Annotated in this window: 249 protein-coding genes, 3 tRNA genes and 2 pseudogenes (1 of these 254 running past the window's edge); 94 read left to right on the top strand and 160 right to left on the bottom strand. The window is 52.1% G+C overall.

Annotation, left to right across the window (positions count from 1 at the left end; all coding sequences use genetic code 11):
- The 8 genes from AC3IUE_RS32495 to AC3IUE_RS32530 all read left to right on the top strand — a co-directional run bounded on the left by AC3IUE_RS32495 (position 1) and on the right by AC3IUE_RS32530 (position 4,965).
- Positions 1-1,137 (top strand): hypothetical protein, encoded by a 1,137-nt coding sequence (locus tag AC3IUE_RS32495; RefSeq protein WP_489269362.1) that lies wholly within the window; start codon positions 1-3, stop codon positions 1,135-1,137.
- A 458-nt stretch (positions 1,138-1,595) separates the two neighbouring features.
- Positions 1,596-1,796 carry a hypothetical protein gene (locus AC3IUE_RS32500; protein ID WP_489269364.1) on the top strand — a complete coding sequence of 67 codons (201 nt, stop codon included), beginning with the start codon at positions 1,596-1,598 and terminating at the stop codon, positions 1,794-1,796.
- A gap of 4 nt (positions 1,797-1,800) precedes the next feature.
- Positions 1,801-2,013, top strand: coding sequence for a hypothetical protein (locus AC3IUE_RS32505; RefSeq protein ID WP_489269366.1), 213 nt, complete (start codon positions 1,801-1,803; stop codon positions 2,011-2,013).
- A gap of 102 nt (positions 2,014-2,115) precedes the next feature.
- The gene (locus AC3IUE_RS32510) at positions 2,116-2,436 is read left to right on the top strand and encodes a hypothetical protein (RefSeq protein ID WP_489269368.1); all 321 of its coding nucleotides are present in this window, start codon (positions 2,116-2,118) and stop codon (positions 2,434-2,436) included.
- A 274-nt stretch (positions 2,437-2,710) separates the two neighbouring features.
- Positions 2,711-3,697, top strand: coding sequence for a hypothetical protein (locus tag AC3IUE_RS32515; protein WP_489269370.1), 987 nt, complete (start codon positions 2,711-2,713; stop codon positions 3,695-3,697).
- Between the two features lie 123 nt (positions 3,698-3,820).
- Positions 3,821-4,327, top strand: a complete 507-nt coding sequence (locus tag AC3IUE_RS32520; protein ID WP_489269372.1) for a hypothetical protein — start codon at positions 3,821-3,823, stop codon at positions 4,325-4,327.
- A 63-nt stretch (positions 4,328-4,390) separates the two neighbouring features.
- The gene (locus AC3IUE_RS32525) at positions 4,391-4,774 is read left to right on the top strand and encodes a hypothetical protein (RefSeq protein ID WP_489269374.1); all 384 of its coding nucleotides are present in this window, start codon (positions 4,391-4,393) and stop codon (positions 4,772-4,774) included.
- On the top strand, positions 4,771-4,965 hold the full coding sequence (locus tag AC3IUE_RS32530) for a hypothetical protein (protein WP_489269376.1): 195 nt from the start codon (positions 4,771-4,773) through the stop codon (positions 4,963-4,965). Before AC3IUE_RS32525 ends, AC3IUE_RS32530 begins: the two co-directional genes overlap by 4 nt.
- Positions 4,966-5,128: 163 nt before the next feature.
- Here the strand turns inward: AC3IUE_RS32530 and AC3IUE_RS32535 are convergent, their stop codons facing one another.
- The 6 genes from AC3IUE_RS32535 to AC3IUE_RS32560 form a co-directional block, all read right to left on the bottom strand.
- Positions 5,129-5,611: a hypothetical protein gene (locus tag AC3IUE_RS32535; protein ID WP_489269378.1), complete on the bottom strand. Its 483-nt coding sequence runs from the start codon at positions 5,609-5,611 to the stop codon at positions 5,129-5,131.
- 28 nt (positions 5,612-5,639) lie between these two features.
- Positions 5,640-5,819: a hypothetical protein gene (locus AC3IUE_RS32540; protein WP_489269380.1), complete on the bottom strand. Its 180-nt coding sequence runs from the start codon at positions 5,817-5,819 to the stop codon at positions 5,640-5,642.
- Complete coding sequence (locus tag AC3IUE_RS32545; protein ID WP_489269382.1) at positions 5,809-6,060, bottom strand: hypothetical protein; 252 nt, start codon at positions 6,058-6,060, stop codon at positions 5,809-5,811. Before AC3IUE_RS32545 ends, AC3IUE_RS32540 begins: the two co-directional genes overlap by 11 nt.
- A gap of 2 nt (positions 6,061-6,062) precedes the next feature.
- On the bottom strand, positions 6,063-6,293 hold the full coding sequence (locus AC3IUE_RS32550; protein ID WP_489269384.1) for a hypothetical protein: 231 nt from the start codon (positions 6,291-6,293) through the stop codon (positions 6,063-6,065).
- A gap of 253 nt (positions 6,294-6,546) precedes the next feature.
- Entirely contained in the window at positions 6,547-6,873 is a 327-nt protein-coding gene (locus AC3IUE_RS32555; RefSeq protein ID WP_489269386.1) for a hypothetical protein, read from the bottom strand.
- Positions 6,874-7,395: 522 nt separating this feature from the next.
- The gene (locus tag AC3IUE_RS32560; protein WP_489269388.1) at positions 7,396-7,602 is read right to left on the bottom strand and encodes a hypothetical protein; all 207 of its coding nucleotides are present in this window, start codon (positions 7,600-7,602) and stop codon (positions 7,396-7,398) included.
- Between the two features lie 419 nt (positions 7,603-8,021).
- Here AC3IUE_RS32560 and AC3IUE_RS32565 point away from each other — a divergent pair, with 419 nt between their 5' ends.
- The 15 genes from AC3IUE_RS32565 to AC3IUE_RS32635 all read left to right on the top strand — a co-directional run bounded on the left by AC3IUE_RS32565 (position 8,022) and on the right by AC3IUE_RS32635 (position 16,461).
- Positions 8,022-8,657, top strand: coding sequence for a hypothetical protein (locus AC3IUE_RS32565; RefSeq protein ID WP_489269389.1), 636 nt, complete (start codon positions 8,022-8,024; stop codon positions 8,655-8,657).
- Positions 8,658-9,150: 493 nt separating this feature from the next.
- Positions 9,151-9,513, top strand: a complete 363-nt coding sequence (locus AC3IUE_RS32570) for a hypothetical protein (protein WP_489269391.1) — start codon at positions 9,151-9,153, stop codon at positions 9,511-9,513.
- 30 nt (positions 9,514-9,543) lie between these two features.
- Positions 9,544-9,771, top strand: coding sequence for a DNA translocase FtsK (locus AC3IUE_RS32575; protein ID WP_489269393.1), 228 nt, complete (start codon positions 9,544-9,546; stop codon positions 9,769-9,771).
- A complete protein-coding gene (locus AC3IUE_RS32580; protein ID WP_489269394.1) occupies positions 9,764-10,099 on the top strand; it encodes a Y16D family protein in 336 nt (111 codons plus the stop codon). The genes AC3IUE_RS32575 and AC3IUE_RS32580 overlap by 8 nt, the downstream gene beginning before the upstream one ends.
- A 121-nt stretch (positions 10,100-10,220) precedes the next feature.
- Positions 10,221-10,535: a hypothetical protein gene (locus AC3IUE_RS32585; protein WP_489269396.1), complete on the top strand. Its 315-nt coding sequence runs from the start codon at positions 10,221-10,223 to the stop codon at positions 10,533-10,535.
- A 13-nt stretch (positions 10,536-10,548) separates the two neighbouring features.
- Positions 10,549-10,797, top strand: a complete 249-nt coding sequence (locus AC3IUE_RS32590; protein ID WP_489269397.1) for a hypothetical protein — start codon at positions 10,549-10,551, stop codon at positions 10,795-10,797.
- A gap of 48 nt (positions 10,798-10,845) precedes the next feature.
- Complete coding sequence (locus AC3IUE_RS32595; RefSeq protein ID WP_489269399.1) at positions 10,846-11,121, top strand: ASCH domain-containing protein; 276 nt, start codon at positions 10,846-10,848, stop codon at positions 11,119-11,121.
- A 501-nt stretch (positions 11,122-11,622) separates the two neighbouring features.
- Positions 11,623-11,699: transfer RNA gene (locus AC3IUE_RS32600), tRNA-Ile, on the top strand.
- A 136-nt stretch (positions 11,700-11,835) separates the two neighbouring features.
- Positions 11,836-11,912 (top strand) — tRNA-Arg (locus AC3IUE_RS32605).
- 42 nt (positions 11,913-11,954) lie between these two features.
- Positions 11,955-12,031: transfer RNA gene (locus AC3IUE_RS32610), tRNA-Arg, on the top strand.
- Positions 12,032-12,493: 462 nt separating this feature from the next.
- A complete protein-coding gene (locus AC3IUE_RS32615; RefSeq protein WP_489269401.1) occupies positions 12,494-13,345 on the top strand; it encodes a TraX family protein in 852 nt (283 codons plus the stop codon).
- Positions 13,342-13,779 carry a hypothetical protein gene (locus tag AC3IUE_RS32620; RefSeq protein WP_489269403.1) on the top strand — a complete coding sequence of 146 codons (438 nt, stop codon included), beginning with the start codon at positions 13,342-13,344 and terminating at the stop codon, positions 13,777-13,779. The genes AC3IUE_RS32615 and AC3IUE_RS32620 overlap by 4 nt, the downstream gene beginning before the upstream one ends.
- A gap of 13 nt (positions 13,780-13,792) precedes the next feature.
- Entirely contained in the window at positions 13,793-14,110 is a 318-nt protein-coding gene (locus tag AC3IUE_RS32625) for a hypothetical protein (RefSeq protein ID WP_489269405.1), read from the top strand.
- 36 nt (positions 14,111-14,146) lie between these two features.
- Positions 14,147-15,199 (top strand): type IV pilus twitching motility protein PilT, encoded by a 1,053-nt coding sequence (locus AC3IUE_RS32630; protein ID WP_489269407.1) that lies wholly within the window; start codon positions 14,147-14,149, stop codon positions 15,197-15,199.
- Complete coding sequence (locus AC3IUE_RS32635; RefSeq protein ID WP_489269409.1) at positions 15,196-16,461, top strand: type IV secretory system conjugative DNA transfer family protein; 1,266 nt, start codon at positions 15,196-15,198, stop codon at positions 16,459-16,461. Before AC3IUE_RS32630 ends, AC3IUE_RS32635 begins: the two co-directional genes overlap by 4 nt.
- 90 nt (positions 16,462-16,551) lie before the next feature.
- Here AC3IUE_RS32635 and AC3IUE_RS32640 read toward each other — a convergent pair whose 3' ends face one another.
- The 14 genes from AC3IUE_RS32640 to AC3IUE_RS32705 all read right to left on the bottom strand — a co-directional run bounded on the left by AC3IUE_RS32640 (position 16,552) and on the right by AC3IUE_RS32705 (position 24,938).
- On the bottom strand, positions 16,552-16,941 hold the full coding sequence (locus tag AC3IUE_RS32640; RefSeq protein ID WP_489269411.1) for a hypothetical protein: 390 nt from the start codon (positions 16,939-16,941) through the stop codon (positions 16,552-16,554).
- Positions 16,938-18,071, bottom strand: coding sequence for a hypothetical protein (locus tag AC3IUE_RS32645; protein ID WP_489269413.1), 1,134 nt, complete (start codon positions 18,069-18,071; stop codon positions 16,938-16,940). The genes AC3IUE_RS32640 and AC3IUE_RS32645 overlap by 4 nt, the downstream gene beginning before the upstream one ends.
- 355 nt (positions 18,072-18,426) lie before the next feature.
- Positions 18,427-18,771 (bottom strand): hypothetical protein, encoded by a 345-nt coding sequence (locus AC3IUE_RS32650; protein ID WP_489269415.1) that lies wholly within the window; start codon positions 18,769-18,771, stop codon positions 18,427-18,429.
- A gap of 241 nt (positions 18,772-19,012) precedes the next feature.
- Positions 19,013-19,774: a hypothetical protein gene (locus tag AC3IUE_RS32655; RefSeq protein ID WP_489269417.1), complete on the bottom strand. Its 762-nt coding sequence runs from the start codon at positions 19,772-19,774 to the stop codon at positions 19,013-19,015.
- Positions 19,771-19,977: a hypothetical protein gene (locus AC3IUE_RS32660; RefSeq protein WP_489269419.1), complete on the bottom strand. Its 207-nt coding sequence runs from the start codon at positions 19,975-19,977 to the stop codon at positions 19,771-19,773. The genes AC3IUE_RS32655 and AC3IUE_RS32660 overlap by 4 nt, the downstream gene beginning before the upstream one ends.
- On the bottom strand, positions 19,964-20,425 hold the full coding sequence (locus AC3IUE_RS32665; protein WP_489269421.1) for a GntR family transcriptional regulator: 462 nt from the start codon (positions 20,423-20,425) through the stop codon (positions 19,964-19,966). The genes AC3IUE_RS32660 and AC3IUE_RS32665 overlap by 14 nt, the downstream gene beginning before the upstream one ends.
- Positions 20,426-20,487: 62 nt before the next feature.
- Positions 20,488-21,114, bottom strand: coding sequence for a hypothetical protein (locus AC3IUE_RS32670; protein WP_489269423.1), 627 nt, complete (start codon positions 21,112-21,114; stop codon positions 20,488-20,490).
- 144 nt (positions 21,115-21,258) lie between these two features.
- Positions 21,259-21,756 (bottom strand): Arc family DNA-binding protein, encoded by a 498-nt coding sequence (locus AC3IUE_RS32675; RefSeq protein WP_489269425.1) that lies wholly within the window; start codon positions 21,754-21,756, stop codon positions 21,259-21,261.
- A gap of 54 nt (positions 21,757-21,810) precedes the next feature.
- The gene (locus AC3IUE_RS32680) at positions 21,811-22,263 is read right to left on the bottom strand and encodes a hypothetical protein (RefSeq protein ID WP_489269427.1); all 453 of its coding nucleotides are present in this window, start codon (positions 22,261-22,263) and stop codon (positions 21,811-21,813) included.
- 113 nt (positions 22,264-22,376) lie between these two features.
- Positions 22,377-22,703, bottom strand: a complete 327-nt coding sequence (locus tag AC3IUE_RS32685) for a hypothetical protein (RefSeq protein WP_489269429.1) — start codon at positions 22,701-22,703, stop codon at positions 22,377-22,379.
- 13 nt (positions 22,704-22,716) lie between these two features.
- Positions 22,717-23,253 (bottom strand): hypothetical protein, encoded by a 537-nt coding sequence (locus tag AC3IUE_RS32690; protein ID WP_489269431.1) that lies wholly within the window; start codon positions 23,251-23,253, stop codon positions 22,717-22,719.
- 106 nt (positions 23,254-23,359) lie between these two features.
- Complete coding sequence (locus tag AC3IUE_RS32695; RefSeq protein ID WP_489269433.1) at positions 23,360-23,587, bottom strand: hypothetical protein; 228 nt, start codon at positions 23,585-23,587, stop codon at positions 23,360-23,362.
- A 121-nt stretch (positions 23,588-23,708) separates the two neighbouring features.
- Positions 23,709-24,176 (bottom strand): hypothetical protein, encoded by a 468-nt coding sequence (locus tag AC3IUE_RS32700; protein ID WP_489269435.1) that lies wholly within the window; start codon positions 24,174-24,176, stop codon positions 23,709-23,711.
- A gap of 45 nt (positions 24,177-24,221) precedes the next feature.
- A complete protein-coding gene (locus tag AC3IUE_RS32705; RefSeq protein WP_489269437.1) occupies positions 24,222-24,938 on the bottom strand; it encodes a hypothetical protein in 717 nt (238 codons plus the stop codon).
- Between the two features lie 134 nt (positions 24,939-25,072).
- On the opposite strand from AC3IUE_RS32705, the gene AC3IUE_RS32710 reads away from it, so the two are divergent.
- From AC3IUE_RS32710 to AC3IUE_RS32745, 8 genes are all read left to right on the top strand, one after another.
- The gene (locus tag AC3IUE_RS32710; protein ID WP_489269438.1) at positions 25,073-25,375 is read left to right on the top strand and encodes a hypothetical protein; all 303 of its coding nucleotides are present in this window, start codon (positions 25,073-25,075) and stop codon (positions 25,373-25,375) included.
- Positions 25,376-25,472: 97 nt separating this feature from the next.
- Entirely contained in the window at positions 25,473-26,528 is a 1,056-nt protein-coding gene (locus tag AC3IUE_RS32715) for a hypothetical protein (RefSeq protein ID WP_489269440.1), read from the top strand.
- Between the two features lie 52 nt (positions 26,529-26,580).
- Positions 26,581-27,219, top strand: coding sequence for a uracil-DNA glycosylase (locus AC3IUE_RS32720; RefSeq protein WP_489269442.1), 639 nt, complete (start codon positions 26,581-26,583; stop codon positions 27,217-27,219).
- A gap of 215 nt (positions 27,220-27,434) precedes the next feature.
- Positions 27,435-27,764 (top strand): hypothetical protein, encoded by a 330-nt coding sequence (locus AC3IUE_RS32725; protein WP_489269444.1) that lies wholly within the window; start codon positions 27,435-27,437, stop codon positions 27,762-27,764.
- 338 nt (positions 27,765-28,102) lie between these two features.
- Positions 28,103-28,558 carry a hypothetical protein gene (locus AC3IUE_RS32730; protein WP_489269446.1) on the top strand — a complete coding sequence of 152 codons (456 nt, stop codon included), beginning with the start codon at positions 28,103-28,105 and terminating at the stop codon, positions 28,556-28,558.
- 98 nt (positions 28,559-28,656) lie between these two features.
- A complete protein-coding gene (gene yejK / locus AC3IUE_RS32735) occupies positions 28,657-29,667 on the top strand; it encodes a nucleoid-associated protein YejK (protein ID WP_489269448.1) in 1,011 nt (336 codons plus the stop codon).
- Positions 29,668-29,712: 45 nt separating this feature from the next.
- Positions 29,713-30,204, top strand: coding sequence for a hypothetical protein (locus AC3IUE_RS32740; RefSeq protein ID WP_489269450.1), 492 nt, complete (start codon positions 29,713-29,715; stop codon positions 30,202-30,204).
- A 384-nt stretch (positions 30,205-30,588) separates the two neighbouring features.
- Complete coding sequence (locus AC3IUE_RS32745) at positions 30,589-31,596, top strand: hypothetical protein (RefSeq protein WP_489269452.1); 1,008 nt, start codon at positions 30,589-30,591, stop codon at positions 31,594-31,596.
- A 300-nt stretch (positions 31,597-31,896) separates the two neighbouring features.
- On the opposite strand, the gene AC3IUE_RS32750 is transcribed toward AC3IUE_RS32745, so the two are convergent.
- The 8 genes from AC3IUE_RS32750 to AC3IUE_RS32785 all read right to left on the bottom strand — a co-directional run bounded on the left by AC3IUE_RS32750 (position 31,897) and on the right by AC3IUE_RS32785 (position 36,515).
- On the bottom strand, positions 31,897-32,262 hold the full coding sequence (locus AC3IUE_RS32750) for a histone-like nucleoid-structuring protein, MvaT/MvaU family (RefSeq protein WP_489269454.1): 366 nt from the start codon (positions 32,260-32,262) through the stop codon (positions 31,897-31,899).
- 375 nt (positions 32,263-32,637) lie between these two features.
- A complete protein-coding gene (locus tag AC3IUE_RS32755) occupies positions 32,638-33,285 on the bottom strand; it encodes a hypothetical protein (RefSeq protein ID WP_489269456.1) in 648 nt (215 codons plus the stop codon).
- Positions 33,286-33,402: 117 nt separating this feature from the next.
- Positions 33,403-33,972 (bottom strand): LemA family protein, encoded by a 570-nt coding sequence (locus AC3IUE_RS32760; RefSeq protein ID WP_489269458.1) that lies wholly within the window; start codon positions 33,970-33,972, stop codon positions 33,403-33,405.
- Positions 33,973-33,975: 3 nt separating this feature from the next.
- On the bottom strand, positions 33,976-35,079 hold the full coding sequence (locus AC3IUE_RS32765; RefSeq protein ID WP_489269460.1) for a hypothetical protein: 1,104 nt from the start codon (positions 35,077-35,079) through the stop codon (positions 33,976-33,978).
- 1 nt (position 35,080) lies between these two features.
- Positions 35,081-35,527, bottom strand: a complete 447-nt coding sequence (locus tag AC3IUE_RS32770; RefSeq protein ID WP_489269462.1) for an Arc family DNA-binding protein — start codon at positions 35,525-35,527, stop codon at positions 35,081-35,083.
- Positions 35,517-35,825, bottom strand: a complete 309-nt coding sequence (locus AC3IUE_RS32775) for a hypothetical protein (RefSeq protein ID WP_489269464.1) — start codon at positions 35,823-35,825, stop codon at positions 35,517-35,519. Before AC3IUE_RS32775 ends, AC3IUE_RS32770 begins: the two co-directional genes overlap by 11 nt.
- Positions 35,825-36,136 carry a hypothetical protein gene (locus AC3IUE_RS32780; protein ID WP_489269466.1) on the bottom strand — a complete coding sequence of 104 codons (312 nt, stop codon included), beginning with the start codon at positions 36,134-36,136 and terminating at the stop codon, positions 35,825-35,827. The genes AC3IUE_RS32775 and AC3IUE_RS32780 overlap by 1 nt, the downstream gene beginning before the upstream one ends.
- Positions 36,137-36,146: 10 nt before the next feature.
- A complete protein-coding gene (locus AC3IUE_RS32785) occupies positions 36,147-36,515 on the bottom strand; it encodes a hypothetical protein (protein ID WP_489269468.1) in 369 nt (122 codons plus the stop codon).
- Positions 36,516-36,806: 291 nt separating this feature from the next.
- Here AC3IUE_RS32785 and AC3IUE_RS32790 point away from each other — a divergent pair, with 291 nt between their 5' ends.
- Genes AC3IUE_RS32790 through AC3IUE_RS32800 form a run of 3 tightly spaced genes read left to right on the top strand, consistent with a single transcriptional unit; the run spans position 36,807 to position 37,621 of the window.
- On the top strand, positions 36,807-37,061 hold the full coding sequence (locus tag AC3IUE_RS32790) for a hypothetical protein (protein WP_489269470.1): 255 nt from the start codon (positions 36,807-36,809) through the stop codon (positions 37,059-37,061).
- 20 nt (positions 37,062-37,081) lie between these two features.
- Positions 37,082-37,357: a hypothetical protein gene (locus AC3IUE_RS32795; RefSeq protein ID WP_489269472.1), complete on the top strand. Its 276-nt coding sequence runs from the start codon at positions 37,082-37,084 to the stop codon at positions 37,355-37,357.
- A complete protein-coding gene (locus tag AC3IUE_RS32800; protein WP_489269474.1) occupies positions 37,358-37,621 on the top strand; it encodes a hypothetical protein in 264 nt (87 codons plus the stop codon). It begins immediately after the preceding gene.
- Between the two features lie 125 nt (positions 37,622-37,746).
- On the opposite strand, the gene AC3IUE_RS32805 is transcribed toward AC3IUE_RS32800, so the two are convergent.
- The gene (locus AC3IUE_RS32805) at positions 37,747-38,166 is read right to left on the bottom strand and encodes a DUF6283 family protein (protein ID WP_489269475.1); all 420 of its coding nucleotides are present in this window, start codon (positions 38,164-38,166) and stop codon (positions 37,747-37,749) included.
- Positions 38,167-38,176: 10 nt separating this feature from the next.
- Here AC3IUE_RS32805 and AC3IUE_RS32810 point away from each other — a divergent pair, with 10 nt between their 5' ends.
- On the top strand, positions 38,177-38,398 hold the full coding sequence (locus tag AC3IUE_RS32810; protein WP_489269477.1) for a hypothetical protein: 222 nt from the start codon (positions 38,177-38,179) through the stop codon (positions 38,396-38,398).
- Positions 38,399-38,836: 438 nt separating this feature from the next.
- Positions 38,837-39,211, top strand: coding sequence for a hypothetical protein (locus AC3IUE_RS32815; RefSeq protein WP_489269479.1), 375 nt, complete (start codon positions 38,837-38,839; stop codon positions 39,209-39,211).
- A 1,099-nt stretch (positions 39,212-40,310) separates the two neighbouring features.
- Here the strand turns inward: AC3IUE_RS32815 and AC3IUE_RS32820 are convergent.
- The 13 genes from AC3IUE_RS32820 to AC3IUE_RS32880 all read right to left on the bottom strand — a co-directional run bounded on the left by AC3IUE_RS32820 (position 40,311) and on the right by AC3IUE_RS32880 (position 49,925).
- Entirely contained in the window at positions 40,311-41,414 is a 1,104-nt protein-coding gene (locus AC3IUE_RS32820) for a tetratricopeptide repeat protein (RefSeq protein WP_489269481.1), read from the bottom strand.
- Between the two features lie 37 nt (positions 41,415-41,451).
- Entirely contained in the window at positions 41,452-41,754 is a 303-nt protein-coding gene (locus AC3IUE_RS32825; protein ID WP_489269483.1) for a hypothetical protein, read from the bottom strand.
- A 30-nt stretch (positions 41,755-41,784) separates the two neighbouring features.
- Positions 41,785-42,675, bottom strand: coding sequence for a hypothetical protein (locus AC3IUE_RS32830; protein WP_489269485.1), 891 nt, complete (start codon positions 42,673-42,675; stop codon positions 41,785-41,787).
- A 28-nt stretch (positions 42,676-42,703) separates the two neighbouring features.
- Positions 42,704-42,898 (bottom strand): hypothetical protein, encoded by a 195-nt coding sequence (locus tag AC3IUE_RS32835; protein WP_489269486.1) that lies wholly within the window; start codon positions 42,896-42,898, stop codon positions 42,704-42,706.
- A gap of 49 nt (positions 42,899-42,947) precedes the next feature.
- Complete coding sequence (locus tag AC3IUE_RS32840) at positions 42,948-43,274, bottom strand: hypothetical protein (protein ID WP_489269488.1); 327 nt, start codon at positions 43,272-43,274, stop codon at positions 42,948-42,950.
- Positions 43,258-43,566, bottom strand: a complete 309-nt coding sequence (locus tag AC3IUE_RS32845; RefSeq protein ID WP_489269490.1) for a hypothetical protein — start codon at positions 43,564-43,566, stop codon at positions 43,258-43,260. Before AC3IUE_RS32845 ends, AC3IUE_RS32840 begins: the two co-directional genes overlap by 17 nt.
- 27 nt (positions 43,567-43,593) lie before the next feature.
- Entirely contained in the window at positions 43,594-44,316 is a 723-nt protein-coding gene (locus tag AC3IUE_RS32850) for a hypothetical protein (protein WP_489269682.1), read from the bottom strand.
- 138 nt (positions 44,317-44,454) lie between these two features.
- Complete coding sequence (locus AC3IUE_RS32855) at positions 44,455-44,904, bottom strand: hypothetical protein (RefSeq protein ID WP_489269492.1); 450 nt, start codon at positions 44,902-44,904, stop codon at positions 44,455-44,457.
- Between the two features lie 97 nt (positions 44,905-45,001).
- Positions 45,002-45,256 (bottom strand): hypothetical protein, encoded by a 255-nt coding sequence (locus AC3IUE_RS32860; protein ID WP_489269494.1) that lies wholly within the window; start codon positions 45,254-45,256, stop codon positions 45,002-45,004.
- Positions 45,257-45,283: 27 nt separating this feature from the next.
- The gene (locus tag AC3IUE_RS32865) at positions 45,284-45,730 is read right to left on the bottom strand and encodes a hypothetical protein (RefSeq protein WP_489269495.1); all 447 of its coding nucleotides are present in this window, start codon (positions 45,728-45,730) and stop codon (positions 45,284-45,286) included.
- A 162-nt stretch (positions 45,731-45,892) separates the two neighbouring features.
- Entirely contained in the window at positions 45,893-46,165 is a 273-nt protein-coding gene (locus tag AC3IUE_RS32870) for an HU family DNA-binding protein (RefSeq protein ID WP_489269497.1), read from the bottom strand.
- A complete protein-coding gene (locus tag AC3IUE_RS32875) occupies positions 46,162-46,596 on the bottom strand; it encodes a helix-turn-helix domain-containing protein (RefSeq protein WP_489269499.1) in 435 nt (144 codons plus the stop codon). Before AC3IUE_RS32875 ends, AC3IUE_RS32870 begins: the two co-directional genes overlap by 4 nt.
- A gap of 14 nt (positions 46,597-46,610) precedes the next feature.
- A complete protein-coding gene (locus AC3IUE_RS32880) occupies positions 46,611-49,925 on the bottom strand; it encodes a hypothetical protein (RefSeq protein ID WP_489269501.1) in 3,315 nt (1,104 codons plus the stop codon).
- Between the two features lie 148 nt (positions 49,926-50,073).
- On the opposite strand from AC3IUE_RS32880, the gene AC3IUE_RS32885 reads away from it, so the two are divergent.
- From AC3IUE_RS32885 to AC3IUE_RS32920, 8 genes are all read left to right on the top strand, one after another.
- Entirely contained in the window at positions 50,074-50,418 is a 345-nt protein-coding gene (locus tag AC3IUE_RS32885) for a helix-turn-helix domain-containing protein (protein ID WP_489269503.1), read from the top strand.
- Positions 50,396-51,649 (top strand): type II toxin-antitoxin system HipA family toxin, encoded by a 1,254-nt coding sequence (locus AC3IUE_RS32890; RefSeq protein ID WP_489269505.1) that lies wholly within the window; start codon positions 50,396-50,398, stop codon positions 51,647-51,649. Before AC3IUE_RS32885 ends, AC3IUE_RS32890 begins: the two co-directional genes overlap by 23 nt.
- A 61-nt stretch (positions 51,650-51,710) precedes the next feature.
- On the top strand, positions 51,711-52,079 hold the full coding sequence (locus AC3IUE_RS32895) for a hypothetical protein (RefSeq protein ID WP_489269507.1): 369 nt from the start codon (positions 51,711-51,713) through the stop codon (positions 52,077-52,079).
- Between the two features lie 318 nt (positions 52,080-52,397).
- Complete coding sequence (locus tag AC3IUE_RS32900; RefSeq protein WP_489269509.1) at positions 52,398-52,958, top strand: hypothetical protein; 561 nt, start codon at positions 52,398-52,400, stop codon at positions 52,956-52,958.
- A 35-nt stretch (positions 52,959-52,993) separates the two neighbouring features.
- Positions 52,994-53,368: a hypothetical protein gene (locus tag AC3IUE_RS32905; RefSeq protein WP_489269511.1), complete on the top strand. Its 375-nt coding sequence runs from the start codon at positions 52,994-52,996 to the stop codon at positions 53,366-53,368.
- A gap of 137 nt (positions 53,369-53,505) precedes the next feature.
- Positions 53,506-53,691: a carbon storage regulator CsrA gene (gene csrA, locus AC3IUE_RS32910; protein ID WP_489269513.1), complete on the top strand. Its 186-nt coding sequence runs from the start codon at positions 53,506-53,508 to the stop codon at positions 53,689-53,691.
- 64 nt (positions 53,692-53,755) lie between these two features.
- The gene (locus tag AC3IUE_RS32915) at positions 53,756-54,595 is read left to right on the top strand and encodes a restriction endonuclease (RefSeq protein ID WP_489269515.1); all 840 of its coding nucleotides are present in this window, start codon (positions 53,756-53,758) and stop codon (positions 54,593-54,595) included.
- A gap of 136 nt (positions 54,596-54,731) precedes the next feature.
- Entirely contained in the window at positions 54,732-55,586 is an 855-nt protein-coding gene (locus AC3IUE_RS32920; protein WP_489269517.1) for a hypothetical protein, read from the top strand.
- 200 nt (positions 55,587-55,786) lie between these two features.
- Here AC3IUE_RS32920 and AC3IUE_RS32925 read toward each other — a convergent pair whose 3' ends face one another.
- The 3 genes from AC3IUE_RS32925 to AC3IUE_RS32935 form a co-directional block, all read right to left on the bottom strand.
- The gene (locus AC3IUE_RS32925; RefSeq protein ID WP_489269519.1) at positions 55,787-56,179 is read right to left on the bottom strand and encodes a hypothetical protein; all 393 of its coding nucleotides are present in this window, start codon (positions 56,177-56,179) and stop codon (positions 55,787-55,789) included.
- A gap of 5 nt (positions 56,180-56,184) precedes the next feature.
- Entirely contained in the window at positions 56,185-57,225 is a 1,041-nt protein-coding gene (locus tag AC3IUE_RS32930) for a ParB/RepB/Spo0J family partition protein (RefSeq protein ID WP_489269520.1), read from the bottom strand.
- A gap of 104 nt (positions 57,226-57,329) precedes the next feature.
- Positions 57,330-58,274 (bottom strand): ParA family protein, encoded by a 945-nt coding sequence (locus AC3IUE_RS32935; RefSeq protein ID WP_489269522.1) that lies wholly within the window; start codon positions 58,272-58,274, stop codon positions 57,330-57,332.
- Between the two features lie 235 nt (positions 58,275-58,509).
- On the opposite strand from AC3IUE_RS32935, the gene AC3IUE_RS32940 reads away from it, so the two are divergent.
- Positions 58,510-59,202: a hypothetical protein gene (locus AC3IUE_RS32940; RefSeq protein ID WP_489269524.1), complete on the top strand. Its 693-nt coding sequence runs from the start codon at positions 58,510-58,512 to the stop codon at positions 59,200-59,202.
- Positions 59,203-59,234: 32 nt separating this feature from the next.
- Here AC3IUE_RS32940 and AC3IUE_RS32945 read toward each other — a convergent pair whose 3' ends face one another.
- On the bottom strand, positions 59,235-59,534 hold the full coding sequence (locus AC3IUE_RS32945; protein ID WP_489269526.1) for a hypothetical protein: 300 nt from the start codon (positions 59,532-59,534) through the stop codon (positions 59,235-59,237).
- Here AC3IUE_RS32945 and AC3IUE_RS32950 point away from each other — a divergent pair.
- Positions 59,533-59,988, top strand: a complete 456-nt coding sequence (locus AC3IUE_RS32950; RefSeq protein WP_489269528.1) for an Xre family toxin-antitoxin system antitoxin — start codon at positions 59,533-59,535, stop codon at positions 59,986-59,988. The genes AC3IUE_RS32945 and AC3IUE_RS32950 overlap by 2 nt on opposite strands.
- Before the next feature lie 14 nt (positions 59,989-60,002).
- Complete coding sequence (locus AC3IUE_RS32955; RefSeq protein WP_489269684.1) at positions 60,003-60,446, top strand: RES family NAD+ phosphorylase; 444 nt, start codon at positions 60,003-60,005, stop codon at positions 60,444-60,446.
- Here the strand turns inward: AC3IUE_RS32955 and AC3IUE_RS32960 are convergent, their stop codons facing one another.
- The gene (locus AC3IUE_RS32960; RefSeq protein ID WP_489269530.1) at positions 60,447-61,214 is read right to left on the bottom strand and encodes a hypothetical protein; all 768 of its coding nucleotides are present in this window, start codon (positions 61,212-61,214) and stop codon (positions 60,447-60,449) included.
- Between the two features lie 935 nt (positions 61,215-62,149).
- Here AC3IUE_RS32960 and AC3IUE_RS32965 point away from each other — a divergent pair.
- Positions 62,150-63,118 carry a hypothetical protein gene (locus AC3IUE_RS32965; protein ID WP_489269532.1) on the top strand — a complete coding sequence of 323 codons (969 nt, stop codon included), beginning with the start codon at positions 62,150-62,152 and terminating at the stop codon, positions 63,116-63,118.
- Between the two features lie 82 nt (positions 63,119-63,200).
- On the opposite strand, the gene AC3IUE_RS32970 is transcribed toward AC3IUE_RS32965, so the two are convergent.
- The 3 genes from AC3IUE_RS32970 to AC3IUE_RS32980 all read right to left on the bottom strand — a co-directional run bounded on the left by AC3IUE_RS32970 (position 63,201) and on the right by AC3IUE_RS32980 (position 66,283).
- Positions 63,201-64,181: a hypothetical protein gene (locus tag AC3IUE_RS32970; RefSeq protein ID WP_489269534.1), complete on the bottom strand. Its 981-nt coding sequence runs from the start codon at positions 64,179-64,181 to the stop codon at positions 63,201-63,203.
- A 180-nt stretch (positions 64,182-64,361) separates the two neighbouring features.
- Positions 64,362-65,282, bottom strand: coding sequence for a recombination-associated protein RdgC (gene rdgC / locus AC3IUE_RS32975; RefSeq protein ID WP_489269536.1), 921 nt, complete (start codon positions 65,280-65,282; stop codon positions 64,362-64,364).
- Positions 65,283-65,341: 59 nt separating this feature from the next.
- Complete coding sequence (locus AC3IUE_RS32980; protein ID WP_489269538.1) at positions 65,342-66,283, bottom strand: hypothetical protein; 942 nt, start codon at positions 66,281-66,283, stop codon at positions 65,342-65,344.
- Between the two features lie 428 nt (positions 66,284-66,711).
- Between AC3IUE_RS32980 and AC3IUE_RS32985 the strand changes: the two genes are divergently transcribed.
- A complete protein-coding gene (locus AC3IUE_RS32985) occupies positions 66,712-67,764 on the top strand; it encodes a hypothetical protein (protein WP_489269540.1) in 1,053 nt (350 codons plus the stop codon).
- A 44-nt stretch (positions 67,765-67,808) separates the two neighbouring features.
- On the opposite strand, the gene AC3IUE_RS32990 is transcribed toward AC3IUE_RS32985, so the two are convergent.
- Both AC3IUE_RS32990 and AC3IUE_RS32995 read right to left on the bottom strand, forming a co-directional pair.
- On the bottom strand, positions 67,809-68,225 hold the full coding sequence (locus AC3IUE_RS32990) for a hypothetical protein (protein ID WP_489269542.1): 417 nt from the start codon (positions 68,223-68,225) through the stop codon (positions 67,809-67,811).
- A gap of 7 nt (positions 68,226-68,232) precedes the next feature.
- Positions 68,233-68,847 carry a hypothetical protein gene (locus AC3IUE_RS32995; protein ID WP_489269543.1) on the bottom strand — a complete coding sequence of 205 codons (615 nt, stop codon included), beginning with the start codon at positions 68,845-68,847 and terminating at the stop codon, positions 68,233-68,235.
- Positions 68,848-69,392: 545 nt separating this feature from the next.
- On the opposite strand from AC3IUE_RS32995, the gene AC3IUE_RS33000 reads away from it, so the two are divergent.
- Genes AC3IUE_RS33000 through AC3IUE_RS33010 form a run of 3 tightly spaced genes read left to right on the top strand, consistent with a single transcriptional unit; the run spans position 69,393 to position 72,374 of the window.
- Positions 69,393-71,213, top strand: coding sequence for a DNA cytosine methyltransferase (locus tag AC3IUE_RS33000; protein WP_489269545.1), 1,821 nt, complete (start codon positions 69,393-69,395; stop codon positions 71,211-71,213).
- Between the two features lie 57 nt (positions 71,214-71,270).
- The gene (locus AC3IUE_RS33005) at positions 71,271-71,753 is read left to right on the top strand and encodes a hypothetical protein (RefSeq protein WP_489269547.1); all 483 of its coding nucleotides are present in this window, start codon (positions 71,271-71,273) and stop codon (positions 71,751-71,753) included.
- Between the two features lie 3 nt (positions 71,754-71,756).
- Positions 71,757-72,374 carry a hypothetical protein gene (locus tag AC3IUE_RS33010; RefSeq protein ID WP_489269549.1) on the top strand — a complete coding sequence of 206 codons (618 nt, stop codon included), beginning with the start codon at positions 71,757-71,759 and terminating at the stop codon, positions 72,372-72,374.
- Between the two features lie 109 nt (positions 72,375-72,483).
- On the opposite strand, the gene AC3IUE_RS33015 is transcribed toward AC3IUE_RS33010, so the two are convergent.
- The 11 genes from AC3IUE_RS33015 to AC3IUE_RS33065 form a co-directional block, all read right to left on the bottom strand.
- On the bottom strand, positions 72,484-72,750 hold the full coding sequence (locus tag AC3IUE_RS33015; RefSeq protein WP_489269551.1) for a hypothetical protein: 267 nt from the start codon (positions 72,748-72,750) through the stop codon (positions 72,484-72,486).
- 341 nt (positions 72,751-73,091) lie between these two features.
- A complete protein-coding gene (locus AC3IUE_RS33020) occupies positions 73,092-74,333 on the bottom strand; it encodes a DNA methyltransferase (RefSeq protein ID WP_489269553.1) in 1,242 nt (413 codons plus the stop codon).
- Between the two features lie 42 nt (positions 74,334-74,375).
- Positions 74,376-74,963, bottom strand: a complete 588-nt coding sequence (locus AC3IUE_RS33025; RefSeq protein WP_489269555.1) for a hypothetical protein — start codon at positions 74,961-74,963, stop codon at positions 74,376-74,378.
- Positions 74,964-75,273: 310 nt separating this feature from the next.
- On the bottom strand, positions 75,274-75,648 hold the full coding sequence (locus AC3IUE_RS33030) for a hypothetical protein (RefSeq protein WP_489269557.1): 375 nt from the start codon (positions 75,646-75,648) through the stop codon (positions 75,274-75,276).
- Between the two features lie 389 nt (positions 75,649-76,037).
- Positions 76,038-76,328 (bottom strand): helix-turn-helix domain-containing protein, encoded by a 291-nt coding sequence (locus AC3IUE_RS33035; RefSeq protein ID WP_489269559.1) that lies wholly within the window; start codon positions 76,326-76,328, stop codon positions 76,038-76,040.
- Between the two features lie 26 nt (positions 76,329-76,354).
- Positions 76,355-76,594, bottom strand: coding sequence for a hypothetical protein (locus AC3IUE_RS33040; protein WP_489269561.1), 240 nt, complete (start codon positions 76,592-76,594; stop codon positions 76,355-76,357).
- Between the two features lie 94 nt (positions 76,595-76,688).
- The gene (locus tag AC3IUE_RS33045) at positions 76,689-77,087 is read right to left on the bottom strand and encodes a hypothetical protein (protein WP_489269563.1); all 399 of its coding nucleotides are present in this window, start codon (positions 77,085-77,087) and stop codon (positions 76,689-76,691) included.
- Positions 77,088-77,435: 348 nt separating this feature from the next.
- Positions 77,436-77,666, bottom strand: a complete 231-nt coding sequence (locus AC3IUE_RS33050) for a hypothetical protein (protein ID WP_489269565.1) — start codon at positions 77,664-77,666, stop codon at positions 77,436-77,438.
- Positions 77,667-77,708: 42 nt separating this feature from the next.
- Positions 77,709-78,089: a hypothetical protein gene (locus AC3IUE_RS33055; protein ID WP_489269566.1), complete on the bottom strand. Its 381-nt coding sequence runs from the start codon at positions 78,087-78,089 to the stop codon at positions 77,709-77,711.
- 201 nt (positions 78,090-78,290) lie between these two features.
- A complete protein-coding gene (umuC, locus tag AC3IUE_RS33060) occupies positions 78,291-79,565 on the bottom strand; it encodes a translesion error-prone DNA polymerase V subunit UmuC (protein WP_489269568.1) in 1,275 nt (424 codons plus the stop codon).
- A complete protein-coding gene (locus AC3IUE_RS33065) occupies positions 79,558-79,983 on the bottom strand; it encodes a LexA family protein (RefSeq protein ID WP_489269570.1) in 426 nt (141 codons plus the stop codon). The genes umuC and AC3IUE_RS33065 overlap by 8 nt, the downstream gene beginning before the upstream one ends.
- Positions 79,984-80,365: 382 nt before the next feature.
- On the opposite strand from AC3IUE_RS33065, the gene AC3IUE_RS33070 reads away from it, so the two are divergent.
- The 4 genes from AC3IUE_RS33070 to AC3IUE_RS33085 all read left to right on the top strand — a co-directional run bounded on the left by AC3IUE_RS33070 (position 80,366) and on the right by AC3IUE_RS33085 (position 82,894).
- A complete protein-coding gene (locus tag AC3IUE_RS33070) occupies positions 80,366-80,782 on the top strand; it encodes a hypothetical protein (RefSeq protein ID WP_489269572.1) in 417 nt (138 codons plus the stop codon).
- 50 nt (positions 80,783-80,832) lie between these two features.
- The gene (locus tag AC3IUE_RS33075; protein ID WP_489269574.1) at positions 80,833-81,309 is read left to right on the top strand and encodes a GNAT family N-acetyltransferase; all 477 of its coding nucleotides are present in this window, start codon (positions 80,833-80,835) and stop codon (positions 81,307-81,309) included.
- A 347-nt stretch (positions 81,310-81,656) separates the two neighbouring features.
- A complete protein-coding gene (locus tag AC3IUE_RS33080; protein ID WP_489269576.1) occupies positions 81,657-81,983 on the top strand; it encodes a hypothetical protein in 327 nt (108 codons plus the stop codon).
- 206 nt (positions 81,984-82,189) lie between these two features.
- Positions 82,190-82,894 carry a GNAT family N-acetyltransferase gene (locus AC3IUE_RS33085; protein WP_489269578.1) on the top strand — a complete coding sequence of 235 codons (705 nt, stop codon included), beginning with the start codon at positions 82,190-82,192 and terminating at the stop codon, positions 82,892-82,894.
- A gap of 121 nt (positions 82,895-83,015) precedes the next feature.
- On the opposite strand, the gene AC3IUE_RS33090 is transcribed toward AC3IUE_RS33085, so the two are convergent.
- The gene (locus tag AC3IUE_RS33090; RefSeq protein ID WP_489269580.1) at positions 83,016-83,579 is read right to left on the bottom strand and encodes a GNAT family N-acetyltransferase; all 564 of its coding nucleotides are present in this window, start codon (positions 83,577-83,579) and stop codon (positions 83,016-83,018) included.
- Positions 83,572-84,477 (bottom strand): hypothetical protein, encoded by a 906-nt coding sequence (locus AC3IUE_RS33095; RefSeq protein WP_489269582.1) that lies wholly within the window; start codon positions 84,475-84,477, stop codon positions 83,572-83,574. Before AC3IUE_RS33095 ends, AC3IUE_RS33090 begins: the two co-directional genes overlap by 8 nt.
- Positions 84,478-84,752: 275 nt before the next feature.
- On the opposite strand from AC3IUE_RS33095, the gene AC3IUE_RS33100 reads away from it, so the two are divergent.
- The 4 genes from AC3IUE_RS33100 (at position 84,753) to AC3IUE_RS33115 (ending at position 87,782) form a co-directional block, all read left to right on the top strand.
- Positions 84,753-85,619, top strand: a complete 867-nt coding sequence (locus AC3IUE_RS33100; protein WP_489269584.1) for a hypothetical protein — start codon at positions 84,753-84,755, stop codon at positions 85,617-85,619.
- 56 nt (positions 85,620-85,675) lie between these two features.
- Positions 85,676-86,509: a hypothetical protein gene (locus AC3IUE_RS33105; protein ID WP_489269586.1), complete on the top strand. Its 834-nt coding sequence runs from the start codon at positions 85,676-85,678 to the stop codon at positions 86,507-86,509.
- Positions 86,510-86,642: 133 nt separating this feature from the next.
- Complete coding sequence (locus tag AC3IUE_RS33110; protein ID WP_489269588.1) at positions 86,643-87,395, top strand: hypothetical protein; 753 nt, start codon at positions 86,643-86,645, stop codon at positions 87,393-87,395.
- 48 nt (positions 87,396-87,443) lie between these two features.
- On the top strand, positions 87,444-87,782 hold the full coding sequence (locus AC3IUE_RS33115; RefSeq protein ID WP_489269590.1) for a hypothetical protein: 339 nt from the start codon (positions 87,444-87,446) through the stop codon (positions 87,780-87,782).
- A 48-nt stretch (positions 87,783-87,830) separates the two neighbouring features.
- Here AC3IUE_RS33115 and AC3IUE_RS33120 read toward each other — a convergent pair whose 3' ends face one another.
- From AC3IUE_RS33120 to AC3IUE_RS33240, 25 genes and pseudogenes are all read right to left on the bottom strand, one after another.
- A complete protein-coding gene (locus tag AC3IUE_RS33120) occupies positions 87,831-88,622 on the bottom strand; it encodes a hypothetical protein (protein WP_489269592.1) in 792 nt (263 codons plus the stop codon).
- Between the two features lie 56 nt (positions 88,623-88,678).
- On the bottom strand, positions 88,679-89,668 hold the full coding sequence (locus AC3IUE_RS33125) for an SIR2 family NAD-dependent protein deacylase (protein ID WP_489269594.1): 990 nt from the start codon (positions 89,666-89,668) through the stop codon (positions 88,679-88,681).
- A 91-nt stretch (positions 89,669-89,759) separates the two neighbouring features.
- Positions 89,760-90,077 carry a hypothetical protein gene (locus AC3IUE_RS33130; protein WP_489269596.1) on the bottom strand — a complete coding sequence of 106 codons (318 nt, stop codon included), beginning with the start codon at positions 90,075-90,077 and terminating at the stop codon, positions 89,760-89,762.
- Between the two features lie 11 nt (positions 90,078-90,088).
- On the bottom strand, positions 90,089-90,688 hold the full coding sequence (locus AC3IUE_RS33135; RefSeq protein ID WP_489269598.1) for a hypothetical protein: 600 nt from the start codon (positions 90,686-90,688) through the stop codon (positions 90,089-90,091).
- Positions 90,689-90,788: 100 nt separating this feature from the next.
- Positions 90,789-91,169, bottom strand: coding sequence for a hypothetical protein (locus AC3IUE_RS33140; RefSeq protein ID WP_489269599.1), 381 nt, complete (start codon positions 91,167-91,169; stop codon positions 90,789-90,791).
- 23 nt (positions 91,170-91,192) lie between these two features.
- Positions 91,193-91,609 (bottom strand): hypothetical protein, encoded by a 417-nt coding sequence (locus tag AC3IUE_RS33145; protein ID WP_489269601.1) that lies wholly within the window; start codon positions 91,607-91,609, stop codon positions 91,193-91,195.
- 9 nt (positions 91,610-91,618) lie between these two features.
- A complete protein-coding gene (locus tag AC3IUE_RS33150) occupies positions 91,619-91,939 on the bottom strand; it encodes a hypothetical protein (RefSeq protein ID WP_489269603.1) in 321 nt (106 codons plus the stop codon).
- A gap of 103 nt (positions 91,940-92,042) precedes the next feature.
- Complete coding sequence (locus AC3IUE_RS33155; RefSeq protein WP_489269604.1) at positions 92,043-92,288, bottom strand: hypothetical protein; 246 nt, start codon at positions 92,286-92,288, stop codon at positions 92,043-92,045.
- Between the two features lie 13 nt (positions 92,289-92,301).
- Positions 92,302-92,556 carry a hypothetical protein gene (locus AC3IUE_RS33160; protein WP_489269605.1) on the bottom strand — a complete coding sequence of 85 codons (255 nt, stop codon included), beginning with the start codon at positions 92,554-92,556 and terminating at the stop codon, positions 92,302-92,304.
- A 143-nt stretch (positions 92,557-92,699) separates the two neighbouring features.
- The gene (locus AC3IUE_RS33165; RefSeq protein WP_489269607.1) at positions 92,700-93,020 is read right to left on the bottom strand and encodes a hypothetical protein; all 321 of its coding nucleotides are present in this window, start codon (positions 93,018-93,020) and stop codon (positions 92,700-92,702) included.
- Positions 93,021-93,120: 100 nt separating this feature from the next.
- Positions 93,121-93,333 (bottom strand): hypothetical protein, encoded by a 213-nt coding sequence (locus AC3IUE_RS33170; RefSeq protein ID WP_489269609.1) that lies wholly within the window; start codon positions 93,331-93,333, stop codon positions 93,121-93,123.
- Positions 93,334-93,678: 345 nt separating this feature from the next.
- Positions 93,679-93,948 carry a hypothetical protein gene (locus AC3IUE_RS33175; RefSeq protein ID WP_489269611.1) on the bottom strand — a complete coding sequence of 90 codons (270 nt, stop codon included), beginning with the start codon at positions 93,946-93,948 and terminating at the stop codon, positions 93,679-93,681.
- Between the two features lie 97 nt (positions 93,949-94,045).
- A complete protein-coding gene (locus AC3IUE_RS33180; protein ID WP_489269613.1) occupies positions 94,046-94,546 on the bottom strand; it encodes a hypothetical protein in 501 nt (166 codons plus the stop codon).
- 90 nt (positions 94,547-94,636) lie between these two features.
- Positions 94,637-95,434, bottom strand: a complete 798-nt coding sequence (locus AC3IUE_RS33185) for a glyoxalase superfamily protein (RefSeq protein ID WP_489269615.1) — start codon at positions 95,432-95,434, stop codon at positions 94,637-94,639.
- A 242-nt stretch (positions 95,435-95,676) separates the two neighbouring features.
- On the bottom strand, positions 95,677-96,420 hold the full coding sequence (locus AC3IUE_RS33190) for a hypothetical protein (RefSeq protein ID WP_489269617.1): 744 nt from the start codon (positions 96,418-96,420) through the stop codon (positions 95,677-95,679).
- 287 nt (positions 96,421-96,707) lie between these two features.
- Positions 96,708-96,917 (bottom strand): hypothetical protein, encoded by a 210-nt coding sequence (locus tag AC3IUE_RS33195; protein ID WP_489269619.1) that lies wholly within the window; start codon positions 96,915-96,917, stop codon positions 96,708-96,710.
- 40 nt (positions 96,918-96,957) lie between these two features.
- Positions 96,958-97,080 (bottom strand): hypothetical protein, encoded by a 123-nt coding sequence (locus AC3IUE_RS33200; protein WP_489269621.1) that lies wholly within the window; start codon positions 97,078-97,080, stop codon positions 96,958-96,960.
- Between the two features lie 39 nt (positions 97,081-97,119).
- A complete protein-coding gene (locus AC3IUE_RS33205) occupies positions 97,120-97,437 on the bottom strand; it encodes a hypothetical protein (RefSeq protein ID WP_489269623.1) in 318 nt (105 codons plus the stop codon).
- Between the two features lie 29 nt (positions 97,438-97,466).
- Positions 97,467-98,137: pseudogene (locus AC3IUE_RS33210) on the bottom strand (tyrosine-type recombinase/integrase).
- A gap of 140 nt (positions 98,138-98,277) precedes the next feature.
- Complete coding sequence (locus tag AC3IUE_RS33215) at positions 98,278-98,517, bottom strand: hypothetical protein (RefSeq protein WP_489269625.1); 240 nt, start codon at positions 98,515-98,517, stop codon at positions 98,278-98,280.
- Positions 98,518-98,736: 219 nt separating this feature from the next.
- On the bottom strand, positions 98,737-99,021 hold the full coding sequence (locus tag AC3IUE_RS33220) for a hypothetical protein (RefSeq protein WP_489269626.1): 285 nt from the start codon (positions 99,019-99,021) through the stop codon (positions 98,737-98,739).
- 26 nt (positions 99,022-99,047) lie between these two features.
- A complete protein-coding gene (locus AC3IUE_RS33225; protein ID WP_489269628.1) occupies positions 99,048-99,458 on the bottom strand; it encodes a hypothetical protein in 411 nt (136 codons plus the stop codon).
- Between the two features lie 17 nt (positions 99,459-99,475).
- Positions 99,476-99,865, bottom strand: a complete 390-nt coding sequence (locus AC3IUE_RS33230; RefSeq protein ID WP_489269630.1) for a hypothetical protein — start codon at positions 99,863-99,865, stop codon at positions 99,476-99,478.
- 272 nt (positions 99,866-100,137) lie between these two features.
- On the bottom strand, positions 100,138-100,551 hold the full coding sequence (locus AC3IUE_RS33235) for a hypothetical protein (RefSeq protein ID WP_489269632.1): 414 nt from the start codon (positions 100,549-100,551) through the stop codon (positions 100,138-100,140).
- 80 nt (positions 100,552-100,631) lie between these two features.
- On the bottom strand, positions 100,632-100,859 hold the full coding sequence (locus AC3IUE_RS33240; protein ID WP_489269634.1) for a hypothetical protein: 228 nt from the start codon (positions 100,857-100,859) through the stop codon (positions 100,632-100,634).
- Between the two features lie 1,391 nt (positions 100,860-102,250).
- On the opposite strand from AC3IUE_RS33240, the gene AC3IUE_RS33245 reads away from it, so the two are divergent.
- From AC3IUE_RS33245 to AC3IUE_RS33265, 5 genes are all read left to right on the top strand, one after another.
- On the top strand, positions 102,251-102,799 hold the full coding sequence (locus AC3IUE_RS33245) for a hypothetical protein (protein ID WP_489269636.1): 549 nt from the start codon (positions 102,251-102,253) through the stop codon (positions 102,797-102,799).
- A gap of 214 nt (positions 102,800-103,013) precedes the next feature.
- A complete protein-coding gene (locus AC3IUE_RS33250) occupies positions 103,014-103,349 on the top strand; it encodes a hypothetical protein (RefSeq protein WP_489269638.1) in 336 nt (111 codons plus the stop codon).
- Between the two features lie 142 nt (positions 103,350-103,491).
- Complete coding sequence (locus tag AC3IUE_RS33255; protein WP_489269640.1) at positions 103,492-104,052, top strand: Arc family DNA-binding protein; 561 nt, start codon at positions 103,492-103,494, stop codon at positions 104,050-104,052.
- A 99-nt stretch (positions 104,053-104,151) separates the two neighbouring features.
- The gene (locus AC3IUE_RS33260; RefSeq protein ID WP_489269642.1) at positions 104,152-104,532 is read left to right on the top strand and encodes a hypothetical protein; all 381 of its coding nucleotides are present in this window, start codon (positions 104,152-104,154) and stop codon (positions 104,530-104,532) included.
- A 217-nt stretch (positions 104,533-104,749) separates the two neighbouring features.
- Positions 104,750-105,580: a hypothetical protein gene (locus tag AC3IUE_RS33265; RefSeq protein ID WP_489269644.1), complete on the top strand. Its 831-nt coding sequence runs from the start codon at positions 104,750-104,752 to the stop codon at positions 105,578-105,580.
- 281 nt (positions 105,581-105,861) lie between these two features.
- Here AC3IUE_RS33265 and AC3IUE_RS33270 read toward each other — a convergent pair whose 3' ends face one another.
- The 3 genes from AC3IUE_RS33270 to AC3IUE_RS33280 form a co-directional block, all read right to left on the bottom strand.
- Complete coding sequence (locus tag AC3IUE_RS33270; RefSeq protein WP_489269646.1) at positions 105,862-107,889, bottom strand: hypothetical protein; 2,028 nt, start codon at positions 107,887-107,889, stop codon at positions 105,862-105,864.
- A gap of 421 nt (positions 107,890-108,310) precedes the next feature.
- Positions 108,311-108,748 (bottom strand): LexA family protein, encoded by a 438-nt coding sequence (locus tag AC3IUE_RS33275; RefSeq protein WP_489269648.1) that lies wholly within the window; start codon positions 108,746-108,748, stop codon positions 108,311-108,313.
- 652 nt (positions 108,749-109,400) lie between these two features.
- Positions 109,401-109,958, bottom strand: a complete 558-nt coding sequence (locus AC3IUE_RS33280; RefSeq protein WP_489269650.1) for a hypothetical protein — start codon at positions 109,956-109,958, stop codon at positions 109,401-109,403.
- A 263-nt stretch (positions 109,959-110,221) separates the two neighbouring features.
- On the opposite strand from AC3IUE_RS33280, the gene AC3IUE_RS33285 reads away from it, so the two are divergent.
- The 5 genes from AC3IUE_RS33285 to AC3IUE_RS33305 all read left to right on the top strand — a co-directional run bounded on the left by AC3IUE_RS33285 (position 110,222) and on the right by AC3IUE_RS33305 (position 120,665).
- Positions 110,222-111,019, top strand: a complete 798-nt coding sequence (locus tag AC3IUE_RS33285) for a hypothetical protein (RefSeq protein ID WP_489269652.1) — start codon at positions 110,222-110,224, stop codon at positions 111,017-111,019.
- Between the two features lie 15 nt (positions 111,020-111,034).
- Positions 111,035-112,720 (top strand): hypothetical protein, encoded by a 1,686-nt coding sequence (locus tag AC3IUE_RS33290; protein ID WP_489269654.1) that lies wholly within the window; start codon positions 111,035-111,037, stop codon positions 112,718-112,720.
- Between the two features lie 89 nt (positions 112,721-112,809).
- A complete protein-coding gene (locus tag AC3IUE_RS33295) occupies positions 112,810-113,832 on the top strand; it encodes a hypothetical protein (protein ID WP_489269656.1) in 1,023 nt (340 codons plus the stop codon).
- A 40-nt stretch (positions 113,833-113,872) separates the two neighbouring features.
- Positions 113,873-114,184 (top strand): hypothetical protein, encoded by a 312-nt coding sequence (locus tag AC3IUE_RS33300; RefSeq protein WP_489269658.1) that lies wholly within the window; start codon positions 113,873-113,875, stop codon positions 114,182-114,184.
- 49 nt (positions 114,185-114,233) lie between these two features.
- Complete coding sequence (locus AC3IUE_RS33305) at positions 114,234-120,665, top strand: ADP-ribosyltransferase-containing protein (RefSeq protein WP_489269660.1); 6,432 nt, start codon at positions 114,234-114,236, stop codon at positions 120,663-120,665.
- An 825-nt stretch (positions 120,666-121,490) separates the two neighbouring features.
- Here AC3IUE_RS33305 and AC3IUE_RS33310 read toward each other — a convergent pair.
- From AC3IUE_RS33310 to AC3IUE_RS33340, 7 genes are all read right to left on the bottom strand, one after another.
- Positions 121,491-122,297 carry a hypothetical protein gene (locus tag AC3IUE_RS33310; RefSeq protein WP_489269662.1) on the bottom strand — a complete coding sequence of 269 codons (807 nt, stop codon included), beginning with the start codon at positions 122,295-122,297 and terminating at the stop codon, positions 121,491-121,493.
- 5 nt (positions 122,298-122,302) lie between these two features.
- Positions 122,303-123,634 carry a hypothetical protein gene (locus AC3IUE_RS33315; RefSeq protein WP_489269664.1) on the bottom strand — a complete coding sequence of 444 codons (1,332 nt, stop codon included), beginning with the start codon at positions 123,632-123,634 and terminating at the stop codon, positions 122,303-122,305.
- Positions 123,635-123,728: 94 nt separating this feature from the next.
- Entirely contained in the window at positions 123,729-124,721 is a 993-nt protein-coding gene (locus AC3IUE_RS33320; RefSeq protein WP_489269666.1) for a site-specific integrase, read from the bottom strand.
- Between the two features lie 17 nt (positions 124,722-124,738).
- Entirely contained in the window at positions 124,739-125,947 is a 1,209-nt protein-coding gene (locus tag AC3IUE_RS33325; RefSeq protein WP_489269668.1) for a DUF8534 domain-containing protein, read from the bottom strand.
- A 443-nt stretch (positions 125,948-126,390) separates the two neighbouring features.
- Positions 126,391-127,320, bottom strand: a complete 930-nt coding sequence (locus AC3IUE_RS33330; RefSeq protein ID WP_489269670.1) for a hypothetical protein — start codon at positions 127,318-127,320, stop codon at positions 126,391-126,393.
- Between the two features lie 15 nt (positions 127,321-127,335).
- The gene (locus tag AC3IUE_RS33335; RefSeq protein WP_489269672.1) at positions 127,336-128,544 is read right to left on the bottom strand and encodes a hypothetical protein; all 1,209 of its coding nucleotides are present in this window, start codon (positions 128,542-128,544) and stop codon (positions 127,336-127,338) included.
- 237 nt (positions 128,545-128,781) lie between these two features.
- A complete protein-coding gene (locus AC3IUE_RS33340; protein ID WP_489269674.1) occupies positions 128,782-129,216 on the bottom strand; it encodes a hypothetical protein in 435 nt (144 codons plus the stop codon).
- An 83-nt stretch (positions 129,217-129,299) separates the two neighbouring features.
- On the opposite strand from AC3IUE_RS33340, the gene AC3IUE_RS33345 reads away from it, so the two are divergent.
- From AC3IUE_RS33345 to AC3IUE_RS33360, 4 genes are read left to right on the top strand one after another with little or no spacing between them, the layout of a single operon-like run.
- A complete protein-coding gene (locus AC3IUE_RS33345; RefSeq protein ID WP_489269676.1) occupies positions 129,300-129,749 on the top strand; it encodes a hypothetical protein in 450 nt (149 codons plus the stop codon).
- 44 nt (positions 129,750-129,793) lie between these two features.
- The gene (locus tag AC3IUE_RS33350; RefSeq protein ID WP_489269678.1) at positions 129,794-130,408 is read left to right on the top strand and encodes a thermonuclease family protein; all 615 of its coding nucleotides are present in this window, start codon (positions 129,794-129,796) and stop codon (positions 130,406-130,408) included.
- 4 nt (positions 130,409-130,412) lie between these two features.
- On the top strand, positions 130,413-132,044 hold the full coding sequence (locus AC3IUE_RS33355; protein ID WP_489269680.1) for a toprim domain-containing protein: 1,632 nt from the start codon (positions 130,413-130,415) through the stop codon (positions 132,042-132,044).
- An 8-nt stretch (positions 132,045-132,052) separates the two neighbouring features.
- Positions 132,053-132,643 carry a hypothetical protein gene (locus AC3IUE_RS33360; RefSeq protein ID WP_489269686.1) on the top strand — a complete coding sequence of 197 codons (591 nt, stop codon included), beginning with the start codon at positions 132,053-132,055 and terminating at the stop codon, positions 132,641-132,643.
- 12 nt (positions 132,644-132,655) lie between these two features.
- On the opposite strand, the gene AC3IUE_RS33365 is transcribed toward AC3IUE_RS33360, so the two are convergent.
- Positions 132,656-133,363 (bottom strand): hypothetical protein, encoded by a 708-nt coding sequence (locus tag AC3IUE_RS33365; protein WP_489269071.1) that lies wholly within the window; start codon positions 133,361-133,363, stop codon positions 132,656-132,658.
- An 87-nt stretch (positions 133,364-133,450) separates the two neighbouring features.
- Between AC3IUE_RS33365 and AC3IUE_RS33370 the strand changes: the two genes are divergently transcribed.
- From AC3IUE_RS33370 to AC3IUE_RS33390, 5 genes are read left to right on the top strand one after another with little or no spacing between them, the layout of a single operon-like run.
- A complete protein-coding gene (locus tag AC3IUE_RS33370; RefSeq protein WP_489269073.1) occupies positions 133,451-134,050 on the top strand; it encodes a hypothetical protein in 600 nt (199 codons plus the stop codon).
- Positions 134,001-135,137, top strand: coding sequence for a hypothetical protein (locus AC3IUE_RS33375; RefSeq protein WP_489269075.1), 1,137 nt, complete (start codon positions 134,001-134,003; stop codon positions 135,135-135,137). The genes AC3IUE_RS33370 and AC3IUE_RS33375 overlap by 50 nt, the downstream gene beginning before the upstream one ends.
- Positions 135,137-135,619: a lytic transglycosylase domain-containing protein gene (locus AC3IUE_RS33380; protein ID WP_489269077.1), complete on the top strand. Its 483-nt coding sequence runs from the start codon at positions 135,137-135,139 to the stop codon at positions 135,617-135,619. Before AC3IUE_RS33375 ends, AC3IUE_RS33380 begins: the two co-directional genes overlap by 1 nt.
- A complete protein-coding gene (locus AC3IUE_RS33385) occupies positions 135,616-137,061 on the top strand; it encodes a secretion/conjugation apparatus DotM-related subunit (protein ID WP_489269079.1) in 1,446 nt (481 codons plus the stop codon). Before AC3IUE_RS33380 ends, AC3IUE_RS33385 begins: the two co-directional genes overlap by 4 nt.
- Positions 137,062-137,066: 5 nt before the next feature.
- Positions 137,067-139,721, top strand: coding sequence for a type IV secretory system conjugative DNA transfer family protein (locus tag AC3IUE_RS33390; protein ID WP_489269081.1), 2,655 nt, complete (start codon positions 137,067-137,069; stop codon positions 139,719-139,721).
- A gap of 95 nt (positions 139,722-139,816) precedes the next feature.
- Here AC3IUE_RS33390 and AC3IUE_RS33395 read toward each other — a convergent pair whose 3' ends face one another.
- The 5 genes from AC3IUE_RS33395 to AC3IUE_RS33415 all read right to left on the bottom strand — a co-directional run bounded on the left by AC3IUE_RS33395 (position 139,817) and on the right by AC3IUE_RS33415 (position 144,754).
- Positions 139,817-140,269, bottom strand: a complete 453-nt coding sequence (locus AC3IUE_RS33395) for a hypothetical protein (RefSeq protein WP_489269083.1) — start codon at positions 140,267-140,269, stop codon at positions 139,817-139,819.
- On the bottom strand, positions 140,226-140,813 hold the full coding sequence (locus AC3IUE_RS33400; RefSeq protein ID WP_489269085.1) for a hypothetical protein: 588 nt from the start codon (positions 140,811-140,813) through the stop codon (positions 140,226-140,228). Before AC3IUE_RS33400 ends, AC3IUE_RS33395 begins: the two co-directional genes overlap by 44 nt.
- 380 nt (positions 140,814-141,193) lie before the next feature.
- Positions 141,194-141,565 carry a hypothetical protein gene (locus tag AC3IUE_RS33405; protein WP_489269087.1) on the bottom strand — a complete coding sequence of 124 codons (372 nt, stop codon included), beginning with the start codon at positions 141,563-141,565 and terminating at the stop codon, positions 141,194-141,196.
- 545 nt (positions 141,566-142,110) lie between these two features.
- The gene (locus tag AC3IUE_RS33410; protein WP_489269089.1) at positions 142,111-142,395 is read right to left on the bottom strand and encodes a hypothetical protein; all 285 of its coding nucleotides are present in this window, start codon (positions 142,393-142,395) and stop codon (positions 142,111-142,113) included.
- A 217-nt stretch (positions 142,396-142,612) separates the two neighbouring features.
- Positions 142,613-144,754, bottom strand: a complete 2,142-nt coding sequence (locus tag AC3IUE_RS33415) for an ATP-dependent helicase (protein WP_489269091.1) — start codon at positions 144,752-144,754, stop codon at positions 142,613-142,615.
- Positions 144,755-145,310: 556 nt separating this feature from the next.
- Between AC3IUE_RS33415 and AC3IUE_RS33420 the strand changes: the two genes are divergently transcribed.
- Positions 145,311-145,538: a helix-turn-helix domain-containing protein gene (locus AC3IUE_RS33420; protein WP_489269093.1), complete on the top strand. Its 228-nt coding sequence runs from the start codon at positions 145,311-145,313 to the stop codon at positions 145,536-145,538.
- Positions 145,516-146,634: a site-specific integrase gene (locus tag AC3IUE_RS33425; RefSeq protein ID WP_489269095.1), complete on the top strand. Its 1,119-nt coding sequence runs from the start codon at positions 145,516-145,518 to the stop codon at positions 146,632-146,634. Before AC3IUE_RS33420 ends, AC3IUE_RS33425 begins: the two co-directional genes overlap by 23 nt.
- 2,471 nt (positions 146,635-149,105) lie before the next feature.
- Here the strand turns inward: AC3IUE_RS33425 and AC3IUE_RS33430 are convergent.
- From AC3IUE_RS33430 to AC3IUE_RS33525, 20 genes and pseudogenes are all read right to left on the bottom strand, one after another.
- A complete protein-coding gene (locus tag AC3IUE_RS33430; protein ID WP_489269097.1) occupies positions 149,106-149,612 on the bottom strand; it encodes a hypothetical protein in 507 nt (168 codons plus the stop codon).
- Positions 149,609-149,893 carry a hypothetical protein gene (locus AC3IUE_RS33435; protein WP_489269099.1) on the bottom strand — a complete coding sequence of 95 codons (285 nt, stop codon included), beginning with the start codon at positions 149,891-149,893 and terminating at the stop codon, positions 149,609-149,611. Before AC3IUE_RS33435 ends, AC3IUE_RS33430 begins: the two co-directional genes overlap by 4 nt.
- A 24-nt stretch (positions 149,894-149,917) precedes the next feature.
- Entirely contained in the window at positions 149,918-150,385 is a 468-nt protein-coding gene (locus AC3IUE_RS33440; RefSeq protein ID WP_489269100.1) for a lytic transglycosylase domain-containing protein, read from the bottom strand.
- Positions 150,386-150,425: 40 nt separating this feature from the next.
- On the bottom strand, positions 150,426-151,166 hold the full coding sequence (locus AC3IUE_RS33445) for a hypothetical protein (RefSeq protein WP_489269102.1): 741 nt from the start codon (positions 151,164-151,166) through the stop codon (positions 150,426-150,428).
- 7 nt (positions 151,167-151,173) lie between these two features.
- Entirely contained in the window at positions 151,174-151,737 is a 564-nt protein-coding gene (locus AC3IUE_RS33450) for a hypothetical protein (protein WP_489269104.1), read from the bottom strand.
- A 2-nt stretch (positions 151,738-151,739) separates the two neighbouring features.
- On the bottom strand, positions 151,740-152,297 hold the full coding sequence (locus AC3IUE_RS33455; protein WP_489269106.1) for a hypothetical protein: 558 nt from the start codon (positions 152,295-152,297) through the stop codon (positions 151,740-151,742).
- The gene (locus AC3IUE_RS33460) at positions 152,284-153,486 is read right to left on the bottom strand and encodes a hypothetical protein (protein WP_489269108.1); all 1,203 of its coding nucleotides are present in this window, start codon (positions 153,484-153,486) and stop codon (positions 152,284-152,286) included. Before AC3IUE_RS33460 ends, AC3IUE_RS33455 begins: the two co-directional genes overlap by 14 nt.
- A gap of 13 nt (positions 153,487-153,499) precedes the next feature.
- A complete protein-coding gene (locus tag AC3IUE_RS33465; RefSeq protein ID WP_489269110.1) occupies positions 153,500-154,606 on the bottom strand; it encodes a type II secretion system F family protein in 1,107 nt (368 codons plus the stop codon).
- The gene (locus AC3IUE_RS33470; RefSeq protein ID WP_489269112.1) at positions 154,606-156,489 is read right to left on the bottom strand and encodes a GspE/PulE family protein; all 1,884 of its coding nucleotides are present in this window, start codon (positions 156,487-156,489) and stop codon (positions 154,606-154,608) included. Before AC3IUE_RS33470 ends, AC3IUE_RS33465 begins: the two co-directional genes overlap by 1 nt.
- Before the next feature lie 3 nt (positions 156,490-156,492).
- Positions 156,493-157,284, bottom strand: coding sequence for a hypothetical protein (locus AC3IUE_RS33475; protein ID WP_489269114.1), 792 nt, complete (start codon positions 157,282-157,284; stop codon positions 156,493-156,495).
- Between the two features lie 13 nt (positions 157,285-157,297).
- Positions 157,298-157,912 carry a type II secretion system protein gene (locus tag AC3IUE_RS33480; protein ID WP_489269116.1) on the bottom strand — a complete coding sequence of 205 codons (615 nt, stop codon included), beginning with the start codon at positions 157,910-157,912 and terminating at the stop codon, positions 157,298-157,300.
- A gap of 11 nt (positions 157,913-157,923) precedes the next feature.
- Positions 157,924-158,721: a hypothetical protein gene (locus AC3IUE_RS33485; protein WP_489269690.1), complete on the bottom strand. Its 798-nt coding sequence runs from the start codon at positions 158,719-158,721 to the stop codon at positions 157,924-157,926.
- A gap of 156 nt (positions 158,722-158,877) precedes the next feature.
- Positions 158,878-158,952: pseudogene (locus tag AC3IUE_RS33490) on the bottom strand (prepilin-type N-terminal cleavage/methylation domain-containing protein); the annotation flags it as partial.
- 8 nt (positions 158,953-158,960) lie between these two features.
- Positions 158,961-160,820 (bottom strand): hypothetical protein, encoded by a 1,860-nt coding sequence (locus tag AC3IUE_RS33495; RefSeq protein WP_489269118.1) that lies wholly within the window; start codon positions 160,818-160,820, stop codon positions 158,961-158,963.
- Positions 160,817-161,833: a hypothetical protein gene (locus AC3IUE_RS33500; protein WP_489269120.1), complete on the bottom strand. Its 1,017-nt coding sequence runs from the start codon at positions 161,831-161,833 to the stop codon at positions 160,817-160,819. The genes AC3IUE_RS33495 and AC3IUE_RS33500 overlap by 4 nt, the downstream gene beginning before the upstream one ends.
- Positions 161,830-162,342 (bottom strand): DotD/TraH family lipoprotein, encoded by a 513-nt coding sequence (locus AC3IUE_RS33505; RefSeq protein WP_489269122.1) that lies wholly within the window; start codon positions 162,340-162,342, stop codon positions 161,830-161,832. Before AC3IUE_RS33505 ends, AC3IUE_RS33500 begins: the two co-directional genes overlap by 4 nt.
- Positions 162,343-162,492: 150 nt before the next feature.
- A complete protein-coding gene (locus tag AC3IUE_RS33510) occupies positions 162,493-170,325 on the bottom strand; it encodes an N-6 DNA methylase (protein WP_489269124.1) in 7,833 nt (2,610 codons plus the stop codon).
- Between the two features lie 47 nt (positions 170,326-170,372).
- On the bottom strand, positions 170,373-171,716 hold the full coding sequence (locus AC3IUE_RS33515; protein ID WP_489269126.1) for a hypothetical protein: 1,344 nt from the start codon (positions 171,714-171,716) through the stop codon (positions 170,373-170,375).
- A gap of 10 nt (positions 171,717-171,726) precedes the next feature.
- Positions 171,727-173,298: a YqaJ viral recombinase family protein gene (locus AC3IUE_RS33520; protein ID WP_489269128.1), complete on the bottom strand. Its 1,572-nt coding sequence runs from the start codon at positions 173,296-173,298 to the stop codon at positions 171,727-171,729.
- 65 nt (positions 173,299-173,363) lie between these two features.
- Positions 173,364-173,954, bottom strand: a complete 591-nt coding sequence (locus tag AC3IUE_RS33525) for a hypothetical protein (RefSeq protein WP_489269130.1) — start codon at positions 173,952-173,954, stop codon at positions 173,364-173,366.
- 77 nt (positions 173,955-174,031) lie between these two features.
- Between AC3IUE_RS33525 and AC3IUE_RS33530 the strand changes: the two genes are divergently transcribed.
- Both AC3IUE_RS33530 and AC3IUE_RS33535 read left to right on the top strand, forming a co-directional pair.
- Complete coding sequence (locus AC3IUE_RS33530) at positions 174,032-174,916, top strand: hypothetical protein (protein WP_489269132.1); 885 nt, start codon at positions 174,032-174,034, stop codon at positions 174,914-174,916.
- Between the two features lie 4 nt (positions 174,917-174,920).
- Entirely contained in the window at positions 174,921-175,751 is an 831-nt protein-coding gene (locus AC3IUE_RS33535) for a hypothetical protein (protein WP_489269134.1), read from the top strand.
- Between the two features lie 328 nt (positions 175,752-176,079).
- Here the strand turns inward: AC3IUE_RS33535 and AC3IUE_RS33540 are convergent, their stop codons facing one another.
- From AC3IUE_RS33540 to AC3IUE_RS33585, 10 genes are read right to left on the bottom strand one after another with little or no spacing between them, the layout of a single operon-like run.
- Positions 176,080-176,400, bottom strand: a complete 321-nt coding sequence (locus AC3IUE_RS33540) for a hypothetical protein (RefSeq protein WP_489269136.1) — start codon at positions 176,398-176,400, stop codon at positions 176,080-176,082.
- A 19-nt stretch (positions 176,401-176,419) separates the two neighbouring features.
- Positions 176,420-179,575, bottom strand: a complete 3,156-nt coding sequence (locus AC3IUE_RS33545) for an ATP-binding protein (protein ID WP_489269138.1) — start codon at positions 179,573-179,575, stop codon at positions 176,420-176,422.
- 20 nt (positions 179,576-179,595) lie between these two features.
- The gene (locus AC3IUE_RS33550; protein WP_489269140.1) at positions 179,596-180,921 is read right to left on the bottom strand and encodes a hypothetical protein; all 1,326 of its coding nucleotides are present in this window, start codon (positions 180,919-180,921) and stop codon (positions 179,596-179,598) included.
- Positions 180,918-181,637, bottom strand: a complete 720-nt coding sequence (locus AC3IUE_RS33555; protein ID WP_489269142.1) for a hypothetical protein — start codon at positions 181,635-181,637, stop codon at positions 180,918-180,920. The genes AC3IUE_RS33550 and AC3IUE_RS33555 overlap by 4 nt, the downstream gene beginning before the upstream one ends.
- A gap of 10 nt (positions 181,638-181,647) precedes the next feature.
- Positions 181,648-182,070 carry a hypothetical protein gene (locus AC3IUE_RS33560; protein WP_489269144.1) on the bottom strand — a complete coding sequence of 141 codons (423 nt, stop codon included), beginning with the start codon at positions 182,068-182,070 and terminating at the stop codon, positions 181,648-181,650.
- A gap of 11 nt (positions 182,071-182,081) precedes the next feature.
- Entirely contained in the window at positions 182,082-182,663 is a 582-nt protein-coding gene (locus AC3IUE_RS33565) for a hypothetical protein (protein ID WP_489269146.1), read from the bottom strand.
- Positions 182,664-182,676: 13 nt separating this feature from the next.
- Complete coding sequence (locus AC3IUE_RS33570) at positions 182,677-184,053, bottom strand: hypothetical protein (protein ID WP_489269148.1); 1,377 nt, start codon at positions 184,051-184,053, stop codon at positions 182,677-182,679.
- An 8-nt stretch (positions 184,054-184,061) separates the two neighbouring features.
- Positions 184,062-185,354, bottom strand: coding sequence for a DotG/IcmE/VirB10 family type IV secretion system protein (locus AC3IUE_RS33575; protein WP_489269150.1), 1,293 nt, complete (start codon positions 185,352-185,354; stop codon positions 184,062-184,064).
- 10 nt (positions 185,355-185,364) lie between these two features.
- Positions 185,365-186,339, bottom strand: coding sequence for a DotH/IcmK family type IV secretion protein (locus AC3IUE_RS33580; protein WP_489269152.1), 975 nt, complete (start codon positions 186,337-186,339; stop codon positions 185,365-185,367).
- A complete protein-coding gene (locus AC3IUE_RS33585; protein WP_489269154.1) occupies positions 186,336-187,058 on the bottom strand; it encodes a DotI/IcmL family type IV secretion protein in 723 nt (240 codons plus the stop codon). Before AC3IUE_RS33585 ends, AC3IUE_RS33580 begins: the two co-directional genes overlap by 4 nt.
- Before the next feature lie 367 nt (positions 187,059-187,425).
- Here AC3IUE_RS33585 and AC3IUE_RS33590 point away from each other — a divergent pair, with 367 nt between their 5' ends.
- Entirely contained in the window at positions 187,426-188,460 is a 1,035-nt protein-coding gene (locus AC3IUE_RS33590; RefSeq protein WP_489269156.1) for a hypothetical protein, read from the top strand.
- Positions 188,461-188,470: 10 nt separating this feature from the next.
- On the opposite strand, the gene AC3IUE_RS33595 is transcribed toward AC3IUE_RS33590, so the two are convergent.
- From AC3IUE_RS33595 to AC3IUE_RS33615, 5 genes are read right to left on the bottom strand one after another with little or no spacing between them, the layout of a single operon-like run.
- Positions 188,471-190,435, bottom strand: a complete 1,965-nt coding sequence (locus AC3IUE_RS33595; RefSeq protein WP_489269158.1) for a hypothetical protein — start codon at positions 190,433-190,435, stop codon at positions 188,471-188,473.
- Positions 190,436-190,438: 3 nt separating this feature from the next.
- The gene (locus AC3IUE_RS33600) at positions 190,439-191,998 is read right to left on the bottom strand and encodes a hypothetical protein (RefSeq protein ID WP_489269160.1); all 1,560 of its coding nucleotides are present in this window, start codon (positions 191,996-191,998) and stop codon (positions 190,439-190,441) included.
- Positions 191,999-192,007: 9 nt separating this feature from the next.
- Positions 192,008-193,075, bottom strand: a complete 1,068-nt coding sequence (locus AC3IUE_RS33605; RefSeq protein WP_489269162.1) for a hypothetical protein — start codon at positions 193,073-193,075, stop codon at positions 192,008-192,010.
- Positions 193,053-193,664: a hypothetical protein gene (locus AC3IUE_RS33610; RefSeq protein WP_489269164.1), complete on the bottom strand. Its 612-nt coding sequence runs from the start codon at positions 193,662-193,664 to the stop codon at positions 193,053-193,055. The genes AC3IUE_RS33605 and AC3IUE_RS33610 overlap by 23 nt, the downstream gene beginning before the upstream one ends.
- Positions 193,661-194,158, bottom strand: a complete 498-nt coding sequence (locus AC3IUE_RS33615; protein ID WP_489269166.1) for a type IVB secretion system protein IcmW — start codon at positions 194,156-194,158, stop codon at positions 193,661-193,663. The genes AC3IUE_RS33610 and AC3IUE_RS33615 overlap by 4 nt, the downstream gene beginning before the upstream one ends.
- An 81-nt stretch (positions 194,159-194,239) precedes the next feature.
- Between AC3IUE_RS33615 and AC3IUE_RS33620 the strand changes: the two genes are divergently transcribed.
- Together AC3IUE_RS33620 and AC3IUE_RS33625 are read left to right on the top strand one after the other, a co-directional pair.
- Positions 194,240-194,722: a hypothetical protein gene (locus AC3IUE_RS33620; protein ID WP_489269168.1), complete on the top strand. Its 483-nt coding sequence runs from the start codon at positions 194,240-194,242 to the stop codon at positions 194,720-194,722.
- Complete coding sequence (locus AC3IUE_RS33625; RefSeq protein ID WP_489269170.1) at positions 194,719-197,001, top strand: DotA/TraY family protein; 2,283 nt, start codon at positions 194,719-194,721, stop codon at positions 196,999-197,001. Before AC3IUE_RS33620 ends, AC3IUE_RS33625 begins: the two co-directional genes overlap by 4 nt.
- Positions 197,002-197,191: 190 nt before the next feature.
- Here the strand turns inward: AC3IUE_RS33625 and AC3IUE_RS33630 are convergent, their stop codons facing one another.
- Both AC3IUE_RS33630 and AC3IUE_RS33635 read right to left on the bottom strand, forming a co-directional pair.
- Complete coding sequence (locus AC3IUE_RS33630; protein WP_489269172.1) at positions 197,192-197,470, bottom strand: hypothetical protein; 279 nt, start codon at positions 197,468-197,470, stop codon at positions 197,192-197,194.
- Positions 197,471-197,474: 4 nt separating this feature from the next.
- On the bottom strand, positions 197,475-198,038 hold the full coding sequence (locus AC3IUE_RS33635; RefSeq protein ID WP_489269174.1) for a hypothetical protein: 564 nt from the start codon (positions 198,036-198,038) through the stop codon (positions 197,475-197,477).
- Between the two features lie 95 nt (positions 198,039-198,133).
- Between AC3IUE_RS33635 and AC3IUE_RS33640 the strand changes: the two genes are divergently transcribed.
- Positions 198,134-198,580 (top strand): hypothetical protein, encoded by a 447-nt coding sequence (locus AC3IUE_RS33640; RefSeq protein WP_489269176.1) that lies wholly within the window; start codon positions 198,134-198,136, stop codon positions 198,578-198,580.
- Between the two features lie 14 nt (positions 198,581-198,594).
- Here the strand turns inward: AC3IUE_RS33640 and AC3IUE_RS33645 are convergent, their stop codons facing one another.
- From AC3IUE_RS33645 to AC3IUE_RS33665, 5 genes are read right to left on the bottom strand one after another with little or no spacing between them, the layout of a single operon-like run.
- Positions 198,595-199,095, bottom strand: a complete 501-nt coding sequence (locus tag AC3IUE_RS33645; protein WP_489269178.1) for a hypothetical protein — start codon at positions 199,093-199,095, stop codon at positions 198,595-198,597.
- Between the two features lie 17 nt (positions 199,096-199,112).
- The gene (gene parM, locus AC3IUE_RS33650) at positions 199,113-200,165 is read right to left on the bottom strand and encodes a plasmid segregation protein ParM domain-containing protein (protein WP_489269180.1); all 1,053 of its coding nucleotides are present in this window, start codon (positions 200,163-200,165) and stop codon (positions 199,113-199,115) included.
- A 10-nt stretch (positions 200,166-200,175) separates the two neighbouring features.
- Entirely contained in the window at positions 200,176-200,484 is a 309-nt protein-coding gene (locus AC3IUE_RS33655; RefSeq protein ID WP_489269181.1) for a hypothetical protein, read from the bottom strand.
- A complete protein-coding gene (locus tag AC3IUE_RS33660) occupies positions 200,474-201,703 on the bottom strand; it encodes a type IV pilus twitching motility protein PilT (protein WP_489269183.1) in 1,230 nt (409 codons plus the stop codon). Before AC3IUE_RS33660 ends, AC3IUE_RS33655 begins: the two co-directional genes overlap by 11 nt.
- Positions 201,679-202,455 (bottom strand): type IV secretory system conjugative DNA transfer family protein, encoded by a 777-nt coding sequence (locus tag AC3IUE_RS33665; protein ID WP_489269185.1) that lies wholly within the window; start codon positions 202,453-202,455, stop codon positions 201,679-201,681. The genes AC3IUE_RS33660 and AC3IUE_RS33665 overlap by 25 nt, the downstream gene beginning before the upstream one ends.
- A 668-nt stretch (positions 202,456-203,123) precedes the next feature.
- Here AC3IUE_RS33665 and AC3IUE_RS33670 point away from each other — a divergent pair.
- The gene (locus AC3IUE_RS33670; RefSeq protein WP_489269187.1) at positions 203,124-204,269 is read left to right on the top strand and encodes a hypothetical protein; all 1,146 of its coding nucleotides are present in this window, start codon (positions 203,124-203,126) and stop codon (positions 204,267-204,269) included.
- A gap of 1,009 nt (positions 204,270-205,278) precedes the next feature.
- Here AC3IUE_RS33670 and AC3IUE_RS33675 read toward each other — a convergent pair.
- Both AC3IUE_RS33675 and AC3IUE_RS33680 read right to left on the bottom strand, forming a co-directional pair.
- Complete coding sequence (locus tag AC3IUE_RS33675; RefSeq protein ID WP_489269189.1) at positions 205,279-205,962, bottom strand: hypothetical protein; 684 nt, start codon at positions 205,960-205,962, stop codon at positions 205,279-205,281.
- Positions 205,963-209,359: 3,397 nt separating this feature from the next.
- Positions 209,360-210,085 carry a hypothetical protein gene (locus AC3IUE_RS33680; RefSeq protein ID WP_489269191.1) on the bottom strand — a complete coding sequence of 242 codons (726 nt, stop codon included), beginning with the start codon at positions 210,083-210,085 and terminating at the stop codon, positions 209,360-209,362.
- Between the two features lie 625 nt (positions 210,086-210,710).
- On the opposite strand from AC3IUE_RS33680, the gene AC3IUE_RS33685 reads away from it, so the two are divergent.
- The 5 genes from AC3IUE_RS33685 (at position 210,711) to AC3IUE_RS33705 (ending at position 214,057) form a co-directional block, all read left to right on the top strand.
- The gene (locus AC3IUE_RS33685; protein ID WP_489269193.1) at positions 210,711-211,283 is read left to right on the top strand and encodes a hypothetical protein; all 573 of its coding nucleotides are present in this window, start codon (positions 210,711-210,713) and stop codon (positions 211,281-211,283) included.
- A 25-nt stretch (positions 211,284-211,308) separates the two neighbouring features.
- Positions 211,309-212,259: a SprT-like domain-containing protein gene (locus AC3IUE_RS33690; RefSeq protein WP_489269195.1), complete on the top strand. Its 951-nt coding sequence runs from the start codon at positions 211,309-211,311 to the stop codon at positions 212,257-212,259.
- Between the two features lie 28 nt (positions 212,260-212,287).
- Positions 212,288-212,818, top strand: a complete 531-nt coding sequence (locus tag AC3IUE_RS33695; RefSeq protein WP_489269197.1) for a hypothetical protein — start codon at positions 212,288-212,290, stop codon at positions 212,816-212,818.
- Between the two features lie 7 nt (positions 212,819-212,825).
- The gene (locus AC3IUE_RS33700; protein WP_489269199.1) at positions 212,826-213,551 is read left to right on the top strand and encodes a hypothetical protein; all 726 of its coding nucleotides are present in this window, start codon (positions 212,826-212,828) and stop codon (positions 213,549-213,551) included.
- 77 nt (positions 213,552-213,628) lie between these two features.
- Positions 213,629-214,057: a site-2 protease family protein gene (locus AC3IUE_RS33705; RefSeq protein WP_489269688.1), complete on the top strand. Its 429-nt coding sequence runs from the start codon at positions 213,629-213,631 to the stop codon at positions 214,055-214,057.
- Between the two features lie 182 nt (positions 214,058-214,239).
- Here the strand turns inward: AC3IUE_RS33705 and AC3IUE_RS33710 are convergent, their stop codons facing one another.
- The 4 genes from AC3IUE_RS33710 to AC3IUE_RS33725 form a co-directional block, all read right to left on the bottom strand.
- A complete protein-coding gene (locus AC3IUE_RS33710) occupies positions 214,240-214,773 on the bottom strand; it encodes a hypothetical protein (protein WP_489269201.1) in 534 nt (177 codons plus the stop codon).
- On the bottom strand, positions 214,770-215,129 hold the full coding sequence (locus AC3IUE_RS33715) for a hypothetical protein (RefSeq protein ID WP_489269203.1): 360 nt from the start codon (positions 215,127-215,129) through the stop codon (positions 214,770-214,772). Before AC3IUE_RS33715 ends, AC3IUE_RS33710 begins: the two co-directional genes overlap by 4 nt.
- 101 nt (positions 215,130-215,230) lie before the next feature.
- Positions 215,231-215,416, bottom strand: a complete 186-nt coding sequence (locus AC3IUE_RS33720) for a hypothetical protein (RefSeq protein WP_489269205.1) — start codon at positions 215,414-215,416, stop codon at positions 215,231-215,233.
- Positions 215,417-215,501: 85 nt separating this feature from the next.
- Entirely contained in the window at positions 215,502-216,365 is an 864-nt protein-coding gene (locus AC3IUE_RS33725) for an LPD29 domain-containing protein (protein WP_489269207.1), read from the bottom strand.
- Positions 216,366-216,935: 570 nt separating this feature from the next.
- Here AC3IUE_RS33725 and AC3IUE_RS33730 point away from each other — a divergent pair.
- The gene (locus AC3IUE_RS33730) at positions 216,936-217,145 is read left to right on the top strand and encodes a hypothetical protein (protein ID WP_489269209.1); all 210 of its coding nucleotides are present in this window, start codon (positions 216,936-216,938) and stop codon (positions 217,143-217,145) included.
- Positions 217,146-217,687: 542 nt separating this feature from the next.
- Here the strand turns inward: AC3IUE_RS33730 and AC3IUE_RS33735 are convergent.
- The 6 genes from AC3IUE_RS33735 to AC3IUE_RS33760 form a co-directional block, all read right to left on the bottom strand.
- Positions 217,688-218,221: a hypothetical protein gene (locus tag AC3IUE_RS33735; RefSeq protein WP_489269211.1), complete on the bottom strand. Its 534-nt coding sequence runs from the start codon at positions 218,219-218,221 to the stop codon at positions 217,688-217,690.
- A 97-nt stretch (positions 218,222-218,318) separates the two neighbouring features.
- Positions 218,319-218,528 (bottom strand): type II toxin-antitoxin system HicB family antitoxin, encoded by a 210-nt coding sequence (locus AC3IUE_RS33740; protein WP_489269213.1) that lies wholly within the window; start codon positions 218,526-218,528, stop codon positions 218,319-218,321.
- A gap of 108 nt (positions 218,529-218,636) precedes the next feature.
- Positions 218,637-219,173, bottom strand: coding sequence for a hypothetical protein (locus AC3IUE_RS33745; RefSeq protein WP_489269215.1), 537 nt, complete (start codon positions 219,171-219,173; stop codon positions 218,637-218,639).
- 148 nt (positions 219,174-219,321) lie between these two features.
- Positions 219,322-219,804, bottom strand: coding sequence for a hypothetical protein (locus AC3IUE_RS33750; RefSeq protein WP_489269217.1), 483 nt, complete (start codon positions 219,802-219,804; stop codon positions 219,322-219,324).
- A 13-nt stretch (positions 219,805-219,817) separates the two neighbouring features.
- Positions 219,818-220,066 (bottom strand): hypothetical protein, encoded by a 249-nt coding sequence (locus tag AC3IUE_RS33755; RefSeq protein WP_489269219.1) that lies wholly within the window; start codon positions 220,064-220,066, stop codon positions 219,818-219,820.
- Between the two features lie 53 nt (positions 220,067-220,119).
- Positions 220,120-220,826: the 3' portion of a hypothetical protein gene (locus AC3IUE_RS33760; protein ID WP_489269221.1), read on the bottom strand. The gene runs 391 nt beyond the window's last position; only the last 707 of its 1,098 coding nucleotides appear in the window; its start codon lies off the right edge, out of view; its stop codon occupies positions 220,120-220,122.

Raw genomic sequence — 220,826 nt, forward strand, 5'->3', positions numbered from 1 at the left:
ATGTCGAATCCCTCCCTTGCACCTGAAGAGAAAATCAAATTCTTCGGCAAAGAAGGCGTATTTACACCTGAGCGGGCATCACCACTAAACCGCCCCATCGAGGCTCTACGGCTGTTTCAGGGCTTTCTTTGCAACAGTGAGCTGGAGCGCAAAGGTCTGGGCAATGTGATCGCACTGTGGGAGCAAATCCCGAAATTTAGTGGTGAGCACCTGAACACCAAGGACGGTACAGTTCCGAACGACCACGTAATTGATTTCACCATTGGCGACCAGGCCGCAAGGGTGACACTGTTTCCAGGAACGTATTACCCAAACAGAAAAAGCTCGAAGCCGATGCGCCGCTTTCCAGGTGTGAAAGAACAAGCCGTCGAGCAAGCGATCATTCACCATGCTTGCCTCCAAGCGGAAATGCACTCGGTGAAAGGTGAAGTCGCGTACTACGTGAAGTTCTCCATCACCGGGCTGGGGCGCACTCTCAAGTTGATGGGCAGTACCCTGAGCAACACGCAGATACGAGAGGCACTGGAGGTTTTGTCCAGCAGCATCATGACAATTGGCTCAGGCGAAAATTTGCTCAAGGACAAACGTGATCCGATTTTGCCGGGATTTGAGCGAAACACAGATGAGCATGAGGTTTCCAACGGCGATGACGTGTGGCGGGTAAAACTGCATCCTCTGATTGCACACTCAATCCTTAACGTGACCTACCGCCAATTTCCCATGGGGATCACGAAGCACTACAGCCCACCAGGTGCCTACTTAATTCGGCACATGCATTACATCGTTCCCAACATATCGACCTCGACTCCGTTTTCTTTCCAATTGTCCGAAATGAAGCGTCTGACAGCAGGCCTGAACCACGTTCGGATTGCTGGGAGCATGGCGGCAGTGAGGAAAGAATTGGACAAAATGAAGGTAGACGGATTGTTGGATGATTACATCGTTGATGAAATCTTCCCCGCTCGCCGTCCACGTGGCCGTCCGACGCCCATTGATTATGACATCACCTTGTTTCCGGGTAAGGAATGGATCAAGAACGTGAAAGCGGCTTCCGCTAAAGTTACCGTCTCAGAGCAATCGCTTGGCTTGCCTCGGAGCGAGCGACAGCAACGGCAACTATCCTTGCCAAATTTTTGATGCTGTTGGTTGGCCGACAGATCTGCAAGCCCATCAAAGCTCCCTATCATTCTGCGCTATGACCAGTTTTTAGACTTCTCACCTGATAGCTGTGGCCGCGTAGGCTCAGCTTTCAGGTGGCACAGTTGCCTGGACTGAGTTTGCGCGCACCATTTTTGCAGTGGTCATTTCCTAAGCCAGTCGAATGGCCCCGAGCACTCTATGCGCTAGGTAATCTTCAACCCTCTGTGATGCTTCTTGTCGCTTTCGTAACGGTTGCTTTCTCGGTGATGTCCACTGCTGGGAAAGACGCTCGAAAATCTCTGTGCTTCTACGCCCGACACTCGCCAAAAAGCTGATCACGGGATTTCGCAAGGAATCCAGCAAACCGAGCTGCACGAGCGGGAAATATATTTCTTTACTTGGCGAGAAATATATTTCACAATGCGTTATCAGAACGAACATTCGGGCTAGGTCAAATGCACACTCAAGAGACAGAAAAAATCCAAAACCGCCTGCAACTCGCCGGTTATACCTGCCAGTTTGACGAATCGGCGCAGGTTGTAATTGCGCATGATCCGATCACGGTTATTTCAGGCGCTCGCCGTTGGGTGGAAGACGCTCCTGTCCGCATTCGTGATTACCGCTGTGCCGTCCGATTTGTTCACGAGCGGGAGTGATGAGATGAGTCGTTACGTGGTTTTGGATGAGCACACTCTTTGCTACCGCCTCGACGGCGTAGAAAGCATGCTGGGAGTGCTCGCCGGAAGTGTATTGCGGGGTGGGCACGACTGGAGAAATGGCCCGGTCTCCTTCACAGCAAACTCGACACTTCGCGATGCGACCGTAGCCGATTTTGATTTCTTCCGGGTAGATCCGACCGGACATATCCAATAACCAAGCCAGCCCCGGACAATCGGGGCCTGTCGAAAGCTCTCTTTCTCAAGTCGGCTTTCAACAGAAAAGACAACGAATAGCTATCACCCGGAGGCTGGATCGATGAAGAAAACCAAATGGATCATCTGCGGTTGCTGTGAAGGAAACGGCCAGGTAGGACACCCAGCCTTCTCCAACGGCTTCACGTCGAGCGAGTGGCACGACATGGGCCCAGACGATCAAGCCACCTACATGCGGGGTGACTATGACGTGCAATGCGAGGCCTGCAAGGGGCTGGGCCGTGTAGAGGTTCCGAACGTGGCGGCGCTGTCCTTTGGTGAAAAGCGTGTGCTGTTGATCGAGCTGAGAGAGGCTCGTGTTACCGCGAAGGTGAATGCCGAGTTGGATGCGGAATGGGCAGCGGAGCGCGCATTCGGCTGCTGATTGAAGTGGCCCTGGCACGCCGGGGCCTGTCGAGAGCCTGTTTTTTCGAGCTGGCTGTCGACAGTGGAACAAAGTTGCTCAGTGATGGTGACATCCAAGTAGTTCGGGCAGGCTTTTCCGCCGTCCGATTTCTTGCTACTGTGAATTTGCTTCCCACCGAGCACCGTCACAAAGTGAAGCGTGATTTGCCCCTTGATCAGATTAATCATCTCTCAATGCAGGTCGTATAAGACGGTTGTGAAACGACATATCTGCATTGGCCGGAGGGTTAATCATGTCTTCTAAAGAGCTGCTCAAGTCAGCCTCAAAGCTTCTCATCAGTGAGTTCAGTAAGCGCGAAATCGAACTGAAGCCGACGATCAGTTACCAGTTAATAGCAGCGGCATTTGGGTTCTGGTCCCATGAATCAGTGGTGGACTATGAGATTCCTTTCGAGCAATTCAATGCCAAGCAGTACTTTGGCGCTAAGCCCCAATTCAACCTAGAACTGTTATCAGAGCGGATTGGTAAGTTACTTGGATTGGATGAAGAAAAGGCCAAGGACTCCGCGCACCTCATCAGTGACCTTTTTGTGTACCATTTCCCGATGCGAGTGCAGGCCCTTAAGATCCTGTACGAGCCTGAATACGCGCAAAATCGCTCCATGATTTTCAGACTTTTAAACTCCAAGGGTACAGAGTTGACTCCGTTGGCCAGTGCGGCGGTTGCAACCAAACAGCTCCCTGCGTTGCCAGCACAAACTCTCGCTGGCCACCTCCGCTTGATGCGCCCCGTTGCCAATTTTATGGATGGCTCGGCTATGACCGTCGACGAGTTTATCCAAAGGGCTCCGACACGGATCTGGTGCTACCCGAGTCCGTTTGTTATTGAGGCGTTCCCATCTTTAGCCGACTCGGCCTTCCATGTTGATACGGAGTCAGATGGCTGGACGTTTTCCGACCGCAAACATGAAAACGAGATTGGTGTTGGGTTTGTGTTGCTTCAGGAACTGCCAGCCCGTGACGGACGGCCTGCATATGCCGTTGTCTCAGGCCGATACGTATTGGTGGATGAGGGTGAAGGGGCGAAATGGTCTGATGTCGAGGTGGTGGGCACCAGGCGGGACGACGTGACCAGTTACCGGATGAAAGCATTGGCCGATATTCTGGGGCATAGCGTCGAGCTCTTGCCATTGCTCAGCCAATGTCCTGTTTGCAATGAGCTCCAGGCATTTGACAAGGACAAGCTGCCAGTCATTCGTTGTGGGTGTTTACCTAGTTGAATTGGGACGGACAAGGCGGCGATTTGGTAAGGGCTTGGATCTGTCGAGAACCAGCTCTCCAGTTCGCCGCCAGCCGTTAAATAATCGTGGGCCGTGCTGGCGGCACTTAAACACGGATAGCACATGCAGATCGCAGAGTGGCAGGCCCAATGTGGCATCAAGAAGCTGATTCAGCACGATGAGTATGGTTGTGGAGTTGCCTGCTTGGCGATGGTTCTGGGTATTACCTACGAACAGGCACGACAGCGCTTCATCAGCATTGGGCTCGGTATCCGGAGGGGCTGCCGCCCCGCGTTTTCGACATCCTCTGGTGAAATGCGGATGGCGGTGGCCAGCTCTGGGTTGATCATCGACGCGCGGCGCTGGAAAGGTTGGTCAAGCTTCAGTGGTTTGGGCATATTGAAAGTGCGAGACGACTGGCGCGGAGCCAAAGGGAAGTGGCACTGGGTGGTTTCATTCCGTCATCCGGAATTTGGTATCGCGATCTTTGACCCCCACCAGGCAGCACCGTCGTTTCACAACATGCCGTTAGACGTGGAGTGCATCGATTTCTCCATCTACGAACCCAAGGGTGAATGGATACAAGTGGAACAGCAAGTAAAGCTGACTAGTCATCGGATCATAACGTGACGTGAAATTGGGAAAACATAGACCAGTCCCATAGGCAGAAATGACGTACCGGGAGTCATCTTCATGGATCAACCAGAGCACACCACTTTCACACCAGGTGGAAGTACAGACGTGAACCCATTTGCGCGACCCTCTCCCGAGCTTGTGCGCCAGTTTGCAGGCCAGATAGCTGTTATTGACGGTGTGGGAGGCGCTCTCCTTTTGCTGCAAAATGTCTGCGGCATTAGGTTGAACGATGATCAATTGGCGAAGGCAAAATCCATTGCTCATGATGTCGCTCCGCTGGATGATGAGCTGACGATTTTGCGGCTTGCAGATGCGTGGGGAAAAGAAAGCGAACTTGCCGAGTTCGCAGCTGCTATCCGAGATACTCAGGTGCGTTCGCTGACGGATGCGGAGGCGATCAAGCACGTTTTTCAGGATGACATTCACCAGGTGGAGCCATGACAGCAGAACAGCTTCTCTGGGCTACCAAGCAGTTTTGGTTTGAGGGCTCGGATCAGGATATCCAGGGTAACTACGTGATCGGGCGCGACAGCTACGGCAGTCGGCCTGCGCTTGTGTTTCATGACTTCGTTGCGCTGACTGAATGGGCTCAGTGCCAAAGAGACTATTCTGTCAGCGTTGGAAGCAACTGAATGGCTGATTCACCCTGGTGATGTGGACATACAAAAAAACCGCCGAGGCGGTTTTTTTGTGGGCGTGCATTCCCGGCTAAACGAGCCTTGTCGCCTTTCCCTCGCGCACGGGGAGGTGATATTGCAACACCGAAAGAACATTCACTACGTGACCTGGGCACTGTCAATCAATGTCCTTAAAGCCGCCAGCGAGTTTGTCGGCGGTGTCACCCGGAACTGTCCAGGTAAGCTTCTCACCCGTCAACAAAGCGGCCGAATGTTTGGCTCCTCTCAACGTACTGAAATAGCGTGGGAGCTCGATGAATTGTTTCCCACCCTTGCCATTCCACCCGCAATCCAATGCAAAAGGGTGAGCGCCACCATGGCCATCCTCAATCCAAAGCTCTTGGACAGCCTCGCCATTTGTCCTCGCCAACTTTGTTTCGACGATGACTTTAGGTGCGGTCAAAATAGATCGATTCACAGCCTTGGAGGAGCGCGACACGCTGGCGCGAGCGGCGTTGTGCGTAGCGGTGATCAGGCCGATCAACTCTGTATCCTCAGCGGAGCGATGCTCATGATCTGAGGCGGCCTGCATTTGCTCAGACAGCGTCCAAAGCTGACTGAGTGTCAGATTTAGGGGGAAGGTTTTCTCCGCTTTAGGCATTGCTGGGTGCTCCACGGTTCGAAATGGATTATTGGAGCCCATATTTGCGGGTCAGCTCATCGATCCGAATGGCCCGATCTTGGTGAGTTAGGTTCGTTGCCTGGTCGGGTTTCAGTGCGCCATTTCCGACTGAGGTGGTGTACTGCTCGTCTTTACGGACGAGTTCGAGAAGTTCCTTGAGATCTTTCCGCACGTCATCAAAGACCATGGTTGACTCCCCTGAGCACTATAACGTCGTAAGCTTTGCCCGTGGCCAACTTGGCGCTGTAGAGCGCTTTGCCCTCGCTGTAGCTGTCGTACACCATGTGTTCGACCTTGGTGCCGAGACGGGTCTCCATTTCCCGTGTCATCGCGTCAAGCAACGACTCATCGCCTTGTGTGCTGGCTTCGACTACATCACCGCCATCAACTTGGAACCGGACTGTAAAACCTGTTTGTTTTAGCGCCATGATTAACTCGCCTGCTCAGCAGCGCACGCCGCACGATCAAGATCATCGAAGACGTCTGCTTGCAGCACACGACCAGCGAACAACCCTTCAATGAAGCCACGAAACTTGGTAACGCTCATGCGTCCACAGACCCACTCGTGACGATACTTCGCGAGTACCTCGGACGCCTTTTCGTCATGGGAGAGGGCGTTTGCGGCATCAGCGAATAGGAGGGTCAGATCTGGCTTGTTCATGTTGTCGATATCCCCTAGTACGTTTGATCAAGTCCATGGCTAACTTTCGCCGAACAACTCCCACCCAGGTTCGCACATCCTTTGAACCCTTGGGAGTAACACCGCTGAAGGTGAGTCATGACTTGGTAGAAATGTGACTGTGATAGTGAACTATACTTCACCAACGAGCAAGAAATATATTTCCCGTAAGATGTGAGGATAAATGCGAGTAAGGCGGGAGTGGGGAAGCGCCGTCAGCAGACGGCGCATGGTGCTAAACCTCGGAATAACGGAGGGTTTGATTGGCCTCCTCACAGGTGGCGGTGCGAACCACCTGATCCATCACTTTCTTCCGTGGCGTACCTTGCCAGCTTAGAATGAATGGGTGGCCATTTTTACCCATTACGACTGGCCCCATAATGAGCTCGTTACCAATCTTGACTTCCCCGATTGGCTGGCCGCCTGAACAGGTTATCCGATAGTTTTTTTGGGTGGAGGCGGGAGACCTATACACTTCAATTACCCCCATAACAGATAGCACAAGCGCCAAATAACCCACCGGGAAGAGCAGCTTCCGCCAAGCGGTTTGTTTTCCTTTCATGAGGCTGTCCAAATGCTTCGAAAAATGGCTGTCATTATGAAATATGTTTCCTTGTGCAACAAGTCGCCCGGTGGATTTAGCGGGGCGCGGCTCAACGTTGGGCACCAAATGCCAGGTAGTGTGGCTGGCGTATCTAACGCACGGCCGAAAGCTGCTTTGGCGGCGATTAGTCAGTGCTTGCGAGGGCGGATTGCTCACCGAGCCACCTAGTGCGCATTGCCAGAGCGTCTCCGCCCACGACTAACGCATTCCATTGGTAACCTGCCGAAGATGCCCAGGCGGCAGTGCAAGAGCCTTCCTGAATCATTTGTTCAATTGTTACGAGCTCAGGCCTTTTGGAGCTTTTACGTGTGGGCGTTAGGCGCTCAGGCAACGCATTGCGACAAAACACATCATTTTCATCCCATCGGTCGCACGCGTAGTACTCGACCCCTGCGACCACCATGGAAGTAAACGAGGCTTCGCATTTTTCGCCGCAGATGTCGCAGTACGTAACCTGCACCTGGATCGTTTCCGTGCGCTTCATTTTTGAACCTGTTTAGCAGAACTCATTTTTGGGGCGACTAGGTGTAGGGCCGTGATCACTAAATCCACGAGCATGATGGTGGCCGACGCCAGCACACAAACCAGACCGATCTGGCTAACCAGGCGGACTGCTGTGTTCTGACCTATTTCGAGAAAGCCAATGCCTGCAACCATAAGCAGAATGTAGGTGAGGATGATCTTCATTTTTCATCGTTACCACTGTGTGTTGTTGATAGCGATAGTGATTGCTGTCGCGTTGGTGTGACCTAGTTGCTATTGCTGGTCTACAGGGCTGGCAGGTTCGTAGAAATCACATGGCCCAGCCATGTCCGGCCAAATTCCATTCTTGTGAAACGTCGAGTTTGAGCTTGGCGCGCAGAGGAGTACCGGGATTTTGACAACTGCCTTACAACGGCCAGCGATACCTTGCTTGATGCGCCCAGTAGACGTGCGTTGCCATTCTGCGAGTTTGCATTCAACACACTTGGCCATGGGTCTTCCGTAAATTTGAGGTTGTATCCGATAAGCACATGAGTCGGCTGGAGCGCGATCCGCTTGAGCAGTCTGTGCCTAACCGTTGAGACAGATAGTAGTTCTCCCACATTTAAAAGGAAATATATTTCTTGATTGAAAGGGAAATATATTTCATCATTGGCCTCAAGAAACACCTACTTGTAAATGGTTCTGAGGTTGAAATGAATAGTGAAAGTCCAGCTGCTGTCGAGTGTGTCAGGCTTCCCGGTTTCCCGGATACGCCATTGACCTTGGCTGGCAAGGTCTCGTTGCTTGTGGCGCTGCTTTCTCGTGATGAGCAGCTACCAGAGTGTGTGCTGACTGGCCCAGTCCCGGACGATTCTGAAGAGCCGGGGATGTTTTATTTCAACGGACACCCTGCGGGTAGAACAGAGGAGGATTTGGTTTCCTACATCTGGCGGATGGTTGAGATTTATCAGGCTTTCTGGGGGCAAGAAGGCGGGATTCCCGGTTCAGGGTTTCAGTCGGTAGCAATACCTGGCTTCGATGACACTGAACTCAATATCCTGGGTAAGACCCGTTTGTTGGTCACGATACTGGCTCGTTGCGGAATGCTCCCAATCAGCGAGGTATCCATTGCAGGCGGGGATGATTTTCAGCATGCCGGTATGTATCTAATCGACGGTCAGCCGCTTGGTAGAACGGAGGAGGAGGTGTCGTCGAGTGTATGGAGGTTCGTAGAGAGGAGGCACCTCTACAGCGCCAGCCAGTGGCTAGTCGGTTAATTCGCAGGCTTCGCATAGAGTGAGAAGTATATTTCTTTACAGTGTGAGAAATATACTTCACTGTGACTAGGGGCGATTAATCATGTGGGGGGCGAGATGGATAGGCTGTCGCTGAAAATGAAAACCGCTGCGGCAGTTGAGCAGTTCCGCTTTGACTGTTTGATTTGTGAGGACCGGGGGCTGATCAAAGCACCAGCAAAGCAATTCGGTGCTAAGCCTGGTGAACAGCCGTGCTGGAGCTGCTCTGTAGGTAAGTGCGCGATTTGGAATGAAAACTTGAAATGCTACGTAATCAAGTAGCCCCGTCGACCGATAACGCTCTGTGCAAAGTAAATATTGGTGATTGATCTGACAGAGCCCGGTTGCCCTGTTCGCAGGTGCGGCCCTAAGGAAGAGGCTGGTGTGGCGGAAGTCCATCGCAGCGACGGCATATGCGCCGGCAAGTGCCAGCAGATCACTCAACCCATGTTTACACGTACCAAAAGGGAATTAAATGAAACACCTGATCGGCTTCGCTGCCATTGCGATGTTGGCTTCTACGATGGCGTCAGCGAATGAACTGAATGATGTCGACTTCAGCCCTTGGGCCATCACCTTGTTGAAAAGTCGTAACATTGAACCCCAGAAGATCGTCGATATCAGCTTTCCGATTGGATTCAGCTACTGCGAGATTGGCAAGTCGGATCTCTACAGTCTGGCCGTGTTGACACCCGAGCAAGTTGGGGCGATAGCCCAAGGTGACCTTGCTCGCGTAGGCACCAGCAAGGCGAGTCCGAAGGTTCATTTGATCGAGAAGAACAGCCCTGAATGCCTGCTAACCGAGGCCCCCTTTGTGGGCACTTCATTCATCCTTTGACGGCCAATGTGTAGCCAAGTGGAGATGGGCATGGAAACGATCATTGATACGGACGATAAGTTGATTGAAGCCCTGAAGTCTGAAGGGGCGTTTGGTGTGAGCGCAGTCCAACGCAAGACCAGGTGGGGCTACAACCGGGCCGCGCGAAAGGTAGAAGAGCTGCTTGAGCAAAAGCGAATCCGACAGGTCGACGGCGTACCCTATCGATATGTCCTGAGCTCTGCCGAATCAATCGCAGCAGGCAATAACCATGGGTGAGCAGGCACTAGTTCTAAGCGGTACCGGAGCGAGCCTTCCGGTAAGTACGCGTCCGGACAATGATTTGCCTGTCATTGGTGTGGCGATGATTAAGGGCGGCGTCATGGTCGCTTTGCCAAAGCCCAATAGGCATGCAGACTGTATCCGCTATGGCCACGAGGTTCTGGGGCTTGAACTACCTATTGGGGCCGCTGCGATAGATCAAGGATTTTATCTGGCCGACGGCACGTACCTGAATCGAGCAGAGGCTTTCTTGCATGTGAAGCGCATTGGTCAAGCTTGTGCGGCCGATGCGCATAAATATCTGTTTAGCGAAGACCTCTGGTAAACAAGGACCGGACCATGGAAAACTCGATGCCATGCCGCCCAGGTACACCCCAAGCCCGTCCCTGTTCGGGCTAAGCCCGTAAGAGAGGGACTCTTTTCGCTCCCCAAGATCGAGCAGAAAAATGATGCCTTTCGTCTTCGACGCAAAAACATTTGTAAAGCCTGGCTTCGAGACAGAGCCTGGCGACTGGGCATGCGGGCACGGAATTGCAGAATTTTCCGCGCTATATCCAGAGCTTGTCCACTGGGGAGCTTTGGCAGTAGCGATGGCCTGGCAAGGGTACTCACAAGACGTATGCCTGGTGTCTTGGCAAGAACTTAAACTCAATGCGCGTGATGAGTCGTTTCTTGATTACTGCTGCTGGGTACAAACGAGGGGCGTTTGGGGTTGGGAAGCAGACCTCGAAAAGCTCGCTCAAGCTAATGATTGGAAATAGGTCGGGAAAGGGTATGACTACACGAATAGAGCTTTCTATTGAAGAGTTAAAAACAAAGCTGGAGCAAGCATGGCGCCTTGGTTTCCTCGCGAGCTGGGAAGGTGCTAACGGTGAATACATCGGAGCGAGCGGAGATGATTCGGAAAACAAGTGCTTGGTTGAGGTTGAACAGATTCTCAATGGCAGTGCACTTGAGCCGCCATCGCTAGCAACCTTTCATGGGGCTGTACCCGAGTGGAGACGCAGCTCATTGCCGAGCTGATTGAGCTACAGCGTCATTAACAAATGACCAATTGATCACGAGAAGCCTATGCGAATTCTCCGGTTGCCTCTGAAGGGGACATACTTCGATGAAATCAAAGCCCGGATCAAGCTTGAGGAATACCGCCGAGTAACGCCTTACTGGCGGAAAAGGCTGGAAGGTCGAGAGTACGATTTTATCGAGCTTGCGCGCGGGTATCCAAAACGCGGTGACAGAGAACGCCGACTCATATTGCCCTGGCAAGGGTACCGACAGATAACGCTCACCCATCCTTTCTTTGGGGCGCTCCCAGTCGAAGTATTTGCGATAAACGTCGCCCACTGATTCAAAAGGTGGATGTGGATTTTCTATGCATGGCGCTTGAACAATTCGGAGCCCAAAGTGATGAGTCCAGAGGATCAAAGTATTGCCTACAAAGAAGGCGTGCGCGCTCGCAAAGAAGGGGTAAAGCTGACCGAGTCAGCGATTAAAAACCTCAGGGTTGGGTCGAGTCGTTACGAGGACTTCCTTGCTGGGTACGACAGTGCCGAAGCCCAAGGGAAGTGCAGTCGACAGCAACCCAAATAAACCTTGGCCTTCGGCTATGCATGGGTCGCCTTCCACGGCAGACAAGAGCCAGATAGTGCCGGATAAAATCAAACTGCTTGATCAGTACTCCACCGCGTCATGGGTGCCGAGGGCGCGTAGCGCCTGCACAGGCCAGCTTGTTATTATCAACGCTGCGATATAAGTATATTAAATCGAATAAATTCATTGACTAGGAGTTATTTCCTTCCTAAAATTCCCGCACTTCCAAGCCGTGGTACAGACCAAGGCAAACGAAGCGGGCCTATAGCTCAGACGGTTAGAGCAGAGGCCTCATAAGCCTTTTGTCCGGAGTTCGATTCTCCGTGGGCCCACCAGATAAAGGAACTTCCGCAGGGACGCGGAATGCATTGGAATGACTGCTTTTGTGAGGTTTACATCGTCAGTTTTATTCGCCTACTGCTGTTTCGAGGAGCGCCAGCAGAAGTAGTCATCCCAATGCATAAAAGTTTCGCGTGAGTAGCTCAGTTGGATAGAGCGGCCGCCTCCTAAGCGGCAGGTCGCCGGTTCAAGTCCGGCCTCGCGCACCAGGATTGAGCTGTGTTGGTACAACTCAGGTATTTCGTATATGTGTGCCCGTAGCTCAGCTGGATAGAGCATCCGCCTTCTAAGCGGATGGTCGCAGGTTCAAGTCCTGCCGGGTGCGCCACGACGAAGTACTGCTTTAAGCGCAAGTCTCGAAAGAGACTGCATTCGTGTAGCGGCGGGTGGTTCCCCTAAAGAACCCCCCACTTCGGTCGCTTCCATCCGTCGCTACACGAATGCAGGCATTAAAAAAAACGAAGGATTTGGCTATGAAAAAGTTGCTGCTGGTCTTGCTCTGCGCCTGGGGGGTTGTGGGTTACGGCCGCCACGAGATTGAGTGAGCTGAAGTAATCACGTGATGGTGAGTGGGGGGGGCTACTCCAAGACCTCCATATCAACAACGAGTCTGGGCAACCAGGCTGCATTAGCTGAGTGATCTGCCTCTTTCCTGCTCCACCGCTTTCGCGGTATGGCGCTGAAAAGGGGGTCAAGGCCAGATCACTCAGCAATGCAGTAATCTCAAACGTAGGTGCTGGCGCGGACGCTTGCTCGGGGCCGGATGCCATAGGCAGGAACAGACCGCCAGATGCAACTTACTTCAGTCGTTCAAGTGCTTGTTCTAGCCGCAATGGCTTTAGTGCTGCTGAAATCCCTCCACATCGTGATCGACCTTTTCACCGCCAACACTCCGGGTGAAATTGGAGAGTCATCCGCCGAAAGAAATCGTGCCATTGATCTACTGAAGTGGGTCGCCATGGTCACCATGGTTCTCGACCACATCCGCTTCATTTGGCCAAACCTGATGGGGCTGTTTGTTCTCGGCAGACTGGCATTCCCGCTGTTCGCGGTCGCTATGGCTTTGAACATTTATCGCCAGCGAGGCGGACGCTATCTGTGCGCGGCCAACGTTAGATACCTCACCCTTCTATTGGTCGCTGCGGTGGTGTCCGAGGGGCCCTATAGGCTTGCCTTTGGGGCATCTGCGGTGACGTTCAACATTTTGCCAACCTTGGCTCTGGGGTTGCTTGTCGCTTGGGGGCTGAATTACCGCACCTGGGCGAGTGCAATAGTTGCAATCCTTGCAGTGGTTGTCGCGGTGTTTGCACATCCTTATTTGAACTATGGACTGCTCGGGGTTCTCCTGCCTGCTGCAATCTTTCTCGCTCTGCGGGGCCCAGTTTGGGTGCTGCTGATACCCGCAGCTCTGTGCTTTTTCATGACGGGTGGTAACGGCCGGATTGAGGGGGTTTTGGCGCTCGATGAATTCTCAATTCTTGTGATGTTTGTGGCCAGCGCTTCGCCGATTTTTGGCATATGGCTGTCTCGCCAGCACATCACTTTTTCAGTACCCAAGGTGACCCGTTGGGGATACGCGTTTTATCCGGGCCACCTGTTCTGTCTTGCACTAATCCGTGTCCTGGTGGGAGCGAATCGATGAACAGTAAAGCTGTTGATGTCAGTGCCATGGTTGCACGTGCCCAAGGTCATTTGGATATGGTCGAGGCAGGTTTGAAAGCGGCCATGGTTGCACTTGAAAAGGCTAACCAGCCCGCGTTTATCGCGGAACTTGAGGAGCTGCGCTCACGCCTCAAAGCCGGGCGAAGCGCCCTACAAATGCAGGCCTGCGCCAGCTCACGAAAGCCAGCTGATTACAGTGACGTATTGCCGATCAACGAGGATGCAATTCAGAGACTCAAGCCAAAGGTTTTGTACATGGCCTCTGCCATTGATGAGATGTCAGAAGATGAATACGGGCAGTGGGTGGACGATCTTGAGCGCGATGAATTTTTAGAATTTATGCGTGTTGCTGGTGATGAGGCTGGCTTTCAAAACTTTTTGAAAATGGCAAAAGAAGAACAGCAGACCGCTTGAAGGAATATCCCTGATGCGCCCCACAAAGCCTTCCCGCAGTACGCGTTATTCAGATCTGGCGTCTTTGAGGTTTGCGGTGCTGAATCGCCGCTTGAAGCGCTACAGGCTCTTCGAGCGTTTGGTTGCAGAAAAACTGCACGCAAGGAGCACCGAACTGACGGACGCGGACATCACTGAAACCAGCGAGAAACTCGCAGTTTTCTCTTCACTGCTGATGCTGCAAAACAGTCTTAAAGGCCGGATCAACGTGACCGTAAAGGTACTGAACCGAACTGTTCCATCCGAAGAAATATCGCCGGGGCGTTCGTTGAAGCGCCGAGCCGTCGCTTAACCATCAAACACTCTAACTCTGCTGCCGTGGAGCTTTATGAACATTTCCGAATTGCTTACTTTCGCCATAGCTAACCGCGCGTCCGACCTTCACATTTCGGCCGGGTTGCCACCGATGCTCCGAATTGATGGTGATATTACGAAGATCAATTTGCCCGATCTCTCTAAAGGGCAGGCGGCCGAGTTGGTGCGCGAGGTCATGGATGACACTCAGGCCGCTCTCTTCGAGCAACTGTTGGAGCTGGATCTTTCGTTTAGCCTGCCGGACGGCAATCGCTTTCGGGTGAATGCGTTCACACAGAGCAGGGGTGTAAGTGCCGTATTTCGAATCATTCCTCAAAAAATTCTGAGCCTGGAAGAACTTGGATTGGGGCCAGTCTTCGCGGACATTGCGCAGTTTGAGAAAGGTCTGGTATTGATCACCGGCCCGACCGGCTCGGGTAAGTCGACGACGCTCGCAGCCATGGTCGATTACCTGAACGCCAACAAGCCGTGCCACATAGTTACTGCGGAAGATCCGATTGAGTTTGTTCACACACCGAAGCGGTCACTGATCAATCAACGTGAGTTGAATCGTGACACGTTGAGTTTTCCCGCCGCGCTGCGCTCTGCGCTCCGTGAAGATCCGGACGTAATCATGGTCGGGGAAATGCGTGATCTGGAGACGATTCGGCTTGCTCTGACTGCGGCTGAAACTGGGCATCTCGTTTTTGGGACTCTCCACACGGCGTCCGCATCCAAAACTATTGACCGAATTATTGATGTCTTCCCGGCTGATGAGAAATCATCTGTCCGGACGATCCTCTCCGAATCCCTGCAAGCAGTGATCGCTCAAGTGCTCATCAAGAAAAAAGGCGGTGGCCGAGTGGCGGCGCACGAAATCATGATCTGCACGCCAGCCATCCGCAATCTGATTCGCGAAGGCAAGGTGACTCAGATGTACTCGATGATTCAGACGGGGGCGAACTCAGGAATGCAGACGATGGAAATGAGCCTCGCTGCGCTCGTCACCGCAGGGACGATCACAAGAGAGTCGGCGGCCGCGCTCTCAAGAAATTCTGAAAACCTACCTGGTGCGGCACGGTCATGACCAACATACCTCCAACATTTTCGCTCGGACATGTATTCAGCTGGTTTGGCCTAAAAAAACAAACATTGGGGCACGCTGGCCATGTCATTTCCTTTGGAACCTCAGGCTCGGGGGAAGAGACATTAGCTGCGCTCAACATTCACGAATACAAAGGTTCCGCTGTGGTGCTGGATACAACCGGCCGGGGCAGCTTGTATAGGGCCACCTATGCCGCTCAGTTGGCAAAGGGGCATCGTGTGGTTGTCGTCGATCCTTCTGGTGTCATTGATGGGCAAAGCAAGAATCTGAATTGGCTGGATTTTATAGATCCAACACATCGTGATGGATTCAAGGATGCGTCGACTTTGGCAGAGATGCTGATGTTCGCAGAGCCGAACGTTGAGACTGGGCAGCACCTTGAAAACGATGTTCGATGCATCATTGCGTTGCTTGTCTACTATGTTGCCGGGCTGCGTGCAGAGGCGCGATGCATGTCCACGTTACGCGGCATAGTTGCTGGTGGACGTCTGGAGGTTGAGCGGGCTCTTCGAGTGCTCGCGGCGGATACGACGCACCCTGCCGAGATTGTTAAAGCGGCTCAGAAAGTCCTAAGTGATTTGTCCCAGCCATGGGGGCAGTACCTGATCAGCTCGGCTGATCATCACACCAAGTTCCTTGAGCGGGTGACCGAGGATTCCAGTGCAGCGGCTGTTAACTACTCGTCCGCCAGCAGTGCATCCGTTTTTACAGGGGAAACTGCATATGAATCGAGTGCGCCTATCCGCGCGCACTTGTTCGACGAACAGAAAACCACGGTTTACATCATAAGCAGCGAGCGTGAGCGTGAGCCGTGTGCACGGATCTATCGAGCACTCGTTGGGATGATGATCATCGCGGCGCACCGCACCCATTCGAACAACGCCCCAGTTGGATTTTTTTTGTATGGCGCACTGTGCTTGGGAAGGATGAAACCTGTTTCGGATGCGATCTGCACAAAGCCCAAAACTCAAGCATCATTTTGGCTGAGCGGCTCAATCGATTTGCCAAGGTTGCAGTACTTCTATCCTGCTGAATGGAAGCTGTTGATGGGCTCTTCTGCGCACCTATTACTGAACATCGCAGAACGGGACACTTGTGATTATTTTCGGAGTTTCCTCCAGGCGGCCGGGCTGGAGGAGGCATCTGCGGAGGAGGGGTGGAATACGTACAGAGTGCACTGGTTGAGACCCGTAGCTCTTCTTCCCGGAGCAGAAGCGTTGGAGATCCACGCACTAGGCAAATGAGTCGATAGCCTTCCATCGTCGCAAAAGCGGGGTGTTTGTGTTCCTACGACGGACATGCCTGCTCCGGTAGAGCGGCGGTGCCAGGTTGCGCTAGAGATCGTAGGCCTTAATTATCTTGAAGAGTGCTACGAAGATAGCCATTGCCCCGAGCAGTCCCCACACGCTCCACTGCAAGATGACCAGCTTGCGCCTTAGGGCTGATGGAAGGTTGTCTAGGTCGTCAGTGTTCAGCTCTCCACGTTTAAGGAAGAAATTCGGGAACGTCACAATTCCTGATATACCGCCCACCAGCAATAATTTCCCCCATGGCCCGCCATCCCTAAGTGGCGCTCGATCCATCACCGCCGAGCAGTTCTTTAGGTGCTCCAGCATCTCCTCCATGCGCGTGTATGCCAGATGTAGGCATATCCCTATCCAGACAATGATGCCAAGAAGAACTGCTCCACATAGGTAGCCGACTACAAAAGCTGCTGTACTCATTTGACGGTCTCATATATGACTTCGCCTAGCGCTTCACCACCAACTCCCACAAGTGCACCGCCTGCATAAGAACCTACCCCAACGACGACAAGACCACAGAGTAATGTCGCGGCACCGCCTGTTGGAATTCCTAGACCGACACAGATGGCGCTTACCGCTGTACCCGTTAATGCTGCCCCAGCTGCTGCACCGCCAGCCACGCCGCCAATAAAGCTACCGCCCTCTGTGTACTTGATCTTTGCACAAGCTTCCGCGTTGCCAGCGGTACAAACGTCTTGCACTTTCAAGTAGGAAGTCCCGCCCCCGATGGCTGTTCCAATCCAACCACCGTATTTAACAAATTTGGCTGCTTTGGCAACACCTTCCGAGTGAGTGGCATAACCGGGGATTTGGCTCGGAGCGCCTGCCAAACTCCAGTGATGAACCAAGCTTTTGCTGGAGATTCCCAAAGCTGATTTCAAGCTCGGATGATCAGGGAAGCCAATACCTTTTTTAGTCAAGGAGGTGAGTTGGCTATCAAGCCGTGTAAACAGACGTGCGCGTTCAGTAAAGAACTCAGAGCTACGCAAGTGACCGTCACGCTGGAAGCTTTTCTGGTGCAGGGTCTCGATATCTTTCAGCGAGGCATTCACGTCTCCCAGGTTCTTCGCGAAGATAGATTCGCCAACACCGATTGACGTTGATCCTAGAGAGAGGATTGACTCAATCGAGTCCCGGTGGCGAACCATGAACCTGGCTTCCTCATCGCTCATGGGCTTGAGTGCCGCGTCCACCTTCTGGGCAGCTTCCGTCAGCAGTGCTTCTTCACGAGTGCATTGCTGGTTGTTCGGATCGCTCAAGACGATAAGTTGGCCGGGCTTGGCGTAGCCGGTCAAGTGCGGGTTGAGTCGCTTGAACTTCTCAAGCGTCGCTCCATCTGGCTTATCAAAGAGGACTGCTTCTAGCGTGGATCGCGGCAATACTTCCTGCACGATGTAAAAGCCGGGTTCAGCTGCTCCTTTTGCTGCGCTAGCGTCCGGGTATTCTGCCCAGCGTTTGGCATGCAGGTCGACCGGCTCACCACCGCGATACCGCTTGTCTCTTGGCGGGTTGGGCAGGGCTGGCTTTGGTACGTTTCCGTATTCGCTCATGAATCATCCTTGTTCGTCCTTGGGGAATCCCGACCTGAGGTTCGGGCAGAATGACGTTATCGAGAAGTTCAAGCACTGGCTGTAGGACGAATCCCAAATGCAGTGCAAAAACGCTTAATCACGTCATGTGCTGCGAGCGAAGGATAACGTGTTGAGGAGGTCGGCTGTATGGCGGCGTATGGCCATGCCGATGACGAATATTTTAAAACATTGTCACCTTCCAGCGAGAGAACAGTCAGCGCCAATTGCTGCCTATCGCGACAGGCAGAAAACCACGACCCCAAGCTGACGATGGTGACTGGCAGCAACCAGAACGAATAGCCCGCTTAGAGCGGGCAGGTATCGCAGCGATCTCCTACTTAGATTCTTCAGGGGCCACACGGTCGAAAAATGCTTGGAACGTGTCCTGATATCGGTATCTGCCCCATTCCGCCCTGAAGTATGGCCCTTCATCATCCTGAAGAATCATTGCCTGCCTGGTCACTCCCGCAAGCTCTGAAGGGCTACCGAAATGGTTACTGAGCAATTCCGCTGTTTGCTTCGTCCCTGGCAAGTCTCGTAAGAGCCGCAGCGCCTCTTGCTCATCACTGGCCCAGCCGACACACCCCTCAAGAGTGAGCGATGGAGGGCTGCTAAATACGGGTATGCAGCCTGTTTCGCTCTGTGGAGCGCTGTCAGTCAAATGATCGAGTTCACTCATGACGCGTGTCCGGGACAACCTTCAACGCGGACTACCAATTCGGCAACTCGGCATTTGAGATCAATGGGGAGGCGTTTGAGCGCTGTTGCTGACATATTTTCGATCAGCTGATAGGTCAGCTGATCAGCGTCTACCACACTCTGCTGTAGATCGATCGCAAGTGCCTGGGCGGCTTTCAAATCATCCCGCAGGCAATCGCAGCAGGCGTCGACAAAGTTGACTTGGTGTTTTTCACAATGACTCATACACCCCCCGCCAAGTCTGTTAGGTGGCATGCAACAAATTCGAACTCGCCCACAAGGACGGATAGCTCATCACCGGCATCATCCAAGACTAATAGTGACTCATGCTCATCGGGCCCCTCGTGCACGAAATAATCACTGCCAATGGTCATGTGGAGATGGCACTCAGTACCATCTCCACCGCTCCCGATATACCGGATGGTGTCACCGGGTTTCCATAGGCTCCACGGGACGGCCTTCACAGACCTTTTCATATCCTTGTTGCGCTGATCGTCGGCGGTCAACAAAGCAAAGGCGGCCTCGATAACAGCCTTAACAACAAGAACTCCGGCATCACCGGTAGTGTCACCCGAGAAGGCTTCCAAAGCTTCATGCACAGTGGGTACATCAGCGATACGCTGGCATTGCCCCCATTCGATGCCAACTAGCGGAGGGGGCGGGTTGTCCATCGCCCAATCCTCAAGTGCTTTCACCAACGTGTTCACTTCAGCGGCAAGTCGCGCATCACCGCCAATTGCCCAAACCAACTGGCTGGACGCTATTGCGAGTTGAGCGCCCACACCAGGATTCATCCAATTTGGGTGTGTCCCCTGATACTGCTCTTCCGGCTTGCTGGTCAGAGCTGCCTGAAATGCCAACCTTGCGTCCCCATGGCGCTTGATCGCCGAGCCGTTCGCCAGCGTTTCCAGAGCCTGGGTAATCAGACGCAGACCAATAGTGGCCGCAGAGCGCGGTACCTTGACCATTTCATTGTCATTCATAGGTGCAACCTCTCCTTGATGCCCGCGATCTGATTAGAGTTGAGCTTGTGCTGAGAATGTGCGTCACGCAGCAGCTCGTAGGCCGCATCCAAGTGCTCTTTGGTGCCAGCACCGGCAAAACGCTCGACAGTGTTTTCAAGCTCGCCGCGTGTGCGAAAGGTGAGCCCGTTGGTTGTCCACGGAAACGCGTTATGTGCGCTCAATGGCCACCTCCATTTCGCTTTCGCTTCGGAAGTCTGCGAATACACGTGCCAAGTCGTCGGCGCCGATTTGCACCAGGTCGGGCGTGTCGGTGAGAAACGGTAAAGCTTGGCCCATCAACCGCAAAGCTTGATCGAGTCGTGATTGCAGCGCCGCTTCGCGAGCCAGTGACCGGGCCAGAGCCGATTCATCGCTCGCAGTGCTGGCGATCACAACAGAGGTATGGTTCGGAACATGGCTGAGAAAGCCTTGGGCCTGAGCGAACCGCAAGGCTTCACGCACAGGCATACGGCTGACGCCATAATGGTCAGCGATTACTTGCTGACTAACTTTGGTACCGACAGGAAGTGCACCGCTTGAAATTGCCTGGGTAAGTTGATCCGCGATGAACGCGCCATCCACAGATCGGTCGGGGCGAGGCCCGAGTGCTTTCACCAAAAACTCACACATTTTAAGTGTCCCTCCCCTCAGATTTGAGTAGTGCAGTTTTACGATTGCAATTTCCCATGGTTTTATCCCGCTTGATTCAGCCGGAGCGCCAACACGTATAAGTCACCTGTGTTCCGCCAGGTTAGGATTTGGAAATCGCCAGCTGCCATTTCCTGCCAGTTTTCTGCGCTCGCGCTTTCAGCGCCCACAACGCCATCTTTGGTGATGTGGTCGACCTTCACGTGAGCGACAACTGGTTTGCCCGTATGGTTAGCGTTGATAGAGGTTTCAATGCGCACACCGATTTTTGCTTGCATCGGGGGTAGTCCAGCATTAGGCAAATAGCCAATGTCGAGCAGCTCGACTCGTCCAGGCTCAAAGGTGGTGCTAGTCACCTGAAAGCGATGCACCTTGCTGTAAACTGAACCGCTCCCCACGAAGCGAATTGCCTCATCCAGTGACATCGAAGGCGAGTCTGACAGTGAGGCGGCGCTGAGCTGCAATCTCGAATCAAGTTCTGCGGTAGGCTCGCTAAATCTCAGCAGTACACCGTTGAAGGTGACCAGGACTTCACTGGAGGCACCCTGAGGCACCAGTGAGAGCGTTTGGGTGTTCTCGGGGGTGCTCAGGTGCCCAAGCCAGCTGCAACCGCTCATAGTTGAAACGAGGGTGATCAGGGTCGCTATCCGAGCCAAAGAAATGATGTTCATCAAGTGTCCTTCTGAAATTGCGGCTGGGCCTGAGATACAGCAACTTATTTTTAATGCACTTATACCGTACTGGCGCATGTTGTTGCGAATACATAAACGGCGCTGATTTGGTGTACTTATCTGAAGAGCTTCTAGTGCACGGCTCTAACCAGTGAAGGCGTTGGTGATGTGGCCAAGGCTGTGTGCCGAGTCAGAACATTGTCCTTGTTCTTCAATGGCAGCGAACAGAGCGCTGATCTCGTTGCTGATGTTCAACCACCATGCCAGGCTTGAAATGATCACGTAAACGTACGGCCGGTTAATGGCATTCGCCGCGTCCTTCATCTGCTGCTGAGTGTTATCCGTGTAGCGAATCACAAACTTCATTATTCCGGAGGTTGTGTCATGGCCATCGACAAGCTCAACTCGGGTCAGCACCTCTTGTGACAACTCAGCGCCAGCACGATCAGTCAAGATCGATTTGAGAAGTGTGACGCGAGCCTGCCCATTGAGATAGTTCGATAGAGCTTGGAGATATTCAGCATTTACGCTTCTGCCATGATGCGTCGCGAGCTTCTTCATGGCCGCGTGCAAATCCTTTGGTACCCGGACAACAAACCTGTCGCGGTCTTTAGACGGGATGGTGGGCGTTTGCTGTTTCAAAACAGAACCTTCTGATTGCGGTTGGAATATTGTGGGTGGCAGTTGGCAAGGGGGTCAACGTACTTGGGAACGCTTGCTTGATGCTCGCTCCAATCGTGTGATCCGTTCGGCAGCGGCCAGCAGCAGAAAAGTGTGTTCATCAACGGCCGAACCTTGTTTGCAGAGCGATTGCGCCAGATCTACAAGCCCTTTCACCATATCGTGGGCAAGCCAGTGAATGCCCAGGCTGTCGGTAGTTACTCCATGTCCAGCGGAATTCAATGATTCGCGAATGGTTTCGATGCTGAAATACTGCCCATCCAGCCGCACTAAGCTTGGCTCATCTGCGTACATCATCAGCGGGCCGACGGAACCTTCACCATCTGCACCGACCGGTTGTTCAATCTGAAATTCTTCGTCAATGAGACTGACAATTGCCGCTGCGCTTGCGCTGCCTTGATCTGATTTCTTCGCTTCGCATGCGAGATCACGAATTTTAAGTAATAAATCTCGAAATGGTATGGCCATCTTCTGTCCTTATCCGCCCTGGTGATTGGCGACGTCCGTAAATTTTGAGTCGTTGTCCCGTGCGGCCAGCACCAGGCCGCACGTGTATCCCACTGAAGCTATGGCGCTCGATTTCAGGTATCCCGCAGCACTGCTGCATAAGCCCGAAGAAAGGCTTTGCGAACTTCACGATCCATCTTTGCGATCCACAAGGTTGCTGCGTAGAAACCACCATCGGGTGGCGCTACTACCTGCGCGCCGGGGAAGCTGGATGCGAAGGCCATGAAGTCTTTCTCAAATTCGTCAGCGATTTTTGCTCCGCGCAAAAGAGAAAGGTCATCCATTTCCGCCGCTTGATCGAAGAGGGCGGCATAGTGATCGCGCCACATTCGGCGGTCATCGGACGGCCCCCCCATTAAGGCGACGATGCTCGCGATGAGTTCTTCGTTTTCCTGTGACATTCCTAAACTCCGATCACTTGGCTACATCGGGAAAGCAGGGCTCGCCGTTGCTTTTCTTACAGAGAGTGATGGACTCCATGAGCTTCCCGGCGACGTAGAAGGGGTCGATCATGACTCCGGCAGGAGTACTGACCAAACGATACGCTTCGACCTTGGCGCCCTTCAGAATTGGGTACGAATCTTCTTCCAGAGGTATGGCCATCGCTACATCCTCCATGTAGTCGCCGTTTGTGGACGGGCATACCACTCGCGCAACATGAACGAGCCAGCCATTTTCGGACATGGTTTTGTTTAGCTCACCAATGAATTCGCATTTCGAGGCTGGGTCTATGAAGCGCATAGGGCCTTGATAGTTGCGGTCATAGTCTTGCGTGCTCATCAGTGAAATAGGACCAACTTGCGTCATAACGGGGCTCGTCTTCTCCGTTACAGTGGCATCCCCTTTGATAGCAGTAATCGCTGCCATTACTGCCAAAGTCAGACCTACACCGAGAAGCACGCCAGTAAACAATGCTCGTTTCAATACTCGTGACAAAGGGCTTAAGGCCATGTGAAGACACTCCTTCGAATCATGTAAAGGTAAATGGATCGTTTCTACTGGCACAGGCCCATTGAATCGGGCCTGTGGGTTTAACTGACATAGAAGCAAGTTCGGCTTAGCCCCGCAAAGCTGCCCTGAGCTCGTTGTGATCCATGTTGCGGATCGAGGCTTTGGCCAGGATGAACTGCTCGTAGGCAGCCTCATCAGCGGAGCTTGGTTTGACAAGGCGTGCATTGAGCGTGGCCCTTGCCTTGTTGCAGAAATCGAGCAACTGGTTGCCAGCATGGTTCGGGTTGTAGCCTTCGTTACGAGCAGCAAGGGCTTTGCTGGAGAGGTGGTTCATACCGATAGTCATCTGATAAGTCCTTTTGGCCATTGCGAGTAAGGAGGCATCTGGGTGATGTCCTGGTGGCGGCCATTATGAAATATACTTCACGCACTATCAAGAAGTATATTTCCCTCCATCAAAGAGCCCCGAGCTCCAGCATCCACACAAGAGGATCAATGTCCCAAGGTAGCCCTAAGCGTGCGTAGTGCTCGTTCCATGCGTAGGCGTACTGAGTCCAGTTGGCATACCCCTCCATCCCGATCTCGGCATCTGTGATGCTCTCAAGCCGTGCAACTGATACAGCCTTAAGCGTCACAGCTCCAAGACGCTGCGTCTTGCTGTAGGGGAGGGACTCCAGCACTTCGACCTTTTCTCCAACCTTGCCGAACGGACACGCTTGAATCATGTCCTCAAGAGAAAGCTGTCTCGTGTTGTCGGCAGACCAAAGGAAAAGATCAGCTCCAACTTGAGTCTCGCCGAAGAGATCTTCGCTTGGTGCGGGGAGCACTGCTGGCTGCGGAGTGATAGGTGTTCGATGCTGCTTTAGCGTCCCCGCCCGAAATGCATCCGCTTGAGTGCGCGAGAGTCGTATTTCTGTGCCCATATTGATCTCCAGTGGGCTTTCGCCCGGAAAGTCGTCGCGGATGGCTTAAGCCTGCTCTGCGAGCCATTCACCCAGGTAGTGATCCAGCGCCGCGTCGGATGGAATCGAATCCGGGTCATCCTGCGCTTTGAGGAAAGAGCAGAAGTTGGCAACGGCTTCTTCACGAGCAGCTTTGTTGTCGGCTTGAGGTGCTGGGTGTTCAGCATCCAAAGAGGCTGCTGGCGCGGTCTCGGGAGCAACGAATGGCTCAACTGCGGCATAGATAAGCTTTGAGAACGTTGTTGCTGTAGCGGGCCGAAATCCGGGTTGTACAGCCAGAATCTGAGCAATGTTTTTCTCAATCTGGCTGCGCCTTGAAGCACCTATGGGTGCAGGCCTATCGGGGTCTGGGGAGGCACTTTCATCTTCTCGCAATGCATTGAGGAGCAAGGGGAGGGAGGATGCGGCTGCCGCAATGAACCTTGCGTAAGCAATCCCCTCGGCATCATTTCTGTAGCGGCAAACTGCGCGACCACCATCAGCAATAACGATTACCGGAGGCTTGTCATGCTCGATGATTGGCACAAACAAAGAAGTGCTTGGAACGGAAGCGCAAAGCTCATTGAGCAGATCCATGTCGAGGAGGGCGCGCGGTGAAATGGGCGTGCTGCCAGTGTGTATTGCCTGATTTACCAGAGCATTCATGATGGTCCTCGCATTGCTTGGGCTGTGGCTTAATTTCACAATAGAATATTGGGAAATATTCTTCCCTGCAAGGCTCATTGTCAAAATGGCTCTAAATCTGGCATCAAAACAATCAAATTGAAAAAAGCGCTTGGAAATGGCCAGTAAGGGAAATATACTTCACCTCTATTTAGAGGTTGGTACAGCGTAGAAAGGTGCCCGTGGTGCAAGAGATGGATGAAGTCGTAGCAGCAATTGAGCAGGCGAGGCAGCACCCGGCAATGGGCGTTACCATTCAGAAGGTTTCGCCCGATAAGCCTTACGTGGGCTTCTGGTATGGGAGCAACGGCCAGCGAAGCTACGTAAGAAAAATTGTCTTCTCCACCGGTAGGATTCAGGGTGCAGCAACGGCGGAAGTGGCCGATGCAGTGGGATACAAATCGATAGACGCAGCGGCCGTAGATCTCGCGGCGCTGGGGTACACCGGCTCATACCTCCAATTCGCTCCCTATGTAGGTCAGCTACGGCTGTTTTGAAAAAAGCGGTACTGCCTGAACCATTGAGTACCTCCAACACCATTAACTATTGAGCACCGGTCGTTAGCTTAGAAATCACCTGGGAAGGCAAAAATATATGGGCAATGTGTCAACAGCCGTCTCTGCCAGAGACCCGCGTGAAGTACTGTTAAAGATCGCTAAAGAGATGAGTCAAAGCGCCATCGCCGTTTCCGAGCGTGCGTGCCTGGTAACAAGCGCCGACGGATCAAAGCGACTTGCGATGACAGGGATTACGAGCGTCAATTACGCTGGATCTGGGGTCGGACAAGGTGCAGTTTTGCATAAGGTCTCTTTTCGATTCATTGGTGATGACAACGATCCTTTGTGTCGGTACCACACAACTGAGGACATGGCCTGGGCCCTTGTTGATCCACGAGGAGGCAATGTCATATTTGGCCCGGAACAGGGAATTCTCGTGCGCCAGCGTTCATGTGGCATTGGCTCGTACATCCTCGGGCAGCTCATTCGTTTGGTTAGTCCGAGCGTCTCGACAGGTCACTTCAAGGTTTATGAATCCAAACTGCCAATGTCAGCTGCAAGCGTGTTGTCAGAGGTTGAGCAGCATGAAAACGAAGCGAGAAGTGAGGCAATGCTTCGCCGAGCTGGGTTCTTCGTCTCCCCGGTCGGTTCGGGTTTAGTGGTTGGTGCCCGCCGAGCCACTGAACTTCAAAGTCGCTGGGATCAAAACAAAGTGCGGTTCTTGAGCCCGTTTCAGCTTGCCGAAACCGCTTCGATCTGGCTGAGGGAAGCTAGTGCATCAACAGTAAATTGCGACTTCCTCAAGCGTGAGCTTGAGCTGGCGCGGGAAGAGTTGCAGAACCATCACGCCACAACTCAACAACAGCAACAGGATCTGGATGCGACAATCGTTTCGCTAAATGCCCAAAAGCGGGCTGACGATCAGACTATCGGCGAGTTGTTGAACAAAAACCATGACTTTGGTCAGCAACTGATTGACCTGGCGAATCAAGAGCCAGTAGCTCTGGTGCCCACCAAAGAAGTTGAGCCTCAGGCCGCGAGGGTGCAGACGCGAGTTTTTCGGTTCGAGCTGGGGCACGGTGTTATGGCTTTGCTGTGGGCTGTCCTGGTGGCGACCATAGCGATTGCCGTCACCAACCTGAAGCTCGTTTAGATCCATGAACTGAGATCAGGCACTTCCTGTCCATTCCACACCGAGGTATCTGATGAACGCTGACCTTGCTGAAGCTTTGATCGCCACAATGCCAAGTTCCGCACCGGGCTTGTTCAACCCTTGGCGGCAGAAGTGCGAATTCGACAGCGATTCAAACGGGCCAGAACGCAGGTTGATTCGTCTTGCTCAGCACCTGGATTGCGAGGCTCGCGTTATCCTCGTAGGCGAAGCGCCTGGGTATCAAGGGGCCAGATATAGCGGTGTCGGCTTTACAAGCGAGAAGCTTCTGATGGCCGGCACGATCCCGCGTATTGACGCGATTTCAGATCGCCTGTCGAAACGAGATCTGCCTTTCTCCGAGCCAAGTTCTACGCTGATCTGGAAAGCGTTGTACCGGCTGGGTGTCGCAGACCAAACCGTGCTTTGGAACGCGCTTCAACTCCATCCCTTTCGACCCGGTACGCCATGGAGCAACAGAACACCAACTCCGGCAGAACTGAAGCTGGGCAGCAGCGCTTTAAAAATGCTTCGGGCCTCTTTTCCTGACGCCCTCTTGATTGCCGTTGGGCGTAACGCCGAGCAAGCTTTAACTCTCACAGATATTGGCTATGACGCAGGTATCAGACATCCAGCGAACGGCGGGGCGACTGAATTCGCTCGCGGTTTAGAAAAAGCGCTGAGCAAGCTTTGATTCGTTTGATGCCGTGACAATTGCCGTGTCGGGAAACATACTTCTTGCATGTCCGGGAAGTATATTTCATAATCCGGACGGCATTTTCATAACCCCGCGTCCTTTGGTTTAGCAACGGTGGTTGTGAGTCATGAGCAGGTTTTTTCTTGCCTGGATTTTGTTTTTTTATCCAACGTTAACGGGTCAGAATGCCAAAAAATAAAGTCGGAGTTCCTATGAATGTGAAGGAGCTTGTCGCTACCACCCTCGACCGCAGCAGGGCCAGAATGCAAAAGACAAATGACAGCGCAGAGCTACTATCGGATGTAGAAGAGCTCGTAGCGATCACCCCTGAAGAGTTCAAAGAGGTTCTCAGCGGTTGTGGCTGGAGCGCTGAGCGTCTTGCAAAGCGTTGGGGCATGACTAAGCGCCGCGTCAATCAAATCATCGCTGACGCGGATCGGCCACGTTATTACGATGACGCTATCCGGGCACTCTCCATTCCGGTGGTTGAGCCCAAGCGAAAACGGGTCAAGAGAGCTGCCAACCCGGCAAGCGACGCATAAGCGTCTACCTTTGGTTGGAATGGCTGAGACAGTCAGGGTAGGCAGAGAATTGGTAATTTTGATAGCGGATCGAACGCATGGGAAATAGCAATTGGGTATTGGGTAAGACCTACGAGTTTACTCTGCCAAACGGGGACAAATTGAAGCTGCGGTTGAAGGGTTTCAATCAGCACCTGAATAAAGAATGGTTCAACCTGGACACGCAGGAAGTCATCAACGACGTGCCGCCCTACGAATCTGTGCGAATGGTTGGATAAACCCCCTCCAGGCTAAGGTTTGCTTAGCATGCGCAAAGAGTGTATGGAATAGTGTATCAATACCACCCGGAGACTAAGTAATTGAATACACAACAATTAGAACAGGTTGGTGGGCGTAATGATGAAGTTGCGCTTTGGCTTGTAATAACTACGGTTGCTCCAGCTCTATCAATAGTTAGTGTGATTCCCTACAGCTTTAAGCGATTAGCCACCGGACAGTTGGTGGATTGGGCTTGTTTTATCGCTCTGATACTGATGACCGGTTATTTTCTTTATAAAGCATTCGGTCTTTATCGAAAAACAGTAAGTTTGTTTAGAGCCTTAGATAAGGCGGAATGGTTGGCGGAAAAGCAGCAGGTATCGGCCATCGAAGAAAACCAAATTAAAATTATCTGTTCCGTTGGTTACATTGATTGCCCTCACTGTGCAGCTTCGCAAATGAATTTTATAAACGATCCGCGCGGCGGTACATATGAATGTGATAGTTGTGCAAAATCATATCATGTGCCTGAAAGCGCGAAGATCGATTTGAACTAACGCAGCAAGTACCAAGACTAGTAACTATTTTTTCAATCCTGAACCTCGCCCATGAGTTATGGGTGAGGGGCAGCTGCGCCCAGAAAAGGAAGATTCATATGCCACTTCGTCATTGTGTTGTTCACCTCATTGAAAAAAAGCCTGACGGTTCTCCGGCAGTATTGTTTGCGCGTGAGGCTGAGCTGCCCGAATCCGTTGCGACGGAAAACCTGCTCGCCGAACTGAACGAAAACTACAACTCCAAACCGGGAAAGGCGTGGGGCTTGTTCCATGCCGAGTCTGGTGCGTTTCCATTCAGTGGTTGGCTGAAGACGTATCTGAGCGGTGGTCATAGCTTCGTTGATTTCAGCCGTGAGGCGGTGGAGCATCTGCAAAAGCTCATGGAAGAGTCCAACCTCTCCGTGGGTGGCCATGTAATGTTTGCCCACTACCAGCAAGGTATGACCGACTACTTGGCAGTGGCGCTGCTCCACCACAACGACGGCGTGGCGGTGACCGATGAGCTGGACGTCACCCCTTCACGCCACCTAGATCTGAGCCAGTTGCACTTGGCTGCTCGGATCAACATTTCCGAGTGGCAGAACAACAAGCAGTCCAAGCAATACATCTCTTTTATCAAAGGCAAGAATGGGCGAAAAGTCTCGGAATATTTCCGTGATTTCATTGGCTGTCAGGAAGGGATTGATGGCCCAGGCGAAACCCGCACACTCCTCAAAGCCTTCAGTGACTTCGTCGAAAGCGAAGATTTGCCGGATCAGTCTGCTCGGGAAAAAACCAAGACGCTGATCGATTATGCAAGTGCTCAAGCTAAGCTCGGCGAGCCGATGGGGCTGGAAGAGTTGTCCGAGTTGATCGATGACGAACGCCCGAAAGCGTTCTACGATCATATCCGCAGCAAGGATTACGGGTTGTCGCCAGAGATCCCTACTGATCCGAAAATCATGAAGGCCTTCAAAAAGTTCACCGGCCGTTCGGCAGGGATCTCCATTTCGTTCGAAGCCCATTTGCTTGGCAAGGCGGTGGAGTTCGATTCGGAGAACGGGACTTTGCTGATCAAGAACCTCCCAGTCGATTTGGTCGACCAATTGCGTCGCGACGCCAGCAAGTAATCTGCAAGTGGCGACTCTGTCGCCACATTCCCAGAGGAGGAGAGAATGAATAGTGATGTTGCTCAGTCGACGGTTCCAATGCTCGCTGCCGCGCCAGCAAGGTCAATCAGTGAGTTGGTGTCGCTGATTGCCCCGGCCAGATGGGATGCATACTCGGCGAACCTGGTGCGATGGCTGAAGGTTCACGGGCGGGAGGGCGACGCGATCTACTGTTTGAGCCCTGGTGCGAAGCTGGCTGATATCTATGGCCCAGGCGCGCTTTTTCTCGGGCAGCCGTTCAGCGATGACCATGCAGATACGGATTTTTCTGGCGTGCTGGTGATGGGGGCGCTTACGTTTGGCCCCGATGCCAAGAGACTCTGTCACGCAGGCAAAACACCCCAGCTTCAACCTATCGAAGGGTTTTGGCAGAAGTACATCGAGAAAGGTCGCTGCGCAATTGATCCAGCGCATAAAGTGATGTTCAAAGAGAACAATCGCATCATTGAAAGTCGTGGAAAGCGTGTTTGCGCCTGGTGCTCAGCTGAAGTCAGCTAAGCATTCCCGAAAGTCATATGGCCAGAAACAAGGACATACCGCAGGTTTGGCAATCTTACGGCGGCGGTAGTGGCGGCTGAAACGCAGCTTTTCCTTGAATCGAACAATGTCCGAGTAGGGCAATGACCTGGTGCTTTGTCAGGCCCACGCCGAGGTTTTCGGTGCAGGTGAAAAAGCACTCGATTGTCCGCATCAGGCCTTGAAAATAAACTGCGGGCGCGCCTTGCGCACCGTCCCCCCCGCTGCTACTACTTCCTGCGGGCCAATGATGGCCAAACGCTAGGCTGTGTGAATAGCCAGGGAGATCCAACCATGTGGCACATTAGATCAATTACTGGTCCGGGCAGCACCGGTGCTCACATCATTGGGGGGATGGAGGGCAGCATGGCCACTCGGCAGATTGGGGACAGGCTTGGTCCTCAGGGTGCCCGCTACATGGTGGTATCAGGAGACCGCGTCCTAAGCCTTGAGGACATCGGCCCGATTGGCGCGCCGGGTGGCGGACTAGATTGGGGGATCAAGGTGAACGGAACCCAAGCTGTCTATTACGGCGGTGAAGGATATATCGACCTGAACATGGACAGTACTGGTAACGTCACCATATCGGGCGCCGGTCCGACGCTTGCCACTAACGCGCCCAGCGCAAACACATCCGAGGTCACGGCCCTGGCTGCCGATTTGTCCTGCGGCTTCATCGGCAAACACACTCCACAGTCCTCATCTTTCACTTTTAGCACTGGGATCAATTCGGTCGACGTCATGATCCTTGTTATACCAACGGATCGGTGCTGCCTGATGGGCTGCGTCGGATTTGACGTAAACCGCTCGGATGGGCAGGTGTTCAACGCCGGAACCGCAATAAGCGATACCGTGTCGACGGCCGCAGTCGGGGGCCATCTCGCTTTTCTACACTGTATGCGTGGCGGAACCTTGGACTGGACTGTGACGGTTTCGAATCCGCTTAACATTCCTTGCAATGTTGTTGTAGTCGTAAGCTCCGACACTCCGTCGGCAGACGCTCTGTTCCATGAAAGCTTGTCCAACGACCTCAAAGCCAAGATCGACAGCTATCACCTACTGCCGACGCTGGAAGGTTTCCATACGCAGGGCTTCATGGATAAGTGGCGCTGCGGTATATGCCAGATCAAGTGGTACGTTTTTGTTGGTGCAATCGCCTATGGGCTCCCAATAGTTTTCGCGGAGATAACCTACCGGAAGATAGCGGGTTGGGTTGTGACAACCGAGACTGTCAACAAGATCGTGGCGATCCTCAAGTCGATAGCAGAATTGGATGAGGGGACGGCAGCAGGGATTGCCGATACTATTTTGGCCGCGACAGATCCGATGACTTGGCCACGTCTGATTTGCAAGTACGATGGGACATGTCATTGAATCAGTGACGGTAATCTCCACAATACATTAGGGCTTTGAACCGCTCCTACGGCATTTACCGTAGGAGTGTGGATGGCGTCCAGCAGCCAAATAGTTTGCGCACCAACCACTACGCGCCCAACGAAGTTGTGTTTGGGCGTGCAACTGGTCTCGGGCTGTATTCATGGCGCGGTATGCTTCAATAGTGATCACATCGGCATCGAGCAGCGCTAAAGCATAGGCGTGTAACCACAAGCGAAATATTTGTAACAGATGCAAAAAGGCCCGGCATAAGCCAGGCCCTTGGATTTTCTGGGTTGCTTAGTTCACCCAGCTATCAACCATTTCTGCACCGTACTTCTGTTTCCATTCCTTCAGGACTTTGTTGTTGCCGCCCTTGGTGGCGACTTTCTCACCGGTCTCCGGATTGGTATAGACCTTCTCAACTCGCGCTCGGCGAGTCTTTGGTTCGGCGCTGGTTGCTTTGGTGCGGGTACGAGCGGACTCGGGATCGAGGATGGCGATGATGTCACGCAAACTCTTGCTGTACTGCCCCATCAGCGCGCGAAGCTTTTCCTCGAATTCCATTTCGGTTTTCAAGCCATCGTTTTCAGAAAGAATTTTCAGTCGAGCTTCCAGCTCCTTGATGGCGCCTTCGGTTGCGCGATACTCGTTGATAAGAGACATGTTTCACTCCAGCGGTAATTGGTTGGGCGCTCTGTCGAACGACAGCTTGCTACTACGAGAACAAAAAAAGTCCGGAAACTCAATGTATTTCGACAAAATTTAACAACCGAAAGTTCGCAAAAGCGTAGCGGGATTGTGAGTTTCGGTTGGTTTCAACGTCATAGTTATTTCAAAACCTTCAAGCCTCTAGCCATTTGCTCAATCCGGTAGGAGTGTTGAAGAATCCGGTTCAACCGCCATAAGGAGGTCTTATTGGAGGCGCTGTCTACTTCCGCCAGATTTTTCACTACTTCACCTAATTGCCACTCTATAGCGGAAATCTCCTCGGCGATTGTGGACCGCTCAGGATCTGGTGCTCGTAGATGTACGACGGTGTTAAGTGCCGGTTTTTGGTTCTGCATCGTCGATGGCCTCGGCGGTTTCGCGAGCCGCGTCTGTTAGCGTGATCACAAGTGCATAACGTTCCCCGCCATTCGTCCAGGTTTGAACGGATACATCTCCAACCTCCATGACTGGATTAGCTGTGACAACTGCAATTTGTTCACGCCCATTTATTTCCTTGGCCGGAAGGCGCTGCGTGTAAGTGATAAACGATTTTATACGGAGCGGGAATGTTCCAAGAAGACTTCTTTCCATGATGGGAGTAACTTCCAAATCATAGCCAATGGTCTCCTTACTGACTCGTATCGACTGTTTATCGAAGAAGGTGGTTTCGTTTGTAGTGGAAATAAAGGATTTGGCGACAGTATCTGCGTACTTACTGATATCAATTTTTTCTTCTGAATCCTTACGACCTGGGAGAACGCCGGAAGGCGCCAAGGGGGCATCGGGTTTGAGTCGCAAGAGGGTGACTCGGTATTTGACAGTGGATCGCTCCTGAGGAATTGCCTTTAAAATAGCGGCGGTGCGCTGTGCATCATAATCGCTCGGGGTGCTATTCATTTGTAACTCTTGGCCGCCGTGCCCTACCAACGGAACGCAAAGTGAAAGCATCATCAAAAGTTTAGCAATAGTTTGTTTCATTCGATTCCTACCTATTTTGGTTGTTTGCCAAGCTTGATCGGCTCGGCAATTACGTCGATAACTTCACGGCTTCGATCCCAAGTGAGCAGGCTCGGAATCTCAACCCCCGCGCCCTTTTCAGAGGTTCGGTTTGTATTCGAAAGCGCTTGAGGCCTCGGTATCGGAAAATGGCGTAACAGGTGATTTCTTGTTGAGAAGGCTGTTGACCATTGAGCCTGGGAACATTTGGATAGAGTTGTTAAACAGCTCGACATTCCTGTTGAAGATGGTGATGGCCGCGCCGACATTTTCTTGCTGCTCGGCGATCTCGCGCATCATGTTGTTCACCGGCTCGGATGCTTTGAGGTCAGGGTATGCCTCGAACGCAACCCGGATGCCACCCAGAAGCTCTTTGGACGCATTTTCGACGGAAGCCAATGCATCACCGTTCGCGGCAGCGGGAAGGCTCTTGATCGCACTCCGAAGGCCTGTGATTTTCTCAAGGAGAGCCGATTCGTAGCCTTTGAACTTGTCAACCACTTGCTGGAGTTGATCGAGCACCTTCGTTTTCTGGCGCTCATAAACAAGCACATCAGCCCATGCGCGTTGAACGCGGTTGTGACCGCCAATGATGCCGTTATAGATACCGAGCACCGTCAAAATGACGAGGGCGACGACTACGAGCGTGACGATGAGTGGAATATCCATGGGTTATTTCTCTAGGCTGATTGGTGGAGTAGAGGTGCTGAAGTTGTCATCGTGAAGCTCCGTCAGGGCATGGCCCCAGCGGAGAGCGGACATCAAGCGCGGGAGCTCCACACCTTTGGCGATTTCCGCATGGAACTGTTGGGGGGCGAGCAAGGAGTACTGTGTACCGAATGACAGAAGGTCATCGTTTGCAAAACTGATGCAAAGTTTTCCGGTCTCGGCGAACTCCAGGTTGAATCTATTGAGGATGTTGAACAGCCCCAACAGATGAAGCACCGTCGACGGTCTGATGAATTTTGCACACGCCATCTCGCTAAGGCCGGTCAACGTGAACGCCCGATTAAAGTCAGGTGATGCGGTATCCATACCGTATGCAAAATCGTTGTGTGAGTGGCCATCTGATCGCACAGATATTCCAGTCACCCATGGAAAATCGAGCACCAGACTGTAGCGGTCGAAATGGTCATAAACGATTTGAGTCACGGTTTTGGTGCCACCCTTCCCATCGGACACAACGGTTACGACTGTTCGCTGATCAACGTAATGAAGATGGTGATATTCATAGGGAATTTCCCGAAGCGAACCTTGAAAAGTGCCCTGTATCGACTCAACCAGTTCGCGACTGAAATTCCCCCGTTTGTAGTCGCCAAACTGTGCGTTCAGGCGGGTGAGTGTCTGTCCCGGAGTGTCGTCTAAGTACGTCAGGCCGTTGTGGTAGAAAGAAGAGAGGCGCGCGATGTTGCGGCTAAGGGAAGGCAGCCGATCTGAGGTCGAGTTGATCCATAGCAGACTTGCGCCAGCGAGCACCAGGCCAATCAGGGCGATGCCCAGAGAGATCAAAAGCGGATCGATTTGCAGCCGGTAAGTAAGTGCGTCAAGCAACGCAATGCTACCCAGCCAGTAGAGAGCGCCGCCGCTGGCGATCAACAATGCACCAACGCCGAAAAACCACCAGGCGATCTTGAAGTCGAATTTAAGTGGGCCATCGAACTCGGCGAACTTTTGTACTTGCTTCAGAAGGTCTGCTTGAGATCCAGCTTGATCAACATTGGATTCGCCCGTGGTAAGCAGTTCGTCCAGTCGTTCATTGTGAGAAGGTTTGGCCATATCAATGACGATCCAACGCAGGTTGCGTGTCAGTCAGTTTGAGCAAGGCTCGAACTTCTAGGTGCGTGTTCACCCACCATGCAGCTGCGTGGATGATCAGGCTGTTCATTGAAATCGAGATTTCACGTGCCTTGTCGGCAATTTGCCCGTGCACCCCTGAAGCTAATCTCGTCACATATTTCCGTGTGCGATCATCGTCTGTCGACACGCGCGGCACAGTTGCGATGGCCACCGCTGCGGAAGCTTCCGAATGCATGGCGATCAATACGGTGTGCATGCGTCGAACAGGAGCTTGGTCGTCCAACCAATGCTCAAGCGCTTGCTTTATTTCCGCGTTGAAGCTGCGATCTTGAGTTATCGCCAGATCTCTCAAGGCTTGGTGGACAGACTCTGGGAAGCGGACAACAAACTTATCTGCTTCGCGGGAACCATAGTTATTAGTATGCATTTTTTGGGGTGTCCTTCTTGCATTCGAAGCTTTCTGCCGCCCACTCGCCAGCCACTGCCCGCGTAACAAATCGGCAGGTAAAATTAGAACCTTGGGCAATGGCGACTACCGACGCACCAGTACCTGGAAGCTTCAGCACACGAACAGAATCTACTGGTGCGTCGAAGAACTGCCTCATTAGATCGGCCGCTAGTGATTCAGGCGTGTTGGAGGTCACCTGGGCGTTCGCCTCGTTCGCAAATGACAAAAACACAGCGCCGCAAATTAGGGCATGGCGTAGGGCGGAAATCGGGGTCATCAGGATGCATTCCGTGAAGTATCGTTCTGATTGATTTGAAATGTCTGAGTCGAGCGCAAGCAAGACTCGTGGCCCACGAGTTGCTTTTCATCGGTGTCGATCCAACCAATCGTTGGCGCGTTCCCAAGGGAAAACGAAAAATACGACTGTTTGGTTCGGCAAAAAGGAAGTTCTACCGACTGGTCGCAGATGTCGCATTTGGATACTGAAGGCAGCACCGACGGTCGCAGATAGAAGCGGTAGCTGAGAGGGACATGAAAGACCCCCTCGACCACGAAGTTAATGTTTGAAGAAGTCACCAGGCTCGACATGTCTGCTCCTTCAGCCTTTCCGGATAGTTACGAAGGTTTGGAAGTCATCACCTGTTGCGGCCCAAGCATTCTTTTGAGAAATGGAGCCCAAGCGCTCGGCGGGCTCAAGGGTTACCGAGAATTTGGTGGAGATAGCTTGTAAGTACTTCTCTGCGTTCGTCTTCCCCACGCGGCCTTTACCGGGTGCGAAATACAAAACCACGCCATCCCCGCAAACACCGATATCTGCGTCCGGGCCAAGAATCTTGCGAGCGCTGGCTCGTACGCTGGCGGCATGAAACTTTTCCAGACAGACATTTTGTTGAGTCGCAACTGAAGCGGCAGCAATGCTGGTCGTTGCGCTGGATGCACTGTTCGCTATCAGTTGCTGGTTGTTCATTAGATGGAGCCCCTTAATTGGTGAGCCGTCAGTGTACGCAGAATCTGCGTATCGCTCAAGAAGAAACATCGCTATGATACAACAATACCGAATAATGGCCAGTTGCCAAAATTTCCGCTTGGTTATGTCGGTTCGATTGTTGGAGGGGCATGCGGCTTCGAGTTGTCGCTCTGGTTTGCCAGCAGCGATGTTTTCCACTTCTCCATAATCGGCTCCACTATTGGTGGCCCGCTCGGGGTGGCGATTTTTTCAGTTGGCTCGGCAGCCTTCATAGAGAGGTAGGAATTGACGATGGCCCTCGACAAGCAAGAAGCAGATTGGTTGTACGGGCGAATGTTGGAGGATTGCGATATTGCTCTCGCCATCGAATCTGGTCAGTTCACTAGCCTTAACGATGTTTTGAAAGCGGTTAACGCAAGCGCCTCGGCACTTCAGGCCAAGCTAGAGGCGAGTGGAATGAAGTTCGCTCGTTCCGTCAGCGAGGAAGAATTGCAGCACGTCCAAGCCAGCTATGAGGCCGGGCTACCGAGTACCGTGAAGCATTAAATCTGGATAGGAAAATCAAAATGACCAACGTTGTAGCCCGGCCTGACGGCCAGCCAGTATCTGTCACCTTCAACGCGGGCTTGCCAGGGCCGTTTGACGGTACCTGCATTTTCCTGCTCGATGACGGTTCGATCCATGCAGGGGAAGTGGTGCGCAACTCGCAAACATTCCCCGCAGGTGCTCTCAGCACCACCAATCCGGCAGGCGGCATCCATGAAAAATTCGAAATCCCGCTGCGTCGTGTAATCGGCTGGGCAGACGCCGGTCCTAAAGACAGATCCCGAGCGGAAATCTAAATGGTTCTTCTGCGCGTAATCAAGCGTGAAAAAATGTTAGCCCTAAGCACCCGCGCGGTGCTCTGCCTCGCCTTCATCATGGTTCTCTGGGCAATGGTTCTTGTCTTAGGTACCTGCGCAGCCCTCTACGAGGCAGGCTATTGGTGGCTGGCTCTAGCAATATCATCACCCTTGGGGGCGGGGCTTGCGCGTGGCATAACCGATGAACTTCGATACTGTCGACCGGACTGGTTCAAGCCAGATCTTGCCGATCACCAAGATTGAATCCCATGCCATCCGTATTGATTGACGGCATTGAAAGTGTGCCGCGAGCCAAGGTTGCCCGGGTTTAGAAATGCAAGTCTTTGGCCGGTGGCGGCACAGCACCTGGTCGATTGAATTGCCGGGAGTTAATCCCGGCATTTCGCTAAGACAGGGTCGTCTGGGTCGACACCATTGGCAACGGCCATTGCTCGATAGTTTGGATACAACTTGTGCCCACCATCCTTTACGTCGTCCTTGTAGCTCCCTCTGATAAAGCCAAGGCGGACGGAGAGATTATGTTGCGCACCTCTGAGGAGGAAACCTGCGCAGACTGCCGGTTTCGTTGTTCCAGACGTGTGACACGAAAATTGGTGTTCTGACATGTCGTACGCAGTCTCTGCGGAATGTCTAAACGCCTCTGCTGGGAACTCACCAACTTTTGCGTCTTCTCGCCATGGGCAAGTTTTGCAGGGCTTTTTGCGGTACAGCCCTTTACCTCCAGTGATCGTAACGACTTGATGATCATCGCCTGCTGGTCGGGCGTAAAGCTGCTTGATCTCGCTCACTGAGTGCTCCTTGCCTTCATCTCTTGTGCTGCTGTTAGGCGCACTCAGAAACCAGTGCGGTTATGCTGCTGCACGCTTCGCTGGCTATGTACCCTGCCAGTGCATAGATCCAGTGGTCGTCAACTTTATCGCTCTTGCACAGTCTGTAGATGGTGTTGTTGCTAACCCCCATTTTTTGAGAAAAATGGATTTGGGTTATACCTGCATCATCCAAGCAGGCTTTGAATTCTGATCCAGTCATTTGTTCCCTCTCTGATAATGACTCTGCATACTTGTCGCTGGCAGAATCGCGTGATTTAAGCCAGAATCCGTGAGCCGTTACCAAAGGCAGCAGCGTTCGCATGGGGCAAAATGTCTTAAATGCGAAAGGTCTGGTAATATCCAATATGGTTGGATAATGCGCTAAATTATCATCAAAATGGATATTTTGCAATCTTTAGTGAATGTGGGGTATCCCCCCAAGATGCTGTACGCCCCCTCACGAAGCCAGCAGTGAGCATTTGCAAAAAATTGCTTTCATGGCCGTGAAATATACTTCATCATTGCTGTCGAAATTCTTTCCTGCCTACCTGTAGGGGAGTTGCGATGTGCGCTTCAATGGCATTCGTTTTAGCAGCTATTGGCACTATGAAGGGGAGATTCCCCATCTCATTTGGATAGGACAACAAACATGAAAAAAACGGAATATGATCTGGGTAAGCGCCTGCGGTTTGTGGCGATTACAAACCTTTTTATAGGCATTCTTGTGGGGCTTTTGGCTGCTAAGTTGCCGTCCACCATGCTTGAAGAGTTTTGGCCATTTGTTGTAGGTGTCGGAGTATTGCTCGCAGCGTTTGGGCTCATCTGGTACGGCATTCGTCGGGTCTTCACCACCAGGGAGTTCAACATGATGGCATGGGACGTTTATCTCAATGGGAAACGGCGCGTAACACTACCGGCTTTCAATAGAGAAGAGGCTGTGTCTGAGGCAATGAAAAGACTGAATCTAGACAACCAAGAAGGGTTGAAAGTAGGCATCCACATGACTCAGTACTCAGAAATATAGCCGCCCATACGCCTGAGCAAGCGTGCTGGAAGAGATCCGCGAGGAAGCGCGGGACAGCGTTCTGTTCAGGAATGACAAAGCAGTAGGGCACTTGGGATCGATGCTATTGCCAGTGATTCTGCCGTCACCATTGAATTGAACGAAAAAAAGCCCGCAGACGTTGCGGGCTTTTTTCGTTTTGGCTGATGGTCAGTTCGTAGATCGGTACGGAAGTCTCTGTGCCGCCATCAAGGCTCTGTCGTAGCCGCTGCTCCACGGCGTTTGCCCATTTGGCTCGGGAACCACCATTTGGCACCATGCAAACCGATTGAGGGCTATACCTGGGGCGGGATTGCTGGTGCTGGCCTGTCGTCATCCTGGTTAACCGACGACACGCTGAACGAATAACCTCCTGCCGAGTTATTAGTGAACGCCTGACCCTTTGTGGCGTTTGTAGCGAGGTGTTCATAGGCTTTACGAAGCGCCTCCTGAACATCTTCAGGGGTTTTTCCGTACAGCTGTATTTGAACAATGGCGTGGAATGGAAATTGGTTTGCCATGGTTATGACTCAATCTGTAAGAGGATTTTGGAGTGGCTCATAGATTTCCAACGACTGTTCAGGTTTAGGCCAAACGGGGTCAAAAGCTTTATAACCCACAGCAAGCGGGAATGGTGCCTTCTGCAATAGTCATCACATTCCTTCCGAGACATTGTTGACGATCTGCCTCAGCTTAAAATGAATCCATCACACCAGCGAGAATGGGCTGATGGGTCTGGGCTGATTTGGACCGCATGGGCTTCCGCCACCATTGTCACCTCCGCTTGGCGGCTCTCCATAGCCCATATAGAGGGCATCATTCATTTCGCGATTGCGTTGCATCTGGAGAGCTTCATGGCCGGTGCAGGAGTGGTGCCTCCAGTAATGCCTGGCCTCGCAGCGGTTTACCAGGATCAGCGGAAATTTCAATCGCTCGGCCGACTTCATGAGCCCACACAGAAAGGTATCCCAGTCGCAACACCGCCTATCCACCCATTTTTTCTTTCTGGCCACAGCTGCTACCTACTGGTGTCGTACACGTTGCTGAATGGCCGCCACAGTGAGGGGGTCATAAAAAAGCGTCACTCGGGAATCGCGCTTCGAATATCAGCTATGTAGCTAGACACACGTCCAGGTTGCTTGCGATCCATGATCTTCCGTACGCCGTCCAGCGCCGCCAGTTCCTGCTGCGCGCGTGGCTCGTTTCGCTCGGCTGCAATGGAAAACCATGCGTAGGCTTCAAGGTCTTTATCAATCGAAGGAAAGCGGCCGAGCAGAACGTTGTTGGCGTATCGATACATGGCGTCAGTGTCACCTTTCAGGGCTGCAACTTTGACGCGTTCAGCATTCGCTTCTGGATCTGTAGCAGGGGTTGGCGCTGGCGCTGGTTGATTGCGCGCAGGGGTGCCTTGAAGGGCTTTTGCGTAGCCTTGGGATGCTGCGAAGTTCAGCGCATCCTGAGCGGCCTGTGGAGAGCCTTCACGAGCAAGAATCTGATGGAAGTAATACGCCGCTTCAGCATCACCAGCTTCATAGGCCTGTTCGAGGTACATGCGGCCTTTGGCTTGATCATTGAGGTGGGGTTGATAAATGTTCGAGAACAGCAACCCGGCTTCACGCTTGGCGCGGACGCTGTTTGCGGTAGCGTTCTCCATCAGTTGAGTACCGTATTCGACATTCTTAGGTACTGCCTCGCCTTTCAAATACAGCCAGGCAAGAACACGCGTGGCTTGGCCATATCCCAAAGCATCGGCCTCTTGGAGATGAACAACAGCCAGCTGCGGATTTTTCGGGGCGAACTTACCTTGCAGATAGAACCGGGCGAGCTCGTAGTGGGCATGGACACTGCCTTGCTCCGCTGCCTGCTCGAAGAGAGAAATCATTTCTGGGTAAGCGCCGGATCGCTGCGCCTCGTAGGCCATTCGTAGAGGCTCGTTCGATGGCACCAACTGTGAATCAGGACTCGGTTGATCTTGAACCATCGGCTGAACTGACGTCGTGCCTGGTTGCCAGTCGCCTGCCTCGTTGTTGTCGCTGCCAGGCTCAGGATTTGCACGCTGATACGATTCGGTACCCGTCTCATCCAAGGGCTGAGAACTGGATAGTGGGGCGGCTCCGTTCTGCGTGAGACTGCAAGCCGAAAGAGCGGATGCGGCCGCAAGGATTAGGAGAAGCGAATTGCGCATGCGATGGTTTCCATAGAGCGTCGATTGAGAGGATGGCTTAAGTCCTTGGTGGAACACTTTCAACAATTACGGCCTGTAAATCGGCTTGAGTCGTTACTGCCCCGGAGTAGGATTGAGCGCGCACAACCACGCTGGTTACGCGTTGATCGTCGAGGCACAAAAGGATGATGTCGTAAGGTATGTTTTCCTTCTGACATACCTCAGCTGCGGCCCAAACGCTCTGTGCGGTTGCGTTGTGTACTGAGTAGCCTTGGCTCTTGATGTCATTGAGCATTTCGAGTTGGGCGGCTGCATCAACAGTTACTGTTGGGTGTCCAGTGACAGAAATGTTGGGTCTCATCGTGCGATCTCCTGGTGTTGCCGGGTGCTGCTATGACCCGACGTTTTTACTGGTGCCGGAAAGAGCTGACTGGGCCCCGTTGGCGGGCGACTTCGTCCGATCCGGATTGTGACCGTGTCGTGCTTGAAACTCATAGCCTGCCAAGCCTTCAAAGATGTCTACAGGCGCGGAGGCAGTTGTGTTGAGCTTGAAGACGGTGCTGCCACCCAAGATCGAGCTGACCGTGAAAGTCAGTGGTTCAGACTCCGGAACATCGATCACCACATCATGGCGAGACATGCTCGTACTGAATGGACGGCAGAGAGAGCTCCACAGCTGATCGGCTGGGAGTTTCATGCTGTGGCGGATAGGGAAATATGCGAGTAATTCACCCTCGTTTGTAAGGTGGATTTCGCAGCCGGTTTTTTGCGCAATCGAGGTTGCACTGCTGTGCTTGAACACAGCCAGGTTAGATGGCCATGGTAGAAGAAGAACTTCTTCAAAAGACTCATCTTCAGTCGTGTCCTGTTGGCCTGCTGCGGGAGAGAGGTGCCATTTCGCAGTTGCAATGAATAGCGCCTGAGCCAAGCCTTTAGCAGACTCGGTAGCCGGTGTCAGACGGTTTGCCAGTGTGCAAAGAAAACACCACGCGATCAGGATTTGAAGCGACTGCTTGCTGCCATCAAATCGTTGAGCAAGGTTCCGATATTGCGCCGCTGGCGACTGTTCGCTATGGGCGAGTTCAAGCTCGCCGCCAGCATTGAACTGGAGCTGAAAGGTGTCGTTGGCGAAAAAATGGTCGAGTAGTGCCGAGATCTGGGGGGCCGTAGACAGGGCCAGCGCGCGCAGATCCTCAACTCCAGGTTTTTCTACCAGTACCTGGTCGAGATAGAGACCGTTGGAGGTCAGTGTGTACAGCCGAGGATTGGAGATAGTGCTCAAGAAAAATCCTTATAAGCCTGAGATAGTCTTAATTTGAAGTTAATAGGGCGTGCAGCAGTGTCGCGGCCGTGATCACAAACAGGCCGCTGCAAGTGCCATACAGCCAGTACAGTTTTCCTGGTGCTGTCTTTGATTTCAGGTGCCGTCTCATGGACTTGATCCAGGCAAAGAGGAACAAGGCGCCGATTGCAGAAATGACCATGAAAACTGCCAGCAAGCTCACAAGCCATTCCCCATTGCTGGATCACTGGGCGACGATAGCGCCGAGTCATTCATTGCGGTTGTCCACCAGCGCGAGCAATTCGATCCGCACGTTCGTGCGCAAATCGGGCGGCAGCCTCATTTACAGCGTCCTCCCTGATGTAACGAAGATAAGCACTCACTAGCGCTACGACGCAGGCAAAAACAGTGATGAGGTCGAACGGAGACTCATCATTGGCGATGGCCGGTACAATTTTGAAGCACAACAAAACTGTCGAGACATGCCAAAAGACCATAGTGATTGGGCATACCTGCCAGGTGGCTTTGGTGTGCTCTTTGAAAGTGGGGAGCAGTTCCGCGCGACCCGTATTGGTGTCTGAATTACTTTCGTCGATCATAAAAATTGCCTCCTCGCCTGGTAAAGGTTTGAGTACTGAATCGATAAGCCGCGAGGGCCGCCTGCCTGAAACTTACGTCTGGATGGTCGTACCCCTTCCCGATAACCTCGTCTCCTTCAGCTCCGCTCAAAACAAGCGTGATGGCCAAAGGTTCACGTTTGGCGTCGTTGCGTTCAATGGTGGAGGCCAAGGATCGAAGCCAGTCTGCAAGCTCTTTCCTATCTTCCTGATTGGCCTGAACATGATTGTTGTGTACGCGGCGTTTCTCGGGGAAAAGGTAAATCTCACCCATGCGGTCCTTCCTGCGATCTCACGCCACCTATGACAGGGCGAACTCTTTCTGGGGCGATGCGACAACGTCATTCATCGCGAGTAAATAGGCTTCTGGGTGCTGCTTATCGAACGGCGGCAGATGTTCTGTTTCAATCCACAAGCCTCGGACAGCTCCTTTGGCGAGCCAAGCTGGTTCTCCCAGCTGGGGCTGCGTCCAGTGGCCTACGCCGATCCCGTGTACGGCGATCTGTTTGTTCGTGATAAAGCCCTGTTTACGCATCTGCGCAATGATCTTCAGCGCCGACTCTTTCCACGGCGTCAATCGCACTGGAGCTGGTACCCCCGCAGGCAGGTCTGATACCACCATCGGAACCTGACACCGCACGGAAGGATTCCAGTCAAAAAGGTGTTGCTGACTGAACAACGGAACCCGTGTCGTCTCGAAAATCTCGTGTTTGAGCCAGAACGAGAACTCTTTTCCGTCAGTTGAGGTAGGGCGCAAGACACGAACTCCATGTCGTTCCAGCATCTTGGCGATCCCTGCATTGGCATCAGTAATTTTGCTGACGATAACCATGCGGTGATCTGGGCCTGGCGCTCCGTTGTAGTCATCGAGGTGCGCTGGCAAAATCTGGTCGGCTACCTTCGCATTGAGCACCAGCTTCGCTTCCACACCGATCTGTCGACCGTCTTCATGCACTACGAGTACGTCGAACCCTGCTGCCTCTGGATAGCATGTCCATCCACCCAGCGCATTGAACTCACGCATAAATAGCGCGCAAAGGTCACCCTCGCTTTTAAAAAATGCCGGCGTGATCTTGCGTTTAACCTCGGCACGAGCTGCGGGAGCTAGGGGAGGTGGGGAGGGCTGTTCCTTATGGATGAAGGCCATGCTGGGTATCCGTGATCAGTTTGTACTTGGAGTACTTGGCGGATCGATCATCTTCGGTGCTGCGCTGGGCACCGCGTGCACTTCCTCCGGTTCTTCGAATTCCTCGATTGGTGTCACCGAGAGACGAACCTTGTAGTGCTTTGCTTCACCCTTGGGGATCGCGGCTATCAAACCCTGAAGGGAGTCAGCTGGCGCTGTTGTGGTGAGTGTGGTGCAGATGGATTCGTCCCCATCACACCAACCATTGGAGTGTTCCCGGTAGGTTGGGAGATCCCTTACGGCTAAGGCCCGGTCGATTACGAGGTTCCCAGAATACTGCTTGACGCCCTCATCGGGCTGATCAGTCATCGCATTTTTAAAATAGTTGACGGCTCCGCCAGCGAAAAGAGCCACCAAAACAATGGTCACTAATCCTGCTCTCTTCCACATTCTTGGCTTGGCGGTTTGCTGTTCTTCAATGTTCATTATTCGCTACCTTGTTGCGTGTTGAGAGAAGTGCCTTGCTGGTGCAGTTCCGCCTTCCGGAGCCAGATCGATGATCTGTCTATTCAAGGTTCTGCTCTTACCGCAAAGGTGTGTCGGAACTGGCCGCAGATCTAGGAACCCCTGAGTTCATCTTTGCGATCAGTTTGCTCACGGCCTCAGTCGAAGTACCGCCGAACGCATTCAACTCGTCATCTTGGCCGCCATCAAAAGCGAACGCGTACCAGCTTTCCCGACTACCAGGTATTCCAGTAGGACTCACAGATAGCCTGAGGGCGTCCAGCGCCTGGGAGAGCTCCTCAGGCAGTTTGAAAACACGTGCTGCTTCACTCATGGGAATCTCCATCCGCAGGATCTGGCCTTAGCCTTCCGACTTGCGCAGTTGGTAGGCAATCGCTGGTGGGAACCCAGCATCTGCTGAGCGTTTGATCATCGCGTCACGAGCATCTGGGGCGGAGCGGTGCTTGATCCAAGCGAGGGTAAACAGCGCCTCGCCATTGCCGGTATCGGCAAGCTTTTGCAGCGGCGCAATGCTTTCGTCCGGGAATTTCTGAGCCAGCCAAACAATCGCCGAAGGCTTTCCTGCTGCGCCCAGCTGCCTCATCAGAGGTTCCATCTGGGCGATTTTGGACTTTCTCGCATGCTCCTCGACTATGGGGAGCGCCACAGAGGTCAGAACAAAGTAGGCCGCAGCGATCCCGCCAAGCCAGAGAAGACCGGTTGCCAGACTTTTCTGCTTGGCTGGATTCACCTTGATCACGATGTTTGGATCGTATGGCCACACCTGGTCAGTCGTGTTTTCTTTCATAACGAACCTCAGTGAGGGGAAGGAAATCATCATTTTGATGGGTTGGCCCTCGATCCAAATCATCAAACTGTCGGAATTATATATCAATACCATAGTGAGTGCAGTCAAGTTGAATGCAATAAAATCAGCTCAGCGCCTTCACTATGGGACTGTTGGGGGGGGTTAGTTAACGGCTTCTTTCAGGGCTTTGCCGGGTTTGAAGACGGGTTTTTTTGCTGCGGCAATGGTAATTGGCTGGCCGGTTGCTGGGTTACGTCCAATCCGTTCTGGGCGGTCGCTGATGGAAAATGACCCAAAACCGACAAGGGTCACGGACTCACCTTGCCTCAGCGCTTCAGTGATGGTGTCGATCACTGCATTCAGTGCGCGGCCTGCTTCCACTTGGGTAATCTCAGCTTCGTTCGAGATAGCATTCACGAGTTGTGGCTTGTTCATTTTGCAGCATCCTCAGGTGTGATAGCCGGTTTTTCGGCCTCGATAGAATTTGCTCGATTGGTGTCGAGCAATGGTGAAACCTTCATTTGATACAGCTCCCAGAGCGCGGGCGGCATGCCTTTTACGTATTCACCGTTTTCAAAGGCTTGCCAGCTGCGCCCAGGCGAATAGATCCGTTCGGCGGCCTGATTCTGACTATCGCCTGCCGCGACTCGCAACCGTTTAATTTGGTCATTTGTCGGTTTGGTGCCTGCTGGGTACAGCAGCTGGCCAGCGAGACTACAGAGATCCTCTACGGCCATCTGGTAGCCCCGGTAGAGCATATTAACTTGTGAGTCGAGATAGTCGAGACCGTTGAAGTTCAGGGTCGCCTCATCCGCACCCTGAGCACGAAGTTTCCGTTCAAACAGTTTGCGGGTGTGGTCATTCATAGTCGGCTCTGGGCTCATTTCGTAGTGTTCGGTTTATAGATTCGGTACCAGCAGCCAAGGATGCCTTCTTGGCTAACGACAGGCATGCCCTCTGGAAGCTCAGCTGACGTCAGGTAGGAGCCGTCAAGCTTCACTTTGATGTCCTCGAATTCCTCAGGGAGCAACCATGTCAAGTGCCCGGCCGACATGTAGTCGTTGGCGAATTCCAATTTAGGTTGCGAGACGTCTTGAGGTAACGCAACCAACACTTCTTCGTATGGGGATTTGTTTCCCATTGCGCCTCGAAAAAAAGTGTATTTCCGGATAGAGCCAGGTTGGTAACGTGCTATGGCATCCTCAATCCCGAAGAGTGCATCGAGACCATTTTCTCCCATGGGCGCTAGATCACCAGCAAGCCACACCGTCGAATCCTTGTTGGCGTTGATAATCCCTTGGATCATTTTGTTGAAGGATGGGACCGGGTCGTAGCCCCCGGCGATATCACCGGTCACTAATTTGTTATGGGGGTGAACTGGAACAAGTGTTTCGTTCCAGCTATCGGCTCTACGGATCTTCTTCAGTTCAACGCAATCGCAAACGGTCTCCAGAATCGGATAGCCATCGAACGATTCGGCATTCGTGTCCCTATTTTTATACGGAGCAAGGAAAACTTCCTTGAAGGCGTTACGAGCCTCAGGCGATGGAGCCATGGCGGCAATAAACCTGGCCGCATTCCCACTGTAGATCGTAATCACGCTCAGGGTTACCCGCCGCGCCCCCTTGTGTAGGAATACCCCAATAGGAATGGACAGTCCTGGATCGTTGACCAGCTCATCGGTCATCGAAGCGGCCCTTGCAATCTCGTAACGCTGTACAAGAGGCTCAAATGCTCTGTCACTGCATTTCAGTTCTCGCAGCAGGCGAACCCCATTTTCACAAGCCGCCAGTACCGCCATCTTCTGTTCAGGCGATTCAAAGCCTGAAACGATGGTTTGCCAGTGCGCCGCCGCTGGATAGTCCTTAATGACGTGCTCAGCAGCATTGAGGGTTGGTACCCGCGACCATTTTTTTGAAACCGTCGAAATGGCGCGCTCGCCCAGGCGAAGAACCATTCGGTGAGTCCATGCGTGCGCAGTAATCCGGTTGTCACGCTCGGCTTCAGGAGGAGCGGCGTACAGGATCAACTGGCCTTTACCGGTAACAGAGATCCGCAAGGGCTCGACGTTCAGCTGCTTAGCAAAGACTTCGATACGCGCCAGCTGTGAGGTTGCAGCGTGGGCCAGCAGGTACATTACCGAGAACAGGCTCGACCACTCGGGTGATGCTTTGTCAGCCGTTACAGACGGCAAGGGCGCTCCCCTATTCGCAGCCCGCCATAGTCGGATGCCCTGATTTATCAGTTCATCGCATGCTTCTTGGTCGATGACCTGTCCATCAAGAAGCATTGCACGAAGAAAGTCACGAGCTGGAGCTTCCTCTTTGCGTTCAGCCTTGGCCAACGCCAGCGCTTGCTTGAAGAGCCGAATGTACTTGAGTTGGTGCACCCGCGACTTCCGGTCGTTAATGTAGTGGGACAGTAGGTCGGGATCGACGGCATCCATCACCAGGTAGGGCGTCAGCGAAGAGCCTTCCCCAGTGAACAGCTTGGGCGTGACCTTCACGTTGTACGACTCTTTAGCAATTGAGGCTTTCATCACGGGCAGGGTTAAGCAGATGTCTCGCCCGGACTTGAAGGCAATGCGAATGTCGGGTTGCCCGTAGTACCGCGCATCGATACGGCACGCACCTGGTGAGGAACCACTGTCGGTGGTCAACTCCTTCCAGAGTCCAAGCACACGGCTTCCAGAGGTAAGGTAGCGATTCATCCGGTTAAGCCATTGCTCTACCGGCACCAGACGCTCGCCACCCTCCAGCATCATCGACGGATCGTCATCATGGATGAAGTGGAAATGCTCGCGCTGGAACGCCTCAGAAATGAAGTGGAACGATGCAGGGCCTTCATAAAAGTCCCCAAACAACTTGAGGCGGTGATCGAGGCCGCAGAGCAGGATCAGCAACCGCTTGTAGTGAAGCGCCTGCATTTCAAAGCCCTTCAATGCTCTGGTGTACTGAAGGCTCTGGAACGTGATTTGCTCGCCATTCCATCCGGTGAAAACCTTGTCGACTTCATTACGGCTTGGGAAAAGACGAGACGATCCCAGATGCGTTTCGATGGGTGAGAGCACCATGTGGATGTTCTCGCCATCACGCACCAGCAAGAACACCTTCTTGTTTTCGGTGTTGCGATGCATGGACTCCCAAAGATCAGCGTACGCAATATCACGGCGGGTTGCGGCCATACAGACAACGCATCGCGGGGCAGGGAAGATCTGCTCTACCAGGGCGAGATCGGTAGCCAAGAGCTCTTCAAAGCGTTCGAGTGCGCGATGGTCGGTGGTTTCCCCCAGATCCTCATAAACGCTCAACTCCTCGATCATGATGAGCTTGCTTTGAACGATTGTCAGAGGCTCGTTGGAGGGGGCGCTCAGCCCTGTACGGATGGTGGAGACACTTACATCAGTACCCACGAATAGAGACAGCGACGCGACACCGTCAATGATTTTTTTGACGTGCCTGCTCATCTCCTCGGTGTGGGCGAGGGCGGCAGCTCCCTTTTCATCGAAGTAGGGAGCCATGGCATTGAGGGCCCGGTTGATCTCGGCACTCTTGTTGGTAATCCACGTTGATTGGATAGTTGCTACGGCATGCAGCTGCTCGGCCTGACCCTGAAGGGCCTTTACAGATTGCTCGCTCAGGCCGCTAGCGATCGCTTGATTTACGCTGGTGATCGCTGGCGCTGAGTAATCGATAACAGCTGGTAGCTGGTCACTAGAAGAAGCCTTGTTCTTCTGGCGCTCGGCAAGGCCGCTCGCGATGATTGCTTGCATCTTGGCCGGGTCTTTCTGCGTCTCGATCATCTCGTTTTGGAGAGCTACGATTCGACCTTGGGCCTCTTCAAGCTCCCGCGCCCGCACTTTATCCGCCTCGGGTTGGTGCTCGAAAAGCTCCATGAAGTCTTTGATCAAAAACTTGTGGGTGTGCATGTCCCGGAAGGATGTTTGTATTTCTCCGTCCACTTCTCGTTGAGTGCGAACTGATTTTCCGTAGTGTCGCGGATGAGCCCGCAGGGTGATCGTGTGAGGAGTGTTGTCGACCCAGTCGATGGAGAGGATGAGCAGCGTGTCCTTCTCTAGAATGGCTTCTTCCGGCACAGCAAAACGAGCCACGCAGTACTCACCTGACTTGAGGCTTTGAAAGCGCTCCACGCGCTCAAATTTTTCATTGGCATCCTGCAAGGTCAAGTCGGTCATGGCGTGTACTCAGATTCCGTCACAGATACTAATGAATTCGTTCCAATTTCTAATGAATCTCTACGCACACTGTACGCAGAATCTGCGTATTATGCAAACGCTTCAGGGTGATATATCATCACTTGCATGGATTTAAGGGTGATACATCATGCGAAAGCACAAAGGTTTGATGTCGGAGGATTCATTGTCTCTCCTCAAGAGGTTTGGAGAAAACATTGATCTTGCCCGAGTGAGGAGGCGCCTTCGCGTCGCCACCATCTGTAACCGCGCCGGAATCAGCAGTCAAACCTACCAGCGGCTTAAGAATGGCGAAGAAGGGGTAACGCTGGCGGTGGTGATGAATGTCTTGTCGGCGCTCGACCTTGAGGCATCTTTTGCATTGGTGGCCGCGCCGGAATCCGATGAAGTCGGTATCGCCATGGAGCGAGCCGCACAACCAACACGTGTAAGTAGTAGCGGGGAGGATAAAGATGTCTTGGGAGCCGATTGGTGATGCGTTTGTTTTCTCACAGATGCACGGAGGCGAGGCTAGGCCCGTGGGGCAGATCGCGTACCGCACTGGGGGATTCATCTTCCGTTATGCCAACAGTTGGTTGAGCCGCGCAGACAGCTTTGCCGTTGACCCTATCAACTTGCCGTTAAGTGAAAGGCAGTACACGTCCAAAAAAATGTGGGGTTGCTTCGACGATGCAACGCCAGATAACTGGGGCAAAAAGGTCTTGCTAGCGACGCATAAGCAGCATCCGGCGAACGAGATTGAGTGGCTTCTGGCCACGCGAGGTGCTGGCGTTGGCTGCTTGATGTTTAGCGGTTCAAGAAATCAGCTGCCAAAACTCAACGACCCCCCGGAATTTGAAGAGCTTGAACGTCTGCTTCTTGCCGCGCATGAGATCGATCAGGGCGAATTGATCCCAGATGAGAAGTTGGCGCGCCTCCTGTGGCACGGATCTTCAATGGGTGGTGCTCGCCCCAAGGTAACCGTCAAATACAAAGGCGGTGACTGGATGGCAAAGCTCAGTCGTGACGGAGATGTATTCAACGAGCCGCAGGCGGAGTTTGCGACCCTTGAAATGGCCAACGCCGTGGGCATTGAAACTCCAGAGCATGAGTTGATTTCCTTGGGGGACCGCTCAGTGCTTTTGGTGAAGCGATTCGATAGAGAGCCAGGCTTTCGTCGCCACTACCTAAGCGCAAATGCCTTGATCAATCCGCAACGCATGGCTGTCGGTGATATTGAAGGGCCTGTGAGTTATTTGCGTTTGGCGGAGGTGATCTTGAAGATCAGCTCGAACGCTGAAGCCGATCTTCTGGACTTGTACCGTCGCATGGCCTTCAACGTTCTAATCGGAAACAGCGACGATCACCTTAAAAATCACGCGGTGCTCTTGGGTGATAACGGGTACCGACTATCACCCGCGTTCGACCTTTTGCCACACCCCGGAAGCGTTTCTCAGCAGGCTCTTATTATCGGCCGAGAGGGTAACGCGGCCACACTTTCAAACCTGGTCAGCATGCCGCACAAATTCGGCATTGACGTTGAAACGGCAAAAGGTATTGTCGAGGAGCTTCACGAAGTGACCCGGAACGCTGGCGACTTTTACATGCAGGCGCAGATGTCGGCGTTGGATGTCAGTATTTTGTCCAACTGCTGCCGTCGGTTTGAGATTCAGGCGGCGGCTCTGGAGTTGCCAATAGCGAAGGTAGCGAAAGGGCCATCGCAGTAAGTGAGGTGGCTGGAGGTGGGCCTGTAGGAGGCGTGCCCAGCGTTTATTGATGGAGATCCACATGCAGTATGGTCGAATGCAAGAACTCACCTTGGTTACGCGCGAAGGTGTTTTTCACCAAGCAGGCATTAGTTACATGGCTGAAGACACCTGGTGTCCGGAACTCGCAGAAAAGGCGAAACCTTCTGTAGATTATCAGTCGGTTCAATACACGCGTCTCGCATCCCCTCCAGGTGGAGTGGAGGAGTGCCTGAACGAGCTGATTGAGCGAGCCAGCGTGCGTATTACCAGTAATGGGAGTGACCCAATCGTTGGGCTCGTGCTTCACACCAGCAAAACCGAGCACCCTGGTGTTGCTGAGTTTCTCACCGAGGCTCAGATCACGAAGCTAGTGGGTGCGCTCATCGACGTTTCTGTAAAGCTTGATTGAATCCCGGCACGTCTCGTACTGGTTCAGTAATGGTGCTTGCTGGAGTTCATGCTAGGAAGTATTGCCAAAGGAGCGTAGGTCGCTGCCTGCGCTCCGCTTTACAGTTCGGCCCTTAGAACTTGCGGAACAGACGCAAGCTCGCCTCTCCCCATCTCCATTCAAGTCAGGGCCCCTCACGCAGCGAGGCATTTCGTCGGCGACAACACAAAGCTATGGTATAGCAATACAATACCGACTAATATTTTGCCGAAGGACTCCTGAAACCTCGTCCGCCTAAGCCCCCTAAGGCAGCAGCCGTTTTTCATTTGATGGATCACCATGAATTCGATGCTCAAGAACTTGTTCCCAATCGGTGGCCATCTGAGTTGCTCGGATGTGGAATCCGAGCAAGGGGCTGAAGCTTCCGCTCAACGCAAGCTTCATATGGATTCAACAGAGTTTATTTTCTCGGCGGACGTCGTGCATTTTTTCAAAACAGGCGACGTGTTGGGATTCGCCGGGTGCTTAGAACGGCCGCGAGTATCAATCACACTCACCTGTAAAAGTCCTGGTGGCGTGATGTTGATGCGGGAGCGTCAGCTAACAGTCGCCTGCCAATCCAAGCCAAAAGTCACCTACGCCAGGTCGGTCACCGACATGCCCCTGAAGGCAGATCCTTCTGTCAGGCACCAGTGGACAATCCAAATCAAGAACAGACATCTCGTGTATCGAACGATTGCGCAGTTCTGTCGCTCAGGATACGCCCATAGCGTGATTCTCGAAGAGTTGTGCCCCGATGACATAGTTCCTAGTTGGGGCTGCGGCTGGCGGGATGTAAAAAAATACTTCTTGCTGGAAGAGTGTGAGATGGCTGGCGATAAGTTAGTACAGCGGTATTAATGGATTTGTATATTAGAAGCCAATGGAGATTTACGATGATGGAGAGAAACGAAATTGACTCGCTTATGGCGCAATTGTTTGACACAGTCGGAGAGGTAGAGCAGGCAGATATCATCGCTTCCGCCCTGATCAGAAGCGAAAGCCATGTAGCGGCTATCGCTCAACTTTGCGTTTCTACAAGCGCCTATAAGCAGGCCTCGCGCAGCATTACGTCGTTAAAGAAATCAATCGAAAAATCCCCTCCAGATTGCCGGTTAGTTACTGCCTGGAACCTCTTTATGAAGCGTTTCGGGGCCGAGCGGCCATTTGAAAAGATGCAGGACGATGTACGGATCTGCATGCCTCTGATCGCAGAGTACCTCCCCGGCCATCGCTCTCGCCCCTCATTCGGGGGAGACCGAGCGCATTGACTAATTCAATGTTGACCAAAATTTAGCGTCACAACATGGCGCTCCAACTATTGCGAGCCTATTTAAATGCCTGCGTAATTTCCAATGTCAAAGAATCTGCTCTAACTAATTGATCAATATAGTAAAGGAATTGACACATGCTTATCCTGACTCGTCGAGTGAACGAAACCATCAATATTGGGGATGAAATTACCGTCACTGTATTGGCAGTGGATGGTATGCAAGTCCGCTTGGGTATCAATGCCCCAAAGGAAGTGGAAGTTCATCGAGAAGAAGTCTACGAACGCATCCGTGCTCAGAAGAAACCGGATACTGGGCGGTGAGTCATATGGAGTACGGGGTCGCCCAAACGCGGGCAGGTTATCCGGAAAGTCGAAGGACCACGTGTTGAAGAGCTTTGTTGCTGGTCTTGGCCGCCTACCTTGGTGGGGGCTATTTTGCATCGCTGGCGGGGCGTATTTTGCTTTCCAGCATCTTTTGACGCTCATGCCGCATCCAGCGCCTGTAGCCAATCTTGCCACTTTGGCCGGATTGGCCACGCTGACCATCACCAAGGTCTTGTTCAAGGCTTTCCAATACCTCGTCCCGATCATCATTGTCGTATTGGTGGTTGGAAGGCTCCTATGGTGGTCTGGGCCGCGTTCAGTGTACCGAAAGGTGTCCAGGGCGGCAGAAACTCAAGCGGCGCTTGAAGGGATCACCTGGTACCAATTCGAGCAACTCATTGGAGAGTCCTTCCGTCGGCAAGGCTTCAAAGTTGAGGAGACTGTGAAGGGTGCAGATGGAGGCGTGGATCTCGTCCTGACCAGAGGTGGAGATCGATACCTTGTCCAATGCAAACAGTGGCGCTCCGCAAAAGTCAGCGTAACCACTGTTCGTGAGCTCTACGGAGTGATCGCAGCCCAAGGCGCGCTTGGAGGCTTTGTCGTTACTTCAGGAACATTCACCAAAAGTGCTGCTGCATTTGCTCAGGACAGAAATATCAGCTTGATCGGCGGCTCTACCTTGGTTCGTTGGATGAATGAAGAGAGTGGCAAGGGGCTAAGGGCGGAGAGTGTGATGAGTGCTGCATCAGCGCCTCGTCAACCTCGAACTGAACCTGCCAACAATTGCCCTCTGTGCTTAGGGCCACTTGAAAATAAAACCGTGAAGAAAGGGCCGCGAGCTGGGACGGTATTTCGTGGCTGTGCTGCATTCCCACGCTGCCAGGGTACTCGCTCCTCGTAGTTGGAATGACCTGAAGACTTCACACCTTTCTCCTCTCAAATCCCTAAGAGACTCATGTTGTGTCGCAGGCCTGGCGGGCGGCGTTTGAGTTCTCCTCCATCGGCAAACCAATACGCAGCGAATTGAGGGTTTAATCATGGAAACGCAATTGGATGTGGTACGCAGCTCACAGTACTTCGCAGAAAAATATCTGTACTCAAACCCGGATCTGCCCGGCCAATCAACCGCGGAATTGCGCAACCTGATTGGAAGGACGCTCCCCATGGCCAAAGAGGTGTGCGACGGTACTGATCCAAACACAATGGTGCGTAACGAGTACGCAGAGGACGTGATCGAGCAGGCCCGTGATCTGCTGTTGGATCGCGGCGAGTCGTTTACTGTCGTGGAGATCGAGCAGCTTGATTTTCTCAGCTGGCCGCTCACTCCAGAGCAGGAACTGGCCGAGTTCGAAAAAGCAGAAGCCTTAAAGCGAGAGCGAGCCGACATGTCTGTCGAACAGTTTTACGCCGCCCTCAAAAGCCACGACTGGTTTTCCTGTTTTTCTGAAGATCCGAGAATTTATTGGGGAGGGGATGCTGATGAAAAGGTACTTGTAGAAATTGCCAACACAAATGGCAAAGTCTTTCTGTGGTTGCTGTCGGCGTTTCGCAAATACGTGTGCAGTGGGGAGCCGTGGGGAACCATCAAGCTTCCAATTCCACCAGCACCGGTCGTGCCGTCGCTGGAGGACTTGATCGATCTGCGAGCGGCATATGAAAAAGTCGAGCTTGAGTTGTTGGCTATAAACGCCGGGCGACGTCTAGGGTGTACAGATAAAGTCGCTGAAGACACGCGGGCATCGTTCGATGCTCTCTCTGATCGTGCCCGCTATATGGGTGCTTATGCGGGTCAGGCCAGCGCACCAGCGCTGATTGGAAACGTTCCGTTCTTGAACGCTGCCTGGCTTCAGGGCCAGCATGAAGTAGAGGCGTCCTCAGCGGTTCTACGCTGAGTAACGCATCAGGGTGGAGAGTTGGAAAAGGTGGGGCGCGGCCGGGGGGCGGCCGATTGTTCACTCACTTGGTTTGCGCGGATTTACACTCCCGTGAATCGGCATTGAGCTTCACCCATTCACCGTCGAGTTGTACGTTGTGACCGAGCGGGAAGCTGGGCCTCACAGAAGGGGCAAACCCAGCTGGAGGGGATTCCTTATTAGGGCTCGATCTCATCTGCTTTCGCGAGATCCGGTGCAAGTGCGTGCATTGCGAAGGCCGTGGACAACACTGTTTGAATGCTGGCGTCGTACTTCTCGGCGAGCTTGGTAGCGTCGTCGATGGTCTCCTGCCGAACACGCATGCTGACCATTTCTTTACCTTCCTTGCTGTTGTACTTGCGTCCGTGGAGTAGGGCATCCAGCTCCTGATCGGTCTCCCGAATCAGGCGAGCAAATGCCTCGGCTGCCCATGCAGGCGTCGACTGCTTTTCAAGGTTTTTGAGGGCATACCTGACGTTGCCAGCCTCATCCTCATCGAACCACATAGGGTACGATCTGGAAGTCTTTCTACCAGTTGGTGCAGTGTTGGAAAGTACGCGGCGGGAAGTCATGTTGCTCATTCCTTATCTTCGCTATCAATTGCGGCGAACAACGATTCAAGGGTATCGATCAGCAATTTTTTTCTAACCTTCTCAGGCGCGCCAGTCCAAGCATTTGCGGTTTTTTCAAGCTGGGTAATGGTCTCTTTTGGTAGGCCATTAATGCTTTTCAAGGCCGCCAAAAATTTCTGTCCGCCAGCGGTTCCAGGCATTCTAATTTTAGCTTGTGGCGCAGCAGGCTTGGGCGTCGTTGGTTGTTTTGGTGGTTGGTTTTCAGGCTCTTGCCCATCACCGCCGCCAGCGGGCTCTTTACCTGGTGGAGCCATTAACTGGCGTGCGCGCTTACTCGCTTCTGAATAGGCAGCTTTAAGCGAAGTGAACTCGCCGGACATGATGCGCTTAAGTAAAGGATCATCATCTGGAAGCTTGCACATGGAGGAGTAATACGATGACTGAGTATGACGGCACCCAATAGCATTCTGGATTGACTCCATCGTGATGCCTGGGTTGTCCGGGCCAAGCTCCATTCCCGTTTCGATCAACATGATCGCGCGGCAGCTATCCACCTTTTCTTCAAGTGATAGGTCTTCACGATGAATGTTTTCAATCAGTCGTAATTTTGCCGCCTGCTGGTCACTGGTTTTCTTAATGAGCACCGGGCCGAAAGGCTTGCCGGCAAGCATCGACGCAACCCAGCGACGCTCCCCTGCAATGATAATGTTGTCAGGGCTGATGATGATCGGTTGGAGAACTCCGTTTCTATAGATGGAAACCGCGAGTTCGAAGAGCTCCTCCCATGTCGCAATAACGCTTGGTCGGGTATTTTCTGTGTGAAGGAAGTCAAAAAACGCATCCACGCGCTGCATCCAACGTTCATAGGATTCACGTGGCAAATGAATCAGGCTACGAATACGTTCGTCAGATACTCCGGCACGATCCAGGCTAATACGCCGTGGGTTTTTTGAAGATGGTTTTACGATTGAAAGGTCGTATTGGTTCTCAAAGCGCTCATCCGGAGAAAGGGGAAGATTTTCGTTTTCCTCTATTTCGAGCAACATTTTTGCCGCCCCAGAGGCCTGAGCGTCATTATCAAAGCTTGTTCCAAGCTCTCGACGTCCAGATCTAGCAGGAGTGGGCGCTGGGGCTGGGGGAGTGTCCGAACTCATGCCGTACCTCCGAGAATTGCCGCGTCTTTCTGCACTTCATTCCAGAGATATTTCACGAACTTTTTCGCCTCCAGCGCGATATTGCTATTGTCGAGTGCGGTGACTTGGTCTGGGTTGTTGCGCCAATCATCAGTCTCAGCATAGCCAATGAGTTTATGCAGCTTCACCGGCAACAGATATTTGCTGAATACCTCATGGTTTTGAATGAGACGCAAATGTTGGCTGTGTAGCCGCGTGCGTTGGACCATATTCGGAAGCAGACCCACCAGGCGCAGCGGCACGTCATTGCGAAGCTCGCGCCTTTCTTTAATGTTCCGCCCTGCGTACATGATCATCGACATTACACCGTCAACGCTCTGAGGTTCCGGAACGAATGGGATGTAGGCGTGAGTCGCGGCGGCAAGTGCTGCATCAATGAGTGCCGATTTTGAGGGTTGAGTATCCAGCACCACTGCGCAGTATTGTTCCGCCAGTGCCGGATCGCGCAACCAATTGCGCATGTTCTTGCCGAGGGTTGCAATCTGATCGCGAGGAACGCGCATCACGTCAGCCATCAGCTCTTCGTGTGCAGGCACGACATGGATCAAGGGGTTGGAGGTCTCGTAAGGAACCGGGACGAGAGGTTTTTCCAAAACGCCAATAACATCGAGCCAAAGGTCACAGATGGAGCTGTGTTTTACCGTTTCGCCAAGCAAGTCGGGGTGATCCTTTGGCACCAAGCTACCGTCTTCACGGATTGTGTGCAGCTGCCAGCGTCGAGTGGTGTTTGCTTGGGGGTCGAGGTCGACGACCAGGATAGGTTTGCCTCGGTTCAGCTCAGGCATATCAGCTACGCCTTGGGCAAGCACGCGACTGGTTGTAGTTTTGCCCACACCGCCCTTGTAGTTGAAGCTGATGATGACGGGCACAACGGGGTGATTGTATGGCGACATACGGGACATTGCTCTCGCCTTCTGTGATTAGTCGGTGAACAATACACGAGAGAAATTAGACACGCAAATTATACAGAAGCGTTTACGTCGTCTCTGGTATAAATACACTATTAGGATCTATTGTCGCTGAGAGCCCCGTCCTCTGGGTACCTGTGTATTTGAACAGGGGGCGACCTAAAGCTCTCTTTACCCACGGTTTTTCGGCTTTGCTGTGCCGGAATCGGAGCCTCCATCAAGAGGCGGGATGTGGCTAGAAGACGACTTCTCCTTTTTGAGCATCCGCCAATCAGGGAAGACCTCGGGTACAGCGCTACAACGTGGCGTGCTGATCCCGGTTTTATCAACGACTCAAGGAGTGCGTCTTATGACTACTTCGCCGAAGGAACAGATGTTATGGCTCCAGCAATCGGCACAGAAAATCCAGCGCCAAATCGCTGTGTCTCAAAAAGCAATTCAGGATCAGCAGCAAGGCTTCAAACCATCGGATCTGCTCCGTGCCGGTAAGTTAGGCAGGATCGGCGGTGGTTTGGCGGCCTTGGGAGCAGTTGTTGCTGGTGCTGTCGGTGCCTTGCCAGTCGCCCTTGTGGTCGCTGGTGCTGCTGCCGGGATACTGGTGGGAAGCACGATCACCGAGCGAACTGCGAAGAAGAGTGCTGTAGAGCTGGAAAAAAACCTGGCTTTTTTGGATCAGGCGAAGCCAGTGATGCAGCAGATCAACCAAGCGTACCGCGATGTGCGGCAAGAGATCCTAGTGGCTGAACAGAGTGGCTACGTGCCGAGTCTTGAGTTCCAGCAACATGTTGAACGAACTCAGCAAGGCATAGCTCAATCGCTTGAGATCCAGCAACGCCTGGAGCAAGAGCAAAGGGCTCGTCAGGATGTAGGTCAGGGTGAAAGCCCTGTGCCGAAAGCCAGCAGTACCCCGAGACTGGGTTGATACCGAAGGCTGGGGCGTGAGCCTCAGCCTTTTTAACCGTACCAGGTGCCGCACATGTTAAGGGACAAATCCGTAGTGATAGCGATGTTCGCGTTGACGGCAACTGTCGGCGCACTGATGGGGCTTGGGGCATTGGCCGTGTATGTGGTCTCCCCGGAGGCAGGTAGGCATGGAGAGAATGTTCGGCAGTCAGGAATCGACAGCATGCCCTGTTCGTTGCGCCAGCCTTGCGCGCGCATCGTTGCATAGAGCGGGATCGAGCTGGAAAACAAACATACCGTTTTCGCAATATGCCGTCTATAATCGGCATATTGCGAAAGGAGTACTTTCATGAACAAAGTCATCGAGCAAACAGATCGCTCAGCGGCACTGGTGGCATACAACGAAACCTTGGCTGCTCTGATCAAGTTACCGTTGTCTATGACCGCTATTCAGCGGCACAAAGCTGTCGCGTCCGGATTGAATGTCGAGGCTTACGGCCTTTTGGCGGCTAAAGGCATCGCCAAGGTGGTACTCGACCGGATCGTCAAACCGAGGACGCTCGATCACCGCAAGGCGAAGGGTGAGCCACTCAGCCCGAGTGAAAGCGACAGCCTGTTTCGTGTCGCGCATATCACGGCATTGGCAGAGGCCTCTTTCGGTGATAGCGACAAAGCGATGCGCTGGCTGAATAAGCCAAAACGCCGCTTCGAGAACCTCACGCCGCTGGACATGGCCAGTACTACCCAAGGCGCATCCCTCGTAGAGGAGATGCTTTACCAGGTGCAAGAAGGATTCGCAGCTTGAGTGATAACAAGAAGCTGGAGCTATGGCGTATTAGCAATTTCGCAGACCTTTCCGGTACCGGGGGCGTTCTTGCGGGGGCTCGATGGCATACGAAGGGTCGGCCGGTGGTCTACATGGCTGAGACGCCACCTGGGGCGCTTCTTGAGACGTTGGTGCACTTGGAGATCGATGTTGAAGACATGCCAAGCAAATACCAACTATTGAAGGTCACCATGCCTTCAGGCGTATCTCAAGAGGCGTGTCCACCGCTCGGGGAGGGATGGCAAAATGATGAGCAAGCTACCCGTGTAGTGGGGGACAACTGGCTCCGAGATCGGAGTAGCTTGCTACTGAAAATCCCAAGCGCGATTGTGCCGTTCACCTCTAATTACTTGTTCAACCCTTTGCACGAGGAGGCCAGTCTTGCGGAGATTGAGGTGGGTTCCTTCCCGTTGGATGAGCGACTGTTAAAGCTTTAATCACATCACCAGTCTTCGGCGCTTGTCTTCGATAACAAGCGCGACGCCAATCTCCGCCAGCAGCCCTGCCTCGTTGTCATCAGGCAGCGGGATGATCCCGGTAACGGTTTGACCGGTACTATTTTTCCGGATTTCAACCGCCAGTTTGTAGGCCTGTTGGAAGCCGCTTTTCCTGATAGAAACCGACCGGGTTTTTGTCCCGCCATCATCTTGAAGCTCATCGACAAGCCACTCAGCCCTGACGAACCCCTCTGTTGTTCTCCGCACGCTAAGACGTATGCCTTCTGGAGGTAGATCCATGACTTCGCCCATTTGAATCTGGTGAGTAGTCAGCATCTTGATTTGTTCTGGCGAGAGTTGTGGTGGCGAAGGCCGGACGGCAAGTGGTTCGCCTGTGAACTTTTCAAGCGCGGTTAAGGCTCTCTTGTATGCGCCGGTATACCCGAATTTACGCATTGACACCTGGCGATGCTGACCTTTGAAAACAACGTTCCACCGTGCCTGGATCAGCCCGGCTTCGTTTTCCTCAATAGTCGAGGTAATGGCTGAGGGATGTCTGCGCAACACGGCCTTTTGATCATTGCGCCAAGACTGAGCAGCCTCGCGTGCTCCAGCGGTCGAGCCATACTCACTAATGCGAAAGGATTTGTACGCCTCAAGTGGGCGAACACCGGTAGCGTCCAGTTTGCCAAAAAATTTAACAATGAAACCCTTCGCTGTAGAAGAGATGTATTGCATATCGGCGGGGCGACTATTGGTTTTTGCCATGGAAGAACCTGGTGAATGGAGCGTTTAAGCTTTGGCTCGGCGGTAAGTTGCAACACGTGAGAGCCCCATTCTACAGGGTGTTAAGGATGATAGGAGCAAGAGAAAAGCAATTATATTAGTAATTGCTGAATCTGATGTTGAGGCGGAGTAACGATCCGCCCCTTTACCTTAGAGGTGCAATGTATTCAGCGGGGAGAGGCAAGTTAGTCACGCAACAATGAGATTAGTTTGTATTTGTATTGGTGGGCAAACAATCGCATTGGCTAGTTACATGGCTGTGAATTAAACTTCACATCACGCGTCGTCGGAGTTGTTAACGATGAGCGGCAAGGAGCGTATGGCATCATCGTAGTAACGAGGGCGATCTGCATCCGCAACAATTTGTAGGACGCGTCTTTTGGTCATGCCCCAGCGCTGGCTGATCCGCCCTGCATCCCACCCACGAGATGTGATCTCGGCTCTGAATTGGTCTGGGGTCATTGGGACGATCTCTTTTACTGCCACGGGATACCCTTCTCAACAAGAAATATCCTTCATGGTATTGGACCGAATCTCGGGTGTCGATAGGTTTCAATTCTGATGCATAAGCAATATCAGGGAGAAACGGTGGGGATGTTTGGTCGAGTAGCCTGGACATCTTAGTTTGCAAATCTGCCAATCACCGAGCAGCACGGCTTATAACTATCGTATAATATGAAAATTCGTAGTGGATAATCAGCGCATTGATGGCACATCAATGGCACTTAAATTCATTTAAAAATTCCGACTAAAGTCGGAATTAGCAGCAGAGTCACAATTGCATCGCTCAGTAGATTGAAGTTTGGCGTCGACCTACCGCCAGCGATTGAGCAGCCCCACAAGGACGAAGGAGCGAGCAGTAGTCAGTACTCTGTACTTTCAGGAATGCTACCCGGCTACCTGTTGTAGAGGTTGTAGTGAAACGAGACGATAGTGACAATAAGGTCATCAGGGCAGCAGCGCTCTGGAATCGTATAGTCGAGCGCGAGTCAAAAGATCCTGTTGAACGGCTGAGAAATCTCCCCCTTTCGTCGAACTCCGCTCTTCACGCCCGGTTGCTCGAAGGCATACCGCCTCTCCGTCACCGGCCGCCCGCCAGAAATGGAACCCCTTGGTACGAGGTCATTGAGACCGAAAATGTTTTCACCGTGTCGGTGAGGCACGTTTGGGGCATCGGGTCTGAATTCGTCGGGAATGAACATGACAATCCCGAGAATGAGATTCTCATTGATGGGGATAGCTGGACGGTGGAAAGCACCATCGTTCTTGACCAAGAGTATCTGGTCTCATGGCCGAACTACCCGCTCCGATGGAAGCTTTGGCGCGATTGGTTGAAGCAAATGTCGCTAGAAGAACGTTTGAATGAACACCGGGATATGTACGGTGAGTGGTATTTGCGCGCACTAGGTCGCGACGCGGCCGAGGCTAAGCTGTTGGCGGAATGCGGTGATCTTGAGCGAGACCTCCGCGCAAATCGCGACCAACGAATCGACAACGATGGAATAATTTGGCGAAGCGAGTGGCGTCTGAAGTTGGTGATGATGCCTGGCTGGCCATGGACTGGAAAAGTTACTGAGTTCGGAAGGTACGTCGACCTGGTCCCGGTAATATCAGACGCAGATGGAGACTTGGCTCTGTACTCCCCCGCTACAGGCGAAAGCTGGGTTCGTATCGACTATTGCTACTACGAAGGGACGGGGCGATTTGTTGCTGTGAACGGTTTGTCGCTCGCTGGACTGGAGCTCGCATCCAAGAACTTCGATTCGTTCGTACAGACGGTCATGGACATGCACACGTCCACGTTCAAAATCATGGATCGAGAGCGAGATGGGATCGTGCTGCGCAAGTACATGGTTCCAGCGGCTGCACTACCCTGGCGGCGGTAGGGTGTCCGTCGTAAACCGAGATCACTTACCTACTGATCACGGTTTACCTGATACGTTGGGCGCGGCCTGTTACGGCGGACTGTCATGCAACCTGGTTCACATTTGGCGAAATGGTCTTCGCCATGACACAGCAGGGGCCATCGTCGGCGCAGTGGATAGAAAGGACGAACCATTCCCCATCATCAGGGGGCTTGGGCTCCCAGCCCTCAGCATCATATAAATCGGCTTTGAGTCGTGCCTCAGATTCTTCTGCTGACAACTGGTCTTCCATGCAGACAATGGCGTGCTCAAGGCTGCGATCTGAAAACCATTTGCGAATTTCTTCGTGCGAAGTACCTTGCTCCCAGCTCGGAAAAGCTGGATGGAGAAAGTAGCCATTGGGGTCGCGTTGTACCTCGACAGGCTGGATCTGTGCTGAGCTCATAGATTGTTCCTTTGTCGGTTTTTTGTCTGACTGGCGTGTTCCCGGAGAGCCCGCCGCAGTGAGTTTCGATGGCTTGATTGCGGCCGGTGAGGGTGTGTCCTGAGTGGTCTTTCTACGTATCTCGGTGAGCATCTGATTTGCACTATCAGCACCAAAACTAGCACTGGGCTTTGGGCGTTGCAGATCTCGAATTTGTTCGGCTTGAATGTTGACGATTTCAGCAAGCCGAGCCTGCTCTCGCAGTGCGGTGTTGATTGAGTTCTTGACCTTGTCCGGATCGTCGATTCTTGCCAAGACACGTACAAGTAGCCACGTTTCTCGTTCAGTGTTTCGGGTGTGCCGCCAAGGCTCTGCAACTGCATCAAACGTCCCGCAGTTGTTGGAGAGAGCCACTGGGCCGAGCTTCGGTATGATCTTGCCCCTTGCATTGATCCACAGTAATCCCCAGCGTACGGGGACTTCCGCTGGCTGAATAAGGCCTTCCGGACACATGTAATAACGATAAAGCCCCATGCCTTCGCCATCAGCCCTATGCGGCTTCTTGGCATCCGCTAAAAAATCGGCGCGTGAAATTTTGACTTCTACGAGAACAGTCTCGGTCGACCGTGTCGCTGCTCGATAGCCGATAGCATCAGGCATTTCGCCTACCCAGCCGGATCTGCATTCCGACAGGGCTACGTTGCAACCGTGCCCGCCTTGGCTGTTAGGGCGCGTAAGCCATTTTCTGGCAATCTCACAGAGTGATGAATGATCCATCGCGGGCTTTGCCATGGTCGCTTCCAGTTGGTCTGCGAGGGCCTGCGCCCTCGCAGAGAAGGTTTAGATCCCTTGCGGGGTCTCAATACCGCCGAACGACTCCCAGAGCTCCGGAAGCATCTCCATCAGCGTCAGCATCATTAGGTTGAAGCTCGCATCGAACTGGCCAGCGGCATCATCGCCCCCGTCGGCCTGTGCCTGATCCTGAAGAAGATCTTCGAACTTGATGCGGTTGATGATCAGCTTGTCGTCAAGGACAAAAGAGAGCTTGTCCTGCCAGGCTACGGCCAACTGGGTGACGACCTTGCCGTTGTCCAGGTGAACCATGGTCTCGTCGTTGGTGAGGTCTTGGCGCTTACAGCGGACAATGCCGCCGTCTTCATTGGTATCCCGCAGCTCGCACTGATCGAGAATGAAGAAGTGGTCGGCCGCCTTCCGCGTTTTCACCCAGTCGGTCATGATTGCAGTCGGGGAGGCTTTCACTGTGAGCGGGCGCACCGGCAGTGACCCGAGGACTTCGCGTAATGTGGAAAGAAGATCTTCGGCGCGGGCAGGGCTGGACGAGTTGACCAGGATCAATCCCTTTTTAGGGATGATGGCTGCGAAAATTGAGGCACGACGAATGAAGGCGCGCGGTAGGAAGGCTTGAATGATCTCATCCTTGATCTGGTCGCGTTCTTTTTTGTAAACCTTGCGGGATTGTTCGAGCTCGATCTCTTCGACTTTCTCGGTTACGGCATCACGTACCACGCTGCCCGGCAGAATACGTTCTTCTTTACGGGCAGAAATAAGGATGAAGTCACCGCTGATGTGAACAAGTGGCGCGTCATCGCCTTTGCCATAGGGAGCCACGAAGCCGTAGGTGGTGAGTTCTTGGTTTTCGCATGCTCGCGCTTTTTTTGTGGCAAGTGCCGTTTCGAGTGCTTCGACGTTGAAAGCAGCTTCTCCATTGAGCGTGTACACGAGCAGCTTTTTGAACCACATATCCAATTTCCTTGCGATGTTATCCGGCCGTAGCCGGATTGGTTTTTGAGAGGGGGGAATCAGTTCGTCTGGTCGTACTGGCATTGAGCTTGGTCGGATGCAGTGTTCAGTGACGCCTGTAGCTCGTCGCCTTTAGCAAGGCATTCCTTCAAGGCCCGATGAGACATCTTTGCGGTGTCGATTGGCTTGCTGAAACCTTTACCGAAAATCCAACCAAGCTCGGCAATGGCTTTGGCTGCGACTTCATCCCATCGCTCCGTCAGGGCAAGCCAATGAGGGCTGACCGTGGCCATGTTTTTAAGCCTTGTGCGCAACTCAGGCACTGCGTCAAGCAGCAATAGGCAGCGTTGGAAGTCATCCAGCCCCAATGGGTGATCAGGCTCGCATTCAATGCCGACGGATGTGTAGGCGATGCAAAGGCTTGAGAGGCCGACGTCTTCAGTTGACGTCCAGGCCAACACTTTCCTTTCTAGTGTTTCGTAAGAGGCTGACATGTCCACAGTGGGCAGTTTGGCCACCGTGGTCTGTGCGGGATTTGAAGTAGGCTGTGAGGGTGTTGATTGCGCCTCCAAACCGGCCAGCTGGACTTCCCAGCCGTGATACCAGGCGAAAGCACAATACATTGCAGGATCGCGCGGATCGCCCTTCGCTAAATGGTGCGTCAACTGAAGGTTCAACTGCTCTTGCCAGTCCTTGTTCTTCCAGTCGTCCGTGAAGCCGTCAGTCTCTTGTGCTGCCTTTGCTCTCTTCAGAAGGGCGCTGCTGAAATCTGTAAAAAGTGTTTCGAGTTCCTCGCTTGAGGAAAGCGAGACCGGCTCTGGTTCAAAGCGCTTCAGTCGTTCGATCTCATTGATGAGATCCCCCAATGCTGCACCAGCGGCCACGAATGCTGAGACCTTCTCCTCGTCACCCAATATTGAGATGTCGGCGGTATCCATTGTGTGGGCTGCGTGTGTCCGTAGGTCATCCAGTGAGTAGGTACCGCCGAACTTAGTCGTCATCAGGGCTCCCTTGATATCAGGTCAAGCAATGGTCAATCATAAACAACGATATTAGTACATGATACCGAAGAACTCAACGAGGCTTCCCTGATGATCCTTTGGTTTGAATACCTAGGCGCGCTTGCAGGGATAGCGGGTGCGCTGCTGGCCGCCCGCAATACCAGGTACTCCAAATACGGTTGGATTGGATTCAGCATGAGGAATGTGTTTTTGACCGTGTTCCCGGTGCAGATAGAGGCGTGGAGGGCTGCTTTTTCAGCTTCTGATTAACCCACGCCCTTGGGTGTACCCGTGGTGGATAGGCCCAGTGCGGGCCCGGTCGAGGGTCTAAAAATCTGTAGGTTAGTTAGTTAATTAGTTATTAATTGAAAAATTATCGAACGATGCTAATCTGTCTTCCTAACGTACACACCCGACAGGAAAGACAAATGCGCCCATCCACCGTCACCGACCAAGAGATCATTGATGCGGGTAACCTGATCCGGAAGGATGGCGGGCGCGTTACTGGCTCGGCCATCCGGAAGCAATTGGGTCACAAGGGCAATGTCGAACGCTTTAAGCGCGTGTGGGAGGCCTATGTCGAGGGTCAAGGGCCTGCTGGCGAAGTTGAGGTGCCTGCGCTGCCAGTGGAGGTAGAGACCCTCACTGAGCAGCTTATTGAGCAGGTTGGTGGGGAAGTTCTGAAGCTCGCACATGCGATCAACCAGACTTCCAATCGGGTTCACGAGAAGCGTGTGAAGGAAATCACCGAGCAGGCGATGGCTGCAAACGAGCAGGCGGCCGCAGAGCTCAAGGATGCTTCTAACGCCATCGAAGAGCTTGAGTCGGATTTGGAATCAAGCCAGGCGGAGATCGAGCGGCATGAGGCACATGCTGTTGAGCAGTCCTCCAAAATTGCTGTCTTGGAATCAAACCTTGCCGAGGCGCGCCAAAGGGCTAATGAGGCTGATCGGCTCGAAAACGAAGTAGGAGATCTGAAACAAGAGCTTGCAACACTTCGCGCTCAAATCTCCGTCCATATCAAGGCTCAGGGTGAGGCTGACGCTCGTCACGTGGCAGCGCTTGAGCAGCTTCGCGAAGATCACAAAGACGCGGTAAGGGAGTTGAAGGCCAGCCATCAAGCTGAGCTGGAAACACATGCTCGCGCTCAGGTTGACGCGGAGAACAGGCACACAGCGGCACTTGATCGCTTGCGAGCTGATCACAAGGAAGAATTGAAGGAGCTGAAAGAAAATCACCAGGCAGAGCTGGAGAAGCAGGTTAGAGCCTTTGAGCAATTGAAGCTGTCTACAGATGCTGTGACTGATCTGAGCAATTCCCAAAAAACACAGCTGGCGGTGCTTCAGGAAAAGGTGCGGCTGCACGAGTTACAAATTGTTGAGGAGAAGAAAATCCGCGATCAGCAACGTGCGGATCACGCCAAGGAAATCAGTCGCCTCACAAGTCTCCTACCTAAAGCTGCCCCTAAGTCAAAGACCTGATGGTCAATGCCCAGCCCCGGAAATGAGCTGCGGGCAGTCGCAGCTCAGATAGCTGCAATCACCCGACCGACAAAAGTGAGATGCTGGAGCGGTAAATCGGGATGCAGATCCCCAAGAAGAGGGGCCAGTGCTTGGCAGCCATTTGGAAGCTCGACAATTTTTCCAACATAAAACGTCGACGCCTTCACGCTGAAATACAGCAGCGCCCCCGGCCTTTCGGATTCGGTTAGAGATGCCATCGTGTTATCCCTCGACACCAGAAACAATCTCGCGACGGGATGCGAAGGGATGCTCGGCTTAAACCAGAATCCACCTGCCCGAATCAGCTTTCCTACAGGCACCTCCTGAAACTGGCACCCGACAGGTTTCTGGCCTCTGGCAATAAAGTCTTTCGCCTCGTCGCTAGAAAGCACGGGGGCGGCAGAATATTGCGCATGCGTGTTTGACGTCATGATCAGCATCGATATTTCACCGTTCAAGCATCCGCTCTGCGTCTTCCAGGCGGAGGGTCAGGTGCGGAAAGATTTCCTTGTGGGAAGACTTCAGCGTGAGCCACTCATAAGGCAGGCCTGAAATGTTGTACTTCAACGCCAGCTCGTTATACATCTCAACGAAACAGCCATGGACAGTCGCAAGGATCTCACCTCGATCTTTGATAGTCGCCTGTTTGCAGGGCTGCACATCCTTGTGTCGATAGGCGAACATGCGAATGCCGCCATACGTGGAGACTCGGTTGCCGGTAACGCTGCGATCCTCGGGGGTGTTTACCTGGTATTGCAGGAAACCGCTCAAGTAGATTGCGATAGCAAGCGCGTCACAGCGCAGCTCTATCGAGTTGGCTGTGTACTGCCGACTTTTGCGCAGCGCATCCGTTTCGCAGTAGGTACCAAAATGCGGAGTGCCACCATTGAGGTACAAGATCTGGCCATCGTACGGGCCGCGCGCTGGCATACCTTGAGGAATTGAATTTCCCTTGGCTGCTTCGACCGGACGCGTGAGCAAATCCATAAACGACGAGGCGGCGCGTTTTGCTAAGGCGCTTTGAGTTGTCTGACTCGTCTTCAGTGCATAAACGTTATTCATTCAAATCCCTCAAATATGATTCCTTGAATTCTTTATCTGCTTTCAGCTGCACCTGCTACCAGGTGAATCTGCCGGGCTTAATCCAGCATTACAAGCAACGACTGTTCGAGCGTGAAGCCTCAACCTCTCGCATTGAGAAAGCACTAGTAACTAGCGTTGCGCTCCGTTCAATTTTGTCCGCCGCGCTGTTGATGGCGTGGACTGCTTCTGGAGTTACCAGAAGCCTTTTTATGGATGCAAATTGCGCGATGGCGTCGGATGCGTCGACCCCGTCAATGCGCGCAAGCACGACTTCATCAGCGCACCTGGTTACCAAATCTTCATTCCATCGGTGGTCATCTTTGATAGGTGCCATGTCAGATCTCCGAAACTTCGATTTGATTATATATAATCATAGTAACTTTGCAAGAAATTACACGCAGAATCTGCGTATTATGGCGTGAGAACTATATTACGCATTGCACCTGGTTTTAAATTTACTTCGGTATAACATTATCAACCAATGTAATTTGCGCCAGCAACCCGGATGTGAGGAACAGATCACCATGTCAGAGAACCGATCCCAGGCCATGTCGGGCTACTTCGTAAGCAAGATTGGCAGCAACAGAGGTAGACCGCGCATCTGGCTTGAGGGGCTTCCATTGACAACGGCCTCCATCACTCCAGGCAGTCGTTACGATGTCCACATGAAGGGGGGCACAATTGTTATTCAGGCGAATCCGGATGGGTCACGCGTAGTAACTACGAAGAAGCGAGGTGATCGCGAGCTGCCCGTCATCGATCTGAACAGCACCGAGATGTTGGCGCTTTTCGACGGTATGTCTGCCGTACGGTTGGTTCAGCGCGAAGGGCAGGTGTTTATCCTGCCGCTGGCGACAGAGGTGCGTAAGAAAGAGCGGCTAAATCGGCTTCGCAGAAAGCTTGAAACCGGTGAGCCTCTAAACATCGCAAGCCTTTCACACGGTGGTGGGATCTTGACCCACGCTCTCCACAAGGGAATGGAAGCTGGTGGCGTCAAAACTCGACTGGCCATCGCGAACGAGATTCGGACAAAGCTGTTGCAACACGCCTCTCATGCCAATGATGCGTGGGATAAAAACACAATCCCTCTCGGGGCTCCTCTTCAGTACATTGCATTTGACCAGAAAGCTGTAGAACAGCTTCCGTTGTGTGAGGGCGGAGAATCGGGGCTGCCGTGTTCAGGCGCCTCGGTAGCAGGTCAGGCAAAAAAACAGACCAGTGTCCCTGAAGAGCATCCTGATGTTGGCCATCTTATTGTGAGCGCCCTGGTGATTCTCGCGCGGGTAAACCCAGCATTCTGGACATTCGAGAATGTTATCCCCTACGCAAACTCGGCCTCCGCCGCAATTCTTCGAACTCAGCTCAAAGACCTTGGCTACAAGACTTACGAAACAGTTATTGATGGCGAAGACTTCAACGCTGTTGATACCCGCAAGCGCTGGGTCATGGTTGCGGTGACTGAAGGAATGTCCTTTGACTGGTCGATGTTGCAGCAACCAATCAAAAACCCAATACCGCTGTCTGAGTACCTGGAAGCAATCCCCCCTGACGATCCCGCCTGGAGTGAGATGCAAGGTCTCAAAGACAAAATGAAACGGGATCTGGAGAATGGTAGCAATTTTGCGATGCGGGTATTCGGCGCTGACGCGACCAAAATTGGCACCATTACCAAGGGTTATCAAAAGGTACGGTCAACTGACCCGAAACTCATGCACCCGACTGATCCCAATTTGCTGCGGCAGTTCACGGCTGTTGAACATGCAAGATTCAAACAGGTACCTGAAAATCTGATCGCCGGATTGTCATCTACGATTGCCCACGAGGTGCTTGGTCAAGGCATCGTTTATGACCCCTTTGAAAAGGTAGGTACTCTCATTGCCGAGTCGCTATTGAGCTTCGTCGGCCGGTTGCCAGAGAGGCCGTCGAATGTTGGCGAGCTGATCAATGCGATGAAGTCAGAAGTAGCCGATACGGCAGACATGGTTGTAAGCGAGATTCGCAAGCCGCTGGCAGGGGTTACCTACGAAGGGAGGATCACAATGAATGACCTTGGCATGGCCATCCAAGATATCGGCAATGGCGTAGGTATCCTCCACAAAGCCCTGACACTGGGTGACATTCAGCTAGGTGAGTCGATCAAGATTCGCTACCCCACGGCGAAGTCAGCACCTCAGGTAATGAAGTTAGAGCAGAATGCGCCAGCCATCACCCCTGCGCTTGTTGCTGCAATTACAGAACACAAAGAACAGGTTCAACAGGCCGAGTTAGAAATGGAACAGTTCTCCCTTGCGCTGGCTCCCGATCCAGAGCCGTCACAGCCTCAGCGTGGAATGCGAATGGGGTGATTACGTTGCCCGGTAACTACGGTATAGTTGTCGAATACCGTAGTTACAGGTTTTGCGATGAGCCTCAGAATTGACCCTGAAGAAGCGGTAAAGCGTGGTTGGATTACCCGCGCTATCGCCGAAGATATAAAAGCGAAGAGTCGCAAAGGAGCACCTAAGGGCGGCACTCGTTCGGCCTCCGCAAACAAGGTCGACCCTCAGACCATTTTGTATGACGCTTTGTGCGTGCGTCTTCCTGGTCTCCCTGAATGGGAAAAGGAGGGGCTAATACCTGGGCGCAAGTTCCGCGCAGACATCTTCATCCAACCGAACACGATCATCGAATTTGACGGCTTTCGATATCACTCATCCAAATCCGCCTATCAGAAAGACCGAGACCGTGGAAACCTCTTTGAGGCTAGCGGATTCCGGGTATTTCACTCCTACGCGAAGATGGTTTTCGACGACGCTCTACTCGCTGACTTTGTCGAGTTGGTCGCCAGTACCGTTGAAGCGCCTCCATCAAATCATCCAGCTGTCGTTGACGCGGCCGGGGGATAATCCATGCATGTCGCATTTGCCCGCTGTCTCAAAGCACGTCTGGACTGGCTGCATTATCGTGTTTTGTGCACGTTGCCTGGCTGCGCTGAAGAGGCCAACCGCTGGAAAGAAGACGCCCTATTTGAGGTCTTCGAGGTAGCGGAAAGTGAAGCTTGGAGTAGCCATCCACGATACGGTGCACGTGTACCGCCACTCTTTTCTGATGTCGAGGAATTAGCGGCGGACTATCGGAAGTACTTCGAATTGACAGTCATCGAGCGCGACCTGCATACCGAGCTGGAAGCAAGGTTGCGTGCAGAGTTCGAGTTAAAGCAAGAACAGGAAATTATCAAGGCCGCAGAGGCGGAGCGAGTCGACCGGATGATTCAGTCTGGCAGATGGGATGAACTCGGCTTGCCCAGCCCGCAGGAGTTGTTAGCGGATCTCCTGGCAGGGAATGGCCAGGATGTTGAAAATAACTTTGTCGATTTTGATGCCGATGACGGACTGACCTATTTGGACAACCCCTACGGTGTGACTGTTGGTCTGTGCGGTATTCCGGACCTAGGTGTCTGCGCGGGGTTCCTAACCAATATCGCCCACGGACATGTGTACGGCCCGGTACCACCAGGTTGCGAATAAGGGGCGACATGCCAACAGATGTTGGCTTCCGAAAGAGATGCAGTTTTTAGCAAAAAGCTGCGACTAAAATGCCCGCAGATGGCAGGCAGTAGTGCAGCGTTTTCCGTGATCAATGGATAGCGTAGTCACGCTCAAAAGAGTTCTCTGTCAGCGGCTCAGGGCGCAAAGTCTGTAGCATCGTAAGTCCATCTGGCACACGACGGAGCGCATCGGCGATCTGCCCCAAGGTGGCGTTCGATACAAACTCCACCTGTATGTCAGGTAGACCGTCAGAATCAGGATGTACCGTATGATTAAGTATCAGATCATCCGATTTGACCAAAGCCATGAACCGGTTGAAATCAACTAGGCACTCGGCTCTCATTGAAAAGATCATAGACAAATCCTTCTGGTACTGGCGGGTGCGAAGACCGCGTCTTTGATGCCAACGACGAAGGCCGCATCCATCTGCTGAAGCCCCGAAAGGACGGGACGGTGTTGTGCTGCGAATATTACCCCAGCGATTCACAGTAACTATCAAAATCTCAGGCCATCGTTAGAGTGCCTCGTCAGAGCCCTTGTTATACGAAAGCCCACAACAGATCGAATGCATCACCTCTTGCTCCAGAGGTGATTTCACTCGATAGGGCAGTTTCAACAATTGCTGAAAATCGGGTTTTCAGTGAAAACGCTCACTTAAAAGCTCGGAAGGGAAGGTGTGACGCTGAGCCCTTAACGTCAACCCTGTGTCAGCGTTTTCAGGTGTGGATTCAACCAAAAGCCTGGTCGACCTCTAAACAGTTCAGCGCCCCCCCGGATGTATTCGAGCATTCTCTCGCCGCACAACCATGATCGGCCGTTCAATTCCGCAGCCAAGCCAGTCATGATCCGCCCCCCGTAGCTATCTACCACAAGGTCATTTTCCTCTGTCAGGAACCGGATCAGGAATTCCGGTACCGAGAATGGTTGGCCAGCGCCATGGGCAGGCAGACCTAGATCAGCAACTGCCTTCCGATACTGGAGTCCATAGGCGCACCGATGGCCACGTACCAGGACGTTGCGCGGTATTTTGCCGGGAGTGATACGCCCGTAATTGCCAGGACGAATCTTGAATGCACCATCGCCATAATTAGCAGTTCTTTTCTCTCCGCCGCTTTCCATGAGCTTGATGTGCTTGTCTGTGTGGGGCTCAAGAACCCGACGGTTATCAGCCTTCACCATCAGCGGATTTTTCGCGAACCACAAAATGGGTTCATAGCTAAAATTGAGTTGCTGCCGAGTTCGACTTGCCCAAAGTACCGGACCAGGTGGTCGGGCTGGATTCTGCCACACGATGCGATCCATCAAAGAGAGCCCGAATCGGTCACAGATTGTGAGCACCAGGCGCTCCAGATATGTTGAGCGTGCTGGCGACTTCGCGAGGAAAACGTCCTGAGTTACATTCAGGACAAGTGAGCCATCCTCGGCAAGATTGTCGATCACTGGCTCAAGGGTGGTGCAGATAAAATCGACGATCTCACGCTCGTCTGGATTGCCATATGCACGGGGCTCACGTAGGCAGTAGGGCGGGGACGTAAAGCACAGCGTAATTGGCACAGTGAGACGCTTGAAGATGTCCTCGCTTCCCCCCCAAACCGCCATTCCGAGATCTGTCCGAAAAGCCAAAAGCTTCACGCCGGGCTTGGCTGGGTGCAGATCACGTTTCGCCTCTTCCGTGAGCCTCCAGACGCCGCGCTCACCTTTCACACGCTCGATTATTTGAGCCTGCTTCAAAGTTTGCTGTATCCAGCGAATCCCCCTTTTCAGAGGGCTGTGGAGGCTTGCTGAAGCGCCGATAGGAACTCTTCGACCCAGACTATCTTTGGAGATACTGAAACGCTCTGACACGAGCGAGTAGAGCGTTTTGTTGTCGAGTGCAACGTCCGGATGCGCCTTGTACAAAGCCGCGATCTGACCTGCGCTGAAGAGCTCAAGCTGCATATTGGTTCCCGTCAGCAGTGACGTTGGTAATTTGGCGACCTATTACAGGCCGGAGACTGCCTTCATCTCGGACTCGCCCCCATCCCAATTGATGGACTTGATCGCCTGATGGATTTTTTGAGGCCCCCAGTTGCGGTAATGGCCATAGGCGGAGTACGACGCATACTTTTTGCCGAACCGATCCTCTGCCTTGACCAGCGAAGAAATCTCGCTGGCTACCCACCAGCGGTCATATTTGAACATTTCATTGTCGATCCAGAACTTGCACGACTCGATGGTGAAGAGAAGGTTGTAGGCGGCTAGAGCTGCTCGGGCGAGAGGGTCGTCGCTGTTCTCGCTGAGCGTCTGCATTACAGGCGCATACTTTTCCTTCACCTGGCCACGTAGTCGGCGCGCCCACGGAATCATCCTAGGGGTGCCTTTGAGCTCAGGAAGCTCGATAGCAAAAGACTTGGTTTCCGAAGTAGACAACCAACCGATCAGCTTTTCCGTGCAATCAGGGCAAAGCGTCTTACGGGCATCGGATTGCTGCATCATCGCGTCCTTGCTGTTGCGGGCGCGATCAAATGTGTATGCAGCCTGATGTCCACAAAGGCGAGGCACTACTGATGAACTGGTATGTGGCTGCATGAAATCGGCTCCTGAATAAACTACGGTATAAGTCCATTATAAACGAGTTTGGAGAGCTGTCCAGTTCCGTGTTTTGTACAATCCACAAAACACGGGTAAGCGAGTTTCGCAGGCGCAAAAAAATCCTTCAGAGACGATCTCAAAATGCTTTGGGTGATCTGTGGGAGCTTGCCAAACAGCAGGCCGGGTGAGGGGGATTAGCAACTATGCGTAACGGCTGTCGGCTTCTGAAATAAATGCAAATTTCGGAAATTGCTGCGACAAAAAAGCCCGCATGAGCGGGCTTGTGGTGTACATCGGCGGGATTATCCTAGCCCTGGCAGTCATCAACTGGCATTGGAATTGGTTCAGGTTCAATTTCTTGCCAAGAATCATCCTCACAATAGCCACCTTCCCCCATCGAATCCCAGCGACCCCAACGAGCATTGTATTTTGCAATTGTCCACTTACCGTCTTCTTTAACGCGATAGAAGCCACTGGGTCGCGGGCTAATCGGCTCGGTGGGTCTCGGCCCAACCAGGATCTTTTCACCAATATTGAAGAAGGCAACTTCCTCCCCGGCTTCTACCCGAGCATCGGCCTCTTTCAACGCGCATGCAGCAGCAGAATGCTCGCCGAAAATCCTGGCTCTGGCTTCCAGAGTGGAGCGTGGAATTTCCGTGGCTCCGGGTGGCAGTGTGTTCATGGTCTTTTTCCCTTAACTCGTGGTTTTCACGTCGGTGCTGTTAGCAGAGGCCTTTCGCTCACAGCGAAGGACGATCATCAAGCCAACCAACATCAAAATCAGGCCCATCCACCAGCTACCGAAAAAGAAAGTCAGATAGCCCAACTCTAAGGTTACGAATGCGCAGATCCCCAACTGTCTAAAGCCTTGGGATGCACAGACTTTGCCGGCTATGGCCGCAGTGAGAAACAAAACTATATGGCTCAGAATTGTGAGCATCGAAATTTCCTACTTACGGCTGTGTGTTGTGAATACCTGAACGAAACGATGAAAGGCGATCACCGGATGACGGCGCGGTTCTGTTTTCACAGCGATACTCAATCCAGATTCCCATGGGATTTTCCCGTAACTCAGTGCTCTGTTTTCAATGCCCGCAAGATTGCGTCTTGCAGGATCTTCGGGCACGCCCTGAAACGTTCGATCAGCAGTGTTTCCTCTGCTGGAAATTCACCTGACAAAACGAAGTGAACGTTGCCACCGGCTTTCAGAAACGCTTGTAAAACTTCACTACCTGGGAGCCCGTTGCCTTGCTCATAGCGACACCAAATCTCCCGAGATATGCCGCAACGCTTAGCCATGTCAGCCTGAGTGAGGGCCAGGCGCTTACGTTCAGATTTCAGCCTCGCGGCAATAGTTGGCATCGCCCGACTACCTCCTGATGAGTTTCCTACTCGTTCGCTTCTCGTTCCAACTGATCAACTTTACTGGCTGTGGCCTTTGAAGCGATCTGTGCCAAGCGCTCACGCGCGTCCTCTGTGAGGACTCCAGCGTCGAAGAGGCCCAATGCGTAGCCTTCGGCACGGCCACCAGCATCAAGCGCAGCACCTTGGCCATCAGAAACTTCGATCAGGCCAAGAAGCGAAGTCCAACGTGCTTCCTGCTGATGATTCAACTCAGTTGTAGCCATCGTCTCGCCCTCTATTATGCGGGCGCGTAAACCACGCCCTGGTACTGCCGAAGCCCGCACGAGGGCGGGCAGGGATTACAGAAAGTCAGCGATCTTACCGGCGCAGATCAACGTGTCGTAACAGAGAGTGTCCTTCCTCGACGATTCGAGCGGGCGGCTCAAGTTCGTCGGCGGCGTTGGTGGTGTCTGTGGCAAATGTCATGACTAAGTCGCTTCTGTGCAGCGCTTCAGCAACGTGTATTGCCGCTTCGGTACCGAAGTCAATCGGAGAGCCCAAGTAGAACCATCCCGTATGGTCATCTGGAGTTGGCGGCGATATCACGGAGAAGAAAATGTCACGCTTAGGCGTTATGCAGTCTTTGTGGGGGCCCGGCTGGACAACTATCGGCTGCATGCCTCCGCCGCCATTGGGATTCCTCAGAACATCATTTACGAGCTGCTCGATCTCACCGGGGGAATCCGTTTGTATGTAGAAGCGCTGGTAAATTTTCATGATGGTTTCCGAGCACAAACGATTGGGAGAGTCAGTAAACGGGCGTTACGATTTGCCATGAATTACCCATGGTCGGGCGGCGCTTTGGGTGGCCAGGCGGTGCTGCAACCTGACCTACCGCATCGTTGCCAGATAGGGATCGATTCCGCAGGCAATGGGTCACACATCATTGCCTGAAGGCCGCAAGCAGGTTTTCCATCGGCCTTCAAAACGTGGGCCTTTTTGGGCGTGCGGACATCGGGATTGTTTAACCAGCTTGCATCCCGAAATGCGGCTTCGACGGAATTTGCCGTCATGGTTTTCTCCAGTCCAATCGCCTAGGGTATTCGAGCGAGTCTTTCATCGGCATCAAATACGTATCTGAAGCTCCCAGCTGCCCTGAGTCAGCGTGAACGGTTTGTCCAGCACCTCTGGCACCAGGGCGAGAATTACCGGCCGAATCTGATTCACAACGGCCTTACCACGGCCAATCTCTGAAGAGAAAAAACCAGCGACCACATTTCTTGGATTCGCGCCCTTCACATCAATGACTGTAGTGCTCTCTGGATCTCTGAATGTGAGTTGGTAGCTTTGCACCATCTGAAATTCGCCTACTCCCGAACGCTTTTGGTTGCCATGAACTCAGTCATCCTTGGGCTGTTTTGTCAGATCGGGTAAACCCATGACAGCGTCGTCCAAGAACGCATCTCGGTCAGGCCTTGAACCGACTCTGCTCATCCACACGGGGCCGCGCCCCCACCTCTCCGCCAAGGTCAAACCATTCCAGCCGCGATTGCGGTACTCGGCTTTGAATTCCTCAGGCGACAGTCGTTGATCTGTCACCTTGCGTGGTGTTGGAAGCATGTCAGCCAACGCCAGAATTAGGGCGCTGGCGCTTGGATTTGGCCCATGCTTGATTTTCAAAGCCAGCATGGCTAGCTCTTCTTTCGGGTGCACAGCCATCTCATCCAAGATGCCGATATTCACCTCCCGAACGATCTCATCATGCAGGGTCTTACTCATACCGTTGATCCTGATTCAGAATTGGTTGTTCCATCGCCTAGATGGTTGAGGGATACGACTGAAAAATGCTGGTCGAACAACGAGATATTAAACAGCAGGATAATAAATGGCAAACAAAGATATATAAATGGCTAAGCTGTTTTGGTGTGCGCCGCCACTGCAAGGTCTCATTCTGCGTTGCGAGGTAGAAGACAAGCGGGTCTATGAAACCTGCCACAGCTGATCCAGGCGGGTGGTATAGCTCTGGCTCATCAACTCCCTGCGCATTGCCCACTCAGGTTCTGAAGGCACGCTGGCGATTCGCAATGTTCCTCGGCCCCACCGGCTGTTGATCTCATCAAGAACGCCCATGACCTTTTCGGTTGCTTCCGGTTGTGAGGTCGCAAACAGGTCATCGGTATACTCGCCTCGCTGACACAGGTTGAGTAAAAGCACTTCGGCTTTGCTGTAGTTGAATCCAGGTCGAAACAATTGGTCGAGAGCGCCAACTGCTGCTTTGGTCAGGAGGCGAATGTCATCAGTTGGGTAGGGCAACTCGACCAGCACACCATTGGCATACTTGGCTTCCTCAGGGTTAAACATTCCCGTTCGGATGCTGACCCGGATCTTCCGACACAGGGAGTGCTGAGCCCGAAGCTTCTCGGCCGCGCGCATCATGTAGGTGACCACCGCCTCTTTGATCGGGGACAGTTCCTTTAGCCGTTTCCCAAATGCGCGCGAGCAACAAATTTCTTGCTTAGCAGGCGCAGCGTCTTCCAGCTCCAGGCAAGAAGTGCCGCGAAGTTCGCGCGCGGTCTTTTCAACAACCACACTGAATTTCTTGCGCAGCATCCGAGGGTCTGCCTGCGCCAGATCCATGGCCGAGTTAATTTGAAGTTCTGCAAGATGAGCCTTCATTCTGCGACCGATGCCCCAGACCTCAGCGACGTCGGTGTTGCGTAGTACCCAGTCGCGCTTGAAATCGTCACAGATGTTCACCACCCCACCTGTTTGCCCTTGAAGACGCTTGGCAGTGTGGTTCGCAAGCTTTGCGAGAGTCTTTGTCTTCGCAATGCCCACGCCTACGGGTATTCCGGTGCAGCGAAAGATTGTGGATCTAATACGGCGGCCGAAGGCGTCCAAGTCACCCGGTATACCGGTTAAATCGGCAAAAGCCTCATCAATGCTATAAACCTCACAGGCTGGAACCATAGATTCGATCAACAGCATGACGCGCTCACTGAGATCGCCGTAAAGCGCGTAGTTACTTGAAAAAGCAACTATCCCGTGCCGCCGTAACTCGTTTTTGATCTGGAAGTATGGCGCTCCCATTTTCACATACGGTTTCGCGTCATAGCTGCGCGCAATCACACAGGAATCGTTGTTGCTAAGGACAACAATAGGAGTCTTGGCCAGGTCGGGGCGGAACACGCGCTCACAGCTGGCGTAGAACGAATTCGCATCAATGAGGCCAAATACTGGCTCGGGCTTAAGCATGGCTACGCACGCTAAAGGTAACGACTCCCCAAGTTGTGTATTCGTCGCCTTCGAGAATGTACCGCGCGGGGAAATCGGTATTTTCTGGCATCAGTATGATGCTTGATTCGCGCAATAGTAGGCGCTTGCAAGTCGGCTCTTGATTGACGCAGCCAATAACGATGTGCCCGTGTTTCGGTTCTATTGACCGATCTACGACCGCGAGGTCACCGTCAAAGATGCCTGCGCCCTCCATGCTCCTACCACCGATCCGCACAAGGTAGATATGTGGTGCTCGGATGTTCAGCAGCTCATCCAGAGAAATCTTCTGTTCGATGTGATCTGCGGCGGGCGAAGGGAAGCCAGCTGGTACCTTGTGGGAAAAAAGAGGTAGCTTGATCCCGGCTTCTGCCAGCGGGCCAAGAATGGTGACGCTCATGATTAGTGCCTTAGGCGGTGCTGTACGAATATACAGTAAACTCACGCTTTCCCGGCCGGTCAATCGCTGGCACGAAATTTCGACGAGTGACCATCGCCCATCGGGGGGTTAGCGGTTATGGCAGGCTTAGAATAAATATCCCCGACAGCAATTAAGATTGCACAAAATTATCTATATGGATAATCTCGTTGAGGGGTTTGGTTTGGTTCGGCAGTACCACTTGCCGAGTTTGTTGAGCGACAACAATGAGCGCGCTGAAAAATGCGTCGATTAGGGAGCAATCGACTGTTGTCACTCCAAGACCGATTTGTTGAGAGAGCGTCGAGCCCCCCGTTAATCCAATCATGGACATCCACCAGTCAGGGACACATCTAGATTGAAAATGAAGCCCATTATTATTGCGCTCCTGGTATCAGTGGCGGCCAGCAATGCAGCGGCCGAAGATTGGTTCAAATCCTTACATGATGAGTTTCGAAAGGACATGGGGCCTATGACGTTTGCATTCGTACCTGGGTACAAAGTGTCAGTCGATGGCCGCAATGCATTTCCCATTTACGGCTACGGTATTTGCCCGAAACCGGTGACCGCAAAGGTGTTCGTGTTGGGAGGTGGGTTCGATTATCCAGGAATGGGGCGGCTTGGCTGCGTTGTTGTTGAGCCGGGCACAAAGCAAGTTCTTGTGCGGCGTGTTCAAGATGGTCAGGCGGTCGTAGAGCATTGGAGGGTTGAGATTAGTGACGAAACCCTTCGTCTCTGGACTCCTGACGATAAGCCCGTCCTTGGTGCTGCGCAGGAATAGGTTCCGGAACAAGCAAGCAGGCAAACACAAACAAATTTGAGGAACCAGCGATGGCTGAGATGACTGACCCGCATGATGGACTGCTCAGTTTTCAGGAGGCACTACGTGGTGGGCGGATCGCCCCCATCGCGTGTGAGCTGCATCCGGATCTCTATGTGTTGAAAGATTACAATGTAGACGGGGCTCGACTCACTTACGCGCTGATCGAGATGGGCGTCGTTAAGGCGACTGCCGTCTATGTGCTGTCGCAGCCTATCGACGACGTTCAATGCTTTGCGCTTGGGTACGCTGTGGCCAAGCCGTTTCGTAATAAAGGCCTGGCAAATGTTGTGCTAGAGAAAAGCGTATCGGAGCTCCGGCACGGCTTGAGGAAGAAACTCCAAAGGTTCTACGTCGAGGCGATAGTTGGGGTGTCCAATATTCCCTCGCAGCGTGTGGCGGAACGGTTTCTGTCTGCAAGCCCAAGGCCTACAACCGACAACATTTCCGGTCAACCCGCGTTTGCATACTGTCGCTTGTTCGATTGATCCAGCATGCAAGCTCTACGAAGCAACTCCAGATTGTGTCTTGTTGTGCTTTAAGGACTTATGACCCACACTTCTACACACAGCATTTGGCATTGGTTTAGTCACTGTAGGGCTCGTACCGCAAAGTCTTCACCCCTACAGAAACGCTGTGACCCTGCCCTCATCGGGCGGGGTTTTTTATGCCTATCGAAATGGTTGGATGAAAAAGCACGACATTGAACAGTGACTGGCAATGAAATAATCCGTTGTTAGAAATTATCTCTGGGTATAATATTCGTCGAGTTTATTAGATATCAATCCCTGCCATTTTGGCGGTTAAACCTAAAAAACACTGGATGGAGTCACAAATGGCCCTTGAGGTTTTCGGTCTGCTCGACCAGGACGGTTGCAATAACTGCGGCAGCTACATCTTTACCGGCAGTGCTGCGGATATCAGGCGTTTAGCCAAACCCTTGCAGGAATACTTTGCGAAGAACAAACGCAAGAAGAAGGTTGAATTGCTGGCTGGAAAATTCCTACAAGCATCGCAACTTCCGCAGCCTCTCGTGCGAATCGATAAACCCGACGGCGTGATCTTCATGGATGTGCTGTGTGAGCTGGCGGAAGGGAAGGCGGCATCGAATGCAAATGCCAAGCTCTACGCCCGCCTGGCTGAAATTGTGTGCGTCTACTGACGATTGATTTCAACTGCGCCCGGCCTCGCCGGTAGTTGCTATTGGTCGGGAGCAAAGTCCGTCTAATTTTCTTTCATGCCAGGCTCGCGTCAAACATAACCAGATGAGGCGGTATTGGAGAGTAGGCACAGCCCCCTATGGCGGGTGACAGTTCCATTCGTGTCTGCGCCTGCTCTGCCAATGCAGCTTCTGAGTAAGGAATTCACATGAGTAACGATTCAGTAATCACCCACTACAACCGCCCGCCGCCGAGTACCATCCTGAATCAGCTGGTGGACATGGCTGCGGAGCATCTCACTTCAATCGGTACCCTCGCCGTACCGCCAAGCAACGAGCTGTACTCGCTTCACCAAACAGCGCTTGGACTTGAAGTCGGCCAATACCTGTCGTCCATGGGGTATTCACCGCAAAGGCGCTCTGAGGTGATTGTGGCCACCGAGCCGGGCAAGCCTGGCCACGCACTGGCGTTCCTCCTTTACCAGCCTCTGGAAGGCGTGGCAGATGCCTGCGGTGTTTCCTACATGGCCGTTCGCGCCAGCCACAGGAACAACGGTATTGGCCGGTTGATGATTCAAGAAATGCTTGCCCGCTATCCCCACGCCGAGCTCAGCTGCTTTGTGGAGAAGGTGCCGGTCTACGAAGCTCTCGGATTTCAGGTAGTGGGTCATCGGGAGACCCAAGTCCGAATGAACACTCGCAGCTACAGCGCTGATGGTGTCATGGCGGTTCTGGATGTTAGGGCGATTTACCAAATGCCACCAGTGTTGGCAATTCAGCAGCAACTGCTCCAGAAGTACGGTCGAAAAGCGATGTTGAGCGCCGAGAAAAAGTTGGAGCGCCAGGCACAGCAAATCAATCGAAAAGCCGTCGCTTTCGTGAGCGAGCGTCTCGGTGTTAAAGCGGGCGAATAGCGGAAATTGGGAGAACAGGCGTAACGGCGGGGTACCAGAGAGAGGCCCAGCCTGAGCCTCTCATTTAACGACCACGCCTTAAGAGCAGGTTCGGGGGGTCTGACGGTGGCGCGAGACTGTATCAGCCTGCAAAGAGCTCCGGCGAGGTTTGGGAGCGGGGCTTGCCGTCCGATAACGCTCCAAACTGCATCAGCTTGTGCATTCCAAGCTCGCCAGTGACAACAAATCCCGCGCTGAGAAAGTAACTCTCGTCTTTACAATCAAGCTTGATCATTGAATAGCTGCATGCAAGTGCGCTGATCATCTTGCCGAGTAGCCCTCGTTGGCGATACTCCTTGTGAACGACCACAAATCGGATTTCACAGGCTTTGCGGCTTTCAAGGAGCTGCTCTGCAAGAAGGAACCCAGCGACCCGGCCTGTACGAGCGACTTGAGCCAGGATCAACGTGAGGGGTGGGATCTCAGTCCCCGCTTGGACGTGATGCTGTAGAGCGCCAAGGTGGTTGGAAAGCTCCAGATCCCATGCACTCTTGGCCTTCTCCAACTGTTCCTGCGGCGCATCAGCTATGTCGACGCGATAGGCGTCGACATAGTTGGCCAAACCCAGATCGAGGATCTGTTCGAGCTGCTCATCGCTGAGTGATTCGTGCACCTGGGCGACCAGCAGATCCGGACGGCTACCCACGTGCTTTAGCCACCTGCTCCAAGGCCTCAATCATGGGGCGCAAAGTCTTCGCGTCAGCTCCAATGAACGTCAACGACTGGATGTTAGATGGGGCGAAGAATCGCCATCCAGACTGAACGACTTCTTGAGCCTGGCTGATGCGTACAGGTAAATCACCGACAAGCTTTGACCACATCCCCAGCTCCCGCGACTTCATGGTTTCGAGGTCCTCCCCTTTGATCCGTGCGAGATTGCGCAGGGGCTCCACCAGGTTGAGAAGGATGATGTCCTTCGCCTTTGCCTTGATGTAAGCAAGCCCTTCAAGCGTGGCCACCGGCTCATCCTTTGTTGGCCAGCCCAGACCATCACCATGGTGACGATTAGAGGTTTCAAAGTAGATGTCCGCCTCTTTTTTCGTCATCGGCCGGGGCCGGGTCACTACGTTGTTACCTCGATCAGCCCGAACCTTGAGCACTGAGAAAACGTCAGCTCCGATAGCTCCCATCAGTCGCTGTTTCAGCTCGACGAGAGATCGGTGATCTGCTTCAAGGCTGTCCAGTTGCAAGATGAGATTGGGGAGCACGGCCTGAAGTTCGCGGATCGAAGCTATTCGCCGGATACGCACAAGTGCCTGGTCGACTCGGCGGCGTTCCTTCGTGAATTCGATACCGAAGTGCTTCTTCCCGCAATGACCACCGATGTTGGTTTCTTGGCCATCGCTGGTGGTGATCAGGTAGCCATGAAGGTGCGGAGTGCGACATGACGCGATACCGCAAGGAGCACTATCAGAAAAATCAGTCGGACAAATCACGCTGCCGAATCGACGGCTGGCTTTGGGGTGGAAGTGAAGCGATGGGGCGTACAGTGGCCGCGCGAGGAGCTCATCGTAAGATCGAATCAAGGGGATTTCTTGGCCCAATTGCTGTGTCCTTCTGCATGGATAACCTTGGATTTGATGGTGGCAGAATAACTCCTTTTTGATGGCGCTGTATGCATACACAGTCCTGCCTGAGTATTGATCTGGCGATTGAGCTCTGGCACCCTAACGGCGGTCATTGCAGTGGCCTGTCACCCGTTATCGCAAAATGCCTCCGGCATACTGCTGTTCAACACACTTTCTCGCGTCTAGCACTTTCGAGGCCTGACGTGGGCGGTAAACGGGTGACGCTCGCTATGAGGCCAGAGAGAGCTGCTATGACTTCTTCGATTCAGTCCCCCCGCACCCTCAATGGGGTTAAACACCGCGCATCCCTGCTTGAAAAAACTGAAGGCTGCACTCGAACTCAGGCCCTGAGCCTTGCATCGCAACAGGCAGGTCTCGCTAACTGGAACGCTGCGCGTAAGGTACTCCCTGAGTCGATGCCGGTGGTCTGCATCGAGGCCAGGTGGATAGACCGCGCCAATGGACAGCAAGGTACCGAGACTCTCACCTACCCATTTACCAGGCACGTGGGCGAGATGTTCGCGCCTCGCAAAGCTGGCCCCCGGTTGGCCATGTTCTACCTTGCGGGCCCAGACCTACTCATGACCAAGGAATTCTCATCGAGTCAGGCCATGGCCAGAGGATTGGCCGTTGAGGCCTTACGGGCGTTAATGTTCATGGAAGTGACGGGATTGAAGCCTGTGAACAAGGCCGGTCCTGCCTACCCACGGAAAAGGCAGACGTACCTCGGCAGAACTTACTACGAGACGCAGGCGATACCTGGCCAGGATCATGTGAGTGTCTGGTACGACCCTAAATCGAAAGGGTACGTGATCGCCGATGAACCGTATGTTCATGACGTCGACCACCGCCGCGCAGTTGAGCGTGCCAATTGGTGCCAGTCGAACGAATACCTGATGGTTAAGCCTGCTTGGAGAGGGATGTACAACCCCGATGGCGGAGCGCGAATTCATCTTTTCACCCGTAGTACCAGCAAGATCGATCTAGGTGACCTTTCGCAACGCCTTGAGCAGCTCCCTGACGATTTCGGTCATGAGGAATGGAAGGGCGCTTCGACTGTACGGGAATACCCGAGCTTGCTGCGGAAGACCCTTAGTACGAGTGGCGCGAATGCGTAGTTGAATATCTAAGGGCTCGACGTGTCAGTCGAGCCCCATCCGAATGGAGAGGGAATATGGCTGATGAGTTGAGCTTCACGCGTCCGACGATCTTGGCTGGCGCTGTCCTGCTTGAACGGATGACACAGGCAAAATTTGATCAGATGGTTCAAAGGCTCAGCTTGAATAGCCTCGTGCCATTTGGCGACGGCATCAGCGTTGCCAAAAAGGTGGTTCAGCTGAGCCACCAGGTGCTGCTGAACCCAGATCAGCGAGTGCTCACCAAGGACGGATTGGTAACGGTTGCAGAGGCCTTAGTGCGTGAAGCCGTTGCATTGATGTATGACGGCGTAACAGATCCCACCCAAGAGAACCTGCGGCGGAGCTTGGCGAGAGACGGTTTCGTGGTTTCATGGGATGCCGGGGAGTGCGCCCAAGGTTCTCCCCCATGGCTAAGACGATCACTGCCAGCGAGTGTGGATCTCCCGGATAGCGATGATGAGTTGCATCGCTTGCTCAAACATTACGGCATGCAGGTAGCACTCGCTCATCTGGATCAAGCCATCGACTGCCATACGCGCGGCGATTGGGCTGCCGCGAATGCCCAATTTAGGACATTCATGGAGCAGCTGATCAATAGCATCACCGCAGCAGGATTTTCAGCACAAGATGCCCCCTCGCACACGTTGAACAACCGAATCCAACTACTCGGGAAAGAGGGGTTTCTGTCTGAGGTGAGGGGAGAGTGGGGTGCAGATGGAAAGGGGTACATCCAAGGGTTGTTTCGCATGCTTCACAGCGACGGATCGCATCCGGGCATCTCGGACGAAGAGCATTCAACCTTCAAGCTTCATCTCACACTGGTTACGGCAAGAACGTTATTGCGAAGGTTACAAATGGGGCGGGTTTAAAGCACCGATGGTAAGGATATTTCTGGAAAGATCGGGAAATATACTTCATTATGTTGCGGTCGAAATCTGCCCTTAATTGGTGTGCGCAGATAAAGGGTACCGGGGTTCCGGCCAACGATTTTGGAGTCGAGACATGAGTAACGCTGCGAAAACGGATCTTCAAGGTCAAGTCATTGCTTGCCCCCAATGCGAGAACGCTCAGCATTTTACAGTTACTACATCACGGATTACGGATGATCAGTGCGTAGCCTTTCTAGTATGTGAATGCGGATACGATTCTACCCACGATATGGAGGTTGTTCGGAGGAAGGTTCCGTGGGATGCGAGCGAGGAGGAAAAAGCTGCTGAAGCGGCCGTTTCGTGGAATCGAGGTATCGATATCGATTTAACCGCCGAGGAGCTTGAAGAGTGGAGTCTGGTCTCGGGTTGTAAACGATTGGCTAAAATCTATCCGGAAAAATCACCATTTTGGAAGGTTTGGCGCGCAGCTGCGATTACCTCTCAGCCTGTGTACAACGCCCAGATGCCTGGTATGACGCCTGGTAAAGTTGTCAGTAGATGGGGAAATACCTCTTCTAGAGGCTTCCTGAACGTATCTGTAAACGATGATGGTTCGCTACTGGTTTCAGAGCCCGAAGAGCCTATGACCGACGAAGAGATTGAAGAGTGGGCGATACAAATGACGGAGCTCTTCAAGGACTCACCCACATTGTGGCCGATGTGGCGGAATGCGTTGGTTGCTGCCTACCCTGCATTCAGAAACGCGAGTCCCTTCAATAAATTTCATACCTTGGCGAGTCGTTGGGCATTTGCGGCTAGGGGCGGATATCTGAAGGTCGAAATCAATTCTGAGAGTGGTCTAAGCGTCATTGTGGACGTGCCATGATCGCCGTCCGAGATTACAGCGTGGCACAGGCCGAAATGGAGCGCAGATATGAAAGACAATGATGACCTGATGGCGAGTATTGATGCGTTGTTCATTTACGAGGAAGAGAAGAAGACGGTCCCGCTATCTGTAGAGTTGGTCTCGCAACTCGCCGACCGGAAGGACAAAGGTTTTGATTGGCTGCTTGCTGAATCAAAGAAGCTGGCGAAGGCGATCAGATTGGAAATCGCTGTTGAGCTCGCGATTTTCACATTCAAGGACGGCAGTCAGCTGGCGCTTTTGCAAACCGGCGAATGCTACGCCGTGGCATCGAGTTCTGATTTCTGTAACTCGAAAATAGTCGACTGGCTGCTTGAACGCGGAATCGGGCTCAAGCCGAAAAGTTGAACCGGGAAGAAACTTTGTTAGGGGCCGCGACTAGCAGGCCCCGAACAATCATGGCTGCGCCCGGATGCTCAGCCCCTCAGGGCTCAAGAACAACGAGTCGTTTATTGAGAGCAGCGTTCCGCCATCGTCCCATTGCTGGATACTGAGTAGTGTGGAATAGCCGGTTTCATGCGGGAGCTTTTCCACATGATGGATGGGGAGCAGCTCGGAGCTTCCATTGAGCTGTAGATGAAAAAGCGGTTTTCCTTTCACCAGCCCGGTACCGCGCTCGACCTTGCCTAACTCACGTTCGATGAGTTGAAGCTGGTTTATTCCTTCGTCACTCAAACCACTGTTAGCCAGGTTGCCCAGGAACAGCAACGAATTGAGCATCCAATAGTCAGATGAGACAGAACTCGCCCAGTCATGGTCGTACGGCTTTTTCAGTGCGTGCTTATACGACTCCAGATGGCCATAGGCAGTTTCGACAATCGTTTGATCCAGGTGCGGGAGTGACTGTTCGCCACCCAGATCCGCGCTCTTCAATTCCTTCACCTGGTGATCAATGTTGTGAAGCTCCGCGACAGCATCCTTCGCCGTGCTTTCCGGGGCGTCGTCTAAGCGCATGAATACTTTGGTCGTGCAAGATGCCAGTGTCGTGGTTCGTCCAAGCAATAAGTCAATAAAGCGCTGACCTTCTTCACCATGCATCAGGACATACGCTTTCTCGATTTCCTCGGGGATTACTACTTCGAGGCCAAGTGCTCTTGAGTGGTGGAAGCTGAGAACCATAGGTTCCATCGCTTTCAAGGCTGCGACCGCCCTCTGAGCATCAGGGGTGATTTTATAGAATTCATTCATTGGCTATTCCTGTGATGTATTTGATCCTGGCCCTTGAGCATATTTCATAATCAACACTATCTTTTAGATCCGAGTAACAGCGGCAGAATCTCTGCTGCTCTGGCCTTGATGTGGGCATGTATGAGGTCGCCAGCTTCGCTTGGGCCGGGGTTGACCTCTATACAAATCCCACCATTCGCACGAGCCTTCTGTAGCGGCCGCTTGATGTAAGCGAAGGAGAAGGTCGTCCCGACACTCAGTACGACATCAAATTGTCCGCATGAAATTCTGGCCAGCGTATTCTGAACAGCTTCCGGAATCATCTCGTTGTACAAAACCACGGATGGCCGGATCTGCCCATCGCATGCTGTGCAAGAAGAAGGTGTTTCACCGGCGCTGAGATGCTCGGGCCAGGTGCTTATTGCACCGCACGACATACAAGACACCTCGCGAACATTTCCATGAACTTCAAGAACGCGGTTGGTTGGGCTACCCGCCTTAAGGTGCAACCCGTCTATATTTTGGGTCATCAGCCAGCAGTTAGGGTGCTGGCGCTGATACTCGGCAATCGCGAGATGCCCAGCGTTAGGAAGCGCAACGCGACTTGCCTGCTCAATCGCCGAGAGATGCTGCCAAACTACCACCGGGCGTTGATGTAGCATTATTCCCGATATTGGGCTGGCCGCTGGTGTAACACCGTTGTACATCCCGCCAGTACCCCGATATGTGGGGAGACCCGAGTCGGCAGAAATACCAGCCCCGGTGATAATCAGCACCGACTTCGCCTGCTTCAAAGTTCTGATGGCGAAATCCAATTGCGTGCCTTCGGCGATGCTGTCTAAAATTTCTGGACGGGGCATAGAAGCAACGGTATCAATCGGCGGGGTAGACGCCTCGGCCTCGCGCCGGAAGGCGTCAGAATGCGACCTGCGTCCTCGTATGATCCAGTTGACACCCACAAGGATTGCCAGAAGTGCAAGCAACCAGGCAAATTCGCTGATGGACGAGGATGACGTTGCCTGGGTGTAAACGGCGGCCTCCTGCTGTGGGATATGTTCAATCATCATGCTTCCGCTGTGGTAATAGGTGTGCTTTTACTGACCCAACCACGCGTATTACGGCGAGGTTTGGTTTGTACCTGGGCGGAGTTTTCCGTGATTAGTTGGCCAGCTCGTTGCCAATAGCAGCAACGCGTTTGTGAAAGTCGTCCGTAGCCGAGAATCGCGTAGCAACGCGGTTCGCCAAAGCCGATAGGCGTTCGCGTCGGGAACGGCCGACCCCAACAAAAACGTCAATCAGCTCCGGAAGCTCGCGGGTGTCGAAGGCGATTCTCATGCCATCGGCCAGAACGGTGCTAACGATGTAAGTCATGTCAATTTCTGCTTTCAACACTGTCCCTACCAACACGGTTTCACCGCTTGCCAGCACAGCAGGGGCTTGAGGTCCTGCACGGTATTCGCTCGCCATTTTCTGCATGCTATTTTCCGTTAACGGTTTGTCTTAGGTGCAATGGCACCCAGAACGAGCGAATGCTCGGCTTTGGACACATCCATGCTTTCAGTACGACCGTCCTGCCATCGCACGTCGATATTCAACTCGGGGGAAGTGGGTGCGCTGTATTCGCGCAACGCGGCGGTGCCAGCTTCTTCGACTGCGAGTAGTGCAGCACGTCCTTCAGAACTCATCCCGCTGCCACTCATGTGACCGAACTCCAGCAACGCATAGAGTTGCGCATGGTCGCGGCGGTAATCGTCCCGTGCATCGTCGTCGGTCGTGCCCGCCTTGATCTGTGCATAGAAGGCCTTCACAGCTCCCAAATGCTCGCGGGCGCGCTCTATGATGGTTTGCTCAAGCTGGGTCATGCCGGTAGCGGCCTCGGCCGTGCCATCTGAGTTGATATAGAAACCCGGCTCCTGGAGAAAACTCAAATTTGGAGTAGTCCCCTTTTCGGTGATAACGGTAATCGACGCTCGCTGCCCTGGCAGTTGCCCAACCGGCACTACGTGCAGGCGCATTTCCACGCCTTTTGGTAACTTCCATCCCAGAGCCTGTAGCTGTTCCCGCAGTTCTTCATTCAACACTGTCATTGCGCTTCTCCTGCTCGATCTGGGGGAGCAAAAAGCGTCCCTCTCCTGCGACCTCGGCCCAGCGGTTTAGGGCTGGGCTTGGGCGTTACCCGTTCTATTCCTAGAATCGTGTGCATTCGACGCCTTCGGCTTCGCAAGCCGCCTTGTGCACCCAACGGGCAAGCTGTCCACCTACGCGTACACACTCCAAATGTGCCTGCGTGAAGCTGCCCATATCGGTGATGATGTTGTAGCGGTCTACATTGCTACTTGCCGTCCTGTATTTTTCCAGCTCCACCATGCCTTCGGCACAGAGAGTCAGCGTCAGTCCTGTCGCTGGTGCGCTGGCCGATTCTGCGAGGATCAACAGAGCCGCCTTGCGCGCCTGCTCAATAGGAGGCAACGCCGCAATCGTCGGATCAAGTTGAACTCGCTCCAATGCGTCGATAAGAGCTTGCTGTGGGGATATGGTCATAATGTCGATCCAAAAGTTCGCGGACACGAAAAGGGCGTCCTTCTACTGACTTAACGTGGCTCGATCCACACCTGACTACTCATCGTCGGCCTTTTGGTCGGGCCGACTAGATAAGCGTTCTGAGTGATGATCCCATCCACCGTGTAACGGTTACCTTTCACGGTGTAACGGGCAGTATTTGGCCCCTCACCGATGAACAGCACGGGCGTATAGTTCTCTGGGGGAGGCTGCTCAAACTCGATTACGGTATTGGCCCCTTCCACAAATGCGCGCGCTGGCGTCCATTCCGGCTCAGGGAACCTGCCGTTCACGTATATCAGGTAAGTCGGGGTTCCTTTCTGAGTCTCTACCAAAGCCGTAGCCGGGGGTATAGAAGCGGCAGGGCGAACGTACAGCGCCTGAATGGCCGCGCCTGCTGGTACACCTGCAATCAAACCCAAAAGAAGCCCTGTTGTTAGTCGGTTCATGCGAATTTCCTAGACGAACAGCGTCTGTTTGAAGAAGCCGCGAGGCAGGCGATTCCGACCAGGGAGTTTGCGCAAACGCATGACCCAAAAATGCTTGGCCTTGCCCCGAGGCTCAGGTGCGGTATCGGACAAACCCAACGCTACTTCGCCTGGCAGAATCCGAATCACGTCCATGCCAAGAGAAACCAACTCAGGCGCAATGCGGTACTTCATCCTGCCAATGGTTTCAACGCGGCCACGGTCGTTAACGATCCCGCCACCATTCTTACGGAGTTGATCTTTGAGCTTGTCGAAAAACTCGGTCTTACCTTTTGCGATTTGGGGTCCCATCGTCGGCTTTATCCGTCTGTTTCGCGGACACAAAAATAAGCGTCCTTCTACGTCCTCGGCCCCGGTTTTTAGGCCGGGGCTTGAGTGTGTCTGGTGCGATTGCCTAGTCGATTACAGGCGTCGGTGCGAGCACGACAAAAACACCCAATAGCGCACCACCAATAGCAGCAAAAGGGACAGGCGTAGCACCCAGCATTCCAAGGTCAAGCCGTCCACCCGTTGGGGTTGGGATCGAGCCAAGGTGAGGGAAAAAACTCAGGCCATAGCAGATGGCTACAAATAGCAATGCTCCCCAAAGCGCTGCTAAATACACCGAGGACTTCTTGGGGCTTGGAAAAACGAATTTCATGGGGATTTCCTACCTAGGGGATGTAGTGAACTTCAAGCGCCAAATCCTGGTACTCGGACGGATCGATCAGGTCGCACTCGCGCAGCGCGGCGAGAAGTCCCAGTGCGATCCCTTGCTTTTGCACGTACATGGAGGAGGGCACCTGATCCAGCTCCGCAGCGGCCCGGCGAAAAGCAACCAAGATGCGGTCTTTCATTTGTGGGAAAAAATCGCTGATTTTCTGGTCGACAGTCTTCACGCCGGTTCCAACTTTCTTTGTATCTACCATTCCAACATCCTCTAATTTATGGAGTAGACGCCCACGATGGTAGCGGGCAGATGGGTCAGCTTTTCCGCGTTACTTCGGCTGCGAGGTCTGGGTTGCTACCAGCTGCGCCGGCACACCAGATGTAGTGTCTCGGTATTTCCGTTCTATTCGAACTTGCCAACCTGAGCCTCGACCGAAGCGAGGAATTCGCTCACGTGCTGAGGGTCATCGGACACCTCACCGACGAAGATCTGTTCCGGCGACAGGTGCATGGTTGCGTGCAAAACTTGCTCCGCTGTTGGCACTTCACCTTCTTTGAGGAAGACGGTCGTGCTGACATTAGCCAAGATGGCGTCCATGGTGGCTTGCGGGATGGGCTGGGCGCCTTCTGGCAGAAAGCTTTTCCCTTTGCCGGAGCCTGCATTTTCTGCAAATTTCAAGGACACTTCTTCGCCCGTCGAGGTTTTCGTTTTGATCGTATTCAAGATCGCTTCCTTGTTCTTGGGCGCGAAAATCACGCCTCTCCTACGGACTCGGCCCAGCGGTTTGACGGCTGGGCTTGTGGTGTACCTGGGCGTGACTTTTCTATGATTCGAACGCTGCTTCAGCTTCGATGGCTAAAACGTCGTCGTCGGTAAATATTCCGAGGTCTTTAAGCTCGCTGAGTCGGCCTTCAAGAAGCCCTTCGTTGTATGCAATCGAAACCTCATCGCGCGACTGCTTCATGCGCTCGATGAGCTTCCGCAGCTCCTGCAACTTTCTGTCGCGAATCGCACTATCGGCAGAACAGATATTCATGGATTTTTTCCTAGACCTGTTCGGGCCACAGGCTCCCTTAACTCGCGGCCTTCACCGCTGGAGTCGTCAATTTGACCGCTACGTGGTGCCCTTGCGGTGTTAGTTGCACGTACTGCGTAGGCCGGTAGAAGCGCTCCCACACGCGCTGATTAACCAGTCCCTTCCTCTCCAAGGCAGCGGCAGTGCCCCGACTGATCCCAAACCCGAACTGGCCACGGTGATACCAATTGTCGTTGTTGCCGCATGACCTGGCGACTGCAAGTGCCTCGACCAAAACTGAGGTCTGCTGTGCGGACAACTTCGGCGTGTGCAACTCAACAAGTGACATGGGATTTTCCTGCTTGTTTATGCTGGTTGTTCAACCGACAAATCGAGGTCATCACCTTCGGTGCCAGAAGGCGTTAATGAGACAGACAGGCCGTTTTCAAGCACGAATTTAATGGTGCAATGGTCGGTGAATTCGACAGCGGTGATTCGTTTGCCTTTGAGGAATTCAGTTACCTCGTTCTGTGATGAGTATCTTCCGTCGGAAGAGTCCCAACCATTAGGGAAACTTGCGCTCGCCTTCTGCACATCGAATGGCAAAAACTCAGGTGCTTCCGTTAGCGTAGTCATCGCTTCTATTCCTTCCAGCACTAGATGTTCTGTTTGGTCAGCTGTAGGCGACACCAGATGTAGTGTCGCGGGATTTTCCCTTGAACAGTTGAACGTTTTACGAGGCCGAGTCGGCCGACAAAACCCAGTAGCCATAAACGCAGCGGTGAGCGAGTCGAACACTCCCGTCAGCTTCAATAACCTCAGTTTCCCGCGATGGGTCGAATGTGTCGTGGATCACCCCATCAACCACAGCCGCTGTATGTTTACTGAGCTTCACAACCAGCCTTCCCATCGGTAACTCGCCGTGCGAAAGGTGCGTGGTACATCCCTTGCCAACGTGCATCGTTGGCACCCAGGTAAACCCTAGGTCGCGCATGAAATCTCGAAACCATTTACGTCGGGTATGCACTCCGCGTCGCGCTGTCGCGCCCTTACTGCCGCGTTCGGCACCTACCCCTTTTGCGATGGCTGCATAAACCTCGGCATAGGGAAGGACGGCTGCAATCGCCACTGCGCGCACAACACAATCGTCAGCCTGACCACGAAAGCCTGCCTCGGATCGACCGCCGTCATCGAAGACGAATGGCAGACGTTGTTTTGGGTCGAGAGCAGTCATGGCCGATATTTTCCGTTGTGTCTGTGACTGTCGGCAACCGACTCGCTGAATCGGCTCTCGACAGGCCCCGCATAAAGCAGGGCTTGCGGGTTACTTCTGCTGCAAGTGATGGGTGAAGACGCCATTTTTCCCAGAAACGGCGATAAAATCCGGCTCCGAATGGAACGCGTGCTTGAGGGCTGCTTCCCAATCAGAAGTCAACCTGCCTTGGGTCGAGCCTTGATTCTTAGTTGCCGTGATGGTCTTGACTTGTCCATTTTTCAGTATGCGATCCAACAACTGCTCACCCATGCCCTGTGCTTTCAACAAAGCGCGAATTCGCTCTACAGGCGAATTCGCATGGAGCGTCACAATCACTTTGGCACCAGCCAGCACCATCGCGATGACCTCAAAGGTAGTGTGTGGATCTCTAAGATCATCCACCACGACTAGCGCCTCAGTAAGTTGACCGGAACTAAGGATGGATTCCGTTTCAGGGACATAGCGTGCGGCTACCATTTCGGGATAGAAAAACTCCTTAACCCCGGCGTGTAAAATAGCCATTGGGTTGGCTGCATCTGGCTGCGCGAGCAAATCATCAACGATTGTCCGCGTAGTCGATGTCTTGCCTTGCCCCGTAACACCCCAAACCACGATCAAAGCACCCAAGCTGCTGGACGGGGCCAGCATCTGCCGAATACGGATGTCTGACACTTCGTGTGCAAAACTTGGGTCAACCTCCGGCGTGCTTGAGACCTTGAAGGACGCACAGGCCGCGTCCCAAGTAGGGAAGTTTTCTTCCTTTGCTACAAGCTCAAGAGCTTGGGAGTGGGTCACAGAGACGTGGAGCATACCTTCCACTGCGTTGCGCAGATTTTTAGCTCGGATCTTAAGAGTTTCTGAAGTCATTTTGCTGGTTTCCAATGTGAGCCAGGTGGACGCATAGCGTTGTCGGAGTCCTCGTTCTCGATGCCTGGCAATGGTTGCCAACAAGCTTCGTCTACTCCCACATTCACCGTACCGTACCGTTTCCGGCGAGGACGACAGGCTGTGGGCTGCCTTGTTGAAATGCTATTTGGGATGGCATCACCATGCCGAATGGCACTAACTCTTCTTCAACGACCATCACCCGCCCATGGATTGTTTTCCTCTCATTCCGTTTTGATGACTACCTTCGAACCAGCGCCAGTGATGATTGGACTGTTCGCGCCATGCGTTGAGATATTGTTGGATGACGGCGCGCAATCGGTGCTTTGCCCCGACGCGTAGGTCTTCCCATCAATGACTACGACACTGTTTTCACCAACCACGATTGGCGAGTTTGGCCCGGTGGTTACGCAGTTGTGCGCACCCGCCGTCCCCGGCACCGGACCCGTTGCGGTCTGCTTAACAGCTGTACCATCGGCCACTGGAATGCCGCCGCCCTGGCTAAGCTCGACAGGGTGGCTCGACCTTGCCGCCATGACGTCGGTACCTGCATCAATACCCCAAACAAGCAGACCAATAACGATCAAACCGCCGAAAATCCTGGCTCTGGCTTCCAGAGTGGAGCGTGGTATTTCCGTGGCTCCGGGTGGCAGTGTGTTCATGAGTATTTCCCCCCAAATTGGCGTTAGCTCAGCAATGGTGTTCCACAGCAGCCAATTGATGGCCGCACCAAACGAGAAAACCGCAGCGATGATCAGTACGCAAAGCAGACCTGGATGCCGCCGTTTAGCGCGGGCTTTGCCGAAAAGCCAAAGAAAAAGTACGGACACTGGCAGCATAAAAATACCGTGACGCAGTGGCTCCCCATGGCCCTGCGCATTCATTACCGTCGTTGCGGTAAGGCCGACGCAAAGGACAACTGCAAGTAGTCCTGATACAGCGCTCATTTTGATACTTTCTGTGTTCACCGATACTTTCCCTTAATTCGCGACCTGAACCGCAAGGGTCAATTTTTTGCAGTCTTGGCCAGCTCTCCAGCAAGCGTAGGCAGGCGAACTGCGCTCGGCCCTGGTACTGAACCCCGTACCCATCGAAATGCCGTCAAATCCGTTCCAGAAGGCCAACGCGAGACCGCTTGCGCGGTGAGGCTGGCCGGAATCGGTGAACAGACCTCGATGACCGCTGTGGTAGGCATCCACCATTGCTGCGTACTGATCGCGTAGCGGCTTACTGCGGAATCTGTTCACAGTCTTTCCTATTCTTCCAGGCCGGTCAGCGATACACCGGACTCGGCGCGCAACAGTCGCAGCATTTCCTTTTCGTACTCGTCCAGTTCGGAGCAATCGCAATTTGCCAAACCGGCGTTTATCAGCAGGTCAGCAGCAACGCGGGGCTCGTCGTGAAGACGAATGATCGAGGCGGCGGAGTAAAGAACTCCGTGATGGAACTGGGTCAGCTTTGCCATGTGATTTTCCTTGAACGCCCGGCGAACCGGGCAATGATTGCTAGTCTTCGACCACTTGGCCGTCTTCATCGACGGTTACCCATACCAGCTGGGCGGTGTCAAAACGACTGCCGTAGTAGTCGCGAGCCTGCTGCTCGGTGAAATTCATACCTTGCAGATTCATAAGCATTTTCTGGTTCATCGTCGCGTTCCTATAGGTGGTTCAGCCTTCGATAGGATCAATTCTAGTTCCGTTAAACGGAACAGTCAAAGCCTTTTTTACGCCAGTCCGCTTTAATATTTCACCCCATGACTCGACCCGATATTCCGGGCCTTCCTTAACGATTACGGTGCCAAACTCGGCGTTCAGCGCCTGCACGTAGTCGTCAATCTTGCCCTTGCTAAGTCCGGTCAAGGCCGCAACGCTGGTTGCCGTAGGGCGCTCCAGGCGGTCAATGGCCGCGAGCGTCACCAACAACCGTCCGGCGTGCCCTTTGGGGTACTGAGGAACACCGTTTTCATTCACATCAAACGCTGACATACATACTCCATTAGTACCAATAAACGGAACTATAAAGCCACCTCGAAAGCCAGTCGAATGATTTCTTGATTTACAGTCAAGTATGGCTTGCTGTGGTCGAGATAGGCCTGCCCGAGAATGGTCTGCACTGTCTCAACATCGCCGGTTGCTGCAAGTACCTTCGCTGCGAGCGAGCGCCTGCCGCTGTGGGATGAACCGTGTTTGATACCGGCCTGCCGGTAGAGCCTGCTGATTGTCTGCTGCAATGCGTCACAGGCCCGGCACACCTCTGACCCGCTGTCCAACTGGCGGTGCTTGAACGCGAGTTCAAAGGCTTGCCCCTTGTGTTCATGACCAGCTTTGAACCTGGGCGAAACCCTCGGTATTCATCCTCGCCGGAAAGCCCCCAAAGGCGCCGATGACGCACCCCAAACCACGCATCGAGCGCGGCAAGACATTTAGCATGGGTCAGATAGATATTTCTCGGCCTGCAACCCTTTGTGATGTCCGCACGCAAGTACACCTCGGGCTTGATGGCACCGCTGGGGTACAGCACGTCCGCGACCTCCAGCAAGGCCAGCTCGTTGACGCGAATGCCTGTGGTATGAGTTAGCCACAACAAGGCCACATCGCGTTCTGGCAGACGGCCAGTTACGGATGCAACGCGGATCAGGTGTTTGAGTTGTCCAGGGCGTAGCGAAGCGGCACGGCGGGGAGTCATACAGGCTCTCTGTCAGGATTGCACGGGAAACGTGCTGGATCTGGATAGAGTGGCCAACGGGCCTCCTGAATAGCTTACAGGCAAGCCCGCTGTGGTGTTCACGGAAAGTCGTAAACATAAACCGGGGCAGCGAGCGGCTATCAGCCGTTGGGATGCTCCGCTTGGTAAATCAGCGCCTCGACTAGTTTGGCCAAGTTGTGCGCCTTTTCTTCCAAGGTGATCAGGGCCTGCTGAGTACGCTCGTGCATCTGGTCGGCGTCCTTATGGTCTCCGCGCAGGAACGCTGCATCGGCCGATTGTGACGACAAGACCACGAACGCGGCGGCAATTTGCCAAGCCTCCAAAGCGGGTTTGAGCTTATCTGCATCGATCATGGTCATGGCGGCGTCCTCGACCTTCAACGGGTGGGGATTCAAGTTTAGTACGCCTCAGGGGCCTCGCAGACCACAAGCCCAAAGGTCACGGAAAATCAGGCTGGCCGCAGCTACTACATCCGAGGCGTAGGCCGGTCGCATCTATTACCAACGGCCGCCGCAGTAATTTCGGTCGATGCTACCTTGGTGCTGTCGCATTTATTTCGGGAGCCGACACCTCTCAAACTAAATCATCGCGGGTTCTTTGCGACTGACAAGTAGATCGCTAAAGCTGTCCGCATATTGCGTCAGTTCGTCTTGCTGCGCTCCTCCTTCCTCGACCTCGTACGCCAGGTGGCATACAAAGCTCTCGATGTCACAGACTGCATTTGCGATGTCAGCGGGTGTCTTGGCTTGAATCAGCCGCTCCGCCAGCACTGATGCTTCAACACACCGAGCCTCTGCGCCATTCAGCGAAGCTGGTTGGACTGATGTATGCGGGTGCTGGTTGTCTTGCTGATATACGGGCATGGTCTTTACCGGGCGAGGAGAGCGCTTTAGATCGAGGGTGCAATTAGCTCGTTAAGGACAGCTTTCGCTTTGTACTGGCTGCGCTCACCGATCAGTGACCGCCATAGAGATGTGCCTGTGTCTTCATAAGGATCTCCAAAGTCTGGTGCTGGATAAACCCGTATGCCTTCAGGGCGCTCATCTGTGAGAGCCATGATGATGTCCGAAACATCTTTGCGTGTGAGGTAGCCCTTGGCGTTATGGGATCGTATCAGCGCCTGGCTGTCAGCCGAGAGTGTTGGATATTCCTTCGCCACAATGGCATAGCCACCGGCTGTAGCCTCTTGCGCCATCACCCACGCCGACGTTGTGGGCGGTATCACAAAGAGACAGAGACCGAGGACGCAAATCCATGCGAGTGCTTGGGGAATTCGTTGCGTGAGTTTTGATTTGGTCATAGCAATGTTTGCCATAATTACAAAAGGGCTGTTGTGGGTGCAGCTGCGGCTTCAGACAGCCTATGGCTTCGTAAGGCGAGTTTTTCAGCGTAGTCAGCCCCTGTGCAGGTAGTTTCGAGCAGAAGCACCTCTTGCAGCGTTACTGCGCGGTTTCCAGAGCCGTGGATGAGGGCGAGGAGCGACTCGCACATGCTGACGACGTACACAGGGGAGTTGAAGTCAGGGTGCCGAGATTGGCTGTGTGGAATGCTCCGGCGCTTTTCCAGAGCATCGGTAATGACTTTCAGAAAGTGCTCTTGCCCATGTGACGTTATGGCTCTCTCTTCGCCCTCGCGGATAAGTAGGTCGATGACCCCAAGATGCGCTGGGCCGACGTCAAGGATTGTGACCTTTGATGCTTCGTTCATTGCTCAATACCTACTTTCTTGTGGGGAGCGTGAAATGGGGAGTACCTGGCAACTTGTCGCTCAGGGCAGGACCTCACCTGTAGCGCTACTGGCCGAGGCGTTTGAAAGTCAGAACGAAGCCTCTGTCGGCGAATGTCCAGGCTTTCGTTATGGAGTTTCCCGGCGCTACCAGCTCGTTGAATTCAAGCTGGTTTGCGACAGCTTCCGCATTGGCCAGTCGCACTGACTGATTAATGCGACCAGATAATTGAAGTGTCCCACCGGTATCCGACCTAGTTGATCAGCAGATGAGACTCTACGGATTCCAGTGAGGCGCTGCGAGCCTCAGTCAATTGTTGCCGAACCAGCTGAACAGCTGGTGTTGACGAAGCAGGAAAGCCGCACACGGTATGGGCCTCATCATCGAAGGCTGCGCGCTCTTCCCAGGTCAGCACCCCCAAAGATTCGAGTTCGTGGACGCGACCTTTGAAAATACCCAAGCGATACAACTTGGTCTTTTCGCTTTGCGTTCCTAGCCTGGCGAGATCTGCCTTCAGTTCAGTAATTTTGAGTTGCTTGATTTGCTCACCGGTTGTTGCACTGTCCATGCCGTGGTCTCTTTTATCGTTGCTTTGGGTGTGAATTTCGGATTGGTCTAAGAGGACTGAAGCTGCATGATTTTGCAAAATCAGCCAGTCAAAGGTCATAACTGCACTGCTGAAAAAATCAGAGACGTCACCGGCCGGGAATCCCCTCTCTCCGATACGTCCCAAACGCCCCGACATGATCACAGCGAGTCATGATCAAAGATGCGCCCATAACACCCTGCCCAAATTCCTGAAGTCGCACCCTCAGGCATAATTTCGCACTTGATGTCCGTGAGCGCAGCCGGAAAGGGCTTTTCAAGCGCTAAAACCATTTCATCGGCTTCACGCATCAATCGCTCGCGTTGAGCGGACTGGGGTACTTCCACCGGTAGCTCGTTCTTCGCAAGGTATTCCTGATTCGATGGCATAGAGCCTGTCCACTTGAGTTCGATCAATCTGGATAGGAGCAATCCAGAGCCATTTTGTTGAGCTCTTGTTACGAGCACAGGCTGGCATGCCGTGGCTCTCGGGTCGACGGTCTGGATCTAAAAGTAAGCTTTTTGGACTAGCCCACCCAGCGGAGTTGAGCTCAGGGCAAAAAAAGCTGCTGCACACACAGCGCCAAACATAGCGAAGAAGGCCCCGACATTTAGCACGTACTCTGGCCGCTCCGCACGAGGCCGAGATAGCGTCATGAGGGCCAATGCCAGACCGAGGCCTAATCCTATTGCCATCAAAAAGCGCAAAGCACCGATCAATTGCTCAAATCCCCACTCCATCCCTGATGCTCCTATGAGTTGTTTACGCTGGTTCAATTACTACCCCCCGGCCGCCGGAAGCCCTACCGAACGTGGGTGAGCCGACAGCGGGGATAGACGAATTCAAATTGTATGGAAAATTCCCTTGTGCCGCAGGGTTTCAATAGTTTGAAGGGGTTGGCTGCGCGGCCGTTGTTTTCTTTCAGTGAGACAGCTGGGCGGCCCCCGGTGTGCACGACTCTAGAAGTGCAGAAATGCCACGCCAACTCTTATACTTGACTTCTACATCGGCCAAACTGGCAAAATCTTTCCAACTCTCTCCACCCAGGCTCCAAGCGCGAGAAGAAGCATTGCTGGTCTTCATCCGCCAGTGATCGTCAACGCGCTGCAATCGCATGCTCGAACCTCGGGCGACGAGTGTAAAAGTGTTGTCGTCCAACTGCTGGATACTTGCCATTGCTGCTATCTCGTTAACAGGTGTCAATCTGTGACGATGGGCCAACACACCGCCTATTTGGTCAGAGGATATTATCCTTCCGGATAATATAAAGCAATGTATTATTGCTTTTCAGGATAAGCGCAACGCCCTGTAAACTGGTTTAAACGTTTAGATGGCTAGGCAGCGCGAGGTAGGTATTCCATTTGTTGGGACTCACCGATACTTGCTATTGGTCACCCCACTAAAGCTGATATCCGGGCATGGGCGCGCAATATAAAAAGGAAATATACTTCTTTACATTGGCTGAAATATATTTCACCATCTGGAAAGAACACACGCTCAACATAATTGGTTCGCCCACAAAGCAAGAAGGACCAAGAACCCGCAGCGTATTCAAAGCCAGAAGTTCGAGGAAATGAGCGATGGCCAACGCCAAATCAGTGTTCAAGCGTCGCAAGGTGGCAGGTGTACCCCAGGCCGCAGGCGATCACAGCAAACAAGGGTGGTTGTGCGAACTGGAATGTGGCCATTCGACCATCACGACAGGTCGACAGTGGCGTCGCCCGAAAACAGCGCTCTGCCCACTCTGCCCCTAATCAACTGCTCAAGGAAGTGACCGACCATGATCACCCAAATTCCACAAGATGAGGCCAGCATGCAGGCCAGCTTTGATACCCTGCACACGCAAATCCATGATGCGATCATGGCTGACCATGATGCCCGATGGATGCAAACAGTCGGCGGGTTTTCGAGTCGCCGCATGCCCGAGCAAGGCATGTTCGTAAAGACCGGCCCGCATGGTGGCTCGATGCGCGGTTCAATCGGCTGGGTTGCCCAGGTTCGTCTAAAGCAGGGGCAGTTCGGCTCGGATAATTACATCCTGTGCCATGCGGGTAATGGCGGATGGGCAATGCAGCACTCGAACAACGTTTTCTATCCGCTCACCCCCGCCGAGGTTGAGCTGGTGCGTCCGTACTTTGCTGATTGTCTGCCGGAGAACGAGGACTTCAGTCGTGGCTACACCCTCGGCAGCGAGGTAACACGCGCTATTGGCTTCCTGATCGATCCGTCCGAAGGGTTTGAGCCACGCGGCGGCGAAGGTGCCCGAATGCGAATGACCACCATCGGCGCCGATGGTGGCAAGACCCTCACTGAAACTGTTTTCCTGTAGGAAAAGCCGTCCATCCCGACCACCAACACCCCGCTTGTGCTGTATTGGTTTCCGACAATAGATGTTGACACCGACCAATAGTTTTTTACGTAAAGGTGCCCTCAAAGCCCCTTGTTTGAGTACCGCAGAAAAACTCCTGACCGATGCTGAACCAGAGGTGACTGCGCATGTTGTTACCAAGGAAACCAGGTACAGAATTAAGAGAAATTGACCTATGAATGACGTTAGTAAATTGCCACAAAAAGAAAATGGCGAATCTCATCTTGAAGAAGGTCTGAAGCGCATATTCGCTGCTGTATCTGAGTACGGACCTGAGTTGTGCCGGAGTTATGAGGGTGTTCCTGAAACTGCCGTGAACATTCAGTCTGCGTTCGCAGAGCACGGTTACAGCCTTTCCCTTGGCCAGGCTGAGGAGGTATATGCCTTTTATTCGCAGAGCAAATGGGCCAGCTGGCTTGTTGGTGGCTGCCCCACACTGGACGGTGCCAAAGAAATGCTGGCTGAGTTCACTACCGATATTCTCGTTGGTGAAAATCACTGCGAGCTGTAACGCCGATCACAGCTTCGAGGATCGGTGCGTCAAAATAGTTTGTTCGTCACCAGCACCCCGTCAGATTGATCAAATAGATGGGCGCGCCCGACTTTGCCGTTTGGCGAAGTGAGTAACCGTATAGACCTTTAAGGCATCGTGAATGAAATCAATTGTGAACCCCATCGCGCAGCAAGCTTTACAAAGGGCACTCCAGGCCGCGCGAATGGCACCAAAACCTCGCCAGAAAACAGACAGCCGTACCGCCGATAAATTCGTTGTCAGAGGCTACGCAGAGCTATTTACGGAATTGGTCGGCATTGGTCGCCATCAAGGGCGTAGCGCAAACTCAGAAATGGTTGCCGCTGCTCTTGAAGCCTTGGATGGGTTCAAAAGGTCAAATAAGTTGCTGCAAATCCAGAGAGCCTACCTTGGTGACGATCTCGCCAAGCGTGTGCTTGAGGAAGTGCCAGATTTTGATATCAAGGTATGCAAAGAGGATCGTAATTTTGTTATTCGCTTCCCGGCTGAGGTTCGCGATACCGTTCGTGAGGGTGTAAAGAATGTAGACCCTGATGCACTGGGTACCCGTGAACAATCGATGAATGAGTGGCTACTCGGCGCGCTGGTAACCTGGGTAAAAATCCAGCGCCAGCATTACGCGTTACTGAGTGCCGCGATTGCGCTTGATAATGACCTATTGGGTAGCGATAGAACGGCCTAAAGCCAGTCACTCGGTTGATCGGCGCATCATCGCCCCCGCTGGGGTTTAAGCAGCAGAAGGACGCCATGTCGGCGTCACAAAGAAAAGGCGGAAATTCCAATGGCAGCAGCGTCCCCTGAAGACGAGCGTCGCATCAAAGAGTACCGACATGCACTGTCGGACGGCCTTGCTGGTGATGAAGATCGCTATACCTTGATCAGCATGTCTCAGCTCAATGGGATGACCAATCCTGGTGTGGCCCACTCAGTACACGACCATCGTTTGTATGTGCTGGTGGACAACTCAAGCGAGAACCATCAACCAGAAAACGTGCAGTGCTTTTTGTTAGACACCGCGAAAGAGTTGTCGGAATTCTTCCGAACGTTTGTTGTTCCGGATCAATCCTCGCGTGCGAAAACGATGTGGGGCGGGAAAAAACGTGGGCCGATCATTGCCTATCGGTTCAAACTTGCCGACTCGCCGGACTATCTCCACCCGTAGAAACAGAGGAACGGTTACCGGAGTACTGAAGGTGGGGGGGCGCCAGCACCGGTTGCGTAATTGCATCGATTTGACCACCCATTTGCATTGCCACTGACCAACCGTTTGTATTCGACTTGACCAACCAATTGCCCAGACAGTACAACCCTCCAGAACCAGCGCTCAACTGGCTGTTTCGATTGGGCGTTCATGAAGAGCATTGAAAAGGAGTCAAACCATGTCATGGAAGCTATCCAACAGGTCACTTGAGCAGCAGCTTGAAAAGCTCTTCCAGAAGGATGGAATTGATATCGGGAAGCCCGGGTTTTACGACGAACCTAATTTTCTGAAAAAAGAGCAGCGAGATCCGCGATATCTAGAGAATTATGCACGCTATGTCGAAGCTCGCTCATACGATGCTGACTATCTGACAGTAGCCAAGCGGAAAATCGATTTTGCCGTCCAGATGTTATTTGCAGCGGTAAAAAAGGATGGTCGCCTAGGTGCCTGTGTTGATGTCTCAGGCATGCTTGGTCGAATGCTTGATCGGCTCGGTATCTGGAACTATGTTGCGACAACATCGTTGACCATCGATTTCCCTGCCAGCGCCCGCCGCCCCCCACAACATTTCTGGACTTTTGATGTTGGCTCTTTCACCGCAGCTCATGCGATTGTCGTTGCTCCACCGTTTTGCGTGGTGGATGTCACTGCTGGGCTTCAGGCGTACGAGCGACCGGCTCACAGTCACCTTCCAGACTATGTCGTTTCCGAAACTTTTACGTCGGCCAGTTGGGAACCTGAAGATCTCATGAATCATCAGATGTTACTTTCTATACCGTTACAGTATGGGAGCTTCGGTACCTTTCTCAAACGAACCAACCCTCAGATGTTGTCCGTGATGGAGGCCCTCCCGGCAAGGCAGATTTCCCACGGAGAGACAACGCTCAAATACATCATTGTCGCTGTAGGCGGAACCATCGAACCTCTGGAGGGAGTCGTGGGCTACAAACCATGTGGACGAACAGCCCTCACCATTTTCGAGGAGGACATATTGCCTTTCGTTGACTAACCCTGTTTTTTTACGATTAGAGATTTGCCTGAAAATTAAGCCACGCCTGTCGCCGTCCCTAAGGTTTTAATCGCCACTAACTTCGTAGGCAGACTCGACGGCCTCAGTGCTTGGCGACGCAACCCCCATCCGGAGGGGCACCCGCTGACTCACATCAAATGCAAACAGTGGGTCAGCGCAAATGCAAATGACTGGTCAAGTTACATGCAATTGCGCACCAGCCGGGAGGAGGCGGCCGGGGCGAGAATGCCCCGGTGCCAGTTGGTGTACGGAGAGGTGCGTTATGAGTCGAGGGATTCAGGGGATGCGTCCTCAATCACGGCACCCACAGCCCAATAGCCAAGCTTCCGAGCCGCTAACCAGCGTCGGGCGGTTTCGTCGCGCCACTGTTTGACCTGGACGATATAGCGATCTTCGTCTGACAGGTTACTCAAGAAAGCCATCAGCGCATTGCCCTCATCCAGCAGTTCTTCCACAGTCAAGCCACCCATCAGAACACCGCTCACCAGCAAAGCGCGGGCCTGTGCGGAAAAGCGCGCCGTTTTACGGCCGTCATTTGCCGTGCGCACGCTGAAGATGGCCAGCCAACTTAGTAGATCGGCTTTGGCGCGAAAATCCCGAATGCCTGGTACGTTGAGCGAGTACCCGTCAGAGGACATGGCAAGAGCAACGCCGACGACGTAATCCCTGTAATTCTCCAGCTCGGGCATGACTTCCTTGGTGAGCTGGCCAGCGGCAACCAATTTCTGGTCACTGACCCGCTGTATGACCACTGGCGTAATGACCTGGGCTATACGGACGTAAACTTGCTCCGGGCTCAAATACCGCTGGGCCAGATCCAACACCTTTTGAGTGCCGGCAGTCGATGCAATCATGCGCTGCGCTTGGTGAATAGCCGCCGAAACCGATTCATCGAGCTGGTAATGCAGATCGAGCCGGTAGCGTGGTAGCGGTTCAGTCAGCATGTGGTCAGTTTCAGTCTTCGCACTGGGTGTGCCCATGGCGGACAAAACCGTTTGAGGGATGTCGTCGACGGTGAGCCAGTCATGGAGGCGGACGTAACTGATTTGGCGCTCATAGAAGCTGGGGCCGCTCAACCGGTCAGACGCTGCCGATCGTGGACGGAGTTGGCCATCTACGGTTACTGCACCAGGGTGAACGTCCATCACGTCATCTGGGAAACGGCCGTCATCGAGCACGACGCCTTCGATGGCCACCAAATCGGCCGGGGTCATCGTCACCAGGTCTGCCAAACCTTTCGAAACAAGGCGGCTGATTTCGGCCTCGTGGTGCTTGGCATCTGGCGCGAGCGCAAACATTTGTTCTGCCCCGTCGTACTCGACGTAAGTACGGTCGGGATAGCGAGTTGGTTCGTTCTCGACGTGATCGTACGTCACAAAGCCACCGCCTTCTGTAGCGAAGCTGATCAGTCGACCCTTGCCATCGCCGGGCTTCACGTTGCGAACTATCCCGTGCTGAGGAGGGCGCCCACTCAAGAGTGCCGCCATTGTTTCGGAGAGGCTGTCGTCGCGACTGATCACCGGTACCAGTCCGCGAATCTGGTGGTTGATGATACTGCGGCCGCGAAACACCCCCGCCTCGTTGAACAACGAGATGACTTCATACCCCAGCGGCACCAGCTCCTTTTGACGCACCGCGTCGAGAAGCGGTTTGCTCGATGCAGGAATCAACACGTCGCGGACGTAAGCATCACGCAGCGCGCTCATGTCTGTGAACGAAGCGTACTTAGGTTGGGATTTCAACGCGTCAAGAAGCTCCGGCCGCAGCTGGTCGACAGCAGTGACCAGGTTGTCCCAGATGAAGGTTTCGCCGGTACCGGAAATGGCGTAGCTGAACCCAGGCGCGCCCAGCGCCATCAGGTCAGAGGGGGTCAACTCGGCGAGTCCGTGTGTGGCCACGTGCACGGCCGGGCTCAAGCGATCTGGGCGCAGGGTTGACGGTGGGAGAGGGCGGGCGGTAGCCCGGCACGCATCTAGATTCCCGAGGTGGAGCTTGGCCGCGAGGGCATTCGCTTCTTCGGCCGGAAGGTTCCAGTGCTGAGCAATGCGCTGGCCGACGGCCTCGATCACTTGCGCAAACGCAAGCGGGAGCCCCTGATAGACAGGGCCGTATGTCCTGGCGCTGCTGAGCATATCGCCGTATTTGCCGTAACCAATGAGCACGGCAAAGCGTTCCTGCACGGCGGAGAGTTTGTCCACGCCATTGGGATTGAGCTTGCGGAGTTGGGCAACGGCTTTTTTGATCCGATCACTTTCAAGGTCGGACGAGGTAACTGGTATACGAAGCATGTGGATCTCCCATGACAGGGCACGTGTTTCGGCACAGGAGCTGGCGGGCTGTGTTGGGGGTGTGCGCTGACTTGTAGAGGTCGAGGTTCGTATCCAACAGGATGTGGTTTGCAGGTGAGGCAGGTACAGCACAAATGGTTTCGTATCCGGAGAATTCGCTAACGCCAGCAGCACCGAACGAAACCAGTCCGGATGCCGCGAATGGTAGTGACCTGAAAATTATTGTCAAGCGAGATTGTGCAAAGCCCCGGCCGGTATGGGGCTCGGCGAGTGCCATCCACTGCGGCCTGCATCGATTTACATGTGATTTGCTACAACCGACGGCAGGAAAAGAGACCGCGATTGCGCCAATTTATCTTGAGAGAGCAGGGGAGGCAGGAACAAGTTGGGGACGGTTCTCCGCAGGACCACGGAAGAAAATTCACTGGGCTTCAGCGGTGTCTTTTGAGCCTGGGCAGAGGGAAAGTCCCGCTCGAATGTTTGCTGTTTTGACTAAGAAACCTTTGCGAACAAGCACATCAAGTCGAGCATTTATGGATGACGTAGTGACGCCTTCCATTTGGGCTAACTCCACTACGGTGGGGCTTTTAGCATGGGTGCGCACGTAATTCAGGAAGTGGTCGAAAGTTCTCCTCTGCGCAACGGATAACACATCGCGGGATCGTTCCGCACGTGCATCCCACTTCAACGCCTCGATGTTGAACCAGTCTGCGACGGCCTCCCCTTGAAGTGCGTCGTCGGTGTTATCGGTAGCTCTGGAGCGCAAAAGAGAAGCGGCATCCCGCAGTGCCTTTGCGCGAGCCTCCATTTGCGAAACCGTTAGATCCGCAATGTCTTCGGTGATCGATTTGGTGTGCAAGGAGAGATCCCTTTTTCACTAGCGTGTGGCGAATTGGGGAAAGCTTACAGCCAAGCCGACGATGCTAAAACCTGGCACATTGTGCAGGGCCAACGGAAACCGTGCCTAACAGCAGGTGCTGCTACGTGAAAAGTGAGCATCCACCTGGTGCTACCCCGTGTGGATTTCACGTAGGGCCGCGTACTTCAACAACAAATCTATACCATCCCCAACGGGGTTTTCTTTGAAAGCCCGGCGCGTCCCCCTGTCAAACTCCGGCCGCCCCGTCCAACGCTGGCCACATTCCAACCTGACAACCTGGTCGACTCGCTCCACCGCCAAGGCAGCGTGCGCGGCCCGGCCGTGTACCCCCCAATCCACCGGCCGAGGAGGGCGTATTACCACAACAAATCTATACCATCCCCAACTAAGCTTTCCTTGAAAAACCAGCGCGTCTCCCCTCAAAACCGCGTCGCTTTTCCCCCCTCTGGAGCGCGGAGCGCTCCCCTTGGCCGCATTCCATCCCCACACCTGGTCAATCCGACCGGCTGAAACGCGGGCGCGCTTCTTCGTCACCGAGGATGCCTTCGGGAACGAGAAAAGCTTTTCTCGGGAACGAGGAGTAGGGGAGAACGAGGGTATTCGGCACCGTTGATTAACGGCACCGAAAGAATCACAGGCGGGGTGATTTGAACTGGGCAACGGCGGCAAGCTTCAATTCATCGGTAGCGACTGGTACCCGAATAACCGAGAACCATAGTTTTTTCTCGCCACCATCTTCCGTTTTGGAGGTGACACATTTAGGGCAGTTTTCTCCCATGCTGCCCCAGTAGTCCTGCACAAAGGACTCACCGAATTTATCGACAGCATCGGCATGCGTGTAGACGTTCTTGCTGATTGGCGCATTACCGTCAATCTGCTCGATCAATCGGAACCGAAGTTCATGTTCGGCACCGGAAAGATCATTCTCGGGATCGGATGGAATCCTGGCACCGAGAACATCCGCCATCGAAACATTCACACGGTTGGCCATGGCTGTATGAGCCACCGACACACACAGCTCATCAAGCAGATCCACCATCTTCAGCAGATGGCCTGCTTTATCAGCAATCTCGTCAGGAATGAAGTGCTGCAAATTTTCGACGATATGGCCAACGACCATATCTCGCAGGGATGAATGCGTCAGTGCAGCTGGCTTTTCGTTAGCGGGGAGTTTCTCGGGATCGCTCATAAAAATCGTTACCGTGCCGTACATTGCCGTTTATTCGGTATAGATACATAATACCAGCGTATCCGAGAAAAACCCACGCCACCGAGAATTGCTTTTTTCGGCAACGAAGAAGCGGCCGATCCGCACCAGGCAGTCCCAGAGGGGAGGCCATAGGAAAAGCGGGTTGGATAGGGCGGCGCGCAGCGCCGGGTGGGGCGGACAGAACGGGGAAGAAAGGGAGCCCTGTTTCTCACAAAACACTTAGTTGGGGATGGTATAAATATATGGAAGAATCTACGCGAAAGGGCCTCGTCATTCAAGTCAAAGGCCTCGGGGTTCCAGTACAAGTACATTCGACCAGAGTCTCTTCAGGCTTCGAACTGCGCTGGTCATCAGATCCAGACGTGGGCGACAACTCCCCGGCGCACGTCCTCTTCGATCACCAGGGCCTGACAAACTTCCTGCGCTTCGCCGTCGACCCCAGCTTTCAAGAGCCTGATCTGATCGCGTTCACCGCAGTAGAGGTGCCGGAAGGCATCGACCACATTTCCAAAGCCGACTGCTTGGCCTACGGCATCTCTGCCGAACACTGGCAAATCGTGCGCTGCCACGTCTCCATCACCGGCAGCACCGTGCACGGCCCTGTGACCGACAAACTCGCTTGGGTCGGCACTCGGCAGGAGTACTTCGAGAACGCGCACATCAACGAAGCCCACGAACATGCCAAATCCCGGGACATGAGTCGGGTGACCGTTTTCACCACACAGGACGGTGGCCACCTCTTGCGCGCGGCCGAGGGTTTCAAAAACCACCAGCGTCAGATGCGCCCGTCGCTGCGCGCGGCCGAACTGGTGATGGACCAGCTCCAGAAGCGGGTCATGGATACCGACCTGGAGGGCATTTCGTCTGAGCACGCACTCCACTTCCTCAAGCAACTCCAGACCGCATTCGTGGCCGTCGACTTCGAGCGTGTGGCCGAGCTTCAGGATTTTGGTTTGGAAAACGTCCAGATGATCCACGTGCCCGAGGTCGCGCCAGAACCCGTTCCGACACAAACCTCCCCCTCAACTCGACTGCATTGATCGGACGGTGCCTGCATGAACAACGTCAACAACGATCCATTGCCTTCCTACGTTGCGAAGCGGATCGGGAAAAATCCTCAGTCACTTCTGAATCTGGCGAAGAACCTCGCGCACTTGGAGATCACTGCCGCGATCCCCGATTGGTCTCTGAACGACCACAAAGTCACCATTGCGGCCATCTTGGCGGCTGAGAGCTATTCAACAGCCAAAACCACCCACAACATTTCCAACTACGCCGCGTTAAATCCAACCCAAGTCGCACAGTTTGCCTTGCACGTGGAGCACCTGATCGCCGAGGGCAATTTGCAGCGCAATTGGCTATCCGGGCCTGCCCAGGTACTTGTGGCGGACATTCAGTCGATCTCGAATTTTGCAAAAGAAGCTCGCCGACTGGCTGAAAACCCCGGCGCGCACCTTCCAGTGATGAGTCAGGTACCAGGCGAGCTCACAGCCGCCCAACACGCAGCGGCCATGGCACTGAAAACCCATCGCCAGCTGCTGAGCGCTGGCGACAACACTGCCACGGCTCACATCAAAGGAATTTTGATTCCTGCCTATGCGAAGGCTTTCCCCTACATCGCCAAGCACCTGGAGCATCTGCCGGTTGATTGGAACGGCTGCACAAGCATCGACACGTTTGATGATGAAACAGACAGCTTGGACAGCCTGTACGCGCACAGAATGGATGGAACCAAACAAATGATCACAGTCTTAGCCACAACAGATGACGCCACATCTTTCAACGCCGCGTTCAACCGCATTGGCGTGCATCCGGAATCCTTCGACTCTACTCCGACTGTCCAACTCAATGCCGCCAACAGCGCAAATGTCGAGCTTGCTGGCGCTGAGCTGAAGGCGGCGAGCGCGCTGCGCACCCACCGCCAGCTGCTCGAAGCAGGCGATAACACAGCGACCGGTATCCACTACCACCGGGAGCTGCTGCCCGTGCTGGCAGAGGCTTTCCCCTACATCGCTCGCCACCTCGATCAGTTGCCTCTGGACTGGAACGGCTTCACTGGAACCGGCCCAGACCATCACGAGGGGACCAGTGACGAAAATTGCCTCTACGCCCACGGTGTCAACGGGATGATGACTTACGTCACCGACTTCGCTAGCGCAAAAGATGCCTCGGACTTCAGCACTGCGTTCAACCGTATTGGTGGACACGCGCAATCCAGAATCCCACGACCGGCACCGGTTGTGTCGCTTCCAAAACCTTCTGGCTTCCTCACCGACAAACTGGTTGACCTGGCGAACCCGCTGTCCGCTCAACCCGAGTCCGTGAAAAAAGCATTCATGGATTTCGGCTTCGACGGGAAGTTGTATGAGGTTCGCTGCGAAGGCACTGACAGCATGAACCGCCCCTTCACCGAGTCTGTTCAATGTCTCTCGGCCGAGTCTGCCTGCATTGAGCAAAGGAAATTCGAGCACTGCCACCCCAAAGCTTTCGTGTTCTCCAGCGTGGTCGCAGGTCAGCAGCCCACCGGGCACGACTTCATCGCCGCTCTGGTTGAGTTGGCGAACGGTAATCAGGACCTGGCGGCGCAGGCGCTGGAAAACAAAGGGGTCACAGGGGTTATCCAAGTCATCGATGGCGCATCTGTTCTGCGAACCTTCGATGACATGCGCGCTACCCGTGCAGCGGCTCAAGCGGCCGCACCTGTAGAGCAAGTCCAGCGCCACTCGCCCCGTATGGGGTAAACCGCTGCCGATCAATTGCCCCGGTCGTCCGGGGCGACGGCGGTAACTGGGCGCGGCTCAGGTGCCCACGCAAACGACAGGTACACACCATGATCATTGCATCTCGTAACGGCACGATCTCCGCCGCAACACTGATCCGTGAAACAGCCAAGGTCTGGACTCTGGAGTTGAACGGTGAATCACGCACCGTTCAGATCAGCAAGTCAGACACCCACCAACAAGCGTTCGAACGCATGTCTGAGGCCTTGGTGTGGGCGCGTGCCGATGCGGACACCATTCAACACTTTGTCGACCTCGAAGAGACCGAGTTAGCCAAATCCATTGACCTGCCCGAGGCGACTCTAGAGCAACTTGGGCTTGGTGATCTGGGGTTCGACCTTCCGTTTACGCCCTTGTTTTGCGCCATGGACGACGGTTTTGATCGCCCTGGTGGCTGCTGGCATTTGTTCGAAGACCGTCCTTCGTTCAACACCACCACCCGTTTTTGGGATAACGAAGGCAATGCATGGGAAATCGGCCTGGACGCCACGGATGATCTGACGGATACCCCCGAATTCCAGCACTGGGTGAAGCCCGCTTTATCGCTTGTCAGAATCGTCGAGGTCGCTGCTGGCCAGCCTCAATATCACCACATGGCCTACGTGCCCGTGTCCTCTCGGATAGCGCCTCACGAAGCTCCCGCCGAACACCCCTATGACGTCTACGTTCGGACAAAAAGTGAGAAGGAGGCGGCCGAGGCCGCTTGCATCGCGTTCGCTGAATTCTGGTTACCGGCACGACTGCGCAAAGCATTCCAAACGCTCAAAGAAGTAGAGGCGCTGAACGATGTAGCGCTGGGTTATGACGTTCATCTCTGCCCTGAAATTTGGAAACTTAGCGATCCCGTGAGGCACGCAGCAAAACGCGCCCACCTATTTTTTGCCTCCAACAAACGATTCCGTGGGCTCGTCGAAACATACAAGCGCGCCCGTGATCACGCGGACAACGCCGAGTGGGATGTCGACCAGCTTGAGGAGCAGAAAAAACAGGATTACGCCGACACTTATGCGCACATCGAGGCGGAGCTGGTAAGCGGGTGGAAAGAGGAATGCCGCGCCCTAGGACTGATCTAGGTACGCGGTTCATCTCGCACAAATGACTAGGAGTATCCCAATGAATACCGATCCAAACGATGAACAACTCTTCAAGGGCGTGAACAAGGCAAATCCCCCGAGCCATGATCATCTGGTGCCTGGATGGACTCCACCTGAACCACCGGCCGGGTTTCGAAATCTGGTCGCGATGCTGGTGCCCTTCATTCAGGGTGGTGGGAGATCATTCGAGTGGACACTCGACTACCTGAATACCGAAACGGCTGAATTTGCTTCCGAGACCCTCACTCTGGATCTGCCGTGGCCATGGACTGCGGGCTTCCAGCCTCAGGCCAATGACTGGGATTCGATAGGCATTCCTCACCTCATGTAATCGCTCAACCATGGCTGCGAACCTCCGTCTGCGCTAACAGGAAACGTCCATGCTTAATATCCTCGCCAAGTCCGCCCTTGAGTCTGCCGTAGTGCTAGACGCCCCTCTTGCCCGCACGGGGGAGCATTTGCTGTTCCATCCGTTCGTTCGTAAGCCGGTGGCGTTTTCCGCCCTCACAGGTCATCAAGCGCAAGCGTTATCCGCGCTTGGCTGGGGCAAGGACGCGGTCTACCAACCTGAAAAGGTGGATACCTTGGCCATGCTCCAGAGCGTGTGGCCGAACTTGCGAGATGTTCGGCCTGAGACGATTGCTCCAGTGCTCAACGAGCAGGGGATTGAGCTGGCGCTCAAAGGGCTACCAGTGCACTTGAGGCGTCGAGGAATGACGTGGACGAAAAGCCGTTGTAAGGCTTTGGGTCTGCACTCGCTTGTAGCCTTCATCGACCAGGGTATGCCTGATCTGGTTATGAAATCGGATCACCCGCTTGCGCCCACGTCGAACGAACCCACTGTGTTTTTGCGTGGTGACGATCCGAGCAAGGCATTCCTGATCACCGGTGATGAGCGTTCGGGCTATCGCCTGCATACCTTCAGCACTGGCGAAAATGTTGTTCACTCCCGTCATGCCGACACCATGGAGGATCTATTCCGGCCGGAACCTGAATGGGGAATAGAGGACTGGGGCTCGCTGGATGCATTGCTTACCGCGAGCCCGGTTGAGCCGGATGTGTTTTGGAACGCGCCAGCACTGGAGGGTTACCCAAATACGCGGAACAGCCTCCTCGACATGCTGGATGAGCGCTACTGGCAAGCCCAGGTACAACAGGATGGCGTTGGCGCTCTTGTGGGCGTGGCCCATGACCTTTTCCAGCGTCGGTTTCGCGACTCAGTTACCACCCCATGGCTGGTCAGCGTTGGCGAGCAATACGGTCTGCGGTTCGATACGCCAGCAGAATTTCGCATGATGACTGATGCGTGGACTATCGCGGAGCTCGATGATCAGACGGTGATATCGGAAGTGTTTCCGATGATTCGCGAAGAGCACGATTCCACGCTCGCGCACTGGCCTGATGATCGGCTTCTGGCTCTATGGCGAAGCGGTTTCGAGGCCGTAATCCAGAACGTTAAGCGGATGCAGGACACCGGGGTAGGTCAGGGCATCATCCGCAACGGCGCTATTGTGTCCGATGTCACCCCGAATGAAATTCGAGAAACGCTGCATCAGCACTACACACCTGGTGTGATTAACAGCCTAGAAGACGCCGGTAAAATTGAGTTTATCGCGAGCCCGCATCATCTCCCTGAACGGTTGAAGCTCAACTACTCGGTCGCTGACTTGGAGGGCATTGCTGGGCTCGAACACAACGGCAAGGTTTACCTTTGCGCAGACCGAATCAGTCGTGACCAGATCGTGGGGCTGTTCCTGCACGAGGTTGGTGAGCACGCCGCGCTGAATCGCATGCTTGGGCCTGACTATGGCCGCCTCGTTACGCAGTTCGAGCGCTTGCTACAGAGCGGTGATCCTTATGCGAGGCGTTCAGCTGCACGTGTTCCACGATCAACACCGGCCTACCAGATTCCGAGCGAGCGTCTTGCCTATCTGGTGGAAAACGTGGCCAACGAGCGGGCCGCCATGAAGGGGGGCGAGGGTGGATACGCGCTCGGTCAAGAGTGCTTGGCCAACCTAAGAGCGTGGGTCTTCCGCTCGCCCACCAGCCGGTACCTGGACAAGGTGGGCCAGCTCGACGAATTCCAGCTCAACTCGCAAGACATCGCCGCGCTTGCGCGTGAGGCTGTCGACTATTACGCGCGCCAGTTCAGCCCTGAGTTGCGCGATCAGCCAATCAATAATTCATGGGCTGAGGCGTTAGACCAAGAGGTGCTGGATAAGCTGTACATGGCCACGCCCGAAGTGCGTAAGCAGCTGCTCGGCGACATGTCGACGGAACAGGCTTTGGGCTACATCTACGCGCTTCAAGCTCTGAACGCCCCAGCGGTTGGAGCATCGGTTGATGAGTGGTTGGCCATAGCCGCTGAAACAGCAGTGACGGGGCCGGATAACCTTCGGGTGCTGGCTGGCCAGGTTATCGCCAATCACTCCAAGATCCAGACACGCGACCGCCTCAGCCAACAAATCGGTCGCCAAGGGTTTGCCATTTGGCAAGACGACACTTCATCGCTGGATGACCAGAGTCCGCGGCATTTGCACCTGGTGACCAGATCTCAAAAGTTTGAAGGCTTCTGGCAACTGACCTCCTACGACCCGGCGAATGGGCCACTCGGGGACACGCAGCACAAACACTGGGAAGACGCATTGGCCGCCGTGAGTCCTACCGCCCACTTTATTCCCGATGATGAAGCGCTTGCTGCCCTCAAGTTCTTTTCAGGCCACGCCCCTTCTAGCACTTCCCCTGCAACGCAACCTGCAACGGACCTGCTCCTGTTCCACGCTTCCCCGCAGTCATTCATTCAATTCCTCAACAGCGCCTCGGGCGATCTGCTGTTCAATACGGACAAACCGGGCGATCTGGGCAATTTGGCCAATGAGGGCGCAAACCGCTACCTCTACGAGGTCACCGCCACCATCAATCAAGAATTGCTCATCCAGTCAGAACGCATGATGCTGGATCAGGCGGCAGTGATGGATGCACTGCGCGAGCATGCCCCCGAGTTGGCGATAAAGGCTTCATCACTCACTGGCGAGGCCTTCTTTCGGGATCTCGTGTCCACCTACGGCGGTGTAGCACAGGCCAGCGCGATACTTGATGAGTTAGGGATACCCGGCATAGTCCGACAAACGTCGGCCGGAATCGCCACCGACGATAGCCGTTTTACCGACTCAGGCTCCGATGCGCAGCGGGAACAGTCAGCGTTTGCCGAGTGGTTTGGTTCGAGCCAGGTTGTGGACGTCAATGGTCAGCCACTGGTTGTTTTTCACGGCACTACAGCAGACATTGCCGAGTTCATCCCACAACACGGCCATGCAACCGATCAAGGCGTTACCTTCTTCACGTCCAATCCTGAGTTGGCCAGCGACTACGCCATGGGCGGCATGGACAGAGACGTGGCGGCGGCACAAACGAAGTTGCTGGAGCGGATGCGCCAGCCGGATTACGACATGTTCAGCGATGAGGCGGTAACGCTTGAAGCTGCGCAGGCTCAAGCGCTTGCTGCACTTGAGGCAACCGGTCAGCCTGCTGGTGCGAACGTTATTCCCGCGTACCTGAGCATGCGCAACCCTCTGGTGGTCGCCACTGAGACCATGACGTATACGCAGCAGCGCGAGTTGTTCGACCGGGCGGCTGCGGCTGGCCACGACGGTGTGATCATCCGTGGCACCAAAGACGGTGCATCAGCGCGCACCAAAGGCATCACCTCGGACGTGTACGCGGTCTTCAATGGGTCTCAAATCAAGTCGGCCACTTCCCCGCATTTTGCACATGAGAAACCGCGTCTTTCATTCGCAGGCCCTTTGGCCATCGGTCATGACGCTGAGGCACTTTTGCTTGCCAGAGAGATGGAACAGGCTGGCGAAGATGCTGAGCTGATCCGTCAGCAAACCGCATGGTTTAAAGGCGTCGACGGAAAATGGCGCTACGAGATCGATGACAGTCGAGCCTTCATCAAAGGCACGGGGTTATTCAAGGAAGTGTTCGCTCGACGCAGTTTGGCGTTAGAGGCGATGAACATCGATGACAAGCTCCGTGTTTCGGATTTGATGTACCACCCAACACTTTTCGCAGCGTACCCCTCTGTCGCCAGGCTTGAAGTCCGGCTGCTGGTGTCGCCCCCGGACGATCAGGGGAAAATTGTCTTGGGCTCCTTGGCCGATGACGGCGTTAGCCAATGGGTCGAGATCAATACAGTGCTCCCATCTACTCGCGCGTTGGGGGTTATATGCCACGAGCTTCAACACCAAATACAGAAAATCGAGGGGTTCGCCCGAGGTGGAAGTGTTGGAGTTCTGACTGATATCGATCTCACTAGTTTCCGATATGATGAGTTGGACCGGGAAATAACCACCATTTTGGATGCTCATCCAGAAACGGCCGAAATTTACGCACAGTACATGTCTCTTCGTCGTGAAGCGCAGGAGCGCGATTGGGAGCCTGTGATCTCAGCCCAAGTAAACGACGCTCTGGAAGCGCTGATGACGCAACTGGGTGGGGAAGAGCTCTTTAGCCTCATCTTCGACAAGCAACTGGTCCTCGCCAGCGACAACATGGTCAGCGCGCGTGAACAGTACAAAAGGCTTGCCGGTGAGGTAGAGGCCCGAAACGTCGAACGCCGCCTTTCGAAAACGGATGTCGAGCGAATGGAAATACCTCCGCTCAAGACCGCTGATTATGCGCCAGCCGATCAAATTGTCGTTTGGAACACAATCGGTTTGAGATCCGCAGTGATCGAGCAGCTCACCAGACCAAAGAGTCTGGCGGCAATCCAGCAAAGCCAAGAAGCCAGGCTTTCGGTACTTGAAAATCCTGCCAGGGAATCGGAAATCAGATTATTCAATCCCGCTCAGGTTCGAGTGCACAGCCGTACCGATCTGGTGGAAGGCACCAAGGAAATCATTACGGCTACGTCGAGAGCATCGGCTGCGAATGAGGCCCCGGCGTTTCAAAGCAAATTCAACAAATCAGCCGGGGATTTGTTAACCCCAAGGCTGAAACGACAAGTCGGCGCGCATGAATCGCAAGACATGATCGAAGCGCTTCCGGGCGTGATTATTCCTCTTGGTTTCGATGAGGCGGCCAGCCATGTACGTGCCGCACGCGAAGCCTCTGCTCAGCGGCAACAGGCATGGGTTGTAGAGCTCAAATCACGCCTTCGCCAGTTGAAAAACGCGCCTGACGCTCAGAAGACGTTGGTCCAAAGTAGCCAGCGGGCGCTCACTGACGCCATTGCGCGCCAACAAAGTCTCGCCAAACTTCCAGATCCGGAAAGCTCGCACCATATGTCGTGGGATTCGCCTGTGGCCCCTGAGGCTGCGGCACGGCTCTACACAACGCTGCGCCTACAAGTCGCGGGCATGACTGGCCGTGACGTCTTTGCGGCGCTCACACGCCACACAGGTAGCCCACAGGGCGCTGCGACAGCCTTGGCAAGCGCTGGCATCCTTGGGACGCACACCGGTTCTGCCAGTGTTTTTTGGGACAGTTTCACCATGCAGCTCGCGGATGACCTGTCGCACTTACATGCGCAAGCAAAGCTGCACCTGGCGTACCACGGCACCCAGCACTCCTTCGATCAGTTCAGCCTGGACAGGATCGGGACGGGAGAAGGCGCACAAGCCTTTGGCTATGGTCTGTATTTCACAGAGAGCAAGGCACTGGCCGGGCATTACCAAACCCAGCACTTGGAAAACGCCTTGCTGTACGAAACACACCGGTTCCAAGGCTTGACCGAATGGCAGGATCGGATAATTCCGGAAATAGTTCGACAGCATGCCGATCAGATAGGCGATCCGGGTAACTTCGACATTCAACTTCGGCGGTTGAGCTACATGAGTGTGCACCAGAGCGCCAGGCTGGATCAGGCACTCACAGAACTACCCGAGCAGCAGCGCGCGGTGGTCGATAAGGTATTGGCAGGCATCATGAAACTCCCGAGTCGATACATCACCGCGTTCTATCTCATGCCGGAGGGTGGCACACGCACGATGAAGGCTTGGGCGGACGATGCCTTTAGCCAGCAGCGCTTGGGGATGAGCCTGGTGGAAAGTGCGCTGCATTGGCGCGTGCGGCCGGGCATGAGTGAGGGTGAGCTTCAGGAAGCGCTGAACGACCTGGTGGAAGAGAAGGGCGACGTCCAGTTCTGGACAAAGCAAATCGACTCACTGGAAGAAAAACTGCGCGGCAAACCCGACGACGCCTATTTGAAATCACGGCTGCAAGATGCGACCTGGGGAATGAACGAGGCAGAGGCAGTACGCGCCGCATTTGCCCAAGAAAAGTTTACGGTTTGCCCACCCATTGGCATGGGGAACGTCTATGCCGTTGAGATCGATATCGATGCCTCGAACTACATGAGGTGGGACAAGCCATTAAGTCTTCAGTCCGGATCGGTCAAAGAGTCCATGGAATCGCTGGTGTCCTCGGATCGAATCAGCGACGTCTGCCGTGCTGCATTACAAGCGTGCATCGAAACCGACGGCAAGGGTAGCGACGTTTACAAAGCCCTAGCCCAAAGAACCGTGACGATGCTCGCCAATGACGCCGTTACAGAGGCCGCTGTTTCCGGCCTGCTCTTGGAGCACGGCGTTCAGGGCATCCGGTACCCCGAAGGGCAAACAGCGCAGCAGGGTACCCCTCGATTCAACTACGTGATCTTCAACGAGAACGCCGTAAACATCGTGGGAGAGACCAACAAGCCTATACGGGAAGGGGTGGAAGTCCCGCTCTACGACTACTGCGACATCGAGCTACTGGAAAACGCTCAGGTCGAAAATTTCAGGCAGCACCAGTCATCAATGCGGATGTAGCGGGAGGGCGGTGGCGGAGATCCTCCGCTGCTGCCGGTGAGGTTGGATTGATTGGCTCTGATGCAAAGGAAAAGAAAACCATATGCCCACCATGTTCAAGCGTGTTCATGCTCGATGCGAACTGATTGCACAGCGCGTTGGAAACTCACAATTTTCTGCGCACTGCGGTTGGTTAATCGCGTGTGCGACCACTTCAACGCCGATGAGGTTTTACCAGAGTGGGTACGATGGCCAATTAATTCCGCGTAGGTGGCGACGCCGCTTCGCACGTACTGAATGGCACCGCGCCTGGCTATCAGGGTACATGCTCATCTATCGCCAAGAAGTTGAGTTCTACGGCGTATGCGAACGGGACTGGATTCGCTACCGCAAGCGATTCCGTGAAAACCGCTTGTGGCCGGTCATGAAGTGCCTGATGGCTCCATGGAGTCGGCCCATTCGATTTGAACAGGAAACCTCGCAAAACTAATCTGTTCGATCAGGAGTTGTTCAAGGTCACACGAAATATCAATGACATACGATTTCCAAGGAACTCCAATGGCAGAACCGATGTGGCAACGCTGGAGAGCTTCCAGCTGGACGCGAACCGACTTGGCTGGCGCGAGTCAGCCACACGACGATCAGGGAGAACCCTGCGGGGATTTCTGGTTTGGTTGGCCGCCGTACTTCACAGGCGACAATGCGGATGTGGGGCATCCGGACAGAGTGCTGCGGAAACGATTCAAAACGCCGGAGGCGGCCCGTGCTTTTGTTGATAAAATCTGGCCGCTTGGTGAAGGGGCTGGCTACTCGTGTGATAGCCCGAGTAGCCAGACATCTTAAACATCAGTTTTTACTTAGAAGCTCAGGTTTAACACTGATCACAGCATGGTCATTGGCCAATTTCTGAATAGCAATGATGTCCGCATTGGACAGGCCATTTTGGTAGCCGTCGAAGGTCTCCCGAATCAGGCGACTACCAAAACGACATTCCCCCACGCATCGCAAAGACCACAAATAAGCATCTGAAAAATTGTTCGTGGTTTTATACAGCCGGGCAAGGAGCCGAGGCGCATCCAAAGAACCTCTTTTCCATGATTCGACCAAATAGCCTGCCGCTCGACGAGTGTCAGTCGCTATATAATTGCCCTCGCTGAGAATCCTGGCAGCCATAAAGTAGACTTTTCGCTCATTCGTCCCAAATTGACGGGTACCAAGCATCTCTTCAAACTTAGGGTCATATTCAGAATTCGTCCTGGCTGCCCATACGTCACTATCTACCAACTCCAAAAACCTAGGAGCGTATTCAACCTTCGTCTTCACATATTTTGGGTCGTTTAAATCCGCACTGTAAAGTTCCATAAAGGCATCGGAATTCTTCTGTTCGAGAGCATGCACCAACAGTGTTTCCGGAACTTTGTCTTGATAGAAACCCTTTGGACAATTGTTTTCGAATCTTATGCCACAATATCTGAACTGCTCCAAGTCCTTAGCGTATATCTGATAAGCCATCCAAGGGTCTTCAGCGGCCAAAGCCTTAGCCTTAGCCTGCGCCGCATCAAAGGCTTCTTGTCGCTCATCAGAACAGCCCCCGAGAAAAAGAAAAACCGCCGCAATGAACATCCCTGTGGTGATTCGTTTTAAGCGGTTCAATGTAATCACCGTTTCAAGTGTAAAAAGTCAGCGGCCGACTGCACCGCTGTGGTTGTCTTGGCACCGAAAGACCGCATGCTATTGAAGAGATCACCTGTAGTTTGCACTTTGGCTCCTTGAAGCACGCCAGACTCCTTAGCCGTTCTAACAAATTTAATCGCCAAATACACACGATTGACCAAGTCATAAACTGCACTGTCGAACGCCATCCACTCAAGCGCGGTGCTTCGTACCTGCTCCCAATCATCGCCACGAACAAGGAGGGAGGCCGCGATTTCACCGACCTGGATAGCCTCGAAAGCGGACAGGCCAGGCTCGACCATTAGCCCCAGCAAATAATCGACAAAATCCATTTCGCGGCTTGGTGACCAACTACCCATATAGCAATAGTCTTGTTGATAGGAACTGTAGTGGCTGACCAGTGACGGAGAGGTTATCGTAGAAAGCTCAGGATACAATGAAACTAGTTCCGCAGCCTCATCCCGCAAGTCATCAGAGACGACGTCTGCCGAATCATTCAAGTTGTCGAGTGGTGTTTTGTCGATGGTTTCCCAAAGCAAAGCCAAGTTGGCTGCACCAAAGCGTTTAGCATCAACAGTGGTAATACCCCATGACGACTCCAACGCAACTACTTCGGCATAAAGCTCGGATGAAATAGGCTCGAATCCCGTCGAGAATCCAGTCCTCTCCAACCGATTCGAAACGTAATGACCCAAAGGCTCTTCTGCGGCGCGAGGTAAAGAGGGGCGTGAGGGCAGGGCAGCAAGGTCAAACTTAGAGCGCAGCCAGTATGATTGCCCCTCATACGAGAAATCGCCACTGGACGCCACAATGTCGCCATTGTACGAGAAATTGCCATTGGACTGTACTTCGTCACCGATCAAAAGTTTAGCCAGTACTTCATTAACGTCATCTTGCGACGAAAGTTTGACTGGAATAATCGCGTTGAATGGCTCGTGGACAACTGCAAAATCGAGTGTAAACCCAACCTCAGTAAACGAGTTTTCGGGTGTTAACACTTTGAAAGGTACCGGAACAATCCCCCAATCTGTAACCGCTTCGATTGGTGTCACCCAGCACGACTGGAGAAGTTCAATTACAGATGACGAATTCAAATCACCGTCTTTACGGATGGAACCTTCATTATCCTTAACTAAGGCTACTAATTTTTCAAAAACGAAGACCTTGCCAGCCTCGACCATGTATGCGCGATCAGGAACACCTTCTAGCGCGCGCAGCTCCACCCGTAAAGTGTCATCCGGATTCCCGAAATACAGAGCCGCCTCATCGGTTATTACGCCGTAAGGCAGAACAGGCGGAACTGGTGTATTTGACATGACATAATCCAAGAAAATATGCTGATGGTTGATGTTTAGTTGATTTCAGTATGAAATATATTTCCCAGCAGAGCAAGAAATATATTGCTCATAATCAATCGAAATCTTTAAGTATTTGCTTAACCTTTTCACGCGCCCGCATATCGTAGATCTTGGTCGTCGACAGGTTTTTATGTCGTAGGGCGCTTTGCGCTGCGAGCTCACCGACGTCATTGATAATCCTGGTCGCCATTGTTCGACGAGCATCGTGCGGCCGGACTAAGTAGGGCAGACCAGCATTCAACGAGCGCTCCATCATCAGCCGATAAATCGTATCGGGCTTGATACCCGTCTTCAGGAGACGCCCGTTTTTCAAGATGCGACAAAACACAGCACCTTTTGGACCGAGAAACTTATTTCTCACTTCCAGCCATGCAGTCAGATGCTTCACGGCGAGCGGGCTCATCGGTACCAGAGAAGCGTGTCCACCCTTTGCTTTAATCTGGAACTCGGCATCCTGAAGGTTCACGGTTTCCACTTTGAGACTAGCGGCCTCCGCGCGGCGGATGCCCGAGCCGAAGAGGAGGGCGATCATAGCCGCGTCGCGCAAACCCTGAATTCGCTCATCATCCAAGCAGTGTTTCAACAGCGCATCTCGCCATTCATTTCCTACTTCGCGCCCACGGCCGATAAGGTTTTCACCACCAGGTGCCTTGATCTCTTTGAGCATCATGTACTGATGCGCGCCGATCAGGTGACGCATGAAACATGCTCGCGATATCCCCCTGACTACATACAGGCGTAACGACGTAGTGTTTTTGGTAAGGCCTTGCTCTGACCAGGCATCCGTCAAAGTGGTGAGCATGTCACTGGTAAGCATGTGCCAAGGCAACTGCTCGACCTTCAAGGGATGGCCCGATCTATCGCTAACGGGAAAGCCTAGTTCGTCCGCCAGTTGCTTCATGATGAAGCGGACGGTCATTTTGCTGGAGGGTTGCAGGCTTCGCATGAAGGCTTTGCACGCTTCTTCAACCGCACCGATGGTTACGTCGCCAGGATTGGTGACGATCCCATCTGAAGCAGTAGAGACCTGGACAATCTCCGTCATCCACGTGTCCGACCGTTTCATTGGCGATGATTCATAAAAAAGCCCATGACGTATTTGCTGAACGTTTGCACGCTTTTGAAATCCGACAACCGTTTGAATGTGTCCGAGGTAGGCTCAGGCCCCGAAGGGGTTGCAGCCAATGATACCGACAGAACACGGTCGTACGCTCCGGTCAGTACCAGTTCATCCATCGTGAATGAACCGATCATGGGGCGACGCATTACGACTTTAACCCCTTTGGTCGCCATCCAATTGATGATCTTAACCATTTCCGTCAGTGCCTCGCGCTCCTCTGCACGGTAGACAGGAAACAAGTGGCCGCGCGACAACACAGGCACGCTTGCTACGTTGATGAGATCGTAGAAGTTGGTACCCGGTGTAGACGGGGAGTAGATCGCAAGCGCCAGCACCGGCCCTTCAGTTTTGGTTCCGCCCCACAAGAGGTTTTGACCCTTGAAATCGAAACCGTCCGCGTTATCGAAAGTGATTAGCTTCCGACCTTTGGTGCCCACGACGCAGTCAAGCATCAAGCCATATCGGCGCTTGTCTTGAAAAGCTGTAGACCCAACCAGTCGACTTTTAAGCATCAGCATGTGCTTCATATCGATGCGGGTTTCTAAATAGTTGCTAGCAGGAACACGGTCAACCAAAGCGTAGCGCCCGGCAACCTTGCGAAGCTCGGCAAATTGCTGCGTGAGGGTTTGTTTACCGTCCGCAGAATAACTATTCAGGCCTGAAGCCTCTATCAAGGTCATGAGCATCGACACTTGGCGATGCTGTTCTTTCTGGACAGGGCCATCAGCGCCAGCACTCCGGGATCGCTCGACCGCTTCGCCTTCAGATACTGACCGGAACTGACCAATCAGTTTGAGCGGGGAGTCGGGGGGAAGCATGACCGCAAGCCGCTCAGAATGGCTGCGCGCGGCACCTGGGTCGCGGTCATCTTTGACAAACTCGCACCCGTCCACATGGACATGGGTCTCAGGATTATTCACTACCGTGACAATGCCAGAGCTGCTGTCGAGGCGCACATGCATAACTGGAAGCATGTCGCTGCGGCATTCACACGCCAGCCAGTGACCATCGGAGCGAATCTTGAGTAGAGCTCGATTCGCGTTCAGAAGGTGGTGCCCGGTCAATGCACCTGCGTGAAAGCGGTGGAGCTGTTCAAGCTCGGCTTGGGTCAAGGTGCGTACCTGGTTCCCATTCTTCTCCATCAACCGCATGTGCACCTCCGGCACTAATTAACTAACAAACTAACTAACCTACTAACTAATTGAATTCGACGCACTGTGCTGCATTATGAGAACCGGCCGCTCAACTGATCGTCTATCAGTACAGCGACCACCTCGGAAATTCATGGCTATCCTGACTGGGTAGCAGATCCGCAAATAGACATATCCCGTTCCAGGTACGCGAGACGGCAATCCCGTCCATACAGCGCCCGAACCCAGCCAGCCCATAACCCGATTCCACCTTTCAAAAATTTGGGTCAACCCGAAAGGGCTTCCACCAACCTATCAGATAACTCCCTATAATGGACCTTTTAGGGAGTTATCCATACTTTTAAAGCTGGAGGCCTTGTTCTGCTTGGCCTCCAGCCCTTCCCTACCTGAAAACGCTTCTACGTGAAATGTAGCTCACTCACAGGGGCTTAGCACTGTCGATTTCACGTAGGAGCGATCTGCGGCTGCTCGTAAAGATCGACGGAACAGTCCGGAAACTCATCTACGGTAAACCGATCAATCAAACTGCGAGCCTGTTCGCTTTCACCATCAGAGGTTTTGGCTCCTATGATCTGAATGAGACCACGCCCAAGGTTTCGAGCTTCGCCTGGACGAGCTATTGAAATCGCATCAGTGAAGATCCGGTCCAACTCGTCCAAAGAGGCTGCCCCCGTGTAGTCCTTTATCGAGAAGCTCATCCCAAAATCCCAGAGGGAACTAGTCAGATTGCGCGCCACAATGAGACTTTGAATCTTCGGTGAAATTAACCCAGCGGGAATACGCCCTAGCGTAATTAAGAGAGACAATCCGCCATACCGGTCATACTTCAACCGATGCGTGTTGATTACCTGTTCCTCAAAATGCTCTCGCTGAACCAGCGCCAACAGCTTTATCATCCCATGCGTAGAAAGATGCTTCCAGCACGTGCCCAAGAAATCATGGTTTAACTCGAAATCGATACGCCCTGAGATGGTCTGAAGAAAACCAATATGGGCGTCTTCGTATTCTGTCCAATCTCCGAAATATACTTTCAGTCGACCGTAACCTTGTGACTCAGACAGGCTGATAATTCTTTCTGCAAATATCGAATTACCAGCAAGTAAAGCGTAAGTCAGTTGCAAACTGGCGAAATTAAGCAATTTCGATTGTGGCACCTTTGCAACCGTGGACACGAATTCAAGCACTGATTGTGCTTCTGTCCAATCAAGTTCATGCAGCCAAAGATTTGCAGTCTTCAGCAAGAACTCTGGCTCGGCTTCCGCCATGCTCCGCTCTATCACGAACCTGGTGTATTCCCGTCGACTAGCCCCTCGATCTGGACCTGGTTCGAAAGCTGCAATTTGCAGTTCGGCATACTTATGAGCATTAGTCATTCCAGTTCCTTCGTATCAATTGTGGATCTTAGGAAAGCCTTGAGGTAATTGAATATCTTTGAAAATGAGTTCGAGCTCCGCCCGATCCAACTGCTTCTTGTCCAGCAGTTCGCTTGAAATCCTGGCGTGAACTGGCTTGTTCATAGCGAGGAACTCCTTGAGGACTTTCACCTGGCTAGCCAGCAGCGACGCAAGGGCAAACTCATTACGCTGCTGCTCATGTAAATTTTGTGGCTCACAGAAATACACGCCGTGATCCTGCATTTGCAGATAGTCACGGGCGAGCGCCTGCCAACGCGACAAATCTCCCAAAGCACCAAGGGTCACCTCGGATGAAGTGCTGGATATCTGAGCTTCACCTTCCCGACCTGCCAATAGCAAGAACATGAACCACTCGGTAAACGCTTTTGTCCGTAGACATCTTTCGTCCAGGCCGCTCACGTACCCCAAATGATTTTTACTATCCGGTGCTTCATTCATTACGACCATCAAGTTGTCTGGCAATGTCTTCAGTGCTGCATAGCACATCGCGTGCGCGGCTTCGTGCGCAGCCGTATAACGCTGATCACGGATCGTTGGCTTTTGGTTGTCGCGGATTAATGCGCTAACGGCGTACCCTGATTGGATCAGGTAGCCATAGTCACTAGCCGGATTGTTTATACAGCGGCCAATCCACAGCACCGTTAATAACAGCAGAATCAGCAGCAGATACTGCGCTGACAACATCGGTGCGGACATGGCCGCTTCGATTGCCTGATCCCCAAAATTGCCGAGCAGCCACAGCAGGCCAAAATAGCCTGCGAGAGCTTTAATGACTCCCAAATGCTCGACAGGCTCACCCCTCGACCAAGTCTTGTAGATTGGCCTTAAAGCGATGTACGCAACCATCAATAAACCGTACCCTTGAAAGTCTTTATAGATAGCACTTACAAATTCCGTTTCAGGTCGTGGAGTCGTACCGGCGAATGCAATCGTTGCCAACACGAATGCGATACCCTTCAGAATCTCAAAGGTGTGTTGAGTCAGGAAATCGCAAACTTGTTGATACTTTGTTTTCCTGTAATCCTTGCCTTTGACATAAAAGTCAGCGGACTGGTATGACAGGAACCCAATAAAGAAGCTTCCTAGAGCTGATCCGCTGACCCATAGAAAGGTGCAGGCTGCTATCAGAGCAATAGCACCTATTGTTGCAGTACGCTGATAGTGGTCACGATTGACAAACATCTCTATGGATCTCCGCTGAGGACTACTGAATGAGCTTGGTGGCTCAAGCCACGTTCAAAAGGCCCATGCTCGATGACGATTGCAACTGGCGAACGCGCTCAGCCAGCTTCGACCTCGACACACCCTCCCCACCGTTGATTCGATACGATCCGCGATGGTAGGTGACTACCACGGGGGTGCCTGTAACGCGCTCTTCTAACTGGCAAAACAACGCCGTCAATTTCCAATCCATCCCACCTACTCCGTTAACTCGTTTAACGCTTCAACTTGTTCGCTACCCTTCTGCTCCGCCAAACGCCGGGACAACCCTTCAAGCGCCCTCTTCTGCGCGAAAACTTCGGTCGCCAGTGCTTTGTGTTTTTCAGGAATTGTGCCCTCACCTGTCATAAACGACAGAATTAGATACTCCAATGCAAACACTGCGAGCAGCACGCAAGCCACATCCACATTGATGTCGACTTTAGATCCAGGAGCTGACATCGGCCCAAGACCTACATCCGAACCCGCACTGCTCTGCCATGCATCTGGCCGTGGAATCTGAAAGCCTTCCACATGAATGTCCGCCCAGTGACTGCCGGAATGCTCAAGCGCTGCGTCAATTGTGGCGCTAACACACGATTCATACTGACCACGCCAAGCATCAGGCCAACGATTGATAGGCTGGGATTGCATTGTGATTCCTCAAAAATACACGATAGAAATTATACACTACACTTCGGTATAGTACAATTTATCCGTAGTCGCTTGAGATCCTTATGACATCCGCCATTACCGCAATTACAAGACAGGCTGAAGCGCTCTTGAATAGTCACGGGCTGATTGAGGATGCCAAGCTGGTCGGGGCGTCAATGCCAGTCGCGCCCACGGAGGATGCGGCTTATGAATTGATAGCAGCAATTGAGGGTCGCCTCCTTCGCACCAACGCCCTTGCCGCGTACCAGCTGCACGAGCTCATGCACCAACCTCTTACCGGAGCCCCGGCCATGGACTATTTGCCGTGGTTAGAACACAGAAGAAACAAGCCTGGTCCAGAGCCAGCAATCGCATCCCTGATTCGGCCGTCGGGAATGGGGGATCGCTCCCAGATGCGCAACGCACTGTCGACCATGTTTCAGAAGCTCACCATCGACACCGAGCGCGCACAGATGACCGGGACGTTCGAAGAGACGTTTGTACCCAAAGTCGACTGCCACCTTCCCCGGTAATTTCAACTGGCAACTGTTCAGTGCCCCGATAAGGATCATCTCAAGTGACCACACGCAAAATCTCATGTCTTCTGATGCTGGCCATATCTGTCATATCCGTTCCAGCGTCCGCAGGTTTTCTCACCAACGAAGCTGGCGGAGTAATCACCGAGCTTGCTCTTGATGCACTTCGAAAGAAGACCAATGCAGGAACCCAGTCTGGCCAATCTGCCCAGTCGACCCAGACATCCCAGCAATACAGCGTTGAAGCGGTGTTGGACGGTGACACTATTGCCGTCCGTTCTGTTGATGGCCGCACGTCCTACCGCGTGCGTATGGCGATGATCGATGCACCTGAAAAGACCCAAGACTGGGGAATGTCATCAAAGGCCTCCCTGGTGCAACTGCTCAGAGGCTCGGCCACAATCCGTATCGAGTCCTTTGGTCACGACTCCTACGGACGGATGATCGGAATCGTCTTCGATGAACGCTCTCGTAACGTGAATCTTCTTCAACTGGAAAACGGGGCCGCCTGGCTCTATTCCCAATTCGCAGAAAAGCCCGAATTTGCAAGCTACCTTCAGAGCTATAAGGCAGCTGAACAACGCGCGCGCATGCAGCGCATCGGCTTATGGGGTAACCCGAGCCCTACCCCACCTTGGATATTCCGTAGGAGCTAATCGTATGTCTAGCGAGCCACACGACCTGGAGCTGATTGAGAAGTCGCTGAAAATCAGTCTCGTCTACTACAGAACACACGTAACCGCGCCTGAAGCCAAAGCCTATCTAAACGAGAGGGGAATGGGCTCGCAGACCATATGGAAATTTGGAGTCGGTTATGCGCCTGACAAGCTGCGCGGGCTGGTTGATCACTTCTCTTTTGCCACGCTTCGAAATGCGGCCGTGGTGGGTGGGTGCCTAAAAAAACAATCAAACTCTGACCGGCTGCTCGATTTTTTCAGGGGCAGGTTGATGTTTCCGATCATGAATCACGATGGTGTCCTTTGTGGGTTCGGCGGACGCCTAATCAAACCGGGCCCCAATAGAAAGCTCATTGAAGAGTATGCAGACTTTCAACACAGTGGATTTAGCGTGTCCCAAGAGGTGTTGATTGAAGCCGCTGTCTGGGTATTCATGCAGTCATCCGGATCGACGATCAACATCGAAGCTACCAGCAAGCAATTCATTGAGTCACGCGTCCCCCCAGCCGCCGCAGAAGCAGCAGCTAAGCACTTGCTTACCCTAATGGAGCGCGATGAGCTCATTAAGTCATCTGGTGAAGGTCTTTGGCGCGTCGTTCCAAAACTTCCAAAGTACCTAAACACGGCAGAAACCCCTCTGTTCGATAAGTCAGAACTGCTCTACGGTTTTTATCAAAACAAGCGCGAGATCATGGCCAGCGGCGAGGCGATTGCTGTTGAAGGTTACATCGACGTCACGGCCTTATCGGCAGGAGGGTTTCCAATCGGCGTTGCGCCTATGGGTACCGCCCTCACGGCACAACAGCTGAAGCTTCTTCGCGATCACGGCGTTAAGAAATTCTGGATCTGCCTGGATGGCGATGACGCAGGGTTGAAAGCGATGCACCGGAGCATGGAAGTCTTGCTTGAGCACTACGACCCCATGCTCGATGTGAACATCATCATCCTCAAGGATGGCCACGATCCGGACAGCTTGATACGCAAGGAGGGCCCTGAAAGTTTTTCTGAGGCCAAGGCAAACGCCAAGCCTCTTGCTGACTTTATCCACGACACCTGTACGCGCAATCTTCTGTGCTTCAAGCAAGGCACCCTGGTATCACTCGAAGACCGGGCGCATTACCTGAAGGAACTGGAACCTTTCATTCAAAAATCAACCGGTGTCCTACGTGACAAGCTCGTGGACATGGCGGCAGCGTTTAGCGGTCTGGACACATCTGAGATTTACAAATTAAACAAGCTTCAAAGCCATGATGCGCTGGTAAATGACTGGCATCCTCTGGTGCTCATGGCCAGCAGGTGGATGGTTCATGATGAATCCAACAAGGTAAGAGCATCGTTGAAAAATTTGGTTTCTCACTCCGAAGGCCTAGGGACACTCACGAGTCTCGCAAAATCACTTTCGAGCAAACACGAGTCCGCTGGTGCCGAGCGCCAGCTTCAGCAGTACGCGATTGCACACGGCCCACTTGAACCATTCGAACTGAAGACGCTCGCCAGCCAATGGGGTGATTGGCTTCAGAAAGTGACGATGAGCGAACTCATCGCGAAGATCCACGAGAATCCAGACGATGCCCAGGCAACCAGTGCTTTCAAAAGCATGCTGAGAGTCGGCTAATGGTGTGGATGGCCATATGTGGTGACATCGGAGGGGGCAGTAATGCCCTCGCCCTAAACTTGCTGAGAATTTTCCCTCGGGCTTACGGTGTCGTGTTGCCGACCACCACCGCTACGCTTTTGGATGGCGAAACCAACGGCAGCACACGTCACTGCATAGCTATGCCAGAGTTTCTGCGACTTCTGGCTGCGGAGGAGATTGTTGGCCATTGGATTGTTGGTGGAAGATTTTCAGGCACCAGCCTGGCATCCATACTTGCTATCGAGCTTCTCGGTCTACACCCGATTATCCAGATCGATGGCTTTGCACTGCCAAAGCTTCAAACCCTAGCCGAGAAACATGGGCGGACGGTGGTGGCGGTCTGGGTTGAAGAGTGTCCTGAGCGCCTCATCTCGAATCTTGAGAGGCACGTCGATGCAATGCCAGACCCGATAAAAGCATCAATCGCCAAAACCACCCGAAGTCACCATGAGGTGCTATCACGCTCTGATTGGTTGTGGAAAATGCCAATGGATTACGACGAGCTGTTGGCAGCCTATGAGCTCGACGAACGACTATGCGAGCAAGTCAGTAATAATCCGCTGCTCAGATCGGCATAGCGCCACAGAGGGCTACTGGCGAGGCTTCAGCGCTTTAACAAGCGAGGGCAAGGCCATGTGTTCGTGAAGAGTCTGAACAATTTGCCGCAGGGCCTTGGATGGATCTTGGTTTCCAGCGACATCCGGCATCAGTGCTGGTTGATTCGCGGATGACCGGAGATCAGTGATGGGCCGCCCGCCACCCGCCAGTCTTGCTTGCAACAGTGACAAAGAATCGCCTGAGACATGCAAGGCCTGGATAGAAGGCTCTCCCCGAGCCAACCCTAGAATCAACCGCCCTCGCCCACCTTCGAGCTGATCGTCGAGTAGATAGGCTGTCGCTCCAAATGGTGCGAGATTCCTCGTGGCCGTGTAGACGCTGATCATGCCGCTCAGCGGATCGAGAATTCCTTTCCGGTAAATATCGAGGTCGCCATTCAAGCAAACCTGCACCGGCAGTGCCTTCGTGGGTATTCGCTTGCCGATTGCCCCTTTGAGCTCATCAAGAAATACAAGCCCGCTGGATTTGCCGTCGGCAATACAGTGGAAAGCCTCAAGCTCCCGTAACCATTCAAATGCGAGATGGCCACCTTCACTCGACGTTGAACGAATGGTTACAGCCTTCCGTGACAAAACCGCCTGCGAGATCTGCTGGAGATTGTGATCGTTAACGATCCAGCTGGATTTACCAGTGACAGAGTCGGTAGCTGAATCGTAAGAAGAGAAGGTTGTGTAAAGCATTGATCGCTCTGCGAAACATCCGTATCAGTACACAATACCATATATTGCTGTTAGCATTCCCCGACGTAAATTCATCTGGAGTTATCTATGGCTTACGCGTACGCCCCAAGCTCCTTGGATCGGCTTTCTCAGCTTCTTGAACGCAGCGTCCACTCCCATGGAGTTGCTGCTTTTAGCGTGCAATCCGAGGCCATGCCCCTCCACTTTGCACTCGATGCGGCGGGGCCTCTTTTGCCAGCGCTGGTAATGCATGCCCAGGTTTTACTTCACCTTTCCGGAATCAAAACCGGAAACGTGACGGCTGCTGAAGCCTTTCCTTTCACATTCGTCCAGAACGACTCGCCATACGGGAGCGAGGTGGTGCACAGAGCCTCCCCGTTGGCCTTCGCAGTGGCCCATCAGTTTATGGACACCTGCTTAGAACATGCGGTGTGTCTCGGCAAACAGTACTTGGGGTATTCGCCTGAAGAATGGCAGCAGCTGCCTGAAATGCAGCGCGTCGTCCCAATCGAACCCTATTTTGCCAACCTCATGAACGTGATTTTGAGGAAGGAGCTTGAGTCGTCACAAGCCGAGGAGCTTCTCACCGCTTGGCCTGCATCACTCGATCACAAACTCTTGAGCAAAGGCACTTCCGATGATCAGTCCGAAAGACCACAAGCTATCCGGTTCCCTTCTGCTCGATGATTTGCTTTCGGGCGATCAGACTCACGGTCTGCTGAACTCACCATCAAGCAGAGCAGCAGCGCCTCAGCAAACTGAAAAAAGGGGGGAGCAATCCACCCCTTCCCCTCTCATGGCTGAAGCCATGGCTAACTCTACCCGCGCGAATGAGCACGTGGAGCGATTGGCCGCGCAAGCAGAAGATACTCAGCGGAAGCACATAGACCAGAACGCGTTTGCGGATAACTTTTTCGCGGAAGTCAGCGCCGATCTTGAAGTAGATGCGGCGATCAAGGCGGCAGCCCATACAGTCCAGGTTCTTGGGCCGTTGATGAGTGCTATCACAAAGTGGATTGACCCGAATACCGAGATAGACCGGACCACACGGATAATGCAGCACGTGCTCAGTCGCGTCCGGGATGATGCGATCCATGTAGCGAAAGCCATGGATGTTCCAGCAGATGTTTCCCCTGCCTGGCTCACCTCGTTGATCTCAGGCTACCTCATGCCCATTTTTGTGAACGGCATTGATAGAGGAAATGGCACTGTCACTGACGTTGGGAAATCTGATTACCTAATCCCTTTCATAGCATTGGCTGGTAACGCTAAGAACATCACTACTTCAGGAATCCCAGACGCATCATTAGAGTGGCAGTTGTCAATGGCCCTCGCTAGCGCGACATCGGCTGTGATGCTCGAATATGCTGCATTTCCGTATTTCATAAACGACCCAAAGCGCGTCGCGGGGACAGTTTCTGAGTTTCTAACAGACCGCATTCTGAAAGGAACCCTAAGTACCCTGTCTGAAACATTCGAACTCCAACAAGCCGAAAAGAAACAGCTTGGTTCGATGCTTCTAAACCAGTCAGGCTCAATACTCGCCGAGTGCTGGAAAAACGGAATACCGAATGTCTTGAATGAGATGAAACTGCTTCCTATCGAGGAAAGAAGAGAAATTCTTTTAGACGGATATCCACTGGATTCAATCTTTAGGTCCTTTGAGAACATCTATCAAGGAATAGAACTTGCGACTATTTCTTCAATTCGCGCGCTCTCACCTGGGCGGGAAATTCAGCAAAACACTCCTACATCCGGTCAGAGAATGCGCTAATGAGAATTTTCTTAGCTGCTTTGGTCTTTGTGCTCTCGCCGATAACGCTTGGCGCACAGTTAAAACCGTTGACAGCAGAATGCCTCAACAGGGCTGCAACCGCCTACGCATTTCACCCGGATGTGTTGCTAGCGATTCTTTGGGTTGAGGGAGGATCGGTCGGTAAAAACAGTCGTGCAAATAAAAATGGCACTTATGATATCGGTCCATTTCAACTCAATTCAATGCATCGCCAGACAATGAATGACCTTGGCTTTAGTGAAGAAGAGGTTAGAAACGACGGCTGCGTTAACGTGACTATTGCTGCGTGGCATCTCAGGAAGATACTGCCTCCAGAAAAAGAGGCGCAAATACATGATCAAGAATCGTATCTATCAGCAATAGCAAACTATCATTCAGCCACCCCAGAATATAATAAAATTTACGCAGGAAAGCTCAAAAAAGCATTTGAGCACTTTTACAGTGAGGACTCAGAAGAATGAGCGAAGATTACAGCCAAGGCAAATCGACATTCTCGGATATTTTAATACCAATAGCCTTGGCGACAATATTTCCAGTTGTGTTATGGCTGATCCTTAGAGTTCCGGTTATCTGGGCATCACTCTATGCATCCTACTACTCGTTCGGAGTGTACGAACACCTTCACTGGCTAATGAGCCAGTCGGAGCTCCGAGAGATTATTCACGCTCGTGCGGCCATTCCGAAAATGCGGGCGAGTGATTACGGAATAATGACCCTGTTTCAACTGTTCGCCCAACATGGATACGTCTGGCGCTGGGTGATGTGCCCGGCGATGATTTGGTGGGGATGGTCAACATACAAGGGCGTCGCTCGTTTCCGGTACCGGCGCGAAATCCGAAATGTCTACGACCTGATTGAGATCCAGGCAAAGCACTTTCCCGCATCCGCGATCATTCGAGGGAAAAACCTTCTCGCAACCCATCCGTACATTGGCCCGTGGGCCACATATTCCATGCCCCTAGACTTCGCATTGGACAATGGCTTTCTGTGGGCGTCAAAAACGCCAGTGGACTCCGACAGCAAGCTCGATAAACAGAAGATGGTAAAGCTGCCACCATTTTCTCCAGACTTAAAACTCAGGCCATTCAAAGAAAAGCGCCGCCAGCTGCCGAGTCATCAAAACGTCGTGTTAGACATTCAGCGTGCCAACGAGGTTTTCTCAGCACAGTGTGGGAGTCACTGGAAGGGCTATGAGTCGTTACCACCTCTGATCAAAGCGTTGTACGCGATTTTCGTCACCCAAGCGGCGGGAGAAAGACTGCTTGCCTGGAAAATGATCGAGCAACTGGCTTTTTCATTCCGTGAGGCTACATACGATAAAGCTTGGGACCTGGTCACTCCTCATAGTGCGAATACTGATGGTGTCGACGATCTACTTAAAAAATACGCGTCCCAGAGAGCTGTTTTAGACATTATCGAACGACATGCGCATACGATAAACGTCCTTGTTGAAACCCTTGCGCTTGCAAGGAAAAAAGGACGCATTACACACGCCAACTTGTTGTGGTTAAAGCCAGTCAATCGAACGCTCTGGTACGCGGTCTGTGGACAAGGCGGCCAATGTCCCTACTTCGAGGCAAACGGTCCGTGGGCACACGCCCAGGTAGAGCGTTTGATGGGTAAGAAACTTCCTATTCCTCACGTCTTGGGCGCGATTGAAGGTACGCGCGATCAGTTGTCACGCGAGCACTGGATCGATCCTGAAGAGTACTCCGAAGAGTTTGCGCGTAAGCAGGTAACTGAGGCCAACGCCAAACTTGATAAAGCTCGTCAAGACCAAGAAAAGAAACAGGCCACAAAAGCAGGTGTTGGTGGTGGCGGGTTAGGTGCTCTTTTTGAACAACCGGCACAGAAAAAGCCTGCAACGGGTAACCAACAAACGAAAACTAGTGAAGAGCCCTAATAATTATGAGCGGAGCAATTCACGAGCGGTTTGAAATTAAGCAAGATCAATATATCGTTGACCCACGTGGCCTATGGACGAAAATCTGGGACTGCTTCCAATACCCTTGGATACCTTTGGCTTGGGCGATATTTTCGACACTGGTGATTATCCTTTTCCCGGCATTTATTCCATTTGCACTCTTTATATTCGGCCTGCTTTGGCTCGCTGTGATAACAAAGCCAGATGTACTTCCAATCCATCTACCAATAGCAGCAGATAAAAATGATGTGAATGACCCTAAGCCGGGGGATGGCAAAGGGTATTATCGTGCACGAGGTTCCTTTTACCTTGGCAAAATAAAGAAGTTCGGATGGGAAGTTTGGGCAAACTTTGGCGCACTAACACAGCACTTCCTAATCCTCGGCACAACAGGCTCCGGAAAAACTGAAAGTATCATCTCGTATATAACCTGTTATCTGAGCGTCGGTTCAGGCGTAGCGTTCCAGGACGCAAAGGCCGCACCTAAAACACTAGTTCAAGTCGGTACTGTTGCACGAATATTTGGGCGCGATGATGACGTACGAAACACCAACTACATCACGGGTCTAACTTCTGACAAACGAGACTTTGCCGAGCGCCTCTCAAATGATGCCGCTGTATTTGCGCGCGGGTCTGCTGAGAGTAATACCCAGCTCCTAGTATCGCTTATGCCGCCCAGCGAAGGCGAAAACAAGTTGTTCTCTGAGCGAGCGGTTGCACTTGTTTCGGCAGTAATGCCCGCACTTACAGACCTTAGGGAACTTGGCAAGCTCCAGATTGACCCGGCTGTACTACGTCGCAACATGGCGTTCAAGAACTTTGTGAATCTGTATCAGAACAACAACATCACCAAAAGATCACGAGATGCTCTTCAAGCATATCTTTTGTCTCTTCCTGGTTATGATGAAGAAAAAGCGATCAATGCTCAGCCCGAAGAAGTAACCCGCCAGTTCGGTTTTGCGCAGGCATATTTTACTCGCTCCCTATCAAGCTTGTCCGATACCTACGGGCACATCTACATGGTTGGTCAGGGCGAAATTGACTATCAAGACGTTGTTCTAAACGGCCGCATTCTCATCACCCTGCTTCCGAGTATGGAAAAGTCTGGTGAGGAACTTGGCAACCTCGGTAAAATTGTACTAACAGCCACAAAAAACGGCATGGTTGTTGGGCTAGGTACCGTTTTTGAAGGCTCAGCCGAGGATATTGTTCACAACCTGCCAACTAACAGTGAAATTCCGTTTGGCATCATCAATGATGAAAACGCGTACATGCTGATTGAAGGGCAAGAAATTTTGAACGCCCAAGCTCGCGGCCTTGGTTTCGGAATTATGACCGGGACACAAGATGCGCCCGGCATGTTGGAAAACATCTCCAAAACCACTAAGCAGATTCTCGCGAACTCCGCGTTCAAACAAATCATGTACATCGATGATAAAGAGACCACTGAGCTGGCCATTGACTTGGCGGGTGAAGCTAATGTCTTGGTTCGGGGTGAATACGAACGCATCGGTGAGATGGGCAGTGTCTTTGCTGGTAAAGGGGTTCGACTTGAAAGCAGGGCTCGAATTTCTGAGAAGGCCATCAAGGCTCAGGGGCTAGGCCAATCGTTCCTATCGTACCAGGGCAAAGTTCACGAAATTCAAGGATACAACCACGGCATTCAACCAAAAGGCTCTGATCCCTTGATGAGGTTTCTGGATTATTGGTATCCGGTTCGGATGCCAAAAACCAAAATCCCGACAGAGGAAACCATACTCAAGTACATGAAATGGTTTCCAAACAAACATTGGGAAGAGCTACTGCTCATGCTGAGAGATGATGCTCGGCAAATGCTCAGTGAAATGACAGAGTACTTTTCTACTCAATTGATCATTGACTCCCTTACGCAGCTCTACAAAGAGCAGTCTTCGACGGTTCTGACAGAGATGATGGTCGATGATGATGCACTCATCGATACCACTAAACCGACGGGGCTGATCAGCCACATTATCGACGCAGCTCCTACGTCCTACGATGAAACGTGTGCCATGTGGGCACACCTCATGAAAAACAGCACCAGCGGCCAGTTTGGGGTTCAGAAGCTGGCCGAAGCGTCCGGTCTCGATGCGTTCGCCGACACGGATCAGGAAGACATCGACCTCTCGATGCTCAATTCGGGAGGCGGAGATGGTTCTGGGGGTGGTACCGATATCGGGGCAATGCAAAGTCCGCCCACCGGCCAGTCGGTACTCGCCGATTTCTTGGGGGCTGACGTTTTTGTCGAGATCCACGACGCGCCAGACTTCCCAGATCTAGTTGTACCCGACTCACACCTGGAAGAGTCGGACATGTTCTACCAGGCTACGGAAGAACCACCTGTCGAGCTCTCGCCAATGGCCACTGCCGTTGAGCGATCTATGAGCTTCATGCCTTGGATGGCCTCGGCCGTCGAGTACGAGGAAGTGAAGGAGACCCTCCATCAGACTGAACTGTTCTTCAACGGTGGTGATGTGGATGCCGCGAGGGAAGCAGTGAACCATTCCCTTGAAGTAATCAGTGAAGGGTTGGACTACCCAAAAACAGAGAGGAATTCGGTAACACCAACTGAGCAAGAACGGCTTAAGGGCTTGCTAAAGGGTTGGATTAACCAGAAGTAAGCGAACTAAGCGCCCCCCTGCCGCTGTAGGGGGGGGCTCAAGGCTATTCCCGCCCCTTACCCATACTTTGGGGTAGAGGCTCTCGCAGCACACCGTTAGCTCAGTACGCGGATGAAAAACCAAGTGGCGCAGACCGTACCTACGATGATGAGCAGGATCGAGCGCGTCGTACTCAATGCTTTTTGTGGTCTCGCATACCCATTTGTTACGAGTTCCTGGTACATGGCCAAGATCAACTTTTCAGAGTCCTCGCGCAGTGCGCGGGTGGCCCGCGTCTGACTGACCAATTGCTGTATCAGCGTCACAGTCAGAGCAAACACAATCAGCCCCCCCACGTAAAAACCTACCGATTGCGCAGGCTCCGGGTAAGCTTTGTGCCAGATTCCAAGCGCGGAGAAAATTACCAGCAACGTACCCACACGGCCTGAAAGACAGAGGCTTTGATCGTCGCGCTCCGGATCGTTGCGAGCCGTCGTTTGTGAGTCATTGGCGTCATTCCTCGATCTATTCAGCCAGTGGCTTGAACACAAAATCATGGCGGCATGCATGGCACGACACGCCATACGCGACAACTGTGGAATGGATAAAAACACCATCGGTATTGATGTCTGGGCACGTCGCTGCCTGGTGAGCCGCTACAGCGCCGCACATGGGGCACTCCAATTGCACGCTATCCGCGCCTTCCGGAATTGCTTTGGCCACCTCTTTGGGTTCATCTGCCCCGTAGATACCGAAATCTACCGGCTGTTCAGCCTCGTACTCGTCTGAATCGCGGGGGCCGGTAAGCCACATTGCGTCCCGCGAGGCTCTGGTATCGAACTCCCACGATTCACCTGGGCCGTAAACAACCGCTTCCTGCGTAGCTTTGGCATTTGAAGGTTCCAGAAACTCTGGAAGGTTCTTACGCGGGCATTCCCAAGCTGCATCGGAGGATTTGAATAACTGGCGATAAACGCAGCCGCCGATATCTTCGCTGATCCCGAACAGTTGTTTGCCATCTGCAAACTGAATCGTGAATACATTGTGTGCCATTTCTTTTACAACCTCGGAGCAGTTAACATTTTCCGCACTTTGGCAAGGCGGCGTGCCCATTGTTCATCTAGTCTTCATGTCGGGGGTTATTGTGAGGAGAAAACTATGAAACTTAGAAACTTTGCATTGTCCGTAATCGCCCTAACATGCCTGGCCGGTCTCGCGGTTGCAGCGGAAGATCCCAACATTAAACAAGGGATGGATCACCCGAAACATGAGACGGAAGCCACTGCGACCAAGGATTTCCATGTAGGTCAAGACGGAAGTAAAAATCACAAGGCGGGCGAACACAATCCGCCCCCAAAGGAGTCACCGTCGCCTAGCCCAAGCCCAAGCCCAACCAAATGACAGTGCCGCCTTCGGGCGGCTTTTTCGCACTTGGCAGATTTTCTCGGGTTCGTTTCGATTTCCCTTAACAGTTTGGTTTTTGGCATAAGTGTCTATTTGCTGACCACTTGAAACCATAGCGCCAGCAGATAGAGCGCCAGACACAGAAGCAAAAAACATCCAGTAGAAGCGACGAGCCCCACACGCTTTCCCAAAGTAATCCATGGAGCTATGGGGGCTGTCATCAATGCTCTTGCAGCGAGGTCGCGTTCAGAGCCCTCCCTCCAAACTGGCAAGTCACGGGACAAAAAAACCCCAACGGAGAACATTCCAACAGAAACGAAAAACTTCTCTACCCCCGGATACCCCCAATCCAACAACGCAAGGAGACCGAAAAGTGGCAGCAACGCTAGTAGTTTGCTGACGGCCCCCCCTGATGGAATCATCTTCGAGCTTGAAGCCAGTTTCTGCCCTAAAATTTTCATGCACCTTTCCCCGACGTCATCATTTCCCAGCCACCCCAGAGGGTAAACACCACCCCTACTGCAAGCACTGGCGACAAGAACATACTGAATTCACTACGCAGATCCGGGCCGGAGTAGGAATATGTCCACAAAAAAAACATTCCCGCTCCCCAAATAGTCAGGTTAGTCAGCCCACTTAGCAGCAATGCCAAATTGCCACGGCGTATAGCACGCTGAAGGTAGTTCACTTGATTTTTCCTTCAGACATGAAGACTCTCCATGGCGGCATATAGCACTTCAACTGGGTATTGATGGTTCATCGTGTTTTATCCGTGGTCAATTTGCTTTTGAACTCGCGCCGAGGACTTCGATGCTTGAGTAAATGATTCGGCCTACGGCGTCGTCAGTCATGACGCTGTGACGCTCGTAGAGGCCGACTTTGCCCTTGATTAACTCAAAGCCCCCGGCGAACCATCCAAGTTCGCTTGCAGCGCAAGGGAGCGTTGCTTACACGCCTAACCTCGCGCCTAGCTGTCGGAATGACCCGCCTACAGATCCCCTATGACTCATAAGAACTGCCAACCTTTACTAAACATGTGCGAAATGATGCCTTTTTCATCGATGCTTGCGAACTCAGCGTCATACACCGCTTGATTGGGAGCGGTCGCGTTGATGATGTTGTCATAGGCGTCGATAAGCGCCTGATTGGCTTCAGAAGGGCTCAACGGCGCTCCCTCAACTGCGTTGACGATAATCTCTAGCCCGCCTTTAGTCGCCCGAAAATGCTGCACCGGATACTCCCCACCACCACGTTTTGATGTGCAAATATTATCCCAGCAGATAATATACATCAAGCTAACATTATCAATTTACACAACAATCGAGTTCGATCCCCGTCCCAGCATCAGGTCCTAGGCTGATTGCACAAGATCAACTAGAGGTTGGTGGGGAGATGGATGTCTTGGCGTACGGCCGTTCTCCCTACGCAGTGTTGGGTAGGTTCCTCAAAAAGGAATGGTGCGGCGCGCACCTGGCTAAGAAGGGCTCCAAGCCAGGCATGTAACTTGGCTATGAGACCTTGGCGCTGCGCAGGCGCACATCAGATCCGATAGCCTCTAAGTACAGGTTGAGCTGATCTGGATCGGCGGGAGTGGGAGCCAACTTCTTGTTGGCAATTGATGGCAATGCACGCGCGAGCACGAGGTTTGACTCATAGAGAAAACGCGAAGCGCGGTCTCCTTTTTCAGACAAGTTCTCGGGCGACCCTGTCTTCCCTGCTTGAAGCCATGGCATGAGGTTGTCATCGAATGGGCAAAGCATCGTCAACTCTTCCCTGACACGAGTCATCCCCACATAGAACAAGCGACGTTCATCCTCGATCCTAGCAGCCTCCCCGTCTTCATTCACTGCGGCCTTTCGGGGTTTATGCGGGAAATGTCCCTCCGCCAACCCAATCATGTAAACGCATGGCCACTCCAACCCCTTGGATCGGTGAACCGTCGTCATGAGAATCGCAATGGTCGATTCTTTTGCTTTATCGGAGAATGAACGTAGGTCAGCCATATGACCTAGGAACTTCCCTAGGCCCTCGTCCTCAGGACGAGCATCAATGTAGGAAACAAAAGCCTCGATGATCGCCATGCGATCTTCGAATTCTTCGCCTGATTTGCTGAGCTTCTTGATCGAATCTTCAATGGCAAGTTCGCGTATCAACTCGCGAACCAATTTCGAAGGCTCGGGCTTGGCCTTCTCCTTCGCCAGCGCCCTGACAGCCCTCCATAGCCGCCCACGCAGAATGACAGCTTCAGCCAGATGGCTGACCATTCCGGATAGATTCCCAGCTACAAAGGTTGTGAATCCTTCTATGCCATCGGGCTGCACCAGCACGCATCGCGCCAGCTCGTTAGCGAGATCCCAGGTCAATCCCAAGCTGGGTATGTTGAGCATCTCGCGTACGACGCTGATGCTCCCAAAATCAGGTTCGCCCTGATAAGGCCTAGTTGCTAGTTGACCTGACGCCAGCTGCATCCAAGAAAGGAGGCCTGCAACTGAAGGGTTTTCAAGAACTGAGTGCTTCTCACCACCTTCGAGCCTGAAAGCAATACCTGCTTGAAGAAATGCAAACTGAGTCGACCCCGTTCGAGAGTAAGTGCGGAATAACACAGCTATATCAGAGAGCGGCCGACCATTTTTAATTTGCGTTTCTATCAATCTGAGAAGGTTTGCGCCTTGGGAATCTTCCCACTCAATCTTGATCTGCGTATTTGGTGTGGAGTGAGCTGAAATGCACAGTTTCGCTGCGCGGTTGACGTTGTGGGTGATTACGTAATTTGCTGCGCAAGACAGGATGTGACCATATCTGAACGTCCTCGTCAGCTTGTAAGTGGTCGCACCTGGAAAGTCTTTATAGAAGCCCTCTAAGATGTAAGAAGGCTTCGCTCCGCGCCATGTATAAATGCACTGGTCATCGTCACCTACAACCATAACCCGAGCTCGTCGGCCTGCAACAAAACGAATAAGCGCTTGCTGGGATTCACAGATATCTTGGTACTCATCTACGATGATGTGTTCATATCTATTGCCAACATGCTCTGCGGCCTCCGGATTCTTTTCCATTGCCACTACAGCATCATAAATCAGGTCGGAAAAGAATCTTACACCACTCTTTTCGCGTGCTCGTTCGTATTGTTTATAGGCATCAACGAACCAATGGTATTGAGCGTCCCATGCCCCACTAGACCAGACCGTTTCCGGTGTCTCTAAATCACTTTTGACCCTGTCGATGAAGGTCATGAAGACATCAGCGATCATCTTCGGAAAACGGTAACCCAAGCGTTTGCAAAACGGTTCAATTACGCTCGCAGCAAAGTTTCTGGCTTTTTGGACATTACCAATAAAATCCCAACGCGGAACAAATCCGCCCTGAGCCAGCCAACGCAATGCGAAAGTACCCAAGCCGTGAAACGTAACTGACTCTGGGGCGTTCCGTGAGCCAAGACGCTTACCGACCTTCACGCCAAATTCTTCAGCAGCACTGGTGTTGAACATAACTGCGATAATTTGCTGGGGTTTAAATCGATGCGCCTCAACCAAGTAGCCAATACGCTCGATCATGGTCGTGCTTTTGCCCGAGCCAGCAACGGCCAATACATTTGAGTGCTTCCCAACGGGATGCAAGACAATCCGCTTTTGTTCTTCTGATAATGCCATGGCTACTCCAGAGGATGCTTGTTCCCAATGTATGGGCCTACTACAGAGGAAATTTGCTGGAAAGCGCTGGGGAAGCGCTCATACGTTTTCAGAAACTCAATCGCAGTCTCGCCAACCGTTAACACCCCACTGGCCACATCCTTCAGTTCCAGGTCGCAAGCATGAATGGTTTGGTTTCCGCCCTCTCCTTCCAACACCAGTCGGCCGAGCGTTCCCCACTGCAAGCAAAACTTTTGGTACCGCTTGGAATCAGCCACTGCTTTGAGTCGGTGCACCGAAGCTACGATGTCAACGGATATTGAGCCATCTGAGAACCTAGAGGATATTTTCCAGAACATTCAGCACCTTAGCTAATCACGAATCACAAAAGTCAAAATATCATCACCAGCTAAAGATTTAGCAGTCCTGCCCGACATACGTTGAAATTTCCTCGCCTAGCGACTTCGGAATTCCGACTATTGTCGGTCGCTATGGGTGGCGTTGCCAAGGAAAATCGACCTTTTTCCCGCAGGGCGCCAACGGTATCCAAACTCACAACGTTGCATTTGGAAAAGCGATGAGGCAGCTCCGCAAGGAGAAGCACCTCTCTCAAGCAGCCTTAGCACTAGAGGCGGGGCTAGACCGTACCTACATTTCATTGCTAGAACTCGGTCAACGCTCGCCAACACTGGATACCCTTATGCTCCTTGCCCCTGTCTTGGGTGTCTCACTCGCCGAGTTGGCAACTAGGACACAAACGATGTTAAGCGAGATCAACGCAAATGCTTTTCGCAGAGGCTCTTGAAAAGTACAGGACACGAATCTCGATTTTAAAAAAAGGATTTAAGCAAGAGAGCTATAGGATTGAGCTGCTTTCGAGATCATTTTTAGGTTCAAAGCAAATTCGAGATATCACATCGGTAGACATTGCTACACACCGCGATGATAGATTGACTCAGTATAATCCCAAAACAGGCAAATTACTCTCACCTTCAACTGTAAGGTTAGAAATGTGCCTCCTATCCCACGTCTTTGAAATCGCCATGATCGAATGGGGCGAATGCGATGAAAATCCAGTACTCAAAGTAAGAAAGCCTAAGACCCCGCCTGGTCGCGAACGAAGAATGACATCTCGCGAAGAGCGTTTGATTTTAAGGTATTGTCACAGCTTCTCAAATCAGGAGCTCTACTCGATTGTCGTTATCGCTTTGGAAACGGCAATGCGGCAGGGAGAAATTCTAGGTCTCCAATGGGAGCACCTGAACCTCAAGACGCGAGTCGCTCATCTGCCGGAAACAAAGAATGGTACAAAGCGAGATGTTCCACTTTCAATTCGAGCCCGAGATGCATTTATAAAGCTGGGCGTGCAATCCAAAGGGCGTATTTTCAAATACACGTCTGAAGGCATTAAAAGCACCTGGCGGAACATGCTTCAGAAAATCGAGATTCAAGACCTCCATTTCCATGATATGAGGCACGAAGCCATCAGTCGGCTTTTCGAACTGGGAACGTTGGATCTGATGGAAATCGCTAGCATCAGCGGGCACAAATCGCTATCAATGCTAAAGCGGTACACGCACTTAAAAGCACAACGCCTGGTGAGAAAACTCGAAGCCGGGAAAAACAAGGGAAAGCAGGTTGTCATGACCTACCTCATCCCCTATCCAGCACAAATCGTTCAGTGCGAAAAGCTTGTGAGCATTCGATTACTTGATTTTGAAGACCTGAGCGTAACAGGTACTTGTCGGGTAGAGACCATCACAAGGGCAAAAGACGCACTACTGCGCAGAATCGTGACATCCCTACGCGACACGCTGCCAATCCCCTCGCCGGATCAGTACCTAGACATGATCAAAGACGAGAACGTGATCATGATTGACCCCTTATCGTTGGCCTCTTAACACAAAATTACTGATGAAGTGGCCAATCCATTGCCTCAGAAAAACCCATAATGATGACTATCGCCAGATGAATGTCATCATTATGGCAATCAAGGCTCTCGGCGAGCCCTGTTTTTGTCTGATTTTTTTCACAAAAAAAAAGTAAATATTGCGTTCGAAGGGGACGCACTATTCGAAGCTGGCTACAGCCATCTTGCCAATCCGGTGTGTGGGCTACAAGTTCACAATCCGACCCTCAGGGAGGTCTTTGCGGATTCTCTTGGGAGTCTGGAGGATCAACTTGCAAGGGGCATGATCCCCGCTACTCCTGTCCGACAGGATACGGCCAGAATTACTTCTCTGAACGTAATGATGGAGTTTGGCGTCAAATCTGGGCGTGCGTGAAAGTATAGTTTTGCCAATCCGGTGTTTGGAAATCGATGCAAAGTCCTCAAGCCGGTGGGTTCTCTATCTCGCAAAACGGCTGCTTGACCGCAAACCCATTTACCGGCGGATGTTCATGCGCAGCTGGTAAATCACCAACCGCGTTATTCGATCTTGTGCTACAGGATGGCGGTAGTACTGCGTGCAATCCCTGCCGGATTTACACCTGCTCCTAAAGCATGCAGTTTTGCCAATCCGGTGTGTGGCATTCAAGTGGTGGAAGTGTTGCTTCGCTAGGAAATCCCGGCTGGAGTTGCGATCCATCAACTGGAAAGATTGAACAATGGGGAAGTAGCGGGGCACTCGGAAATGATGGGACACGCTGGGAGTCATTTCCACGCCCAATGGCATACGCTTTAAATATAGTGGTTACGGCAATCAATCTTCCTGAAGCCAGCCGTCGTGGGGGCGACATGGCTGCTTACTACTTGTCCGGTTCAAATGCTCTGATTGTCAACGACGATTACGCAGTTGACGGCTACTACTGGCGCGTGATTGGTTATGTCCCTTCCTGCTGACCACCTTGCCAATCCGGTGTTTGGAAAAAGCATTCGGGAAACGATATGTTGTCAGTAACTTCCCCCACTGCATCGTGCTCCACACAAATTCCAGTTTTTAACGGAAATTTCGTAACTGCATCGTGTCCTGCTGGATATCAAGTTACTGGCGGGGGATATCAGCTCGCATGGTGGGGGCCATTCAATGATTATTCATCGAACGCTCCAGACTACAGCGCTCCGTCAGGTAACGGGTGGGGAGTTATTGCCGGCGCAAAAGCAGCTAACTCATGTTTTGTAGCGTTTGCAGTCTGCATAAAGTAGCTGCAACGGAGATTGCCAAATCCGGCGTTTGGATAAAAACAGTGATTCCGCTGACGGTATCGGAACGGGATTCATGACCGGCATTGCAGGCCAATACGTAACCAGGTTAACGGGTGGCTATTACTGCCCGGCCGGTTTAGTTGCGAACCTGGGCGGGGTCCAAATTGGTGGCTGCGACCCCTGCTTAATGTGCTCGTGCAGTAAGCCTTAAGCTATCAATTGATTTTGTATGTTTTGACTCTGCAATTCTTTATGTGTCCCAAAATACAATGACAACGCCAGGCAAAATATTGTCAGGGCTCATCGAGGTTTTGTAGCCATTCTTGCTGGTAATCAGATCGACTCGGGAGGCAGTAACGTCGACGCATGGTCGGCGGAAGCAAGCATAAGCGGGAAGCTTCCCCGACACAGGGTTGGTGTGTGTGGCTGCATGATGTGCGCGGCGAACATCAGCTTCATTGCACAGACTCAACCTCTCAGAGGCGTTGAAGCGACTATGATCTGCGCTGGTGCCCGGTAGATATCGCTAAGGCGATCTTCACCTTCTTTCCCTACCCTATGCATACGGTCTCATCATCACGCTTGAATGACTAATATAGTTTATTGATGAAGCTGGTAAGACGAAGTGAAGTTTTATATGTGAGCGTATGGCTTACTAGAAACAAATACATCGTATTTAGCCAAGAAGGGTTTGTGTTAAATCATTTGTAAATCAGACTCGCACTAGTACAACTGCTATTAGTATTCAAAGCCCAACTGAATACTAATAGCGGCATTATTTGCTGTCATTAATAACAAAACTGAAACCGACTATGCCGTGTTCAGTCAGTTTAAGCAGCAAAAAATAGTGGCGTAATCGTTTTTACCTACAGTCAGACCAGGTGTGCTGCTATTCCGCCAATCCTGCCCAGTACTATCCCATCCAATCTTCTTATAGCCAGCAGGACAAGCGTACGTTGTGGCGTCGTTTGCCGCGTAGCCTGGAATGCTGAAAGCCGTGCAGTTCGGGGCACCGCTCGGAACCTTCCAAACACCGGATTGGCAAGAAAGTGGCATACCGGCAGTGCTGATAGCTTGGGTACCAACGCCTGCACACCCCCATCCCTCGTTTGCGTATGCCGGGGAAAGACCTGGCGGCCCACCGATGGCAGCCGAGTCAGCAGCGTTGGCGGCAATAGCGAACGCAGAGATGAACAGAATTCCTATGGCTTTGAACATTTCAATTCCTCACTTACACATGGTTTCAGTCTTAACCAACCCACAGGGATGGTTGTCAACATTTCGCCAACCTAGACCTTGTACCCAAACAGCGAGGCGCGGTACGAAGTAAGTGGCTGCTTCATCGGAATAGGCGTAGAAGCCCCCAATGTTAGATCCGACCCCCGAATCGCAAGCTGCCGCTACCGAAACGTAGATCTTGGCGACTTTGGGTGCGAGACACGTTGGCTTGGCAACGGCAGTTCCTGCCCTCACCACATCAAAGTTCACGTCCATACCAGCGATAACCATGAGCGGTGGTTGCACACTGGAGGAACCAAGTAGTGCAGGGATGCCTGATCCGCTATAGCGTTGATAGGCAATCGAACTGCCCTGGTCGTCGCGCAAATTGATCTGGCCGCTATAGCTGCTTTGGCCATAAACGTTCCAATGCCATTCAGGCTCTGCTGCCACCGCAAATGCGGAGGCGGAAGCGGTGGCAAGCGTTAAATACGCCCCTATGAGAAACGACTTCATTTCTTACCTCCGCCCATCTCTTTCGGGCATTTCTCAAGGTACTTCGGCTTTTCGTCATCGCGGAGCTTTGCGTACTTTCGGAGCGCTTTGTCACACTCCTTTATGCCCTTCCCCATGGGATTACTCAGGCAGACCTGCATCTCACATGCGTCGCCCTCATCCCCGCCAAGTATCTGGCTGGGATCTGGACCGAAGCTTGGTGCGCCCAAACCAGCAGCACTGACGGTTGAAACGAACAGCAGGGAAAAGAGGGCAAAGAAACAACAACGGATACGTGGCATCTGAATCACCATGGAAGTTTGAAATCATCTAGGACTTGCTCCTGCAAGCCACCGCGCAATACTCGCCTCAACCTTCAGAGCAGCTCTGTGAACCTTGATTGCGTACTGCTTTTGACGCTCCAGCTGCTCCGGTTTTTTTGGTGACTCACCGGTGTGGTAGCAACCGACGCCATGCCAGAAAGAAGTGCTGAACTTGTTCAGGCATCGACGAAGAATCCAACCTGCCGCCCAGAGGTTCTTGCAGGTGTCGTTTTTCAGCTGCTCAGCGTCGATGCCGACCTCTTTGGTTTTATCAAGCCAGGCTGAATTGATCTGGGCAGCTCCGTAGTCGTAACTGCCATTTTTGTTTAGGTTGGCCATCCCTTTACGTCCCCCTTCGACATAGAGGATTCCACCCAAAAGCGAGGGCGGAAGCTGGTATGCAGAGACGACAACCGAGAAGCAGTGTCTCGGTACCTCATCGTGCAGTATGGCGGGGGGAAGATCTATCATATAAGTCCATTATACCAGAGGATTGTGAATCAAAGGGAGATCATCCTCCTCTGACTAAAGACCAGTAATGACGGCTAAAAATATCGTTCACCACAACCGTTGGCGGGTTGACTGCTGGATGCCCGAGGCCCTGTTCTACGAGCTCGACATTGATTGGCGCTTGGCGGTACCACAAGACAGCCGCCCAAACGTCATAGCCAGAGACCTTTTCCAAAGGAATGTAGAAGTCGATCAGCATCCCTTTCAATCGGTACTGTTCCGACCAAGCCTTAAAGCCCTCGACATCCTGGACGATCACGTTTGCGAGCCTGATGACCCTTTTAAGCTGCTTACCCTTGTCGTAATAGGCAACGATCATCATGTTCCCAACGACCTTCTCGATACTTCCTGAGAACCGCTGCGGCTGAAGAGGCGGTTCAGACTGGGAGTCAAGCAGGGCTCGGGTTGACCAAACCAGCGCATAGTAGACATTCGAGACTTTTTCTTTGGCTGTGAATAAACCAGTGTCCTTACCAAAAGTGGTATCCGCAATTGACCAAATGATAACGAAGCAAAAGGCAACACCAGTAACAGAAGCAGTCAGACTCGCGAGTAAAGCCTGACCAGGATTTTCGTAGCGCCACTGCGACCAGGCATCGAAGATCGCATGGAGCCGATCTACCAAGCGTGCAAAAAAAGCAGAACGCTGCGTGCTTGAGTTAACCCGATCCTCAGGCTTGGCAAAAACACTCAACAGCTTTTCAACAGACGCCCTTACCTCGTCAAGCCTTTCCTGATCCATAGAGACCTCAGTAGCTTTTGAAAGTAAGGGTTATTAGGGAACCACCTAAGTCAATACCAACCCCACCCGTAGAGATCTTGGTTATCTTCGGGGTCAAGGCTTGACCATTCGGAGCAGTGACTGCCATTGAAAGCATAGGCTCTTGAATTGCGTAAAAATGGCCGTTTATGAATGCACCATTATTTGTAATACCACTTACTTGCGGCCTAAAACGAGTGAAAAAGTCCATCACAGGATTGAATGCTTTTTTGGTCTCAACATCCTTAACTTCGACAATCGGCTCCGGCAAGCTAAAAGCATCTTCAATTAATTGGTCGTTAGTGACTGATGCGGATTGTTCGTTAGTGGTCGACGACTGCACAATTGACAAAGCAACTAATTTTTGTGCGTTAGCCTTAGTAATAGCAAGAGACGGGGGAGCTTGTTCGCCATAAATGGTCTGCGATCCCATCCGCACAGTCGCTTCCTTCAAGTAATTGTTAGCAACCCACGCCAAGAAAAGCGCAGCGATCACAATCCCAGCTTTAAGAATTTCTGGGGATAAATCCATATCAAGGTTGATTTTTTTCATTATTAGGCCCCTTCTTTCTTACCGTCTGAGTCTAGGCGAACGCGCACGCAAAAATCAGAGACCCTAGCGGTGGGACGTTTGCTCTCACGGTCATAAATGATCTCGACGCTACCCAACTCAATGTCGTTCCGTTTAGAAAGTTGCTGAAGGCCAACTCTCAACGCAGTCATGTTTACAGCGGACAGGTCCAATGGGCCTCCAGCATTACCCAAGCAAACCCTTTGCAAGCCAACCGATAGGCCGTTGAAGAGAACCGGATCACCACTTATTTGCCGGATAGTATCAACATCGCTTATAAGCCCGTGTTGATCCAAATTAACGACTCTGGAGAGCGATAATAAGTCCCTGACTTCAGAAGCACCGACAAAACGGCGCTTCCACTCATCATTAACCGGGAGCAAAGCCTGATACGCTGCTTTCCACTCGATAAGCAACTCATTTGCTGCAATTTGCTTTAAGGTGACGCCCTTGAGTTTTTCCCATGCAGGGAAACTCTGGCTCAAAAAAACAGCGCTGATTACAGCCGAGCCCAGAAGGGTCAAATACTTAGTAGGGAGCATTGCTGGCCCCCCCCAAAGTATATCTCCAATACGACTGCTGAGCCTGGCCTATTTTTATACTCTCGTCAGTGTGATCAACCAATCGCACTGTCATACCAGTTTTATTGTTAAGCATAGCTACCATAGGCTCCGCTTGGTCACGTGCTGAAAGATCACCTTCTTTAGGAAGGGAAATCTCAATACGGAATTGATCTACAGCCATATTACCGACATCCATTGAGCCTTGATTTGACGATTTAAGCTCAATATCCTTTGCCGAATAAAAGACGACACTTTTAACCAAAACACCTGGCAATGTGGCCACTTGAGCTAGAAAAGCGTCTTCACGGCGAAGACGTTCTTGGTGTTCTGGCTGTTTATTCATCAGCTCTTGGCGATACCGCAACTGATCAAGAGACTGAGCACTGTTCTCATAAGCAGATTCATAACCTGCAATTTCAGACCTGAACTCAGAGCGGGCAGTGTTAAACTTAGCGTACCCCAAACCGACGATTACTGCATAAGCTGCAACAGAAACGCCGAGTAGCGTTACAGCAGGTATTACGCCCAACGATTCATCATTACGTTGCTTGCGTAGTTGTATGCGACGTTCTACAAGACGTTTGAAAGGCTCATCACCAACAAGTCTGAACCGATCCATCGCCGTGATGTCACTAAGCGGTGGCTCTGGCAGTGGTGAACACCAATGAACTTCATGAAGCGGATGCTTTTCAAAAACATCTTTGAGTACAGCCTCAAGTTGGAAAGGAGAACCATCCCAACGGTTCTCTAACACAGATTCCAGTCGAGAATCGCTAAAGACAAATACTTCAAGGTTGATAGTCCCGTAGGATACGGGCGCACCACCTACAATAATCGCATTGTTCTTCAATGCGAGACCGTATGCGAGGTAATGGTCAGCAATCAGTGCAACCTTGCCATTATAATTCGCGGCGTTCTCAACTGCTTCACGTTTTATCGCCAGGTATAACTGTTTTCTCGATCTATCAAACAATCGTGATTTAGATGCCGACCTAGGGTTCTGCTGAATAAATTCAGGATCGCCATTCTCGTCTGCTGAGGAGGTAACCTCTTCCAAGGCTTCGCGATCCACAGAGGCATAAACAAGATCCCCGCCGATAAGAAGAAGCTCACGGCTGTTATCGAGAATGTGCTGCTCGAAGTCATTAGGTGACGATACAAATTTCATGAAATGACCCCTACTAACTATTTTGAAGATGCGCAGTCAATACAGAACCAAGCACCGTGTAAACCATTGAAAGTGGCGCTGTGACCGCAATACCAGTTAATGCCAGCCCAATCGTGTTAAGTGTACCAATCGCTTTCTCAATTTTCTCACGGCCGTCGTCGACCATCACCATGCCGTATTCACGCATGGGCTCAGTAATACTGCCTGTTTGGTGAGCTTGACGGAAAGCTAACCGCATATAGGCAGGCCAGAGAGTCGGATTCGTTCTGGGATCACCTTCTTCCCGACGCTGATTATCTGAGGCCTTCTGCATGCCGAACTTACCCATGTCACGACCAAAAGCAATAAGCGCCGGTTGAAGAGGTTCCGGCAGGGTTTTAACTACATATTTGATTTGTTCATCCATGGACAAACCAGCAGAAGAAACGATTTCGAAATAGCGTGCAGTTATCCCATACTTCAACAACGAATAGGCGTAGCCAACACCTTTCATTTTTAAAAGCAAGGTTATCAGGTAGTTTTCGAGTTTTTTTCGATTAGCCTCATTAGCTAAATATGCCGAAACCCCAAAACCAATAATCGAAAAACAACCGAGTATTGCAACCCACCATTCCTGAATAAATTGATTGGAATGCAGCGCCATCGAAACAACCATAGGAGGTGAATACTTACTTGGTAATCCGTGGCGAATTGCTTCGTACAATTGAGGGACTAGCACTAGGTAAAAGGTTAAACCAATAATCAATGCAGTAAACATCAAACCAAAAGGAGTGCGTAAACCGCGCAATACTTTATTGATAGATTCCTGGGTTTTACTGGTTTGCCAAATTTGATCAAATACATGGTCAAGACTGCCAGCTTCCTCACCAGCGACAATCGCGGGCATCACATTTTGAGGAAATACCGACTCAAGGGCCTTGGAGATGGGTATACCTGATGTGTTTATCTTTTTTGCGCCCGCGTTAAGGATGGCTTTGAATCGTGGGAGCATGTTGCCAGCTTCAACCATGATTTCAGCTGCGGATAGGTTACCGGCTTTATAGAGGTTACGGAAAATAAAGCTAACCTCCATTAGCTCCCTATTGGTGCGAATCGCCTTATCGGTTTTAGTATTACTCATCAGACCGTCACCGTCTTAATATCGATACGGCCTGCACAAAAATGCTTAAAAGCCGAATCAAACATTTTGTATGGCGTCATTGCCTGGACTCTCAAAAGATCTCTAGGATCGTTTGCAACCAATAGATTTTTGATTTCCGGAGTAAAAAGAAGTAGCCCATGAACTGGAATCATACTGGCATAGCCTTCAATGCACGCACTACACCCTTGAGGCTTTGCCACACGATGAAACGCAGGCAAACTTTTCCTATCAAAGTTTTCAATCCCTTTATGCCGAGCATAAGCTTCTAATGACCGGACGTCCTTTTCTTCAAACTCTGTTTCAACACTGCATTTTTGGCAGACACACGGCAATAGACGTTGAGCTAGCACCGCTTCAATCGCCTGCACGAGGTCGTAAAGACGTTCGGTGGGAATGTAGTTAGCAATGGTTTTATAACCAGTAACTGGATCATTCGCATGCGTCGTCGACAACACCAAGTGGCCGGAGTTAGCCGCGCGCGAACAAGTCTCCGCTTCATCTGGGCCACGTACTTCCCCGATAAAAACCAAATCTGGGTCGTGTCGCAAAATGCCGCGCATGCCAAGGAAAAATTCGTTTTCACCCGGTTTGAAGGCATCACGATAAATATGCTTACTTACATCGATATGGGATACACCGATTAAAACACGCTCAACTGGTGATTCGAGACTTAGTCGCTTCTTTTTGTCCCCCCAATAATGATAGTGCTCGGTCATGATGCCAGCGATAGTTGTAGATTTTCCTGAGTTCGTCGGCCCGCAAACCAAGATCAGTCCTTGGTCGAGAATGGCAAGACGTCGCAGCTCTTCAATTATTACAGGATCTATATTCAACGAATCTAGGGTGATCTGCTTAACTTCACGAGGTAGGACTCGGATCGATACAGATACGTAATCATCACTTATGCCTGAGTTTACAATTGGCATGAAGTTGATACGAAGGAACGCGGTACCGCTTTTTCCTTTAAACGTAGCACTACCATCTAATGGATGAAGTACGCGGCCGCCACCGGGGTTAGCCTTGGAGCGCTGACCAAGCACGTTGACTAACTGGATTCGTGTTGATGCATCAATTTTGGCGACGAGTCGAAGCATTTGGTGATTTCGGAAAAACACGTTGCCCGATCCATCTTCTTGATGCGGAACAATCCAAATGTCGTTCACGCCCTGGTGCATAGCCAAGTTGAAGAAGCTGATCAAACGCTGAATCAGCGGATCGGAATCTCCCTCACTTTGATAGATTATCTGTTGGTTATCACCTTCAGAACCATTATCAACTCCACTTTCCATGCTGTGGGTCAGCCCCATCATCATGTTATTCGATGCAATGCCGTATACAATCGAGTCAAGCGAGATCTTGTCAGCTGTAAGAGCTTTGAAAACCGGACACTTGTATGTCTGGGCTCTATTTCTCGCAGTGAAAGCCGTCAGCTTAGCAATGTCGCCGAAGAGGAGTACCGTCTGACGACCTTCAGCCAGGACAGGTAGCATTTGTAATCGAGAACATTCATTACCAATGCCGTGTTTATCCCCGGCCATAATGGGGTGGAGTAGGAGCGTATCCGTAGGGTTCCCTACAAACAAATATTGTTGCTGGATAGCCATGATTTCATCGTATCTAGCAACGATTGGCTGACAGGTCTCTTTCAACCATTCCAATGTCTTGGAAGTAGGTGGCTTTTCCAGTATCCGCCTTTCAACTTCTGCCTCAGTCATGATTTCAAGCGCAACAACAATCTCGCCCGTCTTCTTGCCAGACAGAGAAACACAGCGCTGAGCATGAACCTGGATCTCATGGGAAGGATCAGTCAATCCCCATTTCTTGATGAGGATCTCTACGGCGGTACTTACTTTAGCGTTCATGGTTCACTCCAGGCGAGCTTCTTCAGCAAGGCGTATAAATTGACCAGAGCTCTGCTCAACGCCAGTACGATTTACTAGTGCTATGTGGTTTGCTGAAATTTGGTTGAAAGCTATTGGATTACCCCAATAGTTGAAGAAATCATCACACGCAAGCGGGATACCTTGGTATGTAAAATTGCCTTGGCAATTCGCTGCGGTACCAGCGAAACCAGCTAAGCTAGCCAGGTTAATAAATGCCCCATTGCCCAAAGTCGAAAACTTACCGTCATCGCTATAACGCCGCAGAAATTTTTGCAGCGTTCTTTGCATTCGTTGTTTTTCAGAAACTATTAATTCAGATTTATTTTCACGATTTTCAAATTTCAACCAAAGGCTGTTTACATTGCCGCACCAGCTATCAGCTGTGTAAAAGTCACCTACACCGCATGTATTATAGCTAGCGCTTAAATAGTCAGCATTACCCAAATACAACCTTGGGGATTCAAACCATAGCGCCAACCTGTTGAATTTCCATTGGGAGTCATTTACACCCACAGTAGTTGCAAACTGAGTAACATCATTCAGGTGCAATCGAAGGGGTTCAAAACCCGGTCTCGCTGCGACAAGAGCCGGATTAAGAAATCCTTGATTGGGATATTCAAAATAGTGCTGCTTTAACCCATCACCGAGGGCTTTGATGTGGTAGGCGATACTTTGCGACCGGTAGTAATCATAGCGCTCTTGAACACGCTCGATGGCCGAACCTAAGGTTGAAAATATCACCAGCCCGATGGCAATGAATAAGAAGGCAAACACTACCAGGAACTCCTTATGGCGTACTGATCATTTTGACAACGTGCTTTCCGTCACCATCAGCTGCGGTATATCGCAACGGACCGGTCGATATAGCTTGCGTTGCATCGAATTGAATCCCGAAATCCTGTGCGAGCTGCTGAAGCGTATCAGACGGTACCAGATCGTACTGAAGACAGATTTTGCCCACAGATGCGCACGATGCTTGGAATGACACAGGAAAGTTAACAACTGCGTACGAGCCAGGTGATGAACCACTCGGACGACTAACAACAGTAATATCAGTATCGAGTGGACGCGCGTTCAAACCACGGTACTTCGCAATGTAACTCGCATTTACCGCGTCTTCGCCGATGATGATGACATCCATCATCGTCAAGCCTGACTTGGTAATAGGGTTTGAAAGTGCGTTAGTGCCTGTACCGAGCTGAGCATGCATGATGCCAATCGCGGAGGCCGTGGCTTTAGCGAATGATCGCATAGCCTTGGCGTTCGCAGGATCAGCCGTTCCTTTAAACGGGTTTGCCACCATCAGCAAGAGGATGCCGAGGATTACTACCACGATCATCAATTCGATGAGCGTGAATCCCTTTTGGTTTCTGCGTTGTTTAAGCTTGCTTGCAAGAAGCATTGTTCATCTCCTTAAAAAGTTATAACTAGATCTGATGCGATGACACCGGTTGGTGGAGCTGCGGCAGTAAGATTTTTGTTTAACCGTAAAGCCGAGTAGTGTGGCGGCAAACCTGCCGTAGCAGTGCTAGGCGCTGTTGGGTCATAGTCTTGGCAGTATTCGATTGAGCCACCCCAAGCGGTACTACCAAACTCCTCTCTGCTAAGACCAATAGAGTCGAGAATGTTTACGTTAGCCGCATCTAATCTATACCAACCGTTGTGACACCCCATGTTTGTTACTGGATTACGCCCAACAAAGTTAGGCGCACCCGAGTTCGTCGGCAGTGGATAATAATTTTGACTACTATTGGCAGCGGCCATCCTAAGCCTTGCGTTAAATTCACTGCTCAGCTTGTCCCGAAGTGTATTTGTTCGAGAGATCGTCATGCTCAACATCTGCTTCTGTTCTGCCAGAGTACTGATCACCACACCCGCGTAGTCATTACCGGACGGAACCCATGTAGCAAAATTGGAACCGTTAAACGCACCGGAATCACCAGGAACACTTGTGTTGCAGCTGGCCTGTACTCCACAAGTAGTCTGATAGATAGCGCCAACATCATAGGTCAAGGTAATTTGGGTACCTGTTTGGAAATAATAAGGCATAGTGTAAATAAGCCCTGACACTAACTGATAGACCCTAACATTGCGGTTGATCGAACCGTCGTCATTGATGGAGTTCACCTCTACACCAGAGTTCCTCATTTCCAGTGACAACGCTAATCCCGGAGCACTTGTGTCATTAGGATTGAATATGGTGCTATTCATCCCACTGCCTGAATACGGTGCAGGCAAACGTCCGTTATTTGTATTCCGGGAAAAGCTTGTAATCGCTGTGGAAACTCGTTGAATTGCCAACGAGTTTCTATCCCGATTTTCCATTTCTCGGAGTTGTAGAAACTGAGACATGAAAGGCGCGAGCATCACCAAAATCACACCGAAGACGACCACACAGATAATCAACTCAATGAGCGTAAACCCCGCACTTCTCCTTCTCACAATAACCTCTACTTATTGATTTTTAGTGTGAGAGCGAGGTAATAGGTACTTACCGCATCCTTATGCGATTTCTTACCCATTAAGCCGGAAAGGAAATTGCCTTCAGCGTTGTAACCAGGAATACCTGAGCCAGAGCTTTCATTAGACTCGCTCACCTGGCCACCCAGAATGATCATGTCCCCATCGCGCATCAGCACTTCACCGGAAAAGTTACTATCTCGAATTTTCGGGATAGGCGAAGGTATCTGTTCAGTTTTGCCATCAGATCCAGTGATGAATTGGACCGACTGGAATACACCGGTCTGTATCGACTGAGTGAATGTAATTGGAGATCGTACGGTTTGCTCTTCGGCATCGTACGTTGGGACGATCCGCAGCAAAGCTCCTGTTTTGAATGGCACTAGCTGGTTCGTTGTACCAACCAGTGCACCGCCAGAAGCCCCTGATGATGTGTTTTGAACGATCTGGTTGTAATACTGGGTTTCATATTGAGCAAACTCGCCAGGCACGCCATTGGTTGTTACCAAACGAGGTTTCTGCTTTACCGTAAAGTTTCCGTTTGCTTCTAGGTATGCAAGGAATATCTGGGCTGGGTTCCCAGTTAATTTTTGCAAGCCGAGGAAAGTGTTGCCAATTACACCTTGATCACCAGGTGTAACCGCAGGAGGGTTGCCGGTGGATGGTGGTGAGACCGTCACACCACCCAGTGCGTTGTTATTCACAACCATCCCGTACTTACCACCAGCAAAGGTGGCAAACGCTTGGAGATCGAGGCCCTCACTTTTATCACGTGTAGTCGAAACCATGATCAACATGCCTTCGTACACCATGACCGCGCCGTTATCGTTCTTGACCCGCTTGATCAGTTCATCGACCTGGGTCATAACCCAGTGAGGTGCTTGGACAGTAATAGCCCCGGTATCAGGGTTAGTGCTGTAGTTACCAATCGTTTGTTCGGAACACAGCTCTTGAGTCGTCGTTCCACCAGCTGATACCGCTGGTTGTGCCGCTAGGAGGTTTACAGACGGTGGGGCCATAGGACCGCCCAAGCTGCCTGACAGCTCTGGCGGTAGTGGAGGCAGGCTCGCGCCGACGCTCACAGGGGTGACCGAGGATGTAGTTGGTATGCATTGCTTGAGCATGCTTGCCAACTGCTTATCCAAGTTCTCCCAGAACTTGCCTTCGATTTCAATCTTGCCCGTACCCGTATCAACCCCGGTCGACACACCCCCGACAAGGTTTGAGTTTGCACCGCCACTACCGCCGCCCATGGCGCTGCCGCCTGACGACCCACCGCTGCCTCCGCTGCCACCTGAAGATGACGAGCCGACGTTGCCGGAGATCGTGCCGTTTTTGTAGGAGGTTTTGCGGGCACCCAGCTTCAAATACCAGGTACGTGAGCGCATAGGGACAATAGCGACGAATTGGCCATCGTCGTTAATAACGTAGTCGAGTCCCATTGGGGTGAACAGCAGCCGCATGGCTGTCTCACCATCAACGTTCGTTACGCCGAATCCAGAATAGGTGTAGTTCTCAAGAGCCAGAGAAGACATTACGTTGACGCCTTTGCTCCGCAGCATCTCCGCCAAAGCACGCCCGCTAATGCCAGGGTTGTTTTTTGCAACTGGCAACGAAAGACGAATATTCTTCAGCCACTGGTGCTTCGGAATTTTGACCGGCTCGCCAGCCATAGGAATATTGCTGATGCGCACCCGCTGGTTACCCGTTGCATTCATCTTTGCCTTGAGTTCATCAATTTCAGTATTGAACTCTTTGACTTTCCCCGATTCGCTACCAATATGAGTGGTGCAACCCGTGGCGACAACGAATGCAAACGACAAGGTAAAAATACAAATTTTCCGCATCATTTACCTTTCCCCTCAAAAACATAGATTTTTAGTTCGGCGGTATTCACTTCGGCTTCAACTGTTGGGTTGTAATACAGAAGCTTGGTTACCGCTTCTGCGAAATTATTCCCAGTGACAGTAAAACTACTTTTAAGCATGTAGTCGTTTTCGTCTTTCCACGATGGTTCTTTCCACCCGTTTTCTTTGCTCAACCTTTCTAGGTTTGCGCGCAGTGAACCTGGCTGGATGTTTAAAGTGGTAATGACTGGGGCCTTGGGTGCGACGGGTGTTGTCGAAACAGTTTTAGGCTGGCTTTGAGGCGTAAACACTTTTGATTGCGCGGGCGTACTTACAGTTGCTCCCCCACCCGTTGACACAACAGGCTTTGGTTGCAGGTCGCTTTTCGGCTTGACTGTCTGCGCAACCGGGGCAACCGGGGCAACCGTTTTAACTGGCTCAGGGATAACCTTGATCACTTTGGCACTAGCATAAGTACTTCTGCCTTTGGACAGCATCACGGTGTTTTGATACCAATCAATGTGGAACTTTAATCCGTTCCGGTCGCCGATCTGACGCAAGACCTCAGGCATTGATTTATTACCCGTGAAACTGATAGTCAGCGGTACATCCGACTTCCCTAAAGTCTTATCTTTGTAAAGCTGCCATCCCGATGGCAGCACCATCATCATTGCTTCCGCAAAAGGAACGTCATCTGCAAAGGCCTCGACAGGCGTGGCTTTGCTTGGGCCAGTTTGAGTGACAGATTGATACGCTAGATCTACGACAAGTTCAGCGTTCTCATAGCGTCGCTGCTGCGGAACCAGTCCCGGCTCTGGGTTTTTAAAGGTAGCCGCACCCTTCTTTTCGTATGGCTGGAACTGCCCCATAGCAGTACTTTCGCTGCCATACGGAGTTGTTCCTTCGATTTCGAATCCAGCAATCGCAAAATCAGAAAAAACGATCGCGGATGCTGTAATTAGTAGTCGGCGCGCAATGGGTGACATCATCATTTTCCTGTTATCTGCACGCGTCATTTGCTCGATCCCACTTCCATGTATTTGATCACCACCTGGCGTAAGGACGGGTTGATTCGGATGTCGGCGACTTTCCCTGCCTGGAAACCAGCATCGGCAAGCCATTCAGCAGGCGGCCGTCGCTGTTCAGTCATGCTGATGATTTTGGGAGTCGCAGGTCTGGCACCAAGCACGATGGGTTTAGGCCAACCGATAACGTCCATCAGCGACGTGACGAACATCTCCAGCTCACCATTGAAGCCGTTCTCAAGCAGCAAAGGCTGGCGCATCTCAGGTGGTAGGCGCTTAAGGTCAACCTTGTACTCTTCAGTCACACGGTTCACCTTTCTCGCGGCCGTAGAAGACAGCGCAGCTTGCTCGTTCGACCGGGCTGTACGCATCGCTGCGTCTCTGAGGGCCATCACTGCTGGGTCGGTTTCCGACATCAGCGGTTGTTCAGCGCTCTTACCCGCACAAGCTCCAAGGAACACGATTGAGCAAAGAATCAGGGCTTTCGGTAGTGATCGCATTGGTTTACTTCGGTATCGATATATTATGCCGATGTTATCAGCCTGCCGATCCTTGTCAACCAAAGCGCGGGGGTTGTTAAGGTTTTCAGACACTCAACATAAAAAAGGCCCCGATTTTGGGGCCTTAGGAGGGAAACGCTCAGCGATCCATCAGCGAAGGGTCATCCTTTCATAACGGCTTTCACTCAACGCAAACTCCGTTTCAGAATAGTTATTCGGCAGTTGATTACTTCCTGATGGCGTAGATTCGAGAAGCAAACCTTGCTGATGGTCAGGTGCCCCGTGGTGGTCAATGGCAAGAAATGCGCTTTCTTCGAGTTGCGTAGCGATTTGACTACGGTATTCCTCAAGCATTTCCAGATACGGATCGTCAGTCGAAGCCAGGCTTGCAACCTGGGTAGCAAAATGCCGATTGAGTTCCGATTGCCGCGCCAAGGCTTGAACCAACTCAGGCTCACCGACCCAACGATCAGTCCGCACAGACCCGCCGAGCAGTCGTTCAACTTCAGCCTCGCATTTCTTCACATTCCGCTCTGTGCTCTCCACAATGTAACCACCAAGCTCATACAGCTCCCTTACAGCTCGCCCCATCGATACGGGGTCTTTTGAAATGCCCAACCTGACTTTCCGCTGGGCGATGGCTAGCAGCTCGCCGTCAACCATTGGTTGGATGGCGAAATGGATACCTGCCCCCAGGCGCTCCATGCTCAAGTGAAGCTCAATAGCTCCTACGGAAACCTTCAGTGGAACCGCTTTATCCATTGATCTCATTAATCTGGCTTCTAAAAATGGAAGTCTGTCTGAAAGTGCGGTGCCCACTTCTTTTGCGTAAAGCCACGAGGTGTCTCCATCCTGAAGGCCCGAGATCGATCCTTGGATTTCGACAGGCTTGAAGGTGGTGGTGGGTAGGTACCCTGAAGCCAAAGTCAGCTCCTTGAGTTCTCGCTTCTCCCATGAAAGTCGGCGTTCGCAGTTGTTCAAAGCTTCGTCAATGCGGCTTTTTTCTGACGCCCATGACCGTTGCTGCCGCTGGAGCTTGGTGACCTTATCGTCGGTCATCACCTTTTCACGTATCAACGGATTACCAGTGGTTACCGCCAGCACCTCCGCGTAGCCGAGATCCATTTCCTCGGAAACCTCGCGCCCAGCATGCTTCGGATCTGCGAGTGCCTGGTTGATGAAATTCGCTTTGCGCTTATTCGTCTCCCACATGAACAGATCGAACGAGTCGATTGTGGTGTAGCGAAACTCATAGATTTGGTCAAAAAACTTGTTGCCCTGGCGCTCGCCTCTCCCACGGCGTTGCTCGATGGCGGCAGGGTTCCAACCCGTATCAATATGGTGGATGGCTACCAATCGATCTTGCACGTTAGTGCCCACCCCCATCTTTTCAGTTGAGCCAAGCAACACCCGTACCTTGCCGGAACGCACGCGCTCAAATACATCCTCTTTTGCCTCGGGAGTTTTGAAGTTATGGATAAACTCCACTTCTCCTCTGGGGATGCCTTTAGCGATTAGATCGTCGCCTATAGCATCGTAAGCTACGAACTCTTTCCCCTTTCCTGGTGTACCCAAATCGAGGAACACAAGCTGAATAGCTTTCTGTTCAGTGAACCGCTCCCATACTGCATGGATATTCGTCGCAGCTGTGGCTAGCTTCAACGAGCAATCATCCGGGAGATCAGCCTCGCAGAGACGCATATCAAGCGAAGCCTTCCTCCCATCTGTAGAGATTTTCAACAGGTTGTCGACTGAAGGTGACACCTGCATGTTACGAACGGCAATAGCACGGTTCGCAAGGTGCTTCATGTAAGCCTGCTGCCACAATGTTGGTGGGACGCTCACAACCTCTGTAGTCACTTCTGGCGTCGGAAGGTTAAGTTCTTCCTTGCTTCGCACGTCTGCAAACGACCTGAACAACGAAAGCATTTCAGGGAGGTTGATGAACTTAGCAAAACGCTCGCTGACCTTGTAACCACCACCTTCCGGCAACGCTTCGAGGCTCGTCACAACCTCACCGAATCGAGATGCCCAATCGTCAAAACTGAATATTTCCATTTCTTCGAGAAGATCTGGCCTGAGCATTTTGTTATGAACGAAGAGTTCGCACATTGTGTTTGAAATGACAGTACCTGTGAAACCGTTCAGACCGAAAGGCTTCTTCCAGTGCTGTTGGAAATACAAACTAATTTGATGCAGATTTGTCGCACGCTGGGAGCCCGAGTTGGTAACGCCCAACACATTCATACTGCTGTTCAATTCAAGATTTTTATACAGATGCCATTCGTCAACGTTTAAAAGGTCGATACCGAGTTCGTCGATGTAAACTCGTGCACCAACCCGCTCCTCGGCATCAAGATCTTGGCGAAGGTTATCTAGCTTGTTTTCGACCGTTTTCCGCTTGGCGATGAGCTGTCGCTCCAGCCGTATAGAATCGCAATTGCTAATTACCGTCTCGATTTCTGCAATCTGCGCCGTGTAATAGCCTTCCACAATTTGCCTAGGGGCCGATATTTGATTGAGCATACTGTGAGTCATCACAATCAAATCCCAATCGTTATTCCGTGCCACGGACAAAAACCGTTTGCGGCTTTTACCACGCAAATCCTCTTGCGTAATCATGAGGATTTTGGCGGCGGGAAACATTTGCTTGGCCTCACGCGCAATTTGTCCAAGCATATGATTTGGCACAGCAACAGCAGGCTTTGTAACAATACCAAGTTGCTTGAGCTTCACTGCAATGGCAATCTCCTCGAATGTTTTACCCGAACCAACTGGGTGCGCAGCGAGGAAGTTGTACCCCATCATCGACATCGCCACAGCACCACTCTGATGGGCCCTTGGTGCCCACGAAGGTGATAGACCAGGGAATGTCAGCCGCGAACCGTCAGCCTTAGGTACTACGAAAATATTGTTCGCTTCGTTATACAGATCCGTGTATTGAATTATTCGCTGCTTATCACTTGCAACCCAGGTATTGAATTCGTCATTTATTTTTTTTTGCATTTCACTGGAAAGCAGTGTCGCTTCTTCATCAACGACCATTCGGCCATCAACTTCATGCTTATGGGTTGGTCTAGACCCATTTAGAAGTTTCTCTAGCAAGCTTTCATAACTTGCCGACTTGTGACCGTACAAAGTCGTTCGAGCTTGCTCGTTGTTACGTTTAAATCCGTTCGATACTTCGACAGACCAAAGACTCGCATTGGGAATATGACGGACACGAAAATCTACTTCACCAAGCTCGGAACATTTAAAAAGGCTTGTTGTGAACTGCCGCACGTGATCCGCAGGTATCCAACCGGCACCCATCCTTATAGTGATCTCTTCGAAAGGAATTTTGTCAGGAAGAACATCTTTTAGAGAGGATACGTTAACCGCGTACTCATGATCAATAGCAGCAATCTGTTCAGCTATACGCAGTTTTTTGATTACATTGCCTGACAGATACTGATTGCGAAGCTCGAATTCCTCAGTTTCGGGGTTTTTAAATATATCGTTCCCTACCAGACCAGAGACCAACTCTTCATAACTAAAGTTACTGATCCCCTGCATGTACCCGAAGTCAATTCGCCCCTTCCTATCAATGCTTAATGCCAGAGCATCACTGGTACTTTCTACAACGGTATGTTCCTTTTCCGGATTCACCACGCGCTTGGTAAAAATATCAGCCAGTTGAACCACTACGCTTTCTTTCTCGTCCCACACCTCTAGCGCGGCCACCTCAGCGCTACCGCTGTCATCTTCAATAACGCGAGAGACTTTAGTCGAGTTAATTGGTCCGTACTTTGTAACGAACTGATTGTATTGCTGTGTGACGGCTTTCTGCTCTAGCAGGAGCGAGTCATCATTACCAGTTAATTGAGCTTGCACCAATCGTCTAGTAGCTTGCCTTAAAGGAATGTAGTCGCTGATCAGGCTCTGCTCACCTGGCTTCATATAACTCAACGGCTGAGCCACATAGGATTGCGATATCAATATTCCGTCATCATCAAAGACAGGCAGAATATCGATTATCTCTATGAGCTTTCCTTCATTGAAGGTGTAGTCCCCAATCAATCCGTCATAGTGAGGCATGAGGAACGCCGACTCATCGAGGGCGCCAGGCTCAGTGCTCATGAAGCTGAAACCCTCGTCACGAGGCCATTCAGTCCTGAGTACAAGATCTTTAGGCAGCAAGCTAATACGACTACAAATAGCAGTAGCTATCGCAGCATGCTTTACCGCTTGGTTGTTCTCGTTATAGGGATTGTAATCCCGTCCCTGCTCTTGCATTAATGCAGCAAGGTTTAACTGAACTGAATATTTAGGACCAAAAGCGCTACCAACCAATTGGTTCTTACCGAGTACATTCTCCGGGTTATCAACAAAGTATCGGTTCAGGCTTACATTTTTGCTCTGGCTTCTATCCGAGGTAAAAACCTCGACCTCATCAGTCGAACTGAAATCATAATCCGCAAGTGTTCCCTTCGGCCTTTTTTGTAAAATCAAAATATCCGTGGTTACAGATGCTTTTTGGTCTTCAAACGACTGGACCGGCAACCGGTAAGCTGCAACCAAGTTCGCTTGATCCATAATCATGCGACGAATCGCTGGATCTTGTTTGTCCATTGTGCCCGACGAAGTAATGACGGACATGATGCCGCCTTGCTTCAGATGCTTCAGGCTCTTGAGGATGAAATAATCATGAATATGAAGTGACTCACCCATCTCCTTATCGAAGATTTTCGTCTCACCAAACGGCACATTACCTAAAACACAGTCAAACCCATCTTTTGATAGAACGACGTTTTCGAATTTCTTTTCAATGATTTTAGCTTCAGGGGCTATAGCCCGAGCGAATCGGGCAGCGATAGGATCACATTCCACCCCTACTAAAGTTGCATCACGTTGATACTCGGCCGGAGCGCTTGCGAAGAAAATCGCGCCGCCGCAACCAGCATCGAGCACACGGGCATCAGATCTCACGCCGAGATGTTGAATTGCCTGCCAAATGGCAGAGCCATAGCTGCCAGGTGTGTAATAGCTTTCCAGCCGATTATTCAACACCTGTTGGTTGAACGATTCGGGTTGTAGGCCAAGCAGTGCAGCAGTTTCCTTACCCAAACGGTTTTCATAGTCACGTTTGTTATCCGTTCTCAGGGCACCTGCTACCCCCCCCCAGCCTCTGAATGCCGCTAGGGTTGAACGTTCTGCATTGGAGAGCTTGTCACCCGCCTCATGCCTCAACAGGGTTTTGATTGCTGTCTGAACGTGTGCTGCGGTATTGAGGTTTTCACCCGTGGTATATGCCAAATCGGCAACAGTCAGACCAGTCCACGTCCTAACTCCACTTGGCAAACCTTCTAGTTTTTGGTCTCCCCCGCTAGTAGCTGATAACTCTTGCTCAGCTCGTCTAGCAGTACCTCGCGAGCGTACTGCTTCGATGCGTTCTCCCAAGCTGTTCTGGCCAGATACACTGTGTCCTGATCCACCGGTAGTGGATTGCTTCGCTTCCAGTTTTTCACCAGCTGATGAGCCTCCGCCTTCAGAGACTGCTGTTGGTGTTGGAGATGGTTTTGTAGCCCTCCCGCCCGGCTCAACTCCACCAGGTGACCTGGACAAAGGTTCAGCATCAATTGATGGCAGGTCGAGGCCCAAAACCCCATCGGTTGGAGTTCCGTTAACATCAGAACGTCCACGGTTAACGACAGTTGATGTTCTTGCGTTGTTGAAGACATTTGAAGGTTCTCCCGAGAGATTGCTTTGTGATTGGGGTTGCACTCTGGTTAATTGGTCAACGACAGTAAGCGCGTGGTCCCCCCCATCAACACCGGCTATGACTGCATTTGAGCCAGAATCAGGTGCTTCTGTTTTCGAGCTCTTGTGCCCGACCAAAGCGCTATAAATAAGGGACTTTATCTTCCCGACTGACTTTCCTTTAAATGACGATATAAGAGGACTAAGGGCATCAATGCGTTCAGCATGATCCAATGCCAGATATCTGGATTTGTATTTATTATCAATTAAAGCGAGATGAATTTGTGTTTCGACACTTGCAGCCAAAACTACTGACGCATCCAATTCGTAGTTTTTTTGTATGTAGGCAGCTGACACCGAATCTTTCGGATCAATGCCCACATAGTAGCGACCTGATAGGTATGGGCCATTCTCGATGAATACTTGGCCTAACAAAGGCCTTGTGCAATTCATCACTATCCATCCAGCTGGTATTTCCACTGGTGGAGGGGATTCGCTCAGAACACTTTTGAAATGATCAACTCGCTCGTCTGGCCAGCTTTGAACCTCTGGAAAGTCGTACAACTCCTGTTCACGAGGATCATCCGTTGGTTCTGCCACGCTTGGAACAGAGAGATCAACATCGTTACTAGGGGCCTGAAAGTACTTCCTTTCCACTACTAGTCGAGCCACAAATCCCGGCTTCCCACCAGCGTTGGATTTTGAAGAGTGGCTGACGCCGATCACTACGCCTGGTGAGTCATCTACCATTTCGCGTGCTTGCCAGGTATCAGCGGCTTCCTCGATCCATACGGTTCGCCCATTTCCATCTGGTTCGGCGATATACGCGCGGACGCCAGCTGAAATCACATTCGACAGGGACTCGATGGTGGTAACCGTGATGATCGACTGCGCGTAATCTTGACTCACCAGCGCCGGAACAGGCATTCCTTCAACCAACGCGCTGGATACTGCGTCCTGATGATAGGCATGCACATCGCGGATGTAGTTGGATTGTGCATTCTCTGTATATGAGGCTGTGAAAAATGGATTTGCCTCTGGATTTTTGGTGAATTCATCAAGCGGGATTTCCCACGATTTCCGCTCTACATTAGTGACCGGATCAAGAATGGAAGATTCACGGCTCGTGAGGACTTCTTTGAGTGCAGTTTGAAATTTGTGTTTAATTTCAATCTGATCGCTGGGTGAAAGATTGTTTGTTTTTACAATGTTAGAGAAAAGTTCACGAGCCGCATTTTGCCCAGAGCTCAGGGTCTCTGTCACAAGCCTTTCAATATGAACATCAAAACTGATTACTGTAACAGCAGGAATAGCATCTTCTGAAGGTGAAGGCAGTAGCCGTATTTCCCAGCGTGAGCGGCCGTCGAACACCACTTCGTGGGTTTGAGCCAGCTTCTTTTTATCGATGAAACTATCAGCTTTTTCCTTAGAACCAAACCACTTTACTGGCTGAAGCTCATCCGAGAGTATATTATCAACAGCCTGCGGAATGGACTCTGGATGACTGGGTTGTGTAAGGACTGTGTTTAACGGCTCAACCGGTAAGATTTCATGCGTTTTGCTCTGAATCTTTTTCCAAAATAGTTCAAACTCAGGTTGACCATCAACTTGATAGCCAAAGGCCAAAAGATCATCAAATGCAAGACTTATATCTACCCTGCCATTCGAGAAATACGGTGTGTGCCGACGCTGCGAGCCCGACTGATCAAAGTACTTCTCAATAAAGCCATCAAAACCTTCACCGGCTTCAATCTCTTTACTAATTAGGTCTTCGAGAATCTTCAGGCGAGCTGAAGACTCAGACAAATATTTGGCACTTAGTTTTCCACTAGAAGGTTCATTAGTCGCTGTTGGAACAGTTTTATCGCGACCAGGCGAACCAGAAGGTGGCGGCGTAGAGGAAACGGTTACAGCTGCGCTTGTAGCGGCTTTGGCTGGAACGCGTTTCGGTTGAGCCGCAGGAAAAATGCTTTCAATTGGCATTTCCTTTACTTCTGAGTATGGAAATGCCCCGCGAATCGAGCTCAGTGTGATGCTACTTGCAGGGCATATCCAGTACCTATTACCGCCAGGTTTATTGAACTGAGTCCTTGAGTCATGAACAAAACCCAAGTCCGAGAGCAACTTTTTATTATCTTCAATGCCAGCGCCTGTCAACGCGATGAAATGGTCACTAGGATTAGCCCCCCTAGCGAGAAACAAGTGAAGCCCATAAGGGCTCATATCAAGCCAAACTTTATTCATAAAATCCCCTGCAAATACTGTGCACGAGCACAGGACTCAGACTCTAATTACATTCTGAATTGCGGAATGCCACGGCGTGTTTTGGCTAGTTGTTCTGCTTCCGCGAGAATATCTTCCAGAGCATTCGATGCAGAAGGTTGAACAGCATCTGACCCGGCTTGGTTTGATTCCACGCCGTTATGCACAAGGTCAGTACCGTACTGGGTTACATCTGAGTCAGTCTCTTGAACCGTCGATCTAGGCGTTTCCACAGATTGAGGGGCAGGTCGTGAGGCTGTTGCTGAAGTGGGCTTGATAGGTTGCTTGATAGCTTGCTCCTGCGATTGAGCCTGCTTTGCCAGCGGCCCTCCACGCTCAAACTCAATTTCCACGGTGCTTTTTGGCCCCCAAGCAGACAAACGAGTTAGGGCCGATGGATTCGCATCGACAACCACCCAAGCTCCTTTCTCTGATTTTTTCAGATGAATCATGCCACTACGATAACCACGAGTTACCGAATATTGCTTCTCGGCATCGTGGCCTTCGCTGTCATGCGTCCAATCCCAACCATCAGGATTACGGAGGTACCGCTCCTGACCATGGGCAATACTCGCCCGGCCTACACCCACGGAAATTCCGGGCACAAGCACCAACCCAAGCGCCTTAACTGCCTCATGATCAAACATCGCACGTACTTTTTGAAAGCTGGCGCTCTTCTCAAGCACCGCTCTTGACTCCGGTACCGAGGGCAAACGTGTTTGTCCATCAGGTGTCGATACACATGCCTTACCGTAGATCTGGGTTAAAACCTTTTCCCCACCCATCATCTTGATATGAACCATAGGAGATATTCCACGCGCACCCTCCTGATCCCACAAAGGGTTGCCCATGACGTCATGAGTACACTTACCTGGATTTTTCCAAGCCCACGGTCTCAGCAGTGCAAGGACGAATTTGTCGAATTCTTCCACTGTCCGTATGTGAACAGAGGGGCCCTCGTGATCAAGAACCTGTACGTTCGCATTCCATTTCTGTTCAGTGTCCTGGTACGGTGGGCGGCACTGAACTACGGCATGCAGGCATCTGTCATTCACACCGTAAGCATGAAAGTACTGCGCGGAATAGCGGGTCACACTCAGATCGGCCGACTGCATCAGCGCCACTTTATCTGCACGCATCACCCCGCCTACCTCTGGAATGTATTGCCCGCCTTCCGATTTTTTTGTGACAACCGCAACATTTTGTCCGGTATCAACCCGGACGCCCGTCACTAAAAGTTGATCCCTATCAGCTCTTGATTCCTTTACAGAGTCAACTGACATTAAGAAATATTTGGCGGATGACTTGCTTGTCGCACTCTTCAAATCCTGTTCGAACTTGGAGATTAATTCATCTGCTGATTGACCGCTCATTTGCCTGTCCTCACATAGAAGGCCCACGCCCATTAGCGCGGAACCGTACCTCTTCATGCACAATGTCATCGTTGGAAACGAGCTCAGGGATATAATCCTGAAGATCGTTTAAACCATCGATCAACGACAACTCCTCAAGGCTCACCTTGAAGGTTTCATTAGTAAACTCAGCCTCAGGGTTCAACACAAAGACGTCACCATCATCTTCTTTGCTAGTAGTGTCAGATATGCCTTGCACATCATGAAGCCAAACTTTAAAACGGCTGCTAAATTCCTCACCTAGTGCATTAATTTTCTCTTTATCAACATTAGTTCTACTCAACGCCACCTTCACATTACTGACTTTAAACCTATCGAGGGGCACCTCTAAGTCATTCAGGTAGGACTCTGCCTTCCTCGGATCTATTTTGGGTGACTTGAATAGATGCAAAGCATTGGCATCACCATTTAGGCGCCTGATTTCCGCGACAAGGGCTTCCTGATCATAATCAGTTACCTCCGTACTAATTTCGGACTCATTTGCGCCGCGAGAAATAGCTTCCTGCACAAGTTGATCATCATCGTATTCGCTCTCTTGCTTTAACTTTACCCAGCTGAGCGGTAGCCGGTAATCTGTTACATCAAACTGCGATACCAACTCTTTCATCGCATCTTCGCTTGCAGATGCGATGGCTTTAAGTTGTTTTTCACCCGCCTTAGCCAGTGCATATTGTTGTTGATAACGTGCAAGTTGGAGCTGTTCTGCTTTGGGCAGTGGAATCATTTCAGTTTTTGGGGCCCGAATTTGCGGAATCTGCCCCTTCAAGATGTAGTCATTCCAGACGTGTTTGCCGCACTCGATAATATTGACCTGTAGGTCACGCTCCCTTGGGACAATAATACCGACCACCCTCATTCCCGGCACATCTGCCTTGGCGATGACAGCTGCGATCTCCCTTAACTCGTGGGGCTGCATTCTCCCTTGCTCAATTTTGTTAACGAGGGATGTGGCTATTTCAGGGGCAAGATCTAGTTTCGCGAGAATCAGCTGATCAATTTCAATCCCGGCCGATTTGGCAATAAGATCGTAGTGGTGTAGCTGGGCCTTATAGTCATAAGCGATATCAGTATCAAATGTTCCAGGCACCTTGTAATCGGGCAGCGCCCGCATGCCATTTGGAAGGATGACGATATCGTCGGGGTTCCCTTGGAGCCATTCATACCCACGACGCTTTGGTGCCTCGTTGACTGCCTTGAGTGATGCGAGATCTACCTTACTTTGGTACTTCAACAAAAATGCCAGTCTAGCCAATGATTCGAGAACCCTACCGCGCTTTAGGTGAGGGTTGTCGCCTAGTGGCATACGCAACATTAATTTCGACTCAACCACTTCCTGAGCGTCACTGAAACCTGTCTCATGCAACTCCAGAAAATGGCGCAAGACAGCACCGATCTCCGAACCACCTAGGCCGAATAGCCGTTTGGCATGCCAGGCAGACCTATCAGCCTGAAAACGAGAAATATGGGCAAGCCAGCGCTTTTGGGCCTCTTCAGAGATCTGAGAAGCCTGTGGCAGGTTTTTGATGATCTGTGACACTTCCATATAATTATATTATACCGTAGTGTATGCAGGTAAAAGAAAAGGGGAATGACCCCCTGATCCTGATTCTAGAGGGTAATGTCAGTCTCCTGCAACAGATACCCGCCGTCGTAGCTTTGAATGTTATCGGTATTGAAAACCGTAGCACATTGAATAACACCTACCTCGTGTGTGAGTACCGGGTATGCAATCACTGCAAGGCCCTTAAACTCAGCGTGCTCAACGAGCCTATCCAACAGGAACGGCTTGACCGTCGGGCCGCGTGGCCACTCGGTATCCTCACCTGGATCGATATTCTGTACCCATATCTTAGAAATCAGTTCAAGGAGATCTTTTTTCGCTCGCATGACTGACAGAAACTGGGTGAATTGGAGTCCGCACTCTGGATTGTCGGTCAAGTCGGTCTTGTGGCGATGCCACTTCCCGATGTCGACATCGATCTCCACCAGGGCGGCGCAGGACTTGTTCTGCGCGGCCTGCTTCAAGAGATGGGCCGTTGCGGGGTTGTTGTTCCCATAGAGGAAGGTCGGGCCTTTTGTGGGAAAGCTCACATTGCGAAAAAGCCCATCCAGCCCCTTAAGGGGGATCTCTTTTTCTATTGGGCGACGATCCTGTCCGCCACGGTAGTAGAGGACGGTTTCCAATCTGACCTTGGACACAGCGTTTCCTTCACAACATCTATTTGATGTAATAATATGGTAGAAAATCCAGACTCACAAATTACTTGAGCCGAAAAATGAATAGCAATTTGCCAGATGATGCAGGCGGCGCCAAGCAAAATGCAGAAACAGGCCCTGAATTGTCGGGCGGTACCTCTGTTCTACCATCAGCAGCGAGCGAAGTTCCTGAAGATGAAAAACAATTACTAACGCTTATTTCGACCCTTCAAGCAAAAAATCCAGCCAGATGGGCGAAGCTTGAGGACGTGAAGAATATCATTCACGGTGAAAGTGACGCTAATAAGAGCTTGAAGGAGCGCACGTCCCCCGAGTTCGCATCCTTCCTCTCACCTTCCCTGCTACACGGCAACGATCTGAAGGTGTTGCAGAAATGCCTGCACCTGGCACCGGCTGAGCTTGTCTCTGTGTTGGGTGTGAACTCTACCGGTCTCTATAACAAAGCCAAAAATGGCGAGAAGGAATTGACTGCCTCGCTCTCCATACTTGTCCGTATCTGTGGTGTTTATACCGAGTTCATTCCACTACACCGGCCACCTGAACTCCCAGAGCTTTCTGCCAAGATTCGCGCTATCGATCCTACCTTCAAGGCCCCTCATCTTGGCCCGTTGCTAGGCTGTGAACAGTCCCAATATTTCAGACTTCAAAAGGAAGGATTGGAAAAGGCCTCACAGACGGTCAGAAACCTCATCTACATGATTGATCGGATCGTGAGCGCTGACCCCAATAACTGGTTCTCTATCAAACACCTGGTTGAGGTGGAGGCAGAGAGTCGCTTGGTAGATCCGCCCAACATTGTCTGGAAGAAAGGTGGATGGAAACGACACCTGACGAAAATCAGATCTGAAACGGCTCCCAAAAAACGCGTTGCTCAGAAGGACTCGGGCGTAACTTCAAAAAGTCCAACAGCCAAACCCCTAGTGAGAAAACCTCCCAAGGAATAACTGAATGGCCATCAGCGCATTTGAAATTGATTCTGAAATGGCACCTGCGCTCACAAATTTTGTCGCGAGCCTAAAATCTGTCGATGAAGCCCTAAGTCGCCCTGATTCTCTAGGGCGATCTGTATTTTACTGCGTGGAAGACAATTCTGAAGTCGATAGTGATTCCCCTTCGGAATACGTAAAGGATGCGCTGGGCGACCTTAACTGCCGCGACAATAGGAAAGATGGTCAAGTTACCCGTTACCCAGGTGTTGTCGAGATATCTCCTGAAGCGTGGAATGCCCTTCAGCAATTGAATGAAGCAAAAGTCTCACTCCGGGATGCCGTAAATCGCTGCTACGGGGCTGGGGCGAAATCCCACGAACTCAGGAATTCTTACATTCGTGCCGGGCTTCCTCGCTTACACCCTCTTCTGGCGTGGCGTAAGGTAGCTCTGGTTGACGTTCGTCCGCAGAGCATAGGTTTCACCGTCGCCAAGGGGATTGATTCAATTGAGCGCATGTCAGTGGCCCAAGCGATTGCACAATTAGAAGGTGTCGGGGACGACGTTATTGCGCAAATTGCTCGGTACCCCAGAAATGCCAGTGTTTCTTGGCATGAGCCGACCAGCCCCCACATACGAGCCAATTTCGTATGGGCAACCGAAAGCCCTCCTCAAAAGAAGCAACTGCATGCCTGTCTGCCATTTTTTGTTCCGATGGGTCATTGGCCATCAAAGCGTGTTCGTTGGAATCCACCAAAGAACACTGAAAGTGAACAGCGCAACGATGCATTGAAGGGTGATCGGTTCGAGCTTCCCTTCAGATCAGGTGGGTTCCTAGTAATAACTAGCTAACTTGCAGCCAAAAAAAAACGCCCTTGGGCGTTTTTTTTAATTCCGGGGCCCTTTAATAGGCATGACCGTCGAATTGGCCATTTGGGACAAGCCCCCCATTATGGCCTGAAGGTGCTGTCGAGAAGTATCCGAAATCCCCTCCAAGTCCACACGACTGTCGCGAACCACCTTACTCAAAATTTCTTTTGACCAGGTAGTCTGCTGCTTGACGATCTCGAAATTATTTCCTGAAGTCACGCGAATAACTGCGGCAGCCCTAGGGCCGCATCGCTCGAACACGTCACACGATTGAATCAATTGTTTAGCGTCCACAATAGCTCCTACCCAATTACCCATGGGCGGCCTTCAGGCCTTGCAACTGACAGTAGACTACGTTGTCGGCACTTGCATCAACCACCGGCAGTATTACACCCGTATTGAGGAGGTCAACAACGTTCTGAGGCAAGCCTGGAAGCTCCACCCAATCCACAGGCGCACCATTCTCGATAAATTCCAGAATCAGATCCTGTCGATTTAGACGACGGCGGATCTCAGAACGACCAATTTCACAATCTGCCGGGAGTCCATCTCCGCTGACGACAAGGCAAATCACTTCTTCCTTGCTTTCATCTAGGCGACGGCTTCCGACCATATATTCAGCTACTAACATCCCTTTGACTCCGATCACCCTAAAAAGTTGCGCCTGAGAGAAGCTCAGATGCAATTTGCTCAATTGTCTCAGTCTCGGTCATCACATGCTGATGGCCAGTACCTCGACTGCTTGCTCGCATTCGACGGCGAACCTCATCCTTAACACTGCCTGGATACCTGGAAGCCAAAGCCTTGCGAGCCCATGAGGTTGAAGGTGCGCGAGCGTACATCGTCCTCCTGAGAGCCCGATCAACCGGTTCCGTTGCGTAAGCCCATAACTTAAGGCCTCCGAGGTTCAGATTGAGCTTTACACGTTGAACCTTGGATTCGGTTTTGTGTATGGCAAATAGCTCCGAGCCCTTCTCAGCGTTGGGCTTGGTTATCGAGACAAGAATATCCCGTTCAGCATCAGAAAGTGAAAATAATTTTTGGCAGTCATTGGCAAAAGCCATGTCCTGGTTTGAACCAAGAATGAAGGCGCTTGTGCAAAGCGTAATGAGTTCAGGTGGGAAGTGCTTGGGAATCTGCGACCCCAAAATCAACCCTACACGGTACTTACGTCCCTCCGCGCCCATACCGCTGAGAGTATCGAAACAGCCCTTAACTGTGCCGGTACGGTGAATCTCATCGCCAATAAAACATTTAATGCACTGGTCTTGCGCGTCAAGCTGATCATAATGCCAAACCAGCATTTCGTCGCTCAGCCCCATTTCTTTCTGACGGCGCTCAAGCTCAGGCCCTGTCTCGTCACGGCGCACGAAAAGATCTTCAGTCAGCAACCTGAACGCAGCCATGAAATAGACGGAGTTTGTCCATTGATCCATGGCGGTTTGTCCGCGCTGCATTACCGAGGACATATCATAGATGCAGACCCGAGACTGGCTAACATCAGTTTCTGTCTCGGAGTTCATGAATACGAATTGTCTGTTGGCATTCTTAAGCGAGTTACCAATAGCTCGGCCCATGGATAACTGGCCAATGTGTGGAGCGTCCTTGTTCCGCTCATCGACCGCATCGCAGAACCTAATCAAGTCCTCCAAAATCGGAACGCTATAGCGTTGGGCTAACGATGCCTCGTAGAAAACCTCGGCATCATTGGTTGCAATTGCGTGCTTGTTCAGCAGATCAACTACTTCCCACCAGGTCGTATGCTCATCGATTGTTTCGTATGCCCCAATGCGATCAAGGCGCTGGTGAATCCTGAAGTCTCCATAGTTCCGCGTGTATTTTTTGGCGTTCCTCGAATCCCGATCATCAAGCTCCTTGTAGGTGTAGTCGATGAGGTCTTCAAGAAATGCGTTGAGACCTGCAACGCCACCGGCAGGAGCAATAAGGTCGTCAAGGATCGTAAGGTAGAAGCTCACCAGGAACCGTCGATGATCGTCTGTTGGACGACGGCAGCCAGGCCTGGTGTCCAACATGTTCTTCTTCATCGAACCATCGTTGGTGAAGCTTTCGAAAACTGCCTTATGCTTTTCGCCTTCAGGGAGACTTTCCCTGACAATATCTACTATCCCGCTTGAGGACGCGCCGAAGTCGATACCCCTGAGGTAAGGGAGCTCTGAGTTTGTTGATCGGAACCCTAGGCAAAATAGGAGCTCGGAAATGAGGTTGGATTTTCCAAAGCCCATACCGCCCATGATGGCCGCCAGTAGCACCGTCTGAATGTTACTGAACGGTTCGTAGGGCATGAGTGACCCATGTTCAGTCCTGAACCATACGGCGTTGTCTGGCTCCCACAGTCTAGCTGGACGCATAATCGGCAGCTGTTTGACCGCTTCGAAATCCGGGTACGGGGCAAGGGGCGCAGCACTCGGCAAGCGATAGCCAGGCGTTGCGCTCAACACTGCTTCAACGCCACAACCAAACACCGAGGTCGTTTGAGCGCCGCCCCACTGCTGAAGCATTGTCTCCAGATCGTTTGCTCTCTGGCGTATTTCTTCCATCTTGTAGAACGTTGCATCTTCATTCTGAATGGATTCAGCCTTGGCCCAGGTAGTTACGGCCATTGAGTAGCCGATGACTGACCCACCATTGCGGATGTAGCGATCCATTGCATTCGACGAACGAGTCATCATTTTGTTGGTCGCGCTCAACCAACGAAACGTCTGCGCCATCAATCGGTTCCAATAGTTCGCTTGCTTACTATTGCCCTGCAAGGAATAGACAATCCGGATTGGCATTTTGCGGCTGTAGGCTGTGACAAGAAGCGACTCCAACGGCTCGGGATCACCGGCTAGCTCGCTTATAAAAATAGGTGCGTAAATGCGATCCGCAGCGACAACAAAACGCCCAAGATCCTCCACAACCCCATCAGGACACATCTGATCGGAAAGTCGGGGCGGGAGTATAAATGTCATATCCCCCTTCCCGTCCATGATCACATCTTGGTTTTTCAGGACGGATATTGGCACTTCTTCGGTACTACGGAAGGAACAATCACGCAAAGTGAGTCGAGGCTTCCAATTATCGGCGGTAATAGCAGGAATGAAAGACTCTCGAAACGCTAGCAAGGCATCATGGGATGAAAGCCTTTTTAAAGCATAACCGTGAACTGCGTTTTCACCAGTCATGAACATAACAATCGAATTCACATATTGCTCATGCACGGTTTCCAGATCGCGAATCCCGACATTCATTGTCAGCGCTCCGCGACCCTTAAGGGTGTCTTTGACCCGCGCACTTTGATTCGATCTTGCTCGTTTATGGCTACTTTTCTCGATGGCGTCGAGATGGGTGACAACGATAAGAAACTGGGTTTCCTTAGCTGAAATGCGCCCGTAAAGGTCGACTTCCTCTTTTAAAATGTCAGAGATATCTATACCACGTTGTACGCTGGCCCGCTCCATGGCATCCCGCGCGCTACGGGTAAACTTAGTATTGCCTTCAGGTTCAAACTCATACGACCAAAATAAGTCATGGCCAGCATTATTATTCTGTTTTGCTCTGTTTTGAAAAAACTTTTCAACCCAAGCATTTCGTAACTCGATGTATTTATCAGGAACAAACTGTCCCATGTAGCCATCAATCCGGATGACCGAGACCAGAGATCCATCCCAACTGGCCAAAGACTTCGAATTATGAGCACAGCTAATCGTGAAATACTGCCGATAATCCTTCCTTGTCCAGGCCCGAAGACCTTGATTCAACTCATCAACAAAATCAGCAACCTTATCGGCCAAACCATAATTCATAATTTGCTCACATAGAAATATTAGGCGTTTTGCAAGCCTTGGAGGACGATCTGGTCGACTCTCGCAAAGCTAGCGTAATCACGGTTTGCCAATAGGGTTTGCACTATTTCAGCAGGGTTATTCCGGTTAGGAGGCAGATGAGTAATACCCTCTAAGGATGCCGGATATAACAATCCTAATTCACGAGCGATCTGCGGTACTTTTGCCTTAACCGATTGTGGACAAACCACGGTAACCCGCCCATATCCATAATTCGCAATATCCATACCGTGCTCAATCAATTTTTCAGCTGCCAACAAACATCGCATTCTGTCTACTGATTGTATCCACGCTGTAGTAAGAGTCCGGGATTGCCTGTAGTCATTATGTCGGCGTGTGATACCAACCCAAAGATTTTCAGCAACAAGTCCATAACTATATGACACCGACGATGCTTTAGTATCAAGCACCTTAACAGGGGTTCGCATCCATCCATTGGAAATGGCCACCTCAAGAACCTCAACGTCACCAGCTCCTGCAAGAACTGCAAGCTCTGGTAAAGCACACCATTCACGCATATTTCTTGTTTCGTAACTTGCGCCGTTGAAAGTCTCGCCTCTAAGGGCACTAGCTCCTGCCCCATAATTGAGAAGCCTTCCGACGGTGCTTTCTAGCGCGTTAATTTTAATTCGAGCGAAAAGCGGTAGATTATTTTCTTGAGCCCATTTGACGAGTAGGGCCACGTCTTGACCGGAACTAGGCAGAGATGAAGGCGGTAATAAACGGATGTCTTCACTAGCGGGTAATGGTTGAGTAAGAAGATCTCTAGCCCAGTCTACACGATGAAACCAAAGAGGGAATATCTCAACCTTCTCAAGACGACGTTCTCGTTCACATTGGGTGTAACGCTGACAAGCAAGTTCAGAAACCTGGAGCAAAGCTGAATTCGGAGCGGCCTCGCGAACGCCAAACAAATGCCCTACTGCCTGAGCCAGGCTGTTAGCTGGTATATGGATCAAGTTCAGCTGTCGCTTCATCATCTCCAAAGCGTTACCGATTATCGAGACAAGAAACGATGCCTGTTGATCAGGGGCGTAATGCGACAAACCAAGCTCGGTTACGATTTGCTTTATCCGCGTACGAAAATACCCTTCATCTGCAATTTTTGGGTTCAGATTCAAACCGAACTGCTTGAGATCACCAAATTGGCAATTTGTAATCCAAAGAGTTTGACCAGGTAGATCGCTTGCGCTCATAAAGGAAAACGGTTCCTTATTATATTCGCAAGCCCAATTGCCGACCTGGTCATCTGGATGAGCATTAGCGTAAAGAGCAACACCAACTTGCAAACTAGTTACTCGCATCATGATCTTCCCAATTCAGTAGCGTGCTTTTCCTCAAGGCCGCGATAGGTAGCAGCCTGAAAATATAAACCTTCCTTCTGCCAGAAGGCCAAGTTTGGCCACCAGCGAACATCACCGATTATCTTTTCGCGATATTTGTAGTATTTGGTAGGCAGTAGTGACAACGCCCTTACAAACTCGGAGTCATTACCCCTATAGATAGGTAAATTAGCAACAAGCTCTTGGTTGAGTGCCACCATAGCTGCATCAACATCGCGCGCGATGGCGTAGATCGGCCCGTTCGAACTGTTCGATTTGCGTGAATTTATTGATAGAGCGTGCAAAGCGATCCAGTTAATCTGCCTTTGGGTAAGCCAAGGAAAACTGATCAGGATTCCAGGTACAACCGTCTGTTCCTTTTGGCCGATACCAGTCGTTATCCCTTTGACTGACCAGTTCAAGCATTGGCAGGAAGCACAAAAAGGACAGGCCACGTGACCAGAAACTGAGTTTTCAGTGTAAAACCAGTTCGGCCTCGATGGATCGATAGGCGTCATATAACCGTGGGGAGCAGCATCCGATCCTCGTGACTGGTATCCACAATAGGAACATTCATAACGAGACTTCTTAATTAGTGCCAAGCCGGGGAGGCGAAGCTCATCGCGATTGAGCCACGCGCCTTGTAGGAGTTTGCCTGCGGCGTCTTGTAGCCCCACCGTACCTAGCACCAAATTAAGCATAACCCGCTCCTTAGAAGTTTACGCCCATGTCATTCATGATGCCGTCTGCATTACCCTGCTCGTTGCTCAACGAACCAGAGATAGCAAGAATGAACACAGGTACAACGATTGCGACAGCACCGCCCAACATTGCCCAACCCTGCCACTTCGCTGGCTCGTTGTTTTTCTTTGCGATAACCCAAGAAATGGCCCCAACTGCTGCAAACAGAATTCCGATACCGGCAACAATGAACAGGCCAACCTGTACAATCTCCGACCACTCTGTCTTCCATCCCTTGGTAAGGTCAGAGGCTTTCAAAGCCCAAGCTGGTTGCGACATAACAAAAAGGACCGGAATTGTCAGAAGACGCACAACCTTCTTCCGCTGCTTCTCAACCGCCTCGTAAATGTTACGAGCGATATTTTTAAAAATTGCCTTACTACTATTTTTCATAAATGCTCCAATTAACCCGGCATCAGGGAAAACCCTGTGCTCTCTCCGAATACACCAGCCAAATGAATACTGGCAACCATTGCAGATCCTGCGGCAACTCTTGAGATTATGCTTCCGATCAAATCACTCCTCGCGTCAGGTGTAAGATACCCAAGTTTTCCACCCATTATAAAAGCTCTTCCTAGAGTCACCCACCCCGTCAATACCATGAACCCAATGACAGCATACAAAGCAACTTGTGACGGATCACCACCACCATTTGCGTAGCTTTCTATGCCCAGAGGATTATCTAGAGACCAAAGTGAATCACACAATACATTCCCCCAAAATGCCAGATCTACTAGCAGCGATCCAAAAATCAGTCTGGCTGAAATAGACCCAACAGTGGAATATTGCTTGTTCTGATCACCACTTTTGATGATTTCGATTACTGCTGGCAACGTAATTAGAATACCGACACCCGCAAAGATGAAAAAAATCGCATCCAGTAGATCCGGATACTCAGATGACAAATTCACGAACATATCAGCAGCCGAATAGGCAGCGCCTTTAAGCCCATCTAATCCAGGCAAACCGCCTATTCCGTCGAGCATGGTAAATACCTTCCTATCGGTTAATTAAGCCGCTGGTTGTGCAGACTTGTCGGCTGTACCTGTCAAACGACACAGCTGAACCAAATCCTGGTACTTGCTCGTCTTTACGTACAATCATGCCTTGACCATCCTGTGCTCGAACAATATAGGCCGAAGACTTGTTAATGCCTTTCACACGCCAGTTCGAACTTACAGCTGAGTTCGCACATTTTTCAGGTGCGTTATGTGCTTCTTCGTAAGTCGGGGCTACTTGGGTGACTACACGCTGAGGGGGTGGCAATTGAACGTTGATCACCTCTGGTACAGGCTTGACCATAGGTGGTTTAACGACACTTGGAGCTTTAGCAATAGTAACTGGCTTCGTTGCCTTGGCTTCCAAGTTTGCCTTAGCACGCTGAATCGCATCAGAAAGCGTCTGATTAAATTCCTTTTTATTCGTGTCGACTGTGCCATGTAGCGTCTTCAGATCAGAAGCGATTGCGGCAACATTGGCGCTGACTCGCTCCTGATCCCTAGAGTTTTTTTCTTGGGCTTTAGCAATTTGCTCCAAACTTGCGGACAATGATTTCAACGAGTTCTGCATTTCGGCGCTAATAGCACGCAATTCCGCGATTTGCTTCCGATCCTGTTGTACGCTTGCCTCGGCCAATACTGCACCCTGCTGCGCGAGGGATTGCCTGACTACATTATCGTCAATCTTGATTGCACTACCTGGCACGTTAAGTTTGGATGCCTGATCTACGATGTCATCGTAGGCTTGATCTTCAGCATTACCCCCAGCGGTGACATTTGCATGCTCCACTGCTGTATGCGTGCGAGGCGCTTGAGCTGCTGGAGTTGGCTCGGTGGGGGCCGCTGCCGCAGTTAACTCTTCCTCTAGATCTGCGTTTGAAGCGTCATTAGACGGCACCACGTAGGCTTGGGCGGCCTGGCTTGGGTTTGTATCGAAACCGTTTGAACCACCGAGAGCGGAGGCTAAATTTTCAGCATCTTGCAAGCTATTATTGGCACTGCTTTTCCCGGTACCGACGCTCGCAGTTGAGCTGAATTGCTCAGCATTTATACCCTTTGGCTTAGCACCGCTTTTGTTACCGAACATTAACGTTGCCAAATACACAAAACCAATAAGCGCACCCACCAGAATGATCGCGCCGGCAGCTATTGCAATCTTCTCATTTCTGCTGAAGCCTTTCTTCTTTTGTGCTTGAACCTCGTCGTTCTGATAGGCGTCGTGATTAACATCGAGGTCAACATCGAGATCATGATTGGGTTCCATGGGGTGAAATTCCAGGTCCTCATCTTTCAAATGCGGCATTTCTGGGCCCCCACTTGAATAGTTGGAAAGGTCGTCCGCGCTCCCTACTCTTTCAGGGGATACTTTATCGTTCATACTCATTCCTAAATATCCGATGTCGATTTACGACATACATCCTCAATGAAAAATACTCCAATCTCTTCGTCGACATTGAGCGACACAGTGATCGGCCGATTTAAACTTTCCTGAAACGCAGCTCCAGTATCTGACCCGAGTGAACCAAGCATCATTTTTATTTCACGAGCAGAGTCTTTCTTCGTGTTCTGTATCACGGTTCCATCAGTAATAACTATATTGTTATCGGAGTTTTTCTCCGCAGCAGAACCAATGGCTTTAAGTAGCGTACCGAAGCCCCACCATCCATAGCGATACAACAAATGCGAATCTACTTCACCGCTCACTGCGTTCAAAGTCGTATTGATGTCAAGCGCAATAGCGTTGATTGGTACAGTTTCATCAGGCAGAACCAATTGATTAAGTTCGATCCTCAAGAATTCTTCTTTACGTTCAAACTTACCCAGCATTTGAATATTTCGCAATTTGCCATTTCGGAGCGTGACTGAAACCGGTCCACCGATATCACTGTTCAACGCCAGGTCTGAGGTTGCAAGATATTGCGAACCAGCTCTGACCATTGGTTTACATTTATTGGCAACCTTTGTGTTATTAACCTCAGAATCTGTACCGCGTCCAGAGGCCAGCACATCTCTCGATTCAGCCCCCGAAGACTTACTAACCGATTTCGAGGGTGTATAGTCCCATTGAACGGTATAGAGACTAGGTTTTTTTGAATCACCTTCGTTTTCAATCAACATCTGGATGAGTTTATCTTGCTGCTGTGTGTCAACAGCAGCAGCACGTTTCGACGTACCAGTGTTTGATTCGGTTTGAGTTTCGCCTACTTCCGAAACCTTTTTTGCTTTACTCAAGGTTGCTTGTTTTGAGTATGGGTTCGCGTCGAACTCTTCCTGTTCTTCAATCATAACCGGATGTGCTGTTGGGTTATCTTTTTGAACTTCAGGCAGCGTTTCTTCATTGTACCGATCAGCCTCCTGGCGCATCTGAACACTGGTTTGCGCATTGTTTGTCGCGTTGATTCGCCCTGCGCGGATCACTCCTGATGGCTCATTGGAATTTTCAATTTTCTTATTCGGCAATGTAACTATGCCAATGCCGATAGCAACGATGATTGCTACGAACAAGGCACCATAAGCCCAAAGGCGCTTTCGGTTCGCCTTGTTGAAAATCCCCTTTACAGCCTTTCCGCCAGTGACAGCCCCTACATTCTCAAAACCATCCACTGAGCCACTACGGTCTTTGTGGCTTGCAGTGAGCCCCGCAAAGTCTTCATCATCAATTCTAGGTTCGTTAGCCACAGAGAGATTCTCACTTAAGGGTCATTTGTTCATCCAGCGCAGATGCTGGATGCTTGAGAATCTTCAACGTGACAGTTCGACCCTCTTTGTTGGTACCGAGCACTGTAGTTGTCACGGGTAGTTTGTAAGCCATGTACCCAGAATTACCTGGAGTGGCTTTAAATATTTTTGGCGAGAACACAGCAATTGGAGTCCTTAGAATCAGTTGCTCCCCTTTAACCCAAGCCTGCCCTTCCCCCCCCTCAACAACCATGGTTTCACTTCCAGACGGACTCACGCCATACAGCGCATGATTCAAATCCATATCAGCTTCAGTGCCCAGCGTAATACCCTTATCCGAGAACAAATCATGGGATTTAGTATTTGGTCCAGCGTCTTCAACCTTCATGGTTGCCAGGCGGTGGTACATCGCAGGTTTTGCGACCAATAGAATTGAAATAGGCGTCGCGAGGTCATGAAGATAGACCGTGATATTCCCAGTAACCCCATGCTTCAAGGCTGTAACCGTAAATGAACCAGCTTGGGGGTCGGACAATAAATCCTCTTTCGTTTCCCCCTCCTTACCTTTTTTATCCGGCAGGGCTCTGTCTATTTCGATCATGTTTCCAAGAAAGTTGGATACCTTCCTTATAGGCCATGGGTTGCCATAAGCATCAATGAAGGTGATTGCAGTTGACTGGTACCTTGAGATAAACACTTTTGGCGCAGGCGCATCCGGTGCAAGCCCGATATCGAATGAATCATCAATATCCAAAACATCCTGTGGAACTTCGTCTTCCGTATCAAAAACAATTGGCGCTGTAAGTGATGCAGACTTGGTGATGATCTTCTTCCTCATACCCAAGACTTCTTTCGGACTCCCTACCATTATCGAATTTAGACGTTCCTCGACAGATACCGCTGGGGCTGGGGCTTCATCTGCAAAGGTGATCACTGGCAACAGCGGAAAGCTTGCTGCCAATAAAGTCAAATACAAGCGCTTCATCGTGCAGGCCTCTTAGGCAGAATTTGGTATTTCTCAACCCAAACACCATCGCTTCTCACATTGAGAGAGACCCGGCGAATCAGCATTACCGCAACCAATTCTTTGTTGACCCGCTTTTTACCGTCGATGCGTAGTCGGAAAGGAATTTCGATTTTCCACATTTGGTACCCACGTGCTGCCAACTTAGCGCCTTGCAACACAGCGCCAGTCGGACTTGCGTACATTGTCCCTTGTAGCTCTTCCGTTAACAGATCCAGCGCACCGATCTCTCTCAGCGACTGAACAAACGATTTCCGATTCTCGTCGGACAAGCAGGTCGTTTCATTGGAAACAGTTTTCTGCCAGTCGACATAAGAAAGGCCATACATTTTTTGCAGGCACTTTTCTGACCAGGCGAGCATTTCTGGAGTGGTGTAGAGGGGCTCACTGAGCAGCGGGAGGGGGCGAATGCGACCGTCTGGGGTCTCACCTAGCAGCTTCGGTTCTGGGGTATAACTGAACAATACCAGATTGAGAATACCCGAAATAATCAGCGCAGCTATTAGGCCGATGATCGTCATGTTCTCAGAACGCTTACGTGCCAGCGCCTCTCTACCTGCCGCAAGAAGCCCAAGTACACCCGACATATCTAAAACATCATCCTCTGCTTCCGCAGCTGGATTCAGTGATACGGGTTTAGCTGCCTTCGGGGAGGTAGGCAATTGCTCTCTTTGGGTCATGAATTCATCTCTTCAGGCAAAGGCCAGCACTCAGGCCTCAGAAAATGCCTAGTCACTACGAAATTAGTGAGTTTTTCTGTTAACTCGATTGAGACCAAGTCACTCGGGTGACGGCGTATCAATGCTCGTTTTTTTGACTGATCCCAGGTGGATGACAGGGGGTTGTCAGCCTCCCATTTTTTGACTAGGGATACCGAGCAGGCATGCGTCCGCGCGAGCTCTTCACGAAAAGCGTCCCTTTCACCCCAAGGTAATTTCTGTACATATTCGTGGAGATACATGCGCCACCCTCAATTTGGTACACATGGTATCTCATATTTTTTCTCTGGTGTAGTATACGAATACGGTATTTTTTCGAGGACGTGCGATGATCAAGCAACAAGGCGTGATTGGGGTTTTTGGTGGGCTGTCGATTGCATTGGTTGCAGGTTTACTGGTGTCCAAATACCCCAATTTGGTGAATCCAGAGCCAGTAAAACCATCAGAATGCTCAATTATCGCCGACGAGAAGTCAGCGGAGCGACTCATCACTCGGCTGTTTAAGGATGTGAAGATCAAAGGGTATGAAAAACTGGTGCTTTCGCCCGGTGCTAGTGCTTGTCTGCTTGAGGTCGATCTATCAGTCGCCGGGAATACGGGCTTCATGTACGTACTACCGAATGGCGAAGAGCTTTTGAACGGCCCGATGATGGACAAGAGATCTAAAGTTGAAGTCCCCACTGCGGAGCAGGTCAAACAGTATGAAGAGCTGAAGGCTGCGCCCGTGGCCAACAACAGGGTTCCGCTCACCCCACCGCTTCAACCTATTGCACAAACTCCTAGCAACGTCGGAACGCAACAGGAATCAGCTCCGGAACAAAATTTCTCGTCCAGCAAGGCAAAATTTAACAGTCCAGCAGAAGTTTTAGATGCCATAAAAGCTCTGCCTGCTTTGGTATCTGAGCGACCAGGTACGCCCGTGTACGTTCTTCTTGATCCACTTTGCACACACTGTCAAAGCTTGTTCAAAAATAGCGCTGATTTGACCGAGAAGTTTGGTATCCAATGGCATTGGGTTCCTATCTTCACAAATACATCAGGGCATGCCATGGCCGCTTTGGTGATGAAGGTTGCTGAAAAGGATCGGTCTGCTGGGCTAAGCCTTCTGTCTGAAATGATGAATGAAAATTTTGATGTTCAGAAATATGCAGATCAATTCAGGGCTCTTCAAAAGGCCGATTATGAACGACCACAAAAAAATGCAATTACGTTCCTAGATATTTTTAAGTCGTCCGCTAAAGCAGCTGGCACGCCGTATGTTGCATTTCAAATACCAGCCACAGGCCAAATCGAAGTTATTAGCGGTGAGCCGCTCGAAAGCGACCTGCTGCCCCTGCTGGGCGGCGTAACCCGGCCAGAGTAACCACTAAGTATCAGCCAGCCCTGTCACCGCAAAGGGCTGGCCAATCAATATATTTCAAGTACGCATCAATCTTCATTCTGCCGGATACGCTTAGGATCGCTTTTGAATCAACTCCGAGAAAGCTAATCTCGTTCGGGTTCTTAGCTACATATGCCGCTATTACATTCAACATCTGCGTCAGGAGCTCATGAGATTTGACTCTAGGAGTGCCTACTATGCTAAGCAAAATCAGCTCAAGTTCGTATCGACATAGAAGTTGTTCCACAGACTCAGCTGAAATCTGACGACGGAAATACCGCTCAACTTCCTTGTATAGCACAGCAACCCTGGCTCTCCAGCCCTTTTCGCGCATTTCGTCATATGAGATGTAACAGAGTCTACTGGACTCGTAGACTGGTTCTGGGCACACCAAGTGTCTTTCATTGAGCACTGAAAGATGGTCATCCTCAGCCAGATGGAACCAAGACTCCAGCTCATGCTGAGCCGCTCTCTCCCCACCACTCAATGATATTGGGTTTGGTAAGGATTGGCATTCAAGATGTTTTGAAGAACGTTGAATCAGTACCAGGTGCTCATTGCCGGCAGCAAGATGACGCAGAAGGGACCGTGCGGCCCAACCATTGGATTCAGTAGATAGTTCTTTTATCCAATTGGATTCAGGTTTCAGAGTTAAACCTGAATAAACCAAATAATCTGACGCCTGATTAAAGAGGTGAGTTATATACTCAATTCTCTTTAGTTGAGGTGTACGGATATGATTACCTTTCACAGCCTCATCAATGCTCAAAATTCCGCCCGAGCTTAACTTCGCAGTGAGCTCACCTATACTAAAGTTACTGGACCTCTTGGCTTGGTTCAGGGCTAGCGCAGCAACCCATTTGCTGCCACCGTGCTGTGCCGTTGACTTAACTACATGGCTTCCGCACCTAATTACAACCACGGAATCACTCTGATTTCCCACAGTGGGAATCGGGATGGTAGTAATGCTTGTGAAAATTCTTCCAAGATCCATCGTGGAAACACTTTCGATAACCTCAGCAACGTCACTGTGACTGGCATTATTGCTATCGATCATGACATCGGCAATCAACCCAAGAGTTATAAACTGCCCGACTCCATTATTCTCAATGAATCCGTTGAGTGCCAAGATCTGAGATTTCTGTGCGTGTTTATTTTTCAGCAACTCCGCAATCGCAAAGTCGATTTTGCCATCCGTTAACTCACCAAAAATAGTCGACATGACTTCCGGATACCGGGCAGGTCGACCTACTTCGTCACGTAGTATAAGGGTATGACTGCCATCAAAATTTATTCTTAAAATGAATGCTCTGTTGCAATTACCGAAGTGTTCTTTACTGGCGGCCGCTACCTTTAAATTAAATCTATGGTTCACGGCGCATTTAAGTCGATGCGGTTGTTGATATTTGTCCAAGTATAAACGGACACATTCCTGCTTCCTTTGTTCGTCTTTTGTCAATAATTCTCTATAGTTTGGAATGCGCCTAATCACATAGTCTATTGCATGAGCTGCATTGACAGTGTACTCATCAGGAATAGCTAATTTGATTCGTTGTAGAACGGTTTCGAGTTGACCAGGTGTGAACAATTTTCCGGAGGTAAATCGAAGATCATCAGTAATGAATTTCTTCGCTCCAAGCGCCAAATCTGGCTGACAGTTCAATACTTCAAGTGTGTTGTTCTCGTCCAAAATCTGGCTGATATAAATTGATAGCTCTTTGGCCGTAATCAAAAACAGTAAGATTTCAATGTCTATGGAGAGAAACTGACTTTCCGTAAGGTGGGTGGGCGAAAACCACGATGAATCATCAAGCTTGTAAAAATCGAGTGCTGCAAGACGAACGCCCCAATTAATTGGGGCATCCTCTATTAGAGTGCATATTTCCGAACCAATAATAACTGGTTTGAACCTTGCCTTCGGATGTTTGGCCCAAAGCAGGTTGTGAAATTCTGGCACCTATTACCTTCCCATCCCTTTGGTAGCCGGTGCAGGATTGGATGCGGCCGCCCCCCCCATGTTGAGGCTAACGGTTCTTGCGATTGTTTGGATCAGATCGCGCACCAGGTTCAACAGGCCATTGCTGATGCCATCCATTTTGTTCAGAAGTGATTGGCCATTATGGCTAAGCTTTTCAAGCAATGACTTATTGTCTTCGGTTAGCTTGGCGATTGGTTTCAGTGCATCATCAATCACGATTGCAGGATCATCACCTGACTTAATCTGATGCGAGACATATTTTCTGGCAAGGTCTCTCATCCTATCCATACTGGTAATCAAAGCGCTGAAGCTCTCAGCCGCCGCGCTATCCCCGGCCAACAGTTGTTCTAACACACCCGCGTGCTCTTCAGGTGGCAGCGACTCAAGAGCTTTGCCGATCACGCCCTCCTTGACCTTAGCCAGATTTGTCTCTGTGCTAGTAAAGGCAGCAAAGTATTCTTCGGCGTTACGCCGCCCCCTGTAGTCCTTCCAGGCGTCGAACCCAGCTTCCACGCCGCTACCCAGAACGTTGAACAATTTAGCACCGGCCATGCCGACAGCGCCTACCAGCATGCTCAAACCAGCGAGTGCGTTGGGAGCTTGTTGGATGGACGACTCTTGCTCAGCTGTAAAATCGGATCTCGGTTTCGACTTAACTTTTTCCTCGTGTGAAGATCCAGGCTCGTCGTCATCCTCAAAGATCTGATCTGACAATTTATCAGGCTCAGCTGGCTCACCAGCCGGTGGCACATCTTCACCGTTCGCGGCAAATTCAGGGTTGATTTTCTGAAGCATATCCCCCCCAGAAAGCAGCGATTCGCGCGCTTCAGATCCTGTGAAATCGCCTGGTGTAGCCGCATCAGCTAATGATTCCGGGGAAACCGCAGCATCAACTACCGGCAAGCTCTCATCATCAGCTGTGGGTTGATCCAACCCATAGAGACCAAGCTGAACCTGCATCGATGTCTCAAGGGCTTTCAGTGCTTCGCCATTGAGGTCGGAAGGCGCTTTGATCGGAGGCAATTCATACTGTGCACCTTGTTCCACACCCGAAACTGCCCCAGATTCTGCACCGCTTTCTTGGGCTTGCTCAGTGAGAATTTGTTCCTGAAAGTGCGAATTGAGATCTTCAAAATCGACCTGGATAGAGTCCAGGTTGCCTTGCAAATCCGCCAAGGCATTGTTCACGTCATCGAAATTTACACTAAGCGACTCCCCCTCGGAAAGAGGTGGATCGGTGTAATCACTCGATATCGATTGGTCTTCAGTGAGTGGTGGATCAGTATCTTGAGGTTCCTGCATCCCCTTGATGAAGGCAGCTACATCATCAGCTGTCAGCATCTCCAATGTTTTCTGAGCCTCGGTTATCTCAATCGCTGAGTTCTCGAGTACTTGTTGAGCTTGAGCCAAAGCATTTGCATCTGGCCTGATAAAAACCGCTAATTCCTCAGCAGAGAGCATGTCATCTGGCATGACAGGTAGCGGCTCAGGAAACTCTTCGTTGGTCACACTGACATTGCTACCATTTTTTGCAGTTTCCATACATTCACCCTACTTAGCTGTCATGCCGTCTTGAGATATTTGCCGACCCATGTCCACAGCACTCATTCGGTTGTTGGACTTAAGCTCGCTCTTCAAAGAATACATTTGATTGAGAAGCTCAGCGTTTATGAATACCTGCTCCCTCAGCAGCCCTTCAAGACTTGCATTGGAGGCGACGCTGGTGAACCACTTTGGGGATTTAATTCGGTATGTAGCCATTAGCTCGTCAAGTTGAGCTGGGCTTAATTTATCCCCTGAAAGCAGCTTTTTGTCTTCGTCCGACAAAAAATCCTTCACATCGTCCAACATGTACTTGACATCTTTGGCTTCGATGCTTTGCAAGTTACTCTGGAATTTTTCGTTTAGGACCCCCTGTGCAACCTCCATACGGCGGTTCATCACAATGGATTGCGCCAATTGTTGCTTCTCATTTGGCGTACCATTCTTCTTAATCCGATCAATCTCCTGTTGTGTCGGGAGACTTACTGGAAACGGATTAAGAAGTAGTTGAAGATCATCTCTTTTCTTCGTTACTTCAGCGGTGTTCGTTACAGCAATGGGCTCGTCCTCCATTGCAAGTTCGAAAGAGTCATACTCTTCTTCATCCATCCTCGTCAAAATATCTTTGACGAAATAATCCATTTTGGGTTCGCCAGGTGCGAGCTGCGAAGCTTTGGCGTTTGATCGCTTGGTCCAGGATCTGAACGCCTTTTCGACCTTTTTCCCACCGCTTGCTCCACTGGAACGTAGACCAGCCGCTGCATACTGACCGCAAGCAGCCCGAGGCTTCGCCCCGAGCGACGGTTCCATTGCATAGCTATTCTTGATTTTCGAATCTGCTAAGGCTTTCTGTTGATCAATCCGTCCTTCAAGCCTCGCAACGTAGTCGAGTGCATTTACAATGGCTTCAGTTTGAGATCGCAGACCATCCAAAATTGCATGCCCGACGTTCTTTACTGCTTCTTCGCAGTTAAAGCAATAAACAGGTATCCCAGTAGCGTTAGCATTTTCAATGCTTAAGGCGGGAATAAGAGCCAGCCCTAACAAGGCAAGCTTAAAGTCCTTTAATAGCATCATTCACCTCCTTGCGAACGGTGTTTTCGAGCCTTGGAGTACGATTAGTCTGGGACGTTGGAATCCCTTTAATAATCGATGATGCACTCCCTTTTACGCCACCAATTACCTGGCCCGCAGCGCCAGAAGCAGCGTCCTCAACCACCTTCCCAAAATCATATTGGTCGGTTTGTAAACCGCCGGTACCATCTGTTGTGCCACCGACACCTACACCTACGATACCGATTGGATCGCTTATGTTGAATTGCGCTTGGTTCGCAATCGATTGAATGTAGTTGTTCGCCGCTGTACAGGCCATATCACGAATTTTCGTAAAAATGGCCCCCATTGCACCACCAATGGAGGGAATCCTTAATCGGATCAACGCATCTAATGCATCCAACGCAGGCAGACATGAAGCATCCTTTGCAGTTGGAGCATTTTTAATGGTCTTGCCCATGTACTCGTCATAAACCTTAAGACTGAGCTCATCCATTTTCTTGCGCTGGTCTTTCATAACCTGATCCAGATCACAATCAACTGTTGAGGCTGCATGTGCTGCGCAACTAAAGGTAATGAAGCCGATAATTGCTAATACCCTAATGAGGATCATTCTTCTAATCCTTGCCTGACTAAAACGATATCGTTCAAAATTCTTTTGGCTCTCTCGGGAGAAAAAATTAATGCGAGTAATTCATTCCTCTGAATAATTAAGAGCCGCTCGTAGAAAAGGTCACTATATTTGGCTGCTACCCCACCCAACCTGGATAGGGCGTTGATCAGGCGCAGCACAACGCCCGAATGACGTCGATCCATCATGTCGATCACGCGCAAAAATCTGCTTGACCCCAGCAAGGCAAATAGCTCAGCGATGCTTCCTATGTTCTGGCTGGATGTAAAAGCCTCAGCAAATCGACTGTCTTCCACCATTTCGATGAATTTCAGCAAAAGCTCAAGCAACGCCTCATCAGGCTCAACCGTATAGCCCTCATCGCGATGATCCATTTCTGCGAGCAATCTGCCGAGTGGCCCGCTCACGCCCTTCCAGTACGCGGCCAGCTCCTCTGAGCCGAGTAGCTGCCGAGCACGAGCAATCTCATCGTTCATGCACAAGTCTCATTGAAAAAAACTCTGGTATGGTTATCCTATACCAGAGTTAACGCGATTCCAAACCTACAGGACGTCCTCATGAATGATCATGCTGTGCAGGAAGCTCCCACTGCTTCGGCTGACGCAGGAAAACCCTCACGCACCAAGAAAATCGGGCGATTCCTGGTCTGGTACGTGGGATGGGAGCGCATGAAAAAAAACGCCGCGATTGTGGGGAATCGCGCTTCCATGCCTCTACTGCGGCAGGTATTACGTACAACGAGGTCGGGATACGCCCCTAAGCCAGCGGTAGAGGTTGATATTGACGATCTACGCAGATCGGTTGTTGGGCATGCTGTCATCCTCTGTGTGGCGATCCCAGCTCTGCTATGGACTCTGATGAACCTCGGTCGCGGCATAGCGATTTTGTTCCAATACGGGCGTGTTGGAACAAACGACTATTTGCTGGTCAGTGTGCCTCTCACCGTTTTCCTGGGCATGCGAGTACTGATCAGCGCGAAATCTCTTTCCGTTTTCAGAGATGAGTTGTCCACCAGGGACGCTCAAGGAAGGACAACTTGAGTCTTTTCATTCGGATAGTTTTCCTCAGCCTCATTTTCACAGGTGTGGCGCACGCTGATCAGTTGGACGAAATCAACGCTCTAGCAAAGCTGACCTTGAGCGAAGACCTTGGCCAGCAGATTATTAAATTCATTGCCGGTGGGGGGTATGATTCCTACACCACTCCTTCCCTACTCAGCACGATCTCTCGATACCTAAACACCATTGCCCTGTGCATGATGGGTTGGCTGACCGTTCTCGGTGGTGCCACCTATGTGATTCAGACTGCAAACAAAGGTACGCCGGGAGGACAAGTCATTTCCTCCTTCTGGATGCCGATCCGGATTTCCACAGCCCTCATTCTGTTGATACCAGTTCCAGGTGGCGGCGGGTATTCGATGATCCAGTACGGGGTGATTACTGTTGCTGAGAAGGGCAACGCTGTCGGCGGGGCAGTTCAAACTGTAGGCATCGACTACCTATACGATTTTGGCGCTTACAAACCATCGTCCATTCCAGATGGCAGCTCTTTCATTCTTGACTGGGTGTCTAGCGAGGTCTGCCAGAAATACATCAACGGCTACACGAACAGTGACACCATAACGGCAAACCAAAATCAGACATCTGTTGGTGATCTATACAGAACGTCCCTCTCGTATGACTACAACGAGGAGGCAGAAGGATTCACTAAAAATAACCCTCGTTTGGGTTACTGCGGGTCAATTTCATTCACGCTGGCCAAGGAATCTGTCGCCAGTACAGAGGACGGTATTCAGCTAGGCACTGTTCAAGCATTTCCAACCCGAGAACTTCTTGCTGCTCAAAACAACATCATTAGGAGCCTTAAACCGAAAATATCCTCAATTGCTGATGCGATATTGAGCGACGAGGGTGCATTACGGGCCCTACAGGAGCGTGGGGAGTCGGCGCAGAGTACCTATGAAAGTGCACAAGCCCAGGTCGCTGGGAAAATATCAGGATCTGTAGGAACCTATAATTCGGCGGTCACCCAATACAATCAGTTGGTAGCAGGCGCGATCCAAAAATACGTCAACCAAAATGCAGAGTCGGTTTCTGGTGGTAACTGGGCGGAAGAAACCAAGAAGATGGGCTGGGTTGGACTAGGAACTATTTTTTGGCAAGTTAACGTGACCCAGTCACGAGTGAACGCCCTTGGATCAGCGTTCAAGGCAACTTATACCCCCCCTGCGCTTGACCAGGATTGGACCGAGGACGTGCGGTTGGCTGAGATCAGCCAGAGGCTTGGTGGCCTTGCCCGCAAGGTCGCGGCCAGTGACTCCGGCCAGTACTCACTCAATAATGTGCCTGATCTGTCTATTGCTGATGCAGGCGCAGATGGCAACTTTGATTGGCCAAAGGTTTTTATCTATCGAATCAGTTCGTACTTGTTTGAGAGCATGGCGTTTGACGGGGGCAACTCCGATCTATTGGTCAATATGCAGTACTACGGTGCAGCGCTAAATACCACGGCCGAAACTCTTGTATGGCTCAGGATTATTGGTAAGAACGTCGCCATTGGCGCGTTAAAGGGCGTTGAGAAAACAGCTGAAGAGGTCGGTAACGCCGTAGGCATCATCCCCGGCGTAGGCAACCTTATAAAAGCGGGTATTACTGGACTTTCTACGTTTGCGGCTACGACATTGGTTGGGATTTTAGGTGACCTCTCTGAGTTTCTAGGTCAAATCATCCTTTACCTAATCATCGTAGGGTTCATCCTTGCTGTAGTTCTTCCTACAATCCCGCTTGTATTTTGGTTTATGGGAGTAATTTCTTGGTTCCTTTTCTTTATTGAGTGCCTGCTTATCAGCCCTACCTGGCTCGCGGCCCACGGCACAGCGGAAAAGGAAGGTTGGGGAACTGAGCACACCCGCCAAGGCTACATGCTTATGATTGGACTTTTCATGGCCCCGACGATCCGCGTTTCTGCGTTCCTGGCCGTGTTCCTGGCACTGCGGCCGCTAGGTGTATTTGTAGAGTTGATGATCGAATACCTTCGAGGGGTTGTAGTCCATGGCCCTGCCATGCTCACTATCCAACTCGGCACAATTGGGTTGGTTGCGATCTTTGCCTATACGGGCATGGTGCGAATATTCTCCCTCCCGAATGAAATGTTCGAGAAAGGTCTTCGGTGGGTCAATGGCGGTCAAGAAGTTACTGGCGACAGCGGTGCAGAGCAACAGACCCGTAGCAATATGGTTATGTTGAGTTCGAAAGGTGAGCAGGCTGGCGGAGCGCTTACAAGAAACAAACCACCTGGAGGTACACCGTCAAATAGCTGATCCCAGGAGGGGCACGCCTGCAACGGGTTGCCCCGACCTTCCTGAAATGAGCCGCTTCTAATCGCAGTACTGGGGACGAACATCAACAAAGTCCTTCCCCAACCGCAGATTTACAGAGCAAAAAAAAGCCCCACCTTGGTGGGGCTTTCTCCATCTGTTGAAAAACATTAGAAACGTCCTCGTTACCTCGTTACCTCGTCATTTCCATTGGGATGAAAATTGCGATGCAGACCAGCGCGATAATGACGACCAACCAACCAAACCCAGCGCTCGAAGTCCCACCATTGACTGGCCCAGTTTGGGAGAAGATCGAGCGGTTGAAGACTTCGCCGCGCATCAGAGGCGACGAATAGGCGAAATTATGGATCGCACGCCACGCCCCTAATGAGAAAAACTTACCAACTAAGATTGCAACCAGGTAAAACGAAACCAAGCCAATCAAGTACTCGTGAACAAAAATGGTCATCATCTTATTACGCTCCAAAGATTCTCATGGCATAACCCACACCGAAGCCGACCGAACCCGCCAAACCTGCGATGGAGACTAAGCCCAAACCATTCCATTTTCCTGAAGGCATAACCATCTCCGCCCCCAAACCCAAACTTGAAAAGAAATAGGCCCTTGGTGCTAACCACAAGGCAAGCAAACCGGTCGAGATGAGCCCCATCCAATCGTTGACCGCCCTGCTCGACAATACTGTGTCAACGATGAAACGATGAAAATCACTATGGGTGTTTGTAACGACACCCGACAGGAATCGATAGTTGATGAAGAGGATGGTGTACGCGACAAGGAAGGTCACCAAAGTGGAGTGGATCTTCCAAAATGCGTTGCCACCGCTTCGACCCAAATACCACGACCATTTACCCTGCGAGCCTTGAATGGACAATTTGCCGGTGCTGAGCGCGGCAAAGGCCCCTACCCGACCATCGGCCGTCCAAGTGAAACTCTTGTCCCACGGGCACACAATTCGCTCATCCGCTGGAGCAGTCGCAATTTTCACCAAAGTGTCTTGAATCAAGTTTGTAGTCGTCATGCCATTCTCCTTATCACACACAAACATTGTAATTCAAACGGTTTGATTATGCAATGAAATATTGTAGAATTGGGTAACCAGTTAAGGAGAAATTTATGCCCAAAAGTAGCCCTAGCAACGCGGGTCGAAAGAGCTTAGGCGAATCCACCTACATAACCTTGTCCTTCACTAATCGCGCATTTGCTTTGCTTGATGAGGGGGCAATCCTACAGGCCCAGGTTCAAGGGAAGAAAGCATCCAGAGCATCCTGGTTTCGCCTACTCCTCGATCAGCTATCGGATCGACTACCCTCTGTAATTTTGACGCTACCAGAACTGAAAGCAAAGTGGCCTACTGACGCGGATCTAACCCCCTGCAAACAAATAACAGTGAAGCTTATGAAGGACCAACTCATCCTCGTGCGCCAGATCGAATTTGCGATCCAGGCATTAGATTGGTCGAGGCACTTATACAGGAATGAAATCTGTTCAATTCTTGTTGAAAACGAAGGGCCATCACTGAACCACTTTCTGACGATGCAAAAAAATGGAGCGGCTAAATAAGGCCGCTCCAGTTTTCACATTACTTGGAAGGTTTTCGGTATTCGTTTGGGTGGATCGGGGGAGATAGCAGCTTCGTTGGCAACAATCACCATTGGAGCTACTGCCGCTGTTGCCTGCCTGTGATCATGATCGTGTCTGATGTTCTCTTCGGCCTCAGCCACGTGCTGTTCAATGGGCTGGTTTTGAGCTGGTTTAGGCTCAACGGCCTTATCTTCCATTTGTTGGCTCTGACTTCCAACACTGGTAGGCACAACTGAGACTGGCACTGCCTTCCCCCCTAAGAAGGTCTGCTGCACGGGCATAGGATCTTGACCAAGGGTTTTCCCAAAGTCACCTGCGTTAGACTCCCTGCTGTACTTCTCCAGCACTGCCCTCTTTATGTAGTCATCGGCCAAGCCAAGATCATCAAGCTTCCTCAAGTTAACTACCAGGTCACGCATAAGCTTTGACTCAAGGGTCGCAGCAATTTCTGGCGCAGAAAAACGAAGGCGCTTTCGGAAGTCTAAGGATTCCATGGGTTAACCTTCCGTGTTTAGCAATACTGCATGTACTTGAGCGCACCACGAGCGTTCGAGAATTCGTCGAGAAAAACTGCGTTAGGCAACAAACTTTTGAGCCATTGACGAAAAACGATGGAACCGCCGCCAACGATGATGATTACCTGGTAAGCATTGATGTTGCCGAGTTTCGTTTTCACGTAGTTCGTTATGCGCTCAGCTGTACCCCGGCAAGCCTGTTCTTGCTCTGCCCGCATTTCTCGCATCGCCCCTTGGTAGTAGACAACGCCGCTTTCAAGCACCTTCTGAATCACCATATTCGGCAATTCACTATCCAGACCATCCGCGATCACTTGTTCAGCTACCAATCGAGCCTTCATTAATTCGCCCAGAGCATCCATTGCGTCCAGTACTCCTACCCGCTCCGTTCCGGAATGCTTTTGATCGATCATCAAATTGCTATCGACGTTGAGCGAAACGACGTCGGTGGTGCTTCCCCCGATATCCACAACTGCAATTTCACCAATTACGTTTTCGCCGCCGTCGGTCATAGTCCCATCGTCGTTGAAGGCGAAATCGAAGTAGGCGCTGACGGCCTCAGAGAAACAGGTTCCTTCCCGAACATCGATAACCTTTTCTTCTTGGCCCTCAATTGACACCCTACGATCTGGCCCCACGAAATTCGAAATTGTCGATTCTTTTCGATCAGTCCGAATTGCGCCTTGTTCGTTGTAGTAGTCGCGAAATGGCAGAGTCACACCGAGTTTAATCGGGACATTTACCAGGTCTGCCTTCATCAACGCGTGGGTGACAAGCACCCGGTTAGCCACGCTTATTGGGTAACCTTCGTTCCTCAGTTGCAGTGGGGTTCGAACGTTAGTGCCGCAGTAGTAGGAAGTCCCCTCAACCTGGTAGGTATCAATTGGTTTGCCAACCGCATCGGCTCGTCGGCCCATCTCGATAAGCGTTTGAACCTTCAGTGTTTTGATCACGCCTTTTTCGTACCAGGCAAGCTTATGCGCGGCATACCCGTTGTCATTGACGACGTTGATAATTTCTTGAGTGGTTTGCTGTGTTTTTTTCGACATGATTAAATTCCTAATTGATTTTTAGACGGCGGAGGATCGCGCGCTTGGTCAAGCGATAACGATATTTGCCTGCCAATCTCGTTCTCATACGTTTGTATGCGACACCTAACGTCCAGCCTCTGCGCTCCAGCAAAACCAGAGCTACGAATGAAGCAGCTACAATTTTCAAAGTTATTAGAAATGGAAAAACGGGCAAAAGAAGAACCGGAATCATTGCCGTTGTATGGGCTTCAAAAAACTTGAACGATATCTTTGACTGTTTTGATGCGTGAGCAGCAATGACAGGACCATCGTCGTCAGTAAGCCTTTCAACGATCATAAGCCGCCTCCTCCTCTTTAATCTCGCGCTCCAACATCACCATTTCATCGTCGTGGATTAACTTCTTGTCGTACTGTTCAAGTGCATCAACCCACAAATCGCGCCCACGTTCTTTGACAAACTCAGCCATACGTCGAGGCAGTGCATCGATAGGCGTACGGATCAGCTCGGAACGAATGTCTTGAGTCATTTCCAACCACGATCTAACCGGCGCTCGCCCCGTAGTGGGAGTTCTGAGAAGCCGTTGGTGGACGATTCCACGGCAGCTGGTAATCAACGCGTTAGTAATCCGAACACGTCCATTTTCACCAAACTCATCGGCCATCCTTGGGATGGCGCTATCAACACTCAATGTATGAGTCGTGGTGTAGACCAGGTGACCTGTTCTCGCTGAAGTCACCGAGGCGTCGATTGTTACCGCGTCGCGTGCTTCACCGTAGACGATTACATGAGGGTGACGGCGTAGTGCGTTGCGTCCCGCTAACCCAAAGGTGTGCAAATGACCACCATGCAGTTCGCTAATCTCGGCTTGCGCGATAACGCCAGTCTGATTGGGGATAGCATGAAGATCGTTTTCAATTGGTTGGTAGTACGTGAGAATCCGACGGCCGTTTTTCTGGGTCGCAAGCGACCGTATCGTTGAGTCAAGCATCGTCGTTTTGCCCGAGCCTGTTGGGCCGCAAACAATGATCATGCCTATTTTGGGTATCAGAATTCGCTGCAATTCGGCAGGTATACCGAGTTCATCAAAGGTTGGAGGACACTTCCCCATAGGCCTGAACGTTATGTCCAAACCCTCAGTCTGCCAGGGCCCTAAGCAACCTGTTACGTTCACACGGAAACGTAAATAGTTACCCCGTGAAATTTCGACGGCATAGGTGAAGTCACGATCATTGCCTCGACTCAAATCCAGTCGCGCGTTGTCATCGTTCAGCATTTCATTCAGGAGATCGCCAAGCTCCTGATAATGCAGCCGACGTGAGCCAATATAGTGAACACTTTCTGACCACATGACCGAGGCAGGATATCCAACGGAAAGAAATACGTCCTCCGCCTTAATTTGGAACGCATGCTTAAGCAGTTGTACGAGGTGATCCTTTCTATAGATCTGAGGCTCCATGAAGGGGATCGCAATTTTCGAAACGGACTCTTCAGCGGTCATTCCACCGAAGTCGCAAAAAGGTAAATCCTTAGCTATCGAGTCCATATCGGTTTCCACTCGGACGCCTGCTTGTAATTGGCGCTTCCAGAAATCGTGTAGATGACCTCACCAACGTTCATTGAGCGTCCGTTAAAGGTAACCTGGTTATTCACGACCTTCAGAGCAGCTGGAGATATCGCGCCGTTATCAACCAAGACCTTGTATGTATTCCTACAGGCCACATCTTTTTCGAGTGACGCAAGGCGGTCGTCGTAAATCATGTCAGCTTGGGATACACCTGCCGTCCACCCTTCTTTTACCCCGTCCTCCCAAGCCTTTACTTCAGCTTCAGTTCGCGGTCGTAGGGAATGATGGGGCATCTCAGGAGAGGAGTATTCCTGCCACAGATAGTCACGCCAGGTCGGAACGACAGAGATCAGTTTCGCCTCTGCGGCGATTGTGATTTGCTCCTTGACCTCTCGCACCTCCCCCTTCTCCTCATCATTAATAAAGAGGTTTGGGGTTTTAAGGACGCATGGGATCAAAACGCGGCCGTCGTTTACGAAACCAGCAAAATTGAAAACCACATTCAACTCTGGCTCGTTTTTGTTCAGATACCGCATGATCAATCCATAGCGCCAAGCGAGGCCGCTCTGTGCCCCGGTTCGCATTGCCTCTTGGCGCAAGGCTTTGACCCTCAGCCCTTTTCCGCCGCCAAGATCGATTTCCTTGTCCATCTCGCCACCGCGCAATGACTCCAGCTCAACAAGCGCTGGTGGTTTTGCCTGCTCGCTCGGGGGAGGAATATGAGCTGTTTGAAAATCCATCATGACTCTCTTATTGAATAATTAATCCGTAGTCATTCTATACCGAGCCATCCCTCCAAACAACTCTAGCACCCCCTTTTTGCCCATTTTGGCCAGACACCCCACGCCACCCTTAGAACCCGCCTAACCCTCTCCAAGATGCCTCCAGGTTGGCCAACCTGCCCAGATTGGCCAAACCGGCCAACCAACCCAGAGCCAGACAGAGGCGGTTGACCTCAATCCCGCCAAAAGTGTCCATTATGGCCAATCTGCCCACGTTACCGGCGTAGCTATGCCTGGTAAAAACCGATTTTGCGGTTGAGTTCTCCTCTCCAGCGATTCATCGCGGCACCTCAGTTACCGTTCGTGGAGTCAGCTGTCCTGATTGCTGGTTGATGACGATTTTTGAAGAGGTTTTATCCCCGCATGCTGGCATTGAGTTGAAGGTGGAGGATCGAAAATTGTTACTGCGCAAAAATGCTATTATTTCGTTGTACCACTATCTGGACAGACATATTTTCGAGTCGGATTTGCACTGCCTGTACCAGCCTCTGGATGCTTTAAAAGTGTCCCATCTCTATTCGGGGGGTAGGTATTGGGGTGGTACAACCCAATGCGTACAGCCCGACTCGGCGCCGACATATCAATCGTTGTCGAGGCTCAGTCGACACCAGAACGAGGACGAAAAAAACGTGGATGAATCGATAAAAGTTCGCGCTACCGGATTAATTTCTCGGTACCTGGAAGATTCCCCCGGAACCGACAATCTTGGGGGGTCGTTGGACGGATTAATCGCATGGCTGAACAAGAAAGCCCCGGATCTCTCGGTAACGACGGCTAAGTGCTACCGAAAATGGCTCGCTGGGTACCTGGAATATACAAAACATCCTGAGGCAGACAGGATTCGGTTCTGGATTCCATCCGGTAGCAGGGATGAACAGCTTCACCTCGATGCCGAAGAAGCATCTATCGTTGCCGAGCACGTCCGGATAGGTGGGGTGCGCACAAACGACACCTACTACGCGTACATGCCAGAAGAAAGTATGCGGGTTGTACTAACGGAGCTCTCGGGAACGAGAAAATCCGGTACCGCAAAATATTCGAGCGGTATCGAGACAGCCTTGTTCTTGATATCGACGATGATGACCGGACTCAGGCCGGTGGAATGGCAGGGAGCGGAGATTCACGACCAATATTACGATCCGCACACGATGGTGACACTTGGCCCAGTACTGCATGTTGTTACAGCGAAACAGGACAAGCGGCGTGAGGACAACCCATTGAGGGGGTACAGATTATTGGTGCTGAATGAGTGGAGTGACGACCAAATAGATCAGCTGCGTGGATTTCTGGCGCAGATCCCGAGAGAGGATGAGGCGTTTCGCAGATTCTATGACCGGTGCAGGAAAACCCTAACCAGAGTCTGGAAAAAAATCAAAGATGACCCGGCGATCATCGTTCACGAGGAAAGATCCTCGGCAGCGAAAAAGAAAGTCGGCGGCGAAGGTGTCTCGTTAGCGATATACAGCTGCCGCCATATTTTTGCCGAAGAGATTCGACGGTCGAGAAGATACACGCGGTTTGAGTTAGCAGCTCTGCTAGGGCATTCGATGCTCACGAATCAAAAGTACTACGGGCCGCGCACACGAGACGGGAGGACGTATGATTTCTCGTTACCGAAGGCATGGCCTGGCGATGCCGAGGAAATCTCTTTGTGGGATCGAAGGCATAACCCGATGGCGCATATATCCAAGCAGGGATTGCTCCCATTTGGAATGGAAGAGGCGGACGAAGCAGTCGACTTGAAGGATGGGATATCAGGTTTTTACATGAGGTGACGCGAAGAAAGAAGCGCACGCCTCACGAGCGGCGAGCGAAGCGAGCCGCAGCCGATATGTAGGAAAGCCAACGAGGAGTTCCGGTGTTGGTTAGGTTTCGAGTCATGCTGAGCATGATAAGAAACCGGTACCGGATGATATGCCGCCGAGCGGAGCGAGGCGGTCGCGCGTATTTCACGCAATCCCCATTCTTACGCCGAGCGTAGCGAGGCGTCATCCACCTGAAAGAAAGCCAAGTAGTAGTCCCAGTGTTGGTTAGGTTTCGAGTCATGCTGAGCATGATGAGAAACCGGTGCCGGGTGATATGCCGCCGAGCGAAGCGAGGCGGTCGCGTACATTTTCAGTCCCTCCCCCGAACCGTCAGAGCGCCGAGTGATGCGAGGCGCTGCCGATCCGGACGGAAGTCAACGCGATGTGCCTGGGCGTGTAAGGTTTCGAGTCATGCTGAGCATGATGAGAAACCGGTACCGGGTGATATGCCGCCGAGCGGAGCGAGGCGGTCGCGTGCATTTTCAGTCCCTCCCCCGAACCGTCAGAGCGCCGAGTGATGCGAGGCGCTGCCGATCCGGACGGAAGTCAACGCGATGTGCCTGGGCGTGTAAGGTTTCGAGTCATGCTGAGCATGATGAGAAACCGGTACCGGGTGATATGCCGCCGAGCGGAGCGAGGCGGTCGCGTGCATTTTCAGTCCCTCCCCCGAACCGTCAGAGCGCCGAGTGATGCGAGGCGCTGCCGATCCGGACGGAAGTCAACGCGATGTGCCTGGGCGTGTAAGGTTTCGAGTCATGCTGAGCATGATGAGAAACCGGTACCGGGTGATATGCCGCCGAGCGGAGCGAGGCGGTCGCGCGCATTTTCAGATCATCCGCATCTGTGCGCGGGGTAATGCAGCGGCGCGGCCGATCCGGTCGGAAGCCAACACGGAGTACCAGGGCATGTCATTGTTGGGTGATATGCCGCCGAGCGAAGCGAGGCGGTCGCCCGCATTTTCAGTCCCTCCCCCGAACCGTCAGAGCGCCGAGTGATGCGAGGCGCGGCCGATCCGGACGGAAGTCAACGCGATGTGCCTGGGCGTGTAAAGTTTCGAGTCATGCAGAGCATGATGAGAAACCGGTACCGGGTGATATGCCGCCGAGCGGAGCGAGGCGGTCGCGTGCATTTTCAGATCCTCCGCATCTGTGCGCGGGTAATGCAGCGGCGCGGCCGATCCGGTCGGAAGCCAACACGGAGTACCTGGGCAAGTCATTGTCGGGTGAAAAGCGCCGAGCGAAGCGAGGCGGTCGCGCGCATTTTCAATCCCCTGCCCTATCTTCGGTGCGCCGAGTGATGCGAAGTGCTGCCGATCCCAAAGGTGGCCAACGCACAGTAACAGGGTAAGCGTGTGTCCGTTGAACACCGCCGAGCGGAGCGAGGCAGTCGGGTGCATTTTCAGATCCTCCGCATCTGTGCGCGGGTAATGCAGCGGCGCGGCCGATCCGGTCGGAAGCCAACACGGAGTACCTGGGCAAGTCATTGTTGGGTGAAAAGCGCCGAGCGAAACGAGGCGGTCGCGCGCATCTTCAATCCCCTGCCCTATCTTCGGTGCGCCGAGTGATGCGAAGTGCTGCCGATCCCAAAGGTGGCCAACGCGCAGTAACAGGGTAAGCGTGTGTCCGTTGAACACCGCCGAGCGGAGCGAGGCGGTCGTGTGCATTTTCAGATCCTCCGCATCTGAGCGCGGGTAATGCAGCGGCGCGGCCGATCCGGTCGGAAGCCAACACGGAGTACCTGGGCAAGTCATTGTCGGGTGAAAAGCGCCGAGCGAAGCGAGGCGGTCGCGCGCATTTTCAACACCCTCCCCTATCTTCGGTGCGGCGAGTGAAGCGAAGCGCTGCCGATCAGAAAGGAAGCCTGCGCGGAGTTTCAGGGCAAGCGAAAGTCCGGTGAACAGCGCCGAGCCAAGCGAGGTGACGCGCTATTCCCTCCCCCAATTTCTTCCAGCGCTAGATTACGCGTGAGTGACTATCTAATCGTTGGCCTCCGGTCGTACCGGGCAAAGAAGCGCCTAGGGGATGCATCGGTAGCGCTACTTTTCGACAAAACGAGTCAGGTACGCTGAGCGTAGTGATGTGTTGACGATCCAAATGAGCAACTTGACTTGCCAGGCTCAGTTCCAGTCAACCGAACAATGAAAACAACTGCTGTAGGGCATGCTGCCGAACGATGCCAGGGTGTTGCTACTGATTTCGGATCACGATGCGCGTCACCGCTCATTTCGTTTCGTCATGACATGCAAAGCATGGCGTGGTTTCGCACTCTGCTACGAGCTGGCGACCCTGATGAAACAAGTAAGGTGCTGGCCGCTATATGGGCTATCCGCCGTCGCGTGAAAAAGCTGCACTGATTATGGCCGCGCACGGTCACAGGCACGGCCTTCCTAACACCTCTTTATTTGAACAATTGATACCGTCGCGATTTACCTGATTGAGCGATGCCCTGAGCAATAGGTGTTCCTGGTGCAAGGCATAGACGTCTTTCTGGTGTGAATTAAGAGACTGGGTTATTAGGGCCTGCGGCAGAGGGGAAAGCAAAAAACTAGAGACTCGGATACCCCTCTCCTCTTGGGTGTCCGGATTTGATCTTCACCTAAATGGGTTTTTGCTTGCGGTAGCGGATATTGCCGCAATCACCTTTCCGACACTTTGGTGTCCAGTACGCTAAGCGTACTGAAGATTTTTTATAAATAGGTTGTGAGAAATAGTAACTATTTTTTGGGCAAAAAAAATCCCGGAACTCCGGGGTTTGATTTTGTGTTTTGTACAATACAAAAGCGGTGCATTGATCGATTGTTCGTGGTGCGCATTATGACCGGCGAACCGAAGACTGTCACCCCCTTCCAGTTGTTACGTTCTCGCTGATGCTCCTTATCGATTAACGAAACCTATCAATGCCGTGATTTTGATTGCTTTGCCGGATCAACCCAGCAAATCATGACCTCCTGAGGCCGCGCCCAAGGAGCGATCACCATGCGGGCAATGCGTCGGGGTGGGTTAGCATCTAGCGCAGCTACAGCGCGATCATAGCGCCTTACAGCGGACAAGGGGTTGATTGCCCTCCTGCCTTTTACTGATTCTTCACGCTGCAAGGTAAATCATCACAGGATCTGACTTTTCCATGCGCTTTTTTTCAACTATCCAATTGTACATCAAACCACCCGCAATACATCCAAACCGCTTTCAGCCAACGTAGCTGAACGCTGTGAACGCTGTGAACGCTGTGAACGGCTTCTATCAGCCTTTAGAGATTCGCGCCAGGTAGGCAAGTACGCTTAGCGTACTTGGAGTAGCTATATCGTCTAATGGTCCTGAGGCTAGCCTGGATCATTACGTATTGGCATTCTGAGCATTTGTAATATTCCCCTTCCCAGGTTGAACGCTTGAACAAAGGGTTATCGGCCAAACTCCTTCTCCTGCTGCTTCATCATTGAGGCCCTACCCCTCTGATTATGCGATGTGGGGTTAAGGGTGATTGGTAAAGCGGCTCGTGTTGTTAGCCAACCATCAGGTGGCGGGGCCGAGTTCAAGAAGGTTGTTTCTACTCCGTTGCACGAAACCGCTGTAGCCAAACTACGGAAACCACTCACAAATGTGCAGTACGCTAAGCGTAATCAACGCCATCTAAGTTCAGGGGTAAATGTGCTTCACATCGGCGAGGCTATACCTCGGTACGATCAGTCTGATGATGTTGTTCAACGCGCGCTTGGTCTTTGTGTCGGTGATGAGCGGCCATTGAGATTGACCCCTTCATAACCCTATCGATTTTCTAAAGCCATGCTTGCCTGCCTACCACAATACGGCCGATACCGTTCAACCTGAAGAATCCCAGTACGCTAAGCGTACTGCACGACTTACCGTTTGCGGTTAACCATGCCCCTGCCCCTGCGGTACCTGGTTCCGAACATCACTTGATTGCGTGTGTTGTTCAGCTTGGTTCCTGGTCCCTAGGATTCTATTTCCAGTCGGTGCGTATGAGCTGATCCGCGAATGAGCCAACGTTGACTTTGCGATATTGGCAACTGGGAACATGCCGGTTAACGAGAGGTGGAGTGGCTTGCCTGAATACAGAGATCAAGCCAAATCAGTGGTGGAAGCAAAGAGCTTTTGTTGATGTCCCTGCTTGAGTATTGCCGAGCCAAGTATCAAGGGTAATCCCGTCTGGGAAAACGATAGGAAAGGTTGTTCAGAACACTCCTTTTGGAAGGGTATACGCCTGCTCCATTTACAATGGATCTGTTGTTCGAATGGTCGCTGTTCACCAGGCCTGAAGTGCTTTTGCCGGGGAGCTGGCATCCCGCCTTACCCTGAGTTGGTAGGCGGGTACTCACTGTAGTCCTATTACGCGAAGCGTACTGAGCTCTTAAACTGGATGACTGGCTTTGTGTGGCTCCATTCGCAGCGTTGCTTAATGCTGGTTATGGATGAGCCTAGGGGTTGTCATGGCAGGCTTTAGAACTAGGTAAGAGAGGGCAATAGGATGGTTGCCGATACGTTGTCTTGGCGATAAGCCAGAAGGCGATGGATTGGATTTAGGTGGGAGTGGTGGTTTAGCTGCTAAACAGATCCCCCGAAATACAGGGCGTATGTAGCTCAAGAGCCATAGCAACCATGTCGAAAAAGCCATGGATTGGTTTTGATATAGACTACAATGACTACCCCAGGTAATGCGTAGAGAGTACACATTGCTAGCTGTTCTGCGTTCTTCACGCAATCTTCCCCAGCCCCTAAGTAGGGCTTCTGATTTCCGCTTTTAAATCTCGAAGAGATAAATGCCCCGCAGGGTGATTCTTTTACCCTAAGACTATGGGTGACACTTTTTCGGTATTGACCATGACACATTTTGAAGCCCTATCTGTGGATAACCGTGCTCGCTTCACGATTGATGTTCCATCTGGTGGCGCTTCGGGGTCTATTTGCGTTGGGATTAGCGCGAAATACGGCTAAGGAAAGGGGTTGATGGCGAATCTATGCGCTAGCCCTAAATGCGGGGCATAGGAAACCCAACCCGCTTTAGCAGGTGGATTTTTTCAGAGGGGTTGGAGGAGGGGGAGCCCCCTATTGTCTTCGCCGTCGACCTTTCAGGCCATTGAGGAATTGATTTCCTCGGGCCAGTTGCTCTTCGGTCTTAGGCTCGACTACAGCAGCAGGTTCACTGACGGCGTATGCAGGATGCGCGGGGGAATTGCTACCTTGTTCAGTACGCTTAGCGTACTGATTTTTCCAGGAGTTGCCGTTCTTCTTCAGCGGGCCTTTATAGTCACCCTTCTTGCCCAGGCCCAACAACATTTTCTGTAGGCGCTGGAAAGTGATGTCGAGCTCCATCTCCCTAAAGAGGTTCAGGGATAGAGATATTCCGGTGAAACCTTTGCGCAGGATAAATCTCGCCCTGGTGAGGCTGCTTAGCACGCGGGAGATAGTTCTGCATGATAGCTCTAGGAGTCGCGCCAGCTCGGAAACATACAGATCCCGGCGAATATTAAACGCCGGATTGATGTACTTGCACTGAAGCGTCTTGAAGTCGCAACGCTTAATGAGGATTTCAAGAACGCGGATGCAGTTGTCCCGGTGTTGCAAATGCATCTGATGGGGTTTGTGACTACGCTCAGCGTACTTGGTGATTTTGGGCTGGTGAGACCGAGGGCGCTTATCTTTGTTATTTACTATTTTCCGAGGATCTAAAGCGTATCGAGCAAATTGGAGCGCACGCAAAGTGCCGGGATTATCCCGGTACTTTTGCAGCCGTTCTACGGCGCGTCCATTAAACTCGACTACGGAAACCATGTGTATTAAGCAAGATTTCCGGTGCAACTGTTATTGGCTGATATATGGGGAAGAGGGGCGCGGGGGAGGGGAGAGGCCGACCTGGTACGCTAAGCGTAATAAATGTTGCGGACAGAGCGTAATGAAGGTTGACAGCATTACGCGTAAGTAGCACTATTCGTCCTGCAAGCTGATCGCGAGACGACTTGTCTCACGAACACGTATAGTGCCCGGTATCCAACAAAATTTACTCAAGTCGGTCTCACGACCACCCGGCTTCCCCTTCCAGAGAGCAGCCAGAGTAGACAGTGGTACCGGGTATTTTTTTCTTGCTCTATTTCTCCTCTTATTCTGACCTGTATGGATAAACAGTACTGGTCAGCAGTTATCTCGGATGAACGAAAGTTCGCCCACCCCTATTTGGAAATACCAAAATTCAGGGTGAGCGGAAGCGCCACAGAAATGTGGTGAAAAACGAGGTGACGCCCAACGATCACGGCATCGAGTGGCATGGTGCTTTCAGATCTTCATCCCATCTACTGTGGTTTGTAAGTCGTCAAGCATCCATGCGCCATGCGGTAGTGCAAGCTGATCGCATGGTATAGTGTTATCATATCGTAGTGATAACACTTTTTCTGGTGCGATAATGCAAACACAGGGCGCCCAAAAGAGCAAGAGCAAAATTACACGGCGAAATTTAGTCGCCCAAATGCTGTTCTCGCTTAGTAGTCACTTAAGATTACGCACGATCAATCGATCAAACCCCGACGGAACAACCTCGCCTTATCTTGAGCGCTACTGCATTACGCGGTCGCGGTTCTTGACCATCTACCTGCATCGCTATGTAGACAAAGACCAGGACACTGAAGTCCATGATCACCCTTGGCCATTCGTTTCGTTTGTGCTCTGCGGCGCTTATGAGGAAGTGCGCCTCCAAAAAATGATCCGGACATCACGGTGGATTCGTTGGGTCAACTTGGTTGGGAGTAACACCCATCACCTGGTGCGCCAAGCAAAGCCAGAAACTTGGACGCTGTTGATTCACGGCCCTAGGACTGTGGTGAATGGCGAGGCCAAGCATTTTGGTTTTGTTGGAGAGATAACCGACGGCCAGGCGAATTTCAGGCCGGGGGTTCCGACCGACCCCAGCTGGCACCGCAGGAACCCTCGCGGTGGTAATTCGCAACGCGTGCCTTTTGTTTTGAGCGCCAACCGCTGAGCCCAGATACGGAGCGAGATAGCCGATGACTTTGCCAACACAAGAAATCTACGCAGACCTCCAGCGCGCGTTTCAACATTTTAATGAAGAGCTTTACGACGGTGAGTTGCCTCCGTGCGTGATCACGCTTCAGCGTGAAAAGGACACCGTCGGGTATTTTTCAAAGGATCGATGGACAAACACTGAGGGGGAACAGAGACACGAGATCTCAATGAATCCTAGTTACTTTGTCACGCAGCCAATCGAACTCACTCTATCGAATCTAGTGCATGACATGACTCACCTGTACCAGGATCTGCACGGTACACCTGGTCGCAATCGTTACCACAACACCGAGTGGGGCAATCTGCTTGAGCAAAAGGCAGGACTGATGCCGACTTCTACCGGGTTGCCGGGAGGAAAGCGGAAGGGCGATCAGATGAAACACTACATCATTGAAGGCGGCCGCTTCGATGAGGCTTGCAAAAAGCTGATCGACTCAGAATTCACTCTTCGTTGGATGGATCGATTTCCCAACAAGCTAGAACAACCGGAGGCCCTCGCTTCAGCAATGAGCGGGATGGACCTGGGCGACAGTGTCGAGCTCGAAACGATCGTGTCTCCTTCTCAAGCACAGGACAAAGAAAGCCGTGAGACTGACAGCCTAAGCTCGCGGATTATTTTGGATGATGAATCAAAAGGGGAGGCTCCCGAATCCCCAGACCAAAAAGTTGAAGGAGGGGAGGACCGTCCATCACCACCGAAGAAGAAACCTCAAGGGCCACCGCCGCCGCCGATGAAGGTTTTCGTGGGCCCAAACTCTGCGGATCTGGAGCGACTCGGTATAGAACCTCCCCGCGATAAGAAGTCAGGCACGCCGAATAGATTCAAGTTCACCTGTCCAGTTTGCTCCTTTAACGCATGGGCGAAACCGACGGGTGTCCTGTGTTGCGGTGTCTGTCCGGATAAACCGTTAATGCCTGGGGTTCCGGCATGACTGTCTCGCGCCAGCACCAGGAGGGGAAATGAACGGGACTCAAAGGCTGACACATCGACAAGCGAAGATGGTTGCGGTTCCGATCATCTGGACTGGGTACGGAATCCTTTTGGGGATAGTGGCCCCCCTCAAAAGAACCTTCATCGACGGGCTCGAAATAGCGGGTGCCTCATTTGCCAATCCCGAGACATTCATCACTGGCAGCCTGTTTGGGCTGGTCGGGCTGGTGCTGGCGATTGGGTGGACGTTCTCCGTTCTCTTTGCAGTCTTCGCCTACCGGATAAAGCCATTGGGTTTGCTGCTGGTCTCAATGTGTTTTGCCTGTGGCGGCGTTGAGGTGCTGCTTGATTTGTTCACACAGGATCTGGGAGCGAGCGTTGAGCAATACACCGTCATCGGCAACCTGGTTGCGATGGGCCTTGCCTTGGTTGTCTCCCTACTCACCGCATGTGTGTATTGCTACACGGTGAGGAAACTATGGGTTGCCGGGCACTTGCCCACCAATGCCATCCCCAGCGGCCGCCCGCGTTATGAACCCACTGTGCATGGGAGAGGTTGATACAACCATGGTCAAGCATCAAGACAGCGTTGCACCTTGCATTGATGAGCTAAACAATCAGATTAAAGCCGGTTGGGAAATGGTCGCCCTTGGAGCGCCCGAGGACGTACGCAACCTTTGTTCGAATCTTGGAATTGATCTTGCGCGCGAGATCTCGGAGCGCGCCCTTTTTGGTGTCCAATCTCGCCGCGATCTCTACCTGGACGCGCTTTATTTGCTGACAGCGTGCCATCGCTCATCCTTCAGCAGCATGGATGATGCCTCTATCGTTTCGATCCTGCGCCAGCAGGCTGATCGGTTAGATATCGATGTCAGTCACTGGGCAGAACTCGACAACGCCGAATTGGCGCATATTGAAAACCTTGATATGGAAGGGCTGGCCAAAACCGTCATCTCATCAATTTGCTGCCTAATCCCCGGCTATCGTTCATCAGTTTGTAAGTCAGGGGGCGCGTATGACCTCTCGATTTTCATAGCCAACAACGCCCATGAATGGGCAGAGATGAGAAACAGGCTCTGCGGTACCGATCTCGTAGATGTTGCCGAGATCTCAGCGAGGCTGACGGAACAACAGTGGAAGTTTGTATGGGCGGATCTGATCAGGTGGGGATCTAAACCGGTCGTTGTCCGGACCATTCCCAATGGTCCTGCATCAGTTCACAAGGCTCAATATGGCATCGCTGCACATAAGCTCATGGCCGTAATGAGTACTCACGAGCGGCACCCCTCATGAGTGATTTTTTGGCTGGCCTATGTGGCAATGTGGCTGACATGTTCGTGCTTACGCCATGGGAACTGCTTTTCTGGTTTATGGCCTTTGGCAGTGCGTCGTTAGCAATTCACGAGCTTGGACATTCGATGGTTGCCCGCTGGTGTGGCGTGCAAACCATCGGGTTTAGAGTTGGCGTGGGCCCAGGCATTCGCTGGACGACGTCCACTGGACTTGAGTTCAGTTTTGGACTCTATCCTCTGTCTGGGCGCGTGACCTACTCCGATCACTGGTACCACATTAGCGCCCTGGCAAGAGCTGCAATATCGGCCGGTGGCTGGTTCGCGGATACACTGATGTTTCTGGGTTTGCTTACTGCTCATGCAGTTGCAGACTTCCAATCGCCCCCAGCAAAACTGGCATTACTGATAAGCCTCATTCCAGTTCTAATTGGCCTAACGCCGCTTACCGGTGATGGTAGGGCGGTTGTCGGGAGTCTATGGGTGTGGGGTAGGTCGCGCTCGGCGTAGCTGAGGGGAGATGACCAGCGCCAGCAGCTGACGTCTTTCTTTGACCAGCGCCAGCGTCTGCAATCCCGGTGTGCGCCAGAAAGCAGCGCTAAATCCCTTCTACAGAAAAACCGCCCTTTTGGCGGTTTTTTTGTTTGAGCGAAATCATTTGAAGCCAGCCTGGCCAGGCGTGTAGCTGCTGCTCAGCTGCTGCGAAACGCAATCACGTCAGCGCCTTCTGCCAGGTACGTTTCAGGCTGAAATCGCGAGACCTTTGCCGATATGGCAGCGATGCGTTGTCCGGAGACACTGCTCTTGTCTGTGCACTCCAGGTACACCTGCCCACCTTTCGCGATTTCATCCAGAAGAGCGGATGCTTCGTCGAGTTGGCTTTCGCACTCGTTGTTGTGGTCATTGAGACGATAGTAAGCCTGTTCTTGTTCGGCTAATTTTGCCTTTGACCTCTCAAGGTCTGACTTGAGGCAGTGCGCAAACATTTCCGCCCCTTGGAGGCGATCAATCGCTTCGCAAACCTCGGTATCAGCGCAAAGGAGCTTCCGCAATGCGTCAAGGTTCCAATAGGTGCTGTAGTCACCCGCGTCAGCGTTCGGAGAGGAGCCAAGCAGCCGATCAATGCCAGTCTCAGGGCACAGGCTAGAAATAATCGTGACAGCCTCTGCGCGGCCTTGGGCACGGACTCGGCGGATGAGCGCCTGAATAGATTTGCTTTTTTTCATGCGCGGGTCGTTTCCGTGATGGACGCTGGAGCCACAAGGGCAGTCATTGCATTACGAAGAATGCGTTTCACCTCATCGGTATCACCGTCCTCCGAAAGGTAGGCGACGCTGTCGAGCTTGTTCAAAGCGAGCTGCATCGCATTCAGAGCCAGCGGCGCGGCGCTTATGGCACGAGTGCAGGTATCTGCGAGAAGCCGCTCCTGCGAAGGCTCAGCTGCACGGATGGTGAGAAACAAAACGTAGTCTTCGTCTGAGCTATCCATGCTCGGTACTTTCGCGAAGCTGTAGAGCTTGGAGTCCCCGACGCTCGTACGTTCTGCAACAGGAAATTCGATTGTTAGTGGCTTCAGGCTCATTGACGGTGTCCCTATCGGATTAAGCAGGCGCGATACCCGTGCCCTAGTACTGCCGAAGCCCGCTCAATCGACGGGCTGAAATTGCAGCGACATATCCTCGTTCAGCTCGCTAGTGGTAAGCGGTTGTTGAGTTCGATCAGCTTTTGGTCGTACTGCGCAATCAGGGCGCTGTATTCTTTCGACTGCCAGCTCTCAAGTCCTCCCGCCGCCATTGCATCCAAGCAGTACTTTCTCTGGCCTTGCACAGAGAGAATTTCGTCCGCAATAAGTTGCTGGTAGTGGTTCATCGCGCCGTTTCCTTGATTACTGGGCTGCTTGCTCTTGTGAGCGAAGCCCGGAGCAGTACGCCGGGCTTTTTCGTGTCGAAGACAGTTAGGCCTCTTCAGTTTCGGTAACCGGATTTTCGAGGGTCTCGCGGACGATGCAGCTGATGCTGTCACCGCACCCAGCGTAGATATTGGAGAGCTCACCTTTGCGATACATCTCAAGGGTCAGCGGGCGGCCTTTCAATTGATCGTCGTAGGTGACGGCCACCTGATTCAAGGTTTTAGTGATCGCCTCGTCGGAGTACTCGCGGCTGACGCTGATGTAATCAACGCCGCCGAAGGTGTTGCTCCATGGGGTAGGGGTCGACGTGGCCAAGTCCTGCATGGAGTCGAACGAGCCGATCTTGTAGCGGAGAGTGATTGCTTCGACTTCAGCCTTAGTCGGGCCGTCAGTCCAGCTGATGCAAACGCTGCCGTAGTGGCTTTTCCGGACACTGAACTTAACGCCTTTGAACGCGGCTTTCAGCTGTGTACGAATGTTCTTTGCGGCCAGCTTACCGCTCCAGCGGTCGTCGCCCTGCTCAAGGTCTTTGTACTGAGGATCGTTGCGCAGTTGTTTCAGGCCTTCAGCGAAGGCGAGGCGCTGCAACGATTCTTCACGAGCCTTTTCGTCGGCGCACTGCTCAGCATACTGAAGCGCTTTCTCGATGAAACCCGCGTCTACGACCTCGTCGTAGATCTGCCATTGAATGCCGCGAACGATGCATTCAGGGACGTTCGATTTGGAGCCATTGTCGAAGACGATATCGAAATCAGCCGAGCCACCCATGACGCCAACGCCATCGAAAAGACTCTTCACGGATGCTGGGGATTGCTTGCCGGATATGCCGTAGACGGTGCCAGTGCCGCAGTACCACAGAGCACAGTCGACGCGGGTACCGATAACTACGTTGGCGTTGTTGGTGGTCATTTCAGAAATCCCCAGTTGGTAAACATCATGGGGGTCATTGTAGTGTGAAATATACTTCACTGCAATAGGTGAATATCCATATTGATTAAATAAGCTGGCGATTTATCATCAATGTGGATTTGCTGGCACTTATGCTGGACGCGCCATGGTGCTGCTGGAGCATTCCGCGCCAGAAGATTGTGCCGCACCTGGGTGATGACGCACCGTTCTTTCCTGTGTGGGGTCTGGGCTCGTAAAGTGCTGGCGTCCCAGCCAATTGATGCAACGGGTGTCCATGTACCCATTTAGCAGGCGCTTGCCGTGGTAAACCAGCTGAGGGTTATGGAGAGGGGAGACCGGGTTGGCGCATCTCCACACCTGACGGCAGAATAGCTGCGTGCTACCTGGTGCTTGGCGGCTTATGGAGTTTGGCCCGCAGACCGTTGCTAGAACTGGCTATCCCGCTGATGGTGTGAGGGGGTGTCCGTGATTTGAAACAAGTTGACTTTCGGGAAATATATTTCTTTACGTTGTGAGAAGTATATTTCATACTGTGCCCCATCGAAACGAGCGACAACTTGGAGGCAGTGCATGGCAACCATCACGAAGTTCACGAAAATCACCGGCTGGAAAGAGCGTGAGGAAATTCAAGCGCTCGGTGATATTTCGGGCATGGTTGCTGAGCCCGTCATTCCAACAATTCTGTCCGGTCGTTCGGCTATCGTGTACGGGTGGTTCGATGAAGCCACTGGTAACGGTTTTGAAATGACTGAAATCACCCTTCACAGCTTCGAAGTGTAGCCAAGGGAAAGGATACGGCACTCACTCCGACCACTCTGAACAACGGCCTGAAGGTCGCTCACCACCTGTCCCATCAGAGTTGATTCATGACCGGGTAGGGATTCCAGTCGGCCGCACCGCATACGTTACGGTTCATGGGTTGATCAGGTGGAGGGAGAAATTTTCCGCGACGATGGTTGTCCGGCGAGCCAGCTTCTCATGCGTTTCAATGGGCTCAAATAATCAGCCTACCTTCGTGCGGGTTCAACGTTAGCAGCGCCAACTCAGCAGGCCAATTTGGCGCTGCTGAAGCATCGCGCGCGTGAAGACATTGCCGAAGGCTAGGGGGCCACACCTTCATCCCATACATGCGTGCTAGGGCCGTCTGGCCCCGCCTTCCTGTCAGCGACCCACTGCGGGTACTCATCCCCCAACAGCACACGACACATCTGGTCGATTACCCAGGCTTGATGGTGGCTTTCAGGGATCTGGCCAAAACGACATGCAATCTGAAGGGCTTGGTCACGCCGTTGAATGGCGTCTGTCGGTTGCTCGCTCATGGATTACAGCTCACCAGGTTGTTGTTTAAGTGAAGGGTTTCGAATCGCCTCGATCCTCGCTGCTATGTTACCTATGTAAAGAGTTGGCTTGGTCACGGGCGGAGTGCTGTCGCTCTGCGGCGGCTTGATGATCGACGTGATTATCATGCGCGCGTATCCACGATCTTCTTTCCTGAGATCGGGGGACGCTTCGAGCGCTTGCGTATCGATCTCCATTCGAATGAATTTCGCGGCACGCTTCCACCAGGCACCGCTTTCAACGGAGGAGTGGTATGTGTCGATTTTCTGTACGTCTAGACCAAGGTCATCGAAGTACCCCTTGAGCTGCTCTATGCGGAGCTCCAGCTCGGTTGCGCGCAACTGTAGCTGCCCCTCACGTTCCAGGTGTCTGCTTTGCTGAAGAAGCATTACTTTGTTGCAATCCTCCAATGATTTTTCGGCTGCGGCTCGCAACCCTTGCAACACGGCGACGCGCTCTTGCAGGTCGGCAGTTTCTTGTTTGAGCCGGGCGTTTTTTTTGTTGCGCGAAAACCACATGGTTTCGGTTCCTCGATTACCTGGTTGGCACAATGGAATAAAAAGTTTGGTGCAGGCATCAAGCGCCAGCCCGCGCGGGTCTTGCGCCGAGTCCGCTTCATTCAGGTTTATGTGGGGGGCGGCCTAGACTGGCGCAGGTACTGAGGTAGTCATCAACTGCCTCTTCAAATGCTGCTTGAAGATCTTGTTCAGACTCGGCGTGGAACCCCACGACATCTGCAATGCCAACGAGATGGCCAACAAACAGGCCGTCTTCCTCGCTGTATTCAGTTTGGGCGGCATACCCTTGGTAATTCATCACGCTCATGGGTGACTCCTGCTGCTCCGTAGCTTCTTGATAGCCTACCTTGTCTCTGCCGCACGCCACACCTGGTGCTGGCGCTTGGGGTGGCCCGCGAGCGCCAGCGCCGACCTGTTAGCGATCAGAAGTCGTTTGGTTTACACCAGCATTCAAGCCGACTTGCAGAACGACTCTCATGGCCGCTAATAGCCGTTGGCGTTCGTCTACGGACGTAGGTTGCGCAATCAGCCTCTGTTGAATCGTCTCTGCAAGTGCAGCGGCTACCATCTCCTCGGTGATAGAGGCTGCCAGTGCCTGCCTCGTGTGCTCCAGAGAATCGTAAGCTGTCTCCTGATCGGTGTTGACGTCACGAATGGTCTGGAGGTTGCCCGCAACAAAGCGCAGCTCGAAGCGCTCTCGCTTGGCGAGGGACTCGGTATAGGCAGAAATGTAAATCCGGCCAGAGAAGTGTGTGTCCTCGGGCGCTTCGAAGAAGTCAGGGTGTTCCCTAGCAAACTCCTCGTCGGGTGCCATCGATTTGCGCGTCAGTCGGCCTGCTGTGGTCACTTCGTATTGATCGCGCTGGCAATCCAGATCCTTGGTCTGATACTCAGTGCCCTGGTAACCGTTAGGCATGCGGTAGTTGAATCTGAGGGAATCGAACATGCCCATCTGGAGTTTCCTGTCTGCGTTGCTGAATGGGTAGAGCGACCCGGTCTGACGTTTGATTTCCCTCTGTGAGCCTGGCTCTCGCGGGCAATCGGTACTCCGGTCGCTCTCCTACGCAGCCCGTGAGACTGCAAGTGCAGCGGTAAGAGGTTTACTCATCATCCCGCGCAGTGAAATCGAGGAGGATTCGGATTATGTTTCCTGCCTCGTCGCGCTCTGCGTAAACGCTGTATCGATCATCGCCTTCGGCCACATGAACCGAAATACCTAAGCCCGCGACGGTGCCTACGCTCTCTGGTAGGTTGGAGGCGAGGCAACAGTTGTTGTAGCTGAGGTTAGGGCCAGGTAAGGCGTGTTCCCGAATCCATTCGCCACCCTCAATCAGCTCTTCCATTGACTGACCATAGGGGGCGATCAACTCGGAAAAGCTGGTGAAGTCTTCCGGATACTGCAAGACAGCATCGGTCGTCGTGCACCGGTAGACGCGCCGGTTTGCGTTGGGCTCGTCCTTCCACTGTGCGTCGATGTAGCACGGATCTATGAGCAGGACTTGGCCGGACTCAACATCTACTTCGCCGACCTTGTGGAAGGTTGCGCCGTGCGGGAGGGTGAGTAATTCAGTGTTGGTGGCCATCGGCTTTTTCCTGCTATCGGTGCTTACGCGCAAGACGTTCATTTTCCCGCTTGGCTGGCAGGTACAAGGTGTATCGGTAACATAGCGCCGCGACAACGACCAAGAGTGCGGCAAGGCTAAAAGTAACCTTGCCCGGATTGTTGTAGGCCATGACGGCGAATACAACGAGCATGGCCAGAGCAACAATGGATGAAGTGATTGCGAGAATCTTCGCCCTTTTGTTGTTGCTGCGGAGAATCACTTCGAGTTGTTCGTTATTCATCTTCGGTTCCGTGTAGCCGGGCATGTCTGTGGCATGCCCGGAGGTGAGAGCGCTTACTGAACCGTCGCAGGGGCTTGGAACATGTCGGTTTGTTCCTCGTTCACGTTCTTAGCGCCAGCTGCATTCTCTTCGTCGCCTTCGGTGGCTCCGCCTTTCTGGGCATGCTCAACTGCGGCTTGCTTGTCGAGCAGCGCCAGCAGCTCTTTAACCTTGGAGGCGGGCAGTTCCATCGACAAGATCGGATCTGGGCCTTCCTCACCAGCGCCATTCGTTGCATTGGCATCAACAGTGGCAGACAGCGAATTCAACATTTGCTCATCCAGCGCCGCGCGCAGGGTGTGGGAAATGCCAACCAGATTGGAGAGCGACGTGCTGACCTCCTTGATGCGCAGCTTTGGAACGGTGCTGGTGCCGGGTGCCGGTGCAGCGCGGTGCTTCTTGGTGGCTTTCGCAGCGCCTACTAACTCAGCGTTCTTGACCATCTCAAGGATGACTTCAAGGTGGCTGCGGCCGCCCAGACGCTCTTCCCGTACAGCGTCGATCACTTCAGTCGCCGACACACGCTCACTACGCACCAGCTCCTTGGCTTCGTTCTCAGCCACAGCGAGGAGCAGGTTCTGCTCCACATGACCTTCTGAACGCGTCTTCTTGCCGTTGCCGCTGATGCGCTTCGCGATCTGGCCAATGGTGAACTTCTGACGGCTCAGCACCAGATAAGCTTCGGCGCGGGATACCGGGTCAACATCGAGCGAGTTCTCGG

This window comes from Pseudomonas sp. GL_093 (assembly GCF_057837605.1).

Bases quoted from the DNA above. Each gene is read 5' to 3' on its own strand.
- AC3IUE_RS32495 (WP_489269362.1), top strand. From the start codon at position 1: ATGTCGAATCCCTCCCTTGCACCTGAAGAGAAAATCAAATTCTTCGGC.
- AC3IUE_RS32500 (WP_489269364.1), top strand. From the start codon at position 1,596: ATGCACACTCAAGAGACAGAAAAAATCCAAAACCGCCTGCAACTCGCC.
- AC3IUE_RS32505 (WP_489269366.1), top strand. From the start codon at position 1,801: ATGAGTCGTTACGTGGTTTTGGATGAGCACACTCTTTGCTACCGCCTC.
- AC3IUE_RS32510 (WP_489269368.1), top strand. From the start codon at position 2,116: ATGAAGAAAACCAAATGGATCATCTGCGGTTGCTGTGAAGGAAACGGC.
- AC3IUE_RS32515 (WP_489269370.1), top strand. From the start codon at position 2,711: ATGTCTTCTAAAGAGCTGCTCAAGTCAGCCTCAAAGCTTCTCATCAGT.
- AC3IUE_RS32520 (WP_489269372.1), top strand. From the start codon at position 3,821: ATGCAGATCGCAGAGTGGCAGGCCCAATGTGGCATCAAGAAGCTGATT.
- AC3IUE_RS32525 (WP_489269374.1), top strand. From the start codon at position 4,391: ATGGATCAACCAGAGCACACCACTTTCACACCAGGTGGAAGTACAGAC.
- AC3IUE_RS32530 (WP_489269376.1), top strand. From the start codon at position 4,771: ATGACAGCAGAACAGCTTCTCTGGGCTACCAAGCAGTTTTGGTTTGAG.
- AC3IUE_RS32535 (WP_489269378.1), bottom strand. From the start codon at position 5,611: ATGCCTAAAGCGGAGAAAACCTTCCCCCTAAATCTGACACTCAGTCAG.
- AC3IUE_RS32540 (WP_489269380.1), bottom strand. From the start codon at position 5,819: ATGGTCTTTGATGACGTGCGGAAAGATCTCAAGGAACTTCTCGAACTC.
- AC3IUE_RS32545 (WP_489269382.1), bottom strand. From the start codon at position 6,060: ATGGCGCTAAAACAAACAGGTTTTACAGTCCGGTTCCAAGTTGATGGC.
- AC3IUE_RS32550 (WP_489269384.1), bottom strand. From the start codon at position 6,293: ATGAACAAGCCAGATCTGACCCTCCTATTCGCTGATGCCGCAAACGCC.
- AC3IUE_RS32555 (WP_489269386.1), bottom strand. From the start codon at position 6,873: ATGAAAGGAAAACAAACCGCTTGGCGGAAGCTGCTCTTCCCGGTGGGT.
- AC3IUE_RS32560 (WP_489269388.1), bottom strand. From the start codon at position 7,602: ATGAAGATCATCCTCACCTACATTCTGCTTATGGTTGCAGGCATTGGC.
- AC3IUE_RS32570 (WP_489269391.1), top strand. From the start codon at position 9,151: ATGAAACACCTGATCGGCTTCGCTGCCATTGCGATGTTGGCTTCTACG.
- AC3IUE_RS32575 (WP_489269393.1), top strand. From the start codon at position 9,544: ATGGAAACGATCATTGATACGGACGATAAGTTGATTGAAGCCCTGAAG.
- AC3IUE_RS32580 (WP_489269394.1), top strand. From the start codon at position 9,764: ATGGGTGAGCAGGCACTAGTTCTAAGCGGTACCGGAGCGAGCCTTCCG.
- AC3IUE_RS32585 (WP_489269396.1), top strand. From the start codon at position 10,221: ATGATGCCTTTCGTCTTCGACGCAAAAACATTTGTAAAGCCTGGCTTC.
- AC3IUE_RS32590 (WP_489269397.1), top strand. From the start codon at position 10,549: ATGACTACACGAATAGAGCTTTCTATTGAAGAGTTAAAAACAAAGCTG.
- AC3IUE_RS32595 (WP_489269399.1), top strand. From the start codon at position 10,846: ATGCGAATTCTCCGGTTGCCTCTGAAGGGGACATACTTCGATGAAATC.
- AC3IUE_RS32615 (WP_489269401.1), top strand. From the start codon at position 12,494: ATGCAACTTACTTCAGTCGTTCAAGTGCTTGTTCTAGCCGCAATGGCT.
- AC3IUE_RS32620 (WP_489269403.1), top strand. From the start codon at position 13,342: ATGAACAGTAAAGCTGTTGATGTCAGTGCCATGGTTGCACGTGCCCAA.
- AC3IUE_RS32625 (WP_489269405.1), top strand. From the start codon at position 13,793: ATGCGCCCCACAAAGCCTTCCCGCAGTACGCGTTATTCAGATCTGGCG.
- AC3IUE_RS32630 (WP_489269407.1), top strand. From the start codon at position 14,147: ATGAACATTTCCGAATTGCTTACTTTCGCCATAGCTAACCGCGCGTCC.
- AC3IUE_RS32635 (WP_489269409.1), top strand. From the start codon at position 15,196: ATGACCAACATACCTCCAACATTTTCGCTCGGACATGTATTCAGCTGG.
- AC3IUE_RS32640 (WP_489269411.1), bottom strand. From the start codon at position 16,941: ATGAGTACAGCAGCTTTTGTAGTCGGCTACCTATGTGGAGCAGTTCTT.
- AC3IUE_RS32645 (WP_489269413.1), bottom strand. From the start codon at position 18,071: ATGAGCGAATACGGAAACGTACCAAAGCCAGCCCTGCCCAACCCGCCA.
- AC3IUE_RS32650 (WP_489269415.1), bottom strand. From the start codon at position 18,771: ATGAGTGAACTCGATCATTTGACTGACAGCGCTCCACAGAGCGAAACA.
- AC3IUE_RS32655 (WP_489269417.1), bottom strand. From the start codon at position 19,774: ATGAATGACAATGAAATGGTCAAGGTACCGCGCTCTGCGGCCACTATT.
- AC3IUE_RS32665 (WP_489269421.1), bottom strand. From the start codon at position 20,425: ATGTGTGAGTTTTTGGTGAAAGCACTCGGGCCTCGCCCCGACCGATCT.
- AC3IUE_RS32670 (WP_489269423.1), bottom strand. From the start codon at position 21,114: ATGAACATCATTTCTTTGGCTCGGATAGCGACCCTGATCACCCTCGTT.
- AC3IUE_RS32680 (WP_489269427.1), bottom strand. From the start codon at position 22,263: ATGGCCATACCATTTCGAGATTTATTACTTAAAATTCGTGATCTCGCA.
- AC3IUE_RS32685 (WP_489269429.1), bottom strand. From the start codon at position 22,703: ATGTCACAGGAAAACGAAGAACTCATCGCGAGCATCGTCGCCTTAATG.
- AC3IUE_RS32690 (WP_489269431.1), bottom strand. From the start codon at position 23,253: ATGGCCTTAAGCCCTTTGTCACGAGTATTGAAACGAGCATTGTTTACT.
- AC3IUE_RS32695 (WP_489269433.1), bottom strand. From the start codon at position 23,587: ATGAACCACCTCTCCAGCAAAGCCCTTGCTGCTCGTAACGAAGGCTAC.
- AC3IUE_RS32700 (WP_489269435.1), bottom strand. From the start codon at position 24,176: ATGGGCACAGAAATACGACTCTCGCGCACTCAAGCGGATGCATTTCGG.
- AC3IUE_RS32705 (WP_489269437.1), bottom strand. From the start codon at position 24,938: ATGAGCCTTGCAGGGAAGAATATTTCCCAATATTCTATTGTGAAATTA.
- AC3IUE_RS32710 (WP_489269438.1), top strand. From the start codon at position 25,073: ATGGATGAAGTCGTAGCAGCAATTGAGCAGGCGAGGCAGCACCCGGCA.
- AC3IUE_RS32715 (WP_489269440.1), top strand. From the start codon at position 25,473: ATGGGCAATGTGTCAACAGCCGTCTCTGCCAGAGACCCGCGTGAAGTA.
- AC3IUE_RS32720 (WP_489269442.1), top strand. From the start codon at position 26,581: ATGAACGCTGACCTTGCTGAAGCTTTGATCGCCACAATGCCAAGTTCC.
- AC3IUE_RS32725 (WP_489269444.1), top strand. From the start codon at position 27,435: ATGAATGTGAAGGAGCTTGTCGCTACCACCCTCGACCGCAGCAGGGCC.
- yejK (WP_489269448.1), top strand. From the start codon at position 28,657: ATGCCACTTCGTCATTGTGTTGTTCACCTCATTGAAAAAAAGCCTGAC.
- AC3IUE_RS32740 (WP_489269450.1), top strand. From the start codon at position 29,713: ATGAATAGTGATGTTGCTCAGTCGACGGTTCCAATGCTCGCTGCCGCG.
- AC3IUE_RS32745 (WP_489269452.1), top strand. From the start codon at position 30,589: ATGGCCACTCGGCAGATTGGGGACAGGCTTGGTCCTCAGGGTGCCCGC.
- AC3IUE_RS32750 (WP_489269454.1), bottom strand. From the start codon at position 32,262: ATGTCTCTTATCAACGAGTATCGCGCAACCGAAGGCGCCATCAAGGAG.
- AC3IUE_RS32755 (WP_489269456.1), bottom strand. From the start codon at position 33,285: ATGAAACAAACTATTGCTAAACTTTTGATGATGCTTTCACTTTGCGTT.
- AC3IUE_RS32760 (WP_489269458.1), bottom strand. From the start codon at position 33,972: ATGGATATTCCACTCATCGTCACGCTCGTAGTCGTCGCCCTCGTCATT.
- AC3IUE_RS32765 (WP_489269460.1), bottom strand. From the start codon at position 35,079: ATGGCCAAACCTTCTCACAATGAACGACTGGACGAACTGCTTACCACG.
- AC3IUE_RS32770 (WP_489269462.1), bottom strand. From the start codon at position 35,527: ATGCATACTAATAACTATGGTTCCCGCGAAGCAGATAAGTTTGTTGTC.
- AC3IUE_RS32775 (WP_489269464.1), bottom strand. From the start codon at position 35,825: ATGACCCCGATTTCCGCCCTACGCCATGCCCTAATTTGCGGCGCTGTG.
- AC3IUE_RS32780 (WP_489269466.1), bottom strand. From the start codon at position 36,136: ATGTCGAGCCTGGTGACTTCTTCAAACATTAACTTCGTGGTCGAGGGG.
- AC3IUE_RS32785 (WP_489269468.1), bottom strand. From the start codon at position 36,515: ATGAACAACCAGCAACTGATAGCGAACAGTGCATCCAGCGCAACGACC.
- AC3IUE_RS32790 (WP_489269470.1), top strand. From the start codon at position 36,807: ATGGCCCTCGACAAGCAAGAAGCAGATTGGTTGTACGGGCGAATGTTG.
- AC3IUE_RS32795 (WP_489269472.1), top strand. From the start codon at position 37,082: ATGACCAACGTTGTAGCCCGGCCTGACGGCCAGCCAGTATCTGTCACC.
- AC3IUE_RS32800 (WP_489269474.1), top strand. From the start codon at position 37,358: ATGGTTCTTCTGCGCGTAATCAAGCGTGAAAAAATGTTAGCCCTAAGC.
- AC3IUE_RS32815 (WP_489269479.1), top strand. From the start codon at position 38,837: ATGAAAAAAACGGAATATGATCTGGGTAAGCGCCTGCGGTTTGTGGCG.
- AC3IUE_RS32820 (WP_489269481.1), bottom strand. From the start codon at position 41,414: ATGCGCAATTCGCTTCTCCTAATCCTTGCGGCCGCATCCGCTCTTTCG.
- AC3IUE_RS32825 (WP_489269483.1), bottom strand. From the start codon at position 41,754: ATGAGACCCAACATTTCTGTCACTGGACACCCAACAGTAACTGTTGAT.
- AC3IUE_RS32840 (WP_489269488.1), bottom strand. From the start codon at position 43,274: ATGATCGACGAAAGTAATTCAGACACCAATACGGGTCGCGCGGAACTG.
- AC3IUE_RS32845 (WP_489269490.1), bottom strand. From the start codon at position 43,566: ATGGGTGAGATTTACCTTTTCCCCGAGAAACGCCGCGTACACAACAAT.
- AC3IUE_RS32850 (WP_489269682.1), bottom strand. From the start codon at position 44,316: ATGCGTGAGTTCAATGCGCTGGGTGGATGGACATGCTATCCAGAGGCA.
- AC3IUE_RS32855 (WP_489269492.1), bottom strand. From the start codon at position 44,904: ATGAACATTGAAGAACAGCAAACCGCCAAGCCAAGAATGTGGAAGAGA.
- AC3IUE_RS32860 (WP_489269494.1), bottom strand. From the start codon at position 45,256: ATGAGTGAAGCAGCACGTGTTTTCAAACTGCCTGAGGAGCTCTCCCAG.
- AC3IUE_RS32865 (WP_489269495.1), bottom strand. From the start codon at position 45,730: ATGAAAGAAAACACGACTGACCAGGTGTGGCCATACGATCCAAACATC.
- AC3IUE_RS32870 (WP_489269497.1), bottom strand. From the start codon at position 46,165: ATGAACAAGCCACAACTCGTGAATGCTATCTCGAACGAAGCTGAGATT.
- AC3IUE_RS32875 (WP_489269499.1), bottom strand. From the start codon at position 46,596: ATGAATGACCACACCCGCAAACTGTTTGAACGGAAACTTCGTGCTCAG.
- AC3IUE_RS32880 (WP_489269501.1), bottom strand. From the start codon at position 49,925: ATGACCGACTTGACCTTGCAGGATGCCAATGAAAAATTTGAGCGCGTG.
- AC3IUE_RS32885 (WP_489269503.1), top strand. From the start codon at position 50,074: ATGCGAAAGCACAAAGGTTTGATGTCGGAGGATTCATTGTCTCTCCTC.
- AC3IUE_RS32890 (WP_489269505.1), top strand. From the start codon at position 50,396: ATGTCTTGGGAGCCGATTGGTGATGCGTTTGTTTTCTCACAGATGCAC.
- AC3IUE_RS32895 (WP_489269507.1), top strand. From the start codon at position 51,711: ATGCAGTATGGTCGAATGCAAGAACTCACCTTGGTTACGCGCGAAGGT.
- AC3IUE_RS32900 (WP_489269509.1), top strand. From the start codon at position 52,398: ATGAATTCGATGCTCAAGAACTTGTTCCCAATCGGTGGCCATCTGAGT.
- AC3IUE_RS32905 (WP_489269511.1), top strand. From the start codon at position 52,994: ATGATGGAGAGAAACGAAATTGACTCGCTTATGGCGCAATTGTTTGAC.
- csrA (WP_489269513.1), top strand. From the start codon at position 53,506: ATGCTTATCCTGACTCGTCGAGTGAACGAAACCATCAATATTGGGGAT.
- AC3IUE_RS32920 (WP_489269517.1), top strand. From the start codon at position 54,732: ATGGAAACGCAATTGGATGTGGTACGCAGCTCACAGTACTTCGCAGAA.
- AC3IUE_RS32925 (WP_489269519.1), bottom strand. From the start codon at position 56,179: ATGACTTCCCGCCGCGTACTTTCCAACACTGCACCAACTGGTAGAAAG.
- AC3IUE_RS32930 (WP_489269520.1), bottom strand. From the start codon at position 57,225: ATGTTGCTCGAAATAGAGGAAAACGAAAATCTTCCCCTTTCTCCGGAT.
- AC3IUE_RS32935 (WP_489269522.1), bottom strand. From the start codon at position 58,274: ATGTCCCGTATGTCGCCATACAATCACCCCGTTGTGCCCGTCATCATC.
- AC3IUE_RS32940 (WP_489269524.1), top strand. From the start codon at position 58,510: ATGTGGCTAGAAGACGACTTCTCCTTTTTGAGCATCCGCCAATCAGGG.
- AC3IUE_RS32950 (WP_489269528.1), top strand. From the start codon at position 59,533: ATGAACAAAGTCATCGAGCAAACAGATCGCTCAGCGGCACTGGTGGCA.
- AC3IUE_RS32945 (WP_489269526.1), bottom strand. From the start codon at position 59,534: ATGAAAGTACTCCTTTCGCAATATGCCGATTATAGACGGCATATTGCG.
- AC3IUE_RS32960 (WP_489269530.1), bottom strand. From the start codon at position 61,214: ATGGCAAAAACCAATAGTCGCCCCGCCGATATGCAATACATCTCTTCT.
- AC3IUE_RS32970 (WP_489269534.1), bottom strand. From the start codon at position 64,181: ATGCCTGATGCTATCGGCTATCGAGCAGCGACACGGTCGACCGAGACT.
- rdgC (WP_489269536.1), bottom strand. From the start codon at position 65,282: ATGTGGTTCAAAAAGCTGCTCGTGTACACGCTCAATGGAGAAGCTGCT.
- AC3IUE_RS32980 (WP_489269538.1), bottom strand. From the start codon at position 66,283: ATGACGACTAAGTTCGGCGGTACCTACTCACTGGATGACCTACGGACA.
- AC3IUE_RS32985 (WP_489269540.1), top strand. From the start codon at position 66,712: ATGCGCCCATCCACCGTCACCGACCAAGAGATCATTGATGCGGGTAAC.
- AC3IUE_RS32990 (WP_489269542.1), bottom strand. From the start codon at position 68,225: ATGCTGATCATGACGTCAAACACGCATGCGCAATATTCTGCCGCCCCC.
- AC3IUE_RS32995 (WP_489269543.1), bottom strand. From the start codon at position 68,847: ATGAATAACGTTTATGCACTGAAGACGAGTCAGACAACTCAAAGCGCC.
- AC3IUE_RS33000 (WP_489269545.1), top strand. From the start codon at position 69,393: ATGTCAGAGAACCGATCCCAGGCCATGTCGGGCTACTTCGTAAGCAAG.
- AC3IUE_RS33005 (WP_489269547.1), top strand. From the start codon at position 71,271: ATGAGCCTCAGAATTGACCCTGAAGAAGCGGTAAAGCGTGGTTGGATT.
- AC3IUE_RS33010 (WP_489269549.1), top strand. From the start codon at position 71,757: ATGCATGTCGCATTTGCCCGCTGTCTCAAAGCACGTCTGGACTGGCTG.
- AC3IUE_RS33015 (WP_489269551.1), bottom strand. From the start codon at position 72,750: ATGATCTTTTCAATGAGAGCCGAGTGCCTAGTTGATTTCAACCGGTTC.
- AC3IUE_RS33020 (WP_489269553.1), bottom strand. From the start codon at position 74,333: ATGCAGCTTGAGCTCTTCAGCGCAGGTCAGATCGCGGCTTTGTACAAG.
- AC3IUE_RS33025 (WP_489269555.1), bottom strand. From the start codon at position 74,963: ATGCAGCCACATACCAGTTCATCAGTAGTGCCTCGCCTTTGTGGACAT.
- AC3IUE_RS33030 (WP_489269557.1), bottom strand. From the start codon at position 75,648: ATGAACACACTGCCACCCGGAGCCACGGAAATTCCACGCTCCACTCTG.
- AC3IUE_RS33035 (WP_489269559.1), bottom strand. From the start codon at position 76,328: ATGCCAACTATTGCCGCGAGGCTGAAATCTGAACGTAAGCGCCTGGCC.
- AC3IUE_RS33040 (WP_489269561.1), bottom strand. From the start codon at position 76,594: ATGGCTACAACTGAGTTGAATCATCAGCAGGAAGCACGTTGGACTTCG.
- AC3IUE_RS33045 (WP_489269563.1), bottom strand. From the start codon at position 77,087: ATGAAAATTTACCAGCGCTTCTACATACAAACGGATTCCCCCGGTGAG.
- AC3IUE_RS33050 (WP_489269565.1), bottom strand. From the start codon at position 77,666: ATGGTGCAAAGCTACCAACTCACATTCAGAGATCCAGAGAGCACTACA.
- AC3IUE_RS33055 (WP_489269566.1), bottom strand. From the start codon at position 78,089: ATGAGTAAGACCCTGCATGATGAGATCGTTCGGGAGGTGAATATCGGC.
- umuC (WP_489269568.1), bottom strand. From the start codon at position 79,565: ATGCTTAAGCCCGAGCCAGTATTTGGCCTCATTGATGCGAATTCGTTC.
- AC3IUE_RS33065 (WP_489269570.1), bottom strand. From the start codon at position 79,983: ATGAGCGTCACCATTCTTGGCCCGCTGGCAGAAGCCGGGATCAAGCTA.
- AC3IUE_RS33070 (WP_489269572.1), top strand. From the start codon at position 80,366: ATGAAGCCCATTATTATTGCGCTCCTGGTATCAGTGGCGGCCAGCAAT.
- AC3IUE_RS33075 (WP_489269574.1), top strand. From the start codon at position 80,833: ATGGCTGAGATGACTGACCCGCATGATGGACTGCTCAGTTTTCAGGAG.
- AC3IUE_RS33080 (WP_489269576.1), top strand. From the start codon at position 81,657: ATGGCCCTTGAGGTTTTCGGTCTGCTCGACCAGGACGGTTGCAATAAC.
- AC3IUE_RS33085 (WP_489269578.1), top strand. From the start codon at position 82,190: ATGAGTAACGATTCAGTAATCACCCACTACAACCGCCCGCCGCCGAGT.
- AC3IUE_RS33100 (WP_489269584.1), top strand. From the start codon at position 84,753: ATGACTTCTTCGATTCAGTCCCCCCGCACCCTCAATGGGGTTAAACAC.
- AC3IUE_RS33105 (WP_489269586.1), top strand. From the start codon at position 85,676: ATGGCTGATGAGTTGAGCTTCACGCGTCCGACGATCTTGGCTGGCGCT.
- AC3IUE_RS33110 (WP_489269588.1), top strand. From the start codon at position 86,643: ATGAGTAACGCTGCGAAAACGGATCTTCAAGGTCAAGTCATTGCTTGC.
- AC3IUE_RS33115 (WP_489269590.1), top strand. From the start codon at position 87,444: ATGAAAGACAATGATGACCTGATGGCGAGTATTGATGCGTTGTTCATT.
- AC3IUE_RS33120 (WP_489269592.1), bottom strand. From the start codon at position 88,622: ATGAATGAATTCTATAAAATCACCCCTGATGCTCAGAGGGCGGTCGCA.
- AC3IUE_RS33125 (WP_489269594.1), bottom strand. From the start codon at position 89,668: ATGATGATTGAACATATCCCACAGCAGGAGGCCGCCGTTTACACCCAG.
- AC3IUE_RS33130 (WP_489269596.1), bottom strand. From the start codon at position 90,077: ATGCAGAAAATGGCGAGCGAATACCGTGCAGGACCTCAAGCCCCTGCT.
- AC3IUE_RS33135 (WP_489269598.1), bottom strand. From the start codon at position 90,688: ATGACAGTGTTGAATGAAGAACTGCGGGAACAGCTACAGGCTCTGGGA.
- AC3IUE_RS33145 (WP_489269601.1), bottom strand. From the start codon at position 91,609: ATGAACCGACTAACAACAGGGCTTCTTTTGGGTTTGATTGCAGGTGTA.
- AC3IUE_RS33150 (WP_489269603.1), bottom strand. From the start codon at position 91,939: ATGGGACCCCAAATCGCAAAAGGTAAGACCGAGTTTTTCGACAAGCTC.
- AC3IUE_RS33155 (WP_489269604.1), bottom strand. From the start codon at position 92,288: ATGAAATTCGTTTTTCCAAGCCCCAAGAAGTCCTCGGTGTATTTAGCA.
- AC3IUE_RS33160 (WP_489269605.1), bottom strand. From the start codon at position 92,556: ATGGTAGATACAAAGAAAGTTGGAACCGGCGTGAAGACTGTCGACCAG.
- AC3IUE_RS33170 (WP_489269609.1), bottom strand. From the start codon at position 93,333: ATGAATATCTGTTCTGCCGATAGTGCGATTCGCGACAGAAAGTTGCAG.
- AC3IUE_RS33175 (WP_489269611.1), bottom strand. From the start codon at position 93,948: ATGACTACGCTAACGGAAGCACCTGAGTTTTTGCCATTCGATGTGCAG.
- AC3IUE_RS33180 (WP_489269613.1), bottom strand. From the start codon at position 94,546: ATGACTGCTCTCGACCCAAAACAACGTCTGCCATTCGTCTTCGATGAC.
- AC3IUE_RS33185 (WP_489269615.1), bottom strand. From the start codon at position 95,434: ATGACTTCAGAAACTCTTAAGATCCGAGCTAAAAATCTGCGCAACGCA.
- AC3IUE_RS33195 (WP_489269619.1), bottom strand. From the start codon at position 96,917: ATGGCAAAGCTGACCCAGTTCCATCACGGAGTTCTTTACTCCGCCGCC.
- AC3IUE_RS33200 (WP_489269621.1), bottom strand. From the start codon at position 97,080: ATGAATCTGCAAGGTATGAATTTCACCGAGCAGCAGGCTCGCGACTAC.
- AC3IUE_RS33205 (WP_489269623.1), bottom strand. From the start codon at position 97,437: ATGTCAGCGTTTGATGTGAATGAAAACGGTGTTCCTCAGTACCCCAAA.
- AC3IUE_RS33215 (WP_489269625.1), bottom strand. From the start codon at position 98,517: ATGACCATGATCGATGCAGATAAGCTCAAACCCGCTTTGGAGGCTTGG.
- AC3IUE_RS33220 (WP_489269626.1), bottom strand. From the start codon at position 99,021: ATGCCCGTATATCAGCAAGACAACCAGCACCCGCATACATCAGTCCAA.
- AC3IUE_RS33225 (WP_489269628.1), bottom strand. From the start codon at position 99,458: ATGACCAAATCAAAACTCACGCAACGAATTCCCCAAGCACTCGCATGG.
- AC3IUE_RS33230 (WP_489269630.1), bottom strand. From the start codon at position 99,865: ATGAACGAAGCATCAAAGGTCACAATCCTTGACGTCGGCCCAGCGCAT.
- AC3IUE_RS33235 (WP_489269632.1), bottom strand. From the start codon at position 100,551: ATGACCTTTGACTGGCTGATTTTGCAAAATCATGCAGCTTCAGTCCTC.
- AC3IUE_RS33240 (WP_489269634.1), bottom strand. From the start codon at position 100,859: ATGCCATCGAATCAGGAATACCTTGCGAAGAACGAGCTACCGGTGGAA.
- AC3IUE_RS33245 (WP_489269636.1), top strand. From the start codon at position 102,251: ATGATCACCCAAATTCCACAAGATGAGGCCAGCATGCAGGCCAGCTTT.
- AC3IUE_RS33250 (WP_489269638.1), top strand. From the start codon at position 103,014: ATGAATGACGTTAGTAAATTGCCACAAAAAGAAAATGGCGAATCTCAT.
- AC3IUE_RS33255 (WP_489269640.1), top strand. From the start codon at position 103,492: ATGAAATCAATTGTGAACCCCATCGCGCAGCAAGCTTTACAAAGGGCA.
- AC3IUE_RS33260 (WP_489269642.1), top strand. From the start codon at position 104,152: ATGGCAGCAGCGTCCCCTGAAGACGAGCGTCGCATCAAAGAGTACCGA.
- AC3IUE_RS33265 (WP_489269644.1), top strand. From the start codon at position 104,750: ATGTCATGGAAGCTATCCAACAGGTCACTTGAGCAGCAGCTTGAAAAG.
- AC3IUE_RS33270 (WP_489269646.1), bottom strand. From the start codon at position 107,889: ATGCTTCGTATACCAGTTACCTCGTCCGACCTTGAAAGTGATCGGATC.
- AC3IUE_RS33280 (WP_489269650.1), bottom strand. From the start codon at position 109,958: ATGAGCGATCCCGAGAAACTCCCCGCTAACGAAAAGCCAGCTGCACTG.
- AC3IUE_RS33285 (WP_489269652.1), top strand. From the start codon at position 110,222: ATGGAAGAATCTACGCGAAAGGGCCTCGTCATTCAAGTCAAAGGCCTC.
- AC3IUE_RS33290 (WP_489269654.1), top strand. From the start codon at position 111,035: ATGAACAACGTCAACAACGATCCATTGCCTTCCTACGTTGCGAAGCGG.
- AC3IUE_RS33295 (WP_489269656.1), top strand. From the start codon at position 112,810: ATGATCATTGCATCTCGTAACGGCACGATCTCCGCCGCAACACTGATC.
- AC3IUE_RS33300 (WP_489269658.1), top strand. From the start codon at position 113,873: ATGAATACCGATCCAAACGATGAACAACTCTTCAAGGGCGTGAACAAG.
- AC3IUE_RS33305 (WP_489269660.1), top strand. From the start codon at position 114,234: ATGCTTAATATCCTCGCCAAGTCCGCCCTTGAGTCTGCCGTAGTGCTA.
- AC3IUE_RS33315 (WP_489269664.1), bottom strand. From the start codon at position 123,634: ATGTCAAATACACCAGTTCCGCCTGTTCTGCCTTACGGCGTAATAACC.
- AC3IUE_RS33320 (WP_489269666.1), bottom strand. From the start codon at position 124,721: ATGACGGAGATTGTCCAGGTCTCTACTGCTTCAGATGGGATCGTCACC.
- AC3IUE_RS33325 (WP_489269668.1), bottom strand. From the start codon at position 125,947: ATGCGGTTGATGGAGAAGAATGGGAACCAGGTACGCACCTTGACCCAA.
- AC3IUE_RS33330 (WP_489269670.1), bottom strand. From the start codon at position 127,320: ATGACTAATGCTCATAAGTATGCCGAACTGCAAATTGCAGCTTTCGAA.
- AC3IUE_RS33335 (WP_489269672.1), bottom strand. From the start codon at position 128,544: ATGTTTGTCAATCGTGACCACTATCAGCGTACTGCAACAATAGGTGCT.
- AC3IUE_RS33340 (WP_489269674.1), bottom strand. From the start codon at position 129,216: ATGCAATCCCAGCCTATCAATCGTTGGCCTGATGCTTGGCGTGGTCAG.
- AC3IUE_RS33345 (WP_489269676.1), top strand. From the start codon at position 129,300: ATGACATCCGCCATTACCGCAATTACAAGACAGGCTGAAGCGCTCTTG.
- AC3IUE_RS33355 (WP_489269680.1), top strand. From the start codon at position 130,413: ATGTCTAGCGAGCCACACGACCTGGAGCTGATTGAGAAGTCGCTGAAA.
- AC3IUE_RS33360 (WP_489269686.1), top strand. From the start codon at position 132,053: ATGGCCATATGTGGTGACATCGGAGGGGGCAGTAATGCCCTCGCCCTA.
- AC3IUE_RS33365 (WP_489269071.1), bottom strand. From the start codon at position 133,363: ATGCTTTACACAACCTTCTCTTCTTACGATTCAGCTACCGACTCTGTC.
- AC3IUE_RS33370 (WP_489269073.1), top strand. From the start codon at position 133,451: ATGGCTTACGCGTACGCCCCAAGCTCCTTGGATCGGCTTTCTCAGCTT.
- AC3IUE_RS33375 (WP_489269075.1), top strand. From the start codon at position 134,001: ATGATCAGTCCGAAAGACCACAAGCTATCCGGTTCCCTTCTGCTCGAT.
- AC3IUE_RS33380 (WP_489269077.1), top strand. From the start codon at position 135,137: ATGAGAATTTTCTTAGCTGCTTTGGTCTTTGTGCTCTCGCCGATAACG.
- AC3IUE_RS33385 (WP_489269079.1), top strand. From the start codon at position 135,616: ATGAGCGAAGATTACAGCCAAGGCAAATCGACATTCTCGGATATTTTA.
- AC3IUE_RS33390 (WP_489269081.1), top strand. From the start codon at position 137,067: ATGAGCGGAGCAATTCACGAGCGGTTTGAAATTAAGCAAGATCAATAT.
- AC3IUE_RS33395 (WP_489269083.1), bottom strand. From the start codon at position 140,269: ATGCATGCCGCCATGATTTTGTGTTCAAGCCACTGGCTGAATAGATCG.
- AC3IUE_RS33400 (WP_489269085.1), bottom strand. From the start codon at position 140,813: ATGGGCACGCCGCCTTGCCAAAGTGCGGAAAATGTTAACTGCTCCGAG.
- AC3IUE_RS33405 (WP_489269087.1), bottom strand. From the start codon at position 141,565: ATGAAAATTTTAGGGCAGAAACTGGCTTCAAGCTCGAAGATGATTCCA.
- AC3IUE_RS33410 (WP_489269089.1), bottom strand. From the start codon at position 142,395: ATGTATATTATCTGCTGGGATAATATTTGCACATCAAAACGTGGTGGT.
- AC3IUE_RS33415 (WP_489269091.1), bottom strand. From the start codon at position 144,754: ATGGCATTATCAGAAGAACAAAAGCGGATTGTCTTGCATCCCGTTGGG.
- AC3IUE_RS33420 (WP_489269093.1), top strand. From the start codon at position 145,311: ATGAGGCAGCTCCGCAAGGAGAAGCACCTCTCTCAAGCAGCCTTAGCA.
- AC3IUE_RS33425 (WP_489269095.1), top strand. From the start codon at position 145,516: ATGCTTTTCGCAGAGGCTCTTGAAAAGTACAGGACACGAATCTCGATT.
- AC3IUE_RS33430 (WP_489269097.1), bottom strand. From the start codon at position 149,612: ATGAAGTCGTTTCTCATAGGGGCGTATTTAACGCTTGCCACCGCTTCC.
- AC3IUE_RS33435 (WP_489269099.1), bottom strand. From the start codon at position 149,893: ATGCCACGTATCCGTTGTTGTTTCTTTGCCCTCTTTTCCCTGCTGTTC.
- AC3IUE_RS33440 (WP_489269100.1), bottom strand. From the start codon at position 150,385: ATGATAGATCTTCCCCCCGCCATACTGCACGATGAGGTACCGAGACAC.
- AC3IUE_RS33445 (WP_489269102.1), bottom strand. From the start codon at position 151,166: ATGGATCAGGAAAGGCTTGACGAGGTAAGGGCGTCTGTTGAAAAGCTG.
- AC3IUE_RS33450 (WP_489269104.1), bottom strand. From the start codon at position 151,737: ATGAAAAAAATCAACCTTGATATGGATTTATCCCCAGAAATTCTTAAA.
- AC3IUE_RS33455 (WP_489269106.1), bottom strand. From the start codon at position 152,297: ATGCTCCCTACTAAGTATTTGACCCTTCTGGGCTCGGCTGTAATCAGC.
- AC3IUE_RS33460 (WP_489269108.1), bottom strand. From the start codon at position 153,486: ATGAAATTTGTATCGTCACCTAATGACTTCGAGCAGCACATTCTCGAT.
- AC3IUE_RS33465 (WP_489269110.1), bottom strand. From the start codon at position 154,606: ATGAGTAATACTAAAACCGATAAGGCGATTCGCACCAATAGGGAGCTA.
- AC3IUE_RS33470 (WP_489269112.1), bottom strand. From the start codon at position 156,489: ATGAACGCTAAAGTAAGTACCGCCGTAGAGATCCTCATCAAGAAATGG.
- AC3IUE_RS33480 (WP_489269116.1), bottom strand. From the start codon at position 157,912: ATGCTTCTTGCAAGCAAGCTTAAACAACGCAGAAACCAAAAGGGATTC.
- AC3IUE_RS33485 (WP_489269690.1), bottom strand. From the start codon at position 158,721: ATGAATAGCACCATATTCAATCCTAATGACACAAGTGCTCCGGGATTA.
- AC3IUE_RS33495 (WP_489269118.1), bottom strand. From the start codon at position 160,820: ATGATGCGGAAAATTTGTATTTTTACCTTGTCGTTTGCATTCGTTGTC.
- AC3IUE_RS33500 (WP_489269120.1), bottom strand. From the start codon at position 161,833: ATGACGCGTGCAGATAACAGGAAAATGATGATGTCACCCATTGCGCGC.
- AC3IUE_RS33505 (WP_489269122.1), bottom strand. From the start codon at position 162,342: ATGCGATCACTACCGAAAGCCCTGATTCTTTGCTCAATCGTGTTCCTT.
- AC3IUE_RS33510 (WP_489269124.1), bottom strand. From the start codon at position 170,325: ATGAATAAAGTTTGGCTTGATATGAGCCCTTATGGGCTTCACTTGTTT.
- AC3IUE_RS33515 (WP_489269126.1), bottom strand. From the start codon at position 171,716: ATGAGCGGTCAATCAGCAGATGAATTAATCTCCAAGTTCGAACAGGAT.
- AC3IUE_RS33520 (WP_489269128.1), bottom strand. From the start codon at position 173,298: ATGGAAGTGTCACAGATCATCAAAAACCTGCCACAGGCTTCTCAGATC.
- AC3IUE_RS33530 (WP_489269132.1), top strand. From the start codon at position 174,032: ATGAATAGCAATTTGCCAGATGATGCAGGCGGCGCCAAGCAAAATGCA.
- AC3IUE_RS33535 (WP_489269134.1), top strand. From the start codon at position 174,921: ATGGCCATCAGCGCATTTGAAATTGATTCTGAAATGGCACCTGCGCTC.
- AC3IUE_RS33540 (WP_489269136.1), bottom strand. From the start codon at position 176,400: ATGTTAGTAGCTGAATATATGGTCGGAAGCCGTCGCCTAGATGAAAGC.
- AC3IUE_RS33545 (WP_489269138.1), bottom strand. From the start codon at position 179,575: ATGAATTATGGTTTGGCCGATAAGGTTGCTGATTTTGTTGATGAGTTG.
- AC3IUE_RS33550 (WP_489269140.1), bottom strand. From the start codon at position 180,921: ATGATGCGAGTAACTAGTTTGCAAGTTGGTGTTGCTCTTTACGCTAAT.
- AC3IUE_RS33555 (WP_489269142.1), bottom strand. From the start codon at position 181,637: ATGCTTAATTTGGTGCTAGGTACGGTGGGGCTACAAGACGCCGCAGGC.
- AC3IUE_RS33560 (WP_489269144.1), bottom strand. From the start codon at position 182,070: ATGAAAAATAGTAGTAAGGCAATTTTTAAAAATATCGCTCGTAACATT.
- AC3IUE_RS33565 (WP_489269146.1), bottom strand. From the start codon at position 182,663: ATGCTCGACGGAATAGGCGGTTTGCCTGGATTAGATGGGCTTAAAGGC.
- AC3IUE_RS33570 (WP_489269148.1), bottom strand. From the start codon at position 184,053: ATGAACGATAAAGTATCCCCTGAAAGAGTAGGGAGCGCGGACGACCTT.
- AC3IUE_RS33580 (WP_489269152.1), bottom strand. From the start codon at position 186,339: ATGAAGCGCTTGTATTTGACTTTATTGGCAGCAAGCTTTCCGCTGTTG.
- AC3IUE_RS33585 (WP_489269154.1), bottom strand. From the start codon at position 187,058: ATGACCCAAAGAGAGCAATTGCCTACCTCCCCGAAGGCAGCTAAACCC.
- AC3IUE_RS33590 (WP_489269156.1), top strand. From the start codon at position 187,426: ATGATCAAGCAACAAGGCGTGATTGGGGTTTTTGGTGGGCTGTCGATT.
- AC3IUE_RS33600 (WP_489269160.1), bottom strand. From the start codon at position 191,998: ATGGAAACTGCAAAAAATGGTAGCAATGTCAGTGTGACCAACGAAGAG.
- AC3IUE_RS33605 (WP_489269162.1), bottom strand. From the start codon at position 193,075: ATGATGCTATTAAAGGACTTTAAGCTTGCCTTGTTAGGGCTGGCTCTT.
- AC3IUE_RS33610 (WP_489269164.1), bottom strand. From the start codon at position 193,664: ATGATCCTCATTAGGGTATTAGCAATTATCGGCTTCATTACCTTTAGT.
- AC3IUE_RS33615 (WP_489269166.1), bottom strand. From the start codon at position 194,158: ATGAACGATGAGATTGCTCGTGCTCGGCAGCTACTCGGCTCAGAGGAG.
- AC3IUE_RS33620 (WP_489269168.1), top strand. From the start codon at position 194,240: ATGAATGATCATGCTGTGCAGGAAGCTCCCACTGCTTCGGCTGACGCA.
- AC3IUE_RS33630 (WP_489269172.1), bottom strand. From the start codon at position 197,470: ATGATGACCATTTTTGTTCACGAGTACTTGATTGGCTTGGTTTCGTTT.
- AC3IUE_RS33635 (WP_489269174.1), bottom strand. From the start codon at position 198,038: ATGACGACTACAAACTTGATTCAAGACACTTTGGTGAAAATTGCGACT.
- AC3IUE_RS33640 (WP_489269176.1), top strand. From the start codon at position 198,134: ATGCCCAAAAGTAGCCCTAGCAACGCGGGTCGAAAGAGCTTAGGCGAA.
- AC3IUE_RS33645 (WP_489269178.1), bottom strand. From the start codon at position 199,095: ATGGAATCCTTAGACTTCCGAAAGCGCCTTCGTTTTTCTGCGCCAGAA.
- parM (WP_489269180.1), bottom strand. From the start codon at position 200,165: ATGTCGAAAAAAACACAGCAAACCACTCAAGAAATTATCAACGTCGTC.
- AC3IUE_RS33655 (WP_489269181.1), bottom strand. From the start codon at position 200,484: ATGATCGTTGAAAGGCTTACTGACGACGATGGTCCTGTCATTGCTGCT.
- AC3IUE_RS33665 (WP_489269185.1), bottom strand. From the start codon at position 202,455: ATGATGGATTTTCAAACAGCTCATATTCCTCCCCCGAGCGAGCAGGCA.
- AC3IUE_RS33675 (WP_489269189.1), bottom strand. From the start codon at position 205,962: ATGCACACGACCGCCTCGCTCCGCTCGGCGGTGTTCAACGGACACACG.
- AC3IUE_RS33680 (WP_489269191.1), bottom strand. From the start codon at position 210,085: ATGGTTTCCGTAGTCGAGTTTAATGGACGCGCCGTAGAACGGCTGCAA.
- AC3IUE_RS33685 (WP_489269193.1), top strand. From the start codon at position 210,711: ATGCAAACACAGGGCGCCCAAAAGAGCAAGAGCAAAATTACACGGCGA.
- AC3IUE_RS33690 (WP_489269195.1), top strand. From the start codon at position 211,309: ATGACTTTGCCAACACAAGAAATCTACGCAGACCTCCAGCGCGCGTTT.
- AC3IUE_RS33695 (WP_489269197.1), top strand. From the start codon at position 212,288: ATGAACGGGACTCAAAGGCTGACACATCGACAAGCGAAGATGGTTGCG.
- AC3IUE_RS33700 (WP_489269199.1), top strand. From the start codon at position 212,826: ATGGTCAAGCATCAAGACAGCGTTGCACCTTGCATTGATGAGCTAAAC.
- AC3IUE_RS33705 (WP_489269688.1), top strand. From the start codon at position 213,629: ATGGCCTTTGGCAGTGCGTCGTTAGCAATTCACGAGCTTGGACATTCG.
- AC3IUE_RS33710 (WP_489269201.1), bottom strand. From the start codon at position 214,773: ATGAAAAAAAGCAAATCTATTCAGGCGCTCATCCGCCGAGTCCGTGCC.
- AC3IUE_RS33715 (WP_489269203.1), bottom strand. From the start codon at position 215,129: ATGAGCCTGAAGCCACTAACAATCGAATTTCCTGTTGCAGAACGTACG.
- AC3IUE_RS33720 (WP_489269205.1), bottom strand. From the start codon at position 215,416: ATGAACCACTACCAGCAACTTATTGCGGACGAAATTCTCTCTGTGCAA.
- AC3IUE_RS33725 (WP_489269207.1), bottom strand. From the start codon at position 216,365: ATGACCACCAACAACGCCAACGTAGTTATCGGTACCCGCGTCGACTGT.
- AC3IUE_RS33730 (WP_489269209.1), top strand. From the start codon at position 216,936: ATGGCAACCATCACGAAGTTCACGAAAATCACCGGCTGGAAAGAGCGT.
- AC3IUE_RS33735 (WP_489269211.1), bottom strand. From the start codon at position 218,221: ATGTGGTTTTCGCGCAACAAAAAAAACGCCCGGCTCAAACAAGAAACT.
- AC3IUE_RS33740 (WP_489269213.1), bottom strand. From the start codon at position 218,528: ATGAGCGTGATGAATTACCAAGGGTATGCCGCCCAAACTGAATACAGC.
- AC3IUE_RS33745 (WP_489269215.1), bottom strand. From the start codon at position 219,173: ATGGGCATGTTCGATTCCCTCAGATTCAACTACCGCATGCCTAACGGT.
- AC3IUE_RS33750 (WP_489269217.1), bottom strand. From the start codon at position 219,804: ATGGCCACCAACACTGAATTACTCACCCTCCCGCACGGCGCAACCTTC.
- AC3IUE_RS33755 (WP_489269219.1), bottom strand. From the start codon at position 220,066: ATGAATAACGAACAACTCGAAGTGATTCTCCGCAGCAACAACAAAAGG.